This window comes from Kluyvera sp. 1366 (assembly GCF_054823405.1).
The window spans coordinates 1-230686 of sequence record NZ_JBTRDW010000008.1 but is presented as its reverse complement, the minus strand read 5'-3'; the positions used below and the strand labels follow the sequence as shown (position 1 = coordinate 230686).

Annotated in this window: 200 protein-coding genes, 6 tRNA genes, 1 pseudogene and 1 riboswitch; of the genes and pseudogenes, 115 read left to right on the top strand and 92 right to left on the bottom strand. The window is 56.2% G+C overall.

Features of this window, described 5'->3' with window-relative positions; genetic code table 11:
- The first annotated feature begins 57 nt into the window (after positions 1–57).
- The 9 genes from recF (at position 58) to ACVLVH_RS18895 (ending at position 11137) form a co-directional block, all read left to right on the top strand.
- Positions 58–1143, top strand: coding sequence for a DNA replication/repair protein RecF (gene recF / locus ACVLVH_RS18935; RefSeq protein WP_498949956.1), 1086 nt, complete (start codon positions 58–60; stop codon positions 1141–1143).
- A 17-nt stretch (positions 1144–1160) separates the two neighbouring features.
- Positions 1161–3566: a DNA topoisomerase (ATP-hydrolyzing) subunit B gene (gyrB, locus tag ACVLVH_RS18930; RefSeq protein ID WP_101763895.1), complete on the top strand. Its 2406-nt coding sequence runs from the start codon at positions 1161–1163 to the stop codon at positions 3564–3566.
- 170 nt (positions 3567–3736) lie between these two features.
- On the top strand, positions 3737–4546 hold the full coding sequence (gene yidA / locus ACVLVH_RS18925) for a sugar-phosphatase (protein ID WP_110868242.1): 810 nt from the start codon (positions 3737–3739) through the stop codon (positions 4544–4546).
- 260 nt (positions 4547–4806) lie between these two features.
- Complete coding sequence (locus ACVLVH_RS18920; RefSeq protein ID WP_498949955.1) at positions 4807–5505, top strand: FadR/GntR family transcriptional regulator; 699 nt, start codon at positions 4807–4809, stop codon at positions 5503–5505.
- Positions 5502–6380 carry a 2-dehydro-3-deoxygalactonokinase gene (locus tag ACVLVH_RS18915; RefSeq protein WP_101763892.1) on the top strand — a complete coding sequence of 293 codons (879 nt, stop codon included), beginning with the start codon at positions 5502–5504 and terminating at the stop codon, positions 6378–6380. The genes ACVLVH_RS18920 and ACVLVH_RS18915 overlap by 4 nt, the downstream gene beginning before the upstream one ends.
- Complete coding sequence (locus ACVLVH_RS18910; protein WP_061719996.1) at positions 6364–6981, top strand: 2-dehydro-3-deoxy-6-phosphogalactonate aldolase; 618 nt, start codon at positions 6364–6366, stop codon at positions 6979–6981. The genes ACVLVH_RS18915 and ACVLVH_RS18910 overlap by 17 nt, the downstream gene beginning before the upstream one ends.
- Positions 6978–8126, top strand: coding sequence for a galactonate dehydratase (gene dgoD, locus ACVLVH_RS18905; protein WP_192414283.1), 1149 nt, complete (start codon positions 6978–6980; stop codon positions 8124–8126). Before ACVLVH_RS18910 ends, dgoD begins: the two co-directional genes overlap by 4 nt.
- A gap of 307 nt (positions 8127–8433) precedes the next feature.
- Positions 8434–9729, top strand: a complete 1296-nt coding sequence (locus ACVLVH_RS18900; RefSeq protein WP_101763891.1) for an MFS transporter — start codon at positions 8434–8436, stop codon at positions 9727–9729.
- A 145-nt stretch (positions 9730–9874) separates the two neighbouring features.
- Positions 9875–11137, top strand: coding sequence for a YidR family protein (locus ACVLVH_RS18895; RefSeq protein WP_192414285.1), 1263 nt, complete (start codon positions 9875–9877; stop codon positions 11135–11137).
- On the opposite strand, the gene ACVLVH_RS18890 is transcribed toward ACVLVH_RS18895, so the two are convergent.
- On the bottom strand, positions 11115–11474 hold the full coding sequence (locus ACVLVH_RS18890; protein WP_304622235.1) for a YceK/YidQ family lipoprotein: 360 nt from the start codon (positions 11472–11474) through the stop codon (positions 11115–11117). The two genes, ACVLVH_RS18895 and ACVLVH_RS18890, sit on opposite strands and share 23 nt — an antisense overlap.
- Before the next feature lie 286 nt (positions 11475–11760).
- Here ACVLVH_RS18890 and ibpA point away from each other — a divergent pair, with 286 nt between their 5' ends.
- On the top strand, positions 11761–12174 hold the full coding sequence (gene ibpA / locus ACVLVH_RS18885; protein ID WP_101763888.1) for a small heat shock chaperone IbpA: 414 nt from the start codon (positions 11761–11763) through the stop codon (positions 12172–12174).
- Positions 12175–12220: 46 nt separating this feature from the next.
- Here ibpA and ACVLVH_RS18880 read toward each other — a convergent pair whose 3' ends face one another.
- The 6 genes from ACVLVH_RS18880 to ACVLVH_RS18855 are packed head-to-tail and all read right to left on the bottom strand — an operon-like array spanning position 12221 to position 17938.
- Positions 12221–13126: an EamA family transporter gene (locus ACVLVH_RS18880; RefSeq protein ID WP_110868246.1), complete on the bottom strand. Its 906-nt coding sequence runs from the start codon at positions 13124–13126 to the stop codon at positions 12221–12223.
- Between the two features lie 21 nt (positions 13127–13147).
- Entirely contained in the window at positions 13148–13648 is a 501-nt protein-coding gene (locus ACVLVH_RS18875; protein WP_101763886.1) for a YbaK/EbsC family protein, read from the bottom strand.
- A 27-nt stretch (positions 13649–13675) separates the two neighbouring features.
- The gene (locus tag ACVLVH_RS18870) at positions 13676–14476 is read right to left on the bottom strand and encodes a 2OG-Fe(II)-dependent halogenase WelO5 family protein (RefSeq protein WP_101763936.1); all 801 of its coding nucleotides are present in this window, start codon (positions 14474–14476) and stop codon (positions 13676–13678) included.
- 5 nt (positions 14477–14481) lie between these two features.
- Positions 14482–15189, bottom strand: a complete 708-nt coding sequence (locus ACVLVH_RS18865) for a class II glutamine amidotransferase (protein WP_110868247.1) — start codon at positions 15187–15189, stop codon at positions 14482–14484.
- A complete protein-coding gene (locus ACVLVH_RS18860; protein WP_192414289.1) occupies positions 15177–16454 on the bottom strand; it encodes an ATP-grasp domain-containing protein in 1278 nt (425 codons plus the stop codon). Before ACVLVH_RS18860 ends, ACVLVH_RS18865 begins: the two co-directional genes overlap by 13 nt.
- Positions 16455–16471: 17 nt before the next feature.
- Positions 16472–17938 (bottom strand): hypothetical protein, encoded by a 1467-nt coding sequence (locus tag ACVLVH_RS18855; protein WP_192414291.1) that lies wholly within the window; start codon positions 17936–17938, stop codon positions 16472–16474.
- Between the two features lie 195 nt (positions 17939–18133).
- Between ACVLVH_RS18855 and ACVLVH_RS18850 the strand changes: the two genes are divergently transcribed.
- On the top strand, positions 18134–19567 hold the full coding sequence (locus ACVLVH_RS18850; RefSeq protein ID WP_101763882.1) for an aminotransferase-like domain-containing protein: 1434 nt from the start codon (positions 18134–18136) through the stop codon (positions 19565–19567).
- A 58-nt stretch (positions 19568–19625) separates the two neighbouring features.
- On the opposite strand, the gene ACVLVH_RS18845 is transcribed toward ACVLVH_RS18850, so the two are convergent.
- The 9 genes from ACVLVH_RS18845 to ACVLVH_RS18805 all read right to left on the bottom strand — a co-directional run bounded on the left by ACVLVH_RS18845 (position 19626) and on the right by ACVLVH_RS18805 (position 28850).
- On the bottom strand, positions 19626–20873 hold the full coding sequence (locus ACVLVH_RS18845; protein WP_192414293.1) for a valine--pyruvate transaminase: 1248 nt from the start codon (positions 20871–20873) through the stop codon (positions 19626–19628).
- A gap of 81 nt (positions 20874–20954) precedes the next feature.
- The gene (gene ghrB, locus ACVLVH_RS18840; protein WP_192236811.1) at positions 20955–21929 is read right to left on the bottom strand and encodes a glyoxylate/hydroxypyruvate reductase GhrB; all 975 of its coding nucleotides are present in this window, start codon (positions 21927–21929) and stop codon (positions 20955–20957) included.
- 50 nt (positions 21930–21979) lie between these two features.
- Positions 21980–23263: an MFS transporter gene (locus tag ACVLVH_RS18835; protein WP_101763879.1), complete on the bottom strand. Its 1284-nt coding sequence runs from the start codon at positions 23261–23263 to the stop codon at positions 21980–21982.
- A gap of 179 nt (positions 23264–23442) precedes the next feature.
- The gene (locus ACVLVH_RS18830; protein WP_008105274.1) at positions 23443–24387 is read right to left on the bottom strand and encodes a sugar kinase; all 945 of its coding nucleotides are present in this window, start codon (positions 24385–24387) and stop codon (positions 23443–23445) included.
- Positions 24388–24397: 10 nt separating this feature from the next.
- Positions 24398–25144 (bottom strand): sugar phosphate isomerase/epimerase family protein, encoded by a 747-nt coding sequence (locus tag ACVLVH_RS18825; protein ID WP_192414295.1) that lies wholly within the window; start codon positions 25142–25144, stop codon positions 24398–24400.
- Positions 25145–25269: 125 nt separating this feature from the next.
- On the bottom strand, positions 25270–26295 hold the full coding sequence (locus ACVLVH_RS18820) for a LacI family DNA-binding transcriptional regulator (RefSeq protein WP_137384837.1): 1026 nt from the start codon (positions 26293–26295) through the stop codon (positions 25270–25272).
- Positions 26296–26353: 58 nt separating this feature from the next.
- Entirely contained in the window at positions 26354–27358 is a 1005-nt protein-coding gene (locus tag ACVLVH_RS18815) for a LacI family DNA-binding transcriptional regulator (RefSeq protein ID WP_192414297.1), read from the bottom strand.
- 159 nt (positions 27359–27517) lie between these two features.
- Positions 27518–28180 (bottom strand): OmpA family lipoprotein, encoded by a 663-nt coding sequence (locus tag ACVLVH_RS18810; RefSeq protein WP_101763875.1) that lies wholly within the window; start codon positions 28178–28180, stop codon positions 27518–27520.
- Between the two features lie 109 nt (positions 28181–28289).
- Positions 28290–28850 carry a DNA-3-methyladenine glycosylase I gene (locus tag ACVLVH_RS18805; RefSeq protein ID WP_498949954.1) on the bottom strand — a complete coding sequence of 187 codons (561 nt, stop codon included), beginning with the start codon at positions 28848–28850 and terminating at the stop codon, positions 28290–28292.
- A gap of 140 nt (positions 28851–28990) precedes the next feature.
- Here ACVLVH_RS18805 and ACVLVH_RS18800 point away from each other — a divergent pair, with 140 nt between their 5' ends.
- The 5 genes from ACVLVH_RS18800 to ACVLVH_RS18780 all read left to right on the top strand — a co-directional run bounded on the left by ACVLVH_RS18800 (position 28991) and on the right by ACVLVH_RS18780 (position 32964).
- Entirely contained in the window at positions 28991–29686 is a 696-nt protein-coding gene (locus ACVLVH_RS18800) for an autotransporter (RefSeq protein WP_192414301.1), read from the top strand.
- 73 nt (positions 29687–29759) lie between these two features.
- Positions 29760–30437, top strand: coding sequence for a hypothetical protein (locus tag ACVLVH_RS18795; protein WP_192236815.1), 678 nt, complete (start codon positions 29760–29762; stop codon positions 30435–30437).
- Positions 30438–30548: 111 nt separating this feature from the next.
- Positions 30549–31085 carry a primosomal protein DnaT gene (gene dnaT / locus ACVLVH_RS18790; RefSeq protein WP_101763871.1) on the top strand — a complete coding sequence of 179 codons (537 nt, stop codon included), beginning with the start codon at positions 30549–30551 and terminating at the stop codon, positions 31083–31085.
- Positions 31085–31825 carry a replicative helicase loader DnaC gene (gene dnaC, locus ACVLVH_RS18785; protein WP_110868257.1) on the top strand — a complete coding sequence of 247 codons (741 nt, stop codon included), beginning with the start codon at positions 31085–31087 and terminating at the stop codon, positions 31823–31825. Before dnaT ends, dnaC begins: the two co-directional genes overlap by 1 nt.
- An 8-nt stretch (positions 31826–31833) precedes the next feature.
- A complete protein-coding gene (locus ACVLVH_RS18780; RefSeq protein ID WP_192414303.1) occupies positions 31834–32964 on the top strand; it encodes an ROK family protein in 1131 nt (376 codons plus the stop codon).
- Between the two features lie 45 nt (positions 32965–33009).
- On the opposite strand, the gene ACVLVH_RS18775 is transcribed toward ACVLVH_RS18780, so the two are convergent.
- A complete protein-coding gene (locus tag ACVLVH_RS18775) occupies positions 33010–34473 on the bottom strand; it encodes a sugar porter family MFS transporter (RefSeq protein ID WP_101763868.1) in 1464 nt (487 codons plus the stop codon).
- 401 nt (positions 34474–34874) lie between these two features.
- Here ACVLVH_RS18775 and ACVLVH_RS18770 point away from each other — a divergent pair, with 401 nt between their 5' ends.
- Positions 34875–35867 carry a LacI family DNA-binding transcriptional regulator gene (locus ACVLVH_RS18770; RefSeq protein ID WP_192414306.1) on the top strand — a complete coding sequence of 331 codons (993 nt, stop codon included), beginning with the start codon at positions 34875–34877 and terminating at the stop codon, positions 35865–35867.
- 1 nt (position 35868) lies between these two features.
- Here ACVLVH_RS18770 and ACVLVH_RS18765 read toward each other — a convergent pair whose 3' ends face one another.
- The gene (locus ACVLVH_RS18765) at positions 35869–36309 is read right to left on the bottom strand and encodes an acetyltransferase (protein WP_192414308.1); all 441 of its coding nucleotides are present in this window, start codon (positions 36307–36309) and stop codon (positions 35869–35871) included.
- Positions 36310–36441: 132 nt separating this feature from the next.
- Here ACVLVH_RS18765 and ACVLVH_RS18760 point away from each other — a divergent pair, with 132 nt between their 5' ends.
- Entirely contained in the window at positions 36442–36906 is a 465-nt protein-coding gene (locus ACVLVH_RS18760; protein ID WP_101763865.1) for an Rrf2 family transcriptional regulator, read from the top strand.
- 30 nt (positions 36907–36936) lie between these two features.
- Here the strand turns inward: ACVLVH_RS18760 and ACVLVH_RS18755 are convergent, their stop codons facing one another.
- The gene (locus ACVLVH_RS18755) at positions 36937–37314 is read right to left on the bottom strand and encodes a DUF1360 domain-containing protein (protein ID WP_192414310.1); all 378 of its coding nucleotides are present in this window, start codon (positions 37312–37314) and stop codon (positions 36937–36939) included.
- Between the two features lie 314 nt (positions 37315–37628).
- On the opposite strand from ACVLVH_RS18755, the gene ACVLVH_RS18750 reads away from it, so the two are divergent.
- The gene (locus tag ACVLVH_RS18750) at positions 37629–38027 is read left to right on the top strand and encodes a helix-turn-helix domain-containing protein (protein ID WP_101763864.1); all 399 of its coding nucleotides are present in this window, start codon (positions 37629–37631) and stop codon (positions 38025–38027) included.
- Here the strand turns inward: ACVLVH_RS18750 and ACVLVH_RS18745 are convergent.
- Both ACVLVH_RS18745 and ACVLVH_RS18740 read right to left on the bottom strand, forming a co-directional pair.
- Complete coding sequence (locus ACVLVH_RS18745) at positions 37984–38832, bottom strand: AraC family transcriptional regulator (protein WP_192414312.1); 849 nt, start codon at positions 38830–38832, stop codon at positions 37984–37986. The two genes, ACVLVH_RS18750 and ACVLVH_RS18745, sit on opposite strands and share 44 nt — an antisense overlap.
- A gap of 111 nt (positions 38833–38943) precedes the next feature.
- Positions 38944–39987, bottom strand: a complete 1044-nt coding sequence (locus ACVLVH_RS18740; protein ID WP_192414315.1) for a virulence RhuM family protein — start codon at positions 39985–39987, stop codon at positions 38944–38946.
- A 195-nt stretch (positions 39988–40182) separates the two neighbouring features.
- On the opposite strand from ACVLVH_RS18740, the gene ACVLVH_RS18735 reads away from it, so the two are divergent.
- Positions 40183–40842, top strand: a complete 660-nt coding sequence (locus tag ACVLVH_RS18735; protein WP_101763861.1) for a DUF1345 domain-containing protein — start codon at positions 40183–40185, stop codon at positions 40840–40842.
- Positions 40843–41037: 195 nt separating this feature from the next.
- Here the strand turns inward: ACVLVH_RS18735 and gapS4b are convergent, their stop codons facing one another.
- The 8 genes and pseudogenes from gapS4b to xylF form a co-directional block, all read right to left on the bottom strand.
- Positions 41038–42141 (bottom strand): GapS4b family protein, encoded by a 1104-nt coding sequence (gapS4b, locus tag ACVLVH_RS18730; RefSeq protein ID WP_498949953.1) that lies wholly within the window; start codon positions 42139–42141, stop codon positions 41038–41040.
- Between the two features lie 3 nt (positions 42142–42144).
- Positions 42145–43053: a GapS4a family protein gene (gapS4a, locus tag ACVLVH_RS18725; RefSeq protein ID WP_312462379.1), complete on the bottom strand. Its 909-nt coding sequence runs from the start codon at positions 43051–43053 to the stop codon at positions 42145–42147.
- 37 nt (positions 43054–43090) lie between these two features.
- A pseudogene (locus tag ACVLVH_RS18720) lies at positions 43091–44220 on the bottom strand (tyrosine-type recombinase/integrase).
- A gap of 160 nt (positions 44221–44380) precedes the next feature.
- Positions 44381–44475, bottom strand: a tRNA-Sec gene (locus tag ACVLVH_RS18715).
- A gap of 61 nt (positions 44476–44536) precedes the next feature.
- Positions 44537–45715 carry a D-xylose utilization transcriptional activator XylR gene (xylR, locus tag ACVLVH_RS18710; protein ID WP_061719296.1) on the bottom strand — a complete coding sequence of 393 codons (1179 nt, stop codon included), beginning with the start codon at positions 45713–45715 and terminating at the stop codon, positions 44537–44539.
- A gap of 93 nt (positions 45716–45808) precedes the next feature.
- Complete coding sequence (gene xylH, locus ACVLVH_RS18705; protein ID WP_101763860.1) at positions 45809–46990, bottom strand: xylose ABC transporter permease XylH; 1182 nt, start codon at positions 46988–46990, stop codon at positions 45809–45811.
- Positions 46983–48503 (bottom strand): xylose ABC transporter ATP-binding protein, encoded by a 1521-nt coding sequence (locus ACVLVH_RS18700; protein WP_192236833.1) that lies wholly within the window; start codon positions 48501–48503, stop codon positions 46983–46985. The genes xylH and ACVLVH_RS18700 overlap by 8 nt, the downstream gene beginning before the upstream one ends.
- A 28-nt stretch (positions 48504–48531) precedes the next feature.
- Positions 48532–49524 carry a D-xylose ABC transporter substrate-binding protein gene (gene xylF, locus ACVLVH_RS18695; RefSeq protein ID WP_101763858.1) on the bottom strand — a complete coding sequence of 331 codons (993 nt, stop codon included), beginning with the start codon at positions 49522–49524 and terminating at the stop codon, positions 48532–48534.
- 345 nt (positions 49525–49869) lie between these two features.
- Between xylF and xylA the strand changes: the two genes are divergently transcribed.
- The 3 genes from xylA to ACVLVH_RS18680 all read left to right on the top strand — a co-directional run bounded on the left by xylA (position 49870) and on the right by ACVLVH_RS18680 (position 53808).
- Positions 49870–51192: a xylose isomerase gene (gene xylA / locus ACVLVH_RS18690; protein WP_061719300.1), complete on the top strand. Its 1323-nt coding sequence runs from the start codon at positions 49870–49872 to the stop codon at positions 51190–51192.
- 17 nt (positions 51193–51209) lie between these two features.
- Positions 51210–52652: a xylulokinase gene (xylB, locus tag ACVLVH_RS18685; RefSeq protein ID WP_192414321.1), complete on the top strand. Its 1443-nt coding sequence runs from the start codon at positions 51210–51212 to the stop codon at positions 52650–52652.
- A 223-nt stretch (positions 52653–52875) separates the two neighbouring features.
- Positions 52876–53808 (top strand): GlxA family transcriptional regulator, encoded by a 933-nt coding sequence (locus tag ACVLVH_RS18680; protein WP_192414324.1) that lies wholly within the window; start codon positions 52876–52878, stop codon positions 53806–53808.
- Here ACVLVH_RS18680 and ACVLVH_RS18675 read toward each other — a convergent pair.
- The 10 genes from ACVLVH_RS18675 to ACVLVH_RS18630 all read right to left on the bottom strand — a co-directional run bounded on the left by ACVLVH_RS18675 (position 53793) and on the right by ACVLVH_RS18630 (position 64198).
- Complete coding sequence (locus ACVLVH_RS18675) at positions 53793–54788, bottom strand: acyltransferase (RefSeq protein WP_192414326.1); 996 nt, start codon at positions 54786–54788, stop codon at positions 53793–53795. The two genes, ACVLVH_RS18680 and ACVLVH_RS18675, sit on opposite strands and share 16 nt — an antisense overlap.
- A gap of 114 nt (positions 54789–54902) precedes the next feature.
- The gene (locus tag ACVLVH_RS18670; RefSeq protein ID WP_192414328.1) at positions 54903–56018 is read right to left on the bottom strand and encodes a mandelate racemase/muconate lactonizing enzyme family protein; all 1116 of its coding nucleotides are present in this window, start codon (positions 56016–56018) and stop codon (positions 54903–54905) included.
- A 32-nt stretch (positions 56019–56050) separates the two neighbouring features.
- Positions 56051–56812: a GntR family transcriptional regulator gene (locus tag ACVLVH_RS18665; RefSeq protein ID WP_101763851.1), complete on the bottom strand. Its 762-nt coding sequence runs from the start codon at positions 56810–56812 to the stop codon at positions 56051–56053.
- A 14-nt stretch (positions 56813–56826) separates the two neighbouring features.
- Complete coding sequence (locus tag ACVLVH_RS18660) at positions 56827–58203, bottom strand: dihydroorotase (RefSeq protein ID WP_192414458.1); 1377 nt, start codon at positions 58201–58203, stop codon at positions 56827–56829.
- Positions 58203–59126 (bottom strand): ABC transporter substrate-binding protein, encoded by a 924-nt coding sequence (locus ACVLVH_RS18655; protein ID WP_192414331.1) that lies wholly within the window; start codon positions 59124–59126, stop codon positions 58203–58205. Before ACVLVH_RS18655 ends, ACVLVH_RS18660 begins: the two co-directional genes overlap by 1 nt.
- A complete protein-coding gene (locus tag ACVLVH_RS18650) occupies positions 59126–60169 on the bottom strand; it encodes an alpha-hydroxy acid oxidase (RefSeq protein WP_192414333.1) in 1044 nt (347 codons plus the stop codon). The genes ACVLVH_RS18655 and ACVLVH_RS18650 overlap by 1 nt, the downstream gene beginning before the upstream one ends.
- Positions 60153–61682: an amino acid ABC transporter permease/ATP-binding protein gene (locus tag ACVLVH_RS18645; protein WP_312462370.1), complete on the bottom strand. Its 1530-nt coding sequence runs from the start codon at positions 61680–61682 to the stop codon at positions 60153–60155. Before ACVLVH_RS18645 ends, ACVLVH_RS18650 begins: the two co-directional genes overlap by 17 nt.
- A gap of 55 nt (positions 61683–61737) precedes the next feature.
- Positions 61738–62634: a transporter substrate-binding domain-containing protein gene (locus ACVLVH_RS18640; RefSeq protein WP_192414335.1), complete on the bottom strand. Its 897-nt coding sequence runs from the start codon at positions 62632–62634 to the stop codon at positions 61738–61740.
- Positions 62635–62834: 200 nt separating this feature from the next.
- Positions 62835–63806, bottom strand: a complete 972-nt coding sequence (locus ACVLVH_RS18635) for a D-2-hydroxyacid dehydrogenase (protein WP_192414337.1) — start codon at positions 63804–63806, stop codon at positions 62835–62837.
- Positions 63806–64198, bottom strand: coding sequence for a RidA family protein (locus ACVLVH_RS18630; RefSeq protein ID WP_192414340.1), 393 nt, complete (start codon positions 64196–64198; stop codon positions 63806–63808). The genes ACVLVH_RS18635 and ACVLVH_RS18630 overlap by 1 nt, the downstream gene beginning before the upstream one ends.
- Before the next feature lie 347 nt (positions 64199–64545).
- Between ACVLVH_RS18630 and glyQ the strand changes: the two genes are divergently transcribed.
- Both glyQ and glyS read left to right on the top strand, forming a co-directional pair.
- Positions 64546–65457: a glycine--tRNA ligase subunit alpha gene (gene glyQ / locus ACVLVH_RS18625; RefSeq protein ID WP_008105242.1), complete on the top strand. Its 912-nt coding sequence runs from the start codon at positions 64546–64548 to the stop codon at positions 65455–65457.
- A 9-nt stretch (positions 65458–65466) separates the two neighbouring features.
- Positions 65467–67536: a glycine--tRNA ligase subunit beta gene (gene glyS, locus ACVLVH_RS18620; protein ID WP_498949952.1), complete on the top strand. Its 2070-nt coding sequence runs from the start codon at positions 65467–65469 to the stop codon at positions 67534–67536.
- 69 nt (positions 67537–67605) lie between these two features.
- Here the strand turns inward: glyS and ACVLVH_RS18615 are convergent, their stop codons facing one another.
- The 9 genes from ACVLVH_RS18615 to fdnG form a co-directional block, all read right to left on the bottom strand.
- Complete coding sequence (locus tag ACVLVH_RS18615; RefSeq protein WP_498949951.1) at positions 67606–67896, bottom strand: type II toxin-antitoxin system RelE/ParE family toxin; 291 nt, start codon at positions 67894–67896, stop codon at positions 67606–67608.
- A complete protein-coding gene (locus ACVLVH_RS18610) occupies positions 67862–68146 on the bottom strand; it encodes a type II toxin-antitoxin system ParD family antitoxin (RefSeq protein WP_061719305.1) in 285 nt (94 codons plus the stop codon). The genes ACVLVH_RS18615 and ACVLVH_RS18610 overlap by 35 nt, the downstream gene beginning before the upstream one ends.
- Before the next feature lie 111 nt (positions 68147–68257).
- A complete protein-coding gene (gene selB / locus ACVLVH_RS18605) occupies positions 68258–70111 on the bottom strand; it encodes a selenocysteine-specific translation elongation factor (protein ID WP_498949950.1) in 1854 nt (617 codons plus the stop codon).
- A complete protein-coding gene (gene selA, locus ACVLVH_RS18600) occupies positions 70108–71487 on the bottom strand; it encodes an L-seryl-tRNA(Sec) selenium transferase (protein ID WP_498949949.1) in 1380 nt (459 codons plus the stop codon). Before selA ends, selB begins: the two co-directional genes overlap by 4 nt.
- 8 nt (positions 71488–71495) lie before the next feature.
- Positions 71496–72107 (bottom strand): glutathione S-transferase, encoded by a 612-nt coding sequence (locus tag ACVLVH_RS18595; protein ID WP_101763839.1) that lies wholly within the window; start codon positions 72105–72107, stop codon positions 71496–71498.
- Positions 72108–72224: 117 nt separating this feature from the next.
- Complete coding sequence (fdhE, locus tag ACVLVH_RS18590) at positions 72225–73151, bottom strand: formate dehydrogenase accessory protein FdhE (RefSeq protein WP_192236846.1); 927 nt, start codon at positions 73149–73151, stop codon at positions 72225–72227.
- The gene (gene fdoI / locus ACVLVH_RS18585) at positions 73151–73792 is read right to left on the bottom strand and encodes a formate dehydrogenase cytochrome b556 subunit (protein ID WP_101763837.1); all 642 of its coding nucleotides are present in this window, start codon (positions 73790–73792) and stop codon (positions 73151–73153) included. The genes fdhE and fdoI overlap by 1 nt, the downstream gene beginning before the upstream one ends.
- On the bottom strand, positions 73792–74691 hold the full coding sequence (gene fdxH, locus ACVLVH_RS18580; RefSeq protein WP_101763836.1) for a formate dehydrogenase subunit beta: 900 nt from the start codon (positions 74689–74691) through the stop codon (positions 73792–73794). The genes fdoI and fdxH overlap by 1 nt, the downstream gene beginning before the upstream one ends.
- An 11-nt stretch (positions 74692–74702) precedes the next feature.
- Positions 74703–77750 carry a formate dehydrogenase-N subunit alpha gene (fdnG, locus tag ACVLVH_RS18575; protein ID WP_498949948.1) on the bottom strand — a complete coding sequence of 1016 codons (3048 nt, stop codon included), beginning with the start codon at positions 77748–77750 and terminating at the stop codon, positions 74703–74705.
- A 173-nt stretch (positions 77751–77923) separates the two neighbouring features.
- Between fdnG and fdhD the strand changes: the two genes are divergently transcribed.
- On the top strand, positions 77924–78715 hold the full coding sequence (gene fdhD, locus ACVLVH_RS18570; RefSeq protein ID WP_280172287.1) for a formate dehydrogenase accessory sulfurtransferase FdhD: 792 nt from the start codon (positions 77924–77926) through the stop codon (positions 78713–78715).
- On the opposite strand, the gene ACVLVH_RS18565 is transcribed toward fdhD, so the two are convergent.
- A complete protein-coding gene (locus tag ACVLVH_RS18565) occupies positions 78712–79488 on the bottom strand; it encodes a DeoR/GlpR family DNA-binding transcription regulator (protein ID WP_101763832.1) in 777 nt (258 codons plus the stop codon). The genes fdhD and ACVLVH_RS18565 overlap by 4 nt on opposite strands.
- 174 nt (positions 79489–79662) lie before the next feature.
- Here ACVLVH_RS18565 and ACVLVH_RS18560 point away from each other — a divergent pair, with 174 nt between their 5' ends.
- Positions 79663–81003, top strand: coding sequence for an aspartate aminotransferase family protein (locus tag ACVLVH_RS18560; protein WP_110867874.1), 1341 nt, complete (start codon positions 79663–79665; stop codon positions 81001–81003).
- 77 nt (positions 81004–81080) lie between these two features.
- On the opposite strand, the gene alsE is transcribed toward ACVLVH_RS18560, so the two are convergent.
- From alsE to ACVLVH_RS18540, 4 genes are read right to left on the bottom strand one after another with little or no spacing between them, the layout of a single operon-like run.
- Positions 81081–81761 (bottom strand): D-allulose 6-phosphate 3-epimerase, encoded by a 681-nt coding sequence (alsE, locus tag ACVLVH_RS18555; RefSeq protein WP_101763830.1) that lies wholly within the window; start codon positions 81759–81761, stop codon positions 81081–81083.
- Positions 81762–81811: 50 nt separating this feature from the next.
- Complete coding sequence (ulaA, locus tag ACVLVH_RS18550; RefSeq protein WP_110867875.1) at positions 81812–83071, bottom strand: PTS ascorbate transporter subunit IIC; 1260 nt, start codon at positions 83069–83071, stop codon at positions 81812–81814.
- 43 nt (positions 83072–83114) lie between these two features.
- Positions 83115–83381, bottom strand: coding sequence for a PTS sugar transporter subunit IIB (locus ACVLVH_RS18545; protein WP_312463921.1), 267 nt, complete (start codon positions 83379–83381; stop codon positions 83115–83117).
- 15 nt (positions 83382–83396) lie between these two features.
- On the bottom strand, positions 83397–83840 hold the full coding sequence (locus tag ACVLVH_RS18540) for a PTS sugar transporter subunit IIA (protein WP_137384868.1): 444 nt from the start codon (positions 83838–83840) through the stop codon (positions 83397–83399).
- A gap of 295 nt (positions 83841–84135) precedes the next feature.
- On the opposite strand from ACVLVH_RS18540, the gene ACVLVH_RS18535 reads away from it, so the two are divergent.
- The 3 genes from ACVLVH_RS18535 (at position 84136) to ACVLVH_RS18525 (ending at position 87090) form a co-directional block, all read left to right on the top strand.
- Positions 84136–85161, top strand: a complete 1026-nt coding sequence (locus ACVLVH_RS18535; protein WP_312463914.1) for a LacI family DNA-binding transcriptional regulator — start codon at positions 84136–84138, stop codon at positions 85159–85161.
- A gap of 160 nt (positions 85162–85321) precedes the next feature.
- Positions 85322–85939: a superoxide dismutase [Mn] gene (sodA, locus tag ACVLVH_RS18530; protein ID WP_101763826.1), complete on the top strand. Its 618-nt coding sequence runs from the start codon at positions 85322–85324 to the stop codon at positions 85937–85939.
- Between the two features lie 188 nt (positions 85940–86127).
- Entirely contained in the window at positions 86128–87090 is a 963-nt protein-coding gene (locus ACVLVH_RS18525; protein WP_498949947.1) for a VirK/YbjX family protein, read from the top strand.
- 7 nt (positions 87091–87097) lie between these two features.
- Here ACVLVH_RS18525 and ACVLVH_RS18520 read toward each other — a convergent pair whose 3' ends face one another.
- The 12 genes from ACVLVH_RS18520 to ACVLVH_RS18465 form a co-directional block, all read right to left on the bottom strand.
- Entirely contained in the window at positions 87098–87460 is a 363-nt protein-coding gene (locus tag ACVLVH_RS18520; protein WP_007893377.1) for a YibL family ribosome-associated protein, read from the bottom strand.
- A 176-nt stretch (positions 87461–87636) separates the two neighbouring features.
- Entirely contained in the window at positions 87637–88182 is a 546-nt protein-coding gene (gene mtlR / locus ACVLVH_RS18515) for a mannitol operon repressor MtlR (protein ID WP_192236852.1), read from the bottom strand.
- A gap of 60 nt (positions 88183–88242) precedes the next feature.
- Positions 88243–89391, bottom strand: a complete 1149-nt coding sequence (gene mtlD / locus ACVLVH_RS18510; RefSeq protein WP_101763824.1) for a mannitol-1-phosphate 5-dehydrogenase — start codon at positions 89389–89391, stop codon at positions 88243–88245.
- A 94-nt stretch (positions 89392–89485) separates the two neighbouring features.
- Positions 89486–91420, bottom strand: coding sequence for a PTS mannitol transporter subunit IICBA (locus ACVLVH_RS18505; RefSeq protein WP_498949946.1), 1935 nt, complete (start codon positions 91418–91420; stop codon positions 89486–89488).
- 457 nt (positions 91421–91877) lie between these two features.
- Complete coding sequence (locus tag ACVLVH_RS18500) at positions 91878–92591, bottom strand: DUF3053 domain-containing protein (RefSeq protein WP_110867877.1); 714 nt, start codon at positions 92589–92591, stop codon at positions 91878–91880.
- Between the two features lie 173 nt (positions 92592–92764).
- A complete protein-coding gene (locus ACVLVH_RS18495) occupies positions 92765–94363 on the bottom strand; it encodes a gamma-glutamyltransferase family protein (protein ID WP_101763821.1) in 1599 nt (532 codons plus the stop codon).
- A 9-nt stretch (positions 94364–94372) separates the two neighbouring features.
- Complete coding sequence (locus ACVLVH_RS18490) at positions 94373–95254, bottom strand: ABC transporter permease (RefSeq protein WP_101763820.1); 882 nt, start codon at positions 95252–95254, stop codon at positions 94373–94375.
- Positions 95255–95256: 2 nt separating this feature from the next.
- Positions 95257–96198 (bottom strand): ABC transporter permease, encoded by a 942-nt coding sequence (locus tag ACVLVH_RS18485; protein ID WP_137384873.1) that lies wholly within the window; start codon positions 96196–96198, stop codon positions 95257–95259.
- Positions 96199–96215: 17 nt separating this feature from the next.
- On the bottom strand, positions 96216–97733 hold the full coding sequence (locus tag ACVLVH_RS18480) for an ABC transporter substrate-binding protein (protein ID WP_192236854.1): 1518 nt from the start codon (positions 97731–97733) through the stop codon (positions 96216–96218).
- A gap of 16 nt (positions 97734–97749) precedes the next feature.
- Positions 97750–98811 (bottom strand): ABC transporter ATP-binding protein, encoded by a 1062-nt coding sequence (locus ACVLVH_RS18475; RefSeq protein ID WP_101763817.1) that lies wholly within the window; start codon positions 98809–98811, stop codon positions 97750–97752.
- Positions 98808–99803, bottom strand: coding sequence for an ABC transporter ATP-binding protein (locus ACVLVH_RS18470; protein WP_192414356.1), 996 nt, complete (start codon positions 99801–99803; stop codon positions 98808–98810). Before ACVLVH_RS18470 ends, ACVLVH_RS18475 begins: the two co-directional genes overlap by 4 nt.
- On the bottom strand, positions 99800–100522 hold the full coding sequence (locus ACVLVH_RS18465; RefSeq protein ID WP_192236857.1) for a FadR/GntR family transcriptional regulator: 723 nt from the start codon (positions 100520–100522) through the stop codon (positions 99800–99802). The genes ACVLVH_RS18470 and ACVLVH_RS18465 overlap by 4 nt, the downstream gene beginning before the upstream one ends.
- A gap of 407 nt (positions 100523–100929) precedes the next feature.
- Positions 100930–101024, top strand: a riboswitch (guanidine-I (ykkC/yxkD leader).
- 63 nt (positions 101025–101087) lie between these two features.
- Between ACVLVH_RS18465 and ACVLVH_RS18460 the strand changes: the two genes are divergently transcribed.
- The 7 genes from ACVLVH_RS18460 (at position 101088) to ACVLVH_RS18430 (ending at position 109307) form a co-directional block, all read left to right on the top strand.
- Positions 101088–102146, top strand: coding sequence for a putative urea ABC transporter substrate-binding protein (locus ACVLVH_RS18460; protein WP_061719325.1), 1059 nt, complete (start codon positions 101088–101090; stop codon positions 102144–102146).
- 14 nt (positions 102147–102160) lie between these two features.
- Positions 102161–102973 (top strand): ABC transporter permease, encoded by an 813-nt coding sequence (locus tag ACVLVH_RS18455; protein WP_101763813.1) that lies wholly within the window; start codon positions 102161–102163, stop codon positions 102971–102973.
- A gap of 10 nt (positions 102974–102983) precedes the next feature.
- Positions 102984–103730 (top strand): ABC transporter ATP-binding protein, encoded by a 747-nt coding sequence (locus ACVLVH_RS18450; protein ID WP_192236860.1) that lies wholly within the window; start codon positions 102984–102986, stop codon positions 103728–103730.
- Positions 103731–103741: 11 nt separating this feature from the next.
- Positions 103742–104449: an urea amidolyase associated protein UAAP1 gene (locus ACVLVH_RS18445; RefSeq protein ID WP_192414359.1), complete on the top strand. Its 708-nt coding sequence runs from the start codon at positions 103742–103744 to the stop codon at positions 104447–104449.
- Entirely contained in the window at positions 104449–105084 is a 636-nt protein-coding gene (locus tag ACVLVH_RS18440; RefSeq protein WP_192414362.1) for an urea amidolyase associated protein UAAP2, read from the top strand. Before ACVLVH_RS18445 ends, ACVLVH_RS18440 begins: the two co-directional genes overlap by 1 nt.
- A 79-nt stretch (positions 105085–105163) precedes the next feature.
- The gene (gene uca / locus ACVLVH_RS18435; RefSeq protein WP_192414364.1) at positions 105164–108763 is read left to right on the top strand and encodes an urea carboxylase; all 3600 of its coding nucleotides are present in this window, start codon (positions 105164–105166) and stop codon (positions 108761–108763) included.
- A gap of 247 nt (positions 108764–109010) precedes the next feature.
- Positions 109011–109307, top strand: coding sequence for an HTH-type transcriptional regulator (locus ACVLVH_RS18430; protein ID WP_008104629.1), 297 nt, complete (start codon positions 109011–109013; stop codon positions 109305–109307).
- A 43-nt stretch (positions 109308–109350) separates the two neighbouring features.
- Here ACVLVH_RS18430 and ACVLVH_RS18425 read toward each other — a convergent pair whose 3' ends face one another.
- Positions 109351–109944, bottom strand: a complete 594-nt coding sequence (locus ACVLVH_RS18425; RefSeq protein WP_101763808.1) for an HD domain-containing protein — start codon at positions 109942–109944, stop codon at positions 109351–109353.
- Between the two features lie 62 nt (positions 109945–110006).
- Here ACVLVH_RS18425 and ACVLVH_RS18420 point away from each other — a divergent pair, with 62 nt between their 5' ends.
- From ACVLVH_RS18420 to ACVLVH_RS18335, 18 genes are all read left to right on the top strand, one after another.
- Positions 110007–110471 carry a MarR family winged helix-turn-helix transcriptional regulator gene (locus ACVLVH_RS18420; RefSeq protein ID WP_192414366.1) on the top strand — a complete coding sequence of 155 codons (465 nt, stop codon included), beginning with the start codon at positions 110007–110009 and terminating at the stop codon, positions 110469–110471.
- Positions 110472–110570: 99 nt separating this feature from the next.
- The gene (locus ACVLVH_RS18415) at positions 110571–110999 is read left to right on the top strand and encodes an organic hydroperoxide resistance protein (protein WP_101763806.1); all 429 of its coding nucleotides are present in this window, start codon (positions 110571–110573) and stop codon (positions 110997–110999) included.
- A gap of 269 nt (positions 111000–111268) precedes the next feature.
- Entirely contained in the window at positions 111269–112960 is a 1692-nt protein-coding gene (eptB, locus tag ACVLVH_RS18410; protein ID WP_192236864.1) for a kdo(2)-lipid A phosphoethanolamine 7''-transferase, read from the top strand.
- A gap of 104 nt (positions 112961–113064) precedes the next feature.
- A tRNA-Pro gene (locus ACVLVH_RS18405) sits at positions 113065–113141 on the top strand.
- A gap of 970 nt (positions 113142–114111) precedes the next feature.
- A complete protein-coding gene (gene dppA / locus ACVLVH_RS18400) occupies positions 114112–115722 on the top strand; it encodes a dipeptide ABC transporter periplasmic-binding protein DppA (protein ID WP_101763804.1) in 1611 nt (536 codons plus the stop codon).
- A gap of 198 nt (positions 115723–115920) precedes the next feature.
- Positions 115921–116940: a dipeptide ABC transporter permease DppB gene (gene dppB, locus ACVLVH_RS18395; RefSeq protein WP_192414368.1), complete on the top strand. Its 1020-nt coding sequence runs from the start codon at positions 115921–115923 to the stop codon at positions 116938–116940.
- Between the two features lie 9 nt (positions 116941–116949).
- Positions 116950–117852, top strand: coding sequence for a dipeptide ABC transporter permease DppC (dppC, locus tag ACVLVH_RS18390; RefSeq protein ID WP_110867893.1), 903 nt, complete (start codon positions 116950–116952; stop codon positions 117850–117852).
- 12 nt (positions 117853–117864) lie between these two features.
- Complete coding sequence (dppD, locus tag ACVLVH_RS18385; protein WP_008104610.1) at positions 117865–118851, top strand: dipeptide ABC transporter ATP-binding protein; 987 nt, start codon at positions 117865–117867, stop codon at positions 118849–118851.
- Positions 118841–119851 carry a dipeptide ABC transporter ATP-binding subunit DppF gene (gene dppF, locus ACVLVH_RS18380; protein WP_137384884.1) on the top strand — a complete coding sequence of 337 codons (1011 nt, stop codon included), beginning with the start codon at positions 118841–118843 and terminating at the stop codon, positions 119849–119851. The genes dppD and dppF overlap by 11 nt, the downstream gene beginning before the upstream one ends.
- Positions 119852–120324: 473 nt before the next feature.
- Complete coding sequence (gene bcsO, locus ACVLVH_RS18375) at positions 120325–120984, top strand: cellulose biosynthesis protein BcsO (protein ID WP_192414370.1); 660 nt, start codon at positions 120325–120327, stop codon at positions 120982–120984.
- Entirely contained in the window at positions 120975–121775 is an 801-nt protein-coding gene (gene bcsQ, locus ACVLVH_RS18370) for a cellulose biosynthesis protein BcsQ (protein ID WP_192414372.1), read from the top strand. The genes bcsO and bcsQ (ACVLVH_RS18370) overlap by 10 nt, the downstream gene beginning before the upstream one ends.
- Positions 121776–121829: 54 nt before the next feature.
- A complete protein-coding gene (gene bcsA / locus ACVLVH_RS18365) occupies positions 121830–123935 on the top strand; it encodes a UDP-forming cellulose synthase catalytic subunit (RefSeq protein WP_101763798.1) in 2106 nt (701 codons plus the stop codon).
- Positions 123932–126463, top strand: a complete 2532-nt coding sequence (gene bcsB, locus ACVLVH_RS18360) for a cellulose biosynthesis cyclic di-GMP-binding regulatory protein BcsB (protein ID WP_192414374.1) — start codon at positions 123932–123934, stop codon at positions 126461–126463. The genes bcsA (ACVLVH_RS18365) and bcsB (ACVLVH_RS18360) overlap by 4 nt, the downstream gene beginning before the upstream one ends.
- An 11-nt stretch (positions 126464–126474) precedes the next feature.
- Positions 126475–130278, top strand: a complete 3804-nt coding sequence (locus tag ACVLVH_RS18355) for a cellulose biosynthesis protein BcsC (RefSeq protein WP_498949945.1) — start codon at positions 126475–126477, stop codon at positions 130276–130278.
- On the top strand, positions 130278–130724 hold the full coding sequence (gene bcsD / locus ACVLVH_RS18350) for a cellulose biosynthesis protein BcsD (protein ID WP_008104594.1): 447 nt from the start codon (positions 130278–130280) through the stop codon (positions 130722–130724). The genes ACVLVH_RS18355 and bcsD overlap by 1 nt, the downstream gene beginning before the upstream one ends.
- A 9-nt stretch (positions 130725–130733) precedes the next feature.
- Positions 130734–131738, top strand: coding sequence for a family 8 glycosyl hydrolase (locus ACVLVH_RS18345; protein ID WP_101763795.1), 1005 nt, complete (start codon positions 130734–130736; stop codon positions 131736–131738).
- A gap of 176 nt (positions 131739–131914) precedes the next feature.
- Positions 131915–132208: a BrnT family toxin gene (locus ACVLVH_RS18340; RefSeq protein WP_110867898.1), complete on the top strand. Its 294-nt coding sequence runs from the start codon at positions 131915–131917 to the stop codon at positions 132206–132208.
- Positions 132195–132497 carry a BrnA antitoxin family protein gene (locus tag ACVLVH_RS18335; protein WP_192414378.1) on the top strand — a complete coding sequence of 101 codons (303 nt, stop codon included), beginning with the start codon at positions 132195–132197 and terminating at the stop codon, positions 132495–132497. Before ACVLVH_RS18340 ends, ACVLVH_RS18335 begins: the two co-directional genes overlap by 14 nt.
- Before the next feature lie 26 nt (positions 132498–132523).
- On the opposite strand, the gene bcsC is transcribed toward ACVLVH_RS18335, so the two are convergent.
- Genes bcsC through bcsR form a run of 5 tightly spaced genes read right to left on the bottom strand, consistent with a single transcriptional unit; the run spans position 132524 to position 141732 of the window.
- Positions 132524–135913 carry a cellulose synthase complex outer membrane protein BcsC gene (bcsC, locus tag ACVLVH_RS18330; RefSeq protein ID WP_498949944.1) on the bottom strand — a complete coding sequence of 1130 codons (3390 nt, stop codon included), beginning with the start codon at positions 135911–135913 and terminating at the stop codon, positions 132524–132526.
- The gene (gene bcsB / locus ACVLVH_RS18325) at positions 135906–138197 is read right to left on the bottom strand and encodes a cellulose biosynthesis cyclic di-GMP-binding regulatory protein BcsB (RefSeq protein ID WP_192414383.1); all 2292 of its coding nucleotides are present in this window, start codon (positions 138195–138197) and stop codon (positions 135906–135908) included. The genes bcsC and bcsB (ACVLVH_RS18325) overlap by 8 nt, the downstream gene beginning before the upstream one ends.
- A 9-nt stretch (positions 138198–138206) precedes the next feature.
- Positions 138207–140810 carry a UDP-forming cellulose synthase catalytic subunit gene (bcsA, locus tag ACVLVH_RS18320; protein ID WP_192414385.1) on the bottom strand — a complete coding sequence of 868 codons (2604 nt, stop codon included), beginning with the start codon at positions 140808–140810 and terminating at the stop codon, positions 138207–138209.
- A complete protein-coding gene (gene bcsQ, locus ACVLVH_RS18315) occupies positions 140807–141538 on the bottom strand; it encodes a cellulose biosynthesis protein BcsQ (protein WP_110867903.1) in 732 nt (243 codons plus the stop codon). The genes bcsA (ACVLVH_RS18320) and bcsQ (ACVLVH_RS18315) overlap by 4 nt, the downstream gene beginning before the upstream one ends.
- Complete coding sequence (gene bcsR / locus ACVLVH_RS18310; protein ID WP_101763788.1) at positions 141538–141732, bottom strand: cellulose biosynthesis protein BcsR; 195 nt, start codon at positions 141730–141732, stop codon at positions 141538–141540. The genes bcsQ (ACVLVH_RS18315) and bcsR overlap by 1 nt, the downstream gene beginning before the upstream one ends.
- A gap of 195 nt (positions 141733–141927) precedes the next feature.
- Between bcsR and bcsE the strand changes: the two genes are divergently transcribed.
- The 6 genes from bcsE to ACVLVH_RS18280 all read left to right on the top strand — a co-directional run bounded on the left by bcsE (position 141928) and on the right by ACVLVH_RS18280 (position 151291).
- Positions 141928–143478, top strand: coding sequence for a cellulose biosynthesis protein BcsE (bcsE, locus tag ACVLVH_RS18305; protein ID WP_192414387.1), 1551 nt, complete (start codon positions 141928–141930; stop codon positions 143476–143478).
- Entirely contained in the window at positions 143475–143663 is a 189-nt protein-coding gene (bcsF, locus tag ACVLVH_RS18300) for a cellulose biosynthesis protein BcsF (RefSeq protein ID WP_192414390.1), read from the top strand. Before bcsE ends, bcsF begins: the two co-directional genes overlap by 4 nt.
- Positions 143656–145287, top strand: a complete 1632-nt coding sequence (gene bcsG / locus ACVLVH_RS18295) for a cellulose biosynthesis protein BcsG (RefSeq protein WP_192414392.1) — start codon at positions 143656–143658, stop codon at positions 145285–145287. The genes bcsF and bcsG overlap by 8 nt, the downstream gene beginning before the upstream one ends.
- Before the next feature lie 728 nt (positions 145288–146015).
- Positions 146016–148028 (top strand): biofilm formation regulator HmsP, encoded by a 2013-nt coding sequence (gene hmsP / locus ACVLVH_RS18290; RefSeq protein WP_217549664.1) that lies wholly within the window; start codon positions 146016–146018, stop codon positions 148026–148028.
- A 228-nt stretch (positions 148029–148256) separates the two neighbouring features.
- Positions 148257–149537: a dicarboxylate/amino acid:cation symporter gene (locus tag ACVLVH_RS18285; protein WP_101763784.1), complete on the top strand. Its 1281-nt coding sequence runs from the start codon at positions 148257–148259 to the stop codon at positions 149535–149537.
- Positions 149538–149782: 245 nt separating this feature from the next.
- Positions 149783–151291: a M16 family metallopeptidase gene (locus ACVLVH_RS18280; RefSeq protein ID WP_101763783.1), complete on the top strand. Its 1509-nt coding sequence runs from the start codon at positions 149783–149785 to the stop codon at positions 151289–151291.
- Between the two features lie 3 nt (positions 151292–151294).
- Here the strand turns inward: ACVLVH_RS18280 and ACVLVH_RS18275 are convergent, their stop codons facing one another.
- Both ACVLVH_RS18275 and kdgK read right to left on the bottom strand, forming a co-directional pair.
- Positions 151295–152167 carry an alpha/beta hydrolase gene (locus ACVLVH_RS18275; protein ID WP_137384896.1) on the bottom strand — a complete coding sequence of 291 codons (873 nt, stop codon included), beginning with the start codon at positions 152165–152167 and terminating at the stop codon, positions 151295–151297.
- A gap of 398 nt (positions 152168–152565) precedes the next feature.
- Positions 152566–153495, bottom strand: coding sequence for a 2-dehydro-3-deoxygluconokinase (kdgK, locus tag ACVLVH_RS18270; protein WP_101763781.1), 930 nt, complete (start codon positions 153493–153495; stop codon positions 152566–152568).
- 282 nt (positions 153496–153777) lie between these two features.
- Here kdgK and pdeH point away from each other — a divergent pair, with 282 nt between their 5' ends.
- Together pdeH and ACVLVH_RS18260 are read left to right on the top strand one after the other, a co-directional pair.
- Positions 153778–154551: a cyclic-guanylate-specific phosphodiesterase gene (gene pdeH / locus ACVLVH_RS18265; protein WP_101763780.1), complete on the top strand. Its 774-nt coding sequence runs from the start codon at positions 153778–153780 to the stop codon at positions 154549–154551.
- 61 nt (positions 154552–154612) lie between these two features.
- Positions 154613–156673 carry an AsmA family protein gene (locus ACVLVH_RS18260; RefSeq protein ID WP_462062247.1) on the top strand — a complete coding sequence of 687 codons (2061 nt, stop codon included), beginning with the start codon at positions 154613–154615 and terminating at the stop codon, positions 156671–156673.
- Here ACVLVH_RS18260 and ppiC read toward each other — a convergent pair whose 3' ends face one another.
- Positions 156674–156955, bottom strand: coding sequence for a peptidylprolyl isomerase PpiC (ppiC, locus tag ACVLVH_RS18255; RefSeq protein WP_137384899.1), 282 nt, complete (start codon positions 156953–156955; stop codon positions 156674–156676).
- Positions 156956–157027: 72 nt separating this feature from the next.
- Here ppiC and rep point away from each other — a divergent pair, with 72 nt between their 5' ends.
- The gene (gene rep, locus ACVLVH_RS18250) at positions 157028–159049 is read left to right on the top strand and encodes a DNA helicase Rep (RefSeq protein WP_137384900.1); all 2022 of its coding nucleotides are present in this window, start codon (positions 157028–157030) and stop codon (positions 159047–159049) included.
- 183 nt (positions 159050–159232) lie between these two features.
- Here the strand turns inward: rep and gppA are convergent, their stop codons facing one another.
- Positions 159233–160717 carry a guanosine-5'-triphosphate,3'-diphosphate diphosphatase gene (gene gppA, locus ACVLVH_RS18245; protein WP_498949943.1) on the bottom strand — a complete coding sequence of 495 codons (1485 nt, stop codon included), beginning with the start codon at positions 160715–160717 and terminating at the stop codon, positions 159233–159235.
- A gap of 7 nt (positions 160718–160724) precedes the next feature.
- Complete coding sequence (rhlB, locus tag ACVLVH_RS18240; RefSeq protein WP_110867909.1) at positions 160725–162020, bottom strand: ATP-dependent RNA helicase RhlB; 1296 nt, start codon at positions 162018–162020, stop codon at positions 160725–160727.
- Positions 162021–162137: 117 nt separating this feature from the next.
- On the opposite strand from rhlB, the gene trxA reads away from it, so the two are divergent.
- The 18 genes from trxA to ACVLVH_RS18150 all read left to right on the top strand — a co-directional run bounded on the left by trxA (position 162138) and on the right by ACVLVH_RS18150 (position 177730).
- A complete protein-coding gene (gene trxA, locus ACVLVH_RS18235) occupies positions 162138–162470 on the top strand; it encodes a thioredoxin TrxA (protein ID WP_008105741.1) in 333 nt (110 codons plus the stop codon).
- Between the two features lie 345 nt (positions 162471–162815).
- Positions 162816–164075, top strand: coding sequence for a transcription termination factor Rho (rho, locus tag ACVLVH_RS18230; protein WP_008105744.1), 1260 nt, complete (start codon positions 162816–162818; stop codon positions 164073–164075).
- A gap of 278 nt (positions 164076–164353) precedes the next feature.
- The gene (gene wecA / locus ACVLVH_RS18225; RefSeq protein ID WP_101763775.1) at positions 164354–165427 is read left to right on the top strand and encodes a UDP-N-acetylglucosamine--undecaprenyl-phosphate N-acetylglucosaminephosphotransferase; all 1074 of its coding nucleotides are present in this window, start codon (positions 164354–164356) and stop codon (positions 165425–165427) included.
- Positions 165428–165461: 34 nt separating this feature from the next.
- The gene (wzzE, locus tag ACVLVH_RS18220; protein ID WP_217549625.1) at positions 165462–166511 is read left to right on the top strand and encodes an ECA polysaccharide chain length modulation protein; all 1050 of its coding nucleotides are present in this window, start codon (positions 165462–165464) and stop codon (positions 166509–166511) included.
- Positions 166512–166521: 10 nt separating this feature from the next.
- Positions 166522–167646, top strand: coding sequence for a non-hydrolyzing UDP-N-acetylglucosamine 2-epimerase (wecB, locus tag ACVLVH_RS18215; protein ID WP_101763773.1), 1125 nt, complete (start codon positions 166522–166524; stop codon positions 167644–167646).
- 2 nt (positions 167647–167648) lie between these two features.
- Positions 167649–168908: a UDP-N-acetyl-D-mannosamine dehydrogenase gene (wecC, locus tag ACVLVH_RS18210; protein ID WP_498949942.1), complete on the top strand. Its 1260-nt coding sequence runs from the start codon at positions 167649–167651 to the stop codon at positions 168906–168908.
- Entirely contained in the window at positions 168905–169981 is a 1077-nt protein-coding gene (gene rfbB, locus ACVLVH_RS18205) for a dTDP-glucose 4,6-dehydratase (protein WP_192414402.1), read from the top strand. The genes wecC and rfbB overlap by 4 nt, the downstream gene beginning before the upstream one ends.
- A gap of 22 nt (positions 169982–170003) precedes the next feature.
- The gene (gene rfbA, locus ACVLVH_RS18200; RefSeq protein ID WP_137384905.1) at positions 170004–170885 is read left to right on the top strand and encodes a glucose-1-phosphate thymidylyltransferase RfbA; all 882 of its coding nucleotides are present in this window, start codon (positions 170004–170006) and stop codon (positions 170883–170885) included.
- Positions 170863–171561 (top strand): dTDP-4-amino-4,6-dideoxy-D-galactose acyltransferase, encoded by a 699-nt coding sequence (rffC, locus tag ACVLVH_RS18195; protein ID WP_101763769.1) that lies wholly within the window; start codon positions 170863–170865, stop codon positions 171559–171561. Before rfbA ends, rffC begins: the two co-directional genes overlap by 23 nt.
- Positions 171558–172688 carry a dTDP-4-amino-4,6-dideoxygalactose transaminase gene (rffA, locus tag ACVLVH_RS18190; RefSeq protein ID WP_110867915.1) on the top strand — a complete coding sequence of 377 codons (1131 nt, stop codon included), beginning with the start codon at positions 171558–171560 and terminating at the stop codon, positions 172686–172688. The genes rffC and rffA overlap by 4 nt, the downstream gene beginning before the upstream one ends.
- Positions 172688–173941, top strand: coding sequence for a lipid III flippase WzxE (wzxE, locus tag ACVLVH_RS18185; protein WP_101763767.1), 1254 nt, complete (start codon positions 172688–172690; stop codon positions 173939–173941). The genes rffA and wzxE overlap by 1 nt, the downstream gene beginning before the upstream one ends.
- A complete protein-coding gene (wecF, locus tag ACVLVH_RS18180; protein ID WP_210081006.1) occupies positions 173938–175008 on the top strand; it encodes a TDP-N-acetylfucosamine:lipid II N-acetylfucosaminyltransferase in 1071 nt (356 codons plus the stop codon). The genes wzxE and wecF overlap by 4 nt, the downstream gene beginning before the upstream one ends.
- Positions 175005–176348 carry an ECA oligosaccharide polymerase gene (gene wzyE / locus ACVLVH_RS18175; RefSeq protein ID WP_192236885.1) on the top strand — a complete coding sequence of 448 codons (1344 nt, stop codon included), beginning with the start codon at positions 175005–175007 and terminating at the stop codon, positions 176346–176348. Before wecF ends, wzyE begins: the two co-directional genes overlap by 4 nt.
- 28 nt (positions 176349–176376) lie before the next feature.
- Positions 176377–177111: a lipopolysaccharide N-acetylmannosaminouronosyltransferase gene (gene wecG, locus ACVLVH_RS18170; RefSeq protein WP_192414408.1), complete on the top strand. Its 735-nt coding sequence runs from the start codon at positions 176377–176379 to the stop codon at positions 177109–177111.
- Between the two features lie 159 nt (positions 177112–177270).
- Positions 177271–177347, top strand: a tRNA-Arg gene (locus ACVLVH_RS18165).
- A 90-nt stretch (positions 177348–177437) separates the two neighbouring features.
- A tRNA-His gene (locus ACVLVH_RS18160) sits at positions 177438–177513 on the top strand.
- A gap of 16 nt (positions 177514–177529) precedes the next feature.
- A tRNA-Leu gene (locus tag ACVLVH_RS18155) sits at positions 177530–177616 on the top strand.
- 37 nt (positions 177617–177653) lie between these two features.
- Positions 177654–177730: transfer RNA gene (locus ACVLVH_RS18150), tRNA-Pro, on the top strand.
- 565 nt (positions 177731–178295) lie between these two features.
- Here the strand turns inward: ACVLVH_RS18150 and ACVLVH_RS18145 are convergent.
- From ACVLVH_RS18145 to hemC, 6 genes are all read right to left on the bottom strand, one after another.
- On the bottom strand, positions 178296–178673 hold the full coding sequence (locus ACVLVH_RS18145; RefSeq protein WP_192414410.1) for an HVO_A0114 family putative DNA-binding protein: 378 nt from the start codon (positions 178671–178673) through the stop codon (positions 178296–178298).
- Positions 178670–179038, bottom strand: a complete 369-nt coding sequence (locus ACVLVH_RS18140) for a toxin-antitoxin system TumE family protein (RefSeq protein WP_312463524.1) — start codon at positions 179036–179038, stop codon at positions 178670–178672. The genes ACVLVH_RS18145 and ACVLVH_RS18140 overlap by 4 nt, the downstream gene beginning before the upstream one ends.
- 160 nt (positions 179039–179198) lie before the next feature.
- Positions 179199–180395, bottom strand: coding sequence for a protoheme IX biogenesis protein HemY (gene hemY / locus ACVLVH_RS18135; protein ID WP_312463522.1), 1197 nt, complete (start codon positions 180393–180395; stop codon positions 179199–179201).
- Between the two features lie 2 nt (positions 180396–180397).
- The gene (gene hemX, locus ACVLVH_RS18130) at positions 180398–181528 is read right to left on the bottom strand and encodes a uroporphyrinogen-III C-methyltransferase (protein ID WP_101763760.1); all 1131 of its coding nucleotides are present in this window, start codon (positions 181526–181528) and stop codon (positions 180398–180400) included.
- Between the two features lie 23 nt (positions 181529–181551).
- Positions 181552–182292, bottom strand: coding sequence for a uroporphyrinogen-III synthase (gene hemD, locus ACVLVH_RS18125; protein ID WP_192414416.1), 741 nt, complete (start codon positions 182290–182292; stop codon positions 181552–181554).
- Positions 182289–183230 (bottom strand): hydroxymethylbilane synthase, encoded by a 942-nt coding sequence (hemC, locus tag ACVLVH_RS18120; RefSeq protein WP_101763931.1) that lies wholly within the window; start codon positions 183228–183230, stop codon positions 182289–182291. The genes hemD and hemC overlap by 4 nt, the downstream gene beginning before the upstream one ends.
- Before the next feature lie 316 nt (positions 183231–183546).
- Between hemC and ACVLVH_RS18115 the strand changes: the two genes are divergently transcribed.
- The 9 genes from ACVLVH_RS18115 to ACVLVH_RS18075 all read left to right on the top strand — a co-directional run bounded on the left by ACVLVH_RS18115 (position 183547) and on the right by ACVLVH_RS18075 (position 194358).
- The gene (locus ACVLVH_RS18115) at positions 183547–186108 is read left to right on the top strand and encodes a class I adenylate cyclase (protein ID WP_312463518.1); all 2562 of its coding nucleotides are present in this window, start codon (positions 183547–183549) and stop codon (positions 186106–186108) included.
- A 134-nt stretch (positions 186109–186242) separates the two neighbouring features.
- A complete protein-coding gene (gene lptM, locus ACVLVH_RS18110) occupies positions 186243–186446 on the top strand; it encodes an LPS translocon maturation chaperone LptM (protein WP_101763757.1) in 204 nt (67 codons plus the stop codon).
- A 29-nt stretch (positions 186447–186475) separates the two neighbouring features.
- Positions 186476–187300 (top strand): diaminopimelate epimerase, encoded by an 825-nt coding sequence (gene dapF / locus ACVLVH_RS18105; protein ID WP_110867946.1) that lies wholly within the window; start codon positions 186476–186478, stop codon positions 187298–187300.
- Positions 187297–188001, top strand: a complete 705-nt coding sequence (locus ACVLVH_RS18100) for a DUF484 domain-containing protein (protein WP_101763756.1) — start codon at positions 187297–187299, stop codon at positions 187999–188001. Before dapF ends, ACVLVH_RS18100 begins: the two co-directional genes overlap by 4 nt.
- A complete protein-coding gene (xerC, locus tag ACVLVH_RS18095; RefSeq protein ID WP_312463514.1) occupies positions 187998–188906 on the top strand; it encodes a tyrosine recombinase XerC in 909 nt (302 codons plus the stop codon). Before ACVLVH_RS18100 ends, xerC begins: the two co-directional genes overlap by 4 nt.
- Positions 188906–189622: a 5-amino-6-(5-phospho-D-ribitylamino)uracil phosphatase YigB gene (gene yigB, locus ACVLVH_RS18090; RefSeq protein WP_312463513.1), complete on the top strand. Its 717-nt coding sequence runs from the start codon at positions 188906–188908 to the stop codon at positions 189620–189622. Before xerC ends, yigB begins: the two co-directional genes overlap by 1 nt.
- A gap of 76 nt (positions 189623–189698) precedes the next feature.
- On the top strand, positions 189699–191861 hold the full coding sequence (gene uvrD / locus ACVLVH_RS18085; RefSeq protein ID WP_101763753.1) for a DNA helicase II: 2163 nt from the start codon (positions 189699–189701) through the stop codon (positions 191859–191861).
- 310 nt (positions 191862–192171) lie between these two features.
- The gene (gene corA / locus ACVLVH_RS18080; RefSeq protein WP_008105777.1) at positions 192172–193125 is read left to right on the top strand and encodes a magnesium/cobalt transporter CorA; all 954 of its coding nucleotides are present in this window, start codon (positions 192172–192174) and stop codon (positions 193123–193125) included.
- A 180-nt stretch (positions 193126–193305) separates the two neighbouring features.
- Entirely contained in the window at positions 193306–194358 is a 1053-nt protein-coding gene (locus ACVLVH_RS18075) for an AbrB family transcriptional regulator (RefSeq protein WP_280172311.1), read from the top strand.
- Here the strand turns inward: ACVLVH_RS18075 and rarD are convergent.
- Positions 194329–195228, bottom strand: a complete 900-nt coding sequence (gene rarD, locus ACVLVH_RS18070; protein WP_498949960.1) for an EamA family transporter RarD — start codon at positions 195226–195228, stop codon at positions 194329–194331. The two genes, ACVLVH_RS18075 and rarD, sit on opposite strands and share 30 nt — an antisense overlap.
- Positions 195229–195250: 22 nt before the next feature.
- Positions 195251–195721 (bottom strand): thioesterase family protein, encoded by a 471-nt coding sequence (locus ACVLVH_RS18065; RefSeq protein ID WP_101763750.1) that lies wholly within the window; start codon positions 195719–195721, stop codon positions 195251–195253.
- A gap of 165 nt (positions 195722–195886) precedes the next feature.
- Here ACVLVH_RS18065 and pldA point away from each other — a divergent pair, with 165 nt between their 5' ends.
- From pldA to rhtC, 3 genes are read left to right on the top strand one after another with little or no spacing between them, the layout of a single operon-like run.
- Positions 195887–196765: a phospholipase A gene (gene pldA / locus ACVLVH_RS18060; protein ID WP_101763749.1), complete on the top strand. Its 879-nt coding sequence runs from the start codon at positions 195887–195889 to the stop codon at positions 196763–196765.
- A 23-nt stretch (positions 196766–196788) separates the two neighbouring features.
- The gene (gene recQ / locus ACVLVH_RS18055) at positions 196789–198615 is read left to right on the top strand and encodes an ATP-dependent DNA helicase RecQ (protein ID WP_101763748.1); all 1827 of its coding nucleotides are present in this window, start codon (positions 196789–196791) and stop codon (positions 198613–198615) included.
- Between the two features lie 12 nt (positions 198616–198627).
- Positions 198628–199251 (top strand): threonine export protein RhtC, encoded by a 624-nt coding sequence (rhtC, locus tag ACVLVH_RS18050; RefSeq protein ID WP_110867926.1) that lies wholly within the window; start codon positions 198628–198630, stop codon positions 199249–199251.
- Positions 199252–199388: 137 nt separating this feature from the next.
- On the opposite strand, the gene rhtB is transcribed toward rhtC, so the two are convergent.
- On the bottom strand, positions 199389–200012 hold the full coding sequence (rhtB, locus tag ACVLVH_RS18045; protein ID WP_101763746.1) for a homoserine/homoserine lactone efflux protein: 624 nt from the start codon (positions 200010–200012) through the stop codon (positions 199389–199391).
- A gap of 104 nt (positions 200013–200116) precedes the next feature.
- Between rhtB and pldB the strand changes: the two genes are divergently transcribed.
- Complete coding sequence (pldB, locus tag ACVLVH_RS18040; RefSeq protein WP_101763745.1) at positions 200117–201109, top strand: lysophospholipase L2; 993 nt, start codon at positions 200117–200119, stop codon at positions 201107–201109.
- 37 nt (positions 201110–201146) lie between these two features.
- Positions 201147–201947, top strand: coding sequence for a sugar/pyridoxal phosphate phosphatase YigL (gene yigL, locus ACVLVH_RS18035; RefSeq protein WP_101763744.1), 801 nt, complete (start codon positions 201147–201149; stop codon positions 201945–201947).
- Between the two features lie 33 nt (positions 201948–201980).
- On the opposite strand, the gene glpT is transcribed toward yigL, so the two are convergent.
- A complete protein-coding gene (gene glpT, locus ACVLVH_RS18030) occupies positions 201981–203321 on the bottom strand; it encodes a glycerol-3-phosphate transporter (RefSeq protein WP_110867929.1) in 1341 nt (446 codons plus the stop codon).
- 336 nt (positions 203322–203657) lie between these two features.
- Between glpT and ACVLVH_RS18025 the strand changes: the two genes are divergently transcribed.
- Positions 203658–204521 carry a carboxylate/amino acid/amine transporter gene (locus tag ACVLVH_RS18025; protein ID WP_137384917.1) on the top strand — a complete coding sequence of 288 codons (864 nt, stop codon included), beginning with the start codon at positions 203658–203660 and terminating at the stop codon, positions 204519–204521.
- Between the two features lie 133 nt (positions 204522–204654).
- Here the strand turns inward: ACVLVH_RS18025 and ACVLVH_RS18020 are convergent, their stop codons facing one another.
- Both ACVLVH_RS18020 and metR read right to left on the bottom strand, forming a co-directional pair.
- Entirely contained in the window at positions 204655–205134 is a 480-nt protein-coding gene (locus ACVLVH_RS18020) for a YehS family protein (RefSeq protein ID WP_101763741.1), read from the bottom strand.
- Between the two features lie 93 nt (positions 205135–205227).
- Positions 205228–206160, bottom strand: coding sequence for an HTH-type transcriptional regulator MetR (metR, locus tag ACVLVH_RS18015; protein WP_312463496.1), 933 nt, complete (start codon positions 206158–206160; stop codon positions 205228–205230).
- Positions 206161–206295: 135 nt separating this feature from the next.
- Here metR and metE point away from each other — a divergent pair, with 135 nt between their 5' ends.
- Positions 206296–208566 (top strand): 5-methyltetrahydropteroyltriglutamate--homocysteine S-methyltransferase, encoded by a 2271-nt coding sequence (gene metE / locus ACVLVH_RS18010; protein ID WP_312463494.1) that lies wholly within the window; start codon positions 206296–206298, stop codon positions 208564–208566.
- Positions 208567–208607: 41 nt separating this feature from the next.
- On the opposite strand, the gene ACVLVH_RS18005 is transcribed toward metE, so the two are convergent.
- Positions 208608–209444, bottom strand: coding sequence for a dienelactone hydrolase family protein (locus ACVLVH_RS18005; protein WP_222185723.1), 837 nt, complete (start codon positions 209442–209444; stop codon positions 208608–208610).
- 301 nt (positions 209445–209745) lie between these two features.
- Here ACVLVH_RS18005 and udp point away from each other — a divergent pair, with 301 nt between their 5' ends.
- The 10 genes from udp to tatD all read left to right on the top strand — a co-directional run bounded on the left by udp (position 209746) and on the right by tatD (position 219061).
- Entirely contained in the window at positions 209746–210507 is a 762-nt protein-coding gene (udp, locus tag ACVLVH_RS18000; RefSeq protein WP_008105797.1) for a uridine phosphorylase, read from the top strand.
- 99 nt (positions 210508–210606) lie between these two features.
- Complete coding sequence (locus ACVLVH_RS17995) at positions 210607–211878, top strand: tetratricopeptide repeat protein (RefSeq protein ID WP_312463492.1); 1272 nt, start codon at positions 210607–210609, stop codon at positions 211876–211878.
- Between the two features lie 68 nt (positions 211879–211946).
- Positions 211947–213458 (top strand): DNA recombination protein RmuC, encoded by a 1512-nt coding sequence (gene rmuC / locus ACVLVH_RS17990; protein WP_498949941.1) that lies wholly within the window; start codon positions 211947–211949, stop codon positions 213456–213458.
- A gap of 75 nt (positions 213459–213533) precedes the next feature.
- Entirely contained in the window at positions 213534–214292 is a 759-nt protein-coding gene (gene ubiE / locus ACVLVH_RS17985; protein WP_008105805.1) for a bifunctional demethylmenaquinone methyltransferase/2-methoxy-6-polyprenyl-1,4-benzoquinol methylase UbiE, read from the top strand.
- Positions 214293–214298: 6 nt separating this feature from the next.
- Complete coding sequence (ubiJ, locus tag ACVLVH_RS17980; RefSeq protein ID WP_192414436.1) at positions 214299–214904, top strand: ubiquinone biosynthesis protein UbiJ; 606 nt, start codon at positions 214299–214301, stop codon at positions 214902–214904.
- Positions 214901–216538, top strand: coding sequence for a ubiquinone biosynthesis regulatory protein kinase UbiB (ubiB, locus tag ACVLVH_RS17975; RefSeq protein ID WP_101763734.1), 1638 nt, complete (start codon positions 214901–214903; stop codon positions 216536–216538). Before ubiJ ends, ubiB begins: the two co-directional genes overlap by 4 nt.
- Before the next feature lie 110 nt (positions 216539–216648).
- Complete coding sequence (gene tatA, locus ACVLVH_RS17970; protein ID WP_008105810.1) at positions 216649–216903, top strand: Sec-independent protein translocase subunit TatA; 255 nt, start codon at positions 216649–216651, stop codon at positions 216901–216903.
- Positions 216904–216905: 2 nt separating this feature from the next.
- Positions 216906–217433 (top strand): Sec-independent protein translocase protein TatB, encoded by a 528-nt coding sequence (tatB, locus tag ACVLVH_RS17965; protein WP_101763733.1) that lies wholly within the window; start codon positions 216906–216908, stop codon positions 217431–217433.
- 2 nt (positions 217434–217435) lie between these two features.
- Positions 217436–218194 (top strand): Sec-independent protein translocase subunit TatC, encoded by a 759-nt coding sequence (tatC, locus tag ACVLVH_RS17960; RefSeq protein ID WP_192414440.1) that lies wholly within the window; start codon positions 217436–217438, stop codon positions 218192–218194.
- An 84-nt stretch (positions 218195–218278) separates the two neighbouring features.
- On the top strand, positions 218279–219061 hold the full coding sequence (gene tatD / locus ACVLVH_RS17955) for a 3'-5' ssDNA/RNA exonuclease TatD (RefSeq protein ID WP_192414442.1): 783 nt from the start codon (positions 218279–218281) through the stop codon (positions 219059–219061).
- On the opposite strand, the gene rfaH is transcribed toward tatD, so the two are convergent.
- Entirely contained in the window at positions 219058–219546 is a 489-nt protein-coding gene (gene rfaH, locus ACVLVH_RS17950; protein ID WP_101763730.1) for a transcription/translation regulatory transformer protein RfaH, read from the bottom strand. The genes tatD and rfaH overlap by 4 nt on opposite strands.
- Positions 219547–219755: 209 nt before the next feature.
- Here rfaH and pepE point away from each other — a divergent pair, with 209 nt between their 5' ends.
- The 3 genes from pepE to fre all read left to right on the top strand — a co-directional run bounded on the left by pepE (position 219756) and on the right by fre (position 222786).
- Positions 219756–220487: a dipeptidase PepE gene (gene pepE / locus ACVLVH_RS17945; RefSeq protein ID WP_192414444.1), complete on the top strand. Its 732-nt coding sequence runs from the start codon at positions 219756–219758 to the stop codon at positions 220485–220487.
- 73 nt (positions 220488–220560) lie between these two features.
- Positions 220561–222045 (top strand): 4-hydroxy-3-polyprenylbenzoate decarboxylase, encoded by a 1485-nt coding sequence (ubiD, locus tag ACVLVH_RS17940; protein WP_192414445.1) that lies wholly within the window; start codon positions 220561–220563, stop codon positions 222043–222045.
- Between the two features lie 39 nt (positions 222046–222084).
- Positions 222085–222786, top strand: a complete 702-nt coding sequence (gene fre, locus ACVLVH_RS17935; protein ID WP_101763727.1) for an NAD(P)H-flavin reductase — start codon at positions 222085–222087, stop codon at positions 222784–222786.
- Positions 222787–222904: 118 nt separating this feature from the next.
- Here fre and fadA read toward each other — a convergent pair whose 3' ends face one another.
- Positions 222905–224068 carry an acetyl-CoA C-acyltransferase FadA gene (gene fadA, locus ACVLVH_RS17930; RefSeq protein WP_192414447.1) on the bottom strand — a complete coding sequence of 388 codons (1164 nt, stop codon included), beginning with the start codon at positions 224066–224068 and terminating at the stop codon, positions 222905–222907.
- Positions 224069–224078: 10 nt separating this feature from the next.
- Entirely contained in the window at positions 224079–226262 is a 2184-nt protein-coding gene (gene fadB, locus ACVLVH_RS17925; RefSeq protein WP_192414450.1) for a fatty acid oxidation complex subunit alpha FadB, read from the bottom strand.
- Between the two features lie 186 nt (positions 226263–226448).
- On the opposite strand from fadB, the gene pepQ reads away from it, so the two are divergent.
- From pepQ to hemG, 4 genes are read left to right on the top strand one after another with little or no spacing between them, the layout of a single operon-like run.
- Positions 226449–227780, top strand: a complete 1332-nt coding sequence (gene pepQ / locus ACVLVH_RS17920; RefSeq protein WP_192414452.1) for a Xaa-Pro dipeptidase — start codon at positions 226449–226451, stop codon at positions 227778–227780.
- The gene (locus tag ACVLVH_RS17915; RefSeq protein WP_137384924.1) at positions 227780–228397 is read left to right on the top strand and encodes an IMPACT family protein; all 618 of its coding nucleotides are present in this window, start codon (positions 227780–227782) and stop codon (positions 228395–228397) included. The genes pepQ and ACVLVH_RS17915 overlap by 1 nt, the downstream gene beginning before the upstream one ends.
- A gap of 27 nt (positions 228398–228424) precedes the next feature.
- Complete coding sequence (gene trkH, locus ACVLVH_RS17910; protein WP_101763723.1) at positions 228425–229876, top strand: Trk system potassium transporter TrkH; 1452 nt, start codon at positions 228425–228427, stop codon at positions 229874–229876.
- Between the two features lie 17 nt (positions 229877–229893).
- Complete coding sequence (hemG, locus tag ACVLVH_RS17905; protein ID WP_192414454.1) at positions 229894–230430, top strand: menaquinone-dependent protoporphyrinogen IX dehydrogenase; 537 nt, start codon at positions 229894–229896, stop codon at positions 230428–230430.
- The last annotated feature ends 256 nt before the right edge of the window (positions 230431–230686 follow it).

Sequence of the window (230686 nt, the reverse complement as noted above, 5' to 3'; positions counted from 1 at the left end):
GCCCTTGATTGTCGATGTTAGGTAAAACCCTCTCCTACCGTTCTCGCTGGATTCGTTATGGCTTTAACCCGCCTCCTGATTAAAGATTTTCGCAATATCGAGCAGGCCGATCTGGCTTTGGCGCCGGGGTTTAATTTCCTTGTCGGTGCCAACGGCAGCGGTAAAACCAGCGTGCTGGAGGCGATTTACACGCTGGGGCACGGTCGCGCATTTCGCAGTTTGCAAGCGGGCCGCGTGATTCGTCACGATCAGGACGCCTTTGTGCTGCACGGCCGTATTGAAGGCAGCGAACTTGAAATGTCGGTCGGTCTGACCAAGAATCGCGCTGGCGACAGCAAAGTGCGTATTGATGGCAGCGATGGTCACAAAGTCGCCGAGTTGGCGCAGCTGCTGCCGATGCAACTGATTACGCCGGAAGGTTTTACCCTGCTCAATGGCGGTCCAAAATACCGTCGAGCCTACATCGATTGGGGCTGCTTTCACGCCTCGCCTGGTTTTTTCCATGCCTGGAGCAATTTGCGTCGCCTGCTGAAACAGCGCAATGCGGCGCTGCGTCAGGTTTCGCGCTACAGCCAGATTCGTCCGTGGGATCAGGAACTGGTGCCGCTGGCCGAACAGATCAGCGCCTGGCGCGCCGAATACAGCGCGGCGATTTCCCGCGAGATCATCGCCACCTGCGGTCAGTTTTTACCGGAGTTTGCGTTAACGTTCTCTTTCCAGCGCGGCTGGGATAAAGAGAGCGACTACGCCGAACTGCTGGAACGCAATTTCGAGCGCGACCGTGCGCTCACGTATACCGCCAGCGGCCCGCATAAAGCCGATTTTCGCATTCGTGCTGAGGGCACGCCGGTGGAAGATTTACTCTCACGCGGCCAGTTAAAACTGCTGATGTGCGCGCTGCGCTTAGCGCAGGGTGAATACCTGACGCGCAGCAGCGGACAACGCTGTTTGTATTTGATTGATGACTTTGCCTCAGAGCTGGATGACACCCGTCGTCGGCTGTTAGCTGAACGCCTAAAAGCCACGCAGGCTCAAGTATTTGTCAGCGCCATTGGTGTCGAGCATGTAATCGACATGAGTGATGAAAAGGGCAAGATGTTCCGCGTGGAACAGGGTAAAATAGTGGTTCAACCTGAAGATTAAATGAGCGAGAAACGTTGATGTCGAATTCTTATGACTCCTCAAGTATCAAAGTCCTGAAAGGGCTTGATGCGGTACGCAAACGCCCGGGTATGTACATCGGCGATACGGATGACGGCACCGGTCTGCATCACATGGTATTCGAAGTCGTGGATAACGCAATCGACGAAGCGCTCGCCGGTCACTGTAGTGATATTACCGTTACTATTCATGCAGATAACTCTGTCTCGGTGCAAGATGATGGTCGTGGTATTCCTACTGGCATTCACCCGGAAGAGGGCGTCTCTGCTGCTGAAGTGATCATGACCGTCCTGCACGCAGGCGGTAAATTTGATGATAACTCATATAAAGTTTCCGGTGGTCTGCACGGCGTTGGCGTTTCAGTCGTAAATGCCCTGTCACAGAAGCTGGAGCTGACCATTCGCCGTGAAGGCAAAGTGCATCAGCAGGTTTATCAGCACGGCGTGCCGCAGGCACCGCTGGCGGTGTCCGGTGATACCGATGCAACCGGTACTCGCGTGCGTTTCTGGCCGAGCTACGAAACCTTCACCAATGTGATTGAGTTTGAGTACGAAATCCTGGCGAAACGCCTGCGTGAACTGTCGTTCCTTAACTCTGGCGTCTCAATTCGTCTGGAAGACAAACGCGACGGCAAGAACGATCACTTCCACTACGAAGGCGGCATCAAGGCTTTCGTTGAGTATCTCAACAAGAACAAAACCCCGATTCACCCAACGGTGTTCTACTTCTCGACGGAGAAAGATGGCATTGGCGTGGAAGTGGCGCTGCAGTGGAACGATGGTTTCCAGGAAAACATCTACTGCTTCACCAACAACATTCCACAGCGCGACGGCGGTACGCACCTGGCGGGCTTCCGTGCGGCAATGACGCGTACGCTGAATGCCTACATGGATAAAGAGGGCTACAGCAAAAAAGCCAAAGTCAGTGCGACCGGTGACGATGCGCGTGAAGGCCTGATTGCAGTGGTTTCCGTGAAAGTGCCGGATCCGAAATTCTCTTCTCAGACCAAAGATAAGCTGGTCTCTTCAGAGGTGAAATCGGCGGTTGAGCAGCAGATGAACGAACTGCTGGCGGAATACCTGCTGGAAAACCCGTCTGACGCGAAAATCGTGGTTGGCAAAATCATCGATGCAGCGCGTGCGCGTGAAGCTGCCCGCCGTGCTCGTGAGATGACGCGCCGCAAAGGCGCGCTGGATTTGGCCGGTCTGCCGGGCAAACTGGCCGACTGTCAGGAGCGCGATCCGGCGCTGTCTGAAATCTACCTGGTGGAGGGTGACTCTGCAGGCGGATCCGCTAAACAGGGTCGTAACCGTAAGAATCAGGCGATTCTGCCGCTGAAGGGTAAAATCCTGAACGTGGAGAAAGCGCGTTTCGACAAGATGCTGGCTTCGCAGGAAGTAGCCACGCTGATCACCGCGCTGGGCTGTGGTATCGGCCGTGATGAATACAATCCGGACAAACTGCGTTATCACAGCATCATCATCATGACCGATGCGGACGTCGACGGCTCGCACATTCGTACGCTGCTGTTGACCTTCTTCTACCGTCAGATGCCAGAAATCGTCGAACGTGGTCACGTCTATATTGCGCAGCCGCCGCTGTACAAAGTGAAGAAAGGCAAGCAAGAACAGTATATTAAAGACGACGAAGCGATGGATCAGTATCAGATTTCCATCGCCCTCGACGGCGCAACGCTGCACACCAACGCCAGCGCACCGGCGTTAGGTGGCCAGCCGCTGGAAACGCTGGTGGCGGATTTCAACGGCACGCAGCGCATGATCAAACGTATGGAGCGCCGTTTCCCTACGGCTCTGCTGCGCGGGCTGATCTACCATCCAACCTTGAGCGACCTCAGCGATGAAGCCGCTGTGAAAGGCTGGATCGACGGTTTAGTGGCGTATCTGACCGAACGTGAAGCACACGGAAGCAGCTATCTGGCCCATGTCCGCGCCAACCATGAGCAGAAGTTTGAACCGGTGCTGCGTGTGCGCACGCACGGCGTTGATACCGATTATCCGCTGGATAGCGAATTCATCGATGGACCGGAATACCGCAAAATCTGTGCGCTGGGCGAGCAGCTGCGCGGCCTGATCGAAGAAGATGCCTATATCGAACGTGGCGAACGTCGTCAGCCGGTCACCAGCTTCGAGCAGGCGATTGAGTGGCTGGTGAAAGAGTCGCGTCGCGGTCTGTCAGTCCAGCGTTATAAAGGTTTGGGTGAGATGAATCCAGAGCAGCTGTGGGAAACCACCATGGATCCCGATAGCCGCCGCATGTTGCGCGTGACCATCAAGGATGCGATTGCTGCCGATCAGCTGTTCACCACCTTGATGGGCGATGCGGTAGAACCGCGCCGCGCCTTCATCGAAGAGAATGCGCTGAAAGCCGCCAACATCGATATCTAATCGACACGTCAACACGTAAAAACCCTTCCCTGGTGGAAGGGTTTTTTATTTTCCGCCCGGCAAAACGCGCAAAGCCCGCTGCGGTAAAAAATCTGAATGGGGCGCGAAACTGGTCAATGTGAGCTGAATCGCGCTAGCATTGATCAAAACCCTGACTCAATGAGGACGTTATGGCTATAAAACTGGTTGCAATCGATATGGACGGCACGCTGCTCAATCCGCAGCACGAGATCACGCCTGCCGTTAAATCGGCCATTGAACGCGCGCATAAAAAAGGTGTGATGGTGGTGCTCACCACCGGCCGTCCGTTTGTCGGCATTCAGCGCTATCTGATGGAGCTGAATCTGGTTGATGAAGGCCAATATTGCATCAGCTATAACGGTGCGCTGGTGCATCGCGCTAATGATGGCGAGTGCGTCGCGGAAATCACCTTGGGTTTCGACGACTATCTGTATATCGAACAGCTGGCGCGCGATCTTGGCGTCCACTTCCAGGCCTTCGATAAATCTTTCCTCTATACGCCGAACAAAGACATCAGTGAGTTCACCATCCACGAAGCGAGCCTGACCGGCATTCCGGTGCGCTATCGTTCTGTGGAAGAGATGGATCGCGCCACGCGTTTCCCTAAGCTGATGATGATCGATAAGCCCGATCTGCTGGATTCTGCCATTCAGCGCTTGCCGCAGCAGGCGCGTGACAACTACACCATCCTCAAAAGCGCACCTTATTATCTCGAAATCCTCGATGCCCGCGTGAATAAAGGGCAAGGCGTGAAAATGCTGGCTGAGAAGCTCGGCCTGGCGCGTGAAGAGGTGATGGCGATTGGCGATCAGGAAAACGATCTGGCGATGATTGAGTATGCAGGAACCGGCGTAGCAATGGGCAATGCGATTGATTCCGTGAAGAAAATCGCGCAGTTCATTACCAAAACCAACATGGAACACGGCGTAGCGCACGCCATTGAAGAGCTGGTGCTGTAAACCCTCGTTATTCCTCGTCACGCTGTTTTTAGGTCGCCATCCATGGCGACACTTCAAATCTCACCAAGCCTTCATAAGGTCGCCATTTATGGCGACCTTATCGCGTTATGACACATGACTTGTCTATTTTGTGATCCACATTGTAGTACAAATTGGATTAATGGTACTACAATCGACAACGCAGGTCAGGGCGGCCGTTAGGCTTCGCTACGCGAAAGCAGTAATCTGATGCGTACCTGCCTTTCACTAAATGGAACATCATGTCGCAAGAACAACTAAGCAAAACAGAGCGCATCATCCTGACGCTGGGTGAAGAGATTGTGGCCGGCAAGTTTGTGCCGGGCGCGGCGTTACCCGCGGAAGCTGAGCTGTGTGAACGCTTCGGCACCTCGCGCAATATCATCCGCGAAGTGTTTCGCTCGCTGATGGCGAAGCGCTTGATGGAGATGAAACGCTATCGCGGCGCGTTCGTCACGCCGCGCAATCACTGGAACTATCTGGATAGCGACGTATTGCAGTGGGCGCTGGCGCACGATCAGGACCCGCGTCTGATTGCCGCCATGAACGAAGTGCGTGTGCTGGTCGAGCCGCAGATTGCACGCTGGTCTGCCGAGCGCGCCACCTCAAGCGATCTGGCTGCGATTGAACTGGCGTACAACGACATGGTGGCCAACCATCTCAATCGTGATGCCTTTAATGAAGCGGATATCCGCTATCACGAAGCGGTGCTGAATTCGGTACACAATCCGGTGCTGCAGCAGCTCAATGTGGCGATCAGCCAGCTGCAAAAAGCGGTGTTCGCGCAAACCTACATGGCGGATGAAGGCAACATGCCGCGTACGCTCGCCGAACATAAAGCGCTGTTTGATGCCATTCGTCATCAGGATGGCGATGCTGCCGAGCAGGCGGCGAAAGCGATGATTGCCAGCTCAACGGCGCGACTCAAGGAGATTATGTGACCAGCTATATCGCGATTGATTGGGGCTCAACTAACCTGCGCGCCTGGCATTATCAAGCCGGCGTTTGCATCGATGAGCGTCGTTCGGAAGCCGGCGTCACGCGCCTGGGCGATCGCACACCCGCCGAAGTGTTTGCCAGCGTCACCGCAGGTTGGCCAGTCGATGACGTGCCGGTGGTGATGGCGGGCATGGTAGGCAGCAATGCCGGCTGGCTGTCGGTGCCCTATCTCTCCTGCCCGGTGGCGCTGTGCGACATCGCTAGCCGCCTGACGCGCGTCGAGGATAAAGCGTGGATCGTGCCGGGATTGAGCGTCGAACGTGCCGACAACTACAACGTGATGCGCGGTGAAGAGACGCAGCTGCTTGGCGCGCTGGAACTGCAGCCTGCGCCGCTCTATGTGATGCCAGGCACGCACGCCAAATGGGTGCAGATGGAACAGGATCGCGTGCTGGATTTCCGCACCGTGATGACCGGCGAACTGCATCATCTGCTGCTCAAACAGTCGCTGGTTGGCGCAGGTTTACCCGAACAGCAAGAGAACGCGGCGGCTTTCCGCGCAGGTGTGCAAGTCGGCAGCAACGATGCCTCGATTCTGTCGCGCCTGTTTGAAGTGCGTGCTTCACACGTACTCGGCGCGCGCGATCGCCGCCATATCAGCGACTTTCTTTCAGGCTTGCTGATTGGTCACGAAGTGGCGCTGATGACGCAGCAGGCCGACGCCGCAAGCCAACCGATCACCATTATTGCCGGTAGTGCGCTGGCGCAACGTTATCAGCAGGCGCTGCAGTTTATCGGCATGGATTCAGTCACGCTGGAAGGCGATCGTGCTTTCCAGCACGGAATAAGGAGTATTGCGAATGTCCTGGCAAACTAAAGTCCCGCTGATCGCCATTCTGCGCGGCATCACGCCGGATGAAGCCGAAGCGCACGTTGGCGCGCTGATTGAAGCGGGTTTCGATGCGATTGAAATCCCGCTCAACTCACCGGAGTGGGCGAAAAGCATCGGCGCGATGGTGAAAACCTTCGGCGATAAAGCGCTGATTGGCGCCGGTACGGTGCTGAATCCGGCGCAGGTCGATGAGCTGGCGACGCTGAACAGCAAATTGGTCGTCACGCCGAATACCGATGCTGCGGTGATCCGCCAGGCGGTCGCCAAAGGGATGATCGTTGCCGCCGGTTGCGCTACCGCGACGGAAGCGTTCACCGCCTTACAGGCCGGTGCGCAGGCGCTGAAAATTTTCCCATCGTCAGCCTTTGGTCCGGGCTACATCAAAGCGCTGAAAGCGGTGCTGCCGCCAGAGGTGCCGGTGTTTGCCGTGGGCGGCGTGACGCCGGAAAACCTGCATGAATTTATGGCCGCAGGCTGCATTGGCGCGGGCTTAGGCAGCGATCTCTATCGCGCCGGTCAACCGCTGTCACGCACTGTGGAACAGGCTCGCGCATTTATTGCTGCATATAAGGACGCTGTACGATGAAAATTACCAAACTGACCACTTACCGCCTGCCGCCGCGCTGGATGTTCCTGAAAATCGAAACTGACGAAGGCATCGTTGGCTGGGGCGAACCGGTGATTGAAGGCCGCGCGCGCAGCGTGGAAGCGGCGGTGCATGAGCTGTCGGAATACCTGATTGGTCAGGATCCGGCGCGCATCAACGACTTATGGCAGGTGATGTATCGCGGCGGCTTCTATCGCGGCGGCCCGATTCTGATGAGCGCCATCGCCGGTATCGATCAGGCGTTGTGGGATATCAAAGGCAAAGCGCTCGGCGTGCCGGTTTATCAACTGCTTGGCGGATTAGTGCGTGACAGCATCAAAGCCTACAGCTGGGTGGGCGGCGATCGTCCAGCCGATGTGATTGATGGCATCAAGAAACTGCGCACCATCGGTTTTGATACCTTCAAACTCAACGGCTGCGAAGAGATGGGCATTATCGATAACGCGCGCAAAGTCGATGACGCGGTGAATACCGTAGCGCAAATTCGTGAAGCCTTCGGTAAAGAGATTGAATTTGGCCTCGATTTCCACGGCCGCGTCAGCGCGCCAATGGCAAAAGTGCTGATCAAAGAGCTGGAGCCGTATCGCCCGCTGTTTATCGAAGAGCCGGTGCTGGCGGAGCAGGCGGAATATTATCCGCGTCTGGCGGCGCAGACTCATATTCCGATCGCCGCTGGCGAACGCATGTTCTCGCGCTTCGAGTTCAAACGCGTGCTGGAAGCGGGTGGACTGGCGATTCTGCAACCGGATTTGTCACACGCGGGCGGTATCACCGAGTGCTACAAAATTGCCGCGATGGCCGAATCTTACGATGTGGCGCTGGCGCCTCACTGTCCGCTCGGCCCAATTGCGCTGGCTGCGTGCCTGCACGTTGACTTCGTGTCACGCAATGCGGTGTTCCAGGAGCAAAGCATGGGGATTCACTATAATCAGGGCGCTGAACTGCTCGATTATTTGATCAATAAAGACGATTTCAAAATGGATGACGGTCATTTCTATCCGTTAAATAAACCGGGACTCGGCGTGGAAATTAACGAAGAGCTGGTGATTGAACGCAGTAAAAATGCCCCTGACTGGCGTAATCCATTATGGCGATTCCCGGACGGTTCAGTCGCTGAATGGTAAATACCCGTCATAATTCAAGCTGCAGATGCGTTGGCTGCGCTCATTCACCCCAGTCACTTACTAGTGTAAGCTCCGTGGGATTCATTCGCTTGCCGCCTTTCTGCAACTCGAATTCTTTAGGGTATTAAATTTTATTAAATCTCGATAATTATATGCCGGTGAAATAAGGCATAGGGCTGCGTTCAGCCTGTTTCCCGGCACAGCTTATTTACCGCTGACGCGGTTTTACCTTTGATATCGCTACCCTACATTTGCCGGGGCGTGCTCTGTCGTGCCCAAACGGCAAAACCGATTACGGAGAAACACCATGGATCTCTCTGCTGTTCACGCCAAACCGACGCGCCGTCGTTATATCACGCTGCTGATGATATTTATTACGGTGGTCATTTGTTATGTCGATCGCGCTAATTTAGCCGTCGCTTCCGCGCATATTCAGGAAGAGTTCGGTATTACTAAAGCGCAAATGGGTTATGTATTTTCGGCCTTCGCCTGGTTATATACGTTATGCCAGATTCCCGGCGGCTGGTTCCTCGATCGCGTGGGTTCACGCTTAACCTATTTTATTGCCATCTTTGGCTGGTCGGTTGCGACGTTATTGCAGGGTTTTGCCACCGGCTTATTATCATTAATTGGTCTGCGTGCGATTACCGGCATATTTGAAGCGCCGGCTTTCCCAACCAATAACCGGCTGGTGACCAGCTGGTTCCCGGAGCAGGAGCGCGCTTCCGCCGTCGGCTTCTACACGTCCGGTCAGTTTGTTGGTCTGGCGTTCCTCACGCCCTTGCTGATCTGGATTCAGGAACTGCTGAGCTGGCATTGGGTCTTCATTATTACCGGCGGCATCGGCATCATCTGGTCGTTCATCTGGATTAAGTTCTATCAGGCACCCAGCCAAAGCAAAGGCATCAATAAAGCCGAGCTGGATTACATCCGTGAAGGTGGCGCGATGGTGGATGGTGATGCGCCGAGCGAAAAGAAAGCCCGCACCAAACTTACCGCCGCCGACTGGAAACTGGTGTTCCACCGCAAGTTGTGCGGCGTCTATCTTGGCCAGTTCGCCGTCACATCCACGCTGTGGTTCTTCCTGACCTGGTTCCCGAACTATCTGACGCAGGAAAAACACATCGCGGCGCTCACCGCGGGCTTCATGACCACCGTGCCCTTCCTCGCGGCATTCGTTGGCGTGATTCTCTCGGGTATCGTCGCCGATCGTCTGGTGCGCAGTGGCCGTTCGCTGGGCTTTGCGCGCAAAACGCCGATCATCTGCGGTCTGCTGATCTCCACCTGCATCATGGGCGCGAACTACACCAACGATCCAATATGGATTATGACGCTGATGGCGATCGCCTTCTTCGGCAACGGTTTCGCCTCAATTACCTGGTCGCTGGTCTCCTCGCTGGCACCGGTGCGCCTGATTGGTTTGACCGGCGGCATGTTCAACTTTGTTGGCGGCCTGGGTGGCATCACCGTGCCGCTGGTGGTGGGGTATCTGGCGCAGGACTACGGCTTTGCACCGGCGCTGGTGTATATCTCGGCGGTGGCGCTGATTGGCGCGCTCTCCTACATCCTGCTGGTCGGTGATGTAAAACGCGTAGGTGAATAAATTCGCGCGATGAATCGCGCCGCTACAAATACGGGCACAATCCGTAGCGGCGCCGTTCATTGCGCAATCAACCGCGGCGAAATTGCTGCTTCTCACTGCAGAATCACGTAATTTATCCGGCAACTGTTAGATGGAAGGTTGCCTCATGTCAGAAAAACAAATCACCTTTGCCGCGCGTCATCATCAACTTACCAACATCAACGTCTGGACCGGCGACAGCCAGTGGCTGGTATTTGATGTGCGACCTTCCGGCGCCTCTTTTACCAGCCTGACTATCGAGCGCGTCAACGTGGCGAGCGGTGCCGTTGAAGTGTTGTATCAGGCTCGCGATGGTGCGCACGTTGGCGTGGTCACCGTCAGTCCGGATCTGCCGCCGCGTTACGTTTGCATTCATGGTCCGGAACATCCGGATGCGCACTGGCGCTACGATTTTCATCACCGTCGCGGCGTGATCGTGCAGCAAGGCATCGCCGAGAACCTTGATGCCTGCGATATCACCGCGCCTTACACGCCTGGCGCGCTGCGCGGTGGCTCGCATGTCCACGTCTTCAGCCCGGATGGTTCGCGCCTGAGCTTTACCTACAACGATCATGTGATGCATGAAAAGGATGCCGGCGAAGACCTGCGTAACGTCGGCGTGGCCGTGCCGCTGCATCCGGTGTGTCCGCCTAAACAGCATCCGCGCGAATATGAGGGCAGCCATTATTGCGTGCTGGTCAGCCAGACGCAGCGCGATCCTCAGCCGGGCAGCGATCAGATTGACCGCGCCTATGAAGAGTGCTGGATCGGGAATCAAGGCTATCAGAAAGCGGATGGCAGCTGGCAGCGCTGGGCTATCGCCTTTATCGGCGATACGCGCGCCGCCAACGGCGACAAAGTGCCGGAAGTGTTTGTGGTGGATCTGCCCGCCGCGTTAGCCGATTACGCCAAACCGGGCGCTTCGCCCTTACAGGGCACGGCGGATAAATTGCCTGCGCCGCCAGCTGGCGTGCAGCAGCGACGCATCACGCACACCCATGGCCTGGCACTGCAACCGCGCCACTGGCTGCGCGCCTCCGCGGATGGCAGCGCCATCGCCTTTTTGCTGGCGGACGAACAGGGCGTGGTTCAGCTGTGGACGGTTTCACCGAATGGCGGCGAGCCACGCCAGGTGACGCAGCTGGCGAGTAGCATTCAGTCGGCCTTTAGCTGGCATCCACAAGGCGGCGCGATATGCTTTATCTGTGATAACAGTGTGATGCGCTGTGAAATGGCGACGGGAGCCTGTACGCGCTTAACGCCACGCAGCGATCATGCGCCATCCGGTGATGCAGTGGTCTGGTCGCCGGATGGAGAAAAGATCGCTTATATGCGGGAAGTGGACGGCTGGCGGCAGCTGTTTTGCGTCAGTGCGGCTGCGCGGGCATAGACGCGGAGGTCGCCAGGCTGGCTTGCGTGCCGGCCATTTTTTCGCTCTGCATCACGCGCTCGTGAATCGAATCCTTACTTTTATCGTCGCCAGAACGGAAGTAATCCCACGGCAGCAGCACGGTGTCCATCACCGCTGAGAACGGGAGATCGATCAGCGCCAGCGGCTTGATCGCCCAGCTGGTGTTGTCGTCAGTGATCATCTCTGCGCTGGCGCGCGTGCCGGGATAGTAGCCCTGACTGGCGCCAGTGTGAGACATAACGCTGGAGCAACCTGAAGTAATAAAGGTACTGCAAACCAGCACAGCTGTGAGCGGAAAGCGTTTCATCATATTCATCATCATCATCCCTTCAGTCATGGCATGGCCCTGGCTGGAGTGTGTCACCTGACGTTAAGCAAAGCTCTGTGGCTGCGTCTTGGATCTCAGGCGATTGGTCCCCTGAGTGTATGTCATATCGTCAGATTTGCTGTAAAAAAATACGCATCAGCCCTTGAAAGCGACCAGGCTGCACCCACTTTTAAGGAACGGTCTTGTTGCTGTTGCCGGAAGGGACAGCAACGGACTGCACAACCTGTCCATGGTGGAAGGTTGCCTAAACTTGCTGAATATCAGGAGTCTTATTATGCGTAACTTTGATCTCACCCCACTTTATCGTTCTGCCATTGGTTTCGATCGCCTGTTTAACCTGCTTGAGTCCAACCAAAACCAGGCCAATGGTGGCTACCCTCCGTATAACGTTGAGCTGGTGGATGAGAATTTCTACCGTATCACCATTGCCGTGGCGGGCTTTGCCCAGAGCGAGTTAGATATCACCTCGCATGACAACGTGCTGGTGGTGCGTGGCGCACATCCTGAAGAGCAGCCGGAGCGTAAATACCTGTATCAGGGTATCGCCGAGCGCAACTTCGAGCGCAAATTCCAGCTAGCCGATCACATCACGGTGCGCGATGCGCGTCTGGAAAATGGTCTGCTGAGCATCGATCTGATTCGCATCGTCCCGGAAGAGGCGAAACCGCGTCGTATCGAAATTCTGTAATCAGGATGTGAGTTAAAAAAACGCCGCTGAAAAGCGGCGTTTTTGTTTAGGTGCGCACCAATAATCGCTGACTCACCATGCCGCCAAACACATTCACCAGCAGGCCGAGGATGATCACTGAAACGCCGATCATCTGCTGAATCGACAAGGTTTCACCGAGGATCAGCGCCGCGCTGAGAATCCCCACCACCGGCACCAGCAGCGACAGCGGTGCCACGCGCCAGGTTTCATAGCGGCTCAGCAAATTACCCCATATCGCGTAGCCGACAATGGTGGCGATAAAGGCGAGATAGATCAGCGCCAACACCGTTTGCAGTGAAATGTGCAGCAGGCTGGTGATAATCGCCGCTTCGCCATCGAACAGCCATGAGCAGGCAAAGAACGGCACGATCGGTACCAGCGCACTCCACACCACCAGCGACATCACCGGCACTTTGCGGTTACGCAAAATGATTTTGTTGGTGATATTGCCGAGGCCCCACGACAGCGCCGCAGCCAGCGTCAGCATCATGGTAGTGAGCGTAATGCCCGCTGTGGTTTGGCCTGCCATGCCTGCGGTTGCCAGCATAAACATGCCGAGTGTCGCCACCAAAATGCCGACGATATGATTCCAGCGTAACTTCTCCGCCAGGAACAGCGCCCCCAACAGCAGCGTGAAGAAGGCCTGCGCCTGTAACACCAGCGACGCCAATCCTGCCGGCATGCCCAGCTTGATCGCGAGGAACAGAAAGGCGAACTGGCCGAAGCTGATGGTCATGCCGTAGACGATCAGCCAGCGCAGCGGAATCGCCGGACGCTTCACAAACAAGATCGCCGGAAACGCCACCAGGCTAAACCGCAATCCCGCCAGTAAAAAAGGCGGCATATCCTGCAGGCCCAGCTTAATCACCACAAAATTCACGCCCCACGCCACCACAACCAGCAGGGCTAACAACATATCTTTCACTGACATACACAGTCCTTACTGCCGCGATCAGGCGGTTGCCGTCACCGGTGTTGCGATCTCGGCACAACATTCATCACCGACAACCTTAAAGAAATCATCCACCTGTAAAGCCACGGAGCGATCCAGTGCCCCGGCGTTAAACCACAGCGTACCGACATCGCGCAGGCGCACATCGACGCGCAGCGCTAGCCGGTCATCAAAACTAAACGGCGGCACCGCGCCCATCACGCACTGGGTTAACTCCTGCGCTTTCTCTGGCGCCGCAAAGCTCGACTTCTTGCCGCCAATGGCACGCGCGGCGCTCTTGAAGTTGATCTTGCAGTCGCCCGGCACAATCGCCAGCAGATAGCGCGCATCCGCGCCATCCGGCATCGTCACTTCCAGCACCATCGCTTTGGCCGCCTGATTGAGATCGTTACCGCGAATCTCGCTAATCAGGTCGGTCTGGCCGATGGCTTCATGCTCCACCACGCGATAACGCGCCTGATGGTGATCCAGCAGGGCCGCTACTTTTTCATAGGTATTCATGTTCGTCTCCTCGTCGAAAACCTGGCGTTAACTCCAGGCGATGGCGTGTTTCATTTTTTTGTCGGTCAGGCCAAAGAAGAAGCCCATGGTGATGCGCGTGTCGCCTTCCACGCGATCAATTTCGTGATAAAACGCCGGATTAAACAGATAGATATCGCCACTGCGCGGTGAGAACTCGCACACCTCGCTGTGCTCGATGACGCCGGTTTGATAACCCAGTTCACCCGGCGTTTTGTACCATTCATCCACCGGCTGCCACTTCTTATTGAAGATGCGCAGCGCGCCGCCGGCGTTGCACTCCTGCAAACAAACCACGCAACTTAGCTGGTGCAAGATGCGGGTCACCGCCAATCCGCTGCCGGCGGCATCACGCACGATGTTGTCGTTATGCAGGGGATTGGCGACGCCGTCAGCGTGGAAGCGCACAATCGAACCGGCGTAATCGCCCAGCTCGGGCTCATTAGCGGTTTGCAGGCTTTCCAGGCGCAGCGCGTGCTGCACCCAGTTATAGATCTGATCGCGCAGGCAGTGCAGCGACGACGGCAGCGCGGCCTGAATATCGCGCAGCTCGGTGAAGTAGTTTTCCGGCGCGGCGGTGTGCTTCGCCAGATAAGGGCCGAGCGTGGTCAGCGCGCCGTTTGGATAGTGCGATACCCGCACCTGCTCGCGGCACTGCTGCAAATCCTCCACCACCGCTGCGCGCACGTCCGGCTTGAGGAAGTTACGTAACACCAGCAGCGGCACGCGCGCCGTCACGATGTCATCCAGCCAGGTGCTCTCCACAAACATGTTTGGATGAATAACGCGGATCTGATTGAAAATCGCCATGTTGATCACTCCCCAATTGGAAATTCATGAAGTTCATGGTTGTTCATACGACGCCATTCAGACGCCGTGCCCAGTGCTGAAATAGGTTCAGAAGAGATGAAAGTGGTGTCGTTTTTCTGTAAGCGGTGCAGCGTGAAATAGTTGGGATAGGGCGTGTCGTCGGGATGCCATTGCCACGCCCAGGCTTTATCGCGGGTGACAAAAATGGCGTTGGCCGAACTGCCGCCCGGCGCGACCTGCGCCATCTTGTCGCGCAGATAATCGCGGGTGAAATCGGCGGGCGTGGCGCGATCCACCATATATTCGAGATACTCCGCGGAATCAAAGCGCGACTCCGCCATGCCCAATTGCTGATAAACGGTGGGCAAAAAACCGTTATGCATCATGTACCACTGCGTGTCGCCGCTGGTGCGCCACAGCGGATGAGAAAATTCGATACCGTGATTTTTGCTCAGCGTGGCGTGGCGCACATGCACCGCCAGAAAGCGGCCGCGCAGGCGATCAACATCAATGGTCGGCAGCGCATCGGCGAACGTGCCGGTGCCGTGCAGCGTGCGAATGTGCCCTTGCTCCAGCCATAAACAGCCCCAACCGTTGGGATGCTGTTTAATCGGACCTTCGTGCGTGGCGGTTTCGCCGCAGCTCATGGCACGCGCGGCGTCCAGCACTGCGGCGGCATCGAATTGGCCGTGCGCCACAATCATTCTGCACATAGTAAATCTCTCCGAGTGGTGAGCGATGAGGCCTCAAGGATCTGATGGAACACCGCCAGAATGTCGTCGCGGCTGGTCGCTGCGAGACGCAAGGTGGCGAGAATGCCGGCGTGGCGGGTTAAATCGGCATACAGCGAAGAGCGTGGCGAAACTGCCAGCGCGGGCAGATTGAGCGGCGGCAACAGCTGACCGCGCTGGTGCTGTGCGATCCAGCGCTCAGCCGCGTCATACTGCAGGCGCTGACGCAAACGCACGCGGCCCACCGCCTGCGGCTGCGCCGGAAAATGCAGCGGCGGCATGCCATGACCGGCTTCGATGTGGAACGCCACTTCCGCCCAGTTGATGCCGGTGACTTCCTGCACCAGATTCACCACGCCCATGCCGGAAAGGCGGAAGCCCATTTCAAGGAAATGCGGTTCGCCGTTGACCAAAATGAAGTCGATGTGAAATGCGCCCTGACGATAGCCGAAGGTTTCGCAGCAGAAGCTCATCAGGCTGCTAAAGCTGGCGGGCAGCTGCTGCGCGGCGACTGCCACATGGCCGGATTCGTAAAAACTAACGCAGCCGTCTGCATCGCTATGGTGTTCGATCACCTTTTGGCAGCAGGTCAGCGCCACCGCATGGCCGTCCGCCACCACGCCTTGCAGCGAATACTCATCGCCCGCCAGCCAGCTCTCCACGATAAAACCGCTGAAGCCGCGCCCGCCGTAATTCATGGTGTCGACCAGCTTGCCGATCACCGCATCAAGCTGGCTGGCCTGTTTCACCAGCCAGACGCCAAGACCGCCGCCGCCGTCAACCGGCTTGATCACGCAGGGATAGAGCAACGCGTCTCGCGCATCCCGAATGCTGAGCGGCGAGGCAAAAAAGCGAAACTCCGGCTGCGGAAAGCGCTGCCAGGCTTTGCGCAACGCCATACGCTGCGCGTACTTATCCGGCGGAATAAAGCTGGCACCGGCGTCGGGCCCCGCCAGCAGTTCGCGTACGCGACCGGCGCTGGCGTTGTAAGCTTCAAAGCCCGCCAGCACCACGTGAGGATGCTCCATCAACCCGGCATGCAAACAGGCTTGCAGTACATCCCACGGATTTTCCGGGCGATCGAGCCGCACAATCAGATCGAACGGCAACGGGATGCTCAGCGATTGGTAATCGACGAAATCGCCCATCTCCGCCAGCACGGTAAAGTAGCCGTCGCGTTTGGCCACCGCGCAGTAAGGATTTTGTCCGTCGCGGGTGGCACCAATCTGCAGGAAAATCTTTCTCATCGCGTTGCCTTACCGGGTTAACGCCCGGAGATCACTTCAGTGACGACGTCGTGCATGACCCCGTTATTCACCTGAATCACTGCTTTGTGCGGGTCAAAACGCAGCACGCGCGAAAGCGCATCGCCGCGCTGTTCGTCCAGCAGTGAACTCACCTGCTTGCTACGCCAGCAGTGACGCATCTGCGCCACGGTCAAACCAGAGTGTTGCTCCAGCTGCTGCGCCAGCACCAGGTCGTCGCTTTCGCCGCGCAGCAAGGCGCGCACCGCCGCTTCGTCCGGCGCATCGACCAACTGCTGCAACCAGCTTTTCAGCTGATTGCCTTCGGCGATAAACGGCGAATAGATCATGCAAACCAGTTGGGTTTCATTGAGGCCAAATGCCTGTTCGGCGAACTGCGCGGCGCGCTGGCGGGCGCGCTTAATCGCCTCATCGTCCTGATAACGTGCCGCCATCTCATCAATCAGCTGCGGCGGGAAATCTTTTTTCACCATCAGCCCGAGCGCAAAGCGCACATATTCGCGAATGCCTTCGGCGTAGCTGCGCTGCAACAGCGTCTCCGCACGCAGACCGCGAATATGTGCCATTAACGTCGGGTTACCGCAGTCCGATTCGGAAAAGCTGAACATCAGTTCATCAAAGCGGAAATGCATAAATTCAGTCAGCAGCGCCCAGTGCGCGCCCGCTTCATAGGCGGTGTCCTGATAGATATTGAAGAACAGCGGATCGCGTTCCAGCTGCCAGGTAATGCGGTGCGCGGGCGTCACCTGATCGGCACCGTAGATATCGGCGAAATAGCGCTCGGCCACGCCATCCAGCGTTTGCAGGAAGCCGCTAAAGCCGCGCGACTTATCCGCCACCGGCGCAGCAAACAGCCGCGAAAGATGGCGCGCCCACGCCAGATAAGCGGTTTGTTCCTGCGGCGAATCGCCGGTGATGATCACATCAACGCCGCCGTCGTAATGCGCCGCCAGGCCAAACGAGTTCACCATGCTGAGATTACAGGCGTTACAAAACGTCGAGCGCGCATCGGCGCGGAAGCGATGGCCATTCATCAGCACATCGTTGCGATTCTGCTGGCGCACGCTGTCTGGCATCGGTAAATGGCGATCGAAGTGGCGGATTTGCAGGCCGTCAGTCACCAGACATTCGGTAAAGTCATCATCGTGGATGTGCAACGCGCGATACACGCGATCGATATTGTCCATTACGCTGTCGTTCATTGCCGCATGGCGGTTGGTGCTAATGCGCAGCTGAAAGGTGCTGCCATGTTGCTGCCAGATCAGCCCCTGAATGTAGCGCACGTACGCCACCATATAGCTGCTGTCTTTGCCGCCGCCGTAGGCCAGCAGCACGCGGTTATTCTCCGGGTGAGTGGCATCCGGGAGCGCGGCGAGTAAACGGCGTGAACAGTGTTGCGCGGAATCAATAATCGTGGGGGTGAGATATCCACTAATCTCTCGCATCAGGGTGGACAGATTATTCATTTTCACTTCATCCTTTGGCTAAAAAGTCGCTGCTGCCGTGCTGGCGGCATCAGACGGGAAATGGGCCACGAAGGTGCTACGGAATGAATGCCTTAAAGACGATTGCGCGGGTTATCAATTAACTAATGCAGCCTAAAGTACTTTGAATGTAATCTGGTGAAAACGCACAGATCCGGACGAAATAGGGTGGAACAGATGGCGGGTGAAACGGAACAGGGCAGTCGTTACCGTCAAATCGCAGAGCAGATAAAACAAGCCATTCACAGCGGCTCGCTGCCGCCCGACAGCCGTTTACCGTCGGTGCGCACGTTGGCGACGCAGTACAGCGTCAGCATGACCACCGCGCTGAAAACATTACGCACGCTTGAGGATGAGCACTACGCAGTGGCGCGTCCCAAGTCCGGTTTTTTTGTCGCACCGCGGCCTGTTAATAAAACCTTTCCCACGCTCATTAACGAGCAAGCGCGCGAAGTGGCGCCGCTCGACGAGCAGACCGAGCTGCATCTGGCGATGCTCGGTTCAGACTGCCGCGTGCGGCTGGATCTGGCCAACGGCGACCTCTCACTCTATCCGGTGAAGAAGATTGGTTTGCTGATGCGCCAGATGGGTTACAGCAAACCGGCGCTGCTGGGGAATACCGTAAAAGGCACCGGCTACGCGCCGCTGAAAAATGAAATTGCACGCCGCGCGGTGGATTATGGCTGCAATATCAATGCGGATGACATCCTGATCACCAACGGCTGCATCGAAGCGATTTCGCTGGCGCTACGCGCCACCACGCGGCCAGGCGATATCGTCGCGGTGGAATCGCCGTGCTATTTCGTGTTGCTGCAGATGCTGCATAACCTCAATCTGCGGGTGATTGAGGTGGAAGCGGGGCCGGAAGGTTACGTTAATGTGGAGAAACTTACTTCACTGTTCCAGCGCAAAGCGGTGCAGGCGTATCTCACCATCAACAACATCAATAATCCGCTCGGCAAAAGCATTCCCAACGAGCAGAAAGCCTATATCGCACGTCAGGCCGACGAGAACGATGTGGTGATCATTGAGGATGATATCTTCGGTGATACCGCATTCGGTGAGCGCCGTCCGTTTCCAATGCGTGCCTTCAGCCCGAACGCTATTTTGTGCAGCGGCTTCTCGAAAACGGTTGCGCCGGGCATTCGCATTGGCTGGGTGCACAGCAGCAACTACATGCGCAAAATCGCCTCGCTGAAATACACCACCAGCATGGGCACGTCGGTGTTGTCGCAAGCAGCGATTGCCGAACTGCTGCGCAGCGGCGGCTATGATGCGCATCTGCGTAAGCTACGGCGCGAGTTGAAGAATCAAATCCAGCATATGCGTCAGGCGGTGCTGCGCTACTTCCCGCCGGGCACGCGGGTGTCTGATCCTGAAGGCGGCTATGTGTTATGGGTGGAAATGCCGATCGGTGCGCTGAATGTGCGCGCGCTGTTTCTCAAGGCGCGCAACGCGGGTATCGGTATCGCGCCGGGCCACATTTTCGCTACCGATCACCGCTACGATCACTGTTTTCGACTCAATGCCGGTTTTGGCTGGAATGCCGAAGTGGAGCAGGCGATTCAGCAGCTGGCGCAGTGGTGCCAGCTATCTATAACGCAGGGATAGCGCAATAGAGTGCGCCGCTACGGAATGTGCACAATCGTAGCGGCGCGATTGAGATGTTTTAATCCCTAAACGCGGCTTCCAGCTCTTCCGCCAATATCTGCACCGCGCGCTCAATCTTCTCTGCATCCGGCACATAGTTCATGCGCATGCATTGATGGGTGTGCGGCCATTCGTGCTCCAAACCGGGGAAGAAGAAGTGGCCGGGCACCATCAGCACGCCACGCGCTTTCAGGCGCTGATACAGCGTTTCGGTGCTGATCGGCAGATCGCGGAACCACAGCCAGAGGAAAATCGCGCCTTCGGGTTTATGAATCAGGCAGCGATCTTCCGGCAAATAGCGGCGCAGAATCGCAATCGTCTCGCTGACTTTGGCCTGATAGAACGGCTTAATCACCTCTTGCGACAGCCGCAGCAAATCCCCGCGTACGATCATCTCATTAGCAATCGCTGGGCCGATGCTGCCCGGCGCCAGGCTAATAATGCCGTTCATGTTGCCAATGGCGGTGATAGTGCTCTCATCGGCGACGATAATGCCGCAACGTGCGCCGGGGAGGCCAAGTTTCGACAGGCTCATGCACAGAATGGTATTGGGATTCCACAGCGGGCGCGCTTCGCTAAAAATGATGCCGGGGAACGGCACGCCGTACGCGTTATCAATCAGCAGCGGTACGCCGTGCTGCTGCGCCAGCGCATCCAGCTGCAGCAGTTCATCATCAGTGATCACGTTGCCGGTTGGGTTGGTCGGGCGCGAAACGCAGATTAGGCCGACATCGTCATTCAGCGGCAAATGGTCGAAATCAACGTGATATTTGAACTGGCCTTCCGGCAGCAGCTCAATGTTTGGCTTGGCGGAGACAAACAGATCCTCTTCCAGGCCGGCATCGGCGTAGCCGAGATATTCCGGTGCCAGCGGGAACAGCACGCGCTTTTTGCTGCCGTCGGCGCGACGTCCGGCGAACAAGTTGAAGAGATAGAAAAACGCACTCTGGCTGCCGTTGGTCAGCGCGATGTTTTGCGCGGTTAATGGCCAGCCAAGTTCCTCACGCAGCATCTTCGCCAGCGCATCCAGCAGCAGCGCTTTGCCGCGCGGACCATCGTAGTTGCACAGCGCTTCGCTCAGCTGGCCGTCCTGATGCATCTGCATCAGCAACTGGTTGAAATAGTCATTCATCGCCGGGATCTGCGCCGGATTACCGCCACCAAGCATGATGGTGCCGGGCGTGCGCAGGCCTTCACCCATGTCTTCCATCAGACGTGAGATGCCGGAGTGTTGAGTAAATTTGTCGCCGAACTGAGAAAAGGACATAGGAAGTTAAAACGTTGTGAAATCGAATGGGGAACCACCATAGCGCCCGCCGCTGGCAGGCGCAATGGGTAAAAGGCAAGCTTAGCCTTGGATCTGCGGGTTAACGCAGTTTTTCTCGACTTTGCCGCTCAGGGCGGCGATCAGGTTATCTACCGCGTCGCGCGCCATGCCGTAACGGGTTTCATGGGTGGCGGAACCGATGTGCGGCAGCGCGACCACGTTCGGCAGCGTCAAAATTTCGGCATCGGCAGGCACCGGTTCAACTTCGAACACATCCAGACCGGCGGCGTGGATAGTGCCGTCTTTCAGCGCCGCCGTCAGCGCCTGCTCATCCACCACCGGACCGCGACCGGCGTTGATCAGAATTGCGCTTGGCTTCATCAACTTGAGCTGCGCCGCGCCAATCATATGGTGCGTCTGTTCGGTCAGCGGCAGGCTGATGCAGACAAAATCACTCTCTTTCAGCAAGGTTTCCAGATCGCAGGCACGCGCACCAAAGCGGGTTTCCGCCTCTTCATGCTGACGACGCGCGTTATAGAGAATGTTCATGCCGAAGCCAAAGTGCGCACGCTGCGCCAGCGCGAGGCCGATGCGGCCCATGCCGAGAATGCCGAGGGTTTTGTGATGCACATCAATGCCGAAATGATCCGGTCCGATGCTCTTTTTCCACTCGCCGTTTTTGACCCACTTATCCAGCTCGGTCACGCGCCGCGCGGTGCTCAGAACCAGCGCCATCATGGTGTCGGCGACGGTTTCGGTCAGCACGGTTGGTGTGTGCATCAGCAGCACTTTGCGTTGATTCAGCGCATCAACGTTGAAGTTATCGTAACCCACCGACACGGTGGAGCAGGCGCGCAGCGCGGGCATTTTTGCCAGCAGCTCGCCATCCACTTTGCCGCCAGAGCCGAGCAAACCTTGCGCCTGTTCGAACTGCGCCGCGTGTTTTTCGATAGTTTCCGGGGAAATGTCGTGCACTTCAGTGACGGTGAAATGGGCATCCAGTTTGGTGCGCAGGTCATCTGGCAGGCTCTTATAAAGAATCACAGCAGGTTTCATCTTTTGCTCCCTTTAAAATGTAGGGGAGGCTTTAATGCCTCCCGAATCGATTACGCGTGCTTCGCCCCGTGAACGGGCGGCGGCGTTTTGTTCTGGGCTGGTTTGACGATCAACGTCAGCCAAACCGAAGCCAGCAGCGCAGCACCCATGAAAATGTAGGAGGCGGCAGGCGAACCGGTCGCGCCATTAAGATAGCCTACAATCCACGATCCGACGAAGGAACCCAGTGCGCCCATGCTGTTGATTAATGCCATCGCACCACCGGCGACGTTGCGCGGCAACATCTCCGGAATGATGGCGAAGAACGGACCATAAGGCGCATACATCGCCCCACCGGCAATCACCAGCAGCGTATACGACAGCCAGAAGTTGCTGGAGCCCACCAGGTACGAACCGAGGAACGCCAGCGCGCCAATCAGCAGCAGCGGCCAGACAAACAGTTTACGATTCTGGGTTTTATCTGACGCCCACGACACCACGATCATCGCAATGGTCGCCACCAGATACGGCACCGCAGACAGCCAACCGGCTTCCACCATGCCCATCTGCGAACCGTTACGCAGAATGGACGGCAGCCACAGCACGAAACCGTAAACGCCGATGCTCCAGGCAAAATATTGCAGGCACAGCAGGATCACGTTGCGATTACGGAACGCTTCACCGTAGTTACGTACCGCTTTAATCCCTTCCTGCTCTTTTTGCAGCTGCGCCTGCAGCGCGGCTTTCTCGCTTTCGCTCATCCATTTGGCCTGGGCAGGTTTGTCCTGCACCAGGAACCACCAAGCCACCGCCCAGATCACTGCCGGGATGCCTTCAATGATAAACATCTCGCGCCAGCCAAAGGACTCAATCAGATAGCCGGAAACCACCGACATCCACAGCACCGTCACCGGATTACCGAGGATCAGGAAGGTATTGGCGCGCGAACGTTCGGATTTGGTAAACCAGTTGCTGATATAGATCAGCATCGCCGGCATCACCGCCGCTTCCACCACGCCGAGCACAAAGCGGATCGCCGCCAGCATCGGAATGTTGCTGACCACGCCGGTCAGCGAGGCGCAGCCGCCCCATAAAATCAGGCACCAGAAAATCAGCTTCTTCACGCTGCGACGTTCGGCGTACAGCGCGCCGGGGATCTGGAAGAAGAAGTAGCCGAGGAAGAACAGGGCGCCCAGCAGCGATGACATGCCTTTGGTGATGCCGAGATCGTCATTTATCCCTGCGGCAGAGGCGAAGCTGAAGTTCGCCCGGTCCAGATACGCCAGACTGTAGGTGATAAACACGATGGGCATGATAAACCACCAGCGTTTTGGCGCGATTGTCTGCGATTTCATGGGTGACTCCTCTGGTTGAGGTGGACGCATTCAGTGGATGCGCCTCGCGATATTGTTGTAGTGGGTACAGCTATTGGGTTTCGTACGGACCCGTAGCGGCGCAATTTATTGCGCTTCTGGCAGCGAAGCCGCTGCGAAAAGCGCGCGATGCATCGCGCCGCTACGGGATTGTGCTGTTATCAGTAATCGCCCAATGCCGCGCGCGTCGGCAGGCCTTCACTGTCGCCAGCGACCTGAATCGCCAGCGAACCGATCTTATTACCGCGCAGAATCGCCTGCGGCAGGGATTTGCCCTCCAGCAAAGCGCTGATCAGCCCAACCGCAAAGCCGTCGCCGGCACCCACGGTATCGACCACATTCTCGACGCGAATCGGTGCGACCTGGCCTTGCTGGCCGTCGGCGGTTTTGTACCAGGCGCCGTCGCCACCGGTTTTGATCACCACCGCTTTCACCCCTTTATCGAGGTAGAAATCGGCGATGGCTTCCGGCTGGCGGTAGCCGGTGAGAATCAAACCCTCTTTCTCGCCCGGTAGCACCCAATCGGCGTATTCCGCCAGATGATTGAGTTGCTTACGCATCTCCTCTTCGCTGCGCCATAACACCGGACGCAAATTGGGATCGAAGGAGATGGTTTTGCCCCGCGCGCGCATCTCTTTTGCCGCGTGTTGCGCCAGGGCAAGCGAGCTGTCAGAGATTGCCGCCGCCACGCCGCTTAAATGCAGATGGCGCGCGCTGCCAAAGTAGTCGTCGTTGAAATCGTCGGGCGACAGATGGCTGGCGGCGGAGCCTTTGCGGAAATATTCGACTTCCGGATCGGAGCCGTCATCGACGCGGGATTTGAGCTGGAAGCCAGTGCGATAGCGCGCGTCCGTGGTAACGCAGCGGTGATCGACGCCCTCTTTTTCCAGCTGTTGCAGCGTGAAGCGACCAAAGCTGTCGTCGCCGACGCGGCTCACCCAACCGACCTGCAAACCGAGGCGCGCCAGGCCAATCGCCACGTTGAGTTCGGCCCCAGCAATGCGTTTGACGAAGCCTTCTGCTGCGGCGAGATCGCCGGTTTGCTGGGCGATAAACATCGCCATCGCTTCACCAATCGTCACCACATCCAGCGTTTTTTGCGTCATCATCGGCTCCTTACGCTGCACGCAGCAGGTCAACGTAATGGCGAGTGACCGCCAGCAAATCCGCGCCTTCCAGCGGGAATTCGATGCCGCGCGGTGCGTCGGTTGGCAGCGCGTTCAGCAGCGTGCGCCAGCTATCGTCGGCCTGATCCAGCGCGATCGCGCGGAAAGTAGCGCCGTGTGGCACCGCCGCTTTAACGTGGATGTAGCTAACGTAGCGACTGAGTTGCGCGGCGGCCTGCAAACCGTCTTCGCCGGTCCACTGCCAGTTGCCCATATCGAAGGTCATATCCAGCGGCAATGCGGCATCGCAAGCCTGATGGAAGAAGCGCAGCATCGGCGCCAGTTTGCTGTCTGGCGTTTGATCGTTCTCAACCACCAGCGTCACCGTTGATGCTTTAAGTACATCGAGCAGCGCGCGCACATCAAGTTCAACGAAATGGCCAAGCGCCACTTTCAGGCGCTGAGCGCCGATTTGTTCGGCTTCCTGCAGGAACTGCGCCAGACGGGGATTCAGCGCACCATCATCTAGCCACAACGCTTCCGGCACGGAATAACTGGCGCTCAGCTGATGCTGGGAAATCGCATTGCCCAGCGCATGCAGCAGGCAGAGTTCATTTTCGTTGAACAGCTCGCGACGAATTTCGACGCCATCTGCGCCGGCCTGTTTGATCAGCGGCAACAGCGCGGCCTGGCCACCCAATTCCGCTACTTTCTGCGCGCCGTATGCGGCAGTTACAACAATAATTTCTGGTTTCATCACGTTTCTCCGGGCATGACCACATCCCATTCGTTATAAAAAACCTAAATGGAACCGGTTCCAAAGGAAAGGCGCAGACCGTGAAATTATGATCATGCTCACGAAGTGAGCCATAAAAGGCCGGCTTAGCGCAGCGGCTGGCTGGAGCCGCGTACGATCAGTTCGCCGGAGAAGAGCTGTTCGCTGACCGGTTGCTCGCTGCCCTCAATGCGCGCGATAACCTGCTCCAGCGCGGCGTAACCAATCTGCCAGGTGGGTTGCTTTAAGGTGGTGATGCCGACACCCGCCAGCGCCGCCCATTCCAGTTCGTCAAAGCCCAGCAGGCCAATCGCTTCGCCCCAGCGCAGCGCAAGGCGCTGCAGCGCGCGCGCCACTTGCAAGGTCAGCGCGCCGTTGGCGGCGATCACCGCACAGCGTTTGTCGGGATGGCGCTGGTGGAATTCCCGCAGCTGTTTTTCCAGCGCGTCGGGCTGATGCAGCGCTACCTCGGCATTCTCTGCCGCAATCTCTGGCGCGTTTTTTACCGTGTCGTAGAAGGCGCGCAGACGTTCACGGCGCGTATTAACGCTGCCGAGCGGCTCGCTAAGGAAGAGCAGGGCTTGATAGCCGTTATCCAGCAAATGTTGGGTCGCAACCGTGGAGGCTTCAACGTTGTTGAGCCCCACCATATCGCAGGCGAAATCGGGGATTTTCCGGTCAATCAATACCATCGGCAGCATCGACTGTTGCAGGCGATTGAGCACTTCTTCATGCATGCCCACGGCATTAACCACAATGCCTTCCACCTGATAGCTGCTGAGCAGTTGCAGGTAATGCTGTTCGAGATCGACTTCATTGTTGGTGTTACACATCAGCAGGGTAAAGCCCTGCGCACGACACGCCGCTTCGATGCCGCTCAGCACGTCAACCGAGTAAGGATTGGTGATGTCGGCAATGATCAGGCCAATCAAACGCGTGCGGCCGCGTTTCAGTCCGCGCGCCATCTGGCTGGGACGATAGTTGAGTTCGGCGATGGCCTGTTCGATACGGGCTTTGAGATCGGGCGAGAGCAGATTCACTTCGCCATTCAGATAGCGGGAAACGCTGGTTTTACCGGTTTTTGCCGTACGGGCAACGTCACTGATTGTGGCTCGTGGCGGCCTGGTTTTCATTGCTTACACCTGCTGAAAAGAAACAGGCGAAGACTAACACAGCTCGCGCCAGGCGCAATCATTGCGCGTCAGAAGTGAGTCGCAGCACCGGCTGCCAGAGCGTTTGCAGATCGCCTGGCGGCACATCATCGAGCAGTTGCAGCACCATTTCGGCGATGCGCTCGCCAATGTGCTGCTGCGATGATTGCAGAATGGTGTTCACCGGCTGATCGACAATCGAATCGGGCGGCAATCCATCATACACATACAGCGGAATCGCCTGCGCGCCCTTCAGGCGGGCCGCCTGCTGCAGCGCAATCGCGGCACCTTCACCCAGCGTGCTGCAATCGGTGATGATCGCCTGCGGCGCATCGCCTTGGGCCAGCCAGGCATTGGTTTGCTGATAGCCGGAGCGGCGTGTGGCGGGTAGTGCGGCCATCAGGGATTGATCGACCGGCGCCTGATGCCGAATCAGCGCATCAATAAATCCCTGGCGGCGATCGAGGATGTACGTTGCCGTTTCGTTACTGCCGAGATAGGCCAGACGCGGGCAACCTTGTTGCAGGCAGTGTTCTGCCGCCAGAAAGGTACCGGCGTGATTATCGTAATCAATCCATGCGTATGGCAGCGGCAGCTCGCTGCGGCCGAGCGTCAGGAAGCGGAAACCCTTCTGTTGCAAGCGTTGCAGTCGCGCATCCTGCGGCAGGGTGTGGGTTAAAATCAGGGCATCGATGGCGCCGCTGCGCAGCATGCGGATCAGCTTACGCTGTTGCCCTTGCGGTTTGTCAGGCAGCAACAACAAATCAATATCGTGCTGGGCGAGGCGTTGATCCAGCATTAGCAGCATTTGGCTGTAATAGCTGTCATTGAGCGAGGCGTGGCTGATGGGAAAGAGCAGACCGACCGCATTGGCGCGCCCGGTTTTCAGGCGGCGGGCAGCGTCGTTGGGGCGATAGCCGCGCGCATTCGCTTCGTCTTCAATGCGTTTACGCGTGACGGCCGCTACATCGTCATAGCCATTTAGCGCCCGGCTCACGGTAGTAACAGAGAGGCCAAGGGTAGCGGCGATGGCTTTGAGTGACATGATAGCGTCCCACTGATCAATTTTTGATCACGCTAGCATAAAGGAAAAGGCGGCTCTATCGGTTACGAATTTTTTAGCTTTTTCTAACAAAGATGGTGTCAAAAGAGGCGAAAAAATGTGACAAAAGCCGATCTTTTCGTGCAGATCGGCTCTTTACTTTTAGCCCAGCGGGCTGAGGGTGATCTCAACGCGACGGTTCTGCGCTTTGCCGTCTTCGGTGCTGTTGCTGGCAACCGGATTATCCGGTCCTAAACCCTGGGTGCGCAGACGGTTTTGCGCCACGCCTTGCAGAATCAGACCGCTGGCCACGCTGTCGGCGCGCTGCTGTGACAGGCGCATATTCAGCGCGCGCGTGCCGGTGCTGTCGGTGTAGCCCACCACATTCACGGCGGTTTTTGGATACTCTTTCAGCACCATCGCGACGCCAGTCAGGGTGTTGGCGCCCGCCGGTTTCAGGTTGCTGCTGTTGGAGTCAAAGGTGACGTTATTTGGCATGTTGAGCACGATGTTGTCGCCCTGACGCGTCACGCTGACGCCGGTGCCGCGCATTTTATCGCGCAGTTTCGCTTCCTGCACATCCATATAATAGCCCGCGCCGCCGCCCAGTGCGGCACCGGACGCCGCGCCAATCAGCGCACCTTTACCGCGATCTTTCTTCGACGACGACAGCACGCCCACGCCCGCACCCAGCACCGCGCCTAAACCGGCGCCGATACCCGATTTGCCCGCCTGCGATTCGCCGGTATAGGGATTGGTGGTACAACCCGACAGCGCGAGGCTGCCGCTCAATAACAAGGTCAGCGCCAAAATACGCTTATTCATGAAAAATCCCTCACAGATTTAAACGGGGAAAAGCCCCAAAACGGCACTATTATGCCGTTCAATTATGGGGAAATGCGTGAGGGTCAGTCTTAATTTGTAAACTTTTGCTTTAAAGATTATCAGGATGGCAAAAACAGCTGGTTTGATGATCGTTAATTAAGCCGCAGGCTTGTAGAAATGAGTGGCATGTTGTGGGGCCGACGAATTTAAAACCACGCTTCTTAAGTGCTTTCGACAGCGCAATGGCTGGCTCGGAGGTCGTTGGCGCGTCTTTGTAATTCGCGTAACGGTGCAAAATCGGCGTATGGTCGACAAAAGACCAGATAAAGCGTGAAAACTCCTCTCCGATAGCTTCCAGCGCCAGCAAGGCACGCGCATTGTTGATGATCGCTTCCAGCTTGCCGCGATGGCGAATCAGTCCCGCATTTTGCATCAACCGTGCCATGTCGCTTTCATCCATCAACGCCACGGCATCGGGATCAAATTCATGGAATGCGCGGCGGTAGTTTTCGCGTTTTTTCAGTACCGTAATCCATGAAAGTCCGGCCTGTTGGCCTTCAAGACAGACCATTTCAAATAAGACTCGCTTATCGGTTTGCGGCACGCCCCACTCTTTATCGTGGTACGCCAGATACAGTGGATCCTCAGTTACCCAGCCACAACGTTGCATTGCATCACTCCCTTAGCCTATGAAATAGCGGTAGTTCCCTTGACGAATGGCAAAAGCGATTAATAGTTATACAAGGGGCGCCGATATAGATCTTATAAAACCTAAACGCCCATCTCTTCCCGGCTCGTCAGGAGTCCTTCATGTTGCAGAAAAGTCAGCGGACAGGCCAGCATATAATCGCGCTGGCTTTTGGCAGTGTATGGCTATTTTTTCTGGCCGGGAATACCTATGCCTTTGATCAATCGAGCCAGAATAGCGCACCCGATTACAACGCCATACTTGCTGAAAAAATTTCCAGTAATCACCTGATGTTGACAGAAAACCCCGATGCCAACCTGTTTGACGCCGCGCTTAACTCGCCGAATGACTACGCGCTGGTGATGCACAGTGAAACCGCCAGCGTCGGCGCTACGCCTTTTGTTAATCGCTACTCTGCCGGCTGGTCGATGCCGATGAGTAAAGCGGTGAGCACCGGGCCGGTGGCGCAGTTTGCGGTGGATGATTCGACCTTGAGCTGTCCGAAGTGCGCAGGAGTGGATAGCAACAACGCCGAGCACATTGCCTCCGTTGGCTGGCGCGTGGATTCCAGCCTTAGTGGGATATCGCCGTGGGCGCAGGTAAGTTACAGCCATCTGGTAAATGAAGAGTTGCCATCGCCCACCCGCGAACGAGCCGAGGATATCAACGGACGGGAAAGCAATTGGGTGGATGTCAGCGTCGGCGCAAATATGCCGCTGGGGCAAAATATGGCGGCCTTTGCTTCTTTTGCGCAAACTGGCGCAGTGACCAGCGGCGAGCAGTTTATTTATAGCCTGGGCGTCAGCGCCAGCTTCTAATCGGCATAAAAAGAGAAGTGACAAAACGTGAGGTCCATATACTAAGTGCGCTAATCATAACTTTGGTCACAATATGCGCAACAATATTATTCTTATTAGCCGTGAAGTTACGGCCTTTCTCATCAGTGGATTGGTACTCGTTTTCTGTATGGCGATGGTCTACATCGACGTCAACTGGATGAACGATGCCCTGCACGAAACCTCCTTCACCGAAATCACCCAGGAGCTGATGCTCTTGCTCATCGCCACCTTCTATTTCCTCTCGGCCTGGCAGCGGCCATCACAACGCAGCGTGCTGATCCTGGTCGGCGGTTTTTACAGCTGCATGCTGATTCGTGAGATGGACTTCCTGTTCGATTTCATCAGGCACGGCGCATGGCTGTGGTTTGCGCTGGCGACGACGGCGGCCTGTCTGGCGATGGCCTTCCGCCAGCCGCGCCAAATCCTGCCCGGGCTGGCGTCGCTGGTTCAGCATCGCAGCTGGCAGATGATGGCCGCAGGTTTACTGGCTATTTTGGTGTTTTCGCGCCTGTTTGGCATGCATCAGCTGTGGGAACATCTGATGCTCGATGGTTATAACCGCGTGGTAAAAAACATGGCGGAAGAGGGCAGCGAGATGTTTGGCTACAGCCTGTGCCTGATCGCATCGGCTCGCTATCTTTGGCAAACCCGGCCGCAGCCTGTCGCGGTTCGGGTGCCGCACGCGTCACGCCATGTGGATCGCGCCGAACCGCTGACGATGCCACGCTAATCGCTGCGACCTTTTTGACGATCACTTGTCCTAAAACAGGTACACTTACCGCATAACGCCGGGCTGAATTTGCCGCCCGGCGCACCATGCTGGTTAACGTCAGGTTTCTTCATGTCAGTCAAAATCTTATCTTCAACGTTGGTGGGGCTGGATGGCTTCTGCCATGACCCGCTCGCCGTGCTGCAGCAGGCCGATAACGGCACGCTGGCGGTGCTGCATAACAATACGCCGGCGTTTTATGCGCTCACGCCGCAGCGTCTGGCGCAGCTGCTGGCGCTGGAAGCCGCCGCGCAGCAGCCCAATGATGTCACGCTGGATGAGAGTCTGTTTCAGACCGAAAGCGCGCCCATCGCCACGCCGGTGGGCAAGTTCGCAATGTATGAAGGCTGGCAGCCCGATAGCGATTTTCAGCGTCAGGCCGCCATCTGGGGCGTGGCATTGAGTGAACCGGTTACCGCCGCCGAGCTGGCCACGTTTGTGGCGTACTGGCAGGCGGAAGGCCGTTTGTTCCATCATGTGCAGTGGCAGCAGAAGTTAGCGCGCAGCGTGCAGATGAATCGCGCCGCCAATGGCGGACAGCCAAAGCGCGATCTCACGCAAATCAGCAATACTGATTACGATATTCCCGATGGATTCCGAGGTGAGTAATGAAAACGCCGAACGATCTTTTTAGTCGCCTGAAAAAGATGATGCCGTCCGAAGTGCAGCCGAAATTCAAAAGCGGCGCGGAGCTGCTGGCCTGGAACCAGGAGCAGGGCCGCTTGCGCTCGGAAGCGATTGTGCGAGAAAACCGCGCGATGAAAATGCAGCGCATCATGGGGCGCTCGGGCATCCGCGAGCTGCACATGAACTGCTCGTTCGACAACTATCGCGTGGAAAATGATGGGCAGCGCAAAGCGCTGGCCATGGCGCGCGAATACGCCGCCGGATTTGAAAACAGCATCTCCAGTTTTGTTTTTTCCGGTCGTCCCGGCACCGGTAAAAACCACCTTGCCGCAGCGATTGGTAACGATCTGATTATTCGCGGTAAAAGCGTGCTGATTGTGACCGTGGCCGACTTGATGTCGAGCATGAAGGGCACTTTCAGCGGCGGCAGCGATTTAACTGAAGAGCGCCTGCTGCACGATCTCAGCCATGTGGATCTGCTGGTGATCGATGAGATCGGCATGCAGAGTGAATCGCGCTATGAAAAAGTGATCATCAATCAGATTGTTGATCGCCGCTCATCGTCGAAACGCCCAACGGGCATGTTATCGAACCTCGATCCCGCCGGCATGAATTCGCTGCTGGGTGAACGCGTGATGGACCGTATGCGCCTCGGCAACAGCTTGTGGGTGCGCTTTGACTGGGAAAGTTATCGCAGCCGTGTGCGCGGTGATGAGTATTGAGGAGTGCTATGAAAGCAGCCAGTAAAGGTCCAGCACTACTTCGCCTGAACAACCTGAAGCGGGTGATGATGCAACTGCGCACCACCCGCATCACCTCCCGCCAGGATCTGGCATTAGCGCTCGAGCTGAGCAAAAACACCGTTTCACTGATTGTCGATGATTTGCTGGAAGCCGGGCTGATCAATGAGCTCGGCCCGGTTAGCGTGGCGTCAGCGGGCCGGCCGAAAATCGAAATCTCGCTGCGCGCCGAAAAGCTGAAAAGCGCGGGCATCATGGTGGAGCGCCAGGCGATTCACTGGCGCGTGTGCGACTATTTCTCGCAGGTGATTGCCGAGCAAACCTGGCGCACCGAAACCAGCGATCCTGAGCAGTTGCTGCATGAGCTGGTGGAAGTGTGCCAGACCTTGCACGCGGCGCATCCCGAGCTGCTCGGCGTGGCGATTGGTTTCCCTGGCATCATCGATCCGCATCGCGGCTGGGTGCATTTTTCCGCGCATCTGGGCTGGCAGGATGTGGATGTGATGACCATTCTCAGCCACGAGATGCCGCTGCCGCTGCGCATCATGAATAACGTCAAAGCGGCGGCGCTGCTTTCGGTGCAGCAACTCGAACTGAATAAGTCGCAAAGCCATTTCTATCTGCGAATTTCTGAAGGATTAGGTGGCGCGCTGGTGGAACACGGCGAGGTGTTTACCGGCAGCAGCTGGACGGCGGGCGAGATCGGCCATCTTACCGTGCAACCCAACGGCGAACGCTGTAGCTGCGGTCGCTTAGGTTGTCTGGAAACGCTGGTGAGCAAACCGGCCATTCAGCAGCAGCTGGCAAAACGCAAACCGGGCCTGCGCTGGCAGAATGGCGAGAGCGAACCGGAAATCCTGAAAGAGGTGATGACGCAGGCGGGCACCCACTTGGGCAACGCGTTGAGTCAGGTGATGCAGCTGGTGAATCCGGCCAGCATCATTATTGATGGGCCGTGGAATGCGCAGCCAGCGTTTGTGCAGGCGGTGCAGCAGGCGGCGCAGGCCGGTGCGCTGGCCTTTACCTTCGCCCATACCGCGCTGCATTTCCTGCCGCTGCGTATCGATCCGGCCAACGGCTTAGCGCTGGCGGTGATTGAGCAGTACGAACGCCTGAGTTAACAAGGGCGCCATAAAGGGCGCCCTGCAGATCCCTATCCTTACCGATTAATGCCGTGGAATATCAAATGATTCGCTCGCCTTCACGGTGGACGTCGTCTCCGGCAACTCTGCTTCGACGTTAAATTTACGCAGCACCAGCGCATGAATCTTCTCAAGCGACACGCCGGCCGTTTCTGGCAGATAGCGGAAGGTGAAGAAGTACATACCCAGCGAGAAGATTGCGAACAGCAACAGCGGGAAGCCACCGTGGAACATATCCAGCAGCATCGGGCTGCTGTTCATGATCGGGAAGGTGCTGCTGATAACAAAGTTAGCCATCGACATCGCGCAGATGGAAATCCCCACGCAAATCGAACGAATCTCGGTTGGGAACACTTCGCCCAGTACCGTCCAGACGATCTGCCCCCACGTCATACCGAAGAAAATCATGTAAGCGAACAGGCCAATAACCGCCAGCATACCCGGCAAGTGGTAATAGAAGGCGATGAAGGAGTAGGTCAGGCACACGCAAGAGGTGATTGCGCCCAGCAGCAGCAGCTTACGACGACCGACTTTATCGATCAGCATCATCCCCGCCAGCACGCCAATAAACTGACAAATCGACAGCCAGAAGGTTTGCAGCAGCGCTGAGTCAGTGCTGCCCGCGACGTTTTTCAGCAAGGTTGGCCCAAAGTACTGAATGACGTTGATACCGCTGATCTGGTTACCCACCGCCAAACCGATGCCGACAATCAGCAATGGAATGGTGGTTTTATCCAGACGCAGACGCGATTTGTGCTGCTGCGCGGTTTTATCAGAAAACGAATGTTTGATTTCGTTGAACACGCTCTCGGCATGTTCGCGGTTAGAGATTTTGGTCAGCGTATCCAGCGCTTCATCGTACTTGCCTTTCAGCACGTTCCAGCGCGGTGATTCCGGGATAAAGGCGATGAACAAAATAAACAGCGCGCACGGCACCAGCGCGGTGGCGAGGATGTAGCGCCAGCCCATGTTGATCATCACATCCGGCAAGGTGGATTTGGTGATGAAGTAGTTGGTCAGCAACACTACCGATTGTCCGCCGACGCAGCACACCGCATAGAGCGCGGTGGTACGGCCACGAAACTTCGAAGGCGACAGCTCGGCCAGATAGATAGGCGAAATTACCGACGCCAGGCCAATCGCTAATCCGCCAATCATGCGGAAGATGACGAACACGGTGAAGTTATGCGCCAGCGCCGTGCCGATTACCGAAACGGTAAACAGCAGGGCGGTGATGGCGAGGGATTTTTTACGTCCCAGCTTGTCACTGAGGCGCGGTGCCATAAAGCAGCCGATCAAACTGCCGAGCAGGATATTGGAAACGGCCCAGCCGGTTTCAGCGGGCGTTAACTGGAAATATTCACTTAAGGGTTCGATTGCACCGGAGATAATGGAAGAGTCATATCCCATCAGCAGACCGCCGAATGCCGCGACAGTACAGCAGAGAATGACATACTTCATGTTGTAGCGTTTTTGCCTGGTATCCATTGTTATAGCCCCTTGTCTCTACGGCCTGAACGTTACTTGTCCAGAAAGAGGGTGGTGTAGGTTTCGATGTTCAACTTTTATTCACGCGAGGTCTTCGTGTTGGAATATATGTTCTAAATGATGGTATTTGGATCATTTTTTCCGAAAAGTGTGAAGGGGGTGGCGAAAATTGCCGAATAAGTCGTCAGGAGTATGCTTATAGCCCAATGAAATGATAGGTTTTTCATCAACTCACTCAGTAAGGGCATTGCACAATTTGCTTTTTATTGGAATTTTCATTCTGTTGAATACGTGGGTTTGCCGGGTTTATTTCACCCGACGGAGCGCACGGGTGCGTTTCATTTTTTAACAGGCAACGGGCATAATACGTTGATTATCAGCCCCTCTTTGCGGACGCCGTAATGAAAACGCAGCGCATCACTCTGGACGATATTGCTACCCTGGCGGGCGTCACCAAAATGACGGTAAGTCGCTATCTGCGCACGCCGGAAAAGGTCAAAACGGAAACGGCGGAGAAAATCGCCAGCGTGATTGCCGAAATTGGCTACGTCGCGGATAGCGAAAATGTCTCAGCGACCAAACAGAACCCACCGCGCATCGGCGTGTTAATTCCTTCTTTTAATAATCAAATCTTTGCCGACTTGCTGGCGGGTATTGAATCGGTGACCAGCGCGCACGGTTATCAAACGCTGGTGGTCAATTACGACTACAACGCCCAGCGTGAAGAGGAGCAGATCGCCACGGTGCTGGCCTTTAACATCAAAGGGCTGATCCTGACCGAATCTGTGCACACTGTGCGCGCAGAAAAATACCTAAACGCCGCCAACATTCCGGTGGCGGAAGTGATGGGGCTGACCGAGGCGCGTGGACGCATCAATGTGGGTTTCGACAACTATCGCGCCGGCTACGACATGACGGCGATGCTGCTGGCCAGCGGCAAACAGCGCGTTATCTATTTTGGTTCGATGTCCGATCGCCGTGATGAGCAACGCTACGCCGGTTATCGCGATGCGGTTGAAGCGGCCGGGTTGCCTGCGGGCCGGATTGTGCCGAACAAGGTCTCTTCGGTATCGATTGGCACCGGCATGATGACGCTGGCGCGCCAGCTCTATCCGGAGATGGATGCGATTCTTTGTACCAATGACGATCTGGCGGTTGGCGTACTGCAGGAGTGTCAGGCGGCGCGCATTGCCGTGCCACAAGCGATGGCGATTGCCGGTTTTCACGGGCTGGAAATTGGTCAGGCAACCACGCCACGCTTAGCTAGCGTGATCACGCCGCGCTTTGAGATGGGAAAAGTGGCGACGGAGATCATCCTGAAAAAGGTCAACCAGCAGCCCACCATCGAGCAGGTCGACCTGCATTATCGCCTTTCAATGGGCGCGACCATTTAAATCACGGCGCATAGCGCAGATGAAGCAGCGGAAAAGGATTTCCCTGACCATCCAGCGGCGAGCGGCCGGTGATAACAAATCCCTGATGCTGATAGAAACCTAGCGCCTGCGGATTCTGCTCGTTCACATCCAGTTCGGTGACATTCATTTGTTCGATGGCGAAGCGCAGTAGCTGTTTGCCTATGCCGAGACCAAACACTTGCGGCGCGACAAACAGCATCTCCAGCCGATTATCCGCCACGCCGAGAAAACCGACGATGTTCTGTTGTTCATCGCGATAAACACGCAGCTCAACCATCGGCAAATATTGCTCGCGCACCAACGGGCGCAGAGCGCGGATATCCGCATCTTGCAGGAAATGATGCGTCGCCCGCACCGAGGCTTCCCATAACGTGGTTATCGCCTCGAAATCGCTCCTCTGAGCGGGGTAAATTCCTTTCATGGTGTTCTCCTTGATATTTTCGTGTCATATCCGTAAACGCTGATGATTAAGCTTTTGACTCGATGATAGCGCGATAAATTGTTGCCACTTCACTCCTTTGTTAGAGTGTGGTGAATTTTAGAGGAATGATTTATGCCGCGCGATAATCGCTTGTCCCGCTCGTTGCACGCACTGATACATCTGGATCGGCACGTTAAACGCGCCACTTCAGAAACGATGGCTAAAATGTTGGGCACTAATGCGGTGGTGGTGCGCAGGATGATGTCCGGCCTGCGTGATAAAGGGTATGTGGTGTCAGAAAAAGGGCACGGTGGTGGATGGGAGCTGCGTGTGGCGTTAACGGAAATATCCCTGCTGGATGTTTATCAGGCAATCGGCGCACCAGCACTGTTTAGCATTGGTCCGGCTGCGGAGCCCTCGCCTTGTCTGGTTGAGCATGCCGTTGATGCGCAACTCGATCAAACCCTTAGCGAAGCGGAAGCGCTGTTGTTGAAGCGCTTTAGCCAAATTACTGTTGCCGATATTAGCGACGATTATCTGAGTAAAATGGCTAAACTTGGCCTCCCGTCCAATACCTTCCCTAAATGCAGTGAATAACCGATTTTTCCCGGTTATTCATCACATCGGTTAATCCTGTTTTTGTAAGGTGATTTGTGCTTCATGCTTCATGACGTGCGTAGTAATGGCCGCCTGGAAAACCTTAAACATCAAACCATTAATAAAGGTTGTTAGCGTGAGGGTGATAAATGCTGTCATCAGCCAGTCAGCAATTGCCATTCCGCTATGTAATAAATCAGGGTGATAAACCACCATGCCGAAAAATACCACCCAGTGGCTCATGCAATAGAAGCAATGAAACAAGTGACCCAATAATGCGTTCTTTTTAGCGGTCCATGCGCGTAATCCCGCGAATAGCTCAGTTTGGGTAATTGTCATGGAAATACTGGCCGATGCCAGTGCGATCGCCAGACATATTGACAGGTTCGATATTATTAAGCTGCTCATACATTCTCCTTTTCATCTCAAAGTATCATTTCATGTAACTAACAATATTACATGATGCATTTGGCTACAAGATGCCGAAGAGTCCTAGCTGTAGGAACAGCCATAAATTGGCGAGTTATCGTTATTTATTGGCTTTTGACCATCACATAGCCAGTGAGCGTCTTCTTATAATGCTTATCAGATAATCGCTGACACCGAAATTTCAGAGCGCACTGATCGTAGCGGCGCAATTTATTGCGCGATAAATCGCGCCGCTACGGGATGTGCGACGATTTATCGGTATCACGGTATTCATTTCGACATCAGGAGGAAAGATGGATATGCACGCCGCCTTTATGCAGCAACTGATGCTCTGGATTGAGGACAACATTGAACAGAAACTCATTCTGGAAACCGTGGCGCGCCGCGCCGGCTATTCGCAGTGGCATCTGCAGCGACTGTTTCGCAGTTACACCGGCGTCGCGCTGGGTACCTATATTCGCGAGCGCAAGTTAACGGCTTCGGTGATTGCGCTGTTGAACAGCAATATGCCGCTGATGGATATCGCCATCAAATATGGCTTCGACTCGCAGCAAACTTACTGCCGCACCTTCCGCCGCATGTTCGACCTGCCGCCCGGCGCGTTCCGTCGCAAATATCAGCACAGTTTGCCGGACATTGACGGGCCCGCTAGTTTGCTGTTTTTGCATCCGCAGAGTCGGCTGGCGGCGTAAAGTATTTGCCGGGCGTTGAGCCAAACGCGCTGCGAAAAGCGCTGATATAGCTGCTAACACTGTCGAATCCGACCTGCCACGCCACTTGCTGCACACTTTTGCCCGCTGCCAATCCTTCCAGTGATTTGAGTAAACGTGAAACCTGGCGATAGCGCGTCAAGCTCATGCCGACCGCGCTGGCCCAATGACGGCTCAGGCTGCGCGGGCTGAGTCCCGCCCAGCGCGCCAGTTCGGGCCCGGTACGCGTATCGGAAGGATCGTCCATCAACAGGCGCGCAATCTGCAGCAAGCGCGGTTCCGCCGGCAGCGGTAACGTCAGCGGATGTTCGGTCGATTCATATAACTCATCCAGGAACACCTCGCACAGGCGATGGTAGCGCGCGCTGCCCCAGTGATCGGGCGACAAGATTGCCAGTCTTTCCGCTAGCGGCTCCAGCACCGACGGGCAGGAAAGCAGGACGGGATGATCCGGCAAGGGCGCGGCCAGCGCATCGTCCACCAATACTGTCCAGCCAAGCACCGGGCCCGGCCCGATGATCGCATGTTCAAAGTAGGGCGGAATCCAGCCCACCAGTCGCGGCGGATTGGCGAAAATACCCGACGGCGTTTTCACCGTCATCAATCCCTGCTTCAAACAGAAGAGCTGCCCGGCAGCGTGGCAATGGGTGAAGGTTTCACGGTCCAGCTGCTTCGCTAACGCAGCGGCAATCACCTTCGGCGCATCCGGCTGCAGCAGGCGCTGACGCAGCTCAGCCTGACGCGGATTGCCGGAAAAAGTCAGAGTATCGGTTGGATGGATTAGCATGCCTGGCTCCACAATGCGATGAAGGAGCAAAGTGGCGGAGATAGGTGGGGAAGTAAAGCGTGGGTGTGTATAAGTTGAGGAGTGAAAGGGCGGGATGCGGCCCAGCGGCGATCATTTCGATTTCTTAGGGCTTGTCTGCCACTGCAGTAGACCGGCGATGTTGTTTTCACCTTCAGCCTCTTTTAAACGACGCTGTTGCTCGGCGAATTGACCGTATTCAGCCTGCGCTTTTTCATCGGCCATTTTCTTACTGATTGAACCTGCACCTTGCAGCACATCGCGATCGTTAAACTGCAAAAATTGATCGAGTTTGCTCTGCCAATCGCGAAGAAAAACCTGCTGGCGGCGGCGCGCCTGATCTTCTGCGAAATCCAGCCACATCGTGACCACGCGATTAAGCTCGCTCACTTCGTCCTGAACCAGATAATTTTTAGCCACGGTGACATCGCTTCTGCGCACCTCTTCACCTTTGAAACTGGTCAAACCCATATGAGGTTGGCTGGCGTTGGCGCGTATATGAATCAGCTCGGCAGCGGTATAACCGGTACAGGCAAAGTGCAATTTGTTCTGAATGGTTTGAAAAAACTGCGTGGTCTCTTTGAGGGAAGGTTGATAGTCAGCCGCTAAGGCAAAAATCTCGCGAACGCGTAGATACATCCGACGCTCACTGGCGCGAATGTCGCGAATACGCTCCAGCATTTCATCGAAATAGTCAGGTACTGCGGATGAACCAACCGGCGGATTTTTCAGCCGCTCATCGTCCATCACAAATCCCTTAATCAAATATTCTTGCAGGGTTTGCGTTGCCCATTGGCGGAACTGAGTACCGCGTGCTGAGCGGACGCGATAACCGATGGCGAGAATGATCGGCAGATTGTAATGAAGGGTATTGCGACTGACTTGACGAGTTCCTTCCTGTTGAACTTGTAAGTAAGACTTACAGGTTGCGTTTTGTTCAAGTTCGCCTTCGTCATAGATCGCTTTAATGTGCTGTGTAATGGCTTGCGGCGTGATTTGGTAAAGGGTGGCGATTGATGCTTGCGAAAGCCAAAGCGATTCCTGCTCGAAGCGACATTCAACCCGCACTTTCCCATCGCCGCTCGCAAACATGACAAATTCGCCTGCTGGTGATGGTGTGGATTGCTCCTCTGACATGTCGCCTCCGCTCTTTTAGGATCTGGTGCACAGTATGCCAGAGAGACGCAATGAAGCTCATTAGTCGATTGGCGATTATTTTATCAACTGCAGCGCAGCAGATTTGGTAAACGGTTGGGGTGCTCCGCAATTACAACCTCTTTATCAGCGTCTACAGTTAACTTATCCACCTCCCTTCACTAAGCCTCTGACACCATGAGCCTTTCCCTGATGCATTACCTTCGCGCGCGTCTGCGTTTGCTGATTTCGATTGTGGCTGGCGTGGCCTGTTATTTCTTCCTGCCTGCGCACCTGGGCATGTTGCAGCGTCTGCTGATTGGCTGGAACGTGCTGGCATGGCTCTATCTCGCTTTTCTGTGGCTGCGCATGCTAGGCACCGAGGCCAAAGATATTCCGCATATTGCTAAAATCGAGGATGAAAGCGCGACGCTGGTGTTGAGTATGGTAACGCTCACCTGCCTGGTCAGCATTCTGGCGATTCTGATGGAACTCACCACGCTGAAGAGCCTGACGGGAACGCCGCGCGTGCTGCATCTGCTGCTGACCGCGGCAACTTTGGTGGTTTCCTGGGCGCTGCTTCCGACGTCATTCGCCATGCATTACGCGCACCATCACTATCTGCGGCGCAGCAAGGATGTCACGCCGATGATCTTTCCTGAAAAGCCCGAGCAGCCGGGATACTGGGATTTTCTCTACTTCTCTTTCACCATCGCGGTAGCTTCGCAAACCGCCGATGTGGCAACGGGCACCACGGATATGCGGCAAATCGCTCTATTACAGTCGGTTATTTCGTTTGTATTCAATCTGGCGATTTTGGGATTGTCGGTGAATGTGGGGGCGGGGTTGTTGAGTTAGCTGAATGAAACAAAAAAAGTGGCGGAAGATCACACAAAGCGGGCAGGCGTGGCGGGGGAACGAGCGCGCGCAAGAGAGTAGAATGATTGAGCGTCATCGAAACCATGAAACCAATTTAGTTGACTGTTTCAGGGGATCAACTTAAAAGAATACGTAAATGGCAACGCAGCCTGCTGTAGGTTGCGTTGCCATAAATTATTCGACTTCAATATGATGATATTCGTAAGCTGTTATTTTCCTGCTCTCGAGAATTTTCATTATTGCTGATTTAATGCTGTTGATTTTTGTGTTTGATGCGCCTTTACCGTTGAATGACCTGAAATCAATTACGAGCTCTGCAAATTGATTCTTCTTTGTTGCATAATCAGGAAATTCATAAGATATTTTACATTCAGCATCATAGTCTATATCTTGCATTGTATAATTGGCGACAAGCTTAGTTATTTTGAGGCTAGGGTGAAGATCCTTATTTCTAAAGAAAATTGAATCGCTTAATGTTCCCTTAAGCTTGAACTCTTCGATGTTTTTTTCAAGCCACTTCATTTCAGCAGGGAAACTGGCTTCTTCATCCGGATGAAAATCAACATCAATTATTTTTTTAAAGTAAAATTCATTTTGAATGTGACTTTCAGATAAGTCATTCAAGAAAGCAATTCGGCTTTCATTGGTAAAGTGATTAAATTGGATCTTGAGAATTTCAGTATCCTGCTTGATATGACCGTTTTCTTTTAAATGCTTGTTAAGTTTCGTTAATATTTTATCTGCAATGATTTTAGTCTCATTAGATGTATGGTTTATTGAAATATTTACTTCAACCTTATCCGTTTGGCCCTCTTTTTTCTCAAGTTCTATTCTGCCAGTGAAGAATTGCTCCGTTTCATTCCAGCCGCTCAATAGGTCAGTTCGTTTAACTTGGAAATCTAACGCTACTAAATTACTTTGTACGTAAAAATCAGACAAATATGAGATTTCATAGTTGGTGAAGGGATCATCAATCAATTCAGAGAGATCAACGCCATCACCGATCGCATCAATTAATGATTCATCAGAATTCCACTCTAATGTTCGCATGCTAATTTTAGAGCTTTGTTCTTTTGTCTTAAGATTTTCCAATAATTTATTGAGCTCATTAGGAGATATTAATGTTTTCATTAAATGCGGAACGGTATTGTTTTTTTCATCATTAGAAAAAAACACTCCTCGTTGTCGCAATAACGATTTCACATCGGCTTTAGAAATCTTATTCTGCGAAAGGATTGTTTTAATATTATCGCCGCTTGGTAAAATTATTTTTTCCATTTTTTAACTCCTAAAATCGCTACGATAAGACTCAATTTCTATGATTATATCTTTTCCAGTTGCCAACCGGATGGCATCTAATGACTCTTTGTTTTCGAGTTTATTGTATTTTTCAAAAACGAACATTAAATTTTTAGATATATCTGATACTAAATCTCGGGTGCAACTCAATAAACTTTCCAATAACTCATCAGAATATGGCTCTGAGCATGCCAAGCAAATTATTGGTTGCTCATGATTGTTTCTCTCAATAACAAAAGGAATTATTGGAGATGATATATACTCTACCGGGAATACTTTGCCATAATATTTTTTCTGTGCGAGCGTTAAATTCAATGAAGTTGGAGGGTAGAAGAAATTAACTTTATCTTCATCGAACCTATTTTTAATGAAGGTTATGCTTTCATATAGGAATGAGGCTTTTTTATTATCAACAACATGAATTGTTCTATATTTTAACTCGGTATTGTTTTGAATGTTTTTTATCTGGCTGGTGATATCTTGCTTCGTTGGCGTATCATCATTATTGATGTAAAATAGAACGCCAGTTTCAACTTTTCTATATACACCATTTGAGCTTATTCTCTCATTGATTTCTTTTTTTAAAGTTGATTTATTATAGCATTCAATCGCTAATGCTATGTCCTCAAAATAAGATTTAAATGTTGATGGTACACTTGAATAAGGATTTGAAGAATATTTTGAAGATATAATAACGTTTTCAATGATCTTGCTTTCTAACGGCGATTGATAAGCAAAAAGAGCATCAATACCATGACTTTGTTTATCATGTTTTCTTGTATTACATGCTACATATTTATTAGTTGCATGATTCTCCCAGCCGAATAAATCTAAGAAATTTGAAACAATATTTTCACCAACGTCACCAACTAACTTTGAAAACTCACCCATGATCTTTTCCTTTCATTTCAGTGAGGTAATCGGAGTGCTATTGAAGCATTCCGCGTCGCCTTTTTATATATTGCGCATGATTATAGACCGCACGAATAGCAGTTTTATCGGCATGCGCTAATCGTATTTCATTCCATTTGCTATCAAACCCTTGTTCATGAAGAATTGTTGACATGCTATGCCGGAATCCGTGCCCCGTAGCTCAGCCTGTGTATCCCAATAACTCAATAACTTGCGTTACGCTTTCTTTTGAGAGCTGTTTACTGCGATTGTTCCTGCCAATGAAGATGTAAAGGTATCGACCGGTAATAGGTTTCAATTGCTCGAAAAGGACGATTAATTGAGTGGATAGGGGACAACATCAGACCTACGCATTTTCATCCACTCTGAAGGAATTTCCCATATACCGCTTTCGAGATCAACTTTATCCCATTTAGCAAAACGCATTTCCTGAGTTCTAACACCCGTCAACATGACAATTTTTGTCGCATTTTTAGTAATGATGCTGCCAGTATAGGTTTCCAAATCTCGGACAAAATAATGTAGCTCTTCGGCTGATAAATGTGGATGGTTCTTTTGCTTAGGAGTTGCCAGCGCGATAGCTAAATCCGGTGCAAGATTGTACTAAGCTCTACCCGTGATGATCGCATAACGAAAAAACTTCGCCGCAGCGCTGCCACACCTTTCGAGTTTTCTCTAACGCACCACGCTTTTCAATAGGACGTAGTACTTCAAGCAATTCCAGCGGCTTAATTTCCGATATAGGGTGATTGCCAATAAATGGAAAGACATCTTGCTCGAAGGTTTCAATGGTCTCCTCGCGATAAGCCACCGTCCAACGATCTGCCTTATTCCTATGCCATTCACGGCTTATGGCTTCGAAAGAATTCTCAGTGGAGATTTTAAGGGCCAGCTTTTGGGCCTTGCGTTCCTCTACAGGATCAAGCCATTAGCTACCTGCTTGCGCGCCACATCGCGCTTTTCTCGCGCCTCAGCAAGCGAAACAAGGAAACGATATCAGCTTAGCTTTGTCGTTGAAGCGATAGCGAAAGCGCCAGCCTTTGCTGCCATCCGGGTTGATGAGTAAAGCCAGCCCGAGGCCGTCGCTAAGGGTGTAAGGCTTTCTTGAGGTTTTGCGCGTCGAATCTGTTTGTCTGTGAGAGCCATATGTATAAGTCTAAAGTGTGTATAAAATTCTATACGAATTTCTATACATATTTGTTCTGGATTCTGGCTGATGCTATAGGATTTATACGGACAAAAATTCGCTCATTTTATTGTTTTTAAAGGAAATTAAAAATAATATCGTAAGGATGCGGAAGTGTAGTGGCGGAAGATCACAGGAGTCGAACCTGCCCAGGACCGCTGGCGGCCCCAACCGGATTTGAAATCCGGCCGCCTCACCGGAGACGACGATCTTCCTTTGAAGATGCCGCAGGAGTATAGCGACAATCGCGGCGGAATTCTTGATCTCAGCCGTGCGTCACAGCACGTTTTCACCGTGAAGCTGCCGATACTCCTTCGGCGTATTGGCGTAACTCTTTTTAAACACCGAATAGAAATATTGCAGCGACGGGTAACCACACATTTGTGAGATCTCATTGATGCTCAGCGAAGAACACGCCAGCAGCTCGCGCGCTTTCTCCAGTTTTTCGCGGTGGATCATGGCGTGAATGGTGTCGCCGGTTTCATCACGGAAGCGTTTTTCCAGGTTTGATCGCGAGATGCCGATGGCATCCAGCACTTGTTCAACTTTAATGCCTTTGCAGGCGTTAAAGCGGATGTAATGCATCGCCTGAATCACCGCAGGATCGTGCAAGGAGCGGAAATCGGTGGAGCGGCGCGCAATAACTTTCACCGGTGGAACCAAAATTCGTTGCAGTTGCAGAGGCTGATTATCCAGCAGGCGATGCAGCAGTTTTGCCGCCTGATAACCCATCTGGCGTGAACCCTGCGCCACGGATGAGAGCGCTACGCGCGACAGATAACGCGTCAGTTCCTCGTTATCAATCCCGATCACCGTGAGCTTTTCCGGCACCGGAATTTTGAGGTATTCACAGGCCTGCAGCAGATGGCGCGCACGGGCATCGGTGACGGCAATAATACCGGTTTGCTGCGGCAAGGTTTGTAGCCAGTCAGCCAGGCGGTTCTGAGCGTGCTGCCAGTTTTCTGGTGCCGTTTCCATGCCCTGATAAACCACGCCCTGATAACGCTCGCGCGCCACCAGCTGGCGAAACGCATGTTCGCGCTCTTGCGCCCAACGTTTGCCGCTGGCTGCGGGCAAGCCATAGAAAGCAAAGCGGTTCACGCCTTTTTCTTTCAAATGCAAAAAGGCGCTCTCGACCAGCGCGGCGTTGTCGGTGGCGATGTAATGCACCGGCGGATAGTCCTGCGGCTGATGGTACGATCCGCCAACGCCGACTATCGGCACCGACACGTTCGCCAGCAGTTTTTCAATCGAGGGATCGTCGTAATCCGCGATAACCCCGTCGCCCAGCCATTCACGGATATTGTCGATGCGGCAACGAAAGTCCTCTTCAATGAAAATGTCCCAATCCGTTTGTGATGCCTGTAAATACTCACCGACGCCCTCAACCACCTGGCGGTCATAGACCTTATTGGCGTTGAACAGCAACGTAATGCGAAAGCGTTTCTCATGCATCGTGGCGCACTCTCCTAAATCGACAGCACCTTGCATAGCATGGCACGACGGACAGCAGAAAGAATTTGCGCCACATTGTGATCCCCCACGCGATTACACCCGGCGGCGCGTCGCGGTATCCATCCACACTGCCAGCAGCAGGATGGCGCCCTTGACGATGTACTGCCAAAAGGTCGGGACATCCATCATGCTCATGCCGTTATCCAGCGACGCCATGATAAATGCGCCGATGACCGCGCCCGCCACCGAACCAACGCCGCCCGCCAGGCTGGTACCGCCAATCACACAGGCGGCGATGGCATCCAGCTCGGCAATGTTGCCTGCCGAGGGCGAACCCGCGCCAAGGCGTGAGCTCAGGATCAGGCCCGCAATCGCCACCATCACGCCATTGATGGCGAAGACCGCCAGCTTGGTGCGGGCCACATTAATGCCGGAAAGGCGCGCGGCATCCAGGTTGCCACCGATGGCATAAATCCGGCGACCAAAGGCCGTGCGCGTCGCCATAAACATGCCGCCGAGCAGCAGCAGCGCCAGCAGCAAGACCGGCGTTGGCACGCCGCGATAATCGTTGAGCAGCCAGATCGCGCCTAACACCAAAACAGCGGTGACGACCTGCCGCACCAGCGCTCCGCTGACGGAGGTTTGCGCCAGACCAAGCTGTTGGCGACGCAGACGCAAGCGCCATTGCCAGAGGATAAACAGCGCGAGGCCAGCAAAGCCGAAGCCAAATCCGATCCCGCCAGGCAGATAGCTTTGGCCAATCTGCGACATCGCCGGGCTGGTAGGCGCTACCGTGGTGCCATCGGTGATGCCGACCAGAATGCCGCGAAACGCCAGCATCCCCGCCAGCGTGACAATAAACGACGGAACTTTGCGATAAGCCACCCACCAGCCGTTCCAGGTGCCGAGCAGCAAACCCATCACCAAAGTCACGACGATGGTGAGCGGTAGCGGCCAACCGAGCCAGACGTCAAAGATAGCTGCAGCACCGCCGAGCAACCCCATCATCGAACCCACCGAGAGATCGATCTCCGCAGAGATAATGACGAACACCATGCCGACCGCAAGAATGCCGGTGATGGCGGTCTGGCGCAGCAGGTTGGAAACATTACGTGCGCTGAGCCAGGCACCGTCGGTGGTCCAGGTGAAGAACAGGGCGATCAGCACAATCGCACCCAGCATCACCAGCACCTGCAGATTAGGCAGCGAGAATTTACCTGGCGCACCTTTACCCGGCGTAGTGAGGCCGCGTTGCGTACTTTCGGTCTTAAACATAGTGTTCACTCCGCAGGGCGGCTTCCATCACCTGCTCCTGAGTCAGGTTATCGTTAATCAGATCGGCTTTGATTTTGCCTTCATGCATCACCAAAACCCGATCGCTCAGGCCCAGCACTTCGGGCAGCTCAGACGAAATGACAATCACGGCAATCCCTTGCTGCACTAGCGAATTGATTAGCAGATAGATTTCCTGGCGCGCGCCCACATCAATGCCGCGCGTCGGCTCATCAAGAATTAAGATTTTTGGATTGAGCAGCAGGCATTTAGCAAGGATCGCTTTCTGTTGATTGCCGCCGCTCAGGCGACCAATCGGCAGTTCCGCCGACGAGGTTTTCACCCGCAATCGCGTAATGGCCTGATTAATTGCCTGTTGTTCCTGCGCGTCATCCAGCAGCGAAAGCCGGGGGCTAAATTGGTCCAGCGCGGCCAGCGTAATGTTTTTGCCCACGCCCATTAGCGGCACGATGCCATCCTTTTTGCGATCTTCCGGCACCATCGCGATGCCGTGCGCGATGGCGGCGCGGCAGTCCTTGATACGGACTTTCTTGCCGTTGATATGAATATCGCCCTGCCAGCGTCCCGGCCAAACGCCAAACAGACACTGCACGGTTTCGGTTCGCCCGGCACCAACCAGCCCGGCAATGCCAAGAATTTCGCCGCGCTTCAGGCTAAAAGAGACGTTATCCACCCGGCGGATATGGCGGTTGATGGGATGCCACGCCGTGAGGTTCTCTACCTGCAACAGGGTTTCGCCAATCTCGTGTGGGCTATGCGGATAGAGCGCCGTCAGCTCGCGCCCGACCATCATGGTGATGATGTCATCCTCACTCAGCCCGGCGGCCGCGCGGGTCGCGATATGCTGACCGTCGCGGATCACGCAGACGGTGTCCGAAATCGCTTTTACCTCGTTGAGTTTGTGCGAAATGTAGATGCAGGCGATGCCATGTTCGCGCAGGTTTTTGATGATGCTAAGCAGCACCTCCGTTTCCTGTTCGGTGAGCGAAGAGGTCGGTTCGTCGAGGATCAGCAGGCGCACCTGTTTATTCAAGGCGCGTGCAATCTCCACCAGCTGTTGCTGGCCTAATCCCAGTTCGCCGACGCGCGTATCCGGCGATACCTGCAGCTTGACCCGCTCCAGCAGCTGCTGGCAACGCAACGTCATGGTTTCGTCATCCACCATGCCGAAACGTCCCAGCTCTGCGCCGAGGAAAATGTTCTCCATCACCGTCAGCTGCCGCACCAGCGCCAGCTCTTGATGGATGATCACGATCCCTTTGCGTTCGGTATCACGAATGGTCTGCGCCTGAATCTCGTCGCCCGCAAAATGGATACTGCCTTCAAAGTCACCGTGCGGATACAGCCCGCACAGGATCTTCATCAGGGTCGATTTCCCCGAGCCGTTTTCGCCGCACAGCGACATCACTTCACCGGCTTCCAGCTGCAGGCTCACGTCATCCAGGGCTTTCACCGCGCCGAAACGCTTGGTGATATGGTTCATTTCCAGCAACATCGGCCTCTCTCCTTTACGGGCTCGCGCCTCAGAGTTCGCTCTGCTTGTGGAAGCCGTCTTTAACTACCGTGCTTTCAATGTTGTCTTTGTTCACCGGAATAGGATTCAGCAGGCGCGATGGCACATCTTTCAGGCCATTATTCAGCTTGCTGTTGCTGGCGGGTTGTTTGTCGTCACCGAGTTCCACCGCGATTTTGGCTGCTTCAGTCGCCAGTTCGGTGATGGGTTTGTAAACCGTCATGGTTTGCGTGCCGTTCATAATGCGTTTGATGGCGGCGAGATCGGCATCCTGGCCGGAGATCGCGACTTTGCCGGAAAGTCCCTGCGCGCTTAATGCCTGAATCGCACCGCCTGCGGTGGCATCATTCGACGCCACAACGGCATCAATGTGGTTGCTGTTTGCGGTTAAGGCGTTCTCCATTATTTTCAGCGCATTTTCCGGCAGCCACGCATCAACCCACTGATCGCCGACCACTTTAATGCTGCCATTATCAATATAAGGTTTTAACACTTTCATCTGACCGGCACGGAACAGGCGCGCGTTATTATCCACCGGCGAGCCACCCATCAGGAAGTAATTACCTTTTGGTACTTGCTTCACAATACTTTCGGCCTGTAATTCGCCCACTTTCTCATTATCGAATGAGATATAAAAATCAATATCGGCGTTATTTATCATGCGGTCATACGCCAGCACTTTAATGCCTTCACGTTTCGCTTCCGCCACCACGTTACTTAAAACCTGGCCGTTATAAGGAATGATGACCAATACATCGACGCCGCGATTAATCATATTTTCAATTTGCGACATCTGCGTTTCTTCGTTGCCGTTGGCCGATTGCACAAACACTTTGGCGCCCAGTGATTCGGCTTGTTTAACAAAGATATCGCGATCTTTTTGCCAGCGTTCCAGACGTAAATCATCAATAGCCATACCGATTTTGACTTCTTTAGCGCTACCCGCGTGACTAAACAGGGCCAGAGCCGCGCAGGCGGCCAACAGTGATTTTTTCATGTTCATGGTATTAATCCTGTAGGTTGAGGCTGTTGTCGTTGTAAGGCTGATAACCAGGCCGATGAATTGTTGCCCTGAGTTTCAGATGACATCAATTACTGATTTTTATCCGGCTATTACGTTTTTTGGTTTATTTGCGATTTTATGAGCGCGATCGATATTTCAACGCTTTCAGAAAAAACGACGTGAGAGAGGCTGAATGAAAATAACGACATTATTTTGCGAGCTGGCGCACAAATAATAATTATCTTACGTTGAGTGTTAAATATCGTAATTGAGCAACAGTAAATTACATCATCACAATAACCGCTCAAAGCTGACCATTCGGGTCCTCATGCTAAGGAGCTAACTATGCACGCCTATTTCGACCAGCTTGATCGCGTTCGTTATGAAGGGAGTAATACCCGCAATCCTCTGGCGTTTCGTCATTACAACCCGGACGAGGTGATTCTCGGTAAAACCATGGCGGAGCATCTGCGCTTTGCAGCCTGTTACTGGCATACCTTCTGCTGGAACGGCGCGGATATGTTTGGCGTTGGCGCGTTTGATCGTCCGTGGCAGAAGCCGGGTGATGCGCTTGAGCTGGCGAAGCAAAAGGCCGATGTCGCCTTTGAGTTCTTCCATAAACTGAATGTGCCTTATTACTGCTTCCACGATGTGGATGTCTCACCGGAAGGCGATTCGCTGAAAAGCTATCGTGAAAACTTCGCGGTGATGACCGATAAATTACTGGAGAAACAGCAGGAAACCGGCGTGAAACTGCTGTGGGGAACCGCCAACTGCTTTACCCATCCGCGTTACGGTGCGGGTGCGGCGACCAATCCGGATCCGGAAATTTTTGCCTGGGCCGCCAGCCAGGTGTGCAGCGCCATGCAGGCCACGCAAACTCTGGGCGGCGAGAACTATGTGCTGTGGGGCGGGCGTGAAGGGTATGAAACCCTGCTGAATACCGACCTGCGTCAGGAGCGCGAGCAGATTGGCCGCTTTATGCAGATGGTGGTGGAGCACAAACATAAGATCGGTTTCCACGGCATGTTGCTGATTGAACCCAAGCCACAGGAGCCGACGAAACATCAGTATGACTATGATGTCGCGACAGTTTATGGCTTCCTGAAGCAGTTCGGGCTGGAGAAAGAGATCAAAGTGAATGTGGAAGCCAACCATGCGACGCTGGCGGGTCACTCTTTCCATCATGAGATCGCAACGGCCATCGCGCTGGGCATTTTCGGCTCGGTGGATGCTAACCGCGGCGATATGCAGTGTGGCTGGGATACCGACCAGTTCCCGGTCAGCGTCGAAGAGAATGCGTTGGTGCTGTACGAAATTATCAAAGCGGGCGGATTCACCACCGGCGGCTTAAACTTTGATGCCAAAGTCCGCCGCCAGAGCACCGATAAATATGACCTGTTCTACGGCCATATCGGCGCAATGGATACCATGGCGCTGGCGTTAAAAGTCGCGGCACGCATGGTGGCGGACGGCGAGCTGGATAAGCGTGTGGCGCAGCGGTACAGCGGCTGGAACGGCGAGTTCGGACAGCAGATCCTGAAGGGAGAATTTTCCCTAGCCGCTCTGGCGGAGCAGGCGCAGCAACAGCAATTTAATCCACAGCATCGTAGTGGACGCCAGGAACAGCTGGAGAATCTGGTGAATCACTACTTGTTTGATTTTTAACTTTTCAGGAGCGCAGCATGGTTATCGGCATCGATTTAGGCACCTCCGGCGTGAAAGTGGCATTGCTGGATGCGCACGGCAAAGTGATTGCAGTGGAGAGTGCGCCGCTGGAGGTGTCGCGGCCGCAGCCGTTATGGAGCGAGCAAGATGCCGAAAGCTGGTGGCGGGCTACCGATCGTGCCATGCAGGCGCTGGCGCAGCAGCACGATCTCAGCGGCGTGAAGGCGATTGGCCTGAGCGGGCAGATGCACGGTGCCACCTTGCTGGATAGCAATAATCGGGTGCTGCGTCCGGCGATTTTGTGGAATGACGGGCGTAGCGGCGAGCAGTGTCAGGAACTGGAGAAGCGCGTGCCGGATTCGCGTCGCATCACCGGCAACCTGATGATGCCTGGCTTTACCGCGCCTAAGCTGCTGTGGGTAAAACAGCATGAGCCGCAAGTTTTTGCTCAGGTAGCTAAAGTGCTGCTGCCAAAGGATTATCTGCGCTTGCGCATGAGCGGTGAGTTCGCCAGCGACATGTCGGATGCGGCGGGAACGATGTGGCTGGATGTGGCGCAGCGCGACTGGAGCGATGAGATGCTCAACGCCTGCGATTTGCAGCGCAGCCAGATGCCGCAACTGTTTGAAGGCAATCAGATCACCGGCACCTTGTTGCCAGATGTCGCCGCGCGCTGGGGCATGCCAAGCGTGCCGCTGGTGGCGGGCGGTGGCGATAACGCGGCGGGCGCGGTGGGTGTCGGCATGGTTGAGCCGGGACAAGGCATGCTGTCGCTCGGTACGTCGGGCGTCTATTTCCTGGTGAGCGACGGCTATCTCAGCAATCCACAGCGTGCGGTGCACAGCTTTTGCCACGCGCTGCCGCAGCGCTGGCATCTGATGTCGGTGATTCTCAGCGCGGCTTCCTGCCTCGATTGGGCGGCGGCGCTAACCGGCTGCGCCGATGTGCCGCAACTGCTGAGTGAGGCGGAAAAAGCGCGCAGCGATGTGCCGCCAGTGTGGTTCCTGCCCTATCTTTCTGGCGAGCGCACGCCGCATAACAATCCGCAGGCGCAGGGCGCATTCTTTGGTTTAACGCATCAGCATGGCCGGCCAGAACTGGCGCGCGCGGTGCTGGAGGGCGTGGGCTTCGCGCTGGCCGAAGGCATGGATGCGGTGCATGAGTGTGGCGTGCAGCCGAAAACCGTGATGCTGATTGGCGGCGGCGCGCGAAGTGCGTACTGGCGTCAGATGCTGGCGGATATCAGCGGGCAAACGCTGGATTATTGTCACGGCGGCGAAGTCGGTCCGGCGCTGGGCGCAGCGCGGCTGGCGCAGCTGGCGGTTGATCCGGCGAGCGAATGGCCGTCGCTGGAACTGGCGCAGCGGCATCAACCGGATGCGGCGCGGCATCAGGCGTATCAGCCACAGCGCGAGGTGTTTGCGCGCTTGTATCAGCAGTTGCAGCCGTTGATGTCTTGATGTGGGAGAGTGATGGCTGGATTTGGCAGGGTGTTGGAGTTTTTATCGGGTATGATTGGGGTTTTGTGTTGAATGTAGTGGCCTGATTTGCCCTCACCCTAGCCCTCTCCCGCAAGCAGGAGAGGGAATCGATCGAGAGTATACGCACGATCAGCTCCCTCGCCCGTTTACGGGAGAGGGTTGGGGTGAGGGAAAAACACACCAAACCCAACCGGAGCTCACCATGCCGCAGTCCGTCTTCTTTCTCGTGCTTCCCGGCGTGATGGCGCTGGATCTCACTGGCCCCGCTGAAACCCTGCAGCTGGCCGACGGCCACTTCGCGCTGCACTACATCGGCCCGCAGCCGAGCGTGCTGTGCTCCACCGGCATGACCCTCGCCGACATCGCGCCCTTGCCCGCACAACTGCCGGATAACAGCCTGCTGGTGGTGCCTGGCGTGCACGATTCTCGCGTCTGCTTCGACACCGCACCTGCAGCGATGGCGCGTGACTGGCTGCGCCAGCAGCAGACAGCGATTACCGATCGGCGCATCACGCTGGTGTGCATCTGTTCCGGCGCATTGCTCTCGGCGCAGGCGGGATTGCTGGATGGCATCCAATGCACCACGCATCATGATGTGTTACCGCGCCTGAAAGTGGCAGCACCGGCGGCGTTAGTAAAAGATAACCGGGTTTTCGTCGAAGATGGTGGCATCTGGACCAGCGCGGGCATTACTGCGGGTATCGATCTGGCGCTGCATCTCATCAATCGGCTGTGCGGCGCGCCGCAGGCATTGAAAGTGGCGCGCGAAATGGTGGTGTGGTTCCGCCGTTCCGGCGACGATCCGCAACTGTCGCCGTGGCTGCGCTATCGCAATCACATGCATCCGGCGATTCATCGCGCGCAGGATGTGATGATTGCCCATCCCGAACATGATTGGTCGCTTACCGCGCTGGCCGAACGGGCGCACGTCAGCGAGCGCCATCTTACGCGACTGTTTCGCCAGCATCTTGGCATCAGCGTGCGCGAGTACCACGAACAGCTGCGCTTGGTGATTGCGCGGCAACGTCAGCAGCAGGGCGAAGCGGCGGAGAAAGCGGCGCTGGCCGCCGGATTCTCCTCGGCCCGCCAGCTGCGCCGCGCGCACCAGCGCTGGGACGATCAGCTCACCAGATGACGCTTATCCACGCGTTGTAATCCCATCGCCAGCAGCAGGCTACCGATCAGCGTCGTGCCCATCACCCACGGCAAATCGAGCCACGGGCGCGACATGTCGTCGTAGTGATGAGTACGCAGAAAGTGGATAAACAGCGCGTGAAAACCATAGATCGGCAGGGAATAGCGCGAGAGGGTGGCGAGCCCCGGCAGCGCGCGCTGATTCAGGGTGTTTTTGAACAGAATCAACAGGCTGATGGCAGCAATAAACACCAGCGGCCCACAATAGAGATACCAGGTATCGTTGAACGCGCCGTTGATTTTCAGCATCTGTTTAGTGCCGAGTGCAATGCCAATCACGCAGGCCACAAAGCCCAATCCCGCCAGCCAGCTGATGCTGCGCTTGTCGGTCTCCATACAGCCAATCGCGCGCCCGAGCAGCGCATACAGCAGGTAGTAAATGCTGTCGCCGCTGACATACAGATTCACCGGCAGCCAGTGGAACGGTCCCAGCGATTGGCTCACGGTATTCGGATTCGCCAGCACCGCCAGCACGATCACCAGTATCGCGACATAGCGCGGTGCCACGCTTTTCACCTGAATCAGCGGGGATAACAGGTAAATGCCGATAATGGCGAAGAAGAACCACAGGTGATAGAACACCGGTCTTTGCAGCAGTTTGAGCAGCGATCGACCTTCGCTGATCGGCGTCAGCCAGGTGATATAGGCCAGCGCCACCGCGCTGTAGAACAGCAGGCACAGCACGATGCGCAGCAGATGCCGCCCTTGTGCACTGCGTTCGCCGAAAAACAGATAGCCTGAAATCATAAAGAACAGCGGCACACAGACGCGTGACGCTGAGTTAAGCAGGTTCGCCACATCCCAGCTCAGGCCTGTCACCGCCATCGGTCCGGTGATGTACCAGGTTGTGGTGTGAATGACGATCACCATCAGGCAGGCAACCGCACGTAAGTTGTCGATCCAGTAAATTTTTTGCTGCATGGCACCCTCTTGCATTGGCTGCGAAGAAGGGTAGCCAGTGAGCCGCGCGCCAACAACCTTTTGCGTTGTAATTCAGATCACTCTGTTACCAGGTCGCCATAAATGGCGACCTGGTTAATCACGCACCAAAAACGTCTCGATCACCGCTTCGTCGGGTTCAACGCCGAGGCCCGGCTCGCTCGGCAGCCACGCGTAACCGTCGGCGATGCGCACCGGATTCTTCGCCAGCGAGCGGCTGATTTCGCCCGGCTCGACGCAATACTCCATCACCAGCGCATTCTCAATCGCGCACAGGAAATGCAGCGAGGCGGCGGTATTAATGTCGGTGGTGAAGTTGTGGTTGCACACTTTGCGTCCACGGCTGTGCGCGTAGCTGGCGATCTCCATTGCCTGCGTAAAGCCGGTGCGCGTCAGGTCGATCTGCACGATATCGATGCCGCCTTCATCTATCAGACGCTGGAAACCCGTTACCGAACACTCTTGCTCACCAGCGGCGATATGCTGCTGGCAGGCGGCGGAAACCTGGCCGTAACCCGCGTAGTTATCGGGATGCAGCGGCTCTTCAATCCAGAACAGATTGAGGTGTTCATAGCGCTGGCTGCGGCGGATGGTGGTTTTGGCATCCCACACGTGGCCGACATCCAGCATCAGATCCACATCGTCGCCCATCGCTTTACGCAGGGCGTCGAGATAGCGCAGATCCAGCACTTCGTCAGTGCCAAACGGCTCCCAGCCAAACTTCACGCCGCTATGGCCGGTATCCATCGCATGCTGCGCGCGCGCGACCGTCTCTTCCACGCTGAACTGGAACATGTTGGAGGAGTAAACGCGCATTTTATCGCGCATGGCGCCGCCCAGCAGTTCAACAATCGGCTTGCCGAGTGCTTTACCTTTGATGTCCCACAAGGCGATGTCGATGCCGGCCATCGCCTGTAGTACCGCGCCGCTGCGGCCGTAATAGAGTGTGGCTTTGTGCATCTTCTTCCATAAACGGCCGGTTTCCAGCGGGTTTTCGCCGATTAACAGCGACTTCAGGCCGGTGACCATGGTGTGCGAATAGGGCGCTTCGATGATGGCTTTGGTGACATACGGACTGCCATCCACTTCGCCCCAGCCGGTGATGCCGGCATCGGTGGTGATTTTGATCAGCAGCGCATCCTGAGAGCTGTCGGTGCGCTGCTCAATCACTGGCAGGCGCAGGTAAAACGCCTCAACGTTAATGATTTTCATGGTGTTTTCCCTGGTGTAAAGGCAAGCCGAAATTAGCCGAGAGCGGAACGGTGCTGTCGGCGCTGTGTTATCAGGGTTTCGTAATCCACGTCCAGCGCCTGAATGCGGATGTGGTTCTCAACCTCGTCGGTCATTTTGGCGATGTCGCCATCGGCAAAGACATTAATCAGCCGCTGATGCTCCTCAATGATGTCGCTCATCGATTTGCCCATGGTGGAGAGACCGAAAATCACCGTCAGCTGACGGGCAATCGACTCCCACAAATTGCTCAGCACCGGGTTGTGCGCGAAGCTGCACAGCGTGCGGTGGAAATCGGTATCGGCGGAGGCAAAACCGTAAACGTTATCGCTTTGCATCATCGCCTGCATCTGCGCCACGCCCTGATAGAGCTGATTAAGCTGCTCAGCGCTGTTGCGTCCGGCCTCAATTGCCCGGCGACAGGCCAGCGTCTCCAGCGGGATGCGCACATCAATAATCTGCTCCAGCCGCTGATGCGAAATCTCCATCAGGCGGATACCTTTATACGGCTCGCTGGTGACAATGCCCTGGCTCTCCAGAATGCGCAGCGCTTCGCGGATCGGCACGCGGCTCATACCGAGTTTCGCCACCAGCTCGGGTTCTGCGATGCGGTCGCCGGGCAGGATCAGGCCGCGCGAGGCGGCGCTGAGAATGGCATCCACGGCGTGATCGACCAGCGTGCGCGGACGCGCGCTATTCCAGCTGTTATCGGTGGCCGCGTCCTGCGCCAGCGGGGCGCTGTTTTTACGACGAGCGGTAGAGGGTTTTCCTGCCATGTTGTTTATCCTGTTTAGACCTGTCGGGTCACGAATTGACCGAAGCCGGGTTCAACCTGCATCTGGTCATCCTGGAATACCGTGACGCCACGAATCAATGTGCGCACCACTCTACCCTGACAGCGCATCCCTTCAAATGCGCTCCACTTGCCGAGTCCCTGAAAATTGGCGCCGCGCACCGTCCAGCTTTGGCTGGCGTCGTAGAACACCAAATCGGCGTCGAAGCCGGGCGCAATCGCCCCTTTTTTGCCCCACAGCTGGAAGGCTTTGGCCGGGCTGCTGGCGGTCATGCGCGCAAACTCGCTGAGCGCCACGCCACGTTCAATATGGGCCGCGCTGAAGAACATCGGGCTGAGGGTTTCCACGCCGGTCAGGCCCATGCCCGCCTCCCAGATGCTGGCTTCACCCGCCTGTTTTTGTGCGGGCGTGTACGGACAATGGTCAGAGGCGATCATGTCGATATCGCCGCGCAGCAGCACCTGCCACAGCGCATCCACCACCGGACGCGGGCGGATTGGCGGGCCGCAGCGCGCGTTGGGGCCGATGCGCACCAGATCGTCTTCGTCGAGCAGTAAATAGTGCGGACAGGTTTCGAAGCTGGCGCGTACGCGGGTTTTAGCGGCGACAATGGTTTCCGCCGCGCGCGCCGAGCTGACGTGCACGATATGGCAGCGCGCGCCGGTCTCTTCGGCAATCGCTAACACGCGTCCCACCGCTTCGATCTCGGCGATTTCCGGCCCCGCCAGCGCATGTGCGCGCGCATCTTTGCGTCCGGCGCGGCGCTGTTCGCTGCCGGCACCGATCAAAATCTCGTGATTCTCAGCGTGCACGCCAATCAGCCCGTCGAACGTGGACAGCTCGCGCATGGCGCGCAGCAGGCCGTAATCGTCGAGACGCGGCAAACCTTTCTCGTCGGTGGCGTCGCCGTTGGGTGCGCCGCTGCACAGGAAAGCTTTGAAGGCCAGCGCACCGGCCTGATTCAGCGCCGCCAGTTCATGCACGTTATTTCCATCTAACCCAGCCCACAGGGCGTAATCCACCGAGCAGTTGTCTGCCAGCCAGCTTTTTTTGGCGCTGAAGTTAGCCAGCGATGTGGCCGGTGGCAGAGAATGCGGCATCTCGACGATGGTGGTAACGCCGTGCGCCGCCGCACCGCGTGTGCCTTCACGCAGCTCCTGTTCGGGAAAATCGTGCGAGCCGGTGAAATGGGTATGCACGTCAATCGCGCCGGGCACGATGATCAAGCCACGTGCATCGATCACCTCGTCAACGCCGTGCGTGATGGCGTTAGGCGATAACACGCCACTGATCTTGCCGTTTTCGATCAGCAGACCGGCCAGTTCAGCGCGGGTTTCTGTCACCACCAAACCATTAATAATCAGCTGTTTCATCATTCTGCTCCTGCCTGCGTCACCAGCGCCGCGTACGGCACCGGCTGTGACGGATCGAGCCAGCCGATAGCACTTAGCAGCTGGCTAAAATGCGCAAATTCGGCGCGCGGAATGACGCCATCTGGCGCAAAGACACCGGCCTGTTGATAAGCCGCGAGGCCGCGCACCAGCGCCTCGCGCGGATAATCGGGGTAAAACGCCTGCACCTGTTGCGCCAGCGCAGTGGCGTCATGGTTGGCGATCAACGTCAGCGCCTGGGCAATGGCGCGGGAGAAGGCGGCGAAAGCGGTGGCTTTCTCCTGCAATACATCGGTGCGGGCGATGTAGGCGCTCCAGGGTACGTGGCCGCACACGCTGGCGAGGCTGCTGATGTTGTGGAGTTGTCCGGCGGCGATGGCGGGCGCCAGCATATGCATGGCGTGCAGCGCATAATCGGCTGCACCTTGGGCCACGGCGGTGAAATCCCGCGCCTGATCGCCACTGCCAGCGATCAGCTCAACGTCATCCTGCAAACCGTGACGCGCCAGCAGCCAGCGGAACGTCAGCGTGGCGGTGCCGACATTGCCGACATCCAGCACACGTTTGCCGCGCAGATCGCTGAGCTGAAAATCGGGCTGCGCCTGCGCCGCCGCAAGAAACCACGGATTGGCCGCCACCGAGGCGCAGAAACACTGCAACTCTGCGCCGTGCTGCTGAAAATGCTTCATCACCACCATCGGGCCGCCCAGCGTGAGATCGGCGTCGCGATTCAGCACTGCGGGAACCTGGCCGCCTTGTACCGTATGCCCGCCTGATTCACTGGTGGTGAAGATCACCTGCAGCTGCTGTGCGGCGAACAGGCCGAGGCTGTGCGCCAGATAGTGCGCGCAGTAATAGATGCGGGATTCGCTGGCATCGCCTTGGTTGAAAATCAGTGTCTGCATCAGTGGCGCTCCTCGGTGATAAAGCTGCCGTTGAGTGCCGCCATATCGCTGACGCCGCACCAATGACTAATGGCCGTAACTTCATTGATCCAGCCGGAAAGCAGATCGAACACCGCACTCTCGCCACCGGCGACTAAAGCACTGATGATCGGGCGCACGCTGAGCGACAGCGACGCGCCAAGACAGCGCGCCACCACCGCATCGCTGCCGCAGCGTACGCCGCCATCCAGCAGCAGCGGCAATCGCGTCACCGCCTGCAAATCGGGCAGCTGATCGACCGGCGTAGCCCAGCGCGCGCTCTGGCGCAGGCCGATGTTTGAGGCAATCACTCCGCTGACGCCGTGCTGCGCGGCCTGCGCCGCATCGTCATGATGCAGAATGCCTTTCAGCCACAGCGGCAGTTGATGATTAGCGCAGTGCGCCGCTACCTCGTCAATTTCCTGCCAGCGCCACACCGGAAAAGCCGGCAGCGGCGCAACACCCGGCTGCGTGCCGCCGATGGTGTGCCAGCCGCGCTGTTTCAGGGCGTCGCCGATAGAGAAGCCGCCGGGCTGTAACCCGGCCACCGGATGCACCGGCGCCAGCACCGTGAGCACGATATTTTTGAATCCGGCCTGCGCGGCCTGGTCGATCAAGGCGTTGATGCGGCCGACATCGCCCGCCGCGCGCAGTTGCAGCCAGCAGCGATCGTACTCGGCGCCAATCTGCTCCAGCGTTGTGACGCTCTCTTCGGAGATCACCAGCGGCAGTTGCAGACGTTTGCAGGCGCGCGCAATCGGCAGCACCCCTTCTTCATGGAAAATACGGTCACCGGCAAACGCGCCGACGCCAATCGGCGCGGACCAGTTTTGCTGGTGCAGGAAAATCTGCGTGTCGATGCTTTCATTGCCCTGCAGCACGCGCGGTAACAGACGAAAGCGGCGTAGCGCCTGCTGATTGGCATCGGGTTCATTACCTAGCGCATCGGCCGGTTGGCCCTGCATATAGCGGAACAGCGCATCGCCGAGGCGCTCGCGTGCCGTGAGTTCAAAGCGCGTTGGCATGTGGCGCCTCCGCAGCATTTTCATGTTCAAGGAAGGTGGCAAAAGCCGGCGTTTGCGGATTTTGCAGCATCGTCGGCGGACCTTCTTCAATCAGCGCGCCATCCTGCAGGAACACCACGCGATCGGCCACGCCCGCCGCAAACGCGATGTCGTGGGTGCTGATGATCATGGTGATGCCGGTCTGCGCCAGACTGCGCATGGTTTGGTTCACTTCGCGCACCAGTTCGGGATCGAGCGCGGAAGTCGGTTCATCAAACAGCAGGATTTGCGGTTCTGCCGCCAGCGCGCGCGCAATGCCGACGCGCTGTTTCTGTCCGCCAGAGAGTTCGTGCGGCAGCGAGGCGGCGAAATCACCGAGTCCTACCATTTTCAACGCGCGCATCGCTTTGCCGCGCGCGATTTCCGGCTGTGCGCCCTGCACGCGCAGCAGAATGCTCATCACGTTTTCCAGCGCGGTAAGATGATCAAACAACGCGAAGTGCTGGAACACGATGCCAATGCCCGACTTAGCGCGGTTCACCGGCAGATGTCGCTGCGCCAGCGCGCGACCGTTTTCGTCGCTGCCCATGAAGTGGCCTTCAGTCTGAATGGTGCCGCTGCTGCGTGGCGTCAGTGCCAGAATCGATTTCAGCAGCGTACTTTTGCCCGAACCGGAGCGACCAAGCAGCACCACCACTTCGCCGCGACGGACGGTTAACGACAGCGATTTCAGTACCGCTTTACCGGCGTAGTCGACGCACAGCTGATTCACTTCCAGCACCGGCGCAGCGGTTTGCGTATCCCAGCGCCGTTTTGGTAGCTGCATCGGCATCACGTCTGCTTCCGGCGGCAGTTTCGCCAGGCGCGCGCGTGCCCGTCGCGCACGTTCATCAAGGTTGTAGAACTTCTCCAACCACCACTGACCGCCCGCCAGCAGCGTGGAAAGAATCAGGTAGATGCCGCCCGACGCGACCAGCACCGGAATAAACAGGAAATTTTGCGACACAATCGCCTGGCCGCGCATCGTCAGCTCATTGACGCCCACCACCGAAGCCAGCGAGGTGGATTTCAGCAGGCCGACGGTTTCATTGCCCATGGTGGGCAGAATGGCGCGCAGCGCCTGCGGGATCACCACGTGAATCATCTCTTTGCTGCGCGAATAACCGAACGCCTGCGCCGCCATGCTTTGATCGCGATCGGTCGCCATAATGCCGCCGCGAATGATTTCGGCGCAGAAGGCGGTTTCGTTGATCATCAGGGCGATAAGCGCGCTGGTGAACGGGCTCAAACGCAGACCAAATTCCGGCAGCACGTTGTACAGCAAAATCAGCTGCAGCAGCACCGGCGTGCCGCGCAGCGTATAGATGTAGATTTTCACCGGCACGCGAATAAACCCGTGCTTTGAGCTGCTGGCTAACGCCAGGAAAAAGCCAATCACAATGCCGCCCGCCAGCGCGCCAATCAGCAGCTGCACGGCGATAACAGCGCCTTCCCACAAGTAGGGGAAAGTCAGGTACTTAAGAAAATCATCCAAGGCGTTATCCTCCTCAACGCCTCGGAGTAGTCACCGAGGCGGCTGAGTTTATGCATTAACCACGCGCAACCACTGGACGCTCGGCAGCGCTGCCCTGGCCCCAGTAATCCAGCAGTTTTTTCTGTGCGCCGCTCGCCTGAATCACCTTCATCGCGTCCAGCACCGCCGCGCGCAGCGTGGCGTTGTCTTTGGCGATCGGGAAGCCCACCATGATCGGCAGATCCAAGGTGAAGCCGCTTTGCAGCGATTTGTCCGCTTTGGCGATGGCAACGGCGGAACCGGCTTCGGTCAGATAGACGTCCGCGCGACCGCTTTTCACCGCCTGAATGCTGTTGTCGGTGTTCTGCACCATCAACATGCTGACTTCGGGCTTACCGGCGGCGCTGCATTTGGCGCTTTGTTCCGGCACCAGTTTGTTGGCTTCGTACGAACCCGCAGCGGCGGCGACGGTTTTGCCGCACAGATCATCGACGCTGTTGATTTTCTTCGGGTTGCCCTGTGCCAGCACCGAACCATCCTGCACCTGCATCGAGGCGACGAAGGCGATCTGCTTCATGCGTTCTTCGGTGACGTACAGCATCGGACCGATATCCGCGCGTCCGCTGGCGATCGAGGTGAGCAGCACGTTGAACGAGCCACTTTGGTAACTGTGTTTCGCGCCGAGGCAGCTGCTGATGCGTTCGAACAGGGAAGGATCGAGACCTTCAATGATGCTGGGATCTTTTTCCGATGGCGCTTCAAAGCCTTTGGTGTAGCCGCCGAGGCCGACGACCAGATCTTTGCCTTTCAGCGAGGGATATTTGGTTTGCAGTGCTTTGCACTGCGCCATCGCCGCGAAGTCACTGGCGGCAGGCGTGATGGGATCGGTGCTGGCTGCGTGGGCGCTGGAGAGGCCCGCCAGTAAGCTGCCGCTGAGACCAGAGATTAATAAAGCAGTGCGTGCGAATTTCATAATAAGGTTCCCCTGATGCTGGTGAATGAGAAAGCGATGACCTTGTGATTTATGAACGTCTTTGGTGTTTGGGTGCTGCTGGTCCCTCACTCCAGCCCTCTTCCGCAAGCATGAGAGGGGGCCGATAGTGCGGGCTGGAAATCTCTTCATCCCCTCACCCATTTATGGAAGAGGGCTAGGGTGAGGGGAAAAGCGCACCCTTAATAACCGCGTGCCGGATCAACCTGATTACGCAGCGGTTGTCCGTGGCGGAAGCGCGCCAGGTTATCGATAAACACGTCAAGGCAACCGGCGAGGTAGGCGCTGTGATCGTCGAGGCTGCAGTGCGGTGTCATCACCACGCCGGGCGTGTGCCACAGCGGGTCGTCGGCCGGTAGCGGCTCTTGCGGATAGACATCCAGCACCGCGCCGGCCAGTTCGCCTACGTTGAGTTTTTCGCGCATCGCGCTGTAATCAAACACATCGGCGCGTCCAACAATCACGATACCAGCGCGTGCGGGCAGCAGATCGAGACGGCGGCGATCGAACAGATTGCGGGTTTGTGGCGTCAGCGGCAGCGTCGATACCACCACATCCACCTGCGGCAATACCTCGTCTAGCGCATCAATACGGATGCAGCGCGCCACGTTGGCATCGCACTGGCCGCTGCGCGTCACGCCAATCACGCGATAGCCTTGCGCCGTCAGCAGAGTTGCCGCTGCGGCGCCAATGCCGCCCACGCCCAGCAGCAGCACGATTTTGCCGCGTGCGCAGCCGCCAAAGGTCGGACGCCACACACGCTGCGCCTGATCCTGCAGAAAACCGGGAATGCCGAAGTTGAACATCAGCGCCGCCATCAAAATGAACTCGGCACCTTTATCGCCGTGTACGCCAGAAGCATTGGTGAGGGTCACGCCTTGCGGCCAGTGCGCCAGCCACTGCTCAACGCCAGCGGACATCACCTGCACCCAACCCAGACGCGGCGTGCTGAACTGATCGAGCGCCAGCTTACGTCCGCTCCACAGAATGTCGCAGCGGGCGAGAAAGTCGGCGGTCTGCGCCGGATCGCGGTTTTCGCTCAGCGTGAAGTGGCTGCGCAACGGCGGATGCACGTCGAGCTGCAGTTGCAGCTGCTCAACAGAGAGATGGAGTGCGCGCGGTGCGCTGGCGTCGTTCTCGATGTGAATATGCATCAGCGCATCGCCGTCACTTCCATCTCGACCAGCAGGTCAGGATGGTTGAGTTGAATGCCCACGGTGGCGCGCGCCGGGAAGGGGAACCGGAAGAATTCACTGTAAGCGGCATTCATCGCGCTGAACGTGCTGAGATCGGTCAGGTAAACAGTGACGCGGACCACGTTGTCGAAGGTCATGTTCGCTTCGCTCAGCAGATCGCCGACGTTTTTCAACACCTGACGCGTCTGGCTGGTGATGTCGTTGCCCATAATCTCGCCGCTGTAGGGATCAATCGCCACCTGGCCGGAAATGAACAACATCGGTTCATGCAGCACGGCGGCGGAGAGCGGCGCAGGCCCCATTGGGCGGTCGCTGGCGTTCATGCCGGGATAACTCAACGCAATCTTCATGGTGAAATCTCAAGCAAAACTGTTTCACCGCAATTTCGTATACGATTATACGAGTGTCAACGCGCGATTTTTAACCATTGGGTCAAAAAGGTGATATTCATCACGTAATAGGATTTGCTGATATATCGATCAAGCTTATGATATGTAAGATTTTAATGAAAATTTTATGTTGAGTGCTCGCGATGAGTGTGAATCGTATACGATTTTCTTATTGTTCTGTTTTTGCCCGCTAAACCTTGCCGTAATCGCCTGCGCATTGGCCTGGATTTCCGGCTGCACAATCCGCGGTCAAAGGGTATACTGGCGCACTCTTTTTTTAACCGATCCGTATCGCGTGCGAATTCAACATGCAAAAGTTTGATACCAAGACCTTTCAGGGCCTGATCCTGACCTTGCAGGATTACTGGGCGCGTCAAGGCTGCACCATTGTCCAACCGTTGGACATGGAAGTGGGCGCCGGCACCTCACACCCGATGACCTGTCTGCGTGCCTTAGGCCCAGAGCCGATGGCGACCGCTTACGTGCAGCCATCTCGTCGTCCAACCGATGGACGTTACGGTGAAAACCCGAACCGTTTACAGCACTATTACCAGTTCCAGGTGGTGATTAAGCCCAACCCGGACAACCTTCAGGAGCTGTACCTTGGGTCGCTGAAAGAGCTGGGTATGGATCCCACCATCCACGACATTCGCTTTGTCGAAGACAACTGGGAAAACCCAACGCTGGGCGCGTGGGGACTCGGTTGGGAAGTGTGGCTGAACGGCATGGAAGTGACGCAGTTCACTTACTTCCAGCAGGTTGGCGGCCTCGAGTGTAAGCCAGTAACCGGCGAGATCACCTACGGCTTAGAGCGCCTGGCGATGTACATTCAGGGCGTAGACAGCGTTTACGATCTGGTGTGGAGCGACGGTCCGTTCGGTAAAACCACCTACGGCGAAGTGTTCCATCAGAACGAAGTGGAGCAGTCGACCTATAACTTTGAATACGCTGACGTTGACTTCCTTTTCACCTGCTTCGAGCAGTATGAGAAAGAAGCGCAGCAGCTGCTGGCGCTGGAAAAACCGCTGCCGCTGCCGGCTTACGAGCGCATTCTGAAAGCGGCGCACAGCTTTAACCTGCTGGATGCCCGCAAAGCGATTTCGGTTACCGAACGCCAGCGTTATATCCTGCGTATCCGCACCCTGACGAAAGCCGTGGCGGAAGCCTATTATGCGTCCCGTGAGGCGCTTGGCTTCCCGATGTGCAATAAAAACAAGTAAGAGGCAGCCATGACCGATAAAACTTTCCTGGTGGAAATTGGCACCGAAGAGTTGCCTCCGAAAGCGCTGCGCAGTCTGGCGGAAGCCTTTGCTGCGCATTTCACTGCTGAACTTGATAGCGCCGGTCTGGCGCACGGCGAAGTGAGCTGGTTTGCTGCTCCGCGCCGTCTGGCGCTGAAAGTGGCCCAGCTGGCTGCCGCGCAGCCGGATCGCGAAGTTGAAAAACGTGGCCCGGCTATCGCCGCCGCGTTTGATGCCGATGGCAACGCCACCAAAGCGGCCGAAGGTTGGGCGCGTGGTAACGGCATCACTGTGGCGCAGGCCGAACGTCTGAGCACGGATAAAGGTGAATGGCTGGTGCATCGCGCTGCCATCACCGGCGAAAGCGCGCAGGCGCTGCTGCCCGCTATGGTGGCTACCGCGCTGAGCAAGCTGCCAATTCCTAAGCTGATGCGCTGGGGCGCGAGCGACGTGCAGTTTGTGCGTCCGGTGCACACCGTTACGCTGCTGCTGGGTGACGAGCTGATTCCCGCGAAGATTCTCGGTATTAAATCCGATCGCGTGATTCGCGGTCATCGCTTTATGGGCGAGCCAGAATTCACCATCGACAACGCCGATCAGTATCCGCAGCTGCTGCTGGAGCGCGGTAAAGTGGTGGCGGATTACGCCGCGCGTAAAGCCAAAATCAAAGCGGATGCGGAAGCGGCAGCGCAGAAAATTGGCGGCATCGCCGATTTGAGCGAAAGCCTGCTGGAAGAAGTGACCTCGCTGGTGGAGTGGCCGGTGGTGCTGACGGCGAAATTCGAAGAGAAGTTCCTCGCGGTGCCAGCTGAAGCGCTGGTTTACACCATGAAAGGTGACCAGAAGTACTTCCCGGTGTACGACGCGGCGGGCAAGCTGCTGCCGAATTTCATCTTCGTTACCAACATCGAATCCAAAGATCCACAGCAGATTATCGCCGGTAACGAGAAGGTGGTGCGCCCGCGTCTGGCGGATGCCGAGTTCTTCTTCAACACCGACCGCAAAAAGCGTCTGGAAGATAATCTGCCGCGTCTGGAAACCGTACTGTTCCAGAAAGAGCTGGGTACGCTGCGTGATAAAACCGATCGCATTCAGGCGCTGGCTGGCTGGATTGCCGCGCAGATTGGCGCTGATGTGAACCACGCTACCCGCGCGGGCTTGCTGTCGAAATGTGACCTGATGACCAACATGGTCTTCGAGTTCACCGACACCCAGGGCGTGATGGGCATGCACTACGCGCGCCACGATGGCGAAGCGGAAGATGTGGCGGTGGCGCTGAATGAGCAGTATCAGCCGCGCTTTGCCGGTGACGATCTGCCGTCAAATCCTGTGGCCTGCGCCGTGGCGATTGCCGACAAAATGGACACCCTCGCGGGTATCTTCGGTATCGGTCAGCATCCGAAAGGCGACAAAGATCCGTTCGCACTGCGCCGTGCTGCGCTGGGCGTGCTGCGTGTCATCGTGGAGAAAAATCTGCCGCTCGATCTGCAAACGCTGACCGAAGAAGCGGTGCGTTTGTACGGCAGCAAGCTGAGCAACGCCAAAGTGGTCGATGAGGTGATCGACTTTATGCTGGGCCGTTTCCGTACCTGGTATCAGGAAGAGGGCCACAGCGTTGACACCATTCAGGCGGTGCTGGCGCGTCGTCCAACCCGTCCGGCTGATTTCGATGCGCGCATGAAGGCGGTTTCGCACTTCCGTACGCTGGAAGCGGCCGCCACGCTGGCTGCTGCCAACAAACGTGTGTCGAACATCCTGGCGAAATCGACCGAAACCCTGAACGACAGCGTGCAGGCTTCCCTGCTGAAAGAGAACGAAGAGATCCAACTGGCGACCTTCGTGACCGCGCTGGGCGACAAGCTGCAGCCGTACTTTGCAGAAGGTCGCTATCAGGATGCGCTGGTTGAACTGGCGCAGCTGCGCGAAGCGGTAGATAACTTCTTCGATAAAGTGATGGTGAACGCTGACGATCAGGCGGTGCGTATTAACCGTCTGACGCTGCTGGCACAGCTGCGCCAGCTGTTCCTGCAGGTGGCGGATATTTCACTGCTGCAGTAATTGGCGTGGTCGCCATGAATGGCGATGCTACAAAATAAAGGGGACGAGAGATCGTCCCTTTTTTTGTTTTCAAAACTCGGCGCTCACGTCCTGCGAGTGGTGCAAGATACGCCCGATGAAAATGTCATCCACTTCAGCGCGGTAGATCACAATATGCTGTCCGAAAGGCAACGAATAGATCTGCTGACCTAAATCCGGTCGTTTACGACCTAAATCAAACATGGCGAGTTTGTCGAAGAGCTGAGCGAATCTGGCGCTATAGTCATCAGCTAACTGCTCTCCATAATTCCAGTAGCCATAAATCCAGATCTTCATTAGATCTGCATCAGCTTCCGGTTTTATCGTGATGGTCCTTTTCATAAATGCCTACCCTGGCTTTTGCTCGTCTTAGAAAATCTTCATGATCCCACTCTTTTCCCGGGCCGCTTTCAAAGCCCTCTCTGACCAACTCTCTGAGCTTTTCCAGCTTTGATTCCGCCTGCTTCTCACGCAGCAAGCGCAGCGAGTCGCGCACCACTTCGCTTTGCGTACGGTAGTCGCCGGATTCAACCAGAGATTCAACAAATTCGCGCAGTTCATCGCCTAAATCGATCGTCATGGTACGTGCCATCATCGTTATCCAGTGTAAGAGTATTTCTTACATCCTGGCACTTTTTTGCGCAACAGGGAATGTACGTTGCAGCGCAGTTACAAGCTGAACTGCGAGGCAACGCGAGAGATTTTATGCAGATGAGGCGGGAAACAGGCGGTCGTCGCGCAACAGATGATCGTTACCACGGCGGCGGGTGAAGCCGCTGCGGTCGAAGAATTCCAGAATCTGTATCGCCACTTTGCGCCCGGTGCCAAGCTGGTTGCGGAAGTCGGCGGCGCTGGTGCTGCCCTCTTGCGCGGCACGGCTCCGAATCAGATCGGCGAAGATCTGGATCTGGTCGCTGCGATAGTAGCGATCGCGTACGATCGCGGTGATATGTCCGAGCCGCGCAGCAGTGAGCAGCAGCGAGCGAATCGCCTGTTCATCCTGCTGCAGCGCCAGCGCGATATCGCGCACCCACAGCGGCTGATCGCCAAACAGCGGGCCGACCTGCTGCCAAAGAGCTTCTTCCTGCGGATTAAAGCGCGGTTCGAAGTCGGGCAGATGCAGCCAGCCTTGTCGCTGTTGTAGCTGACCTTGCGCCAGCAGTTGATCAATCAGCGCTAACACCCATTCCGCAGGCTGATGCGGCATTGCCACACGACGCAAACGATCGTGGCCGATGCCCGGCATCTCGGGATGCTGCTGATGAAAATGCGCCAGTGATTCCAGCAGCTTTTGCCGCCATTGTGCTGCCTGCGCGGCACTCATCAGCGCGTTATCAAGCTGCACCGGTGCTGCATGCTCGATCAGTGCATCCAGCGCGGGCTCGGTAAGCTGGCGCGCCCACGCCAGGTCACGCCGTTCTGTCGGTTGATAGGCCAGATGCGCCTGCAGGCTGGCGTCATCATCTTGTGCGGCGGCCAGCTGCTGCAGCCAGGCAAGATACTCCGCCTGACGTTTGCCGCGCTTTTTACTGTTGAGCAGCAGCACGCGCGCGCCGCCCAGCGTGTGCTGTGCGTTGCTGTCGCGGATAATCAGCCGATCGTTCTCGGCCAGCCACAGCGGTTGGTTCAGCACCAGTTCCGCGACATCATCCGCCAGCAGCGTAATGCGTCCAGTGACGTGGCTGGCGGCGTGGTGGAGATGAATCGGCTGCGACGCGCTCTTCAGCGGCTGCAGCAAGCGCAGCGCCACGGTTAAGCGCGTGGAGCCTTCCGCTCTGGCCTGTGACAGCAGCCAGTCGCCGCGCGCGATCTGCGCTTTTTCCACATCGCCGACGATATTCAATGCGATACGTTCACCGGCTTGCGCGCGCGTCACCAATTGGTTCTGCGCATGCAGCGCGCGCACGCGCAGCGGCAGATTCAGGCTGCTAAGCCAAAGAGTATCGCCGACGTTCACTTCGCCCGACAGCGCGGTGCCGGTGACCACCAATCCGCTGCCTTTCAGCGTGAAGGCGCGATCGATAGCGAGACGGAAACGGTAACGAGAGTCGAAGGCCGGTTCCGCCAGCGTGCTGAGATGCTGGCGCAGCGCGTCGATGCCTTGCTGGGTGTGGCTGCTGGTAACAAATTGCGGCACCGCCGGCCAGCCGAGTTGCTGCGTGAGCTGCGCCACCTGCCGCTGGACTTCCGCGATGCGCGCTTCGTCCACGCGATCGGCTTTGGTCAGCGCCACGCTGAGCGGCGGCTGTCCGGCCAGGCTCAGCAATTGCAAATGTTCGCGGGTTTGCGGCATCACGCCATCGTCGCAGGCCACCACCAGCAGCGCATGATGAATGCCGCCAATGCCCGCCAGCATATTGGCGAGAAATTTCTCGTGGCCTGGCACATCAATAAAGCCGAGCACGCGACCATCCGGCTGCGGCCAGTACGCGTAGCCGAGATCGATGGTCATGCCGCGCCGTTTCTCTTCCGGCAGGCGATCGGCATCCACGCCGGTTAATGCCTGTAGCAGCGCGGTTTTGCCGTGATCGACGTGTCCAGCGGTGGCAATAATCATGACGCTAAGGCCTGAATCAGCGCGCTTTCATCATCAAGGCAGCGCAGATCCAGCCACAGTTTGCCTTCCTGAACGCGGCCAATCACCGGGCGCGCTAAGCTGCGCCAGCGCTGTGACAAATTGACGAGCTGGCTACCGCGCCCATCGCGTGGCGTGAAGGTGAGGGCGAAACTGGGAAGGCGTTCAACCGGTAGCGATCCGCTGCCGATTTGGGATGAACAGGGCGCAATCGCCAGCGAAAAGTCATCTCGATAAATCTGTTGTAACGCGGGCAGCAATCGTTCAGCTTGTTGCTGAATATCCTGCACTGGACGGGTGAGCAGCCGCAGCGTCGGCAGGGCTTCACGCAGCGTTTCCGGCTGACGATAGAGCTTTAGCGTGGCTTCCAGCGCCGCGAGCGTCATTTTGTCGACGCGCAGCGCGCGTTTCAGCGGATGCGACTGGAGCTGATCAATCAGCGTCTGCTTGCCGACGATAATCCCCGCCTGCGGACCGCCGAGCAGTTTGTCGCCGGAGAAACTTACCAGACTGACGCCTGCGGCGATCAGCTGCTGCGGCATCGGTTCAGCCGGCAGACCAAATTCGGTCATATCGATCAGCGATCCGCTGCCAAGGTCGGTGATCACCGGCAATTGATAAGCGTCACCCAGCGCAACCAGCTCTGCTTCCGTTACCGCATGGGTAAAGCCCTGAATCTGATAATTGCTGGTGTGCACCTTCATCAGCAGGCCGCTGTTTTCCGCGATGGCGGCGCGATAATCTTTCAGGTGCGTGCGGTTGGTGGTGCCTACTTCCACCAGTTTGCAGCCCGCCTGGCGCATCACGTCAGGAATGCGGAAGGCGCCGCCAATTTCCACCAGCTCGCCGCGCGAGACAATCACTTCGCGCCCCGGCGCTAACGCGGCCAGCATCAATAACACGGCGGCGGCATTGTTGTTAACGATACAGGCCGCTTCCGCGCCGGTTAACTCGCTCAGCAGCGCGCTAACCGCACGATCGCGGTGGCCGCGCGCCGCATCATCCAGCGCGTATTCCAACGTGACCGGCTGACGCAGGCAATTCACCACCGCGTCGATAGCGCGATCGCTCAGCTGTGCGCGGCCAAGATTGGTGTGCAGCACGGTGCCGGTGAGATTGAACACCGGACGCAGCGCACTTTGCTGCTGTTGCTGGATACGGCGCAGCGCTTCATCCGGCCAGTTCAGGTGCCACTCTGGCAAGGTTTGGTGCTGCTGAATGTGGTCGCGCGCTTCCTGCTGCATGCTGCGCAGCTGGCGCGTAGCGAAGGCGGTTCCGTGATGCGCCAGCAGCGGCTGCAGCGCGGGATCGCGCAGCAGGCTGTCGATAGCAGGTAATTGGCTGTACAGGGTTTTCATCGGGTGACTTACAGAGAGGGCGGAACGGTGCGGGCAAAGCTTTCGCGCGCAAACAGGTTTTCGGCCAGCTTCACCAGCGCCGGGCGATTTACGCACCAGTTTGGCAGCACGCGGCGGAAGTTGAGGTATCCAATCATGCAGCCGGTGGCGATATCGGCCAGATTGAGCGTGCCGCTATTGAGCCATTCGCCTTGGGCGGCGGCGGTTTCTAGCGCATCGAGGCCGCGTTGGATTTTGTCACGGTTGCGCAGCAGCACCTCTTCAGATTGCTGATCGCCGGGACGCATCTGCTCGCGCACGATCATCACCGCCGCATCGTTGATGCCGTCGGCCAGTTTTTCCAGCTGACGGATGTGCAACGCATGCAGCGCATCATCGGGCAGCAGCGCAGGCGCATCGCCGCGCAGTTCAATGACTTGCGCGATGATCGAAGAGTCGAACCAGGTGAGCTGGTTGTCGTCAATCAGCGCCGGTACTTTGCCCAGCGGATTGTACTGCGGTACATCGCTGTCATCGATCCACGGAGAGTGATTAACGAATTCGAAAACCAGGCCTTTTTCCAGCAATATCACTGATATTTTGCGGACAAAAGGGCTGGTGTAGCTGCCAATCAGTTTCATCGTGCGCCTCCGTGTTGAATGAAAATACGCGATAACAAACCGCACATATCCCTGGCGGCGCGCTGGCACAATGCGCGATAAATCGCGCCGCTACGGACCGTAGAAACATGGAAAAAGCTAATCGCCGGGGAACATAAACGGATTCAGACTGCTGCGGGCGAATCCTTCCTGCTCCATGCGGGCATCCAGCACCAGCGAGGCCAAATCATCGGCCACCGGCTCTACGGCGGGATCCTTCTCCTGATACAACATCTTCAGGTAGGTACCGCAATCGCCGCAACTCTCTGCTTTCACCGCCGCTTTTTCGCTGTCCAGCGACCAGTAATGCAGATCGCCGGTTTGTTCACAGTTGGAGCACTTGCTGCGCACCACATACCATTCGCTTTCACACAGATTGCAGTGCAGATAGCGCAGCCCTTGCTGGCCTACGCTCATGTGCACCACGCTGGTGACCGGCACGCTGGCGCATACCGGGCAGAACTGGCGATGCTCACCGTATTCGGCGCGCGCTTTGCCGGGAATTAATGCCGCCATCTGCGCCCAGTAAATCGACAACGCCGCCCAGATGAACGGCGATTTGTCGCTGCTCACCTGTGCGAAATCGCCTTCCAGCAGCGCATGTGCCAGATTTTCCAGTTCGCTAGTGGAGGATTTTTCCAGATTCTCCAGCACTGCCAGCGCCTGGCCGCTCATCTCTGGCTTCAGCTCGGCGATCAGCGAATGCAGCAAACGCTGCCAGTGCGCATCGCGCGGATAGGTGTGGATATCGAGCGGCGGTTTGCCCTGCTCGGCGCTCTGCGTCAGCCGCTGCTGCAGATCGAGCTGCAGCGGATGGTCATACAGCACGATCTCCTGCGCCTCGGCGATCACCGCGGCAAAGCGCAGGTAATCACCCAGCGGATTCTTCGCGGCCAGGTCACGCAAACGTGCCGCACGGCGGCTATACAGATTTTTCAGCCGAGGGAAAAGTAACGGCGGAACGTGCTCCGCCGTGTGCTTTTCGCTTTTCTCCAGCTGGTCCTGCGGGATGATGCGAATACTCATCAGGGACGTTTTTCCTGTTGTGTTTGGCGTTGGCGCTGCTCGCGATACCAACGTGGGTGATGTTTCTTCGCCCACGCGGCCGGAACCCAGCCCTCAACCATGGCGGTAATGGTGCCTTTTACCCACAAGGCGGCGTAAATGTGCACCATAATCACCACGATCAGCGCCACAGCTGAGACCGAATGCACCACTAGCGCGATGCGAATCAGCGGAATAGTGAAGGCACCGGCAAAGTACGGGCGCCAGATAACAATTCCGCTCACCAGCAGCAAGACTAAGCTGATGATAGCAGCCCAGAACACACACTTCTGCCCGAAGTTGTATTTGCCGGTATCGCCGACCTCTTCGTTTTGCACGATTTTGTGGATGTTTTTCGCCCAAACCAGGTCTTCGCGATTGATCAGATTATGTTTCCAATAGCGTAAGAACATGATGATAAAGGCGGCAAACATCACCGTGCCAACAAACGGATGCAGGATACGCGCCAACTGCGGCGTGCCGAGCACGTGCATCAGCCAGTTAAATGACGGGAAAAAGAAACCCAGTCCGCTCAGCGCGGCGAGCACAAAACAGAACGCCACAATCCAGTGATTGATGCGTTCCGGTGCGCTGTAGCGCACCAGACGATCGCGTTTTTTCATTATTCGCGCTCCTCTTTTTCGTGCAGGTTCTCGTCCTCATCCTCTTCCACGCGGTTTGGCCCTACGCCAACGTAGTGGAACACGGATGCAGCAAAGGTAGCGGCAAAACCGATCGCCGCCAGCGGTTTCCAGATCCCTTTCCAGAACGTTACCGCCGGGCTGATGCTCGGATTATCCGGCAAACCGTGATAGAGCTGCGGTTTGTTGGCGTGGTGCAGCACGTACATCACGTGCGTACCGCCGACGCCTTCCGGATCGTACAAGCCGGCGTTGGCATAGCCGCGCGTGTTGAGCTCGGCCACGCGTTCACCGGCCAGCGCCTGCATATCGCTTTTGCTGCCGAAGTGAATCGCGCCGGTCGGGCAGGTTTTCACGCACGCCGGTTCCTGACCGACATTGACACGATCGACGCACAGCGTGCATTTGTACACGCGGTTGTCCTCTTTATTCAGACGCGGCACATCGAACGGACAGCCCGCAATGCAGTAGCCGCAGCCAATGCACTGTTCTGACTGAAAATCGACGATGCCGTTGGCGTACTGAATAATCGCGCCTTCAGATGGGCAGGCTTTCAGGCAGCCGGGATCGGCGCAGTGCATGCAGCCATCCTTGCGGATCAGCCACTCTAACTTGCCGTTCTCCTCCACTTCTGAGAAGCGCATCACCGTCCAGGACTTGGCGGTCAAATCGGCGGGATTGTCGTACACCCCAACGTTATGTCCCACTTCATCGCGGATATCGTTCCACTCCGAACACGCCACCTGACACGCTTTGCAGCCGATGCAGGTGGTCACGTCGATCAGTTTCGCCACTTCCTGCTGATGGTTACGTGCCTGCGGGGCAGGCGTGAGTCCATTGGTGGCGGAGCGGCGGATAATGTCTTGAGATTGATAAGCCATATTCGTTCTCCTTACACCTTCTCGACGTTGACCAGGAACGCTTTAAATTCTGGCGTCTGCGTGTTGGCATCACCGACAAACGGCGTCAGGGTATTAGCGATAAAGCCTTTTTTCGCCACGCCCTGATAACCCCAGTGAATCGGAATGCCGATGGTATCGACGATTTTGCCGTCGACGTTGAGTGGACGGATGCGCTTAGTGACCACCGCTTTGGCTTTGATGTAGCCGCGATTGGAGCTCACTTTCACCGTGTCGCCCTGCGCGATGCCGAGCTTGTTGGCCAGCTTCTCGCCGATTTCAATAAACTGTTCCGGCTGCGCGATGGCATTGAGCCGCGCGTGTTTGGTCCAGTAATGGAAATGCTCGGTGAGACGATAAGTGGTGCCGACATACGGGAACTGCTCCGCCTGGCCCATCGATGCCAAATCGTCCTTGAACACGCGCGCCGCCGGGTTGGATACCACGTTCGGATGCAGCGGGTTGGTGCCGATTGGCGTTTCAAACGGCTCGTAGTGTTCCGGGAACGGACCTTCGGCCATTTTATCGAGCGCAAACAGGCGGCCCATGCCTTCCGGCTGCATGATGAACGGCCCGACATCGCTGCCGGGTGCGGCGGCGCTGTAGTCCGGCACATCCATGCCGCCCCATTTGCTGCCATCCCACTTCAGGATCTGACGTTTCGGATCCCACGGATTGCCTTGCTGATCAGCCGAGGCGCGGTTGTAGAGAATGCGGCGGTTGAGCGGCCACGCCCAGCTCCAGTTCAGCGTGTTGCCCAAACCGGTAGGATCGGTGTTGTCGCGGCGCGCCATCTGGTTGCCGTCCGGCGTCCAGCTGCCGGCGAAAATCCAGCAACCGCTGCTGGTGCTGCCGTCATCTTTCAGATGGGCAAAGGTGCTGAGCTGTTGGCCTTTTTTCACCAGCAGCGTGCCTTTGTCATCGTATACATCCGCCAGCGCTTTGCCGTTGTTCTCCATCGCCACTTCTTCCGGCGCCGGATTTTCTGGCGTCAGGTAGTTCCAGCTCATGTTCAGCACTTGCTCAGGCAATGCACCGCCTTCACTGGCGTACATTTTGCGCAGGCGTGAATAGATGCCGGAAAGAATCTCGCCGTCATTGAGCGCTTCGCCCGGTGCATCCTGACCTTTCCAGTGCCACTGCAGCCAGCGGCCGGAGTTAACGATCGAACCGTTCTCTTCGGCGAAGCAGGTGGAGGGCAAACGGAACACTTCGGTCTGAATTTTTGACGGATCAACATCGTTAAACTCGTCGTGATTCTCCCAGAAGGTGGCAGTTTCGGTGTTGAGCGGGTCGATGGTGACGAGGAACTTCAGCTTCGACAGTGAATCAATCACTTTGCGCTTGTTCGGGAACGACGCCACCGGGTTGAAGCCCTGGCACAGATAGCCGTTGACCTTGCCTTGCGACATCATCTCGAAGTACTGCAGCACGTCGTAACCTTTATCCCACTTCGGCAACCAGTCGAAGCCCCAGCTGTTTTCCGCCTGGGCTTTGTCACCAAAGAAGGCTTTCATCTGGCTGACAAAGAATTTCGGGTAGTTGCTCCAGTAGTTTACCTGGCCCGGCAGCAGCGCTTTCGGCGTGTTGGCAGCAAGATAACTCTGCAGATCGGTGTGTTTTTCCGACGGCAAAGTCATGTAACCCGGCAAACTTTGCGACAGCAAACCGAGATCGGTCAGCCCCTGAATATTCGAGTGGCCGCGCAGCGCATTGATGCCGCCGCCAATCATGCCCATGTTGCCGAGCAGCAGCTGAATCATCGCCATGGTGCGGATGTTCTGCGCACCGACCGAGTGCTGCGTCCAGCCGAGCGCATACAGGAACGAGGTGGTGCGATCGCGCGCGCTGGTTTCGCCAATCAGTTCACACACGTGCAGGAAGTCCGCTTTTGGCGTGCCGCAGATGCGTTCAACAATTTCTGGCGTGTAACGGCTAACGTGCTGCTTCAGCAGGTTCCATACGCAGCGCGGATGCGTGAGCGTGGTGTCGCGTTTGGCGAAGCCGTCGGCGTCCAGCTCGTAGTTCCAGCTGGTTTTGTCGTATTTGCGATTCTCTTCGTCGTAGCCGCTGAACAGGCCATCTTCAAAATGATAATCCTCGCGCACGATCAGGCTGGCATTGGTGTACGCCTGCACATATTCATGCTGGATTTTGTCGTTTTGTATCAGCCACAGCAGTACGCCCGACAGGAAAGTGATGTCGGTGCCCGAACGAATCGGCGTATAGAAATCGGCTACCGATGCCGTACGCGTGAAGCGCGGATCGATAACAATCAGTTTGGCTTTGTTGTGAATCTTGGCTTCCATCGCCCAGCGGAATCCCACAGGATGCGCTTCAGCGGCGTTCCCGCCCATCACAACGATCAGATTGGCATTACGGATGTCGACCCAGTGATTGGTCATCGCACCGCGACCAAATGTTGGAGCAAGACTTGCTACCGTTGGTCCGTGTCAAACGCGTGCCTGGTTGTCGACCGCTAACATGCCGAGCGATCGGGTAAATTTCTGGGTTAAATAGCCGGTTTCGTTGCTGGAAGCGGAAGCACAGAGCATGCCGGTGGAGAGCCAACGGTTTACCGTCACGCCCGCAGCGTTTTGCGCCACAAAGTTAGCGTCGCGGTCCGCTTTCATCAGCCTGGCGATGCGATCAAAGGCATCGTCCCAGCTAATGCGCTGCCATTTATCGGAGCCTGGCGCGCGGTATTCCGGGTATTGCAGGCGACTTTCACTGTGGATGAAGTCGAGCAGGCCTGCGCCTTTCGGGCACAATGCGCCGCGGCTCACCGGATGATCCGGATCCCCTTCAATGTGGAAAATGGTCTCTTTGGCGTTTTTCGCGCCGTCACCGAGGCTGTACATTAACAAGCCACAGCCAACTGAGCAGTAAGTGCAGGTGTTACGGGTTTCGCGTGCGCGCAGCAGTTTATACTGTCGCGTTTCCGCCAGCGCTACCTCTGGCGCAAAGCCAAGCAGCGCTGCCGTTGTCCCTGCCATACCGCCAGCACAGACCTTGAAGAATTTTCTTCGGCTGACGTTCATGGATTATCCTTTCAACATGAATGATTTTTTTACTTTTGCAGTGCAGTGAATCGGGCGTCACAATAACCCGACGAATATTGCGGCAATAGCGACCTAATATTACCACTACTTTAGTAAGGTTGTTATGTGAGGCGAAAAAAGTGACAGAGAATGAGCAGGAAAGTCACATTAATGTGAATAAGATCTCAGGTGCGGTGCAGGCGCAGGTGCATCAGCGGCGTGATATCAGCCTTGCGGAAACAGACTGGCTGGCGCAGGAAGTGCCGGTGGCGCTGGTCTATAACGGCATTTCGCACGTTGTGATGATGGCCACACCCAATGATTTGGAAGCTTTTGCGATAGGTTTCTCGCTCTCGGAAGGCATTATTGCGCGCCCGGATGAAATCTACGGTATCGATGTGGTTTCGGGCTGTAATGGCATTGAAGTACAGATTGAACTCTCCAGCCGCCGCTTTATGGCGCTGAAAGAGCAGCGCCGCGCCATGGCTGGCCGCACCGGCTGCGGCGTGTGTGGCGTGGAGCAACTCGATCAAATCGGTAAGCCATTACAGCCGCTGCCGTTCAGCCAAACCTTTGATTTAGCCAATCTGGATAAAGGCCTGGCGCAGCTGCGCGATTACCAGCCGATCGGCAATCTCACCGGCTGCACGCACGCGGCGGCGTGGATGTCACCGCAAGGCGAATTGCAGGGCGGGTATGAAGATGTCGGTCGCCATGTGGCGCTGGATAAATTGCTGGGGAATCGCAGCCAGCAGCCGTGGCAGCAGGGCGCGGTGCTGGTTTCCAGTCGCGCCAGCTATGAGATGGTGCAGAAATCCGCCATGTGCGGCGTGGAGATTCTGTTCGCGGTGTCAGCTGCGACACAGCTCGCCGTTGAGGTGGCCGAACGCTGCAATCTCACGCTAGTCGGCTTTAGTAAACCGGGCCGCGCCACGGTTTACAGCCATCCGCAGCGGCTGCGTTAAACCACCTGCACCTGCGGCAGCGCCTGTTGCAGCGCCGTCAGCGCGCCGGGTTTTACCGCGCCGCTGTCGCAGATCAGCAGATCGATTTCCGCAATCGCTGCATAAACGGTGCGGCTCATCACGCCGAGTTTGCTGTGATCCGCCAGTAAAATGGTGCGGTTCGCCTGCTGCACCATGGCGCGGGCAATCGCCGCTTCGTGGGGATGAAAACTGCTGGCACCGTTTTTAGCGTCGATGCCGACCGGCGAAAGCAGCGCCACATCGGCGCGATAACGATAAATTTCCCCAATCGTCATCTCCCCGCGCGTTTGCTGCGCGCCTGCCATCATCATGCCGCCAATTAAAATCACCTGATTATTCAGCGTCTCATGCTCTTCCGCTGCGCTCAGCGCCAGCGCGGCCTGCAGGCTGTTAGTGATGATGGTTAAACCTGACATGGTGCGCAGTTGTTCGGCCAGCATGGTGGTGGTGGTGCCGGCATCAAGGAACAGCGTTTGGCCGGGCTGGAGATGTTGCGCGGCAGCAACCGCAATTGCGCGTTTCTCTTTCGCCTGCGCGTTACGGCGCACCTGCAGCGGCGGCTCTGGCTGGCTATCGACGGCGACCAAACCGCCATGCACCCGCCGCGCCAATCCCTGCGCTTCCAGCTCAATAATGTCGCGCCGCGCGGTTTCGCGCGAGATGCCAAGCTCATTGATGATGCGTTCGGTGCTGAGCTGATGTTGCGTGGTCAGCAGCGCGCGAATGCGGTGTAAGCGGGTTTCCTGCAGCATGACTTTTCCCTGTGGCGTGTTCAACCTGGGCCTAAGCTTACCTGAGTGTCATTGCGCCGTCATGTGTATTTTGTTGTATTTGTGTATTTGGTTGCATTTGTCGCCAAAGCAGGCATGATATTGGCAAACGGCGATTTCGCATGCCCCCCTTTCACCTTCGCAACGGGAGTTACCATGGCTACACGTTCTACCATCATGGATACCAACAGTTTTCGTGCTGAGCACGCCGACGGACTGGATGCGGCAACCCGCAAGCTAACCGACAAGCGCAGCAAAGTGTTGGGCGAGTCGTATCGCCTGTTTTACCGCAAGCCAGTGCATTTAGTGCGCGGCGAAGGGCAGTATGTGTGGGATGCCGCCGGTGATAAATATCTTGATGTGTATAACAACGTGGCGAGCATTGGTCACTGCCATCCGGCGGTGATTGAGGCGGTGAATCAGCAGATGAAGATGCTGAACACCCACACGCGCTATCTGCACGAACGCATTCTCGATTACACCGAAGAGTTGCTGGCGACCACGCCAGATGCCATCGATCGCGCCATGTACATGTGTACCGGTTCGGAAGCCAACGATTTGGCGATCCGCGTGGCGCGGGCTTTCAGCGGCGGCACCGGCATTATCGTGTCGCAGGAGGCGTATCACGGCACCAGCGATCTCACGTCAGGTGTGTCGCCCGCCCTCGGCAGCGGACAGCCGTTGGCGGCAACCACGCGTCTGGTTTCACCGCCGGATGCCTATCGCGTGAATGCGCCCGATCTCGGCGAGTGGTTTGCCAATGAAATCCAGCAGCAGATTGACGATATGAAAGCGCACGGCATTAAGTTTGCCGGCTTCCTCGCTGACTCGATCTTCTCATCCGATGGCGTATTGCCGAACCCGCGCGGCTTTCTGCAAAAAGCGGTCGATGTGGTGCATGCCAACGGCGGGATTTTCATTGCCGATGAAGTGCAGCCGGGCTTTGGTCGTACCGGCGATGCGTTCTGGGGCTTTGCGCGTCACGGCGTGGTGCCTGATGTGATCACCACCGGCAAGCCAATGGGCAACGGCATTCCGGTTTCAGGTTTGCTGGCGAAAAGCGATGTGCTAGCGGCATTTAGTGACGAGATTCCTTACTTCAACACCTTTGGCGGTAATCCGGTGGCGATGGCCGCCGCGCAAGCGGTGCTGACGGTAATTAAAGAAGAGGGCTTGCAGGAGCACAGCCGCGTGGTGGGCGCCAGGCTGTTGAGTGAACTGCAGAAACTGATGGATCGTCACGAATCGATCGGCGACGTGCGCGGTGCGGGCCTGTTTATTGGTTTCGAACTGGTGCAGGATCGCGCCAGTAAAACGCCGGATAAAGCGCTGGCGCTGGATTTGATTGAGAAACTGCGCGAACACCGCGTGTTGACGTCAGTGGCGGGACCTTACGGCAACGTGCTGAAGTTGCGTCCGCCGTTGGCGTTCCAGGAAGCGGATATCGATTGGCTGGTGGGCGCGCTGGATAAATCGCTGAGTGAGCTGGGGCGTTAACAGATCATTGATTGTGCACATTTTGTCGCGGCGCGATTTATCGCGCAATAAATTGCGCCGCTACGATATGTGCAGGTTTACGCAGCTGCGGTTTCCTCGGCGAAAATGCTCTCCATCTTCTGCCACGCCTGCGCGACATCGTCATCCAGATTAAACAAACCTGACGTGCCCACAATAAACACATCCACGCCTGAAGCAGCAATCTGCCGGAAGGTGCGCGCATTGCATGAACCATCAATTTCGGTCAGATAGTGATAACCGTGCTCTTCGCGCATGGCGATTAACTGGCGAATCTTATTCAGCGTTTGCGGGATAAATGTCTGCCCGGCGAAACCCGGATCCACTGACATCACCGTGACTTTATCCAGCAGGTGCGCATATTCACGAATAGTTTCTGCCGGTGTGGCCGGATTTAACACCACGCCGCAGCGACGGCCTGCGTCTTTAATTTGCGTCAGCAGGCGGAAAATTTTGTTATTAGCGGTTTCCGGGTGGAAGCTAATAATATCTGCGCCGGCCTCAATGCACATTGGGATAATATCTTCCGGATGATTTACCATTAAATGCACATCAATTGGTACATCAGTAATTTTACGCAGGTTCTCAATAAAGAACGGCGACAGCGTAATATTCTTCACATAGCTGCCATCCATAATATCGACATGATAAAAGGCAGCGGTGCTATTCATCGCTTCAACCTGCTCGCGAAAACGCGTGAGATCCATGCACATTAAGGAGGGGGAGAATTTGGCTTGCATAACTTATTTCCTCATTACAACAACAGCGCCCGCAGGCGCTGTTGATGACATCAATGGAAGAACGAAATAATGTGGCCGAGCACAATACCAACAATGCCGAAGTCGGCATCACCGAAGGTGGTGGAAGCGAAGCCGAGGTCGCCCATCAGCGGCAGCAGAATCGCTGGCAGGAAGGAGATCAGCAAGCCTTGCACAAAGGCGCCGATCACTGCGCCGCGACGTCCGCCAGTGATATTGCCGTAGACGCCGGCGGTCGCACCGCAGAAGAAATGCGGTACCAGACCCGGAACAATAACGCTTAGACCAAACAGCGGACACAGGAACATGCTGATCAAGCCGGCGGAGAAGCTCGACAGGAAGCCGATGATTACCGCGTTCGGCGCGAACGGGAACACGGTTGGGCAATCCAGCGCCGGTTTGGCGTTGGGTACCAGCTTATCGGCGATACCTTTAAAGGCCGGCACGATTTCGGCAATCACCATGCGCACACCGGCAAGGATGATATAGACGCCCGCAGCAAAGGTGATCGACTGAATGATGGCGAACACAATGTAGTTTTGGCCGCCACTGATGCTTTCGGTGAATTCTTTACCGGCAACCAGAACCAGCGCGATAAACAGAATCATCATGGTCAGCGAAATCGCTACCGATGAGTCGCGCAGGAAGTTGAGGGTTTTTGGCACCTTCAGCTCTTCAATCGACGGGCTGCCTTTACCGACCATTTTGCCCACTAACGCGGAGAGCAGATAACCGGTTGAGCCAAAGTGGCCGAGCGCCAGATCGTCCGAGTTGGTAATTTTGCGGGTGAACGGCTGCAGAATCGCCGGGCAAACCACCATCATGGTGCCGAGAATCAGCGAACCAATCAGCACCAGCCAGAAGCCGTGAATGCCGCCTACCGACAGAATTACCGCCAGCATCGCCGACATATACAGCGTGTGGTGACCAGTCAGGAAGATGTATTTCAACGGGGTAATGCGCGCCAGCAAGATGTTCACCAGCATACCAAACACCATGATCATGGCGGTTTCAGTGCCGTAACTTTTCTGCGCCAGCGCGGCCATTGCATCCGTATTTGGCACTACGCCCTGAATATTAAAAGAGTGCTCAAACAGCTGACTGAAGATGGTCAGCGTGGCCGCAATTAAATTGGCCCCGGCGATGAGAATAACAAAACCCATGATGGTTTTAAGCGTACCGGAAATAACATCAGAAACCGGTTTCTTTTGCAGTAATAAACCAAACAGGGAAAAAAGGCCGACAAGTATAGCGGGTGTTCCAAGAACATCCTTAATTATAAACTGCAGCATAACTTACTCCATAGTGAGTAAAGTTTTTCGGGATAAACTGTTGTTAGATATTTTCAGCCAAAATTTCTTTAATCTTTGCATTATCCAGCAGGTTTGTCAGACCAACGACTTTCGCGTTGTGCCCGGCTAATTGGTCGGCAATATCTTTTGCAGCAATGATTAAATCAGCCTGTTCAGATTTCGCAGAGGTTAAATCGGTGTGGCCCACTTCCGCTTCTTTGCCTAATTCCGCCACAATCTTCTTCACGTTCATTTCAACAATAAAGCTGCTACCTAAACCATTTCCACACACAATCAGGACTTTTTTCATCATAGGGTTCTCTGGTTATTTATTTTCAATGACAGCTTCAATCGCTGACAGGGTAGAAGCCGACAGCAACTGCTGCAGGCGGGATTCGTCGCTGAACACGTCCGCTAAGGCGGTGATCATCTGAATGTGATCGTCACCAGATACCGCGCACAGCATGATGACCACATAAACCGGATCGTTTTCATCGGCCTGAAAATTCACGCCATTTTTCACATGCAGTAACGACAGGCCGTTTTTGCGCGCGCCTTGTTCCGGGCGGGCATGCGGCATCGCCAGGCCCGGCGCCAGCACGTAGTAAGGACCGAGTTCGGCATGCGAAGTGAAGATGGCATCGAGATAAGCCGGGCTGATCGCCCCAGCGGCCAGCAGCGGTTCGGCAGATAATCGCACTGCTTCCTGCCAGTCGCTAACCTGCTCGACTACCCGAATATGTTGCGGCGTTAGCCATTGAGTGAGCATCAGTCATTCCTGTTTATTCGTCGATGGAGTGCAATGTAGGTTATTTTCTCAGCGGTTTTCTGTGATGATTGTCGCAAAAGTTAGCGCTAACACCGTTATTGTTAAAAAACGTGTTATCGCTAACATTTCCTTGCTGTGCGTTTGTCTTGGTTGCAAGCACCTGACATGCTCAATCATTCTGAAAAGATCGCGGGGTGAGGCACGCCCGAAACTGTGGTTTTTCACATGGCGCGTTAACAGATTTGGTTTTAAGCTGCGTCCTGGCAAAAAAGTAGCGAGTAATGCAGGAGATCGCATGACAGAAAAAAAACGGCGCGGTACCGGTAAAAGCACTTTAGCCGATGTTGCCCGTTTGGTGGGCGTAAGCACCATGACAGCGTCGCGCGCGCTACGCATGCCGGAGAAAGTGTCGCCTGAAATTCGCGCCAAAATCGATGCGGCAGTGATTGAGCTCTCCTATGTGCCGAATGTGCAGGCGAGCAATCTGGCATCGGCCACATCACGCCTGATCACCATGGTGGTGCCATCGTTTGCCACGCCGGGCAGTGCAATTGTGTCCGAAGCGCTACAGGAAGTGCTGCGGCCGCAGGGCTATAACATGATGCTGGCTGAAGCCAACCATTCGGCGGCAGAAGAGAGCGATCTGATTGAAATGCTGCTCTCCTATAATCCGGCGGCGATGGTGCATTTCAATTTCGATAACGCCGCCGAAGCGCATCGTCTGCTGAGCAATTCCGGGCTGCCGGTCATGGATATTGGCGGCGTGCATCAGGATTCGGCGGGGATCAGCATTGGTGTCGATTACGCCAAAGCGATTCGCCAACTGGTGCAAAGTCTGGTCGAGCGCGGCTATCGCAATCTCGGTTTGCTGTGCACGCAGAGTAATAACACCATCTTCCGCCAGCTGCTGAATGGCTGGCACAGCGGCATGCTGGCGATGAATCAGGCGCCGCATCGCGTGGTGACCTCGCCGAAAATGCCGACCTTTGCCGCCGGGCACAGCTTGCTGGCGGAAATTCGCCTGACCTGGCCGGAGCTGGATGTGCTGATTTGCACCAGCGACGAAGTGGCCTGCGGCGCCATCATGGCGTGCCATGCGGCGGGGATTGCGATTCCCAGCCAGTTGGCGATTGCCAGCATTGGCGGCGGTCCGCTAGCGGCAGTGTGTTCGCCGCCGCTTACCAGCATTGTGCTGCCGTATGAAGAGATGGGGCGCATGGCGGGTAAACGTCTGCTGGCGGCGCTCAAAGGTGATGAGCCGCCAGCCATCAATGAACTGCCGGTGCAGCTTAAACTGCGCGCCAGCAGCCACAAGGTGTAGCCGTGCGTGCGCACCTTTTCCCAGATTCATCAAATCCTTATCAATTCTAAGGCATTGATAACCCTTTTACGGATCATGTTTTTAACTATAATGATCCGACTGCTTACGCGGCACACCCAGTGAGGTGGTGCTGCAAAACACTAAAATGGAGAGGAAGAACATGAGTTATTCACTGCCATCCCTGCCGTATGCGTACGACGCACTGGAACCGCACTTCGACAAGCAGACGATGGAAATCCATCACACTAAACACCACCAGACCTACGTTAACAACGCTAACGCTGCGCTGGAAGGTACCGAATTCGCTGACCTGCCGGTAGAAGAGCTGATCACCAAACTGGATCAGCTGCCAGCAGACAAAAAAGGTCCACTGCGTAACAACGCAGGCGGCCACGCTAACCACAGCTTCTTCTGGAAAGGTCTGAAGCTGGGCACCTCGCTGCAGGGCGACCTGAAAGCCGCCATCGAAAAAGATTTCGGTAGCGTTGAAGCTTTCCAGGCTGAGTTTGAGAAAGCCGCGACTACTCGCTTCGGTTCAGGCTGGGCGTGGCTGGTGAAAAAAGGCGACAAACTGGCTGTGGTTTCAACCGCAAACCAGGATAGCCCGCTGATGGGTGAAGCCGTTGCTGGCGTTTCAGGCACGCCGATCATCGGTCTGGACGTGTGGGAACACGCTTACTACCTGAAGTATCAGAACAAACGTCCTGATTACATCAAAGCATTCTGGAACGTAGTGAACTGGGACGAAGCTGCAGCGCGTTTCGCTGCTGCGAAGTAAGTTCAGGCGATAGCCGCAACGCACTAAACCGGTGATCTCTTCACCGGTTTTTTTTCGCCTTTATAAACCCTTACTAAACGACCTGAATATTCCCGCACACGACTATTCCGCTGCGAAAGCTATTAACCTGCCGTTGATAATTTGGGGCATATAGTGGCGATAATTTGTCTCGCCAAGCCTAAATAATCATGTCTACTATCACAACTTCTGTGACGAATAATGATTCGTCAGCACCGCTGTTTTTGCCGTTAATAAGCGGAAAGTTCAGGCCAAATAAATTATGGAATAGCGGAAGATTTCGCGCGAAATTTGCCTTAAGATCGCTGGTGTTTCCTGTAACTACCTTTAATTACCTGCACCAGTTGGCGCAATTATCTGCGTTACCACAGCTGTTGACCATGCAGGGTTTGCTGCCGGCGAAGCCACATCGTCCTTATCTGCGTGCGGGATTCAGCGTGGCGCAGCGCGCGCAGGCGATCATCGATCACTATACGTTGATGGATCAGTTAGACAATGCGGCGCTGCGTCAGCTGTTGCAGAGTCCGGGTGATAATTTACTGGCCACCCTGAGCGGCAAAAATGATGAGACGTATGTGATTCACTGCTGTCCGGGCCGCTTTGACCGTGAAGGTGAAATTACTCTGGAATTGCGCTATGAAACGCAGTTAATTGCGTCGCTCTCTTTCTCAATTATTCGCGAACAGCAGAAGCGCACGTTATTAATTGGTGGATTGCAGGGGCCGCGTAAGCATATTTCCAACGATGTGATTCGCGATGCCACCAAAGCGGCGCATGGCGTATTCCCAAAACGTCTGTTGATGGAAGCAGTATTTAATCTGGCTGAACAGTGTGGCGTTGAAGCGATCACCGCCGTTGGCGATACCACGCACGTGTTTCGCAGCCTGCGCTACCGTCACAGTAAAGGTGATAAGTTCTTTGCCAGCTACAGCGAGTTTTGGTTGTCGTTGGGTGGCGTGGCGCGTGGCGATGAGCTATTTACGTTGCCGTTACGCGCAGAGCGTAAAGATCTGGAAGAGATTGCCAGCAAGAAGCGCGCCGAGTATCGCCGTCGCTATGCCTTGCTGGACAGTCTGAATGAACAAGTTCATCAGGCGGCGGGCATCCTACGCGACGTTTCACACGCCGCGTAAGTCAAGATTAGAACGGCTGCTTCGCGTAGCCAGTCATCACTTTCAGTCCCATCTCACGTCCGAGCGCGGTCATTGGGTGTACCACCACCAGGCCGCGCACGCTTTTCTTGAATGCGCCCATGTTGGCTTGTTCTTTTTTGGTGATTTCGCGGCTAAAGCCCAGCTTCTGCAGCTGTTGCGCTTCTTTGCTCAGCTTCTCGGTGCGCACACCGCGCAGGCGCTCAATTTCCAGCTCCAGCTTCTCTTTTTCACGCAGCAGTTCACCGAGCTTTTCGGCATCGCCAGAGGCTAACAGCGGGGCTTCTTTGCGGTTAAGCGCATCGAGCTGATCGCTCAGAAGTTTGATCTCGGCTTTTTCTTGTTCTTTCATTGGGGGAAAACTCGTTAAGGAAAACAGGCAAAGGATACATCAAATTCAGGTAACTTTGCAGCGCATGACTTCGCGCGATAAATCGCGCTGCGACAATGCGTGCTGATTTAAGACGTAGATGCCTCACGCGCACTTATCCGCAGCGGCACGCTTCAGCGCGCTTGTTCATACAAAAACTACAGCGCAGGCTTTTTAAACACCTGCTTATGCGAAATCCGTGAAATCAGCTCGGTGAGCGACAGCACCATGGTTGAACGCACCATCTGCAGATAGCGCTGTTGCTGCATGGAGCGCAGTTGGTCGTCATCGCGGTTGAAGTCAGGCTGTGGTGGCCAGGCGGCCACGCAGTGCAGTTCGCCAAACGGGCCGAGGATCTCATCGTCGGTAAAACGATAATCGCTGATGTCGTGATTCAGCTCCTCACGCAGCGCCAGCAGCAGTTCACAATCTTCGTACTCATGCCGATTGATCACGCCCAGGCCGTAAATCAGCTTGAGGCGAACCGAGAGTTCGCCCAGCGGACCATCACCCAGCAGCAGCGGTTCTACCGCGTATTTAACCGCGTAATCGTCCTTGCGAAACACTTGCAGCACCAGCAGGTTAACCGCTTCGGTCAGCAGCTCAACGGCGGCGATCAGGAAGCTTCTCACCGAACGACCGGCGTTCAGGCGCTCAAGCACCCGGTTTTCAAAAGCCTGCTTCTCTTCCATCATTGCCTGCATCGTTCAGCTACCGCCAGCGGGCACGCAAGCGCGCCCGAGTTAACCACTAAAGGGCGCGCATTATGCCATAGCGTTGTAAGCGCTCACCACTGAGGTGACCACTTCGCTGTTGGCATCCAGGCCAGAAATTTCCGCCAGCGTGGCTTGCGGGCCTTTTTCTGCCAGCAGCGCGACCAGTTCCTGCGCCTGCGGATCGGCTTCGCTGCGATAGTGCATCGCGGCGGCAATGCCCTGAACCAGATTATCGTGCGGCAACTGATACTCCAGCGTGCCCAGCGTTGGCTTGATCAGGCGATCGCCCGCGCTGAGTTTACGCAGCGGCTGACGACCGACGCGCTCAACGTCATCTTTCAGGTACGGGTTTTCGAAGCGGGTGAGGATTTTCTGGATATAGGCAGCATGTTTATCGGCTTCAAAACCATAACGCTTGATCAGCACGGCGCCGCTCTCCTGCATCGCGCCTTGCACTACCGCACGCACGTTCTCATCGAGAATCGCGTCACGAATGGTAGCGTGACCAGCCAGCTGGCCGAGATACGCGGTGATGGCGTGACCGGTATTGAGAGTGAACAGCTTGCGCTCAACGAATGCCATCAGGTTGTCGGTCAATTCCATGCCAGGAATGTTCGGCAATTCCCCTTTGAACTGGGTTTTATCAACAATCCACTCGCTGAAGGTTTCAACTGTCACTTCCAGCGGATCGGTGGTGCCCGCTTCGGACGGCGGCACGATGCGGTCTACCGCGGAATCCACGAAGCCAACATGCGTTTCAACCCATGCGTGATACTGCTCTGGCAGCGCTTTTAGCACGTGCTGTTTCAGCTGGCTGGTACCGCGCACCATGTTTTCACAGGCGATGATGTTGAGTGGACGCACATTACCGCTGTCGCTGCGTTTGGCCAGACCTTTCGCGACGCCACCGGCGATGCGCTCCAGAATCTGCGGACCAACCGCCGTGGTCACGATATCAACCTCAGCAATCAGCGTAACGATGTCATCGCTGGTGCTGTTAACGGCGCTCACGCCTGTTACGATTTCGACTTTTGCCTGTTCGCCAACCACATGAACCGGATACTCATGACGGGCGTTAAGGGCATCAAGTACCACCTGATTGACGTCAGCAAACACCAGCTCGATGCCGGCATCTGCCAGTAACTTACCGATAAAACCGCGACCGATGTTACCTGCTCCAAAATGTAACGCTTTCATAAATTTGACCCATATCAAATGACGAAAGGGCGGGCAAGTCCGCCCCGGAAATGTGGGACGGGCTTACCCGCCCCAGGGAAGGTAAAACGGGGTATTACGCTTTGACGGTGCTGCCCGAGAGCAGATCCAACACGTCCTGCACGCTGGTGGTATTGGCCAGCTTCTCAATCACGCTGTCATCATCCAGCGCGTTGGTCAGGCTGGTAATCACCTGAATGTGCTCGTTATTGCGAGCGGCGATACCAATCACCAAACGCGCCACGTCTTCTGGTTCATCACCAAACTGCACGCCCGCCGGATACTGGCAGAACACCACGCCGGTTTTCAGCACGCGGTCTTTCGCTTCTACAGTACCGTGTGGCACAGCAATGGATTCACCGAGGTAAGTTGGCGTCAGCTTTTCGCGTTCCAGCATCGCGTCAACATATTCCGGCTGCACGTAGCCGCCTTTCACCAGCTGCTCACCCGCAAAGCGAATCGCCTGCTCTTTATGGGTGGCACTCAAACCGAGGAACACGTTGTCTGCACCCAGTTTGAACAGGTGCGCGTTGCCTTCGTCGTAGCTGTCAGCCAGCGTGGTCTGCACGGTTTCACGACGCGCTTCGCTGCGGTTAGCGGCCACCAGACGTTCGGTCAGGTTGCTGTACAGCGCGCTATCAAGGAAGTTGTTCAGCGAAATGTGCTGCGCCTGCGGCGCCTGACGCATTGCACGTTCGGTCAGATCGCGGTGGGTAATCACCAGATCAACGTCGCCCGGCAGCGAGTTAATCGCCGTGTTGGTGACAGAGATATTGCTCAGACCCGCGTCCTGCACTTTCTTACGCAGCACGCCCGCACCCATCGCACTTGAACCCATACCGGCGTCACAGGCTACGATGATTTTACGCACGTGGTTCAGGTCAACGCTCATCGCATCGCCAGCAACTGGCGAACCGGCAACAGCCTGACCTTTTGACTGCGCTTTCATATCCTGCATGCGCTGTGTCGCCGCTTCGATGTCGTCATCTTCTTTCACTTTGCTGGTTTTCAGCAGGATAGCTGAGACCACAAAGGAGACGGCAAACGCAGCGATAATGGCAGCGATATTCGCGAAGTAAGCGCCTTTTGGCGTCATCGCCAGCACCGCCAGTATGGAACCTGGAGAAGCCGGAGAGACCAGGCCGCCGTTCAGCAGTGTCAGGGTGAATACGCCAGTCATACCGCCGAGAATAACCGCCAGCAACAGACGCGGCGCCATCAGCACGTATGGAAAGTAAATTTCGTGGATACCACCAAGGAAGTGGATGATCGCTGCACCGCCTGCAGATTGTTTGGCGCTACCGCGGCCAAATACCATGTAGGCAACCAGCAAGCCCATACCCGGACCAGGGTTGGCTTCAATCAGGAAGAAGATTGATTTGCCCGCCTCGCTCGCCTGCTGGATACCCAGCGGAGAGAAGATACCGTGGTTGATGGCGTTATTGAGGAACAGGATTTTCGCCGGTTCAACAAAGATTGAGGTCAGCGGCAGCAGGTTGTTCTGCACCATCAGATTCACGCCCGCGGCGAGAATGTGTGACAGGCCTTCAACCAGTGGACCGATAGCGACAAACGCCAGCAGCGCCAGCAGCATACCAATGATACCGGCCGAGAAGTTGTTAACCAGCATCTCGAAGCCGCTTTTGATCTTGCCATCAACAACGCGGTCAAAGGATTTGATCGCCCAGCCGCCCAGCGGACCGGCAATCATGGAGCCGAGGAACATCGGCATATCGGCACCGACGATCACGCCCATGGTGGTGATCGCACCGACCACGCCACCGCGATCGCCGCCAACCAGACGTCCACCGGTGAAACCAATCAGCAGCGGCAGCAGGTAGGTGATCATTGGGCCGACGAGTTTCGCCAGCGTTTCGTTTGGAATCCATCCGGTTGGGATGAACAGCGCAGTGATGATACCCCATGCGATAAACGCACCGATGTTAGGCATCACCATATTACTCAGAAAGCGACCAAAGCTCTGAACCTTGACCTTTACTGATGAGGACATAAACCCACCCCTTAATGAGACGCGCTGCAATAAGAGAGCGCGTTTGTTTTTGTTTGAACGTTACGGCGGGGGCCGTGGCATTACTGTATGCACGCGGACTCTAGCACTAGTTTATTACGCTGCGTAGAGCTGCACCTAAGTGTGATGCAGATCACGCTAAGCTGGGGTGATTGGGGGGCAATAAGGTGACATCGATCACAAAAAGGCGCTGTAAGAAAGCAACGGTGCCGAAAAATTAAGCAAAACAAGGCGATGAATGTGACTTAAGTCACCTTTTGAAGTGGGCGCTTTGTTGTGTAAGTGTGATCAATGTCACAAACTATTTGTGGTCGAAAATGCGCCAGATCACAATATGCTGCAGCAGATAAGTGAGCTGTAAGGAAGTGACGAAAATCTGAAAAGGGATAACAGACTTTCAGGGTCGCCATTGATGGCGACCACTAAAATAGTTCGGCTGTTACAACCCGCCTTGCACCGCATTTTGCGCTTGCGTCAGCGCTTGCGCGTTGCTGGAGAGATTGCTCATCAGCGTGTTGTATTGCGTTGCCTGATCCTGGGTTGGGAACTGTACACCGCCATCGTTGAAGGTTACGCGCGTGCCTTGCGATTGCAGATAGTCGCCGGTTTGCACGGCTGCCTGGCTCAGCGCCTGCAGCTGTGGCAGCAGCGGAATCAGCGTGCTCGCTGGCTGCGTCACGACTTTGACGTAGGCCGCGTCATACACTTTCTTCAGGTCATCCGGCTGCTTCAGGGTGGCTTTGCTGCTGTCCGCCTGCATTTTGGCGCTCTGAATCTGCTGGGTCAGCACGCTCAGATTGCCGCTGGCCTGGCGCAGGCTATCGCGACGCGTGAGGTAATCCTGCGGTACACGAATCGCTGCTAACTCATCAACCACCGGGCGCATACCTTGCTCAATCGCCTGATTGGTCTGCTGCGAGAAGCCATAAAGGATGGCGTAGTCGCTGGCGTAGTTGCCGAAGGTTTGCTTTTGGTTTTCACTCAGGCTTGGCAGATGTTCGCCGCTGCGCATCACCGTGTTCTGAAGGAAGTCACTGAACGCTTTACGCTGATCGCCCTCTTTGTCACCGCAGGCTGTGAGTTGCAGCACCACTAACGCGCTGACCATCAGCATGCCGGTACGCATCCAGATGCGAGAAATTCCTGACGCCATGATGAACTCCTGTTATGGCTAATTCGATTCGATGGGAATGGTCCTAAAGAATAGTGCAATGGCCTGACGGGTACAACGGGCGGCGTTTGCCTGGTGCGCATAAATGCGCACCCGGTAAGGAAATGGCGAAATTCCAGGGTCACCCATTATGATGACCGTTTTAACACGTTAAATCAAAACACCAGCGCCTGCCCATCCTTACGGCTTTCAGTGGCGGCGATATAGAAGCCTTGCGGATCGCGCACAATCGCCTGCGCACCGCCGAAGTTATAGCCGAGCAAAGGATCTTCCAGCGTGATCTGGTGCCCCATCTCGCGCAGCTTCGCCAGCACGTTACGGTCGATGCCGGGTTCAACCACCACCGCACGTCCTTGCTCAACGCGCCAGCGCGGTGCATCAATCGCTGCCTGCGGGTTTTGCTTATGCTGCATGATGCGCAGCGCCATCTGCAAATGACCTTGCGCCTGCATCGGGCCGCCCATCACGCCAAACGACATCAGCGGCTGGCCGTCACCGTCGAGGGCAAACGCCGGAATGATGGTGTGGAACGGACGTTTGCCGCCGGCGACCACATTGGGATGCTGCGGATCGAGCGAGAAACCGCAGCCACGATTTTGCAGGCTAATGCCGGTGCCCGGCACCACTACGCCAGAACCGAAGCCCATGTAGTTTGACTGTATAAAGGACACCATCATGCCGCTGGCATCAGCGGTAGAAAGATAAACCGTGCCGCTCTGCTGCGGGGAGCCAAAGGTAAAATCTCCGGCCCGATCGGGATTAATCAACTGCGCGCGCTGTTTTAAATACTCATCACTGAGAAGCAATTCTGCCGGGAACTCGAGGTGATCGTAATCGCTGACATAGCGATCCAGATCGGCCAGCGCCAGCTTCATCGCTTCAATCGACAGATGCAGCCACGGCACCGAATCCGGTTCATAGCGACCAATATCCCACTGCTCAAGAATGCCCAACGCAATCAGGGTGGCAATGCCCTGACCGTTCGGCGGCAATTCCTGCACCGATCCGCCCGCAAACGGACGCGATAACAATTCTACCCAGTCGGCGCGATGATTTTTCAGATCATCAAGGCTCAGCGCCGCACCATGCTGCTCAGCAAACGCCACTATCTTTTCAGCCAGCTCGCCACGATAGAAGGCTTCACCGCGCGTTTCGGCGATTTTTTGCAGCGTTTCGGCTTGCGCCGGATTACGGAACAGCTCGCCGGCACGCGGCGGTCGTCCATCGGGCGCAAAGCACTCGACGAAGCCGGGCTGATCTTTCAGCTTGTGGTAGGCGCGCTGCCACAGATGACCAATCAGCGGTGAAACCGGGAAACCATCGCGCGCGTATTCGATGGCCGGTTGCGCTAGCGTGGTGAGTGGTAGCGTGCCAAAGCGTTCGGCCAGCTCCACCCACGCCGAAACCGCGCCCGGCACGGTGACCGCTTCCCAGCCAATTTCCGGCATGGCATCGCGCCCGGCAAAGCGTTCCGGGTTCCATGCGGCGGGCGAGCGGCCCGAGGCATTCAAACCGTGCAGCTGTTTGCCATCCCAGATAATCGCAAAGGCGTCACTGCCGAGTCCGTTGCCGCTAGGCTCCAGCACGGTCAACGCCATTGCACTGGCAATCGCCGCATCTACCGCATTGCCGCCCTGTTGCAACATACGCATCCCGGCCTGCGCCGCCAGCGGCTGCGAAGTGGCAACCGCGTTGCGTCCCATCATCGGTACGCGGTGTGAGGCATAGCTGACGTTAAAATCCAGTTCACTCATGATCGTTCCTTAGTGTGAGTCATCACGTGGGTCGAGCGCGTCGCGCAAACCGTCGCCCAGCAGGTTGAAGCCCTGCACGGTGAGAAAAATAGCCAGGCCGGGGAAAATCGACATCCACGGCGCCTGTTCGAGAAAGCCTTTGGCGGTATTCAGCATCGCACCCCATGAAGGCGAGGGCGGTTGCTGGCCGAGGCCAAGGAATGAGAGGCTGGCTTCGGTAATGATCGCCGAAGCAATCGCCAGCGTGGCCTGCACCAGAATTGGCGATAGCACATTGGGCAGCACGTAACGCAGGATGATCCAGCGATCGGGTAAGCCAATCGCTCGCGCGCCGTCAATGTACTCTTCGTGGCGAATGGCGATCACCTGGCCGCGCGTCAAGCGCGCGAAAATCGGCATCGCAGATAAACCGATGGCAATCATTGCATTTGATAAGCTCGGGCCGAGAAACGCTCCCAGCGCGATTGCCAGAATCAGAAACGGGCATGCCAGCAGCGCTTCGATAAAGCGCGAAATAATGCCGTCGCACCAGCCTTGCCAGTAACCGGCAATCAACCCAAGCGGCACACCAATCAGAATGGCGATCAGCACCGAAATGCAACCCGCCAGCAGCGAAGTACGCGCGCCCCACACCAGGCGAGACAAAATATCGCGCCCCAGCTCATCGGTGCCAAACCAGTGCAGCACCGTAGGTGCTTTACGCACCGCAAGGAAATTGGCTTTGATGGGATCAAACGGTGCCAGCCACGGTGCCAGCAGCGCCACGGCGACAAACAGCAGCACAATCACCGCACCAATCAGCGCACTTTTATTACGCAGGAACTTTTTCAGCACCCGACGATTCGGCTTTGCCACTGCAGGCAGTGCGCCAGCGGTTAATACCTCGCTCATGGTCAGCCTCGCATTTTCGGGTTAATGATCATATAGAGCACATCGGCCAGCAGATTGAGCAGCAAGAAGCCAATCGCCACCACCAGCACCACGCCTTGCACCACGGCGTAATCACGGTTGAATACCGCATCGACAATCATCTTGCCAAAGCCGGGCAGCGTAAAGACCTGCTCGGTCAGCACCGCGCCACCCAGCAACTCGCCAAACAGCAGCGTGGTAAGAGTAACAATCGGCATCAGCGCATTACGCAACGCATGCTTGAGCACCACTTTCTTTGCCAGCAGCCCTTTGGCGCGTGCGGTGCGAATGTAATCCGCTTTCAGCACGGCGATCATTGAAGCGCGAGTGTGGCGCATTAACGTGGCGGCCAGTCCGGTACCAAGCACCAGCGCCGGCAGCAGCAGCGTTTTCAGGTTCTGCGCCACATCCTCGCTAACCGGCACAAAACCCGATGCCGGCAGCCATTGCAGGTGTACTGAGAACAGCAGAATCAGCAAAATACCGAGCCAGAAGTGAGGCACTGAAATCCCGGAAAGCGCGACAAAGTTGGTGGTGTGATCGACCCAACTGTCTTTGCGCACCGCGGCGATGATGCCCATGCTGATGCCAATCACCAGCGCGATAATCATCGCCAGCAATGACAATTCCAGCGTGACCGGCAATTTGCTGGCGATCAGCGCCGTCACCGGCTCTTTGGTGCGCAGCGACATGCCCAAATCGCCGGTTAGCGCATTACCCATCCAGGCGAAATATTGCGCGGGAATCGGATCGTCCAGATGATATTCCGCCCGCAGCTGGGCGATAACCGCCGGATCGCGCTCTTCGCCCGCCATCGCCAGCACCGGATCGCCCGGCAGCAGCTTTTGCAGTGCGAACACCATAATGCTCACCAGCAGCAGCGTCGGAATGGCCAGCAATAGCCGTTTTACAATCAGTTCCAGCATCCTCGCTCCTTAGCGGTTTACTGCGCCAGACTTACGCCAGCCAAACGTACCAATCCGTCCGGCCAGGCTTTGAAGCCCTGCAGTTTTTTCGACATGCCAAAAATGCGTGGCTCAAAGTAGAGGTACGCAATCGGCATATCGCTTTGCAGTTGGTTCACCACTTGGGTGTAGAGCGCCTGACGCTGTGCCTGGTCGTTGGTGAGACGCGCGGCATTCAGCCACTCATCGACCTGCGCATTGCTGTAGCGTCCGTCATTGAGCGTGCCTTTGCTGTTAATAAACGAATAGATGCTGCCGTCCGGATCCGGACGACCAGACCAACCCGACAGGCTAAGCTGATAATCCCCGCGCTGCTGGCGATCCAACAGGGTAGCGAACTCACTCATTTGCAGATTGAGGTTGAAACCGGCTTCACCGACCATCGCCTGAATCACCTGGCCCACCTGCTGCGCGGTCGGGTTATTGCTGACCAGCAGCGTCAGATTCAGCGGTGTGGTAACACCCGCAGCCTTCAGCAGTGCTTTGGCTTTCTCAACATCGCGCGGTGCGATCGGTGTTTTGACGTGATACGCGCTGACCGGTGAAAACGCCTGATTGGCTGGCGTATATAAGCCTTCAAATGCCACCTGATTCAGCGCATCACGGTCAATCGCCAGTGAGAACGCTTCACGCACCCGCGCATCTTTCAGCGGACTATTAGCATCGACTTTGCCGTTGTTGATATTGAAAGTGATGCCCTGATAACCAAGACCTGTGACTTTTGCCAGCGCCAGTTTGCTATCGGCTTCAACGGTTTTCACATCGCTGGCGGCCACGCCTTCGGTGAGATCCAAATCGCCCGCACGCAGGTTTGCGAGGCGCACTGAAGCATCCGGGATCGGCAGGAAAATCACCTTATCGAAGTGATAGGCGCCTTTATTCCAGTAATTGTCATAGCGCTTGAGCACGATGCGATCCTGCTGAACACGGCTGTCGAACTGATACGGGCCAGAGCAGACCGGATGAGCGGCGAAATCGGGCTTTTTCGCCGCTTCCGGTGCCAGCATGGCTCCGGCGCGGTCGGTCAGTTGGCTCAGCAGCGCCGCATCCGGGTTTTTCAGGTGGAACTTCACCTGCATCGGGCCGCTCACTTCCACGCTTTCAATCGAGGAGATTTCACTTTTACGCAGCGAACCCGGTAGCGTTTGCGCACGTTCGATGTTGAATTTCACCGCTTGCGCATCAAATTTTTCGCCATCGTGGAAGGTCACGCCACTGCGCAGATTCATGGTCAGCGTTTTGCCGTCCTCGCTCCACGCCCAATCGGTGGCGAGACCTGGCACCACTTTGAGATTTTGATCGACATCGACCAAACGATCGCACATGGCCGCAAACACAAAACGGCCGTAATAGGTGCGCGCCAGATGCGGATCGAGCATGTCGGGATCGGCGCCCAGGCCGATGCGAATCACGCTGTCAGCCTGGCTGTGGGCGCTAGCCCCGAGCAGTAACAGACCGCTGAGGGCGGTTAATAACGTATGACGAGCTTGCTTCACGGTGTATCTCCAGAGGTTAGGCTTGCTGATTCACCGCCTGCTCAAACAGGGCGCGGCGACGTAAAAAAGCGGCGGAAGGTGGCGCAAGGGTGATGACGCTGCGATCGCGATTAATCTCCTGCCAGCGGTGACAGGCAATTTGACGGCCGCCGCTCAGCACCTGATTAATCGGTTCAAACTGGCGACATTCCGCTGTGGCATAGGGACAACGGGTATGAAAACGGCAGCCGCTAGGTGGATCTGCTGGGTTGGGCAAATCACCCTGCAGCATGGGGATGGTGCGACTGACGCCCGGCTGCATTTGTGGCGCGGAGGCAATCAACGCTTGCGTATAAGGATGGAGCGGCGCATCAAAAATCTCATCGACGCTGGCCAGTTCGACAATCTGACCGAGATACATCACCGCCACGCGATCGCTCATATGGCGGATCACCGCCAAACCGTGCGCCACGATCACCATCGTCAGGCCAAACTGCTGTTTCAGGCTCTCAAGCAGATTCACCACCTGCGCCTGCACGGACACATCCAGCGCTGAAACCGGCTCATCGCCGAGCAGTAATTTCGGCTGTGAGGCCAGCGCGCGAGCAATACCAATGCGCTGGCGCTGACCGCCTGAAAACTCGTGCGGGTAACGTTCGGCCCAGGCCGCAGGCAGGCCAACGGTGCGCAGCAGTTCGGCGACGCGCGCGTGGCGCTGATCGCGGCTCATCTTTTCGTGCAGCCACAAAGGTTCGCCCACAATCTGCTGCACCGTCATGCGCGGATTGAGCGAGGCAAACGGATCCTGAAAGATAATCTGCAATTCGCGACGCAGCTGATTGAGTCGCGCGCCGCTGGCATCGGTGATGCTTTCGCCCTGATAGAACACGTCGCCGGCGCTGGCGGCTAATAAACGCAGCAGCAAACGTCCCAGCGTCGATTTACCGGAACCGGATTCGCCGACAATCGCCAGCGTTTCGCCCGGCATCACCTGTAGCGCAACGCGATCGACCGCCGTCACGCCGCGATTGCGTGAAAACAGCCGGTTGCCCGTGGAGAAAGTTTTGCTTAAATCGCGGCACTCTAAAATCGGCTTCATGAACTTTCTCCCAGCGTGACGTGTTGCTCTAACGGAGCGCGGAAACAGGCCACATGATGATCGTTCGCCAGTGCGCGCAACGCCGGACGATGCTGGTGGCAGCGTATTTCGGCGAAGGGGCAACGCGTGGCAAAGCGGCAGCCAGCCGGCATATTTTCCGGCAACGGCACCTGGCCGGGAATGGTGGCCAGCGCACCTTCGCGTGCGCTCAGGCTGGGAATTGAGCCCATCAGGCCAATGGTGTACGGATGCTGCGGATCGTTGAAAATACGCTCCACGCTGCCGCTCTCCACCACCTGACCGGCATACATCACCGCCACGCGCTGCGCCACTTCCGCTACCACGCCGAGGTCATGCGTGATCATCAATACTGCGGTGCCAGTGTCCTGTTTTAGGGTGTTCAACAGCGCCAGAATTTGCGCCTGAATGGTGACGTCGAGCGCGGTAGTGGGTTCATCGGCAATCAACAGTTTTGGCTGGTTGATCAGCGCCATGGCAATCATCACGCGCTGGCGCATGCCGCCGGAGAGCTGATGCGGATAGGCTTTCAGCCGCTGTTCCGCTGCTGGAATTTGCACTTTTTGCAGAATCGCCAGCGCCGCGTCCATTGCCTGGCGCTTACTCACTTTACGATGGCGCATCACCGCTTCGCTCAGCTGATCGCCAAGCGTGAAGGCTGGATTAAGCGAGGTCATCGGTTCCTGAAAAATCATCGCCAATTGGTTGCCACGCAGGCTGGCGTATTCACTGCTGCTGAGTTGGCGCAGATCGCGGCCATCAAACAGCATGTCGCCCTGCAAGATTTGCGCACTGTCAGGCTGCAAACCCATCAACGTGAGTGAGGTGATGCTTTTGCCGCAGCCCGATTCACCGACCAACGCCAGCGTTTCTCCCGCCTGTAGCTCCAGAGAAATATCATCCAGTACCGTGACGGGCGAACCACGAAACTGCACGCGCAGATTGCGTAGCGATAAAACGGGATGTGCGGTCATGGCGCTTCCTCCTGACGGGAATAGAGCGTTTCCATCAGCGCCTGTTGCAGCGCAAGCAGATGCTCACGCATCGCCGCTGCCGCTTCATGGGGCTGGCGCTGGGCGATGTGCATCACCAGCCGCTGATGATGGGTGTCATAGTTATCCAGGCGTGCCGGGGTGCGCGCCTGTACCCGCAAATGCTGCCAGCCGGGATCGCGGCGCACCGCATCGACGGCATCAAACAGCCCGAGCATCAAACGATTGCCCGCCGCTTCGGCGATGGCGCGATGGAAGGCGCTGTCCCACAGTTCATGCTGATCGCCATCTTCAGGCGGCGTGATGGCGTGCATGCGCTCCAGCAGGCGTTTCATTAAGGCGATTTGTTCTTTGGTGGCGCGCAGGGCGGCAAGACGTGCCAGCCCCGGCTCCAGCTGCAAACGCGCTTCCATCACTTCAAGCAGATTCGATTGTTGCGGCAGATCCTGTAGCACCAGCGGCTGCACTGGCGCGGAGGGCCCAACAAAGGTGCCTTTGCCCTGTTTACGCCAGATGCGGCCCTCTTCTTCCAGCACATCTAATGCCCGGCGAATTTCACGACGACCGATGCCAAACCGCTCGGCTAACTCACGTTCGGTGGGCAGCGCGCGATCGGGCGTGTGCTCCTGCTGCTGAATCAGCTGGCGCAGTTGCTCAAGTGCGGTGCTGGAGTTGCGGCTGGTTTCTGGCGTGTCATTCATAATTGGTTCGCCTGCTTATGCATCAGAAAAAGATCGGTAATCGCCGCGTATCCAGCACTTTTCCTGATGAAAGGCGAATTCGGCAGCTTTCTTAGCGTAGGCAAGAAGTGAACCAATATTTAATTGGTTCGGATTGGCGTGTCATCAATGTGTAATAACCACATGATCGCAAAGCAAAAGTTTTTTCAGTGCCGGTTGAGAATTGCGAGAAGCGTCAACGTCCTCACCGGCATGCTGCTTCACGGTGGTGCGCGCACGCTGCTTATCTGTGCAATGCCAGCAGTGCGGCGACGCGCGGTGAGTGAATAACCGATGTTTTTCAGCGGGATATAACCTTGGCATCTATTTTGTATGTGTTAACGCAGATGCAGGAGCGATAGCGGGCAACCGAGGTCGCCAGACAATTTGCAATGGGTCACTAGGGTTCCGGTCGAAAGATGCTGGTCCGAGAGTGACCGACCGTCCTCTGACGGTTACACGGCGGGAAAAAAGCCCGGGAGGAAAGCGAGAACGTTGCTCGCCGCCTCCTGCTTTTTTTTCGTCCGTTAACGCCAGAGGAACCATCATGATCAAAGCCTGCCTTCGCCTGCTGTTGCTTTGCACCATTACGCTGTTCAGCGTCAACACGCTGGCCGCCGACAAACCCTCCTTTAAGATTTGCTGGTCGATCTACGCGGGCTGGATGCCGTGGGATTACGCGCAGCAGAGCGGCATCGTCAAAAAATGGGCCGACAAATACGGCATCGATATCCAGTTTGTGCAGGTTAACGACTATATCGAGTCGGTGAATCAATACACCGCTGGGGGTTTTGCTGGTTGCACCATGACCAACATGGATGCGCTGACCATTCCGGCCACCGGCGGCGTGGATAGCACGGCGCTGATCGTCGGCGATTACTCCAACGGTAACGACGGCATTCTGCTAAAAGGCGCGGGCAACCTCTCAGCGCTGAAAGGCAAGCCGATAAATCTGGTCGAACTCTCGGTTTCGCATTACCTGCTGGCGCGGGCGCTGGAGAAATCCGGCATGAGCGAGAAAGACGTCAAAGTGGTGAACACCGCCGATGCCGATTTGGTGGCGGCGTTCGGCACCGCCGACGTCAACGCTATCGTTACCTGGAATCCGCTGCTCGCCGAAGCGGAGAAGCAGCCGAACAGCCATCTGATTTTCTCTTCCGCGCAAATTCCGGGCGAAATCCTCGATCTGCTGGTGGTCAACAGCGCCACGCTGCAGAAGTATCCGCAGCTCGGCAAAGCGCTGACCGGCGCATGGTATGAAACGTTGAAAACCATGTCCGGCCCAACCGACAGCGCTAAAGCGGCACGTACACAAATGGCGCAGGCTTCCGGCACCGATCTGGCGGGCTTTGACCAGCAGCTGGCCGCCACGCATCTGTTTAGCGATGCCAAAACCACCCTCGATTTCGTCCAAAGCCCACAGCTCAAAGCCACCATGCAGATGGTCGCCGAGTTCTCGTTTAAGCACGGTTTGCTGGGCGAGGGCGCGCCGAGCGCCGATGTGGTTGGCGTGGCAACGCCTGCGGGCAATTGGGGCGATGCGGGTAACCTCAAACTGCGCTTCACCGATGAGTACACCAAAATGGCCGCCGCCGGGCAGCTGTAAGCGAGGCGATGCCGATGCGTAAGTTGATCAACTACCAACCGCTGCCGCTGGGGCGCTTGCTGCTGGGCATTCTGCCGCTGCTGGCGCTGCTGCTGGTGTATCTGTTCGCGTCGGAGGCGCGTCTCAGTCTGAATGCGGCAGACAAGCTGTTGCCGGGCTTTAACGCCATGGGCGACGCCATCAGCCGCATGGCGTTTCAGCCCAGCCCGCGCACTGGCGAATATCTGTTGTGGAGCGATACCGCCGCCAGTCTGCTGCGTTTGCTGTGTGGTGTGGCGATCAGCGCGCTATTGGCGCTGGCGCTGGGTCTGTTCACCGGCGCGCTGCCGGTGGTGCGTGCGGTGCTGGCGCCGCTGGTGACGCTGTTTGCGTTGGTGCCGCCGCTGGCGATTCTGCCGATTCTGTTTATCTGTTTTGGTCTCGGCGAAGTATCGAAAGTGGTGCTGATTGTCATCGGCATTACGCCGCTGATTGCCCGCGATTTGCAGCTGCAGGTGCAGAAGATCCCGCGCGAGCAGTTGGTGAAAGCGCAGACGCTCGGCGCGCACAGCGCACAGATTTTGTGGCGCGTGATCCTGCCGCAGCTGATGCCGCGCCTGTTGGATGCGGTACGGCTGTCGCTGGCGTCGGCGTGGCTGTTTCTGATTGCCGCCGAAGCCATCGCCGCCACGGAAGGCCTGGGTTATCGCATCTTCCTGATGCGGCGTTATCTGGCAATGGATGTGATTCTGCCCTACGTGGCGTGGATCGCGCTGCTGGCCTTCCTGCTCGACCTGTTGCTGCGGCTGATTAGCCGTCGCTGCTGGCCGTGGTATCACGCGAAATAAGGGGCGAGCGATGCCGTTACTGCAACTGAAAAACCTCGAGAAACATTACGGCCAGCAAGTGGTGCTGGAGCGCCTCAACATCGAGGTTGAAGAGGGGGAGTTTGTGGCGATTGTCGGTGCGTCCGGCTGCGGCAAAACCACCTTCCTGAATATGCTGCTCGGCACTGAAGCGCCCAGCAAAGGCCAGCTGTTGCTGGATGGCGAACCTATCCCCGACGAACCGGATGCGCATCGCGGCGTGATGTTTCAGCGTTATTCGGTGTTTCCGCATCTGACGGTGCTGGGCAACGTGATGCTGGGCGACGAGTTCAGCAGTGCGCGTTGGCTGGGCCGCGTGTGGGGAAAGAAGCGTCAGACGATTCGCCAGCGCGCGCAGGCCATGCTGGCGCAGGTCGGGCTTGAACAGGCACAGAATAAATATCCGCATCAGCTGTCGGGCGGCATGCAGCAGCGTCTGGCGCTGGCGCAGGCGTTGATGAAGCAGCCGCGTATTTTGCTGCTCGATGAACCCTTCGGCGCACTCGATCCCGGCATCCGTAGCGAGATGCACCAGCTGATCACCCGTTTGTGGCAGCAGCATAACCTGACCATCTTCATGATCACCCACGATTTGAAAGAGGGATTTAGCCTTGCATCGCGTCTGCTGGTGTTCGACAAGCTGCGCCACGATCCGCACGCGCCTGAAGCCTGGGGCGCGACCATCACTTACGATTTGCCGTTGGATCGCGCACAGCCATCCGAACCGCAGGTCGCCTAAAGGAGAAAACCATGAAGCCTTACCAAACCTTGTTGCCGAGCGGCGCACACTGGTCGCTGGTGATGCGCAGCGGCAGCGCGCTGACCCTCACCGATGTCGAAGGTGGCGCCAACGTCGGCCTGCTGTTTTACAACCCGGAAAACCTGCTGGAGCGCTATAACGCGCCCGACACCCTGAAGTGCCAGCACACTTTCCGCCTCACCGCCGGTCATTGTCTCTATTCAGATATGGGACGTATTTTCTGCGGCATCGAACACGACAGCTTCGGCTGGCACGAAAGCGTGTGCGGCACGCTGAATGCCGCACAAACCGCCGCGCGTTTTGGTGCCAGCACCTATCAGCAGGCGCGCAATTTGCGCCATCAAAATGGCTACGACAGTTTTCTTGTCGAGCTGGCCAAATATGGGCTCGGCCAGCGCGATATGGCGTCCTGCCTCAATCTGTTTGCGCAGGTGCGCGCCGACGACAGTGGCACTTTGCAGCTGGAACGTCAGGGCGCGGCGGGTGCCAGCGTGCGTTTACGTTTCGCGATGGACACGCTGGTGCTGCTGCACACTTGCCCGCATCCGCTCAGCGCATCGCAGGATTATCCGCGCCAGCCGGTGCAGATCGAACTGGATGCGCAACACGCGCCGCTGCCGGCGATGTGTCTCGAGCGCGACGAGAATCAGCGCGGTCTGCGCAATAACGCGCTGTATCAACTGCAAGGAGAAATGTGATGATCATCGAAAGTCAGCGCAATCCAGCCGAAGCGCGCTTCCAGCAGCAAATTGATGCCGGTGATTACTGGCTGCAGCGCATCGAGGCGGGCCAAACGCTACGCATCACCGATCTTGAAGGCAATCAAGCCGCCGATACGCTGTTTTTCAATGCTGATGACACCGCCGAACGCTACAGCATGAGCGACACGCTGCGCGGGCAAAACAATGTGTTTCTGACGGCCGGCAGCGTGCTGCGCTCGAACTTTGATCGCCCAATGCTGACCATCACTGCCGATACCTGCGGCCGTCACGACACGCTCGGCGGCGCTTGTTCGTGCGAGAGCAACACGGTGCGCTATGACCTGGAGAAGCGCCATATGCATTCGTGCCGCGATAGCTGGATGCTGGCGGTGGCGGAACAGCCGGAGTTTGGCCTGACGCGCCGCGACATCACCCACAACATCAACTTTTTCATGAACGTGCCGGTGACGCAGGATGGCGGATTGACCTTTGCCGACGGCATTTCTGCGCCGGGCAAATATGTCGAGATGCTGGTGCACATCAACGTGCTGGTCCTGATCTCCAATTGCCCGCAGCTCAACAATCCCTGCAACGGTTACAACCCAACGCCGATTTTAGTCAGCGTGTGGTGATTCTCTGACGCAACGGGACGACCCGTTTTCTGCCGTCAATGCTACGCAGGACGACCTGCCGCAACGAGAGTATTCAGTCATGATTGATCGCGTATTAATTGCCAACCGTGGCGCGATTGCCGTGCGCATTATTCGAACCCTGCAAGCCATGAATATCCGGGCGATTGCCGTATACGCCGAAGCCGACCGTCATGCGCGCCATGTGCGTCTGGCGGATGAAGCCTGGTCGCTCGGTGAAGGTCAGGTGCGAGACACTTATCTCAATCAGGATAAATTGCTGGCGATAGCCGCGCAGAGTGGCGCGCAGGCGCTGCATCCCGGCTACGGTTTTCTCAGTGAAAATCCGGAGTTTGTCACGCGCTGCGAAGCGGCGGGCGTGCATTTTCTTGGGCCGAGCGCCGAGCAGATGGCGGCCTTTGGCCTGAAACACAGCGCGCGTGCGCTGGCTGAACAGAATAATGTGCCGCTGCTGCCGGGCAGCGGCTTACTGGCTTCGCTGGCCGAGGCGCAGCAGATAGCGGCGCAGATTGGCTATCCGGTCATGTTGAAAAGCACCGCGGGCGGCGGCGGCATTGGCATGCAGCGCTGCGAGGATGCCGAACAGCTCGACGCGGCATTTACCCGCGTGAAGCGCCTCGCTGGCAACAACTTCGCCGACGATGGCGTGTTTTTAGAGAAGTTTATTGCGCGTGCGCGCCATATCGAAGTGCAGATTTTTGGCGACGGCGCAGGTGAAGTCATCGCGCTCGGCGAACGTGATTGCTCGGCCCAGCGCCGCAATCAAAAGGTGCTGGAAGAGACGCCCGCACCGGGCTTGAGCGCTGCGGTGCGCGCGCAGTTGCAGGCCACCGCCGTAAGGCTGGCGCGGGCGGTGAACTATCGCAGCGCGGGCACGGTGGAATATGTTTATGACGATGCCAGCCAGCAGTTCTGGTTCCTTGAAGTGAACACGCGCTTGCAGGTGGAACATGGCGTCACCGAAATGGTGTATGGCGTTGATTTGGTGCGCTGGATGGTAGAACTGGCGCAGCAAAGATTGCCGCCGCTGGCCGATTTGCAGCCGGTGGTGCAAGGTCACGCCATTCAGGTACGGCTTTACGCCGAAGATCCGGCTAAGCAGTTCCAGCCCAGCGCGGGATTGCTCAGCCATGTGCAGTTCCCGACTACGATTGAGGGCGCTACGCTGCGCATCGACAGCAGCGTTGAGAGCGGCATGGAGGTTTCGCCATTTTACGATCCGATGCTGGCGAAACTTATTGTACATGCCGCAGACCGTGCCAGCGCGCTAGGCAGCATGGCGCAGGCGCTATCCGCCACCGAACTGTACGGCATCGAAACCAATTTGCTATGGCTGCGCCAGCTGTGCACGCTGCCGGACGTGCAGCAGGGACGCATCATCACCGCCACGCTCGGCACCCTGCAGTGGCAGCCGCCAACGCTGGATATTCTCAGCGGCGGCACCTTAACCACAGTGCAAGATGCGCCGGGCCGCATCGGTTATTGGCATGTTGGCGTGCCGCCTTCCGGTCCGTTCGACAGCCGCGCGTTCCAGCTGGGTAATCGCCTGTTAGACAATGATGCGCAGGCCGCCGGGCTGGAGATCACCTTGCGTGGCCCGACGCTGCGCTTCAACCAGGCCTGCAGTTTTGTCCTGACCGGCGCGCCGATTGCCGCGCAGCTTGATCAACAAACGATACCGATGCATCAGCGGCTGACGGCGCAGGCCGGGCAAACGCTGACGCTGGGCGAAGTACGAGATGGCAGCCGCAGCTATCTGCTGCTGGCCGGTGGCCTCGATACGCCGCGCTATCTGGGTAGCCGCAGCACTTTCACCCTCGGCAAATTTGGTGGTCATGCCGGACGCGCGCTGCGCGCCGGTGATGTGCTGCATCTCGCCGCGCCGCAGGTGCTGACAGCGGCCAGCTTGCCGGATAATTTGCTGCCGTCACTGAACGGCAGCTGGCAGCTGCGGGTGATTTACGGTCCGCATGGCGCGCCAACCTTCTTCACCGATGATGACATCGCGGAATTTTTTGCCGCTGAGTGGCAAGTGCACTACAACTCCAGCCGCACCGGCATTCGCCTGATCGGCCCCAAACCGACCTGGGCACGCAGCGATGGCGGCGAAGCGGGCATGCATCCCTCGAACATCCACGACAATGCGTACGCCTTCGGCACCGTGGATTTTACCGGCGATATGCCGGTGATCCTCGGCCCGGATGGCCCATCGCTGGGAGGATTTGTTTGTCCGGCAACGGTGATCGAAGCCGATCTGTGGAAGCTGGGGCAGCTGAAAGCTGGCGATCGCGTCCAGTTCCAGCCGATCGAACTTGCCACCGCCGATCAACTGGCGCAGGCGCAGCGTGACGAGATCATCAAACTGCAATCTCAACCGATTACAGTGAACGCGGCGCTGCCCTTAATTGATCCGGTGCTGCACCATCATGCGGCAACGGAGCAACGTCCTTCGCTCAGTATTCGGGCGGCGGGCGACCGTTTTCTGCTGGTGGAATATGGCGATTTACAACTGGATATCGCGTTGCGTTTTCGCGTGCATGCGCTGATGCAATGGTTGGAAGCGCATCCGCTGCCGGGGCAACTGGAATTGACGCCTGGCATCCGCTCGCTACAAATTCATTATGACGCACAAATGTGTGGCAGAAGTGAGCGAGTGGCGCAAATATTGCACGCTGATTTAGCATTGGGTAGCCTGGCCGATGCGGCCGTGCCTGCGCGCACCGTCTGGCTGCCACTTAGCTGGGATGATGCGGCCTGTCGTGAAGCGATTGTGCGCTACGACCAATCCGTCAGACCGAATGCGCCGTGGTGCCCAAGCAATATTGAATTTATTCGCCGCATCAATGGGCTGGATAGCATTGAGTCGGTAAAAGAGATCGTATTTAGCGCCTCTTATTTGGTAATGGGATTGGGCGATGTCTATCTCGGTGCGCCGGTGGCTACGCCACTCGATCCGCGCCATCGCCTGGTGACCACCAAATACAATCCGGCGCGCACCTGGACGGCGGAAAATTCAGTCGGTATCGGTGGCGCTTATATGTGCGTGTACGGCATGGAAGGGCCGGGCGGCTATCAGTTTGTTGGACGCACTATGCAGATGTGGAACCGCGATCGCCCTACAGCTGCGTTTACCCAGCCCTGGTTACTGCGCTTCTTCGATCAAATACGCTTTTATCCGGTAGATGCCGACGAGTTGCTGCAGATTCGTGAGCGTTTCCCGTGGGGCGATTATCCGCTACGCGTGGAACAGGGTGAATTCCGCCTCGCCGAGTATCAGGCGATGCTGACGCAGCACGCGCAGGAGATTGATGCCTTCCAGCAGCAGCGCCAGCAGGCGTTTGATGAGGAGTTAGCGCGCTGGCGAGCGGAAGGTCAGTTTACCTTTGATAGCCAGCTGCAAGCGCAGAGCAGCGAAAAGGGTGTGGTGCCAGCCGGTTGTCATCCCGTTGAGAGCCAGGTGGCGGGCAGCGTGTGGCAATGGCTGGTGGAGGAAGGCAGTGAAATCAGTGCGGGGGCCACGGTCGGCATCCTCGAATCAATGAAGATGGAAATCCCGATCGTCGCGCCCGTCAGTGGAAAAATCCATAGTCTGACGCGGCAGTCTGGGCAGCAAGTGCAGGCAGGTCAATTGCTTATGGTGATCGACCCAAAAGTGGCATAAGAAAGAATAAAAAATAATCAGGAATCTGGCAGCAAAGTCGGGGATATGTCCCATACTTAGAAACCCGAACTATTGTTGCATTGCCCTGACATCTTTTGCAGTGCTCAACAGGCTGTGTCCCGCATCGGTTTGATAATAACTATGCGAAACCGCTTCGGGATACAGCCTGATCGTCCGGTTTCAGCGCCTGGTGGCGCTTACCTCTCTACTTTCACGTGCTTCATAGTGAGTTTTTAAGGAGTTCTCTATGGAATTAAAAGATCCCATGGTCGAGTTGCTCAGCAGCCTTGAGCAGATTGTTTTGACACGTGACGCGAAGCCATCCGTATCAGAAATTTCAATCAATCAGACTACAGTTCCCGAGCCGCAGCGTTTGCGCGAGATGACCGGCATGCAGGTTGACGAATTTGCCCGTGTGATGGGTGTCAGCGTTTCGTCAGTGAAAAGCTGGGAGGCGCAACGTACACGTCCTTCCGCTACGGCGCGTAAATTGATGAAGTTGTTGCAGGCCAACCCTTATTTAGGGCGCCAGCTGCTGGAGTAATCCCTTTTTGGGGATGATCCAACCCGCCTTGATGGCGGGTTTTTTAATTTATGGCGCCATACTTTGCTGCCTGTTTAACGAACCAGCTCTCCGGCACGCTGTACGGCGGTTGCGCTAACTGCGCAAGCCCTTGTTTGATGGTCTGCTCTGCCTGCCGCCAAAGATGGCTATCGCCCTGGCGTAACAGCTGAATCTGAATTTGCTTTTCCACCAGATAGACGCGCGCAAAGTCGGCATCGTACTGCACGATGGCGCGGGTGTTGTCGATGATGTCGGCCAGCTTGATGGTTTGCGCTTCGGGCGAGGCATCGGCGGTGTGGCGAAAATGCGCCAGCTTGCGTGCGGCGCGGTTTTTTGCCGCAGGCTGCGCGCTGTCGGTGAGCTGGTCCACCAGTTCCGCCACGCGCGGGCCGAAATGGCGTTCGATATCGTCAATGGTGCTGGGCGTGTCTTCTACCGTGTCATGCAGCCAGGCGGCGGCAATCATCTGTTCATCATCGGTAACGCTACGCACTAATTCGGCGACGGCAGCCGGATGCACAATGTAAGGCTCGTCAGTGTATTTGCGACGTTGACCCGCAGCGGCATGCGCCTCAGTGGCATAACGGCGCGCTTGCTCTTCCAGTGAATCTCGCATATTTCACTCTCCCAGAGAAAAGTCGCTTGCAATTATCTAGCGCGCTATTTATATTGAAACCCATGAACAGTAATCAAGATGACAAAAAAGTGAAGCAGGCGCCACTTCAGTTAGATCAGCAGCTCTGCTTTGCACTGTATTCGGCGAATCTCGCGATGCACAAAGTCTATCGCCAGCTGCTATCAAAGCTGGAGATTACCTATCCGCAATATCTGGTGATGCTGGTGCTGTGGAATCAGGACGATGTGACGGTCTCTGAGATTGGCGAGCAGCTGTTTCTTGATTCAGCCACGCTGACGCCGCTGTTAAAACGTCTGGAGAGCGCGGGTTTATTGCATCGCCAGCGTTCCCGTCAGGATGAGCGTCAGGTTGTGGTAACGCTGACCGATGAAGGTCGTGCGTTGCATGACAAAGCAGAAAGTATTCCGGAAGCCATTCAGTGCGCAACAGCCTGCGATGACCAGGTGATGGCATCTCTGAAAGCTCAGTTAGACGAGTTGCGCGATAGCCTTTACCGCGCCAATTAATAAACAGGGGAAGTCGCTGTCCCGACAACCCAAAAGATGACGTTCAGGTTTGCGCATAATAAGTAGTGCGCGATTATATAGCGAATTAATGAGGTTATTATGTCTTTAGAAAAAGTTGTTTACACTGCAAAAGCTAAAGCTACCGGCGGTCGTGATGGTCGTGCTACTTCTTCCGACAACGTGCTGGATGTAAAACTGGGCGTGCCAAAAGAGATGGGCGGCGCAGGCGGCGAAGTGACTAACCCAGAGCAGCTGTTTGCTGCAGGTTATTCAGCGTGTTTCCTCGGTGCGATGAAGTTTGTGGCTGGCCGCGACAAGATTTCGATGCCGAAAGATGCGTGGATTGAAGGCGAAGTTGGCATTGGCCCAATCCCGAACGGTTTCGGTATTGAAGCCAAACTGAATATTCATCTGCCAGAGATGGATGCAGCTGAAGCGCAGAAGCTGGTAGATGCGGCACACATCGTTTGCCCATACTCAAACGCAACGCGTGGCAATATCGACGTGACGCTGAACATCATCAACTAATTGATGTTATTCACGATAACAGGCTCCTGCGGGAGCCTTTTTCACATCTGAATAAAACGCTAACCGGTTAGATTAGAAAATTTATCTGGTCTTACCATTGGTTAAATGTTCTACTGCTCGGCTTCGCGCCATCGCCCTTTCGCCAGTCGGAATCGTCCCGATCCTGCATCTTGCGTCACGCTTTTACTGCGGTTTAGCGAACTCTGCTGTCTTTAAACAGTCACATAACGGTTGATACAACGACACCAGGTCGGGAATAGAAAATTTTCATGAATTATATTAAAAGTTTAACGCAGCAAAAGCTGTCTCTGCTGCTTGCGTTATATCTCGGTATCTTACTGAATTTACCGATATTTTATCGCCGCTTTGACGGCTTCTTAACGAAATCCAATATCTCTAACTGGCTTTCTGCAGCGGCGGAAGTGATGGCAGCTGTACTACTGACTTTCTTCCTGATGCGCTTGCTGTCGCTGGGCGGCAAATGGGTTTACCGCATTCTCGCCACACTCACCGTGATCATCTCTGTTGCCGCCGCTTATTACATGGCGTTCTTCAACGTGGTGATTGGCTACGGCATTATCGCCTCGGTGATGACCACCGATATCGATCTCTCTAAAGAAGTGATTGGTCTGCATTTCGTGCTGTGGATGGTGCTGGTGAGTGCGTTGCCGCTGCTGCTTATCTGGCGCAATAAGCTTAGCCAGACACTGATTGAACAACTTAAAACGCCTGGCCAACGTCTTAAGCCGGTAGCCGTTATGCTGCTGAGCGTGGCGCTGGTCTGGCTGCCGATTCGCTATTTCGACAAGCTGCAGAAGGTGAATGAAGAGATCACCAACATCGATTTGCCGAGCTATGGCGGCGTGGTGGCGCACTCGTATCTGCCATCCAACTGGATTGCCGCGCTGGGCCTGTTCGCCTGGACCAAAGTTGATGAAGAGTGGGATGGCCAGAAGTTACTCGATCCGGCAAAAGAGTTTACTTACGTCGCGCCTGCGGGCATCGACGATACCTATATGGTGTTTGTGATTGGCGAAACCACGCGTTGGGATCACATGGGCATGCTCGGCTACGATCGTGATACCACGCCGAAGCTGTCGAAAGAGAAGAACCTGGTCGCGTTCCGTGGTGAATCTTGTGATACCGCCACCAAGCTGTCGCTGCGCTGCATGTTCGTGCGCGAAGGTGGCACCATGGATAATCCGGGCCGCACGTTGAAAGAACAAAATGTTTTCGCCGTGTTGAAAGAGCTGGGCTTCACGTCTGAGCTGTTCGCGATGCAGAGCGAAGTGTGGTTCTACGATAACGCTGACACCAATAACTTCTCGTTCCGCGAGCAGATTGGTTCAGAGAAGCGTAATCAGGGCAAAGCGGTCGATGACATGCTGTTAGTGCCGGAGTTGCAGGCATCGTTACAGCGCTTCCCGAAAGGCAAGCACGTGGTGATTCTGCACACCAAAGGCTCGCACTACCTTTATTCTCAGCGTTACCCGCGTGATTTCGCTCGCTATCAGCCGGAATGCATGGGCGTTGATGAGAAGTGCAGTAAAGCGCAGTTGATTAACGCCTACGACAACTCGATTTTGTACGTGGATACCATGCTGGATAGCGTGCTCGATCAGTTGCGAGATAAGAAGGCGATTGTGTTCTACGCCTCCGATCACGGTGAATCAATCAGCGAGAATATGCACTTGCACGGTACGCCGCGCGAGATGGCGCCACCGGAGCAGTTCCGTGTACCGATGATGGTGTGGGCTTCTGATAAGTATCTTGAAGATCCAACCAACCGCAGCAACTTCGAACGTTTACAGGCGCAGCAGCGCGTGGGTAAAACCCATCGCCATGTTGAGCTGTTCGACACCATCATGGGTTGCCTCGGCTACACCTCGCCGGACGGCGGAATTAAAGACGCAAATAATTGGTGTTCAGCACCAGCGGCCGCGCCTGCTAAAGCGCTGTGATTTTTTTGGGGTTGTTGACCGCTGCTTGCTTTCCAGGCGATCAGTTGAGTTTTCAGTAAAAGGCATTGACGCTTTTTTAGCAGCGCAGTAATATGCGCCCCCATCGGCGAGTAGCGCAGCTTGGTAGCGCAACTGGTTTGGGACCAGTGGGTCGGAGGTTCGAATCCTCTCTCGCCGACCATCTTTGAAGAAACCTGCTTTTATAAGCAGGTTTTTTTTCGTCTGTAATTTGGGATTCTGTATTGTTAGCTCCTCAGCAGATCAGGCTGAAATACAGGGCCGCTCCGTAAAGTCGCCGTGGACACATCCCTGTGGGCCTTGCCGACGCATCCATGCGTCGGAAGCTTTACTCCGCGGCCCTGTATTCCATCCTTCTTCAAACTCCTCTGCATTTTTTTAACAGCAAAACAGAAGCCAACCTGGCGATGGGAAGGCGGCTCGTTTAGCAAAGCGTCCGCCGCAGGGATGCGGCGGTCGAGGCTACAGGGACGTATTCACGCCGACTTTGCGTTCGAGCCGCCTTTCCTGAGCAACGCACCGAGCGAATAGCAAAACCCCTAAATATACCCATTCCATCCCCTAAACCAGCAATACTCACCATTATCTCCACTAACTCCCGCGTACCCCACGCCAAATCGAACCCGCGCGCTTAATTCGCGAAACATTCTTCTTATGACCGGTTTATGCATCATGCTGATTTCTTATGCCATTTCCCTAGCACATTCCGCTGCCTGAACGTCATAACGCACGCAGAATCGTTCAGATATTCAACATTTACCAATAAGTTTTGTGTGTTTTTTAGCGGTGATAATCACTGCTATTTGACTACATAGCCAGATAATCACGCGGCATTGAGCGCTTTATCACCTTTTTTAATTTTGGCTTAGGCTGAGAAGGGTGTTTTTTATCGTTGCTTGCACTTAGTCACACTCTATGTAAATAACCCCACACTGTATTGACGTTCATTGCAACTGTTGACAAATTGATGCGTCAATAAAATGTAGAGAAGGACGTGTCTGACAGATTCCACGGTGCCAGCACAAAAAAATAACCGCTCACATTTTGCTTACTCTTAATTGACCTGCCCGAACCGCATAAAAAAATCAGAGGTCGGGCGACGCACACAACATCACATCACAATGGAGCAAAACATGATCAACTCCCTGGCTAAATCCAGGATGCTGAAGGTCGGTCTCAGCCTGATTGCTATGACCGTTGCCGCTGGTGTCCAGGCGAAAACCCTTGTTTATTGTTCAGAAGGTTCGCCGGAAGGCTTCAACCCGCAGCTCTTCACATCGGGCACCACCTACGACGCAAGCTCGGTACCGATCTACAACCGACTGGTTGAGTTCAAAACCGGTACCACCGAGCTGCAGCCAGGTCTGGCAGAAAAATGGGATGTCAGCGCGGACGGTAAAACTTATACCTTCCACCTGCGTCAGGGCGTGAAGTGGCAAACCACCAAAGACTTCAAGCCAACCCGCACCTTCAATGCCGATGACGTCGTGTTCTCCTTCGAGCGTCAGCTCGACAAAAACAACAAATATCACGGTGTTTCTGGCGGCAGCTACGAATACTTCGAAGGCATGGACATGCCTAAGCTGATCGCCAAAATCGAAAAAGTTGACGATTACACCGTACGCTTCACCCTGACGCGTCCAGAAGCGCCGTTCATTGCTGACCTCGGCATGGACTTCGCCTCAATCATTTCTAAAGAATATGCCGACAACATGCTGAAAGCGGGCACGCCTGAGAAGCTGGACCTCAATCCAGTGGGCACCGGTCCGTTTGTACTGCAGCAGTATCAGAAAGACTCGCGCATTCTGTATAAAGCTAACCCAGACTTCTGGGGCACTAAGCCGAAGATTGATCGCTTAGTGTTCTCCATCACGCCAGACGCCTCTGTGCGTTATGCGAAACTGCAGAAAGGCGAGTGCCAGGTCATGCCGTACCCGAACCCGGCCGACATCGCCAGCATGAAGAAAGACGACAAAATTAACCTGATGGAACAGCCAGGTTTGAACGTTGGTTACCTGTCGTTCAACACCGAGAAAAAGCCGCTGGATAACGTGAAGGTGCGTCAGGCACTAACCATGGCGGTGAACAAACAAGCCATCATTGATGCCGTTTATCAGGGCGCTGGCCAGGCCGCGAAAAACCTGATCCCACCAACCATGTGGGGCTACAACGACGACATCAAAGATTACGCCTACGATCCTGAGAAAGCCAAAGCGCTGCTGAAAGAAGCAGGTATGGCTGATGGTTTCTCCATCGACCTGTGGGCAATGCCGGTTCAGCGTCCATACAACCCGAACGCACGTCGCATGGCGGAAATGGTTCAGGCTGACTGGGCTAAAATTGGCGTGAAAGCCAAAATCGTCACCTTCGAATGGGGCGAGTACCTGAAACGCGCGAAAGCCGGTGAACACCAGACCGTAATGATGGGCTGGACCGGTGATAATGGGGATCCGGATAACTTCTTCGCCACGCTGTTCAGCTGTGCAGCGGCGAAAGACGGTTCTAACTACTCACGTTGGTGCTACAAGCCGTTTGAAGATCTGATTCAGCCAGCCCGTGCTGAAGCCGATCACAACAAACGTATTGAACTGTACAAACAGGCTCAGGTAGTGATGCATGACCAGGCTCCAGCGCTGATCATCGCTCACTCAACCGTCTACGAGCCAGTGAGTAAGAAAGTCTCTGGTTATGTGGTTGATCCATTAGGTAAACATCACTTCGAAAACGTCGATATCCAGGAATAACCTTTCGGATTATCGCGGTCAGGGCCAGCATTGCTGGCCCTCGGGCGGCACCTTCGCCGCCCGTATTCCGCTCTTTTTTTCCGGCAAATTCTACTAATGAAGCGCTTCTTGCGTCGCGTCCGCCTTCGGCTGGCTGCGAGTGTTGAGCAATGTTGTCCCCGGCGGTAACGCTGTGGGAAATGTCAGAGAACCAGGCTTATGCTGCAATTCATACTCCGACGTTTGGGCCTTGTCATCCCAACGTTCATCGGTATCACGTTATTGACCTTCGCGTTTGTCCATTTGATCCCCGGCGATCCGGTACTGATCATGGCTGGCGAACGCGGTATCTCTCCTGAACGTCACGCGCAATTGATGGCGCAATTTGGCCTCGATCAGCCGATGTGGAAGCAATACATCACCTACATCAACGGCGTCTTACACGGTGACCTCGGCATCTCGCTGAAAAGCCGTATCCCGGTTTGGGACGAATTCGTACCACGCTTCAAAGCTACGCTGGAACTGGGCATCTGCGCCATGTTGTTCGCGGTCGCTGTCGGCATTCCTGTTGGCGTGCTGGCCGCGGTAAAACGCGGCTCGATCTTCGATCACACCGCCGTGGGCATCTCGCTCACCGGTTACTCGATGCCGATTTTCTGGTGGGGCATCATGCTGATCATGCTGGTCTCGGTGCAGTTGAACCTCACGCCGGTCTCCGGGCGCGTCAGCGACATCATCTTCCTCGACGACAGTCATCCGCTCACCGGCTTTATGCTGATTGATACGCTGCTGTGGGGCGAAGAGGGCGATTTTAAAGATGCGGTGATGCACATGATTCTGCCGGCCATCGTGCTCGGCACCATTCCGCTGGCGGTGATCGTGCGTATGACGCGCTCCTCGATGCTGGAAGTGCTGGGTGAAGATTACATCCGCACCGCTCGCGCCAAAGGGCTGACGCGTATGCGTGTGATTGTGGTGCATGCGCTGCGTAACGCCATGCTGCCGGTCGTCACCGTGATTGGTTTGCAGGTTGGTACGCTGCTGGCCGGTGCGATTCTGACCGAAACCATCTTCTCGTGGCCGGGACTCGGTCGCTGGCTGATCGAAGCGCTGCAACGCCGTGATTATCCGGTGGTGCAGGGCGGCGTGTTGCTGGTGGCGATTCTGATCATCGTGGTCAACCTGCTGGTTGATCTGCTGTACGGCGTGGTCAATCCACGTATCCGTCATAAGAAATAAGGGGGAATCATGTCTGCTGTTGATCCCGCAAGCGTAACTGCTGCACCCAAGCCGATGACCCCGTTGCAGGAATTCTGGCACTACTTCAGGCGTAACAAAGGGGCGGTTATCGGCCTGGTTTACATCGTTCTGATGCTGTTAATCGCTATCTTTGCTGATGTGCTGGCACCGCACGCACCGGCTGAGCAATTCCGTGATGCCTTGCTGCATCCGCCGGTTTGGCAGGAAGGCGGCAGCTGGAGCTACATCCTCGGTACCGATGACGTGGGCCGCGATGTGCTGTCGCGCCTGATGTACGGCGCGCGTCTGTCGCTGCTGGTTGGCTGCATGGTCGTCGTGCTGTCGCTGATTCTCGGCGTGATATTTGGCCTGATGGCTGGCTACCTTGGCGGCGTGGTTGACGCCATCATTATGCGTGTGGTCGATATCATGCTGGCGCTGCCAAGCCTGCTGCTGGCATTGGTGCTGGTGGCGATCTTCGGTCCGTCGATCGTTAATGCCTCGCTGGCGATTACCTTCGTCGCCTTGCCGCACTATATCCGTCTGACGCGTGCTGCGGTGCTGGTTGAAGTTAACCGCGACTACGTTACCGCCTCAAGCGTGGCGGGTGCCGGTACGCTGCGCCAGATGTTCATCAATATTCTGCCTAACTGCCTGGCACCGCTGATCGTGCAGGCATCATTAGGTTTCTCCAACGCCATCCTCGATATGGCGGCGTTGGGCTTTCTCGGTATGGGGGCGCAACCGCCAACGCCGGAGTGGGGCACCATGCTCTCCGACGTGTTGCAGTATGCGCAAAGTGCCTGGTGGGTGGTGACATTCCCTGGAGTGACCATTCTGCTAACGGTTCTGGCATTCAACCTCATGGGCGATGGTTTGCGTGATGCACTCGACCCGAAACTCAAGCAGTAAAGAGGCACCGAGATGGCGTTATTAAATGTAGACAAATTATCGGTGCATTTCGGCGACGAAAAAACACCGTTCCGTGCGGTTGACCGCATCAGCTATCAGGTCGAGCAAGGCCAGGTAGTCGGCATCGTCGGGGAATCCGGTTCCGGTAAATCGGTCAGTTCGCTGGCGATTATGGGTCTGATCGATTATCCCGGCCGCGTGATGGCCGAGAAACTGGAATTCAATCAGCGCGACCTGCAGAAAATTTCCGAAAAAGAGCGCCGCCAGTTGGTGGGCGCCGAAGTAGCGATGATCTTCCAGGACCCGATGACCAGCCTCAACCCTTGCTACACCGTGGGTTTCCAGATCATGGAAGCGCTGAAAGTGCATCAGGGCGGCAGCAAACGTACCCGTCGTCAGCGTGCGATTGATCTGCTCGATCAGGTGGGCATTCCCGACCCGGCATCGCGCCTGGATGTCTATCCGCATCAACTGTCGGGCGGGATGAGCCAGCGCGTGATGATCGCGATGGCGATTGCCTGCAAACCGAAGCTGCTGATCGCCGATGAGCCGACCACCGCGCTCGACGTGACCATTCAGGCGCAAATCATCGAACTGCTGCTGGAGTTGCAGAAGCAAGAGAACATGGCGCTGATCCTGATTACCCACGATCTGGCGCTGGTGGCCGAAGCGGCTCAGCACATCATCGTGATGTATGCCGGACAAGTGGTGGAGAGCGGTAAAGCGGTGGATATCTTCAAAGCGCCGCGTCATCCCTACACGCAAGCCTTACTGCGCGCGCTGCCGGAGTTTGCTGCGGACAAAGCGCGTCTGGCCTCGCTGCCTGGCGTGGTGCCGGGTAAATACGACCGCCCAACCGGCTGCCTGTTAAATCCGCGCTGCCCGTATGTGACCGATCGCTGCCGCCGCGAAGAACCGGAGCTGCGCGACATTCCTGGCCGCCAGGCCAAATGTCACTTCCCACTGGATGATGCCGGGAGACCGACTTATGAGTCTTGATAACGATAAGCAGGATTACCTGCTACAGGCGATTGACCTGAAAAAACACTACCCGGTGAAGAAAGGTCTGTTTGGCCAGGAACGTCTGGTCAAAGCGCTGGATGGCGTCTCGTTCAACCTCGAACGCGGCAAAACGCTGGCGGTGGTGGGTGAATCCGGCTGTGGTAAATCCACGCTGGGCCGCTTGCTGACCATGATTGAAACCCCGACCGAAGGCCAGCTGTTCTGGCACGGTCAGGATCTGTTGAAACACGATCCGCAGGCGCAGAAACTGCGTCGCCAGAAAATTCAGATCGTGTTCCAGAACCCGTATGGCTCGCTCAATCCGCGTAAGAAAATCAGCCAGATTCTGGAAGAGCCGCTGGTGATCAACACCTCGCTGACCAAAGCGGAGCGCAAGGAAAAAACGCTGGAGATGATGGCGAAGGTTGGCCTGAAAACCGAGCATTACGATCGCTATCCGCACATGTTCTCGGGCGGCCAGCGTCAGCGTATCGCGATTGCGCGTGGTTTGATGCTCGATCCTGATGTGCTGATCGCCGATGAGCCGGTCTCCGCGCTCGACGTGTCGGTGCGTGCGCAGGTGCTGAATCTGATGATGGATTTGCAGCAGGATTTAGGCTTGTCCTACGTCTTCATCTCGCACGATCTCTCCGTGGTGGAACACATCGCTGATGAGGTGATGGTGATGTATCTCGGCCGCTGTGTTGAGAAGGGCAGCAAAGAGGCGATCTTCAGCAATCCGCGTCATCCTTACACGCAAGCGCTGCTGTCGGCGACACCACGTCTCAACCCGGACGATCGCCGCGAGCGCATCAAACTGACGGGCGAGTTGCCAAGCCCGCTCAATCCGCCGCCGGGCTGTGCGTTTAACGCGCGCTGCCGTCGTCGTTTTGGCACCTGCGTTCAGCTGCAGCCAAAACTGAAGCAATATGGCGATCAGCAAATCGCCTGCTTCGCAGTTGATCAGGATGAAAATCAGCCGGTAGGCGTGTCATAAATTACTGCCATAAATGAATCAAGGCTCCTGCGGGAGCCTTTCTTTTTGCTGATTAATACATGAGATAAATTAACGACAAAAAGGGTTACCGCGAAAGCCCTGGCAAAAGCATTACGCCACTGCATCTGTGAACAATTGGTCCTGATTAAGATATATAGCGTAAAGGCAAATTCCTATTTTCATCATCATTGTGTGAGCAATGTCACTGTGGAATAAAACCCATAACTTGCAGCGCAGTAGAGGTTTTTCAGTAGCTTAGGTTAAAATCCCCTGCGTGATTATTTCTGTTAATTGATATTAATTAATCTCCGTCCATAAATAACTGCATGCTTTTTGCATTCCCGCTTTTTCAATCTTAAAGATAGAATTCTTTTATTGAATGCGCTGTTTTAGTAATCAGATTTGTCTCACCGTCTTTTAATGTGTGTGATATATTCGCGGAAAATTCCCTCCCGCTTTTACAGGCTCTGATCATGAAGAATTACGACGATCTGCAGCGTTTTAAAGAGAAAACGCAGACGCTTGACATCGCTTTTAAGGATATGTCCGGTCAATCGCAGGAAGCCGATCAAAGTCAGTGGGCGTTACTGCGTCAATTGACCACCGAACAAGAGCCTGAATTAGGCAGCGGTCAGCGCATCGATATGCCGCAACCACAGCCGATTCGCGGGGATGAATTCAGCGCACCGCCGGAACCGGCTCAGGCTGCACCAGCCAGCCCGGCGCGCGCATCGATTCTCGATAGCCTGAACCCACCTGCCGCCGCGCAACCGGAGAGCGGCTCATCACTGTTTCCGCCCGCGCCGTCGGTTAAGCCGCTCTCCTCTACGACGCCATTAGCGCCGAAAGCCACGCTGGTCGAGCGCCAGGCGACAACCTCACTGTTTCCACCAGCAAAACCTGCCGTCGCGCCAGTCGCTCAGCCTGCTGCTGTTGCCGCACCGGCAGCTCCCGCGCCAATCGCGCCAGTGCCTCTGCCAACCCTGGCCGCTGCGGTTGAACCGGCACGTCCGGCTGCGCCGGCCCCGTCTCGCTTTGGTGCGCTGTTCCGCTCGCGTCCAGCCGAGCCGGCTAACCTGTCAAAAGAAACACCGTTAAAACCGCTACTGGAGAAGATTGCGCTATGCCGTTAGTTTGTGTGTGCTCGCCAAAAGGGGGAGTAGGGAAAACCACCATGGCGGCCAACCTTGCGTGGAGTCTGGCTCGCGCTGGCAGCAAGGTATTGGCAATCGATTTCGATGTTCAGAACGCCTTGCGCCTGCATTTCGGTGTACCGCTGAATGATGGTCGCGGCTTTGTGGCACGCTCTGAAGATCAGGCTGACTGGAGCCAATCGATTCTGACCACCGGCGGCAATATTTTCGTCATGCCGTATGGCGAGGTGAGCGAAGAGCAGCGTGAACGCTTTGAAGAGAACCTGGTAAAAGATCCCCATTTCCTGAAACGCGGGCTGGATACGGTGCTGAATTATCCGGGACTGGTGATTATCGCCGATTTTCCTCCCGGTCCGGGTCCGGCGCTTAAAGCAATGCAGGCACTTGCCGATATGCATTTAGTGGTGATGTTAGCGGATACCGCATCGGTCTCGTTGCTGCCGCAAATAGAAAATGACCGCATGATCGGTCGGCCGCTGAATAATAAACGTGGTCACTATTTTGTCCTTAACCAGAGCGATAACCGCCGCAATATTAGCCGTGAAGTCACCGCTTTTATGCAGCAGCGCCTGGGTGAGAACTTATTAGGCGTGGTTCATCGTGATGAAAGCGTCGCGGAAGCCAATGCCTCGCAACAATCGGTTTATGATTTCAGCCCAGCGTCTGCAGCTGCGTTTGATATCGAATTAGTGGCAAAACGCGTAGCCTATATCCTGGATATCACCGTGGGTAACGGCGAAGTTCAGGCACCTTTTCGCAGCCACTATTAATAATGAGGCCGACTCCGGCCACATAATAACAACACAGCTTCTTCAGGGTGAATCATGAGTAAACTCGGGTTTTACCTGCTGCTGCTGGTGCTTGCACCGGTGGCGGCGGTAATTGTCATCACGCCTATGGACAGCCAGAAGCAATATATATTTGGCTTAATCAGCATCGGGATGATGTTTTTACTGGGCTTCAGCAAAAGCCGCAAAATAACCATCGTTATGGTTATCTTATCCGCGCTGATGTCGACCCGATATATCTGGTGGCGTACTACGGAGACGCTGCAATTTAATTCTGAGATTGAAGCGATTCTCGGTATCGGCTTATATCTGGCCGAACTGTATGTCTGGCTGATCTTAATTCTCGGCTTCCTGCAAACCACCTGGCCATTAAAACGCACCATCGAACCTTTGCCGGATGATACCAGCCTGTGGCCGACGGTGGATGTCTATGTTCCGACCTACAACGAAAGCCTCGATGTGGTGCGTGATACCGTGCTGGCGGCGCAGTGTATTGATTACCCGCGTGACAAGCTGAAGGTCTATTTGCTGGATGACGGTAAGCGCAGTGAGTTTGCGGTATTTGCCGCCGATGTTGGCGTGGGTTACATCACCCGTGACGACAATAATCACGCTAAAGCCGGTAACCTCAACCACGCGATGAAGATCACCAAAGGTGAGCTGATTTGCATCTTCGACTGCGATCACGTGGCCACGCGCACCTTCCTGCAGGCGACGGTCGGTCCGTTCCTGAAAGATCCAAAGCTGGCGCTGCTGCAAACCCCGCACTACTTCTATTCACCGGATCCGTTCGAGCGTAACCTGCGCGCGGCGCGCAGCATCCCGAACGAAGGTTCACTGTTCTACGGCCCGGTGCAGCAGGGTAACGATAACTGGAACGCCACCTTCTTCTGCGGTTCTTGTGCGGTGATTCGCCGTAGCGCGCTGGAAGAGATCGGTGGTTTTGCGGTGGAAACCGTGACCGAAGATGCGCATACCGCGCTGAAAATGCAGCGTCGCGGTTGGGGATCGGCCTTCCTGGCGATTCCGCTGGCGGCCGGTCTGGCGACCGAGCGTCTTGGCCTGCACGTCGTGCAGCGTAACCGCTGGGCGCGTGGCATGACGCAGATCTTCCGCGTTGATAACCCGCTGTTTGGCCGTGGATTGAAGTGGCAGCAGCGTCTGTGCTACCTCAACGCCATGCTGCACTTCCAGTTTGGCTTGCCGCGCGTGGCGTTCCTGACGGCACCGCTGGCCTACCTGCTGTTTAACCTGAATATCATTCACTCGTCAGCCTCGCTGATTTTCGCCTACGTCCTGCCGCATCTGGTGATGTCCCTCTACGTCAACTCGCGAATGAACGGCAAGTTCCGTTACACCTTCTGGGGCGAAATCTACGAAACCGTGATGTGCTTCCACCTCGTCATCCCAACGCTGCTCACCATGCTGGCACCGAAGCGCGGTAAGTTTAACGTAACGGATAAAGGCGGCCTGCTCGATCAGGGCTTCTTCGACTTCCACATCGTGCGTCCACATGTGATTGTCGCGGTGCTGCTGTCGATCGGCATCATCGCGGGCGTGGTGCGCGCTACTGCGCATGACTACTTTGGCGTTGATCCTTACGTTATTGCGCTCAACGTCGGCTGGGCGGTATTCAGCCTGGTTATCCTGATGGCGGCGATTGCCGTGGCGCGCGAAACCAAGCAGGTGCGTAAAACCATCCGTATTGAAGTGCAGATTCCGGCGGTGATTCACTACGCCAGCGGCATCTCGTCACGCACGAAAACCAGCGATCTGTCGATGGGCGGCGCGCAGTTGGATGCGCCGGACAATCGTCACGAGCACGATGAAATTGAAGAGATCGATCTGCTGCTGAAGTCGGGCACCATCACCATTCCGGTGAACAAAATCTCCGGCGATGAGGAGAGCATCCGTCTGCGCTTTGGCGATATGCCGCTGTCGCGCCGCCGTGAGCTGGTGCGCGTGGTACTGGCGCGTGCCGATGCGTGGATTCAGCCGGAGTATAAGCAAGACAATCCACTGGTTTCGCTTGGCACCATTATTCGTACCGTCTTTGAGCTGTTCTGGCTGACCTGGAAAGATCGCCGTGAGAAGCGTAAGCGTGACAACCAGCCCGCAGTAAAAGAGGACAGCGCTGCATGAAGAATTTGACGCAAAGGTTGCTGGCAAGCTCGCTGGCAACGGCGCTGCTGCTCGCGCCAGCGTGGGCCGAAACCCCGCCAGTCACTCAGGATAGCGCTGCACTTTCAGACGTGCCGCCGCCGCAAGGCATCGAAAGCGCTGCCGATCCGCAGCTGCAACAGGCAGCGGGCGCCGCACCTTATGCGCCAGCGGAAACCGCACCGCAAACTGCTCCCGAAACCGCACCGGAAGCCGCATCGACAACGGAAAACAACGCGCCTGCTGAACCTGCGCCCAGCGAACCTGCTGCCGCACCAGAAATGGTGCTGCCAACGGTAGCGCCAACCGCACCGGCGATGATGCCAGAAACGTCTTCCGTGACGCTTAACCAGCCAATCAGCAGCACCGTTTCGGTGGCACAAATGGGCCAGCCACGCGGCATTACGTTGACCGGCGGCCAGCTGCAATCCGGCATCATGTTCACGCTGCCCAGCGATGAAGTGATCACCAACGCGCGTCTTAATCTGTCGCTGCGCGTCTCGGCGGCGCTGGCCGCGCGTAACACCTCGCTGCAGCTGATGCTGAACGGTCAGCCGCTGGGTACCTTGCCTTTGGGTGCCAGCGACAGCGATGTCAGCGATTACCAGCTGGATATTCCGGCGGCGATGGTGGTCTCCAGCAACAACCTTAGCTTCAAGATTAACGATGCCGACAAGCTGCTGTGCGAGAAAGAGAGCGCGAAGCAGTATCAGGTATCGATTTTGCCGAAAACCACGCTGAGCCTCGAAGGCCAGCAGCTGAACATCGGCACCAGCCTGCGTAACTTCCCGCGTCCGTTTATTGATGCGCAGCGCATGACGCCCGCCAGCGTCACCTTTGGCTTTGCCGCCAATGTCGCGCCGGACAGCATCAGCGCCGCTGCGCTGGTGGCATCGTGGATGGGCATTCAGTCGGATTATCGTGGCATCCGTTTCCCGGTGGTGCGCGGCGATCTGCCTGAACACAACGGCATTCTGGTCGGCCATCCGGGCGACAAAATTGGTACCGTAACCTTGCCAGCCACCAACGGTCCGCTGTTGCAGGTGATCGATAACCCGAACAATCCGGTCTACAAATTGCTGCTGGTGGTGGGCGCGAATGACGAGCAGCTGCGTCAGGCCGCTAACCGTTTAACCACTCAGCCGCTGGCGACCGATGCCAGCAGCCTTAACGTGCAGCCACAGCCGATTGGCGTGCGTAAGCCGTACGATGCGCCGCGCTGGATCAACACCACGCGCCCGGTGCGTCTGAGCGAACTGCTGCGCAAAGATCAGAGCCTGACCACCACCGGCATTTGGCACGATGCGCTGAGCGTCAACTTCCGCGCGGCGCCAGACCTGTTCCTGTGGGATGGCGACACCATTCCGGTGGAGCTGCACTATCGCTTCCCATCCGAAAGCTGGATTGATGAGGACAACTCGTTCCTTAACGTCATGATTAACGGCACCTTCCTGCGCAATCTTACGGTGAATAAAGTTGGCTTGCTGGAGAGCGCCTGGCATCGGCTGGGCGGCGACGCGCGTCAGGAGCATTACACCCTGAAGCTCGAACCGTACCTGATTTACGGTGACAACCAGCTGGCGCTCTACTTCAACATCAAGCCGAAAGCGGATGCGCCGTGCGGCGTGCTGCTGAACAACAACATTAAGAGCCGCATCGAAGAGGATTCGTGGATCGATCTGAGCCACACGCGCCACTTCACCATGCTGCCGAATCTCTCTTACTTTGTTGGCGCTTCGTTCCCGTTCTCGCGTCTGGCGGACTTCTCGCAGACCACGCTGCTGTTGCCGGAACAACCAAGCGATGCGGAGATCGCCACGCTGCTGGATATGGCCTCACGCGCCGGTAACGCTACCGGCGTGCCGCTGCTGCAAAATCAGGTGCTGTTTGGCCTGCCAAACGGCGGCACCAACATGACGCGCCTGCAGCAGAGCGATCTGCTGGCGGTCAGCACCACGCAGAACAACGACTTCAACCAGGCAATGCTGGCCAACACGCCGTTCGATACCAGCGGCAACACGCTGGGCGTGAAAGAGCCCACCACCTGGGACAAACTGCGTGGCTGGCTGACCGGCGACTGGTATCGCCAGCCGCTGGATGCCGATCGTTACTTCTCCTCCAACGAAGCGTGGCGCGGCTTTGTCAGCTATCGCTCGCCGTGGAACCCGGATCGCTTAGTGGTGATGACGGTGGCGACCAGCGATCAACAACTGCTGCGCCTGCATGAAGACCTGAATTCTGCACGCATCAACGCCGGGATTCGCGGCGATACCGCCATCATCACCGATGAGAACGGCATTCGCAGCTTCCGCGTCGGCCCGCAATTCCCGAGCGGCGAAATGCCGTGGTACATGATGGTGGTGTGGTATGCCAACCAGCACTCGGTGCTGATGGCGCTGGCGGCGCTGCTGCTTTCAGCGTTGGTCGGCGGCGGTGCGTGGGTGATGCTGAAACGTCATGCGTGGCGTCGCCTCAACCCAAAAGTTGATAGCAAGTCCGGCAAGAAGTAAGGATAAAAACAATGAAAAAACATCTGTTAAGTGCCGGTATTCGCCATGCCTTGATTCTGGGTGGCGCGCTGACGCTCTCTCAGCCGCTGCTGGCGGCGGAGAGCAGTAATCCTGCGTTACAGGCGCTGTTCGATCAGGCGGCTTACTGGCACCAGAAAGCGCATGACGATTTGGCCAAAGCCTCGCTGCAGAAAGTGCTGATGGTTGAGCCCAACAACACGCAAGCGCTCTATCTGCTGGCGCTCTATTCACAGCAGAGCGGCGGCACAGCGGAAGCAGCGCAGTGGCGTGCGCGCCTGAGCGCGGCCTCGCCGAACGATCCGCATCTCACCGAGCTGGATAACGCCCGCCAGCTGCAAACCATTCCGCAGGCGCAGCTGCAGTTAGCGCGCCAGCAGGCACGCAGCGGCAACATCGCGGCGTCGCTGCAAACCTGGCGTAACACCTTCAGCGGCAACGAACCGCCGCCAAGCGTGGCAGCCGAATATTATCTGACCATGGCGGGCGATCGTTCGCTGCTGCCGCAGGCGGTTGAAGCGCTGCGTCAGTTCTCCGCCGATCATCCGCAGGATACCGGTGCCAAGCTGGCGCTGGGTAAAGCGCTGACCTATCAGGAAGCAACGCGTCGTCAGGGTATCGATGTGCTTGCCAGCCTAGCAGACGGCAACAAAGAAGCGGACCGTTCGCTGCGTCAGGCGCTGTTGTGGCTGGGTCCGCAGGCGTCTGATGCATCGCTGTATCAAACCTGGCAGCAGCGCCATCCGCAAGACAACGCGGTGCTGGATTACTACCGTAAAAACGTTGGCGGTGCGGAGAAGGGCGCAGGCTTTACCGCGCTGAACAGCGGCGACGTCAGCAACGCGCAGAACAACTTTGAGAAAGTACTGCAAGCTAACCCGCAAGATGCGGATGCGCTGGCCGGTATGGGCTATGTGGCCCAGCGCGCCGGGCGTTATGCCGAAGCGGCGGATTACCTGACGCGCGCGGCGCAGATGGGTGGCGATCAGAGCGACACGCGCCAGAAGCAGGCCGCCGATGCACGTTTCTACGCGCAGCTGGCCTCCGCGCAGCAGGCGCTGAAAAATGGCGACAGCGCGCAGGCGTTGGCGCTGAGCGAACCGCTGGCGCAGGCCGACGGCGAGAAAGGCGTCTCCGCCAAACTGTTCCGCGCCGATGTGCAGCGTCGCAGCAATCAGCTCGATCAGGCGGAGCAAACCTATCGCGCCATCCTGCAAAGCGATGCCAATAACCGCAACGCCAAAGAAGGCTTGTTCTACGTGCTGCGTCAGCAGAACCGTGGCGCAGAAGCCAATACGTTGCTGGCATCACTGCCCGACAGCGTGCGCCAAAGCGTGGCACCGCGAGGCAGCAGCACCGATCCAATTCGTGCCCAGGCCAAACGTGAAGTGACGGCGGGCAATAACAGCGCCGCCATCGCCACCTTGACCTCGGGTATTCAGCGCTATCCCAACGATGGCTGGCTGCGTCTCGATCTGGCACGTCTCTACCGCGCGCAGGGCAATAACATGATGGCGGCCAATATCATGCAGCCCACTATGCGCAGCGGCGCCAGCACCACCGAACTCTATGCAGGTGCGTTAAACGCCAGCGAAAGCAGCGCGTGGCAGCAGGCGAGTCAGTTGCTGTCTCGCATTCCCAACAGCAGCAAAAACAGCGATATGCGCGAGCTGGCGCAGCGCGTCAACTTCAACCTGCAGATGGCTACCGCCGATCAGTATCTGGCGCAGGGCTCGAACGCGGCAGCGGCCAACACCCTGCGCGCGCTGGCCTCTACGCCGCCCGCCAATCCGGTGGATGCCGGTAACCTGGCGCAGAAGCTGGCGAAAGCCGGCGATCTCACCAGCGCGGTGTCCGTGGTGCGCAGCAATATGCAGCGCGGCATTCAGGGCAATGCCGGTGATTACGCCGCGCAGGTGGCGGTGCTGAATCAGGCCGGGCTGAATACCGAAGCGCAGAGCTTCCTCAGCAGCCCGGAACTGCAGGAACGCAGCACGCCAACCCAGCTGGCGGGCATCCGCAGCGGCTACGTGATCAACGAAGTGGATCGCCTGCGCGAGCAGAAACAGTATGCCGCCGCTTACGACAAGCTGGTGGGCGCGCTGCAGCACGATCCGCAGAACCGCGATCTGATGTTCGCCATGGCGCGACTCTACCAGTCCGGCAAGATGAACAAAGAAGCGGGCGTGGTATACGACTACCTGATGACGCAGGATACCCCGACGCAAGACGCGCGCACCGGCGCCATCAACGTGGCGCTGGCGCAGAATGACGTCAACAAAGCCAATACCTTAACGCGCGGCCTGCGCAACGAGCAGTCGCCGGATCGCTTGCTGCTGTTAGCCCGCGTGGCCGAAGCCAACGGCGAACACAGCCAGGCGATGAGCTACCTGCGCACCGCGCGCGGTCAGCTGATTGGTCTGCAGGGCGCAGAAACCGGCAGCGTGCCAAGTGTAGGTGGTCTGGCGCTGGCCGACAATCCGTTTATCAATCGCGGCACCTCGCCGGTGGGGCGTACGCCTTCCAGCTATGGCGCGGTGATGCCGTGGCAGTCGGCACCGGCGGCCACCAGCAGCGCCGAAGGCGTGACGCTGGCGAGCAACACACCGGCGATTCAGCAAAGCCAGACGCTGCGCCAAATCGACAACATGATGGATGACCTGCAAGAGAAAACCGGCACCTGGGTGCAGGGTGAAATGCAGGTACGCGGTCGTGATGGCGAATCAGGTTTGAGCAAACTCACCGAAGCTAAAGCGCCGCTCACCTTCTCCACCGTGCCGTTTGGCGAGTCGCGCTTCGACTTCACCATGACGCCGGTTTCCCTCACCGCCGGCAGCGCCGGTGGCGACGCATGGCGTCGATTCGGCACCAACGCGCTGGTGCAGGGCAATGTGGTTGCCACCGGTGCGGCGAAAATTGATGATACGCCCAACTCCACCACCGATTCGCAATCCGCGACCGGCGTGGAGCTGAACATGGCGCTGAAGGGCGACAGCTACAAGATTGACCTCGGCAGCACGCCGCTGGGTCAGGACTTGAGTACGCTGGTTGGCGGCGTGCAGTGGTCGCCGAAGCTGACCGACTTCCTGACGCTGATCCTTACCGGTGAACGCCGCGCGATGACCGACAGCTTGCTGTCGTATGTCGGCGTCGAAGACAAAACCAGCGGTAAACGCTGGGGCCGCGTGACTAAAAACGGCGGTAACGCCTTGCTGAGTTACGACAACGGCGATGCCGGTTTTTATGTCGGCGGCGGCGCGTACAGCTACATCGGCGAAAACGTGGCGAGCAACAACAGCGTGCAGGCGACCGCAGGCGCGTATGTGCGTCCGTACCACCTCGACGATCGCGAGCTGAAAGTCGGCATGAGCTTGTCGTGGATGGATTACTCGAAAAACCTCAGCTACTTCAGCTACGGTCAGGGCGGTTACTTCAGCCCGCAGAACTATGCGTCGGTGTCGTTCCCTATCGAATTCAGCCGCAAGTTTGACGATCTGAAAGTGAACGTCGGCGGTTCGGTGGGTTATCAATCCTACAGTCAGGATAAGAGCGCCTACTTCCCGAATAATCCGTCGTTGCAGGCGCAGCTGCAAAGTCTGGCCGATCAAGGCTACGTGAAGGATGCGTTCTACAGCGGCGACAGCAAAAACGGCATCGGCTACAACCTGCATGCCGGTGCGGATTATAAGATCAACAAAGATGTCACCGTGGGCGGTCAACTTGGCTACGACACCTTTGGCGATTACAACGAGAGCACCGCCAATCTGTACTTCCGTTACATGTTCGGAGATTACTAATGAGTGAGCAAGTAACCGCACGCGTCAGCCATCCGCATCAGCCGGGCTGGTTTGATTTGGTGAGCGCGATGATTGAGAGCATGCTGGACAACGCGGGCGAGGAAGCGGAAGGCTTTCTCAACGGCGTCGGCGTATCGCTGGCAACACGCTATCCTTTACCCGACGCGCGCACCGTGCAGGATCTGGAGCGTGAAATGAATTTGCAGCTGGCGCGATTTAACTGGGGCTTTGTGCAGTTACAGCCGCAGGAGAATGCCATTCTGATTCAGCACCACGCGCTGCCGCAGGGCGACAGCAACGTCGGTGTTGAACGTTGGCAGCTGGCGTTGAGCGCGGTGCTGGCGGGCGTGTATGCACAATGGCTGCAGGCACAAGGCGGCAGCGCTGCGGTGCCGGTTACGCTGGAGAACAACGACGGCGGCACGCTGCACTATCGATATCAATAGGATGCTGTAATGAGAGTGATGCGGTTCTGGCGTCAATGGATGCTGTGTTTCATGGTGATGTTTTTTAGCGCTCAGGCGGCCGCAGATGGCTGGAGTACCTATAAAAGCCGTTTTATGGGCAGCGATGGCCGAATCAGCGATACGGCCAACAACAACGTTAGCCATACCGAAGGGCAAGGCTACGGCATGTTGCTGGCGGTGGCGCATGACGATCGCGCCACTTTCGATCTGCTGTGGCAGTGGACGCGCAGCCATCTGCGTAATCCGCAAAACGATCTGTTCTACTGGCGCTACACGCCAGGCGCCGCCGATCCGATTGCCGACAAAAATAACGCTTCCGATGGTGATGTCCTGATTGCCTGGGCGCTGCAACGTGCGGCACAGAAGTGGGGCGGCGATTATCAGCAGGCCTCCGACCGCATTCAGCGTGCGATCGTGAAGCTGAATGTGATCAGCTACGGCGGACATAAAGTGATGCTGCCGGGCGCGCAGGGCTTCAACAAAACCAGCTACGTGGTGCTTAATCCCTCCTATTTCCTGTTTGAGGCCTGGCGCGAATTTGCGGAACACAGCCATCTGCGTATCTGGAATGAGCTGATTGATGACGGCATGGATTTGCTGGGTGAGATGCACTTCGGCAAAACCGGCCTGCCGCTCGATTGGGTGGCGCTGAATGCTGATGGTTCTGTGGCACCGGCGGTCGGCTATTCCAATCGCTTCAGCTATGACGCGATCCGTATTCCGCTAAATATCTGGTGGTACGACCCGCAAAGCCTGCGTCTGGTGCCGTTCCAGCGTGTCTGGCAAGGTTCGGCGCGCATGACTACGCCCGCCTGGTATGATGTGTTGGGCAACACGCCAGCACCGTACAACATGGAGGGGGGATTGATTGCGGTGCGCGATTTGACCCTGGGCCAAACCCAGTATCTCAATGACACGCTGGCAGCGGATCAAAACTACTTTTCCGCCAGCCTGCAGCTGCTGACCTGGCTGGCATATCAGGAAAAGCGCTAAATCTCATTTTTGGCCTGGTCGACATAAATGGCGGCCAGGCCATATTTTCCAGCCTTGTCTGAATCTCATTTCATTGCGCTGCTTATCTTTAATTTCTTGAACGCGATCAAAATGGCAGCACTGACACACATGCAAATTTGTCATGCTAAAATGTATAGACAAAAGTGTATGGTAAAATGCAAACGGAACTGGAATTTGAGTGGGACCTTAGCAAAGCAGAGTCTAATCACCGGAAGCATGGCATCCGCTTCGAAATTGCCGTGCGCGTGTTTGATGATCCTTTTCATCTGTCTAGCCAGGATCGTTGTGAGAATGGCGAATATCGCTGGCAATCAATAGGTAATGTTATGGGCCATATTATTATTTTGGTGGCCCACACGGTACGTTTCGAGCAGGGCACTGAGATTATTCGCATCATTAGTGCACGTCCTGCCACGCGCAATGAGAGGAGACGCTATGAGCAAGGTTAAGTTTAAACGCAGCGAATTACCGCCGCTTTCGGATAGCCTGCAATCTGAACTGGACGCGCTGAGTCAAAAGCCGGATAGCGAGATTGATTGCGGTGAAATCGCCCCGTTAAATGAACGTTTCTGGAACAGTGCTTCCAGCGGGCGATTTTATCGTCCGATTAAAACACAGGCTTCAGTCAGAATTGACGCGGATGTGCTTGAGTGGTTGAAAGCGCCGGGTAAAGGGTACCAGACGCGTTTGAACGCCATTTTGCGCGCGGCGATGCTGCGCGAATTAGAAAGCAAATAGTGCCCAGGCGGCTTAACAAGCCGCCGCTATTTAAAATCCGCATATGGCGTCAGCGGTTGTGGCGGCATATCCATATCGCCATTCCAGCCGGACATTGAGTAGCGCATGAAAATCAAACCGTGGCTTGGGGTGTAATCTTTCGCTTGCTGTATATCCATCGCCAGGCCCACCGACCAATGCGGCGTAATGCGTCGCTCCACCAGCGCCTGCAGCGTGTAGCCAAAACCTCTACCCGAACTGCTGTCTGAGGTGGGATTCGACGCCAGCATAAATCCTGGATTGACCGGATAGCGCTGCTGCCCGTCGGTATGCGATTGCGACCAGGAAACCGAGCCGCCGAGATCAAACGACCAGTTCTCTGTGCGCTGGCGATAGGTCACCGGCAGCGACAGCGAGAAATATTGCTGCGGGCTGTAATAGCCGCCCTGACCGAAGGTGTAGTCGCTGAGATCCTTCTGGTAATGCCACAGCATGCTGTTCAGGCCCACGGTGGCGCGGCGATTATCGTCATTAATCAGCTTGTAGTAATAGCCCGCCATCAGGCGCTCGCGGCTGTTATCCGCCACGTTATCACCGCTGAGTTGATGCGCACTGATATCGCCCCACACGCCATGCGCGCCGCCCTGATCATAACTCAGTCCGAGCGAGCCGCCGGTTGCCACCACGCCGCCCCAGGTTTTGCCGCCGTTTGCCGCGGGATCGCGCGCGCCTGCGTACGCCAGCAGCGAGCTGGAGATCGGTCGGCGTGATGCGGTGAACGTCAGGCCAATGTCTTTGACGTCGGTTTTCCAGCTGAAGCCGCCGACCCAGTTGCGGGTCTCGAAGCCGAGCGGCGTGGTGCCGAAATCAGCCGACCATATATCGTTATGCCAGCCCACGCCCAGCGCGGTGCCTTCATCGCGCTGAGTAAAGTCGCGGCTGCATCCGCCGGAATTGTCATCGTTACAGCTGCCGAACTGCTCGCTGTGGCTGCCGTTGCTGGTGGAGAAAGTGCCGGCTGAAACCCGCACATGATCGACACGCACAAAGCTGCGGCCATCGGCCAGCGGTGTTTCTGCCTGCATCATGGTGGTATGGGCGGTGAAATCGGATGTGCCGCCGTTGCCTTTGTTGCGCGAGTAATCCTGCTCCAGCGTGAACGTGGTGTCCTGCTGGCGATACAGATCGGCGGCGTCGCTGCGGATGCTGCGTTTCAGCCAGTCATCCTGCGCCTGATTGCGGGTTAATTGCGTATAACGATCGTTATCCTGTGGCACATCCGGGCTGATGCCGCTCGCGGCCATCGCCCGTTGATAATCCTGCTGCGCTTGTGCGGGTTGTTGCAGCTGCGTTTCCAGCCGCGCCGCATCGCGAAACACCAACGCTTTTTCCTGTGACGCGGCCTGTTGCGCCGCGCGGGTTTTCAGCTCAGCAAAAATCTGTTGAGCACGCACCGCATCGCCACTGTTCTGCCAGGCGAGCGCCACGCGCCGACCGCTGTTCACGCTTTGCTGCGCCACGCCGGGCGGCAAGGCTTGTAACGCGCGTTGCGCTTCTGCAGGGCGTTTTAAAGCGATCAAGGCTTCGATACGCCCCAGCGCCGCATCGCCGTTTTTACGGTCTTGCTGCAGCACCTGTTGATAGTTCGCCAGCGCGCGGCGGGCGTCGCCGCGCTCCAGCGCCCAATCGGCCAGCGTGATATCGCGGCGGATAGAAGCGGGTTGCTGTTGCAGTAGCGCAATCGCCGCCGTTTCATCGCCGCGCGTGCGTAAATCACTGGCGCGGGTAAACACCTTGTCCTGCTCGAGACGATCGGCCAGCTCGTGCATGTTGCTGTCCCAGCGCGCAGCGGGCAGGCGATGCAAGGTGGCCAGCGCCGCGTCATCGCGGTCGCCAGAAGCCAGCCACAGCGCCGACGCATACAGTGCTGTGGGTTCCTGTGGATGCTGGCGCACCATCGCGTCCATCACCTGCGCGCCCTGAGTTTCTTCGCCGCCGTTGCGCAGTGCGCCAGCCAGTCGATAAACCAGCCAGATATCATCAGGATTCGCCTGCGCTACCTGGCGATACTTCTCCGCCGCCTGATGCCATTGGCCTTGCTGCGCCAGCGCATCGGCTTCGGCCATCAGCGCATCGGTGCGCAGCTGTAGCAGACGACGTTTCGCCGTGCTATTGCTGCGATCTAAGCGCAGCGCCTGTTGCCAATAACGCTCTGCCTGCGCAGTGTTTTTACGTGCCAGCGCGGCATCACCCAAGCCAATTAGCGCCCAGCTATAGCGATTATCCAGCGCTTGCGCGCTGCGGTAATAGCCTTCCGCCGCGGCGATATCGCCTTTTTTCAGCGCCGCATCGCCGTTGTTGATCGCCAACCAGTAACGGTTGGTTTGCAGCAGCGACTGCCATTTGCCGATCTGCGTGCTGGCCTGACCGGCCTGTATCGCTTTCTCCAGCCAGCGAATGGCGGCGGCGCGATTGTTGGCTCGCGCCTGCGCCTGGCCCATCGCGCCCATCAATTCAGCATCGTTGGGATTGGCTGTTAGCGCGGCATTGAGCGCGGTAATCGCATTGGCGCCGCCACCGGCATCCACCAGCGCTAAGCCACGCATGCGCTGGCGATACGCCGGATCGGCGAGCAGTTGTTGCTGACGCGCCAGCTCTTGCTGACCGCGCTGCTGGGCATCGCCCTCGGTAAAGGTTTGCAGATATTGCTGCAGGCTGGCGACGCTGCTTTCGCTCACCGGCTGATTCTGGATCTGCTGCAGCCACAGCTCGGAAGCGGCATCGCGCCCGCCGTTGCGGTTGGCGAGACGACGCAGCTGGGTGAAGGCTTCGGCCGGCTGATTATTATCAAACGCCATGCGCGCCAGCTGCAGTTCTACGCCGATGTTGCCGGGATAGCGCTTCTCCAGTGCCTGCAACTGTTGATACGCTTGTGGCTGCTGGCCGGGTAAACGCGCCACCAGCCGCCAATACTGCAGCTCGGTATTCACATCAGGGAACACGCCGTGGAACAGCGCGTCCCACGCGGCTTTGGCTTCGACAACATGCCCGGCAGTGGCCAGCAGTCGCGCCTGCTGCAGCTGCTGACGCCCTTCCGCAGTCACCAGACGCAAGCCGGCTGCTGATTCACGCGTGGCGGCGGCATTCGGTGCCACGCGCTTCAGTACATCCAGCAGTTTTTGCGCTTTGGCCTGATCGCCCTGGCGCAGTGCCATGCGGATTTGCGCCGCCAGCACCTGCGGATTATCGGGATCGATTTTTTCCAGTCGATAGAGCGATTGCTGTACCAGATCGATTTTGTTGGTCGATTCGCCGGTACGAATCTGCATCAGCAGCCACTCAACCGGCGAAACCTGGGGACCGATCGGGGCGGCAGTCGCGCCTGCCAACACCCCGAGCGTGCTACTGATCAGCAATCCCAGCTGCAGCTTATTCATCGTCATCCAGCTCGGCCAGACGGCGACGGCTGACCATGCGCATTAAACGCCACGCCATCAGCGCGAACAGAACCACGACCACCACCGCGCAAATCGCCAGCCACACCGGATGGGTGGCCAGCAGATTCCACAGGCGTTCCCACCACGGTAGGTGACCGACGTAATAGGTATCGCCGACGCGGATGCTGTTAACGCCCGATTCACGGATCACCGTGGCGGTACCGAACACTGCCGCGCGTTTGCCGCTGTCGAGCAGCGCGTTATTCAGCAATTCCCAGCCGCGTGGGCTGTCGGCCAGCAATGCCACGACGCTGCGTTGATCGTTAAACGGTGACTGGAAGCCGACAATCGCGCCCATCGGCCCGCGTGAGCTAATGGTGGTTTGGCTTTCTACCGCGCGTTCACTGTCAGAAATCGGTACGTTGGCTGCTGCGTTGTTGCGTGCAGGCATGCTGATCCAGCTACGGGCGGCATCGGCCAGCAGCGGGATCTTCGTGTCGTCCTGCAGATCCTGCGGAATGCCGCCGATCATCAACATATCCGCATCCGCCGATTTCGCTTTGCTCCAGTCATCGCTCATCTGCACGCGCAGCGCCGGATAACCGGTTTGTGCGCCGATACTGCCGAGCGCATTCAGCAGCGTGCTGACTTCGTCATTGCTCGGCCTGGATGGCACCAGCACCAGCGTTTGCGCCAGATCGGCGTAGCGGCTGTACGGGAAACCGGCGTTGGCGAACGCGCCCAGCGACGGCATTTCGATGTAGTGACGATAGCCGGAGAAATCGATGCTCGAGGTATCGTCAATCACCACGTGATGTCCGACGGCGGTGACGGTTTCGCAGCGGCCATCGGCGGTACCGCCAATAAAGGTGTTGGCGTAATCAAAGTTAAAACGCAGCTGATTCACCACGCCGAGGCGCAGCGCCGGAATGGTCAACTGGCGATTGCTGTCCTGCAAACCCTGCATCAGCGGGATGCGCATCAGCTGCTGACCGGCGGTATCTTTCTGCGTCAGCGGATAATCCTGCATGAACTGATTGTTGAGATGCACCGCGAGACGCGAGCCATCCTGCTGAATCGGCGAGGTGTAGCGGTAGCGCAGATCCATATCGATGCCGCGTGCGCGCACCAGGAACAGATCCGGTGGCAGATTCAGCGTCAGGCTGATCGGATTCGGCTGCAAACCGTTGCCCTGTAGCTGGTTTTGATACTGCGTCAGCTCGGCAAAGGTGGTGCGGCGATCGGTGCGCACCCAGTTCGGCGCGTCGTACGGCTGACGCGGCGCCAGCCGTTTTACGTTGTCGATGGTTGAGCTGTCGCCGCGCAGCAGCAGCTCGCCTTGCGCAATGCCTTCGACGGCGGTCAGCAGGTCATTATCGTCACGGCCGAGGATCAGCAGCATCTTCTCGTAAGGATTGTCCGGCTGATTCACCATCTCCACCGTCGGTTTCTCCACCGGCGGCAGATCTTTCAGGAAGTCGGGGCGATGATCGTTGGTGGCAAACACCACCGCATGCTGCTCTTTGGGCAGCTGGTTATACAGCACCGGGAAAGATTGTCCGCGCCACTGCGCTTTGCTGCCAAACCAGGAAGCCAGAACCCCGGCCGCACGCTGTTGCAGCAGATTCGGCTGGGCGTTGAAGACCATCGGCAACTGCAACGGACGGCTGTCACGCGTATCTAAGAACGGCTCCGGGAAATGCGACAGATCGTTCTTCAGCGGCAGCTTCTGCAGCGTCAAATCGAGTTTGCTGGCTTTGCCGATATCCAGCCAGATGGTGCTGTTGGCCGGGTTTTCACATACGTTGGCATAGTGACCTACCAGCTCAAGCCGCACGCGGTTGAAGTCGCTGATAAAGCGCGGATCGATAGGGATTTGCGTTTGGTTCTCTTTGCCGAGCTGCTCGGCGGTGACCGTCACCAATCCCACCAGCTCATCGTTGAGATAGACTTTGAGCTGCGACAGCGTTGGAATCAGCGCCGGCGAGGGACGATAGCTCAGATTCAGCAGCGCGCGCGTCACCACTTCATCGCTGCGCACGCCGAACTCAATCTGGCTGCTCGGTTCGGTACCGCGCAGCGTCATGCTACCGGGCGGCGGAGCGACCTGATTAAACACCAGCTGGCTGTCACGCAGCGGCGCGTTGGCGTCGACCTGCGCGTTCACCTCCGGTAACGGCTGCGGCGCAGTCATGGCGCCAGAAATCAGCGGCGCGGCCTGCACCACAGAGACGCAGCCCAGCAGCAGGGCGGTGAACCAACTCAGTTTTTTCGTCATGGTCATATCATCAACTTAAGTAAAATCGGTTTTGATCGTCGCAGGCTGGCGGTCAATACGCTGCGGTAGCAGTGTCGCCAGCCAACTCACCAACGCGGTGAGGCCACGGAATAAGCGGCGCAGCGGCGCAGGTCCATACTCGGCCAGACGCAGATAGCCTTTAAAACCCAGCACCATAATGTCGGCCAGACTTTGCACCGGTTTATCTTCCGGGAATCCGTCCTGCCACAGCGCCCAGGTATCGGCGCGAGCGAAGGTGCACTGAATAAATTCAATGTGTTGGCGCGTCGTGAGTTGATGCAGGCGAATCCCGGCGCGACGGCCAAACACGCGCTGCACCTGACACGGGAAGCTGAACTCTTGCTGACCACGGCGCAGCAGCAGCGACACGGTTTCGTCCTCTTTCAGCGCATCGGCTTCGCGCAGCTCAACGCCCACGCCGCCGTCGGAATAGTCACGCAGGGTGCACGGCACCATGTGTCCATCTTCACGCGCGATGGCGGCAGGCATGGCGATTTCCACACGATGCGCTTCGCGGATCTGGCGCGCTTCAACCGATACCGCCACCGCGCCGCCGAGGATAATCATGTTGTAAATCACCCACACCAAACTGACCCAAATGGTGAGCATTTCGTTGGCCGGACCGTACGCCATGCGCCAGAAGGCCATGCCGATACCGGCTATATTCAGCAGCACCAGCATCATGTACGGCTTGGTAATCACCCAATCGAGATGACGTTCAGCCACCAAACCACCTTTGGCGGTAACGTTGAATTTGCCTTTGTGCGGATTAAACAGCGCCACCGTGGTTGGCCGCGCGATGTACCACGCCAGCACAGTTTCATACACTTCGCTCCAGAACGAATGTCGCCAGCGGCCCTGAATGCGCGAGTTGGTCAAACTGGTGTGCAGCATGTGCGGCAACACGTAGATGGCGATCGCCAGCGCGGGCGCGTAGATGATGTAGGCGTGGAACAGCAGAAACGCCAGCGGTGCCAGCAGGAAGATCAGACGCGGAATCCCGGCGAGAAAGTGCAGCATGGCGTTGGCGTAACACAGGCGCTGCACCAGCTTTAATCCTTTACCGAACAGCGGGTTATCGAGGCGGAAAATCTGCACCATCCCGCGCGCCCAGCGGATACGCTGGCCGATATGCGCGGACAAACTCTCGGTGGCCAGACCCGCAGCCTGCGGAATACGGATATACGCCGAGGTGTAACCCTGACGATGCAGGCGCAGCGAGGTGTGCGCATCTTCGGTGACGGTTTCTACCGCAATGCCGCCGATCTGATCCAGCGCAGTTCGGCGCAATATAGCGCAAGAGCCGCAGAAGAACGCCGCATCCCAGGTATCGTTGCCATCCTGCACCAAACCGTAAAATAGCGAGCCTTCGTTAGGCGTCTGGCGGAAGCGACCGAGGTTACGTTCAAACGGATCGGGTGAGAAGAAGTGGTGCGGCGTTTGCAGCATCGCCAGCCGATGATCTTTCAGGAACCAGCCCATCGTCAGCTGCAGGAACGAGCGCGTCGGCACATGGTCGCAGTCAAAAATGGCAACATATTCGCTGCGGCACACGGCTTTCAAAGCATGGTTGATGTTGCCCGCTTTGGCGTGTTCGTGGGTGGGACGCACCACGTAATTGACGCCGATGCTGGCGGCAAACTCGCGGAACTCTTCGCGCGTGCCGTCGTCCAGCAGGTAGATATTGAGCTTGTCCTGCGGCCAGTCGATGCCCATCGCCGCGTAGAGGGTCGGTTTCACCACGCTCAGCGGTTCATTGTAGGTCGGTACCAGAATATCGACGCTCGGCCACGAGGTGATTTCCGGCGGCATCGAGACCGGCTGACGATTGAGTGGCCACAGCGTCTGGAAATAACCCAGCACTAATACCGCCCACGCATAGGTTTCTGCACCTATCAGCAGGAGACCAAACGTCAGGCTGATCGGGTCATCCCAGTTGAGAGTTTCGGTGTAGCGCCACCACAGATAACGGCAGGAAATCGTCAGCGATAACACGATCAGCATGATGGTGGACAAGCGGCCCGGCACGCGACGCACCAGCATCGCCAATCCCCATAACAGCAGCACGAAGACAAACTGCGTAGTGATGCCGAAGGGCTGCGAGATGCACAGCAGCGCCAGCAGGCTGGCGACAATCGCTGCCACGATAAACAGCAGCTGCCGCAACCACGCGGGCAGCGACTGAATACGTTGTTCGCTGCGCTGGGCGAACCGGTTTCGTTCCAGCCGTGCCGGCAGCGCACCGAGCCACTGATAGAGCGGCTCGCGCCAGCGGAACAGCGGTTTGACGCTGAAACTTTTACGCGTGCGTTTATCCAGCGGCAATACCAGCATCAGCCACAGGCTTTGCAGTGCATAGCGCAGCGGGTCAAGCGGACGTGGGCGCAGCGGCGAAATTTGCGGGTAGTAACGTTGACGATGTTGCAGGATGCGCTGCCAACCGGGGGTTTCCAGCCGCAACAGCGACCACGCGAGTATGCACCACATTAAATGCAGCGCGATGGTGAAACGGCCCGCGCCGTGCTGATGCGCCAGCTGAGCGCGGCGTTGCAGCGCCTGCCATGCTTGCGGCATCAGCAGCCAGCGTAATGGATTCACGCCGCGCCTCCCGGCACATGCAGCAGCAGCCAGTTAGCCAGGGTGTTGATCTCTTCGCTGGCCAGCGCATGCGGCCGATATTCGCCCACCGGCTGTTTCATCATCAGCGCTTCCGCCAGCGCTTCATCGCGGTGAATCACTTGGGGAATCAGGTTTTTCAGTGAGTTGATCCACAGCTGATGCAGATCCTGCTGTAGCTGGCTGTTGGCGTTGAACTGGTTGATCAGAAACAGCGTGTGCGCAGGAAAACGCGCGTGATGCAGACGCAACTGACAGTTGGCATCCAGCGTTAGCACCTGCAGCAGACGATCGGCCGCGGTAACCAGGGATCGCTGCCACGGCAACAGATCCGCTGGCATGTCGAAAATAATCCAGTTGTAGTGCGATTTCAGGGCCGGTAGCGCGTGTAGCAGCGGTGCGGCAAATTCTGCGTTGATAGCGCTGATGCTGGCGTACTGTTGCGACGTGAGTGCGCCAAACGGCAGAAAATCCAGCCCTGCCTGATAGCGCTGAGCGCACTGCTGCCACGCTTGCTGTTCGAGCAGCGCGGGCGCCCAGCCCTGAGCGCGGTCGAGCGGCATATTAAAGTGGACAGCTAGCTGATTTACCGGGGAAAAATCGATAACCAGCACCGATTGCTGCAGCGCGTTAAACGCCCAGCCGAGTGCGGCGCTCAGCGAGGTAGCGCCACAACCGCCACGCAATCCTTGTAATGCAATAACAGGCATTAACGTTCTGACTCCTGTGCGGCGCTTATTTCACGCAGCAATGGCCAGCGCGTCATAATGGTATTCAGTCGCGCTTCGCGGGCAATATCAATGTAGCGAAATGCCTTAAGGGAAAAGGCATCACTTAAGGCAGTAATGTCATCGTGCTCTTCGCTGCTAGTCGCATTCAGCGAAAATGCATTCTCTGTTTTCATTATTTTTTTGCCACCAAAAAATCGACAACGGATGAATTGTGGTTTTATTTTTTGTAAAGTTTAAACCTGAAGTAAAGACAAATGCTATCCACAGATCAATATGATTTGCGCTAATACGCTATTTTTTATTTCACCCGTTCCAATTGCGGCTGTCTCGATTAAACTAGCCTGGATTGTATCGATCGCGAATCAAATATGAAAAAACATTATGCGCTTGGCCTGCAGCAGATTCAGCAGGAATTAAATACTCTGCAGAATCCTGGGTTTTACTGGATTACCAGCCAGCGTCAGGATGATGCGCGAACGCTGCTGCGTCAGGTAGTTAGCCAACAAAAGGCGGCTACGCTCATCAGTGCGGATGAGAAACCGCAGGCGCTTTTGACGCCCGATCCCATCGGCGGTCCAGCGCGTATGCCGTTATTTTCACTGCCGGCTAATAAACGCAGCCTAAAGCAGCTTGAAAGTGATTTTTCCCGTGTGCTTAATAGTCGCAGTGGCCTGGTGATTTTTTATAGTAATGCCGCGCTGTGGGGAAAATTATCGCCCGATGAGTTAACCTTCTGGCTTAAGCGCATGCGCCGTTTGTTATCTAAAAAACAAATTACGTTGTTAATGATCACCTCCGGTACGTCAATAATTCACCTGCGTAATCATCTGCAAGGTTATTTTCGCCAGCTTGATGGTCTCGCACATTTGGAGTTTCAGCAGGACAGTTGGCATTATCGAATTAACTGGTGGTATGCGGCAGATAAATTACTGGCCGACCGCGCTATCCGTTTGAGTTATGTCGATAATCAATTTATTGCCGTTAATCAAGCGGGACAAAATATTCCCTTAAGCCGCAATGATGAAAACCAATTCCTGGCTCAGGAAGGTGTGCTGGAAGGCGCGCCGCCGCTTTCAGCGCAGTGGCAATTGTTTAGCGATAACGAAAGCGTGTTCTCGCGTGCGCAGCAGGCGAACGCCGCCACGGTCATCTTTAGTCTGGTTCATAATCAAGACATTAATTCTTTAGCAACGATGGTCCATAGTTTGCGTCGTTCACGCGGTAGTGCGCTTAAGATTGTGGTGCGCGAAATCAGTACCACGCTGCGCTACAGTGATGAGCGTTTGCTGCTGGCCTGCGGCGTGAATGCCATTGTACCGACCGTGGCCAGCCTGTCGCGCTTTCTTACCACGCTGGAAGGGATTCAGGGGCAGCAGTTCTCGCGCCATGTGCCTGCCAATCTCCATGCCCTGATGCAGGCGCTGCAGCCGCTACAGCAGAAAGGCTTTTTACCGCTGGATGCCTTTTGCGCGGCGGTGCAGCAGTTGATGAGCAATACGCTGCTGCCGGAAAATGACAAAGGCTTGATGGTGGCGCTGCGCGCGGTGCCGCAGCTGAAACCCGAACAGATTCTGACGCTGTGTAAACCGCGCCGCTTCGGCGATCTCGTGACGCTGGTGAACGACCGCATTTATCTGTTCCTCTCTTCATGCCGATTCAATGATTTGGATATCGCGCTGAAGTCGATCTTCTCGCTGCCGCACGACGAGCTGTTTAGCAATCGTATCGTCTGGTTTGAAGACAATCAGATCGTGTCGGAGGCGGACAAAATTCGTCAGCTGACGCCGGTGGCACAGCGCGACCGGCAGGCCACGCCGCTGGCCGCTGCGCCAGTCAGCACGCAAACCGCCGCGCCTGAGCGCGGGGCACAAACGCCGCAGCCGATTACCCTCAACCTCGATGGAGTAAGCCACCAATGACGCTGATGGATTGGGTGCAGGTGGCGATCCTGCTGTTATTGATTTTGCTGTTCCTGACATCACTGTTTGGGCGCGGACGAGCGCGCAGCGGCTCTAATCCGCTGCTGCGTTTGTTACCGACGCGCGCACTGAAATCAGAAGGACAGTGGCAACGCAAAACCCATAAAACGGATAAACATGAATAACAGATTCACGATGCACGGCTCGTGGTGGCGCGGCCTCGGTGGCTGGAACTTTTACTTCCTGATCAAATTTGCGCTGCTGTGGTACGGCTACCTTAATTTTCACGCGCTAAGTAACCTGGTGTTTCTGGCGTGGCTGCTGTTCCCACTGCCGGGCGCGCGGCTGCATCGCTTGCGTCAGTGGATTTCGCTGCCAATTGGCGTGGCGCTGTTCTGGCACGATACCTGGCTGCCGGGAATCCATTCGATTATGAGCCAGGGCAGCCAGCTTGCAGGCTTCTCGCCCAGCTATCTGCTCGATCTTGCTAATCGCTTTATCAACTGGGAGATGATTGGCGCGGGCTTTGTACTGCTGGTGCTGTATCTGTTTATCGCGCAGTGGATTCGCGTCACCGTGCTGGTGTCGCTGATGCTGATCTGGCTCAACGTGCTGACGATCGCCGGACCGGCAATGAATTTACTGCCGAACAGCGCCGCCACGCCGACGGTGAAGCTCAGCGATACGCCAGCGGCGAAAGCGCCAGATGGCCTCGATCAATCCGCGCCGCCAACCAGCGCCAACCTCACCGCGTGGCTCAACCGTTTTTACGACGCCGAGCGCCAGCGTGCGACCCATTTCCCGGACGCCTTGCCAGCTGATTCGCAGCCGTTCGATATTCTGGTGATCAACATCTGTTCGCTGTCGTGGTCTGATTTGAACGTCGCGCAGCTGCGTAATCATCCGCTGTGGCAGCACTTCGATATTCTGCTTAACAACTACAACTCTGCCACCGGTTACAGCGGCCCGGCGGGGATTCGTCTGCTGCGCGCCAGCTGCGGCCAGAGCTCGCACAGCGATCTGTACAAAGCCACCGATCAGCGTTGCTATCTATTTGATAATTTGGCGAAGCTGGGCTTTAAACAGCAATTGATGATGGATCACACCGGCGTGTTTGGTAACTATCTCAAGGAACTGCGTGAAGAGGGCAATCTGCAGGCGCCGCTGATGTCGCAGGCGGGCATCTCGCCGGAGGTGACGTCATTTGATGGCTCGCCGGTATTTAATGACGCGCAGCTGATGCAGCGCTGGCTCGACGATCGCACCAAGAGCAGCGATGCGCGCTCCGCGACCTTCTATAACCTGATTCCGCTGCATGACGGTACGCGCGAGTTGGGCAGCACGCGCAGCGCAGACTGGCAGCCGCGCGCCAAAGTGCTGTTTGATCAGCTCGATGCCTTCCTGACCAATCTGGAGAAGTCGGGCCGTCGCGTGATGGTGCTGGTGGTGCCGGAACACGGCGCGGCGCTGCAGGGCGACAAGATGCAGATGTCAGGATTGCGTGATATCCCCAGTCCGGATATTACCCATGTGCCGGTCGGCATTAAGTTTGTTGGCATGAAAGCACCGCATCAGGGCCAGCCGCTTAGCGTGGAGACGCCTACCAGCCTGATGGCGATCTCGGAAATCGTGTCGCGCGTGGTGGATGGCCAGGTATTTAACGCGCCGAACGTTAATATGTCGGTGCTGACCGATAATTTGCCGCAGACGCCGGTGGTGTCTGAGAACGATAACGCGGTGGTGATGATGTATCAGGGTAAACCGTGGATCCGCCTGAACGGCGGCGATTGGGTGCCATATCCGCAGTAGGTCGCAATTAATGGCCTAATGTTTGTTAAGACTACGACGAGTACGCTGGCCGGAGCCACTTTTGGTCCGGCGGTCCTCGCGCCGCTTACGCGGTACCTTCACTTCGCTCGTCTGCCTGTCGGACCGGCGGAGACGGGACCTCCCTGTCCCGGCTCCGCCTTTCGCCCGCGTCCTGCGGGCTCTCCTGGCTTCCTCGCTTCGTTCAGCGCTGCGGATTGCCTGCCCAAAAGTGGCCCCGGCCTGCTCCGAACCTTCAGTGAATGTTGTTGAAAAGGGCTCATTGGCTGGAGGCGCTGGCGCGTCTGCTGCGGCAAAAGGGCTATTCGCAGCGCTGAGGCTTTTACGTTGGGCCAGGAGCCTCACGCAGGGATGCGTGAGGCAGTTCGGGGCGGCCAGGACGGCCGATCCCCGAACGGTCCGTCGGCACGACGTGGAAGCCGAAGGCACCGCGCTAGCGGCGCGAGGACGGCCCGTGACGCAGCAGACGTGTCAGCGCCCGTACCCGGTTTATAGCAAAATGTTTTTTTTGACAGGCATTACGTCATAAATGGTGACCTTGCAGGTGAGCTTGAATGTGCACTCAAACCTGCATAATTCCGAATCACTTCATAAATAACCAAACTTGCTTATTTTTCGCCTTTATCCCGGCGAAAAAAACGCGTGACCTGGGATATACTCGCTGCGAATTTCATCTCATTACACGCCTTTGGTGGCCTGGAGAAGTTTTGTTGCGCGTCAGTCGTTCTCTAACGATAAAGCAGATGGCGACGGTTTCCGCCGTGGCGATGGTGACCATCTGCATCTTTATTGTCATCCAGCTCTTTCACTTTGTGCAGCAGCGCAGGATTGACTACGCCCAGCAAATGGAAAATGTGGCGCACACCGTGCGTCAGCCACTCTCCGAAGCGGTGCTCAAAGCCGATATTCCGCAAGCCGAACGCATCCTTAATACCCTGAAACCGGCCGGTATTTTATCGCGCGCCGATGTGGTGTTGCCAAATGCCTTCCAGGCGCTGCACGCCGATTTTGCGCCGGAAAAACCGGTGCCGCGCTGGGTCGCACGCCTGTTTGAGCTGCCGGTACAAATCACGCTGCCGCTCTATTCTGTGGAGCGTTCCGGTTTGCCGAAGCCGATTGCCTATCTGGTGCTACAGGCTGATTCCTCCCGCGTCTATCAGTTCCTGCTCAGCACGTTATCCACCATGATCACCACCTACCTGCTGCTGGCGCTGATTCTCTCGATCGCCATTAGCTGGTGTATCAACCGCTTGATTGTGCATCCGCTGCGCGATCTTTCGCGTGATTTACAGGAGCTGCCGCCGCAGGCGATTCTGACCCACAAAATGAAGCTGCCGAATAATCATCGCGATGATGAAATCGGCATGCTGATCCGCAGCTACAACCGCAACCAGCAGGTGCTGGAGTCGATTCACGACGAAATGAGCCGCATGACCACGCATTTTGCCGTTACGGATCTGCCCAATCGCGCGCTGTTCCTTGCGCTGCTCGAACAGCACATCAGCCATCGCCACAATCGTCAGGCGTGGGGCTTGATGGTGATTCGCATTGAAACGCTGCAGGAAGCCAACGGCGTGCTGAGCGATGAGCAGCGCGATACGCTGATGCTGACGCTGGTGGAGAAGATTCGCAGCACCGTTGACGATCACTCACTGCTGGCGCAAACCGGGCCCAGCGACTTCGCCTTGCTGATGAAGCGCGCGCACAATCCGTTCCGCGCCATGCGTCTGGCGCGCAACCTGATGATTCGCATTAATCAGCCGGTGAACCTGCAACAGCTGCAGCTGCGTCCGAACGCCAGCATTGGCCTGGCGCTGCACGAAGAGAGCAGCATCTCGGCCAGCGAACAGCTCGATCGCGCCACCTCGGCGATGATGTCGGCGCGGCATCAGGGCAAAAACCAGATTCTGTTCTTCGATCCGGCGCTCACCGAGCGCGCGCAAAAGCGTTTAACGCAGGAACACGACATCTTGCAAGGTCTGCAGGACGAGCAGTTTGCTCTTTATCTCCAGCCGCAAATCAATATGGAAACCGGCGAGCTGGCCGGTGCCGAAGCGCTGCTGCGCATGCGCATGCCGGATGGCAGCTATGGATTATCGGAAGAGTTTATTGCCAGCGCTGAAGAGATTGGCGTGATCTCGGCCATTGGCCGCTGGGTGTTTGAAGAAGCCTGCCGCATTCTGGCTGGCTGGCAGAAGCAGGGCATTAACATCCCGCTCAGCGTCAATATCTCGGCGGTGCAGCTGCGTGATGCCAGCATGGTCAGCCATTTGCAGGGCTTGCTGGAGCGCCATCGCATCGCACCGGGCAACTTCGTATTGGAAATCACCGAAACCGCGCAGATTGGCGATGCCGAACAGGCGATTGCGCTGCTGCGCTTGCTGCAGCAAACCGGCGTGGCGGTAGCGCTCGATGATTTCGGGATGGGCTACTCCAACCTCAACTATCTGCATCAGTTCAAAGCGCTGCCGGTAAATAAGCTGAAAATGGATCGCAGCTTCGTCGCCGCGCTGCCGGATGACGACACCATGGTGCGCATTGTGGCGGCGATTGCCGACATCATTCACCTCGACGTCATCGCCGAAGGTGTGGAAACCGCCGAGCAGCGCGACTGGCTGCTGGCGCGCGGAATTACTATAGGGCAAGGCTACTTATACGCTGAAGCGCTGCCGCTCCACATCTTTAACCAACGCTGGCTCAATAGCTCGCAACTCCCTGAATAATCACCTTGGTTATTGATTTTCCTTACAAAATTGTAGCGAAGCGCTGTGCTGAAGCGTTTCAGTTCATAGTTAGAGTTTTGTAACTTTTGTAAGGAATAGTAGGGGATATTAATCTTGTTAACAGGGTGTTATTTTCCTCGCCATCGGTAAGGTTTTACGCTTCTGGCGGCTTGCCGCATGCGTTCTCCACAACAATGGCGGTGCGAACCGTCTTACTGGACACCTGTTATGAAAATCTTAAAAAGCCTCTATTTTCAGGTACTGGTTGCCATCGGCATCGGCGTCCTGTTGGGCCACTTCTATCCTGAGTTAGGCGCGCAAATGAAGCCGCTTGGCGATGGTTTCGTTAAGTTGATCAAGATGATCATCGCCCCCGTGATTTTCTGTACGGTGGTGACCGGTATTGCCGGCATGGAGAGCATGAAAGCCGTTGGACGTACGGGCGCAGTGGCGCTGCTGTACTTTGAAGTGGTCAGTACCATCGCGCTGATCATCGGTTTGGTGGTGGTTAACGTGGTGCAGCCTGGCGTGGGCATGAACGTTGATCCAGCCACGCTGGATGCTAAAGCAGTCGCGGTATACGCGCAGCAGGCGGAGCAGCAAGGTGTGGTCGCCTTCCTGCTGGATGTGATCCCGAATAGCGTCATTGGTGCCTTTGCCAGCGGCAACATTCTGCAAGTGCTGCTGTTCGCTATCCTGTTCGGCTTCGCTCTGCATCGCCTGGGCAGCGCCGGCACCGTGATGTTCAACGTCATTGAGAGCTTCTCGAAAGTGATCTTCGGCGTGATCAACATGATTATGCGTCTCGCGCCAATCGGTGCCTTCGGGGCGATGGCCTTCACCATCGGTAAATATGGCGTCGGCTCGCTGGTGCAGTTGGGGCAGCTGATCATCTGCTTCTATATCACCTGCGTGCTGTTCGTGGTGGTGGTGTTGGGGCTGATTGCACGCTTCGCTGGCTTCAACATCTTTAAATTTGTCGCCTACATCAAAGAAGAGCTGCTGATTGTGCTGGGCACGTCATCTTCCGAGTCTGCGCTGCCGCGCATGCTGGATAAGATGGAGAAGCTGGGCTGTAAGAAATCGGTGGTGGGGCTGGTGATTCCAACCGGCTACTCCTTCAACCTGGATGGCACCTCGATTTACCTCACCATGGCGGCGGTGTTTATTGCTCAGGCGACCAACGCGCATATGGATGTGTTCCACCAAATCACGCTGTTAGTGGTGCTGCTGCTCTCCTCAAAAGGCGCAGCGGGTGTAACCGGCAGTGGCTTTATCGTGCTGGCGGCGACCTTGTCAGCGGTGGGACATTTACCGGTTGCGGGCCTGGCGCTGATTCTCGGTATCGACCGCTTTATGTCCGAAGCGCGTGCGCTGACCAATCTGGTGGGCAACGGCGTGGCGACCATCGTGGTGGCGAAGTGGGTCGGCCAGCTGGATGAGAAACAACTGAATGCGACGCTTTCTGCCGGGAAAAAGGTGAATAACGCACCAGAAACCGCCGCATAACCTGCTATTTGCGTTAATTTGCCGAGAAATGCCCGCTGTCGCTTGCCCTGACAGCGGGCATTTGCATAATAAACCCCATTGATTTTTTTCCCGATTTTTTGCCTCGTTGCGCGACATCCTGACCTTCTCGTGGTCAAAGAGTCTGTTATTAAATAAACGTGGCGGCACAATGCCGCGCCGGTCACCCCAGATGTGACCGAACATGCCGCGCTAACGAGCGTTGATCTGTTTGAGTAGGGGTTCACATGCAGGGCACCAGAATTCGGCTTTTGGTTGGCGGATTGCTACTGGCAGCGTCCGGTTTTGGCGTGCACGCCGAGACGCTCCAACCCGATCCCGCCTGGCAGGAAGGCAAACTGGACAATGGTTTTAGCTGGCAGCTGCTAACCACACCACAACGTCCAAGCGATCGTATTGAGCTGCGCCTGATTGTTAACACCGGTTCGCTGGTGGAGAGTGCGCAACAAACCGGCTATAGCCATCTTTTACCGCGTTTAGCGATGGTGCACAACGCCACGCTGGACACCAATCAGCAACGTGCGCTGTGGCAGCAAGCCATGGATCCGCAACGTCCGCTGCCACCCGCTATTTCGTCGTACGATTACACCCAATACAACCTGAGCTTGCCGAACAACCGCCCTGATCTGCTGAAAGAAGCGCTCAGCTGGCTGGCGGCGACCGCCGGGAAAATGACGATTAATGAGCAGGTGGTTTCTACCGCATTAATGGCGACCGATCCGATTGCCACCTGGCCTGCCAATACGCAGGATGTGTGGTGGCGCTATCGCCTGAAAGGCTCGGCGATGCTGGCGCACGATCCCGGCGAGCAACCGCGCGCGCCGGTGGATATCGCACAGCTCAACAGCTTCTATCAGCAGTGGTACACGCCCGACGGCATGACGCTGTACGTAGTAGGTAACGTCGATAGCCGCAGCATGGCGGAGCAGATCAACAAAGCTTTTGCGCCGCTGAAAGGTAAGCGTGTTGCACCTGCCGCGCTACCGACGCTGTCACCGCTGCCGCATCAGCCGGTGAATCTGGTGAATGGCGGCATGAATCAGGATCGCCTGTCGCTGGTGTGGGACACCGCATGGCAGCCGATTCGTGATTCGCAGAACTTGCAGCGCTACTGGCAGAGCGATTTAGCGCGTGAAGCGCTGTTCTGGCATGTGCAGCGCGCGCTGGCTGACAGCAAAGCGCAAAGCGTGCAGGTTGGCTTCGATTGCCGCGTGCTCTATCAACGTGCGCAGTGCTCGATCAACATGGACAGCCCGAATGCCTCTTTGCCGCAGAATATGAATCAGGTGGCGAAAGAGCTGGCGGCGGTGCGCGACAAAGGGTTACCGCAGGAGGAGTTCGATGCGCTGATGGCGCAGAAGCTGCTGGAGCTCAACAAGCTGTTTGCCACATACGCCCGCACCGACACCGATATTCTGATGGGCCAGCGTCTGCGCTCGCAGCAAAACGCGGTGGTGGACATTGCGCCTGAGCAGTATCAGAAGCTGCGTCAAACCTTCCTCAGCGAAATGACGCGCGACCAGCTAAATCAGGAACTGCGCCAGCAACTGTCGCAGGAGCTGACCATGGTGCTGATTCAGCCGCAGGGTGAAGCTGAGACCAACGTGAAGATGCTGCAGGAAAGCTGGGATAAAGTGATGAAGCTACCCGAACCGCCAGCGGTACCCGCGAGTCCGGAAGAAGTGAAACCGGATAACAGCGCAGGCGCGGCGGATCAGACCGCGCCATCATCCTAAACATTAGGTCTTAGCACGTAGCCATTCGGTTACCAGCATCGGCCAACTGGCGAGCGGTAAATCTGCCACGCCACGGATACCAAATCCGTGGCCGCCTTTCTGGTAGAAGTGAATCTCCACCGGCACCTTGTGCTCACGCAGCGCGCTGAAGAACACCATGCTGTTGTTCACCGAAACCGATTCATCATCGGAAGCGTGAATCAGCAGCGTCGGTGGCGTTTGTGCGTGCACGCGCGTCTCCAGCGAATAAGCATCAACCATCTTCTGATCCGGCCATGCGCCGAGCAAGCGGGTGCGCGCACCTTCATGCGCCAGACCTTCACGCATGCTGATCACCGGATAGAGCAGCACCATCGCATCCGGGCGCGGTGTGAAGCTGTCGGCTTGATCCTGCACCGGATAGAGTTTCTCGCCAAAGCGGGTGCCAAGACTGGCGGCAACGTGTCCGCCTGCCGAGAAGCCCATCATCACGATATATTTGCCGTTCAGCCCGCGCTGCGCACGTTCACGCAGCACGCGCACCGCACGCTGCGCATCGGCCAGCGGCGCGTCTGGACCTTCATGGTGACCGTCATACGGCAGGCGATACGTCATCACCGCCAGCGTGTAGCCCATTGACGTGAAGAAAGTGGCAAGCGCGCTGCCTTCGCGGTCGATCAACACCCGCTGATAACCGCCGCCCGGTGCGACCAGCAGCGTGATGCCGTTCGAGGTTTCCGGATGCCAGATGGCAATCTCCGGGCAGCGCACGCCGGTGGCGGCGCGGTCATAAGGTTCATACTCTTTGGCGAGATCGACGATCTGCGGCTGAGCGCGCGAATCGCTCGCGCCTGGCGCATCACCGTGTGGCCAGATATTGATGATTTCTGTGTGCATAAGTCAGTCCTGAGCGAGTCATGTTGTCGTTATTTTTTTCGCGGCCGGAGTAACAGCGTCCTGCTGTTGTTGATTAAAACATGGTCTTTTTTGCTGCTGGCGTCCAGCCGAAAACCGCCGATTGCGCCAGTTTCGGACTATGCCTGGCGGCCAGATTTTCTGCCATAACACATTGAATTTAAATCGATCTGATTAGCGCGAGTGAAGAAGTAATACCGTTTTTGTTACAGAAGTGGATGAGTCAGGTCGTTAGCGGAAATTGGCAGGGAAAAATGCTGCGTTAAGGCAAACTGCGCGGGCGGGTTGGTTAGCACAGGTAATGAATGGCGCAGAGATTTGTAGCGGCGCGATTCATCGCGCAATCAATTGCGCCGCTACGGTTGGTGCAGGTGGTTAAGTCATTTCGGCATCGCGCTGAGCGGGATAATCGCCCCGCGATACTGGATCACCGTGCTGGCGGTGAGATGACCGCGTGCGGCGGCATCTTCGGCGCTTCCTCCGGCTAAACGCACCGCCAGATAACCAGCGCTGAAGGAGTCGCCAGCCGCGGTGGTATCGATCACTTTCTCTTTCGCCAGCTTGATGGCGGCGACCTCGCGCAGCGGCTCATCGCCAACCGCCACCAGACAGGAGTCCGCACCGCGTTTGATGGCAATTTCCTGCACGCCCGCAGCGCGTGTGCGAGCAATCACCGCATCCAGCGGCTGCTCGCCCCACAGCAAATCTTCGTCGTCGAGCGTCAGAAATGCCATGTCGGTATGACGCAGCATCTCGGCATACGCCTGCTGAGCGCTGGCTTTATCGGCCCACAGACGCGGACGATAGTTGTTATCGAAAATCACCTTGCCACCGTTCTGACGACAGGCGCTAAGCAGCGTCATCAGTTTTTCGCGACTGGTCGCAGGCAGAATCGCCAGGCTGATGCCGCTCAAATAGAGATAATCATAGTGCGCCAGCTGCTGGCAAATCGCGTCCGCTTGCGCGCTGTCCAGCCAGAAACGGGCGGCGGCGTCGTTGCGCCAGTACCAGAAGGTCCGCTCGCCGTGGTCGTCGGTTTCGATGAAGTACAAACCCGGCATTTTATTGTCGAGGCGCTGAACCAGCGCGGTTTCGACATTTTCCTGCTGCCAGGCGGCGATCATCTGGTCACTGAAACTGTCGGTGCCGAGTGCGGTGACATAATCGACACGCAGCTGTTTATCTGACTGACGCGCCAGATACACCGCCGTGTTCAGCGTATCGCCGCCAAAACCGCGTTTGATGTTCTCACCTTTCTCGGACAGCTCAATCATGCATTCGCCAATAATAGCGATTTTCTTCTGCGTCATGGTCTTCAGCCTGTAGTGAATTCTGCCTTAGTCTCGCGTCTGGTATGGCAGTCGTCAATGGTTTTTAAAACGATGTTTTGATTTAACTTAAGGCAGCAAACCGCCTGCGCCACGGTGATTTAGCGGCCAAAGCGCGTTTTGTTTTGCCGATTAAGTGCGAAGCACGCTGTTACACTCAACTCTTCATGGGACTAACGAGATTGATAAAGTTATCCCGGCGATCGCCGATACTTGCCGCTGAGATGCTATTTGCAGGCACTCAACACCAACCAGGAAAAAACCATGGTGATGAAGAATTTGAGTCATCGGCTGCCTGTTTCAAATGAATTGGAGCAACAACAGGAAACGCGTCTCTTCTGGCAGCAGTGCCAACGATTCTATACTTTCCAGCCGATTTACCAGGTCTCAGGCCGCATGCTGGCTATTGAATTACTGACGGCGGTTACCCATCCCTCCGCGCCAGAAAAAAGGCTGTCGCCCGAAGACTATTTTGAAGCACTGACTATCGCGCAGCGGCTTGGTGTCGTCCAGGAACAACTCGAGCTGCTGATAACATGGTCAGCGTTTTTCAATCAGCGTCAGCTGGTGGCGTCGGTTAATATCGACGGTCCAACGCTGATGGAGATTGAGAAGCATGAGTCGATTCGCACGCTGATTGCGCAGCTGCCGTGGGTGCGCTTCGAGCTAACGGAGCATCATGCGCTGCCACAGGAAGAGATGGTGGCGAAGATGCCGGAACTCGGGCCGCTGTGGCTGGATGATTTTGGCTCTGGCATGGCGAACTTCTCCGCGCTGACCGAACTGCGTTACGACTACATCAAACTCTCGCGCGAGCTGTTTATGCTGCTGCGCGCCAGCGATGAAGGCCGCTCGATGTTCTCGATGCTGCTGGCGTTGATTAACCGTTACTGCAACGGCGTCATCGTTGAAGGCGTGGAAACCGAAGAGGAGTGGCAACAGGTGCGTAGCTCGCCAGCGATGGCGGCGCAGGGCTACTTCTTCTCGCGCCCGGTGCCGTTTAGCGAGCTGGAACGTATGGCTCTTGAGCTTCCCTGATCCCGTTCCGCGGCGTCTCGACTATCCTTAGTCAGACGTGGAAGGGCAAGGAGGAAGCAATATGTCACGTACTCGAAAGATCCTGAGCTGGGTGTTCGGGATTTTTTTGTTATTGGTTGTAGTGATTGTGGTGCTCATCGCCACCTTTGACTGGAACCGCTTGAAACCAACGATTAATCAAAAAGTTTCAGCCGAACTGAACCGACCTTTCGCGATTCGCGGCGATCTCGGCGTGGCCTGGGTTCGCAACCGTGAGGAACCTGGCTGGCGAAGTTGGGTGCCGTGGCCGCAGGTGCATGCCGATGATGTGATGCTCGGCAATCCGCCCTCTATTCCTGATGTCACCATGGTGCATCTGCAGCGGGTTGAAGCCACCATTGCGCCGCTGGCGATGCTGCATCAGCAGATCTACCTGCCGTGGATCAAGATGCAAAAGCCGGATGCGCGGCTGGTGCAAACCGCAGACAAAAAGAATAACTGGACCTTTGATCTCGCCAGCAGCCAGAACAGCGATGCTAACGCCGCGCCTTCTGCCTGGTCCTTCCGCCTCGACAACATCCTGTTCGATCAGGGACAAGTGCGCTATCGCGACGCCGTCAATAAAGCCGATGTCACAGTGACCATCAATCCGCTGGGCAAACCGGTGCCGTACGCCCAAGTGGCGGGCGGTGACGATCAGCAGAAAGGCGCGGGTGATTTTGTCTTTGGCTGGCAGGCGAACGGCACCTACAACAATCAGAAGCTGGATGGCGACGGCAAAATTGGCGGCATGCTATCGCTGCGCAGTAAAACCACGCCGTTCCCGCTGCAGGTGGATGTGCGTAATGGCACCACGCGTGTACGTATTGACGGTACCTTGCAGGATCCGCTTAATCTTGGCGGACTTGATGTGCGTCTGCGCTTCGCGGGCGATACGCTGGCCAATCTGTATGGCCTGACCGGCGTGCTGCTGCCCGATACGCCGCCCTATGAAACTGACGGCCATTTGATTGCGCGTTTCAATGAGGCGAAAGGGCCGCTATTCCGCTACGAGAAGTTTAACGGCCACATCGGCGACAGCGATATTCACGGCTCGCTCACCTATCGTCAGGGCAAACCGCGTCCAACGCTGACCGGTGAATTGACCTCGAACCAGCTGCGGATGGAAGATTTGGGGCCGCTGATTGGCGTCAACTCCGGCAAAGGCAGCGAGAAAACGCAGCAGGCCAAAGCGCAGCGCGGCGAAGCCTCATCGCAGCCCGCCGACCGCGTGTTGCCACACGACAAGTTTGATACCAAGAGCTGGGACGTGATGGATGCGGATGTGAAGTTCAGCGGCAAACGCATCGAACACAGCAGCAAGCTGCCGCTCAGCGATCTCTATACGCATCTGCAGCTAAAAAACGGCGACCTGCTGCTCGATCCGTTGCGCTTCGGTATGGCCGGCGGCAGCATCAACTCCACCATTCATCTGGAAGGCGATCGCAGCCCGATGCGCGGACGCGCCGATTTGCACGCGCGTAAGCTGCGTCTGCGTCAGCTGTTCCCGGATGTCACGGCGATGCAGAACAGTTTGGGCCAGCTCAACGGCGATGCCTCGCTGAGCGGCACCGGCAATTCGGTGGCGGATCTGCTCGGCACCAGCAATGGCGAACTGAAGCTATTGATGAATGATGGCCTGATCAGTCGCAGCCTGATGGAGATTGCCGGACTGAACGTCGGTAACTATGTGGTGGGTAAGCTGTTCGGCGATGATGAAGTGAAGATCAACTGCGCGGCGACCGATATGAATATTCGTCAGGGCTTAGCGACGCCGAAACTGTTCCTGCTGGATACCGAGAACGCGGTGATCAACGTGACCGGCAACGTTAATTTCGCGAATGAACGCATGGACCTGTCGATCAATCCGGAGAGTAAAGGGATTCGCATCATCACGCTGCGTTCGCCGCTGTATGTGCGCGGCACCTTTAAAAATCCGGATGCCGGAGTGAAAGCCGGACCGCTGATTGCACGCGGTGCCGCAGCGGTGGCGCTCGGTGCGGTGGTTGCTCCCGCCGCTGCGTTGATCGCACTGATTTCGCCTAGCGATACTGACGACAATCAGTGCAGTAATGTGCTGCAGCAGATGAAGAATCAGAAGTGATCAGTTACGCCACAGCACTTTGATGATGTGGTAACCAAAGGCGGTTTTCACCGGTCCGTAAGGCTGTAGCAGCGGACAGGAGAAGACCGCCTTATCAAATGCCGGTACCATTTGTCCTTTACGGAACTCACCCAAATCACCGCCGTTGCGTCCGGATGGGCAGGTAGAGTGTTTCTTTGCCAGCTGCTGGAAGTTCGCCCCTTTCGCAAGTTGCGCCAGCAGGGATTTGGCCTGCGCTTCCTCTTTCACGAGGATATGTAAAGCCGCCGCGGTTTTCGCCATGATGAAGTCCTAATGTGTATAATCCGGCCATTATAACCTCCTTTCTTTTGATTCAACTGAGCGAATTCCGTTATGCGTTTAAACCCCGGCCAACAACGAGCTGTCGAATTTGTCACCGGTCCTTGTCTGGTGCTGGCCGGTGCTGGCTCGGGTAAAACCCGCGTGATCACCAACAAAATCGCCCACCTGATCCGCGAATGTGGCTATCAGGCGCGCCATATCGCCGCCGTAACCTTTACCAATAAAGCCTCGCGCGAGATGAAAGAGCGCGTGGCGCAGACGTTGGGGCGTAAAGAGGCACGCGGCCTAATGATTTCCACCTTTCATACGCTGGGACTGGAGATCATTAAACGCGAATACAAGGCGCTGGGAATGAAAGCCAGCTTCTCGCTGTTCGACGATCAGGATCAGCTGGCCTTGCTTAAAGACCTGACCAAACAGTGGTTGGAAGAGGACAAGACGCTGTTACAGCAGCTGATTTCCACCATCTCCAACTGGAAGAACGATCTGGTCGATCCGCAGGGCGCAGCGGGTTTGGCGCAATCGCAGCGTGACCAGATTTTTGCTCACTGTTATCAGCTGTATGACCAACACCTGAAGTCCTGCAACGTGCTGGATTTCGACGACTTAATCGCGCTGCCCACGCTGCTGCTGCAGCGCAATCAGGAAGTGCGCGAACGCTGGCAGCAGCGCATTCGCTATCTGCTGGTGGATGAGTATCAGGACACCAACACCAGCCAATATGAGCTGGTGAAGCTGCTGGTGGGTGCGCGCGCGCGCTTTACCGTGGTGGGCGATGACGATCAGTCAATTTACTCGTGGCGTGGCGCGCGTCCGCAAAACCTGGTGCTGCTGCAGCAGGATTTCCCGGCGCTGGAAGTGGTGAAGCTGGAGCAAAATTATCGCTCGACGCAGCGCATCCTGAAATCGGCCAACATCCTTATCGCCAACAATCCGCACGTATTTGAGAAGCGCCTGTTCTCAGAGTTGGGGCAGGGCAGCGAGCTGAAGGTGCTGAGCGCGAATAACGAAGACCACGAAGCGGAACGCGTGGCGGGCGAATTGATCGCGCATCACTTCATCAACAAAACCGCCTATAAAGATTACGCCATTCTTTATCGCGGCAATCATCAGTCACGCGTGTTCGAGAAGCAGCTGATGCAGAACCGTATTCCGTATCGTATCTCGGGCGGCACGTCGTTCTTTTCTCGTCCGGAAATCAAAGATTTGCTGGCTTATCTGCGCGTGCTGACCAATCAGGAAGATGACAGCGCGTTTCTGCGTATCGTGAATACGCCGCGCCGGGAGATTGGTCCGGCAACGCTGCAGAAGCTGGGCGAATGGGCCAACCTGCGCAATAAAAGCCTGTATAACGCCAGCTTCGATATGGGGCTGGAGCAAACGCTGAGCGGGCGCGGGCTGGAGCATCTGCAGCGCTTTACGCACTGGCTGAGTGAAATCGTCCAACTGACCGAACGCGAGCCAGTGAATGCGGTGCGCGACCTGATTCGCGGCATCGACTACGAAAGCTGGCTGTTTGAAACCTCGCCCAGCCCGAAAGCCGCTGAGATGCGCATGAAGAACGTTAACCTGCTGTTCCAGTGGATGACCGAGATGCTGGAAGGCGATGAGCTGAACGAGCCGATGACGCTGGCGCAGGTGGTGACGCGCTTTACGCTGCGCGACATGATGGAGCGCGGTGAGAGCGACGAAGAGCTCGATCAGGTGCAGCTGATGACGTTGCACGCCTCGAAAGGTCTGGAGTTCCCGTATGTCTATCTGGTTGGCATGGAAGAGGGGTTATTGCCGCACCAGAGCAGTATCGATGAGAACAACATCGAGGAAGAGCGGCGTCTGGCTTACGTGGGGATTACGCGAGCGCAGAAAGAGCTGACCTTTACGTTGTGCCGGGAACGCCGCCAGTACGGCGAGCTGATGCGCCCGGAACCGAGTCGCTTCCTGCTGGAGTTGCCGCAGGACGATGTGGTGTGGGAACGCGAGAAAAAAGTGGTGAGCGCCGAAGAGCGCGTGAAGACCGGGCAGACGCGCGTCGCTGGATTGAGAGCGATGCTGGAGAATGCGAAGAAGGGTTGAGTTCCCGGTCCGTGCTCGCAGTCCCCCTCCTCGGTCCGTGCTCGCAGTCCCCCTCCTCGGTCCTCCCCCATGAATGGGGGAGGAAGATGCTGCTATATGTGAGTCGGAAAATGCATGTGGCAGCATCTCCTTCCCCCGCGGGCGGGGGAAGGTCGGGATGGAGGACAGCCAGCGCAATCCCAATCAGGAAATCGTCAGTAACCAGTGCACGTAGGACTGATAATGACTCTCCTGCTCTAACAGCTCAGAACGCAGCGGATGCGCTTCGCGCCAACCGGCCGGCAACGTCAAATGCAGTGCATCATCATCCGCCTGTAAACGCACGGCAGGCAAAGTGTCATCGCGACGACGACTTGAGAAGATAATCGCTAAGCGTAGCAAACGACTTAAACGCTCCGCCATGCGCGGCGGTACGGCGTTTTGCTGGGTCAGCAAGGCTAAATCGATGCTGCCGCTTTGGTTCTGCAGCAGGCAAGCCAGCATTTTTTTCTGCGCGGGAGTGAAGCCAGGAAGATCGAGATGACGAATCAGGTAAGCGGCGTGTTGCGGTGCCTGGCGGAAATCGACGCTCAGGCCAATTTCGTGGATAGAACAGGCGCTAAGGAGTAGATCGCGACATCGGTTATCCAGCTTCCAACGGCTGCTCACCTGACGGAAGAAACTTTCCGCCAACTGACGTACGCGACCGGCCTGGTCAATATCAATGGCAAAACGACGCTGCACGTTCTGCAATGTGCGGCTGCGGATATCACGATCCACCGGCAGATGCAGCATGCCATACACTAAACCTTCGCGCAGTGCGCCGCCGGCCAGCGTCATACCTTCAATGCTGAGTTCCTGGAAGATAGCGATGAGAATCGATAAACCGCTCGGGAACACTAAGGCGCGCTCCAGCGTCAATCCTTCAATTTCCAGCTCTTCCAACTTGCCGCACTGAATCGCGCGCTGTTTCAGCTGTTGCAGTTTGCTTAAGGTGATGCGCTCATCCATGCCCTGCGCCATCATAATTTCCTGCAACGCTTGTACGGTGCCCGACGCTCCGACGCAAATTTGCCAGCCTTTCTCGCGCAGCGCTGCGGCCACCGGACGGATCATCTCGCGCGCGGCCAGTTCGGCCAGCTCGAAATTCTCCTGGGCCAGATGACGATCGCTGAAGTAGCGTTCAAGCCAGGTTACGCAACCCATCGACAAGCTGAACAGCGTGGTGGCATGTGAACCTTCGCCAGTCACCAGTTCGGTGCTGCCACCGCCGATGTCGACCACTAAACGCTGATCGGAACCGCCGGTGGTATGCGCTACACCCTGATAAATCAGGCGTGCTTCCTCTTCGCCGCTGATGACATTCACCGCGCAGCCAAGAATGTGTTCAGCCGTTGTGAGGAAATCCTGCGCATTTTCGGCAAGGCGCAGCGTGGCGGTTGCCACCACGCGGATTTGTTCCGGAGGAATATCCTGCAGCTGTTCGGAGAACAACTTCAGGCACTGCCAGCCGCGTTGCATCGCCTCAGCGGAGAGGTGATTCGCTTTGTCGAGGCCAGCCGCCAGACGCACTTTGCGCTTTATCCGCGCGACGGTCTGAATGCTGCCAGACACCTCGCGCACCACCAACATATGAAAGCTGTTAGAACCTAAATCAATCGCTGCATAAAGTGACGATGCGCTTAGCATGGTGTGCTTAACCCGAACGTTTACGGTTGCTATTGCGCGGCGCGCCGCTCCGACGGTTACTGTTGTTCCCGCCACGGCGTGGGCCGTTACCCGAGCGGCTGCGTTGCAGACGTTTCGGCGGTGGCAGTTCGCTCATCAGCGCATCGCTGTTGTACTTGCTGACCGGAATACCGTGACCAATATACTCTTCGATTGCCGGCAGGTTCAGCGCGTACTCTTCGCACGCCAGGCTGATGGAGTGACCGCTGGCACCCGCGCGGCCAGTACGACCAATACGGTGAACGTAGTCTTCACGATCGTCAGGCAGATCGTAGTTGAACACATGCGTGACGGCAGGAATGTGCAAACCCCGTGCCGCGACGTCGGTGGCAACCAGGATATCCACATCGCCTTTGGTGAAGTCATCGAGGATACGCAGACGTTTTTTCTGCGCTACATCGCCGGTCAGCAGACCCACGCGATGACCATCGGCAGCCAGATGGCCCCAAATGTCTTCACAGCGGTGCTTGGTGTTGGCGAAGATGATGGCGCGATCTGGCCACTCTTCTTCTACCAGCGTCTGCAGCAAGCGCATTTTCTCTTCATTTGAAGGGTAGAAAAGCTCTTCTTTAATACGGTGGCCGGTTTTCTGCTCGGGTTCCACTTCCACGTATTCGGCGTTGTTCATGTGCTCAAACGCCAGTTCACGCACGCGGTAAGACAAGGTTGCAGAGAACAGCATACTCAGGCGTTGGGTGGCCGGCGGCATGCGGCGGAACAGCCAACGAATGTCTTTAATAAAGCCGAGATCGAACATGCGATCGGCTTCATCCAGCACAACAACCTGAATCGCGCCCAGGTTGACATGGTTCTGCTTGGCGTAGTCGATCAGACGTCCGGTGGTGCCCACCAGAATATCGACACCATCAGCCAGCACTTTCAGCTGTTTATCGTAGCCGTCGCCACCATAAGCCAGGCCCAGCTTTAAGCCAGTGACTTTCGCTAATGGTTCTGCATCGGCATGAATTTGTACGGCGAGCTCACGCGTCGGGGCCATGATCAGCGCACGTGGCTGATTGATCTGGCGACCTTCTGCGGCAGGATGAGAAAGAAGATAATGAAACGTTGACGTCAGGAACGCCATCGTTTTGCCGGTACCGGTTTGCGCCTGACCCGCAACATCACGCCCTGAAAGCGTAAAAGGCAATGCGAGCGCCTGGATAGGCGTGCAGTTAGAAAAGCCTTTGGTATCAAGGGCTTCTACCACCTGAGGGTGCAGGGCGAAGTCGGAAAACTTCTGTTCAGTTAAGTGTGTTTTGCTCATAGTGTGGTAGAATATCAGCTTACTAGCGCTTTACGAAAGCGTATCCGATGAAATAAAGTCAACCTACGTTGGTATCATTTCCGCCAATTCGCCAGGCGCAATCTTTTGGAGTTAAACATGAGCAGCGATAAGATCGTTCACTTGACCGATGACAGTTTCGACACAGACGTACTGAAAGCAGACGGTGTCACTCTGGTAGATTTCTGGGCTGAATGGTGTGGTCCTTGCAAAATGATCGCCCCAATTCTCGACGAAGTCGCAGAAGAGTACGAAGGTAAACTTACCATCGCTAAGTTGAACATTGATGACAACCCGGGTACAGCGCCAAAATATGGCATCCGCGGTATCCCAACTCTGCTGCTGTTCAAGAACGGTGAAGTGGCGGCAACCAAGGTTGGCGCACTGTCTAAAGGACAGTTGAAAGAGTTCCTGAACGCCAACCTGGCCTAAGCCCGGCGCGGTGTTTGTTCGGCAGTGGTGAATTTTTTCGCCACTGCTGGACGTCTCACTTTAAGCGTGTTAAGTTAATTTCACTGCATTACGCTCTTACCTTGTAGTTTGCATCTAAGTTTTCCCTTGTCAGACCCTACTCGCAATGAACGTTATCGTGGTTTGGCAATCTGATGACTAGCACATTCGGCATCATCTTTCGACTGTCTCCTCGTTTCCTATCGCCACATCTGACGATAATCGTCGAGCTGAGTTGAAAAAGAGCCATTAACAGGCATGGAATTTTTGCCATACCACTCACGACAATCATTTCGAGAATTACCCCGAGTTTAAGAACCCATCACTATGAATCTTACCGAATTAAAGAATACGCCGGTTTCTGAGCTGATTACCCTCGGCGAAAATATGGGGCTGGAAAACCAGGCGCGTATGCGCAAGCAGGATATTATTTTCTCTATCCTGAAACAGCACGCAAAAAGCGGCGAAGACATCTTTGGTGATGGTGTGCTGGAGATATTACAGGATGGATTTGGTTTCCTCCGTTCTGGAGATAGCTCCTACCTCGCCGGTCCCGATGATATCTACGTCTCTCCTAGCCAAATCCGCCGCTTCAACCTCCGCACTGGTGACACCATTTCTGGCAAGATTCGCCCGCCAAAAGAGGGTGAACGCTACTTTGCGCTGTTGAAAGTTAATGAAGTTAACTACGACAAGCCGGAAAACGCGCGTAACAAGATTCTGTTCGAAAACCTTACGCCGCTGCACGCCAGCAAGCGTATGCGTATGGAACGCGGTAATGGCTCGACTGAAGATCTGACCGCACGCGTGCTGGATCTGGCTTCTCCGATTGGTCGTGGTCAACGTGGTCTGATTGTGGCGCCGCCGAAAGCGGGTAAAACCATGCTGCTGCAGAACATCGCGCAGAGCATCGCCTACAACTATCCAGATTGCCTGCTGATGGTGCTGCTGATTGACGAACGTCCGGAAGAAGTGACCGAGATGCAGCGTCTGGTTAAAGGTGAAGTGATCGCTTCGACCTTTGATGAGCCAGCGTCACGTCACGTGCAGGTTGCTGAGATGGTGATCGAGAAGGCCAAGCGCCTGGTTGAGCACAAGAAAGATGTGATCATCCTGCTTGACTCCATCACGCGTCTGGCGCGTGCCTACAACACCGTGGTTCCAGCATCAGGTAAAGTGCTGACCGGTGGTGTGGATGCTAACGCCCTGCATCGTCCGAAGCGTTTCTTCGGTGCGGCACGTAACGTGGAAGAGGGCGGCAGCCTGACCATCATCGCGACCGCGCTGGTTGATACCGGTTCGAAGATGGACGAAGTGATTTACGAAGAGTTTAAAGGTACAGGTAACATGGAATTGCACCTCTCGCGCAAAATCGCCGAGAAGCGTGTATTCCCAGCGATTGACTACAATCGTTCCGGTACCCGTAAAGAAGAGCTGCTCACTACGCAGGAAGAGCTGCAGAAGATGTGGATTCTGCGCAAAATCATCCATCCAATGGGTGAAATCGACGCGATGGAGTTCCTCATCAACAAACTGGCCATGACGAAAACCAACGACGAATTCTTCGATATGATGAAGCGTTCCTAAGTTGCGATCGGCGAGTCGCTAAGCCAAGCGGTGATTCGCACAATATGCCAGGAAATATTGCTAACGCCACGTCTTAACGTGGCGTTTTTTATTTATGGGCATTAGGATTAGCGCAGTCAGGAAGCTTTTATATTGACTGTGACAGAGATTCGTTTGTTTTTTCAGCAATCAGACTTTTCTGTAGCAGAATTCGGAATAGGGATATACGGCAATGGCGGGTGTTTTGCATATTGTTGTCCACGATTTTAGCTGAGAGCATTAACGTGAATTTACTCACTATGAGTACTGAGCTTGGTTTAGTTTTTCTTTTTACTTTAGTGTTCCTGTTTTTTGCTCGCAAAGCAGCTAAAAAAATTGGGCTTGTGGACACACCAAACTCCAGAAAAAGGCACCATGGCGCCATTCCGTTAGTTGGCGGCATTTCCGTGTACGCGGGAATCTGCTTCGCTTTTGCCATCTCAAATTATTATTTGCCGCACGCGATGCTGTATCTGAGTTGTGCGGGCGTATTGGTGCTGGTTGGCGCACTGGACGATCGCTTCGATATCAGCGTTAAAATTCGTGCGCTGGTGCAGGCGGCGGTTGCCATCGTGATGATGGTCGGCGCCAAACTCTATTTGCTCAGTCTGGGCTTCATTATCGGGCCGGTTGAGTTAATTGTCGGTCCCTTTGGCTACGTATTGACGCTATTCGCCGTATGGGCCGCCATTAACGCGTTCAATATGGTGGATGGGATTGATGGCCTGCTTGGCGGCCTCTCCAGCGTCACTTTCGCCGCCATCGGCATCATTCTCTATTTTGACGGCCAGACCAGCCTCGCCATGTGGTGCTTCGCGATGATCGCCGCCACCATTCCTTATATCCTGCTTAATCTCGGCTTGATTGGCCGTCGCTACAAAGTGTTTATGGGCGATGCCGGCAGCACCATGATCGGTTTCACCATCATCTGGATTCTGCTGGAAACCACCCAAGGCCTGAGCCATCCGATCACGCCCGTCACCGCGCTGTGGCTGATCGCGATTCCGCTGATGGATATGGTGGCGATTATGTATCGCCGTTTGCGCAAAGGCATGAGCCCGTTTTCCGCTGACCGCCAGCACATCCACCATTTAATTATGCGCGCCGGATTCACGTCACGTCAGGCGTTCCTGCTGATTACCGTCGCCGCCGCGCTTCTGGCGGGTATTGGTGTGCTCGGCGAGTATCTGGCTTTCATCCCGGAATGGGTGATGCTGGTGCTGTTCATGATGGCATTCCTCCTTTATGGCTATTGCCTGAAACACGCATGGCGCGTGGCGCGCAAAATCCGTCGCATTAAACGTCGCTGGCAAAGCAGCGAAGATAAAAAATAAATTACCCAGAAAGTACCCTGATAAGGATTTTGTTATGACCTCTGTCGTTGTGGAGAACGAACTGGATATACGTGGCCTTGGCTGCACACTCTGGCGTGGTAAACGCTGGATTATCGGTCTGGCGCTGCTGTTTGCGCTGGTTGCCTGGTTAGCATCGATGTTAATGAAGCAGGCGTGGAGCACCACGGCGGTGACCGATCGTCCAACGGTCAATATGCTGGGTGATTTCTTCGTACAGCAGCAATTCCTCAATAATCTGGATGTGCGCACCAATACGCTCAATCTCAGTTCGCCAGCGCCGACCGTGATGGATGAGGTTTATCAGGAGTTCACCATGCAGCTGGCATCATGGGATACGCGCCGTGATTTCTGGCAGCAGACCGAATACTTCAAAAGCCGCAAAAGCGGTAACGCGCACAACGATGCGGCGCTGCTCGACGACCTGATCACCAACATTCAGTTCACCGCTGCCGACCCGGCGCGCAATATCTTAGATAACATTAAGCTGGTGGCCGAAACCGCCAGCGATGCTAACAATCTGCTGCGTCAATATATCGCCTACGCCAGCGAGCGTGCGGCGCGTCATCTTAATGCGGAGCTGAAAGGCGCCTGGCAGGCGCGCAGCGTGCAGCTGGCGTCGCAGGTCAACCGCCAGCAGGAAGTGGCGCAGGCGGTATTTGAACGTCAACGTCAGCGCATCGAACAGGCGCTGAAAGTGGCGAGCGAGCAGGGGATTAAAGAGAACCGCGCGCCGGCAACCGGCGAAGCGCTGCCAGACAGCGATCGTTTCCTGCTGGGTCAGCAAATGCTGCAGGCGCAACTCGACACTTTACAAGCCAGCGGGCCTGCTTACGATTTAAGCTATGATCAAAACAAAGCGATGCTGAGTACGCTGCAGGCCGGTCCGCGTCTGGATAAACAATTCCAGACTTACCGCTATTTGCGCACCCCGGAAGAGCCGGTGTCGCGCGATAGTCCGCGCCGCCTGTTTATGATGATCATGTGGGGCGTAATTGGCGCGCTGGTCGGTGCGGGAGTGGCGCTGATGCGTCGTCCGCGTTCAACGTTAGCAACGAGCCATTAAGAGAAGCCACGTGAAAGTTCTGACGGTATTTGGCACGCGTCCTGAAGCGATCAAAATGGCTCCGCTGGTGCAGGCGCTGGCGCAGGATGCTGCGTTCGAGTCACGCCTATGCGTCACCGCACAACATCGTGAAATGCTCGACCAGGTGCTGCGTTTGTTCCAGCTGCAGCCTGATTATGATCTGAATATCATGCGCCCGGAGCAAGGGCTGACGGAGATCACCAGCCGCATACTGCAGGGCATGAAAACCGTACTCGCCGATTTCCAGCCGGATGTGGTGTTAGTGCACGGCGATACCACCACCACGTTTGCGGCCAGCCTGGCGGCGTTTTATCACCAGATTCCGGTGGGTCACGTAGAAGCGGGATTGCGTACCGGCAACCTGATGTCGCCGTGGCCGGAAGAGGCCAATCGCACGCTCACCGGCCATCTCGCCAGTTATCACTTCACGCCCACGCAAAATTCGCGACAAAATTTGCTGCGCGAGAATCTGCCAGATGCGCGCATTTTCGTGACGGGCAACACGGTGATTGATGCGCTGCTGTGGGTGCGTGATCGCGTGCTGGACGATGCCGATCTCAATGCCCGCCTCGCCGCGCGCTATCCGTTCCTCGACGCTGACAAAAAACTCATTCTGGTTACGGGTCATCGCCGCGAAAGTTTTGGCGACGGCTTTGAACGCATTTGCAGTGCGCTGGCGCAAATCGCGCGCCAGCATCCGCAGGTGCAAATTGTCTATCCCGTGCACCTCAATCCCAACGTCAGCGAGCCGGTTAACCGCATTCTCAGCGGCATCGAGAATATCATCCTGATTGAGCCGCAAGAGTATCTGCCGTTTGTCTGGCTGATGAATCGCTCATGGCTGATTCTCACCGACTCCGGTGGCATTCAGGAAGAAGCGCCGTCATTAGGCAAACCGGTGCTGGTGATGCGCGATACCACCGAGCGTCCGGAAGCGGTGGAGGCAGGCACGGTGAAACTGGTCGGCACCGATATCAGTAAAATTGTCGCTGAAGTCAGCCTGCTGTTGCAGGACGATGAAGCCTGGCAGGCAATGAGTCGCGCGCACAATCCGTATGGCGATGGCCATGCCTGCGCGCGCATCTTGCAGGCCCTAAAACAACACAGAGTGTAACCATGCGTTTTGAAACCATTTCCGTTATCGGACTGGGCTACATTGGGCTGCCAACGGCGGCCGTTTTTGCCTCAAAGGGAAAGAAAGTCGTTGGCGTGGATATTAATGTCCGCGCCGTTGAAACCATCAATCGTGGCGATATCCATATCGTGGAACCCGAGTTGGGTGATGTGGTGCGCGAAGCCGTGCGTGCCGGTCATCTACGTGCGACTACACAGGCCGAAGCCGCCGATGCATTCCTGATCGCCGTGCCCACGCCGTTTATCGGCGACCATCAGCCGGATCTCAGCTATGTGCAGGCCGCGGCGCTGTCGATTGCACCCGTGTTAAAAGCGGGCGATCTGGTGATCCTCGAATCGACGTCGCCGGTGGGCGCCACCGAGCAAATGGTGGAATGGCTGGCGGCGGCGCGTCCCGATTTGCGTTTCCCGCAGCACGGTGATGCGTGCGATGTGTTTATCGCTTACTGCCCGGAGCGCGTGTTGCCCGGCAAAGTGATGGTTGAACTGCTGGAAAACGATCGCGTCATTGGTGGCATGACGCCAGCCTGTTCCGCACGCGCCAGCGAGCTGTACCGCATTTTCCTGCGCGGCGCGTGTGTGGAAACCAATGCGCGTACCGCCGAGATGTGCAAATTGACAGAAAACAGCTTCCGCGATGTGAATATCGCCTTTGCCAATGAGCTGTCGCTGATTTGCGCCGAGCAGGGCATCAACGTGTGGGAGCTGATAGCGCTGGCGAATCGCCATCCGCGCGTCAACATCCTGCAACCCGGACCGGGCGTCGGCGGGCACTGTATCGCCGTCGATCCGTGGTTTATCGTGGCGCAGAATCCAGAACAGGCGCGACTGATTCGCACCGCACGTGAAGTGAATGATGCCAAACCGGGCTGGGTGCTGGATCAGGTAAAGCAGGCGTTAGCAGAGTGCCTCACCGCCAGCGGCAAACGCGCCAGCGATGTCACCATTGCCTGCTTTGGTCTGGCCTTCAAACCGAATATTGACGATTTGCGCGAAAGTCCGGCGATGAGCGTCGCCCATCGTATTGCCGAGTGGCACAGCGGCGCAACCTGGGTGGTTGAACCGCATGTGGAAGACATTCCGCAACGTCTGGCGCACGAAGCCACGCTGGTTGCTACGGATGTAGCGCTGCAGCAGGCGGATATTCTGGTGATGCTGGTTGATCACGCACAGTTCCGCGCGATTGATGCGGCCCAGCTTGCCCAGCCGTGGATTGTTGATACCAAAGGCGTGTGGCGATGAAACAGTTTTTGGTGACCGGCGGGGCAGGATTTATCGGTTCTGCGCTGGTACGTTTTCTGCTTGAAAACACCGAACACCGCGTGGTGGTGGTCGATAAGCTGAGCTATGCCGGCAATCTGGCGTCGCTGGCGCCGGTGCAACAGAATGCACGTTTCGCCTTCGAACAGGTGGATATTTGCCATCGCGCTGAGCTGGATCGCGTCATGGCGCACTATCAACCGGATTGCATTATGCATCTGGCGGCAGAAAGTCATGTTGACCGCTCGATCGATGGACCTATCGCCTTCGTCGAAACCAATATTGTCGGCACCTATCAGCTGCTGGAAGCGGCGCGTCATTACTGGAATGGCATGGCAGATGAACGTAAAAAAGGCTTCATTCTGCACCATATCTCCACTGATGAAGTGTTTGGTGACCTGCACGGTAGCGACGACTTCTTTACCGAAACCACGCCGTATGCGCCGAGCAGCCCCTATTCGGCGACCAAAGCCAGCAGCGATCATCTGGTGCGCGCCTGGCTGCGCACCTACGGTTTGCCGGTCATCATCACTAACTGCTCCAACAATTACGGACCGTATCATTTCCCGGAGAAGCTGATCCCACTCACCATCATTAATGCGCTGGCGGGCAAACCGCTGCCAGTGTATGGCAACGGCAGCCAGATACGCGACTGGCTATATGTAGAGGATCACGCGCGGGCGCTGTATAGCGTGGTGAGCAGCGGCAAAGTAGGGGAAACCTACAATATTGGTGGTCATAACGAGCGACGTAATCTTGAAGTGGTGGAAACGCTGTGCGATCTGCTGGATGAGTTGGCGCCGCAGCAGCGTGCACCGCACCTGAGCCACTACCGTGACCTGATTACCTTTGTTAGCGATCGTCCCGGCCACGACCAGCGCTACGCCATCGACGCCAGTAAAATTGAGCGTGAGCTGGGTTGGACGCCGCAGGAAACCTTTGAGAGCGGCATTCGTAAAACCGTGCAATGGTATCTGGCAAACCCGCAATGGTGGCAGGCGATTCTTAACGGCAGCTATCGCGGTGAGCGTCTGGGATTAGCCACGCCGCGTTAAACGCACTTCAGAAGGAGCAGCGATGAAAGGCATTATTTTAGCCGGAGGTTCGGGCACGCGTTTGCATCCGATTACCCGCGCCATCTCGAAACAGCTGTTGCCGGTATATGACAAACCCATGATTTACTATCCGCTGTCGGTACTGATGCTGGCAGGGATTCGCGAAATTTTGATCATCACCACGCCAGAAGATCGCGCCCATTTTGAACGCTTACTGGGCGACGGCAGTGAATTTGGGATTCAGCTAACCTATGCAGAACAACCCAGTCCTGATGGGCTGGCGCAGGCATTTATTATTGGCGAAAGTTTTATTGGTGACGATCACTGTTGTCTGGTGCTGGGCGACAATCTCTATTTCGGCCAGGGTTTCAGCCCCAAGCTGAAGAAAGTGGCCGCGCGCAGCAGCGGCGCGACCGTCTTTGCTTATCAGGTGATGGATCCGGAGCGTTTTGGCGTGGTGGAGTTTGATGACGACTTTAACGCGCTCTCCATTGAGGAAAAACCGCAGCAGCCGAAATCGCGCTGGGCGGTCACCGGCCTCTATTTTTACGACAACCGCGTGGTGGAGTTCGCCAAACAGGTGAAACCTTCCGAGCGCGGTGAGCTGGAAATCACCGCCATCAACCAGATGTATCTCGATCAGGGCGAGCTTGCGGTGGAGTTGCTGGGGCGCGGATTTGCCTGGCTGGATACCGGCACGCACGACAGCCTGATTGAGGCGAGTATGTTTGTGCAGACGGTGGAAAAACGGCAGGGCTTTAAAATTGCCTGCCTGGAAGAGATTGCATGGCGTAACGGCTGGCTGAGCGATGCCCAGCTTTTAGCCGCGGCTCAGGCGCTAACCAAAACCGGCTACGGCCAGTATCTGCTGGATGTTCACAATGCCCGTCCGCGTCAATATTGATTCCCTTACGTGGGAAAATGAGTTCTTCGGTCAGAACAGCGCGCGCTTATCGCTGGATGGCGATTTGACGCTGGCCGAGGCCCTTCAGCAGCCGTATGCGCTGTGGCAAGTGAAGGTGCCCGCTGAACGCGTTGATGCCATCGATGCGCTGAGCCAGCATGGTTTTCAGTTAGTGGAAGGCGAAGCTGACCTTTCCCTCAGCATCAAACATACCGAGCGGCAAGTTGGCGTGCGCATTGCGCGGGAAGCACAAATCCCGGCACTGCGTGAAGCGGCTGCGCAGGCGTTTAGCCAAAGTCGCTTCCGCGCGCCGTGGTTTGCTGCAGCAGACAGCGGACGTTTCTACGCGCAGTGGATTGAAAATGCGGTGCGCGGCACCTTTGATAATCAATGTCTGGTGGCCTGCGATGAGCAGGGCGCGCTGCAAGGTTTCGTCTCGATGCGCGAAGTGGACGGCGACATGCGCATCGGTCTGCTGGCGGTATTGCCCGCCGCACAAGGTTGCGGCGTCGGCCAGCGCCTGCTGCTCGCCGCCGCCGACTGGGGCCGTGTGCGTCAGCTAACGCATCTGCGCGTGGCGACCCAGCTCAGCAATCTCACGGCGTTGCGCCTCTATTTACGCAGCGGTGCGCGGCTGGAAAGCACCGCTTACTGGTTCTACAGGAAAGCCTCATGATCCCATTTAATGCGCCGCCGATTGTCGGCAGCGAAGTTGAATATATGCAGTCGGCGATGGCCAGCGGCAAGCTGTGCGGCGATGGCGGCTTTACTCGCCGCTGCCAGCAGTGGATGGAACAGCATTTCGGCAGCAAAAAAGTGCTGCTGACGCCATCCTGCACCGCATCGCTGGAGATGGCGGCGCTGCTGATTGACCTGCAGCCTGGCGATGAGGTGATCATGCCGAGCTACACCTTCGTCTCCACCGCCAACGCCTTTGTGCTGCGCGGCGCGACCATTGTGTTTGTCGATGTGCGCCCCGATACGCTAAATATCGATGAAACGCTGATTGAAGCGGCGATCACGCCGAAAACCCGCGCCATCGTGCCAGTGCATTACGCGGGCGTGGCCTGCGAGATGGACAGCATCATGGCGCTGGCGGCGAAGCATAAACTCTATGTTATCGAGGATGCCGCGCAAGGCGTGATGTCGCAGTACAAAGGACGCGCGCTCGGCACCATTGGTCACATTGGCTGCTTTAGCTTTCACGAAACTAAAAATTACACCGCCGGCGGTGAAGGTGGCGCAACGCTGATCAATGACGCGAAGCTGGTGGATCGTGCCGAGATCATTCGTGAAAAAGGCACCAACCGCAGCCAGTTTTTCCGTGGTCAGGTAGATAAATATACCTGGCGCGATATTGGCTCCAGCTATTTGATGGCGGATTTGCAGGCGGCCTATTTGTGGGCGCAGCTGGAAGCGGCGGAGCAAATTAATCAGCAGCGTTTGCGTTTGTGGCAACGCTACTACGATGCGCTGCGGCCGCTAGCTGCTGCCGGCCGTATTGAGCTGCCGGTGGTGCCGAAAAATTGCCGCCACAATGCACATATGTTCTACATCAAGCTGCGCGACAGCGACGATCGTCAGGCGCTGATCAACTGGATGAAAGAGGCGGAAATCCTCACGGTGTTCCATTACATCCCGCTGCACTCGTCGCCAGCGGGTGAACGTTTTGGCCGCTTCCACGGTGATGATGCCTTTACCACGCGTGAAAGCGAGCGCCTGCTGCGCCTGCCGCTGTTCTACAACTTATCGGATAACAACCAGCGTACGGTGATCAGTTCGCTGCTGAGTTTCTTTGCCTGATGTCATTAGCAAAAGCATCAGTCTGGACCGCGTCTTCCACGCTGGTAAAAATCGTTGCTGGCCTGCTGGTGGTGAAACTGTTAGCGATAAGCTTCGGACCCGAAGGGATCGGGCAAGCCGGTAACTTCCGCCAGTTGATTACTGTACTCGGCGTATTGGCGGGCGCGGGCATCTTTAACGGCGTCACTACGTTAGTCGCGCAACATCAGCAACAGCCACAACAACTGCGCGCGGTGACCGGCACGGCTTCGGCGATTGTGCTCGGTTTTTCAACGCTGCTGGCGCTGGTGTTTTTGCTGGCGGCAACGCCCATCAGCACGGCGCTGTTTGGTCATGCTGAATATGCCAACGTGGTGCGCATTGTTGCCTTTCTACAGCTCGGTATTGCCTGGGCCAATCTGACGCTGGCGTTGCTGAAGGGCTTCCGCGATGCGCGCGGCAATGCGCTGGCGCTGATTGCCGGAAGTATCGTCGGCGTGCTGGGTTATGTGCTGTGCTGGTGGCTGGGCGGCTATGCTGGTGCGTTAGTGGGATTGGCGCTGGTGCCGGCGCTGCTGGTGTTTCCGGCGTTGCTGATGCTACGTCGCCATCGCGATCGGCTGCCGCTGAGCTGGCTGATGCCAGGCTGGCATCCTGACCTGGCGCGCAATCTGGCGAAGTTTACGCTGATGGCGCTGATCACCTCATTCACCCTGCCGGTGGCGTGGGTGATGATGCGAAATCTGCTGGCCGAGCAGCAAGGCTGGGCGCAGGTTGGTTTATGGCAGGGCGTGACCAGTATTTCCGATGCCTACCTGCAGTTTATCACCGCCACCTTTAGCGTCTGGCTGTTGCCCACGCTGGCGCGGCTGGAGCAGAAACCGCAAATCGCCCGTGAGATTGGGCGTGCGCTGCGCTTTGTGTTACCTGCCGTCGCAGCGGCCAGTTTCTGCGTATGGCTGCTGCGCGATGTCGCTATCTGGCTGCTGTTTTCGCCGCAGTTCAGCGCGATGCGTGACCTTTTCGTCTGGCAGTTGTGCGGTGATGTGTTTAAAGTCGGCGCCTATGTTTTCGGATATCTGGTGATCGCCAAAGCGTCACTGCGCTTCTATATTCTGACGGAAATCAGCCAGTTTGCCCTGCTGACCGGTTTTTCCCATTGGCTGATTCCGCTGCACGGGACCGCCGGGGCCGCGCAGGCTTACATGGCAACCTACGTTCTCTATTTCGCCCTTTGTTGTGGCGCCTTCATGATTTATTGCCGGAAAAAATGACGACTTTTCACGTATTGGGATCGGATATCCCGCATCACAATCATACGGTGCTGCGCTTCTTTAATGACGTAATGAGCGCCGAGCTGCCAGGCGCTGCCCCGCGTCAGTTTATGGTAGTATCCAGCGCGCCCGAAACGCTGCAAGCGTATGCTTCATTGCAGATTGAAACCTTTGCCAGCAAGCATGCGCTGGCGCAAGCGGTGGTGACGCGTGCTGCCGATCGCTCGCAGCGCTTCTTCTTTCACGGCCAGTTTAATCCCAGCATTTGGTTGGCCTTGCTGAGCGGCAAACTGCGTCGTCAGCAGGCGTTCTGGCATGTATGGGGCGCGGATCTCTACGAAGAAGGGCGCGGTCTTAAGTATCAGCTGTTTTATCTGCTGCGCAGAATGGCGCAAGGACGCGTGGCGCGCGTGTTTGCGACGCGCGGTGATTTGCACCATTTCCAGCAGCGTCATCCGCGCGTTCCCGCCTCGCTGCTCTATTTCCCGACGCGCATGCCGGATGTGGCGCTGCCTGCGCCAATGGAAAGCCCCGATTTCACTATTCTGCTCGGTAACTCCGGCGATCGCAGTAATCGTCACATTGCCGGTTTAGAGGCGATTCGAGCCCAGTTTGGTGAACAGGTGAAAATCGTCGTGCCGCTCGGTTATCCGCAGAATAATCACGCTTATATCGATGAGATTGCCGCCGCCGCACAGCGCCTGTTCCCGGCGGGGCAAGTGACGCTGCTGCGCGACAAGATCGACTTTGATGCCTATCTGACATTGCTTAGCCGCTGCCAGCTCGGCTATTTTATGTTCGAGCGCCAGCAAGGCATTGGTACGCTTTGCTTGCTGATTCAGGCCAATATTCCGTTTGTGCTGAACCGCAAAAATCCGTTCTGGCGCGATCTTAGCGAGCAAGGTTTGCCGGTGCTGTTTAGCGAAGATGCGCTGGATAGCGCCAGCGTGGCCGAAGCGCAACGGCAATTAGCGCAGTGCGATCACTCTTCGATCGCCTTTTTTGCCCCCGGCTATCTGGCAGGCTGGCGCGACGCGCTAACCCTGAGTGAAAGGGAGAGAACATGAGCCTGATGCAGTTTAGTGGTCTGCTGGTGGTTTATCTGTGTTCGCTGGGTTTCATTCTGACCCTAACCTGGCGGGAATTTAAACGGGTGCGCTTCAACTTCCACCTGTTCTTCACCATTCTGTTTTTGTTGACCTTCTATTTCGGCTTCCCGCTGACCAGCGTGCTGGTATTCCGCTTTAACGTGGCGGTGGTGCCGCCGGAATATCTGCTGCAGGCGCTGCTGGCCGCTACCAGCTTTTATGCCATCTATTACGTTAGCTACAAGGTGCGGCTGCGGCCGGCCAATGCGCCTGCGCGCAAACCCTGGCTGCAGATGAACCGGGTTGAAACCCATCTGACCTGTCTGCTGCTGGCGCTGGTGGCGATTGGCACCGTGACGGTGTTCTTTATGCACAACGGCCTGCTGCTGTTCCGGCTTTCGGCTTATAACCAGATCTTCTCCAGCGAAGTGTCCGGCGTGGCGCTTAAACGCTTCTTCTACTTCTTTATTCCGGCGATGCTGATTCGCTACTTCCTCAAGCCAACCCAGCGTCAGTGGCTGTGGTTTTTGCTGGTGTCGGTGGCATTTGGCTTGCTGACCTACGCGCTGGTGGGCGGCACGCGCGCCAATATCATTATCGCGTTCGCGCTGTTCTTGTTTATTGGTATAACGCGCGGCTGGATCACGCTGTGGATGCTGGTTGGCGCCGGTGTGATGGCGATTGGCGGTATGTTCTGGCTGGCGTTGCGTCGCTATAACCTCGACGTGGTGGGCGATGAAGCGTTTTATACCTTCCTTTATCTGACGCGCGATACCTTCTCGCCGTGGGAAAATCTGGCGCTGTTACTGCAAAACTACGACAAGATCGATTTTCAGGGGCTGGCACCGATTTGGCGCGATTTCTACGTGTTCATTCCCAGCTGGATGTGGCCGGGACGTCCAACAGCCATTCTTAACAGCGCTAACTACTTTACCTGGGAAGTGCTGAATAACCATTCCGGCTTGGCGATCTCGCCCACGCTGTTGGGCTCGCTGGTGGTGATGGGCGGCGTGTGGTTTATCCCAATCGGTGCGGTGGCTGTCGGCCTGCTGATGAAAGGCTTCGATAACCTTTATCTGTATGGCCGCGATACCAGCAACCGTTACAGCGGGGCGATTTTGCAGAGTTTCTGCTTCGGCGCGGTGTTTAATATGATCGTGCTGGCGCGTGAAGGATTGGATGCTTTCGGCTCGCGCGTGGTGTTCTTTTGTCTGATTTTTGCGGCCTGTATGTGGGCGGCTAAATTGCTTTATTGGCTGTTGGCGCGCGCGGGGTTGATTCGTCCGCGCAGCGAGCCGGTTTTACACAGCCCTTCTTAACCTTTGGGCACAACGGGAAATTCATACCATGGAAACCGATAAGCCGCGCTATAGCCTGCGCGGAGTCGATCTTCACGCCTTCAACGATATGGCGAGCTTTCTGCGCTTTCTGCTGCCCGAGGGTAAACCGCGTTGCGGCACGCTGGTGGCGATGAATGCCGAGAAAATGCTCACGCTGCAAGAAGATGCGCAGCTACGCGCACTGATCGCTGAGGCTGAGTTCAAATATCCGGATGGCATCAGCATCGTCCGTTCGCTACGTAAGAAGTATCCTCAGCTGCAGGTGAACCGCATTGCAGGCGCGGATTTATGGGAAGCGTTGATGGAGAGTGCAGGGCGTAGCGGCATTCCGGTGTTTCTGATTGGTGGACGTCAGGCGGTGCTGCAGGAAACCTGCGACAAGCTGCGCCGACAGTGGAATGTGAATATCGTTGGCAGTCAGGATGGTTACTTTGCGCCTGAAGCGCGCGACGCGCTGTTTGCCCGCATCGCCGCGAGTGGTGCGCAGATTGTCACGGTGGCGCAAGGTTCGCCGCGCCAGGAGCTGTTGATGCGTGATTGCCGCGCCCATTGGCCGCATGCGCTCTATATGGGCGTTGGTGGCACTTACGATGTGTTTACCGGGCACGTTAAGCGCGCGCCCGTTTGGTGGCAAAAGTCCGGACTGGAATGGCTTTATCGCCTTATTCGTCAGCCTTCGCGTCTGCGTCGCCAATTAAAGCTGCTGAAATACTTACGCTATCATTGGCGGGGCGACCTCTGAAATTGCTGGTTTTTCCAGCGAAAATGAGAGGGTAAGCGCCTCAAACTGCTGTAATTATCGATGGAATGCACAAAGCGTAATCAAACGCGTTTTTTTTCTAAAAAAGGGCTGGACAGTATGAGGTCAAGCCCGTAGTATGCCCATCCGCAACGGCGCTACGCGCCCGTAGCTCAGCTGGATAGAGCGCTGCCCTCCGGAGGCAGAGGTCTCAGGTTCGAATCCTGTCGGGCGCGCCATTTAGTTTGTGCGCAAGAGCTTCGGTGGTTGGTTAGACCGCGTTATGCAGTGAATTAGTAAGTGAAACACGCTTACGCACCAGAATTATGGTGGCTATAGCTCAGTTGGTAGAGCCCTGGATTGTGATTCCAGTTGTCGTGGGTTCGAGTCCCATTAGCCACCCCAGATTTTGCTCGGTCACGCGATGGTGGCGGAATTGGTAGACGCGCTAGCTTCAGGTGTTAGTGTTCTTACGGACGTGAGGGTTCAAGTCCCTCCCTTCGCACCAGGCAAAATTACGCTGTAGCGTTAAAGAAGTAAAAAATCGGCGAGTAGCGCAGCTTGGTAGCGCAACTGGTTTGGGACCAGTGGGTCGGAGGTTCGAATCCTCTCTCGCCGACCATATTCGAAAAGCCTGCTTGAAAAAGCAGGCTTTTTTCGTTTGTATCCGCCATTCATATTCTCAACTCTTCCCATCATTTCCTTTGAGCGTAATTCCGCACATTGTCGCTATTTAGATACATATAACTCATTGATTTATATAGGCATGAAAATTCCTTGCATAGCTTGTCGTTCTGCGGAGACAGCTTATTAAGTGATCGTCGCGTTTTACCGACAGTGGCTAACACCGGGATTGTGGCAGGAACTATATCCTGTTGATATTAATTAACTTATTGCACGTGCTGCAACTTTGGCACGTCTTGTGCAATAATCTACCTGTAGATGCTCATTCCACCTCTTATGTTTGCTGATGCTACATAAACCTGGGAATGATGCAGAGCCCCTTACGGCATCCGTTGTCCAGCCTGGCAGTATTTGCGCACGCTTTACTGCAGTAAGAAGGACATTACGTTGAGTCGGATGCCATCAGTTGTCTTAACGACCTGATCTTACACCTGCTTATGGCAGGTGTTTTTTTGTCTGCAGTATGGCGAAGGGTAGATTCGGCTTCGGAACGCAAGGTTCAGTTAAGCCGCTTTGGGTTTTGCGATGAGTTCACTGGTCACGCGTATATCGAACTCAGTGAAAAGCGCGGTAGGAATTTTTTTATTGCCTATCTTCTTCAGGCTCACAAAGCCGTGACCTTCCAACGTTTTCAGCGTCGCAGACAGATTACTGACTCGACGTCCCGAAAGCTCCGCCAGCTCTGTAACGGTCTGAGGTTTGCGCTCGTGCATGAGCTTGAGAAGTAGGATGTTCTCATTGCTCAGCACCTGCGCAATCGCGTTTACGGACGCAAACCAAACTTTGGGTTCGTCAGCCTCCGGTTTGTACTGCCCACTCGCAATGCTCATTATTCGATTACGCATATTCTCTGGAGAAATAATGCCGATGAGCGCTTTCATGATCTACCCTCTTTTTCACCAATGATTTTGTCTACATTTCCCAGAAAGTCTTCGAGCAGTTGGCTGGCCGAAACGAAGAAATAGGGCTGCCCAGAATCAACAGAGGTTTTATGCAAATGGTCATAAACCGTCCATTTACCTGAAAAACCTCTCTTCGGCGGCTTAATGGCATGAGCGTTATCTATGCCGAAGATGCGGGTGTTGTAATTGTTATGGAAGGTAAGATTGTACCTTATGCCATGCGGCCTGAACTTCGACGGTGCTTCTTTACGAACCTCAATTTTCCACCAATATCCGCTCTCATAAGTAAATCGATATCCATCCATGTCGATCAGCGTATTTAATCCGTAGTCTTCATCATCCATATACTTATGACCCGATCATAACAAATCAATGTTGCTGTGTAAAATTTCATCAGACCCACACGGTAATGATCGAAACAGATCAGGATATTGATTAGCGATAAATTGCAGGCAAAAAAAAGCCGGGACAAGCCCGGCGTGCACAAAAGTAACAATCGTAAAATCAGGCGCTGGGATTGGTCTTCAGCGTAAGTAGCAGGCCTTCACGACGCATTTTGGCAGCGTCTTCCGGACGATGCAGGCGGTCGTAAACATCGGCCAGCCAGGCATAATCAAACGCATCCGGACGCTGCGCCAGCGCTTGCTGGAACGCTTCTGCTGCCTGCTGCCATTCCCCATGACGCATCAGCAGCTGACCCAGCGTGCTATGGAGCAGCGGCGTGGCGCCATGCTGTTTAATCTGCTGACGCAGCGCTTTTTCCAGAGATTGCGGATCGCCACTTTTGATACGCGGCATCAGCAATACCAGACGATCGTCATATTGGCGTTTCAGACCTTCCAGCACGATGCTCTGTGCGGTATCCGGGTCGTCACACTCAATCAGATGTTCTGCCATAGCCACCTGCAAGGCGGTTTCCTGACGCGTTTTGCGGCTCTGGTTTTGCCACCATTTCTTCAAACCGTCGCTGCCTTGATCGGCCATCGCCTGGTTCATCAGGCCCAGCCAGGCTTGCTGCTGCAAGGCATCGCGCTGTGCTTCATCATTGATCTGCACTTTCTGCATCGCAGGCAGAATGTCGAGCAATGCGCCCCATGCGCCGGTACGAACATAGGCTTGTTCTGCCAGACGCAACACTTCCGGATGGCGCGGTGCGACTTCCAGCAGGCGATCAACGCCATGGCGTGCAGCGTGATCTTCGTTGCGCGCCAGTTGCAGACGTACGCGTGTGATTTCAACCGGAATCGTGTCATTCACCGACAACTCAGAAGCACGCTCCAGATGCTGATTAGCACGGATTTCGTCACCGCGTTGCTGTGCCGCTTCGGCAGCCAGCAAGTAGTTTGCTACTGGCTGATCGGCGTGGTCGGCATTTTTCGACAGCAGTTTTTCGGCCTGTTTAAAGTCACCTTCCGCCAGTTTCATCAGCGCGCTTTGCGTGTGGCGCTGCGCGCTACGGCGCTTGCGGCCGGTGAACCAGCCGCGTGTGCGTGCGCCGGTACGGAACAGGCGACGCAGAATCCATTCCACCAATAAAATCACCAGCAGGCTGAGAATCAAGATGATCGCCAGGCCGGTTACGCTGGTTTCAATGTTCCAGTTGTCGGTTTGGATCAGCACGTAGCCCTGATGGCCGGCTACCATCGGTCCAACCACAATGCCCGCAATCAGCAGCAGGAAAAGCACCAATACTTTCAGCATGGTTAGCCTCCTTGTTGATCAGCAGCAACCGATGGCTGAGCCAGCAAATTACGTACGCGGGTTTGCATCAGTTTTTCCAGCAGCGGCTGGCTTTCCAGCGTATCCGGCACATCCATTGAAATGCTTTGCTGGCTCAATTCATCCAGCTGTGCAAGGAAGGCTTTGGTGGCGGCATCGTTGGTGTCGTACCAGGCGCGAACCCAGGTTGATACCGCATCGATAGACTGTTTGTAGATCTCATCCTGATGACGCGGTACGGCCTGAGCCGCAATCAGCAGGCGCGAACGAATGTTTTCGCGCAGGTAAACGTCCTGATTCGGTGCCAGCAGCGGCTGCGCGGTGTTGTCGCGGCGGCGGATGGTGATGAAATCATCCATAAAGTTATGCCAGCTTTTCACCAGATTTTGACGCCATTCGTGCAGCGAACTGGAGAGTTCACCGCCATCGGCGTCCATAGGCGAATCATCGCTGTCGTTGTCGGCCAGGCGTAGATTATCGACGCCGTTCGACAGCTGATTAAGCTTGAGGATGGTGCCGTCATAATCAACCTGGCTGACGGCGGAGAGTGAACTGATGTCCTGCGTTAAGGCGCGACGCACGTTCATCACACTCGGATCGTTCATGTCGGCCAGGCTGGAATCAGCACTTTTCAATAACGCTGCCGCGGTGGTGACATCCTGATCGCTCCACAGTTTGCGGCCCGCCAGTTTGACGAGGTAGTCCGCTTGCGCCAGTAGCCAGGTACGCGTGTCGTTTCCAGAGATGGTAGCGACTTTATCACGCAGGGTTTCCAGCTCTTTTGCGCTGTTATCCTGCTGCGTGCGCGCCTGCTGCAAGGCGCTGTTGGCGCTATCCAGCTGTTGCGTCAGCTGCTGTTTGTCGCTGCCTAGTTGCTGCTGCAAGGCGCTCAGCTGCTCACTGAGATTCTGGTTAGTTTGAGCCTGTAAATCGGCCTGGTGTTTCCCATTAAGGTAAAGTCCCGCCCCAATCGCCAGCGCAATCACAATCGCCACGGCACTCAGCACCTTGCCATCGCCTTTTTTATCGCGAGGTGGTTTGGTTGCTGGCGAGGGAGAATTGTCCGCTGGGGTGGTTTCTTCAACCATGGCGGAGGAGGCTTTTTGTTCCGTCATTATGGCTCATCCCATTGTTAAGTTCAGCGTAACGCGCGCAGCAGCGCATCGTTATCGGCACCATCGGCTACATCAATGTCCTGCCAGCCTAATTCAGCGGCTTGCGTAGCCAAACGTTCACTGACGACCACAAGCCGACAGTGCAGTAACCATTCCCGACGATCAATTGGCGGAAACAGAGAAAAGAGTTGTTGTAACATTTCGCCGCTGGTTACCACCAGCGTTGTAATGCCGCGATCGCGCCAGCGTCGGCCTTCAGTCGCGCCGTTGTAGTGCTTTTCACAGCGCTGATAGCACTCGCAGTATTGCACCTCAACGCCGCGTTCAATCAGCGTTTCTGCCAGCAACTCGCGCCCCGGACTGCCGCGCAGAATCAGCGCGCGTTTGCCATTCACCTGCTGCAGACGGTTCAGGCGCACCAGCTCTTCGCTGGTCTCCCGCGCATGAGGATAGTCTACTTTGAGATTACTGACGGTATGCAGGGCTAAAGCGGTGCTGCGACCAATAGCATAATAGTTGAGGGCTTCAGGCCATGTTGTCGCGCTTTGCTGTAAAGCGGGCTCGGCGAAAGTAACGACCTGCTGCGACAGTAAAAACACCAGATCGCCTGGCTGTAACGCCGCAAGTTGGCTTGGCAAATGGATAAGATCGCGACCCGGCGTAAATTCAATCAGCGGGAAGCCCCATGCCAGCTTGCCCAGGCTGCGCAAACGCGAGACCAGTTCAGTGGCGGCCGGTTCCGGGCGGGTCACGAGGATGGTCATACTGGCGGTTGACCTTGATACACTTCACGCAGAATGTCGCGCGCGCCGCCATCCAACAGCTCTTCGGCCAGCGAAACCCCCATTCTTTCGGCGTGATCGCGTGGACCGCGACGCTCGCCGACCACCATTTGACTGCCGTCCGGTGAGCCAACTAATCCGCGCAGCCACAGCTGATCGTCTTCCAGCACCGCGAAGCTGCCGATAGGCACCTGACAACCGCCTTCCAGCCGCGTGTTCATTGCGCGTTCGGCGCGCACGCACACGGCGGTATCGTCGTGATTCAACGCCTGTAGCAGCGTAATCAATTGCTCATCATCTGCGCGGCATTCAATGCCGACGGCGCCCTGACCCACGGCGGGCAGGGAGATCTCGGCAGGCATTGCCTGACGGATGCGATCTTCCAGACCTAAACGCTTCAAACCGGCCGCCGCCAGAATGATGGCGTCATATTCACCGGCATCAAGTTTGCCAAGACGCGTGCCGACGTTGCCGCGCAGTGAGCGAATCACTAAATCCGGACGACGGGCGCTAAGCTGGCACTGGCGACGCAGGCTGGACGTCCCAACAACCGCGCCTTGTGGCAGCTCATCAACACTGTTGTAACGATTGGAGACGAAAGCATCGCGCGGATCTTCACGCTCGCAAATGGTCACCAGACCGAGGCCTTGTGGAAAATCGATCGGCACATCTTTCATTGAGTGCACGGCGAGATCGGCGCGGCCTTCCAGCATTGCCAGCTCAAGCTCTTTAACGAATAGCCCTTTGCCGCCAACCTTTGCCAATGGCGTATCAAGGATGACATCACCTTTGGTGACCATCGGCAGCAACTCAACTTGCAGACCCGGATGAGCCGCCATCAGACGCTGTTGGACATATTGTGCCTGCCACAAAGCAAGGGGACTTTGTCTGGTAGCAATTCTGAAAATTTTGTTTAACATGCTGTTAACCATTTTGATCGTTCATCGAATATCCTATCATTGATAGGGGAATGCTGTCAGTTTCAACGGATTGAAAAGGCCGCGATGTCAGACTGCGCCTGGATCTTGCGGGTCGCAGTTTTATGTCGAAGTCTGAAAAAAGCAGGGCTACGGTCGGAACATGCTAAACTGTTAAGTAGCGCAACTTTCTTTACGGTCAATCCTCCGGGTGTTAGATTGATCACGTTTCCAGCAATTATTTGCCCGATATCTTTATTATTAAGCGGCAGAATGCGGAAACAGGGTGCTTAACACTGGGACAATCAGGCGAAACGTCTTGTACCTCTACATTGAGACACTGAAACAGAGACTGGATGCGATTAACCAGTTGCGTGTAGATCGCGCACTGGCTGCCATGGGGCCTGCTTTCCAGCAAGTCTACAGTCTGCTGCCAACATTATTGCATTACCATCATCCGCTGATGCCGGGCTACCTCGAAGGTAGCGTTCCGCATGGCGTCTGCCTTTACACGCCCGATGAAAATCAATTCCAGCTGCTGCAGAACCTAGCGGGCGGACAACCACTCGATCTCACCGCCGCCGTCGCGGGCGAACGTCCAATTACCGGCATTTACTCAATGGGCAGCACCTCGTCGGTTGGGCAAAACAGCATTTCCGACCTCGACATCTGGGTATGCCACCAATCGTGGCTGGATAATGATGAGCGCCTCAATCTGCAGCGTAAGTGTACGCTGTTGCAGAAATGGTGTGTGTCGATGGGTGTGGAAGTCAGCTTCTTCCTGATTGACGAGAACCGTTTCCGCCATAACGAAAGCGGTAGCCTCGGCGGTGAAGACTGCGGTTCTACCCAACATATTTTGCTGCTGGATGAGTTCTACCGTACCGCCGTGCGTATGGCGGGTAAACGCATCCTGTGGAATATGGTGCCTGGCGAAGAGGAGCACCATTACGACGATTACGTCATGTCGCTCTATTCACAAGGCGTACTGACGCCGAATGAGTGGCTGGATCTCGGCGGCCTTGGCACGCTGTCGGCGGAAGAGTACTTCGGTGCCAGCTTGTGGCAGCTGTATAAAAGTATCGACTCGCCGTATAAAGCGGTGCTGAAAACCCTGCTGCTGGAAGCCTACAGCTGGGAATATCCCGACACGCAGCTCTTGTCGATGGACATCAAGCAGCGCCTGCACGACGGCGAAATTGTCTCCTTCGGTCTCGATCCTTACTGCATGATGCTGGAGCGCGTGACGCGCTATCTCACCAGCGTTGATGACATGGCGCGCCTCGATTTAGTGCGTCGATGTTTCTATTTAAAAGTGTGTGAAAAGCTCTCGAGCGAAGATCACCATCATCAGCGCACCGGCTGGCGGCGCGAGATCTTATCGCAGCTGGTTAAAGAGTGGGGCTGGGATGAAGAGAAGTTAGCGGTACTGGATAACCGCGCGCAGTGGAAAATCGAACGGGTACGCGAAGCGCACAACGAGCTGCTGGATGCGATGATGCAGAGCTATCGCAACCTGATTCGCTTTGCGCGTCGCAACAATTTAAGCGTCAGCGCCAGCCCGCAGGATATCGGCGTGCTGACGCGTAAACTGTATGCCGCGTTCGAGGCGCTGCCGGGTAAAGTCACTTTAGTGAACCCGCAGATTTCGCCCGATCTCTCGGAAGAGAATCTTACCTTTATTCATGTCCCGGCGGGCCGCGCTAATCGCGCCGGTTGGTATCTGTATAACCAATCGCCGGACATGAGTTCCATCATCAGCCATCAGCCGCTGGAATATAATCGCTATCTGAACAAGCTGGTGGCGTGGGCGTGGTTTAACGGTTTGCTGACCAGCAAAACGCGTCTGCATATGAAGGGCAACGATCTGTGCGATCTGCCGCGTCTGCAGGAACTGGTTAACGATGTGTCGAGCCACTTCCCGCTGCGCGTGCCAGCACCGACGCCGAAAGCGCTCTACAGCCCGTGCGAAATTCGTCACTTAGCGATTATCGTTAACCTGGAACACGATCCTACCTCCGCATTCCGCAATCAGGTGGTGCATTTTGATTTCCGTAAGCTGGATGTGTTCAGCTTCGGTCAGCAGCAGCAATGTCTGATTGGCAGCATCGATCTGCTCTATCGCAACTCGTGGAATGAAGTGCGTACGCTGCACTTCAATGGTGAGCAGGCGATGATTGAGGCGCTAAAAACCATTCTCGGCAAAATGCATCAGGATGCAGCGCCGCCGGATACGGTAGAAGTATTCTGCTACAGCCAGCATCTGCGCGGTTTAATTCGTACTCGCGTGCAGCAGCTGGTTTCGGAATGCATTGAGCTGCGTCTGTCGAGCACGCGTCAGGAACCGGGCCGCTTTAAAGCGTTACGCATGGCGGGCCAAACCTGGGGCTTATTCTTCGAACGCATGAGCGTGTCGGTGCAGAAGCTGGAAAACGCCGTGGAATTTTATGGCGCGATTTCTAACAACAAGCTGCATGGTTTGTCGATTAAAGTGGAATCGAACCAGACGCCGTTGCCGCCGGTGGTGAACGGCTACGCCAGCGAAGGCATCATTCAGTTCTTCTTTGAAGATACTAATGACGATCGCGGTTTCAACATCTATATCCTCGACGAAACCAATCGCGTTGAGGTTTATCACCATTGCGAAGGCAGTAAAGAAGAGCTGGTACGCGACGTGAGTCGATTCTACTCATCGTCGCATGACCGTTTTACCTACGGTTCCAGCTTTATCAATTTTAACCTGCCGCAGTTCTACCAGATTGTGAACACTGGCGAACGTTTCCAGGTGATTCCTTTCCGCAGCCAAACGCTGACGCAGCTCTGCGCTACCCAGCCTGACAACGACAACGGCGACTTCCAGCCGCGCTACCAAATGCATTGATCCCGCCCGCGTTCGCGCGGCGGGATGCGCTGTTACTCTGACCTGCCGCAGGAAATGCGGCTATTTCCTGTTGCTTTTACAACGTCAACTGCGATGATAAGCAACCATGGCTTTAGGACAGAAGAGCAGACAGAATGATACGAGTGATGAGTCAGCTGGGTATGGCGCTGGCACTGGTCAGCCTGGTAGGCTGTGGCCTAAAAGGACCGCTGTATTTCCCGCCGAAAGATCAGCCAAACAAGCCGAAACAGCAGGTCACCGCGCAGCAGCAAAAAGCGGCTCAGGATGCTGATGTCGGTGGTTTGGTCACCAGCAAGCCTGGTTCGCAGGCCAACTAAACTCAATGAGTAATCCGGCGGAGCAGAAAATGCAGTTCTCAAAAATGCACGGTCTCGGCAACGACTTTATGGTTGTGGATGCTGTGACGCAAAACGTCTTTTTTTCGCCGGAACTGATTCGCCGCCTGGCGGACAGAAATCTGGGGATCGGTTTTGATCAGCTACTGATCGTTGAACCGCCTTACGATCCGGATCTCGATTTCCATTACCGCATTTTCAACGCCGATGGCAGCGAAGTCGCGCAGTGCGGCAACGGCGCACGCTGCTTTGCCCGCTTTGTGCGTCTGAAAGGTTTGACCAATAAAAGCGACATTCGTGTCAGCACGCAAACCGGCCGCATGGTGCTCAGCGTTACCAATGATGAGCTGGTGCGCGTCAATATGGGTCAACCCAACTTCGAACCGCAAAGCGTGCCGCTCCGCGCGAATAAAGCAGAGAACCTTTATTTGCAGCGGGTGGCCGAGCAAACCGTGATGTTTGGTGCGGTATCGATGGGCAATCCGCACTGCGTGATTCAGGTAGAAAGCGTGAAAACCGCGCCGGTGGAAACGCTGGGCCCAGAGCTGGAAAGCCACGAGCGATTCCCGGAGCGCGTCAATGTCGGCTTTATGGAAGTGGTCAATCGTGAACACATCCGTCTGCGCGTGTATGAACGTGGTGCAGGCGAAACCCAGGCATGCGGCAGCGGCGCCTGCGCGGCGGTCGCCTGCGGCGTTCAGCAGGGCATTCTGGCGGAAAATGTCCGCGTCGATTTGCCGGGCGGAACGCTGCACATTGCCTGGAAAGGGGAAGGGCAGCCGCTGTTTATGACCGGTCCAGCCACACACGTCTACGATGGGTTTATTCATCTATGAAAAATGTCGAAGAGCAAACCGAAAGCGAGGTTTTGCTGGACGATCAATCGGTAAGCGCATTTCTGCGTCAAAACCCCGATTTTTTTATTCGCAATGCGCGCCAGGTTGAACAGATGATGGTGCCGCATCCGGTACGCGGCAGTGTTTCGCTGGTGGAGTGGCATATGGCGCGGCAGCGCAACCACATCCAGCAGTTAGAAGAGGAGATCACGCTGCTGATGGAGCAGGCTACCGCCAACCATCAGCTGTTTGATCGCCTGCTGGCGCTGCAAGGTCATCTCGCCGCCGCCGACAGCTTGCAAGAGATGCTAACGCGTCTGCACCGCTGGGCGCGCGAACTGGGTCTGGCCGGCGCACACGTACGCGTGTTCAATGACAAGTGGCACATCGGCGCACCCTCTGATTTCACCCAGCTCGGCTTGTCACGTCAGGCATTCGAACCGCTGCGCATTCAGCGCTTCGGCAATGAACATCACTATCTCGGCAGCCTGAACGGTCCGGAATTGCTACTGCTGTTGCCGCAGGCCAAAGCGATTGGCTCGGTAGCGATGTCGCTGATGGGCGAACGCGGCGAGCTGGGCATATTAATGTTCACCAGCCGCGATAATCAGCATTATCAGGCGGGCATGGGTACGCTGCTGCTGCAGCATCTGGCGCAAATGTTGCCGGATCTGCTGTCACGCTGGATTGAACGCGCATGAGTCACGTCAGTCCGCTGCTGCCGGCCGTGGATGACTTTCTGCGTTATCTCAAGGTCGAACGCCAGCTGAGTCCGCTGACGCAAAAGAATTACCAACGGCAATTGCAGGCGATTATGGCAATGGCCGATGAGATGAAGCTGACGAGCTGGTCGCAGCTGGAACCGGCGCAGGTGCGCAGCCTGGCGGCACGCAGCCGGCGGGGCGGTTTAGGCGCCAGCAGTCTGGCGCTGCGTATGTCGGCGCTGCGCAGTTTTCTCGACTGGCAAGTGCATCAGGGCATGCTGAGCGCCAATCCCGCCAAAGGCATATCCACGCCGCGTAATGCGCGCCATCTGCCGAAAAACATGGATGTCGACGAAGTTAACCAACTGCTGGAGATCGATCTCAACGATCCGCTGGCAGTACGCGACCGCGCGATGCTGGAAACCATGTACGGCGGCGGTTTGCGTCTGTCTGAGCTGGTGAATATGGATTGTCGCCACATGGATTTGGAGGCCGGTGAAGTGCGGGTGCTGGGTAAAGGCAGCAAAGAGCGCCGCGTACCGATTGGCGGCACGGCGGTGACCTGGATTCAGCACTGGTTACCGCTGCGTGCTAGCTTTGCGCCGCAGGATGATGCGCTGTTTGTCTCCAGCCGCGGCAGCCGGATTTCGACGCGCAACGTGCAGAAGCGTTTTGCCGAATGGGGCATCAAGCAAGGCGTTGCCAGCCATATTCATCCGCATAAACTGCGCCACTCTTTTGCCACGCATTTGCTGGAATCAAGCGGCGATCTGCGCGCGGTACAGGAACTGCTCGGTCACGCCAATCTGGCGACCACGCAAATCTACACTCATCTGGATTTCCAGCATCTGGCGACGGTTTACGATGCGGCCCATCCGCGTGCCAAACGAGGAAAGTCTTAATGAAGTTTTATCGTCCGCTCGGCCCAATCAAAGCAATCACCTTTGATCTCGACGACACGCTGTATGACAACCATCCCGTCATCCGCAAAACCACTGCAGAATCGCACGCTGCGCTGCAGGCGTATCATCCGGCGCTGCGAGAATTCACCCCGGCGGATTATCAGACGCTGCGCAATGAGTTGCTGGCGCGCGAGCCGGAAATTTATCACGACGTGTCTGAATGGCGTCGTCGCTCGGTGGAGCTGGCGCTGCTCAATGTCGGCTTATCCAAAGCGGAAGCCACCGCCGGTGCCAGCGACGTGATGAGCGTCTTCCATCAGTGGCGTAGTGAAGTCGATATGCCGGAAGAGACGCATCAAACGCTGACGTGGCTGGGCGAGCGTGTGCCGCTGGTGGCGATCACCAACGGCAATGCCTGTCCGGAAAAGCTCGGCATCCATCATCACTTCCAGTTCGCGCTGCGTGCCGGTCCGCACGGTCGCGCCAAGCCGTGGCAGGATATGTATCATCTGGCCGCTGAGCGTTTGAGCATTGCGCCGCAGCACATTCTGCACGTCGGCGACGATCTCACCACTGATGTGGCCGGTTCGCTGCGTGCCGGTATGCAAGCCTGCTGGATCAATTTGCGTGAAGGCAATCTGATGAAGATCGACGATGCGCGTTTGCTGCCGCACGTTGAAATTGATCGGTTGGCATCTCTGACCTCGCTGCTATAATCCACACATGTAAATATATACAGCTCTATCCGCAGCAGTGTGGATTTGAGTTCATTTTCTTTCGCGAACGGTGCTTATGGACGTTTCTGATCTGCTTGACGGCTTGAATGACAAACAGCGCGAGGCGGTCGCCGCACCGCGCAGCAACCTGCTGGTGCTGGCCGGAGCAGGCAGTGGCAAAACCCGTGTGCTGGTGCATCGCATCGCCTGGCTGCTGTCGGTAGAGAACTGCTCGCCGTATTCGATTATGGCGGTGACCTTCACCAACAAAGCGGCGGCGGAAATGCGCCATCGTATCGATCAGCTGATCGGCACCAGCCAGGGCGGCATGTGGATTGGCACTTTCCACGGCCTGGCGCACCGTTTACTGCGCGCGCATCACCTTGATGCCGGCTTGCCGCAGGATTTCCAGATCCTCGACAGCGACGATCAGCTGCGTCTGCTGAAGCGCCTGATCAAAGCGATGAACCTTGATGAGAAACAGTGGCCTGCGCGTCAGGGCATGTGGTACATCAACGGTAAAAAAGATGAAGGCCTGCGGCCAAAACACATCGAAAGCTACGGCAATCCGGTTGAACAAACCTGGCTGCGCATCTATCAGGCGTATCAGGAAGCCTGCGATCGCGCCGGATTAGTGGATTTCGCCGAGCTGCTGCTGCGCGCCCACGAACTCTGGCTTAACAAGCCGCATATCCTGAACCATTACCGTGAGCGTTTCAGCAACGTGCTGGTGGATGAGTTCCAGGATACCAACAATATTCAGTACGCATGGATTCGCATGCTGGCGGGTGATAGCGGCCGCGTGATTATTGTTGGCGATGACGATCAGTCGATTTACGGCTGGCGCGGTGCGCAGGTGGAGAACATCCAGCGCTTCCTGCAGGATTTTCCCGGCGCGGAAACCATTCGCCTGGAGCAGAACTATCGCTCGACCAACAACATTCTGAAAGCGGCGAACACGCTGATCGCCAACAACAATGGCCGCCTCGGTAAAGAGCTGTGGACCGACGGCAGCGATGGTGAAAAGATCTCACTCTACTGCGCATTCAACGAGCTGGATGAAGCGCGCTTTGTGGTCAATCGCATCAAAAGCTGGCACGAGAACGGCAATGCGCTGCAGGATTGCGCCATTCTCTACCGCAGCAACGCCCAATCGCGCGTGCTGGAAGAGGCGCTGCTGCAAGGCAGCATGCCGTATCGCATTTATGGCGGCATGCGCTTCTTCGAGCGTCAGGAGATTAAAGATGCGCTGGCCTATCTGCGTTTAATGGCCAATCGCAACGACGATGCAGCCTTTGAGCGTGTGGTGAACACGCCGGTGCGCGGCGTCGGCGATCGTACCCTCGATGTGGTGCGCCAGACCGCGCGCGATCAGCAACTCACCTTGTGGCAGGCCACGCGCGAGCTGTTGCAGAACAAAGCCTTAGCCGGACGCGCCGCGTCGGCGTTACAACGCTTCTGCGAGTTGGTCGATTCACTGGCCAGCGAAACCGCCGAGATGCCGCTGCATGTGCAAACCGATCGCGTAATTAAAGACTCCGGTTTATGGGTGATGTACGAGCAGGAGAAGGGCGAGAAAGGCCAGGCGCGTATAGAAAACCTTGAGGAACTGGTCACGGCAACGCGCCAGTTCAGCTATCAGGACGAAGACGAAGATTTGATGCCGCTGCAGGCGTTCTTGTCGCATGCGGCGCTGGAGGCAGGCGAAGGCCAGGCCGACAAATGGCAGGACGCGGTGCAGCTGATGACCATGCACTCGGCGAAAGGGCTGGAGTTCAGCCAGGTATTTATCGTCGGCATGGAAGAGGGCATGTTCCCGAGCCAGATGTCGCTGGATGAAGGCGGTCGTCTGGAAGAGGAGCGCCGTCTGGCTTACGTTGGCGTGACGCGTGCCATGGTCAAGCTGACGCTCACCTATGCTGAAAGCCGTCGTCTTTATGGTAAGGAAGTGTATCACCGTCCATCACGCTTCATCGGTGAGCTGCCGGAAGAGTGCGTGGAAGAGGTGCGTTTGCGCGCCAGCGTCAGCCGTCCGGTGAGCCATCAGCGCATGGGCACGCCCATCGCGCAAAATGACAGCGGCTTCACGCTCGGCCAGCGCGTGCGTCATGCCAAGTTCGGTGAAGGCACCATCATCAATCTCGAAGGCAGCGGTGAACACAGCCGTTTGCAAGTGGCGTTTCAGGGCCAGGGCATCAAGTGGCTGGTGGCGGCTTACGCCCGTCTGGAAACGGTGTAGCGCGGTTGCGCTACCTTGACGACTTTTTCGTCTCAGCGTAACATGCGCGCACTATTATCATGAGAGGACAATGCCTTGGACGCGCCCAGTCGATGCTGGCTCAATCACCTGTTTAACAGGAACTCCTAAGGTTACCTCTTTTAGCTGGTAGCCTTAGCGGTTAACAGCGACCTCCCTTTTTTACTCTCGTCGCGTGAGTTAGCACTGATTTACCCTTGAAGCGAAAGTTTCCGTGTTCAGGCTTCGCCGTGCCCGTAATTTACAGTGGTCACCGCCTTGTCCCATTCCGAAAAAATGGGGAGTTATTGCTATGCTGAGCGCATTTAAACTCGATCGTAATCGCCTGACGCGCATCGAGCTGGAAGAAGATAACGACAAACTCAACACGTCTGTTTGGGTCGATCTGATCGAACCTGACGACAGCGAACGCGATCGCGTGCAATGCGAGCTCGGCCAGAGCCTGGCGACGCGTCCGGAACTGGAAGACATCGAAGCCTCGGCGCGTTTCTTCGAAGACGAAGACGGCCTGCACATTCACTCCTTCTTCTTCTTTGAAGATGCCGAAGACCACGCTGGCAACTCCACCGTGGCATTCACCATCCGCGAAGATCGCCTGTATACGCTGCGCGAACGCGAACTGCCAGCTTTCCGTCTCTATCGCATGCGTGCGCGCAATCAGATGCTGACCGATGGCAACGCCTATGAGCTGCTGCTGGATTTGTTTGAGACCAAAATCGAACAGCTGGCGGATGAGATCGAGAACATCTATAGCGCGCTGGAGAAACTCAGCCGCGTGATCATGGAAGGCCAGCAGGGCGAAGAGTACGATCAGGCGCTGTCACGTCTGGCGGAGCTGGAAGATATCGGCTGGAAAGTGCGGTTATGTCTGATGGATACCCAGCGTGCCCTCAACTTCCTGGTGCGCAAAGCGCGTCTGCCGGGCAACCAGCTGGAGCAGGCGCGTGAAATCCTGCGCGATATCGAATCGCTGTTGCCGCATAACGAATCGCTGTTCCAGAAGGTCAACTTCCTGATGCAGGCGGCAATGGGCTTCATCAATATTGAGCAGAACCGCATCATCAAGATCTTCTCAGTGGTTTCGGTGGTATTCCTGCCGCCCACGCTGGTGGCATCCAGCTACGGCATGAACTTCGAGTTTATGCCGGAGTTGAAATGGAGCTTTGGTTATCCGGGCGCGATTAGCCTGATGATTCTCGCTGGCCTGGCGCCGTACCTCTATTTCAAACGCAAGAACTGGCTTTAACCCTTCTTACTCCCCTCTAAACAATTCGAGTTGCAGCAAGGCGGCAAGTTTGTGAATCCCAGGAGCTTACTAAAGTAAGTGACTGGGGTGAATAAAGGCAGCCAACGTAGCTGCGACTTGAATTATGACGAGGGGAGCGTAATCTGTTGGCTCTCTTCTTAAATCAATGATTTCCACCCTATGGCGCGCTTCTCATTGCGACTTCAGTGGACACTGCTGCTGATTGCTTCGTTAGTGCTGGGGATTATCCTCCAGCTGTTCCATCTTCCTGCGGCCTTGCTGCTTGGCCCGATGATCGTCGGCACCTTTATGGGCTTGTCCGGCGCGACTGTTCGCATCGATAAACGTTTCTTCGTGCTGGCACAAGCGGTGCTTGGCTGCATGATTGGCCAGAGCTTATCGCCGGGCATTCTCACACCGCTGATTCAGGATTGGCCGGTGGTGTTGGCGGTGCTGGTGCTGACGTTGGCGGCCAGCGGCCTGTCCGGTTTTCTCCTGGTACGCTTCAGTAGTTTGCCCGGCCCAACCGGCGCATGGGGATCGTCGCCCGGCGGCGCTTCGGCGATGGTGGCGATGGCCGGTGATTTCGGGGCGGATGTGCGGCTGGTGGCGTTTATGCAGTATCTGCGCGTGCTGTTTGTCGCCACCGCTGCGGCCGTGGTGGCGCGCATTGGCCTCGGCACCCACGGCGGTGCAGCTGAACTGGTGTGGTTTCCCGCGCTGCACAGCAGCTTTCTGCTGACGCTGCTGGTGATGGTCGCCGGTGCGTGGCTCGGCCAGAGGCTGCGAATTCCCTCTGGTGCCTTGCTGCTACCCGCGCTGATCGGTGCGATATTGCACGGCACCGATGTGGCGACTTTGCAGGTTCCGGAATGGCTGCTGGCGCTAGCCTACGCACTGATTGGCTGGAGCGTGGGATTGCGTTTCACCCGACCGATTTTCAAACTTGCGCTGCGAACGCTGCCGCAAATGTTGCTGTCGATTTTTGGTTTGATGCTATTGTGCGGCGGATTAGCCTGGATGCTAACGCGCGTGCTACACGTCGATCTGATGACCGCCTATCTGGCAACCAGCCCGGGTGGGCTGGATACCGTGGCGATTATTGCGGCCGGCACGCGCGTCGATATGGCTTTTGTCATGGCGCTGCAGACGCTGCGTCTGTTCACCATTCTGCTTACCGGTCCGGCGCTGGCGCGTTTTATTTCACGCTACGCGCATGCGCGCCCGAGCTGAGAACGCAACCGCATCAATAATGAACACGGCGAGCGCCAGCCAGATAAAGCCGAAGGTCACCATTTTATCCGGCGTCAGGCGCTCGCCGTAGAACAGCACCGCCAGCAGGAACATCAGCGTCGGACCCAGATACTGGAAGAAACCGACGGTCGATAAGCGCAGACGCGCGCAGGCGGCAGCAAAAAACATCAGCGGAATGGTGGTGATAATGCCCGCCGCGACCAGCTTGAGATTGAGGCTCATGGCGTTGGCGCTGAGATGGCTGGTGGCGCTATCGGCAAAACCAAACAGGTAAATCGCCGCCAGCGGGAATAGCCACAGCGTTTCGATCAACATGCCACTTTGCGCATCGACCTGAATTTTTTTGCGCACCAAACCGTACAAAGCAAAACTCAACGCCAGGCCAAGGCCGATAATCGGCAGCGATCCAAACTGCCACAGCTGCACCAGCACGCCGGTGGTCGCCAGCAGTACCGCCAGCCACTGCAAGCGGCGGAAGCGTTCGCGCAGGAACAGCATGCCAAACACCACATTAATCAGCGGGTTGATAAAGTAGCCGAGGCTGGCTTCCAGCATGTGCTGATTGTTCACTGCCCAGATAAACAGCAGCCAGTTGCCGCCAATGGTGGTGGCGGTCAGCGCCAGCAGCAGCACCTTTTTCGGCTGAGCCAGTACGCTACGTACCTGCGCCCAGCTGCGCGTCAATGTGATCAACAACAGCATAAACAGTGCGGACCAAATCACGCGATGCGTCATGATCTCGGTAGCGGGCACCTCTTTGACCAGTTTGAAGTAGGCGGGGGCAATGCCCCAAATGAAGTAAGCGCCGAGCGCATAGCCAATACCCTGGCGAGTTTGTTGCGAATCCATCATGTCATTCCAAAAATACTGATTAGCCAATCATGTAGGTGGCGGTAGCGGTGGCGATGTAATCGCCTTGCTGGTTATGTAACTCCACGCGCGCCACAGCGACTTTGTTGCCGCCGCGCAGCAGGCTGCTGGTGGCGACAAAGCGCTCGCCGCGGCCAGGGCGCAGATAATCCACGCGCATATCGATGGTGCCCATGCGTGACAGGCGCTGACGCAGCTCTTCCTCGGTAATGCTCTCCTGACGCGTCAGCGCATAGCTGACACACACCAGCCCGGCGGCGACATCGAGCACTGAAGCGATCACGCCGCCGTGCAGAATCTGCTGCGCCGCGTTGCCGACCAGCATGGTTTTATTGGCGAAGCCGAGTTCGGCGTAATCCGCTTCCAGTCGATCCAGCTCTAATCCGAGCGCCTGATTGAAGGGCATGTGATAAACAAAGATTTCGCCAATCAGACGACGCGCTTCCTGCTGTGTCAGCAACGGGGATGACATAATGCCTGCCTTAAAATGTTAACGAGTTGTGTATATTATGCCGCGTTCGAGCCGCTTTCCAGTTTCGGAAATCGGCGCTGATCAACCGCAGGTTTTGCGTGTAGAATGGCCTGCTTTTTGAACCGTCACTTGACGATTACGACACGCAGTTCTCTGGAGAATTCTATGCGTAAGCATTACGCCTTGCTGGCCGCGGCGCTGATCCTTCCTGGCCTGGCGCAGGCTGAAGAAGCCACGATAAAAGAGGTTCATGATGCACCGGCAGTGAAGGGCAGCATTATCGCTAACCTGCTGGAGAAACACGATAACCCGTTCGTGCTCTATCCTTACGAAAACAACTATCTGCTCTACACCTACACCAGCGACATGAACAAAGAGGCGATCTCTTCGTACAACTGGGCAGACAAAGCTAAAAATGATGAAGTAAAATTCCAGCTCAGCCTGGCGTTTCCGCTGTGGCGCGGCATTTTAGGCGATAACTCGGTGCTGGCGGCGTCTTATACTCAGCGCTCGTGGTGGCAGCTCTCGAACCGTGGTGCGTCATCACCGTTCCGTGAAACCGATTATGAGCCACAAATTTTCCTCGGCTGGGCCACCGATTACACCTTCGCAGGCTGGACCTTACGCGATGTGGAAACCGGCTTAGTGCATCAGTCGAACGGCCGCAGCGAGCCGACCTCACGCAGCTGGAACCGCGTTTACGCGCGCTTCATGGCGCAGAACGGCAATCTGCTCGCAGAGATCAAACCCTGGTATCGTCTGCCTGAAAGTGAAAGCAATGACGATAACCCGGACATCACCAAATACATGGGTTACTACCGCGCCAAGCTCGGCTACATGATGGGCGAGAACATTTTCAGCGTGGAAGGTAACTACAACTGGAACAGCGGCTTTGGCGGTGCAACCTTCGCCTGGAGCTACCCGATCTCTGAACACGTGCGCTTTTACACGCAGGTCTTCAGCGGTTATGGTGAATCATTGATCGACTATAACCATCGCCAGACGCGCTTCGGCGTGGGCGTGACGCTCAACGATCTGTTCTAACCCGCAACAAAGACAGGATTACCGTGGCAACATCGGCAGTGCTTAATCAGGAAATGCTGGCGCAGCAGGTATTACAAGATACCTTCGGCTATCAGCAGTTCCGCCCAGGTCAGCAAAACATCATCGAAACCGCCCTGTCAGGACGCGATTGTCTGGTGGTGATGCCGACTGGCGGCGGCAAATCGCTGTGCTATCAAATCCCGGCGCTGGTGCGCGAAGGGCTGACGCTGGTGGTTTCACCGCTGATTTCACTGATGAAAGATCAGGTCGATCAGCTGCTGGCCAACGGCGTGGCTGCAGCGTGCCTCAACTCGACGCAGACGCGTGAGCAGCAGCAGCAGGTGTTTGCGGATTGTCGTACCGGCAAGCTCAAGCTGCTGTATATCGCGCCTGAACGTCTGATGATGGACAATTTCCTCGACAGCCTGCACCAGTGGAATCCGGTGATGCTGGCGGTGGATGAAGCGCACTGTATTTCGCAGTGGGGCCACGATTTCCGTCCGGAATATGGCTCGATCGGCCAGTTGCGTCAGCACTTCCCTGATTTGCCGGTCATGGCATTGACCGCCACCGCCGATGAAACTACGCGTAACGATATCGTCCATCTGCTGCAGATGGACGATCCGCTGATTCAAATCAGCAGCTTTGACCGCCCCAATATTCGCTACACGCTGGTGGAGAAATTCAAACCCACTGAGCAACTTCTGCGTTATGTGCAGGATCAGCGCGGCAAAAGCGGCATCATTTACTGTAACAGCCGCGCCAAAGTGGAAGACACCGCCGCGCGCCTGCAGAGCCGTGGTTTGAGCGTTGGCGCGTATCACGCCGGCATTGATAGCGCGCAGCGTGCCAGCGTGCAGGAAGCCTTCCAGCGTGACGATCTGCAAATTGTGGTCGCTACCGTGGCGTTCGGGATGGGCATTAACAAACCCAACGTGCGCTTTGTGGTGCACTTCGATATTCCGCGCAACATCGAATCCTATTATCAGGAAACCGGCCGCGCCGGGCGCGATGGCCTGCCTGCCGAAGCGATGATGCTTTACGATCCGGCCGACATGGCGTGGTTGCGTAAATGTCTGGAAGAGAAAGTGCCTGGCCCGTTGCAGGATATTGAACGCCACAAGCTCAATGCGATGGGCGCGTTTGCTGAAGCGCAAACCTGTCGTCGTCTGGTGTTGCTGAACTATTTCGGCGAAGGTCGCCAGCAGCAGTGCGATAACTGCGATATCTGCCTCGATCCGCCGCGTCGCTACGACGGTTTGCTGGAGGCGCAAAAGGCGCTGTCGAGCATCTATCGTACCGGCCAACGCTTTGGAATGGGCTATATTGTTGAAGTTTTGCGCGGCGCCAGTAATCAGCGCATTCGCGACAACGGCCACGACAAACTGCCGGTGTACGGCTTAGGCCGCGAGCACAGCCACGAACACTGGATCAGTGTGCTGCGTCAGCTGATCCACCTCGGGATGGTAACGCAAAACATCGCCATGCATTCGGCGCTGCAACTCACCGAAGCGGCGCGTCCGGTATTACGTGCGGAAGTGCCGCTGATGCTGGCGGTGCCGCGTATCGTGACGGTGAAAACGCGCGGCAGCAGTTCGCCGAAAGTGCACAGCGGCAATTACGATCGCCAGCTGTTTGCCAAGCTGCGTAAGCTGCGCAAAGCGATTGCCGATGAAGAGAATATTCCGCCGTACGTGGTGTTTAATGATGCCACGCTAATTGAAATGGCAGAACAAATGCCGATTAGCGCGTCAGAAATGCTCAGCGTGAACGGCGTCGGTCATCGCAAACTGGAGCGTTTTGGTAAGCCGTTCCTGGTGATGATCAAAGAACATGTTGATGAAGGTTAAAGGAAAAAATTCATGCTGATGTTATTCGCCACCGTCGCGCTGGTGCATCTGGTTGCGCTGATGAGTCCCGGCCCGGACTTCTTCTTTGTGTCGCAAACGGCGGCGAGCCGCTCGCGCAAAGAGGCGATGATGGGCGTTCTGGGCATTACGCTGGGTATTGTGATCTGGGCCGGAGTGGCGCTGATGGGCCTGCATCTGATCCTGGAAAAAATGGCCTGGCTGCATGAAATCATTATGGTCGGCGGCGGATTGTATCTGCTGTGGATGGGCTGGCAGCTGATGCGCTCAGCGCGTCAACGTCATAAGCAGCCACAATCGGAAGCGCCGGTGGTTGAGCTGCCGAAAAAGGGCATGAGCTTCCTGAAAGGTTTCCTGACTAACCTGTCGAACCCAAAAGCGATCATCTACTTCGGTAGCGTATTCTCATTGTTTGTTGGCAACGACGTTGGCGCGATGGAGCGCTGGGGGTTGTTCCTGCTGATTATCGGAGAGACGTTCGCGTGGTTTACGCTGGTGGCGGCGATTTTCGCTATGCCGTGGATGCGTGATAAGTATCAGCGAATGGCGAAGTGGGTGGATGGTATGGCGGGCGTGTTGTTCGCCGGTTTTGGCATTCACCTCATCATTTCACGTTAAGCCTGGTTTACTTGCCATTTCGGTACCGGGCAGTGCTCGCCCTCCTCACGTACGACGTGTACGCTCCGGGGGCTGCGCGCTGGCCGGCACCGAACTGGCTGCGCCACCAACGGCTTTGAAGTGGGTGCGATTTTCTTTTACGCCATTCTGCGTGCGCTGGCTAGCAGCGCGCCTACTGCCATAAACAATCCACCAAAGGTGCGGTTCAGCAGCTTCATCTGCTTCGGGCCTTTAATCCAGCCGGCGATACGCGTTGCCAGCGTGGCGTAACCAATCATTACGATGATATCGACCACAATGGTGGTCACGCCCAGCACCAGATATTGCATGAGCTGCGGCTGGTGCGGCTGAATAAACTGCGGGAACAGCGCAGCGAGAAACACGATGCTTTTCGGGTTGGTGAGGTTTACCAACACGGCACGCTTAAACAGGCGGCGACGCGGCATGGCTTTGGCAACGGCGTCGAGGTCGATGCCACCCGCCGAGCGCCACTGCTGAATGCCCAGCCATACCAGATAGGCTGCACCGGCCCACTTCAGGACTTCAAACGCCAGAATCGATTGGGAAAACAGCGCACCTAAACCGGCGCCGACCAGCACAATATGAATGGCCAGACCCAGCTGCAAGCCGGTAATCGATGCCGCTGCGCCGCGATAGCCGTGACTGATGCCGGTGCTCATGGTGTTGATCGCGCCGGAGCCGGGTGAAAGGCTGAGGATGGTTGTGGTCAGCAGATAGGTTAACCACCATTCAATGGTCATGTGTGACATTCCCTGAAGTTAGCGAAGTGTGACACAATACGACAGAAAATCGCCGCACGCTACGCAGCACAGGCGCGCAAATCACGTTTTTTTCAGGGGGACGGATGCAGCAGCATAAACAGAGTTGGCTCGGACGTGAGCGAGGCTTTTCGGCCTTTGCCACCGGTCCGCTGCTCGACTTCTGGCGTCGCCGTGAAGAGTGTGAATTTACCGGCGTCGGCAACCTGAAGATTCGCTACGTCCGTTTCACCTCACCGCAACATCGCCGTGTCATTCTGGTCGTGCCTGGCCGCATTGAGAGCTACATCAAGTATCCCGAACTGGCTTACGACCTGTTCATGTGCGGCTACGATGTGGTGATTCTCGACCATCGCGGTCAGGGACGCTCTGAACGTCTGCTGGAAGATTCGCATCGCGGCCATGTGGTGGAATTTGGCGACTACGTTGACGACCTGGAAACGCTGTATCTGAAAGAGATCGTGAGTCCACATTATCAGCAGCGCTACGTGCTGGCCCACTCGATGGGCGGCGCGATTTTAGCGCTGTTTCTGGCGCGTCAGCCGCAGGCGTTTCATGCTGCGGTGTTCTCCGCGCCGATGTTTGGCATTGTGCTGCCGCTGCCCGACTGGATGGCGCACCGCATTCTGGACTGGACCGAGAAACTGCCGGCGCTGCGTGAAGGTTACGCGCTGGGCACCGGGCGCTGGCGCGCCAATCCGTTTGGCATCAACCGCCTGACGCATAGCCGCGAACGCTATCGCCGTAACCTGCGTTTTTACGCCGACGATCCGGCAATTCGCGTCGGTGGCCCCACTTATCACTGGGTGCGCGAAGGCGTGCAGGCCGGGCGGGACATCTTCAATCAGGTAGCGAACATCACCACGCCGACCTTGCTGCTGCAGGCCAGTGAAGATGATGTGGTGGATAACCGCTCACAAAATCTATTTTGTACGGCGATGGCCGCAGCAGGACATCCCTGCGCGGGCAACGCGCCGTATGTGATCAAAGGAGCGCGTCATGAGATCTTGTTTGAAACAGACGCGATGCGTGCCGAAGCGCTAAACGCGGTGGTCGATTTCTTTGAACGCCACGCTTAATCAATTTTACTTTCCGATATCAACACCCGAGGTTTACATGTATCACATCGTCGCATCCGACCTGGATGGCACGCTGCTCTCTCCGGACCATCGCCTGACGCCGTTCGCGCGCACCACGCTGCAGGAACTGGTGGCGCGTGATATCCACTTTGTCTTTGCCACCGGCCGTCACTATATCGACGTCGGACAGATGCGCGATAAGCTCGGCATTCCGGCTTACATGATCACGTCTAATGGCGCACGCGTGCACAACGCCGCAGGTGAACTGGTGTTCAGCCACAATCTTGACGCCGACATCGCCAGCGATCTGTATGGCCTGCAATATCATGACGAGCATATCCTGACGCACGTCTATCGCGACGATGAGTGGTTCATGAGCCGTCATCGTCCGGATGAGCAGGACTATTTCCGTGAATCGGTGTTTAACTATCAGGTTTACCAGCCGGGCATGCTGCCGACTGATGGCATCAGCAAAGTGTTCTTCACCTGCGAAGATCCGGAGCGTTTAATTCCCATGGAGCAGGCGATTGAAGCGCGCTGGGGCGATCGCGTGAATGTCAGCTTCTCGCTGCCAACGTGTCTGGAAGTGATGGCGGGCGGCGTTTCCAAAGGCCACGCGCTGGAAGCGGTAGCGAAACAGCTCGGCCACTCGCTGAAAGCGTGCATCGCCTTCGGCGACGGCATGAATGATGTGGAGATGCTCAGCATGTCGGGTAAAGGCTGCATCATGCGCAATGCGCAGCAGCGTTTGAAAGATACCTTGCCGACGCTGGAAGTGATTGGCAGCAACGCGGATGACGCCGTGCCGCATACGCTGCGTAAACTGTTCCTCGCCTAGAAAAAAGGGCCGGTCACCACCGGCCCTTTTTCGTTATGCCAGCTGTTTCTTGTGCTTGTGCTCACTGACCATGGTGAGCAGCAGCAGAATCACTGCCAGCACCGATCCGCCAATCATCACAATGAATCCGCCGTCCCAGCCGAAATAATCCACGGTGTAACCGACAATCGCACTCGCCGCAACCGATCCGCCGAGATAGCCAAACAGCCCGGTAAAGCCGGCTGCCGTTCCGGCCGCTTTTTTCGGTGCCAGTTCCAGCGCGTGCAAGCCAATCAGCATCACAGGACCGTAAATCAGGAAGCCGATCACAATCATGCACAGCATGTCGATGCCTGGATTGCCTGGAGGATTCAGCCAGTACACCACGGTGGCGATGGTCACCAGCGTCATAAAGAACACGCCGGTTGCGCCACGGTTGCCGCGGAACACTTTGTCCGACATCCAGCCGCACAGCAGCGTGCCGGGAATACCGGCATATTCGTAAAAGAAGTAGGCCCACGAGGATTTATCCAGCGTGAAGTGCTTCACCTCTTTCAGGTAGGTCGGCGACCAGTCGAGAATGCCGTAACGCAGCAGGTATACAAACACGTTCGCCAGTGCGATGTACCACAGCAGCTTGTTGGGCAGAATGTACTGCATGAAAATCTGCTTCGCCGTCAGCTCCTGCTCGTGATCCTCGTTGTAATCCGGCGGATAATCATTTTTCCACGCTTCAATCGGCGGTAAACCGCAAGATTGTGGTGTGTCACGCATCAAGGCGAAGGCAATAATCGCGATGAGGATGGCGCCAAACGCCGGCATATACAGCGCGGCTTTCCAGTCGTTAAACCACGCCATGCCGAGCAGGAACAGCAGCGGAGGAATACCGCCACCGACGTTATGCGCGCAGTTCCACACCGACACAATTCCGCCGCGCTCTTTCTGCGACCACCAGTGCACCATGGTGCGCCCGCACGGCGGCCAGCCCATGCCCTGGAACCAGCCGCACAGGAACAGCAGCACAAACATCACCATGATGCTGGAGGTGGCCCACGGCACGAACCCCATCACCAGCATCACCGCTGCGGCAAGGATCAATCCGGCGGGCAAAAACACGCGCGGATTCGAGCGGTCTGAGACCGAGCCCATAATGAATTTCGAGAAGCCGTAAGCGATGGAAATGCCCGATAGCGCAAAGCCGAGATCGCCGCGCGAGAAGCCTTGTTCCACCAGATAAGGCATTGCCAGCGCAAAGTTTTTACGCACCAAATAGTAGGCGGCATAGCCAAAAAATATTCCCAGGAAAATCTGCCAGCGCAGACGACGATAAAGCGGATCAACACGATCATCGGCCACTTGTGGGCGATGCGGTGCAGGTTTGAAAATACTCAACATGAGTGTGGCCCTCCAGGGCGCGATATAGTTATGAGTTCCCAGCAGGTTGGGGCAAAAACAGGCAGTAAAAATGGCAAAGCGAAGTTTCCATTTCGCGCAAAGGATAGTGATGGTCACGCGCAGTTACTGTGACATGTGACACATATGTTACAGTTTTATGACAATTGAGAGCGAAAAAAACCAGGAAATGTTGTATTTCGCGCATTTTTACCCGGACGTTAAAATGAGAAATGAAAATTATTCGTCGTTATTTTATCCACTTGTAAACCAGATAGTTCACCCCGATTTCGACAGTTTGTTTACACTAGCGCCACTGTTCATTTTGAGATCGTTACCGTGCTGTTACTGATCGTTACCACCATTCTGTGGGCCTTTTCCTTCAGTTTGATCGGGGAATACCTCGCAGGTCAGGTGGATTCCTGGTTCTCTGTTTTGATGCGTCTGGCGCTCGCCGCCATCGTTTTCCTGCCGTTCCTGCGCTGGCGCGGTTACCGTGCTTCCACCATCCTGCTGTATATGCTGGTGGGCATGCTGCAGCTTGGCATCATGTATTTATTAAGCTTTGAGGCTTATCTGTATCTCAGCGTGACCGAGTTCCTGCTGTTCACCGTGATGACGCCGCTGTATGTCACGCTGATCTACGATTTGCTCAGCCGACGTCCGCTGCGTATCGGCTATGCCTTCAGCGCGCTACTGGCGGTAATCGGTGCGGCGATTATTCGTTACGACAAAGTCAGCGACCATTTCTGGTTTGGCTTGCTGCTGGTACAGGCGGCAAACATCTGCTTCGCCATCGGCATGGTGGGCTACAAACGCCTGCAGGAAACTCGCCCGATGCCGCAGCACACCGCATTTTCGTGGTTCTATCTGGGCGCGGTGATGATCGCGGTGATCGCCTGGAGCTTGTGGGGCAATCCGAACAAACTGCCGACCACGTCGCTGCAGTGGGGCATTCTGGTGTGGCTGGGCGTGGCGGCTTCAGGTTTGGGCTATTTCATGTGGAACTATGGCGCTACGCAGGTGGATGCTGGCACGCTGGGTATTATGAACAACATGCATGTGCCAGCGGGCTTGCTGGTGAATCTGGCGATCTGGCAGGAGAAACCGCATTGGCCAAGTTTTCTCGCCGGTGCCGCCGTGATTTTCGCATCCCTTTATGTGCACAAACGCTGGGTATTAGGTAAGAAAAGCAACGCATAGGCTAAAAGGGAAGGGATAGCGCGGCAGTGGAGCAAAGCATCCGAGCCATGGATGGCGAGGCTGATCCACAAGGAAGTGGTTTCCCTTTGCGATCTGCTGCGCTATCCCTGACCCGGCTCGAACAAAGAAGCGATTAACCCTTCTTAGCCGGCCCCGGACGATGAATCATCGTCAACCCTTTCAGGAAATTACGCAGAATCTGATCGCCGCATTCGCGGAAATTCTTATGATCTGGGTTGCGGAAAATCGCGCCAACTTCAGCCTGTGAGATCTTAAAGTTCGCTTTCAGCAGCACATCCGGAATATCGGTGGTCTTCAGCTCAAAGGCGATACGCAATTTCTTCATGAAAATGTTGTTATTCATGCGGCGCTCAATCGAAGGCGCGGGCGCATCTTCACTCTTACCGCGACGGTAAAAAATCAGACCGTTAAGGAAATATCCCATCAATACATCTGGCAGCTTGCGAAACGCGGCATCGTCATCTTTCTTCATCCACGCCTGCACGTCTTCCAGCGGCACTTCACTTCCCGCCAGGGCAAAAATCTCCACCACTTTGCTATCGCTCAAATCCAGCATATAGCGCACGCTGCGCAGAACATCGTTACTCATCATGGTGAAACTCTCTTGGTCGCGGGTTGAGGCGGCGCATTATAGAGCAGGCGGGGCAGGGATAACAGCGCGGGCGACCTTCGCCGCCCAACAACATCAGGATGAGGTGATTTGCAGTGAGCCGGGACGCGCGGCATCGCGCACGAAGGGCAGATGTTCACAGGCGTGCTGACGGGCAAACCGCACAAAGGCTTCCATTACCGGCTGACGCTGCTCGCCTTCGCGTACGGCGGCATACAAGCGGCTCCACAAACCATCGCCTAGGGTCTTGGTCACCACTAAACCCTGCTGCTCAAAATTCTCTACTACCCAATGTGGCAGCGCGGCGATGCCCATGCGCGCCGACACCATCTGAATCAGCAGCAGCGTGTTATCGACGCTCTTCAAGGCTGGACTGACGCCCGCAGGCTGCAGGAAATGGCGCCACACATCCAAACGCTGACGCTGCACCGGATAAATCATCAGCACTTCATCGGCCATATCTTCCGGAGCAATGTGCTCAAGCTGCGCCAAAGGATGATCCGGTGCCATCACCAAACGCACTTCAAAATCGAACATCGGTGAATAAAACAATCCACTGCGCGGCAAAATATCGGAGGTCAACACCACATCCAGCTCGCCCTGTTGCAACGCGGGTTGCGGATCAAAGGTCACGCCGGATTTGAAATCCATCATCACCTGCGGCCAGCTCTGGCGGAAATTATTCAGCGCGGGCGTCAGCCACTGAATACAGCTGTGACACTCAATGGCGATACGTAACGTGGCCTGATGCGGCTCATGACACGCCTGCAAAGCCTGCTGAATCTGCGGTAAAACCTGCTCAGCCAACTGCAGCAAAATCTCTCCCTGCGGCGTAAAACGCAGCGGCTGGCTTTTACGCACAAACAGGCGAAAACCCAGCCGCTGCTCCAGATCGCTGAACTGGTGGGATAACGCCGATTGCGTCTGATGAAGCTGGGAGGCGGCGGCAGCTAACGAGCCGGTGTTCCGTAACGCCTGCAGCGTCCGCAGGTGTTTGAGTTCGATCATGAGAATCCTTCACATCGAGATTGAACAAATTGCGCTTGAGGAACATACAGTACCCGCAGATTATGGCGGTGTAAACATCTGGACGGCTAAACATCTCTGCCCCCTATTCAGTTAAGAATATCTGGAGAACAGAAAATGACCATTCTGAACCACACTCTCGGTTTCCCTCGCGTTGGATTGCGTCGTGAATTGAAAAAAGCACAGGAAAGCTATTGGGCAGGTAAAAGCTCACAGGAAGAGCTACTGGCGGTGGGGCGTGAACTGCGCGCCCGTCACTGGCAACAGCAGAAAGAGGCGGGCGTGGATCTGCTGCCAGTCGGCGATTTCGCTTGGTACGATCACGTGCTCACCACCAGCCTGCTGCTGGGTAACGTGCCAGCTCGTCACCAAAATCAGGATGGCTCGGTCGATCTCGACACGCTGTTCCGCCTTGGCCGTGGCCGCGCACCAAGCGGTGAACCGGCGGCAGCGGCGGAAATGACCAAATGGTTCAACACCAATTATCACTACATGGTGCCGGAATTCACCCAAGGGCAGCAGTTCAAACTGACCTGGACTCAGTTGCTGGATGAGGTTGATGAAGCGCTGGCGCTCGGGCACAAGATTAAACCGGTGCTGCTGGGTCCGGTTACCTATTTGTGGCTGGGTAAAGTGAAAGGTACGTCGTTCGAGCGCCTGTCACTGCTCAAAGACATTCTGCCGGTTTACCAACAGGTGCTGGCTGAACTGAAAAAACGCGGCATCGAATGGGTACAAATCGATGAGCCAGCACTGGCGCTGGAACTGCCGCAAGCGTGGCGCGATGCCTTCAAACCGGCTTACGACGCGCTGCAGGGCGAAAGCAAATTGCTGCTCACCACCTATTTCGACAGCATCGGTCAGAATCTCGACGTGATCAAAGCGCTGCCGGTGCAAGGTCTGCATGTTGACCTGGTCCACGGCAAAGACGACATCCAACAGGTGAACCAGCAGATTCCCGCGGATTGGCTGCTCTCCGTCGGCGTAATCAATGGCCGTAACGTCTGGCGTGCCGATCTCAGCAGCTGGTTTACGCGCCTGCAGCCGCTGGTGGGGCAGCGTCAACAATTGTGGATTGGATCATCCTGCTCACTGCTGCACAGCCCAATCGACCTCAGCGTGGAAACGCGCCTCGATGAGGAAGTGAAAAGCTGGTTCGCCTTTGCTCTGCAGAAGTGCACTGAGCTTGCACTGCTGAGTCATGCACTGAACAACAACGATGCCGCTTCGCTGGTTGAGTGGAGCGCACCGATTCGTGCGCGTGCCAACTCCACGCGCGTTCACAACGCCGCAGTCGGCGAGCGTCTGGCGAAAATTCAGGCCAGAGACGTTGAACGTGCCAGCAGCTACTCCGAGCGTGCCAAAGCGCAGCGTCACCGCTTTAACCTGCCAGCGTGGCCGACCACCACCATAGGTTCATTCCCGCAAACCACCGAAATTCGCGGCCTGCGCCTCGACTTTAAAAAAGGCAACATTGATGGTGGAAACTACCGCACTGGCATCGCCGAGCACATCAAACAGGCAATTGTGGAGCAGGAACGGTTGGGCCTCGACGTGCTGGTGCATGGCGAAGCAGAACGTAACGACATGGTGGAATACTTCGGCGAAAACCTCGACGGCTTCGTGTTCACCCAAAACGGCTGGGTACAGAGCTACGGCTCGCGCTGCGTTAAACCGCCGATCATCATCGGCGACGTAAGCCGTCCGCAAGCTATCACCGTTGAGTGGGCGAAGTACGCGCAGTCGCTGACCGATAAACCGGTGAAAGGCATGCTGACCGGTCCAGTGACGATTCTCTGCTGGTCGTTCCCGCGTGAAGATGTAAGCCGTGAAACCATCGCCAAACAGATTGCACTGGCGCTGCGTGACGAAGTGGAAGATCTGGAAAAAGCCGGTATTGGCATTATTCAGATTGATGAACCGGCACTGCGCGAAGGCCTGCCGCTGCATCAGTCCGATTGGGCGGCGTACCTGACCTGGGCGGTGGATGCGTTCCGTCTCAATGCCGCCGTGGCGCGGAATGAAACCCAGATCCATACCCACATGTGTTACTGCGAGTTCAATGACATCATGGACTCGATTGCCGCGCTGGATGCGGACGTTATCACCATCGAAACCTCACGTTCCGATATGGATCTGCTGGATACCTTTAAGGAGTTCGACTATCCCAACGAAATCGGTCCGGGCGTGTATGACATTCACTCACCAAACGTGCCGAGCGTGGAGTGGATGGAAGAGTTGCTGCGTAAAGCGGCGCAGAGCATCCCGGCAGAGCGTCTGTGGGTTAACCCGGATTGTGGCCTAAAAACGCGTGGCTGGGCGGAAACCCGTCAGGCGCTGGCGAACATGGTAAAAGCGGCGCAAAACCTGCGGGGTGAAACGGCTTAGTCGCTGTAAATGAGATTGGGGCGCAAATGCGCCCCTTATTATTACGCGTTTGGCGCCACGCCATACTGCGCGAACCACGCCAGCATGCGTTGCCAGCCATCTTTGGCGGAATCGGCGTGATAGCTCGCACGATAATCCGCGTTGAAAGCATGTCCCGCATCCGGATACACCACGATCTCCGCTTTAGCATTGGCGGCGTGCAGCGCCTGACGCATCTTATCAATGCTCTCCAGCGGGATGCTCTCATCCTGACCACCGTAAAGGCCCAGCACCGGTGCGTTGAGATCCACCGCGATATCGATCGGATGCTTCTGCTGCTTCAGCGTCTTCTCACCGTCTAAGCGTCCATACCACGCCACCGCTGCACGCACCTGCGGATTGTGCGCGGCAAACAGCCAGCTAATACGTCCGCCCCAGCAGAAACCGGTAATCGCCAGGCGACGGATATCACCATCGTGGCGCGTGGCCCAGTTGGCCACATGATCGAGATCGGACAACACCTGCGAATCTGGAACTTTGCTCACCAGCTCTTTGAACAGCGTGGGAATATCGTGGTAATCGTTGGGATCGCCCTCGCGGAAATAGAGTTCGGGCGCGATGGCCAGATAACCTTCCAGCGCCAGACGGCGGCAGACATCGCGGATATGCTCGTGCACTCCGAAAATTTCCTGCACTACCAACACCACCGGCAAGGTGCCTTGATACTCTTTTGGTCGGGCGTAATAGGCAGGCAGGTTTTCGCCCTGGCTCGGAACTGAGGTCTCGCCAGCATGAATCGCGTCGCTGCCGGTAATAATGGTGCTGCTTGCGGTGGGCTGAACGGCCGGTGCAAAGCCGCCGGGTGCCGTTTTTTGTGCCATATTGTCTTCGGTTTTCATTGTTCTCTCCGTGCTAGCAAATGCGCAATCACGTAACTATAGCCTGGCGAAGTGAAGCAAGGCTGGCGTAGGGTGCAGAGGAATTTTTTCACGTGTGCTGCTTCTCTATTAACATTGCCAACAACACTTACACAGCACCGCTTGTAGCAATTCAGAATTGCACAGCGTGAATGTGTGATTTATGTCACATAATGTTTTTCTGATAATGTAAGTTTCATTATCGATGGTGAATTGAGTCACATATTTATGCCGCCTGCTCACGTAGAGTGGCGCGCTCATCCCCAATTATCAGGAGTCTGTTATGGCCCAGTCTGACGTTTTCCACCTTGGCATTACTAAAGCTGATTTGAAAGGAGCCACGTTGGCCATCGTGCCTGGCGATCCTGAGCGCGTAAAGAAAATCGCCGCGTTGATGGACAATCCACAGCATCTGGCTTCACACCGTGAATTCACTACCTATCTGGCTGAAGTGGATGGCAAACCGGTTGTGGTGTGCTCCACTGGTATCGGCGGACCTTCTACCTCAATTGCGGTTGAAGAGCTGGCGCAACTGGGTGTGCGCACCTTCCTGCGCGTTGGCACCACCGGCGCTATCCAGCCGCATATTAATGTGGGCGATGTGCTGGTCACTACCGCTTCGGTACGCCTCGACGGTGCCAGCCTGCACTTTGCGCCGATGGAGTTCCCGGCCGTGGCTGATTTCACCTGCACCACCGCGCTGGTGGCAGCGGCAGAAGCGTGCGGCGCGAAAACCCACATTGGGATTACCGCCTCATCTGACACCTTCTATCCAGGCCAGGAACGCTACGACACTTTCTCCGGTCGTGTGGTGAATCGCTTCCAGGGTTCAATGGAAGAGTGGCAGCAAATGGGCGTCCTCAACTATGAGATGGAATCCGCTACACTGTTAACCATGTGCGCCAGTCAGGGACTGCGTGCCGGCATGGTGGCTGGCGTCATCGTGAACCGTACGCAAAAAGAGATCCCGGATGCCGCGACCATGAAGCAGACCGAAAGTGATGCGGTGAAAATTGTGGTTGAAGCCGCGCGTCGCTTAATTTAGTGCGCCAGTCAGGGATGAATTCGAGACCAGGCTTATAAGGAATCCCGCTATTTCCTGATTAGAATGCGCGCAATTTCAGCAGCTACTGAGAAATTTCTTATGCGCAAAATGGTTTCTGTCTCACGTCCCAATTTCATGAATAATCCCGCTACTGCACAATCACGCGTTGAAGGTGCAGCAGCGAGATTTCGCCAGGCGATGGCGGCGAATAACTATCCTCTTGCGCGTCAATGCTGTGAAGAAGTACTGCGCGTCTTGCCCAATCATATGCAGGTGCTCAGCGACTACGCGCTCACCCTGATGCGCGTCGGCGAATACAAAAAATCTTATAAAATTTACCAGAAGATCTACCAGGCTCCGGCCGCGCAGCGTGCGCAGGCATCGGAAACCTGGCTGGATGGATTAACTGAAGTGTGCGGCTGGTTGAATAAAGAAGATGAGGTGGCGCGGTACGGCCTCGAATCGCTGCAGAAATCCGATGTGACCTTCAGTAAAGGGGCGAAAGTCGCCTTCCCTTCTGAGGCACCACCGCCGATCAACCGCAGTAATCCGGCAGAAAATATCATCTCCTTTAGCCTGTATGGCGGTCAGCCACGCTACTGCGAAACCTTGATTAAAAACATCGAAGTGGCGCGCGAGCTTTATCCCGACTGGATCTGCCGCATCTATCTCGACGACAGCGTGCCGCAGCACGTCTGGCAGCGCCTGGCGCAGCCAAACACCCAGCTGGTGGATATGTCGCACGAGAAAACCATCTTCCCAACGCTGTGGCGTTTCCTGGTGATGGATGATACCAGCGTCAAACGCTATATCATGCGTGATGCGGATTCGTTGCTGTCCGAGCGCGAAGTCGTGGCGGTAGAAGCCTGGCTGACTTCGCCTTACTGGTTCCATCATATGCGCGATTACTTCTCGCATACCGAGCTGCTGCTGGCGGGCATGTGGGGCGGCTGCCACGGCGTGTTCCATAACGTTGAGCAGCAGATGCGTGACTTTATTGCGCAATATGAAGGCAGCGAACGCTTTACCGATCAGTACTTCCTTAAAGTGGCGCTGTGGCCAACGGTACGTGAAAGCATCCTGAATCATGACGATATTTTCCGCTTCCACCAGGCGCAACCGTGGCCGGCGCATCAGCCGATTCGCTGGCAAACCGACAGCTTCCACGTCGGTAGTAACGCCGGTTTTGCCAGCATGGCGGGCCAGGTCGAAAACGCTGAGAACGGCTGGCAGCAGGTTGAGATCACTTACGACGGGAAAAGCTGGACCTATCCGGCCAAAATCCAGGGTGAAACCGAATGGGTGTTGCCGATGCCCTTCTTCCTGATTGATGCATGGAAAGCCGGCGATCTCACCGTGAAAGCCCTTTAACATTCTTCTGGACATTCATACAGTAGAGCTCTACCTTTTCCCTCAGCAAGTCGATCCGCGGGGGGATTATGGATCAGCAACTTATTATTAGCGGCGCGCTGGCGCTGGCCGGTTTGGGCATTGGCTGGATCATTGCTCAACTGCGCGCCGGTCATCAGCACGCCAGCTTCACCACCGAGCGTCGCCTGCTGGAAGAGGCGCAGCAGCGTCAGCAGCAGCAGCTCGAACAGTTACAGCAGCAAATCCAGCAACGCGAGCAGGAGATGCGCCAGCTACACGGTGCACTGAGCGGTGCGCAGGAACGTTTGCAGCAGCTTGATTACTGGCGCGGCGAAAGTGAACAACTCAGCCGTGAACTGCGAAATCAGCTGGAAGTGAACAGCGCGCAGGAAGCCGAACTGCGCGAAGTGACCATTCGTCTTGAAGAGACGCGCTACGGTGCAGAAGAGAAGCAGCGACTACTGACCAACAGCGAACAGCGCCTCAGCGCGCAGTTTGAAAATCTCGCCAATCGCATCTTCGAAAACAGCGGGCGGCGCGTCGATGAACAAAACCGTCAAAGCCTGAATAGCCTGATTGGTCCGCTGCGCGAACAGCTGGACGGTTTCCGCCGTCAGGTCACCGACAGCTTTGGCCTGGAAGCGCGTGAACGTCACACGCTGACCCACGAAATTCGCCAGTTACAGCAACTCAACGCACAGATGGCGCAGGAAGCGGTCAATCTTACTAAAGCGCTGAAAGGCGACAATAAAATTCAGGGAAACTGGGGCGAAGTGGTGTTGGCCCGTGTGCTGGAAGCGTCTGGCCTGCGTGAAGGTTACGAATACCAAACGCAGGTGAGCGTGCAACTGGAACAGCAGGGCAGGATGCAACCGGATGTGATCGTGCGTTTGCCGCAGGGTAAAGATGTGGTGATTGACGCCAAAATGACGCTGGTTGCCTACGAACGCTACTTCAATGCCGACGATGAAGCCACGCGTGAGCAGGCGATTCATGAACACATTAGCGCCATGCGCGGACACATTCGCCTGCTGAGCCGTAAAGATTACCAACAATTGCCCGGTTTACGCTCTCTGGATTATGTGTTGATGTTTATCCCGGTGGAACCGGCGTTTCTGCTGGCGATTGATCGTCAGCCCGAGCTGATTAGCGAAGCGTTACAGCAGAACATTATGCTGGTTAGTCCCACCACTTTGCTGGTGGCGCTGCGTACTATCAATAATCTCTGGCGTTATGAGCATCAAAGCCGCAACGCACAGCGCATCGCCGACCGGGCAACGCGGCTGTACGACAAAATGCGGCTGTTTGTCGATGACATGAGTGGCATCGGGCACAATCTCGACAAAGCGCAGCAAAGCTATCATCAGGCGATGAAAAAGCTGTCTGAAGGGCGCGGCAATCTGATCGCACAAAGTGAAGCGTTCCGTTCGCTTGGCGTGGAGATCAAACGTCCGATTAATCCGCAACTGGTTGAACAAGCGCAGCCGGAAGAAGCGGATGAAGATTGGGCAGACGATCGCACCGAGGATGAAAACGTTGCAGAACCAACAACAGACTCGCTGCGCCGCATCAACGAATAGCACGGTGGTCGCGTGCTCGTGTAGCGCGACTCTGATACACTTCGGCAAGAATTGTTTGTGGAACAGGTAAAACCGATGGCAGATGAATCACAGCAGGAAACTACCCATTTTGGCTTCCAGACCGTCGCGAAAAGCGAAAAGGCCGATAAAGTTGCGGACGTGTTTCACTCCGTCGCGGCAAAATATGACCTGATGAACGATTTGATGTCGTTTGGCATCCATCGTGTCTGGAAGCGTTTTACCATTGACAGCAGCGGCGTGCGCCGCGGTCAGCGCGTGTTGGATCTGGCGGGTGGTACCGGCGATCTCACGGCAAAATTCTCACGTCTGGTGGGCGAAACCGGCCAGGTTGTGCTGGCAGACATCAACAGCTCGATGCTGAAGATGGGCCGCGAAAAGCTGCGTAATCTCGGCGTGTCGGGCAATGTCAGCTATGTGCAGGCGAATGCCGAAGCGCTGCCGTTCCCGGATAACTACTTCGATTGCATCACCATCTCATTCGGCTTGCGTAACGTGACCGAAAAAGAGAAAGCGCTGGCATCAATGTTCCGCGTGCTGAAGCCAGGCGGACGTCTGCTGGTGCTGGAGTTCTCGAAGCCGCTGCTGGAGCCGCTCAGCAAAGCTTACGATACCTATTCATTCCATATTCTGCCGCGTATTGGTCAGCTGGTGGCGCAAGACGCTGAAAGCTATCGCTATCTGGCGGAGTCGATTCGTATGCATCCCGATCAGGAAACCCTGAAAGCGATGATGAACGATGCGGGCTTTGAAAATACCACCTACTTCAACATGACTGGCGGTATTGTCGCGCTGCATCGCGGATTTAAATTCTAATCCATCATGACTTTAACTCCTCTCATCACCGGCGGTCTTGAGACCGCCCTGAACCGTGTTCTCTATCGCGATCGCAGCCTGAGAGCCGCACGCCAGCGTTTGGCTGGTAAGGTATTGATGCTGCGTCTGCAAGAGCTCGATTTTCCTTTGGTGCTGGTATTTAGCGAATCGCAACTCGATGTGCTGAGTGATTGGCAAGACAACAGCGACTGCACGGTGAGTTTGCGTGTCAGTACTTTGCCGAAACTGCGCGATCGCCAGCAGCTCACCAGCCTGATTCGTAGCGGTGAACTGGAGGTGGACGGCGATTTGCAGGTGGTACAGCAATTCTCCGCGCTGATGGATCTCGCCGAGCTGGATCCGGCGGAATATCTTGCACCGTGGATTGGCGATATCGCTGCGCAAGGCGTAAGCCAGGCCGCACAGCAGGCGCTGAAGTTCGTGCAGCAGCAGTTCATCCGCCGTCAGGATTATCTTGGTCAGGTGCTGACAGAAGAGTGGCGCGTTGCGCCGGGTGCACTGGAACTGGCATGGTTTTGCGAGGAAGTGGAAGCGACAGAACGTTCGCTCAATGCGTTTGAAACGCGTTTGGCACAGCTGGAGGCGAAATGACGCTGGGAGAAATTCGGCGCTTATACTTCATCATCAAGATCTTTCTGACTTACGGCCTTGATGAACTGATTCCCCGCATGCGCTTCACACTGCTTTTACGCTTGTGGCGGCGCTGCATCTTCTGGATCCCTAACCAACATAAAGATGCTTCCGCCGGCGTGCGCATCCGTTTAGCGATGGAGCAGTTGGGGCCGGTGTGGATCAAATTCGGTCAAATGCTCTCGACGCGTCGCGATCTGTTCCCACCGGCGATTGCCGATGAACTGGCGGTGCTGCAGGACCGCGTTGCGCCATTTGATGGCGTGAAAGCCAAACAGCAGATTGAAAAGTCGATTGGCGGCCCGGTGGAAACCTGGTTTGAAGACTTCGATATCAAACCGCTGGCCTCGGCTTCTATCGCGCAGGTGCATACCGCAACGCTGAAATCCAACGGCCGCGCGGTGGTAATTAAAGTGATTCGTCCCGACATCCTGCCGGTGATCAGAGCCGATATGCGACTGATTTACCGTCTGGCGCGTTGGGTGCCGCGTTTGTTGCCGGATGGTCGTCGTCTGCGTCCGGTAGAAGTGGTGCGCGATTACGAAAAGACCTTAATTGATGAGCTGAATCTGCTGCGTGAAGCGGCGAATGCCATCCAACTGCGTCGTAACTTTGACCAAAGCCGCATGCTGTATGTGCCGGAAGTGTTCTCTGATTATTGCAGCGAATCGATGATGGTGATGGAGCGCATTTACGGCATTCCGATCTCAGATATCGCCACGCTGGAGCAGCACGGCGTTAACATGAAACTGCTGGCCGAGCGCGGTGTGCAGGTATTCTTCACTCAGGTGTTCCGCGACAGCTTCTTCCATGCCGATATGCATCCTGGCAATATCTTCGTCAGCTACGATCACCCGGAAGATCCGCAATATATCGGCATCGACTGCGGTATCGTCGGTTCGCTGAACAAAGAAGATAAGCGCTATCTGGCCGAGAACTTCATCGCCTTCTTTAACCGCGATTACCGCAAAGTGGCCGAGCTGCATGTGGATTCTGGCTGGGTACCGGCCGATACCAACGTCGAAGACTTTGAGTTTGCCATTCGTACCGTATGTGAGCCGATTTTCGAAAAGCCGCTGGCTGAGATTTCGTTTGGCCACGTGCTGCTGAACCTGTTCAACACCGCGCGTCGCTTTAATATGGAAGTGCAGCCGCAGCTGGTGCTGTTGCAGAAGACGCTGCTGTATATTGAAGGGATTGGCCGCCAGCTCTATCCGCAGCTTGACCTGTGGAAAACGGCTAAGCCGTTCCTCGAAGATTGGATCAAAGATCAGATTGGTATCCCGGCGATTTTGCGGGCGGTGAAAGAGAAAGCGCCATACTGGGCGGAAAAACTGCCGGAGTTGCCGGAGCTATTTTACGACAGCATGCGCCAGCACAAATTATTGAAGCACAGCGTCGATAAACTCGTCACCGATTTAAACGTACAGCGAACACGCAATCATCAGGCGCGCTATCTGTTTGGTGTAGGCGCTACACTGTTATTAAGTGGCACCGCCGTGCTGTTAAGTCGACCGGATTGGGATTTCTTCCCGGCGCTATTAATGGCCGCTGGCATCGTCACCTGGCTTATTGGCTGGCGCAAGACAAACTGATTGTCTGCCTGGTGCAAATCGCGTAATGTCGCAAGCTAAAGCCCGAAATCATACGGGCTTTCTGTGCGTTACAGTCAACAGTTTTTCACAGAATATTAGAGGCATATCTCATGGGCGGTATCAGTATTTGGCAATTGTTAATCATTGCCGTCATTGTTGTTCTTCTGTTCGGTACCAACAAACTTCGTAACCTGGGTTCGGATTTAGGATCTTCCATTCGTGGCTTCAAAAAAGCTATGGGCGATGAAGACGATAAAAAGGATCAACCGAAAGAGCAGGACGCTGACTTCAACGCCAAAACTCTGGCAGACAAACAGCAAACCACGGCGACTAAAGACGACGCCCGGAACGACAAGCAGGTATAACTGTGTTCGACATTGGTTTTAGTGAACTGGTATTAGTGTTCGTGATCGGGCTGATTGTGCTTGGCCCGCAGCGGTTACCGGTTGCGGTGAAAACCGTCGTCGGCTGGATCAGAGCCATTCGCTCGCTGGCCGCGAATGTACAAAACGAACTGGCGCAAGAGTTGAAACTGCAGGAATTGCAGGACAGCCTGAAAAAGGTGGAAGAAGCGGGCCGTGGCACGTTGTCACCCGAGCTGAAAGAGTCGATGGAAGAACTGCGTAAAACCGCCGACTCCATGAAGCGTTCGGTGCAGCAGAGTATCGATCTCGAAAAAGAGGAAGATGAAGCCAACACTATTCATCAGACTCCGCCAGCCGCCGTGCAGCCCGTGACTTCACCTGCGGTCACGCCCGCAGCAGCAGAGCATCAAACCAGTGCGCCTGCACAGACTCCGCAGCCTACTGACGAAATCTCTGCCGCAGAAACCCCTCCCGTCGCCAGTGCTCCTGAAAGCACCGCGAAGACTTCTCTCGTAAAAGATGAACGATAAACATGGCCGTTGAAGATACCCAACCGCTCATTAGCCATTTGATTGAGCTGCGCAAGCGTTTGTTGAATTGCATCATCGCTGTTTTAGTCATCTTTTTGTGTCTGGTCTATTTCGCGAATGATATTTACCATCTGGTCGCGTCGCCGCTGATCAGCCAGATGCCAGCCGGGGCGAGCATGATCGCTACCGACGTCGCATCGCCATTCTTCACGCCGATCAAGCTGACTATCATCGTTTCGGTGTTTCTGGCCGTGCCGGTGATTTTGTATCAGGTGTGGGCCTTTGTGGCGCCCGCGCTCTATCGCCACGAACGCAAACTGGTGATGCCGCTGCTGTTCTCCAGTACGCTGCTGTTTTACGTCGGCGTGGCGTTTGCTTACTTCATCGTGTTCCCGCTGGCGTTTGGCTTCTTCGCCAAAACCGCGCCGCAAGGCGTGACCATCGCAACGGATATCACCAACTACCTCGACTTCGTCATGACGATTTTCATGGCCTTCGGCGTGGCGTTTGAGGTGCCGATTGCGATTGTGCTGCTGTGCTGGACCGGCATAACTTCACCAGAAGATTTGAAAAAGAAACGTCCTTACATGTTGGTTGGCGCGTTCGTGGTTGGGATGTTGCTCACACCGCCGGATGTTTTCTCGCAAACTTTGCTCGCTATTCCGATGTACTGCCTGTTTGAAGTCGGCGTATTCTTCTCCCGCTACTATGTGGGTAAAGGACATCAGTCTTCGGATGAGGAACACAACACCGAATCCTGATGTCCTTAATGCAGGGCATCCCGCAGCGCGCGGGAAGATGAATCTAAACCGCCCCGTTGGGCGGTTTTTTTTTGGGGAGAAGACATGTTTGATATCGGTGTAAACCTGACCAGCACGCAATTCGCAAAAGATCGCGAGCAGGTGGTAAAACGTGCGCGCGAAGCAGGCGTCACCGGCCTGTTAATTACCGGCACCAACGCGCTGGAGAGCCAGCAGGCGCGGCAGCTGGCGGCATTGCACGCGGGCTATTGCTGGTCAACCGCCGGCGTCCATCCGCACCATGCCAGTGAATGGTCGGCGGAAACCGCGAATACCTTGCGTCGCCTGGCGGAAAGTGAGCAGGTGGTCGCGATTGGCGAATGTGGCCTGGATTTCAATCGCAATCTTTCGGCCCACGATCAGCAGGAATACGCTTTCGATGCGCAGCTGGCGTTGGCCGCTGAGCTGCAGCTGCCGGTGTTTTTGCATTGCCGTGAAGCGCACGATCGTTTTGTTGCAGTACTTGAGCCGTGGCTACCGAAGCTGATTGGTGCAGTCGTGCACTGCTTTACTGGTACGCGTGACGAGCTGCAAGCGTGTCTGGCGCTGGGATTGTCGGTGGGCATTACCGGTTGGGTGTGCGACGAGCGTCGCGGTATGGAACTGCGTGAATTGCTGCCGCTGATTCCGGCTGAGCGCCTGTTACTGGAAACCGACGCACCGTATTTACTGCCGCGCGATATGCATCCGCGTCCCACTTCGCGCCGCAATGAGCCATGCTTCCTGCCGCATATTGTGCAGCAGGTGGCGAACTGGCGTGGCGAGGAGGCGGAAGCGCTGGGCGCGCAGGTTAATCTCAACGCGCGTCAGCTGTTTAAACTCGCTTAGAGTTTACGGAACTGTTTGTTATCCACGCTGCGCATCACCTGTTTGTTCAGCATGTTGAGCAGCAAAACGGAGCGCGTTTCACCATCCGGCTCGGCAAAAATGGCGCGCAATCCTTCGAACGTGCCATCGGTGATGATCACTTCATCACCGCTTTGCGGGGTTTCCGCATCGAGCACGATCTGCGGCACGTCGGTTTGCAGCGCTTCGATCACATCATTTGATACGGTGGCCGGCATGGTGCCAAAGCGCACGAAGTGGCTGACGCCGCGCGTGCTGCTGATGGTGGTGGTGTGAATCGCTTCGGGATCGAATTCGATAAACAGATAGTTGGGAAACAGCGGCTCACTCACGGTGGTGCGTTTACCGCGCACAATCTTCTCCAGAGCGATCATCGGGCTGAGGCAATTCACCTCTTGCCGCTCAAGATGCTCTTTCGCGCGCAACAGTTGTCCACGTTTGCAATAGAGTAAGTACCAGGATTCCATAACCGCTCCCAAATAATGGACGCTAAGAATATCAAATCAGTTGTCAGAGTTATAGCGCATCGGCGGGTGGAAACCGGGCGCTGAAAACAATTTCACTACGATTTATCCGATTGATGCGGCTTATTTACGCTTTCTTGCAAGAAAATTGACGGCCGGCGACCATCTGTATCAGACTCCCTCCCCATCTTTCGATTGAAAAGGAGTGGCTGATGGAACTGTTCCTGTTGAGTAACGGTAAAGTGGCTGACGATGCGCCGCTGTTAAGTTACGCCCACCTGCAGCTGCATGCGATGATCGCCCAGCGCGGCATCACTTCGGCGGTGCTGGTGCCGTACGCGATTATTCGTGGCGATCACGCGCAGCGCGCGCAGGAGTTATCCGCGTCGTTAGGCATTGACGTGCGCACCGTGCACGAGTTTGCATCGCCCGTTGCGGCGATTGAACAAGCTGAGCTGATTCTGGTGAGCGGCGGAAATACCTGGTTCCTCAATCAAATGCTGCACGAGCACGGCTTGATCGTCGCTATACAACGCGCGGTGCGCGAGCGTGATGTGCCGTACGTCGGCTGGAGCGCCGGTTGCAATGTGGCAACGCCTTCCATTCGCACCACCAATGATATGCCGGTGCGCAGCAGCGTAGTGTTGCCCGCGCTGGGTTTGTTCCCGGTGCAGATCAATCCGCATTATCTTGATGCGCACGTAAACGGCCATATGGGCGAAACGCGTGACGAACGACTGGCCGAGTTCTGTGCCGTTAACCCGCATGAATCGGTGATTGCGCTGCGTGAAGCCAGCTTCCTGCACGTGAGCGAAAATCGCCTGCGTTACTACAGCGCACGCGGTGAAGACTTCAAAGTGTTCCGTCACGGCGAGCCGATTACTGCTTATCACGATGTATTGGCGATTCAGTCGCTGGTGCCGTTTTCCTGTCAGCCTGCCTGACGCAAAACCTCAACATGTCAGCGTAAAACGCCTCTATAATGGCGTTTCACTCTGGCCGGAAAGCTAAAGCCGCATGAAATATCAGGATTTACGAGACTTCCTCGCATTGCTGGAACAGCGTGGCGAGTTAAAGCGCATCACTCAGGAGATCGATCCTGAGTTAGAGATGACGGAAATTGCCGACCGCACGCTGCGCGCCGGCGGCCCGGCGCTGCTGTTCGAAAACCCGAAAGGGTACGACATGCCGGTGCTGTGTAATCTGTTTGGCACACCAAAACGCGTGGCGATGGGCATGGGCCAGGAAGAGGTCAGTGCGCTGCGTGAAGTGGGCAAGCTGCTGGCGTTCCTGAAAGAGCCGGAGCCGCCAAAAGGCTTCCGCGATCTGTTTGATAAGATGCCGCAGTTCAAGCAAGTGCTGAACATGCCAACCAAGCGTCTGCGCAATGCGCCGTGCCAGGAAGAGATTTTCAGCGGCGATGACGTCGATCTGTCGCGCATTCCGGTGATGAAATGCTGGCCGGGCGATGCTGCGCCGCTGATTACGTGGGGATTGACCGTCACGCGCGGCCCGCATAAAGAGCGACAAAATCTGGGTATCTATCGCCAGCAGGTGATCGGCAAGAACCGCGTGATTATGCGCTGGCTATCGCATCGCGGCGGCGCGCTGGATTTCCAGGAGTGGTGCAAAGCGCATCCGGGCGAACGTTTCCCGGTGTCGGTGGCGCTGGGCGCCGATCCTGCCACCATTCTCGGCGCGGTAACGCCGGTGCCGGATACACTCTCCGAATACGCCTTTGCCGGTTTGCTGCGCGGGAATAAAACCGAAGTGGTGAAGTGCGTTTCAAACGAACTCGAAGTGCCGGCCAGCGCGGAAATCGTGCTGGAAGGTTATATCGAGCCGGGCGATGTCGCGCCGGAAGGCCCGTACGGCGACCACACAGGCTACTACAATGAAGTAGATAGCTTCCCGGTGTTTACCGTGACGCACGTAACGCAACGTCGCAACCCGATTTATCATTCAACCTACACCGGACGTCCACCGGATGAACCGGCGGTGCTGGGTGTGGCGCTCAATGAAGTGCTGGTGCCGATTCTGATCAAGCAGTTCCCGGAGATCGTTGATTTCTATCTGCCGCCAGAAGGCTGCTCATATCGCCTCGCGGTAGTGACGATCAAGAAACAGTACGCGGGTCACGCCAAGCGCGTGATGTTCGGCGTGTGGTCGTTCCTGCGGCAGTTCATGTACACCAAGTTCGTGATTGTGTGCGATGACGACGTCAACGCGCGCGACTGGAATGATGTGATTTGGGCGATTACCACACGCATGGATCCGGCGCGCGATACGGTGCTGGTTGAGAACACGCCCATCGATTATCTCGACTTCGCCTCGCCGGTTTCCGGCTTAGGCTCGAAGATGGGACTTGATGCGACCAATAAGTGGCCGGGTGAAACCACGCGCGAGTGGGGCACGCCGATTGTGAAAGATCCGGCGGTGACCGCGCGCATTGACGCCATTTGGGATGAGTTAGCTATCTTTGCCGAGCCGCTGCAGCGCTAACGGCGGCAGACCAATTAGACCCGAAGAAAAAGGGAACGCATGACAACGTTAAGCTGCAAAGTGACTTCGGTTGAAGCGATTACGGACACGGTTTACCGCGTTCGTTTAATTCCGGCGGCGGATTTTAACTTCCGCGCCGGACAGTATTTGATGGTGGTGATGGATGAGCGCGATAAGCGCCCGTTTTCGCTGGCTTCTACGCCAATGGAAAAGGACATCATTGAGCTGCACATCGGCGCGTCGGATCTCAATCTCTACGCGATGGCGGTGATGGACCGCATCAAGAACGATCGCCAGATTACGGTTGATATGCCGCACGGCGATGCCTGGCTGCGTGAAGATAGCGAGCGTCCGATCATTCTGATCGCGGGCGGTACCGGCTTCTCCTATGCGCGTTCTATTCTGCTGACCGCGCTGGCACAGCAACCCGATCGCGAGATTGCGATTTACTGGGGCGGCCGTGAGCTGATGCATCTGTACGATCTGGATGAGCTGAATGCGCTGGCGGTGAAGCATCCGAACCTGAAAGTGATCCCGGTGGTTGAACAACCGGCGGATGACTGGACCGGACGCAGCGGCACGGTGCTGACGGCAGTGATGCAGGATTTCGCGTCGCTCAGCGAGCACGATATCTATATTGCCGGTCGTTTTGAGATGGCGAAGATTGCGCGTGAGCGTTTCTGCGCCGAGCGCGGTGCGCTGGAAGCGCAGATGTTTGGCGATGCGTTTGCGTTTATCTAAGGTCAATAGAACGCGATAAATCGCGTCGCTACGATAATGTGCACGGATTCGTCGCGGCGCAATTTATTGCGCAAAAAAGCCCGCCCGAAAGGGCGGGAACACGTGCAACATTAACGTATTAAACTCGTTCGAACACCGTGGCGATGCCCTGGCCTAAGCCAATGCACATGGTCGCCAGACCAAATTGCGCATCGCGACGTTCCATCAGGTTCAGCAGCGTAGTACTGATACGCGCACCGGAACATCCCAGCGGATGACCGAGCGCAATCGCGCCGCCATTCAAATTCACTTTCTCATCCAGCTGTTCCAGCAAGCCCATGTCTTTAATGCATGGCAGCGCCTGTGCGGCAAAAGCCTCGTTGAACTCGAACAGGTCGATATCCTGCACGCTCAATCCCGCGCGCTTGAGCGCCAGCTTGCTGGCGGGAACCGGGCCGTAACCCATAATCGACGGATCGCAGCCCACCACCGCCATGCTGCGAATGCGCGCGCGCGCTGTCAGACCGAGTTCGCGTGCGCGGCTTTCACTCATGATCAACATCGCGGCTGCGCCGTCGGAAAGCGCGGATGAGCTGCCTGCGGTCACGGTGCCGTTGACCGGGTCGAATGCCGGTCGCAGCGCAGCCAATCCTTCGAGGCTGGTCTCTTCGCGGATCACTTCGTCGCTCTCAAAGCGCTTCAACACGCCGTCGGCGTCGTGGCCGTAGGTCGCCACAATTTCACGCTTGAAGTCGCCGCGCTGGGTTGCTGCCCAGGCGCGCTGGTGCGAACGCAGCGCAAAAGCATCCTGCTGCTCACGCGTAATGTGATGCATGCGCGCCAGCATCTCGGCGGTTAACCCCATCATGCCCGCCGCTTTCGCCACCGTGCGACCCAGGCCCGGATGGAAATCCACGCCGTGGCTCATCGGCACGTGGCCCATATGTTCTACGCCGCCAATCAGGCAGCTGTGCGCATCGCCAACCATGATCGCGCGTGCCGCGTCGTGCAGCGCCTGCATCGACGAACCGCACAGGCGGTTGACGGTGCTGGCAGGTACGCGATGCGGGATCTCCGCCAGCAGCGCGGCGTTACGTGCAATGTTGAAGCCTTGCTCCAGCGTCTGCTGCACGCAGCCCCAGATAATGTCGTCCAGCGTGGCGGGATCAACCGCCGGGTTGCGGCTCAGCAGCTCGTGCATCAAATGCGCCGAGAGATCTTCCGCCCGCACCTGACGAAACGCACCGCCTTTGGAGCGGCCCATCGGCGTGCGGACCGCATCAACAATTACCACTTTTTCCATTTTCATTACCTCAGGCACTTTGCAGCGCCGCTTCGTCAATCGGTTGCACCGCGGGATACCAGCTCTGATGCTGATGGGCTTTTTGCAACAGCAGCTCCGGCAGCGCGTACAGCGGGCCGAGCGCGGTATAACGTTTGGCCTGATCGACCACGTTGCTGTTGCCCAGCGTATCCATGTAGCGGAACGCGCCGCCACGGAACGGCGGGAAGCCTAAACCGTACACCAGCGCCATATCAGCTTCGGCCGGTGAAGCGATGATCTTCTCTTCAAGGCAGCGCACCACTTCGTTGAGCATCGGCAGCATCATGCGGTTGGCGATCTCGTCATCGCTGAACACGCGCTTCGGCTGGCAAATCGGTTCCAGCAGCGCATCGACAGCCGCATCGGCTCTCTTCTGCGCTTTGCCTTTTTTATCCTGCTCCCAGCGGTAAAAGCCCTGACCGTTTTTCTGGCCGTAACGTTTGGCGTCAAACAGCACGTCGATCGCGTCGCGATAATCTTTTTGCATGCGAGACGGGAAACCTTGCGCCATCACCTGTTGAGCGTGATGCGCGGTATCAATGCCGACCACATCCAGCAGCCACGCGGGGCCCATCGGCCAGCCGAACTGTTTTTCCATTACTTTATCGATCTGACGGAAATCCGCGCCGTCGCGCAGCAGCAGGCTGAAGGCGGCGAAGTAGGGGAACAGCACGCGATTCACAAAGAAGCCGGGACAGTCATTCACCACAATCGGCGTCTTGCCCATTTTGCTCGCCCAGGCCACCACTTTACTGAGGGTCGCTTCTGAGGTTTTCTCACCGCGAATCACTTCAACCAGCGGCATACGCGGTACCGGATTGAAGAAGTGCATGCCGCAGAAGTTTTCCGGACGTTTCAGGGCTTGCGCCAGCTGGCTAATCGGAATGGTTGAGGTGTTGGAGGCGAGAATGGCGTCCTCGCGCAGATGCTGTTCGGTCTCTGCCAGCACTTTGGCTTTGATCTGCGGATTCTCTACTACCGCTTCTACCACCACGTCGGTGCGTTCAAATCCGGCGTAATCCAGCGTGGGCTGAATGGTGGTGAGTACGCTCGCCAGTTTCGCGCCGTCAATTTTGCCGCGCTCCAGCTGTTTGTTCAGCAGCTTGCTGGCTTCGGTCATGCCCAGCGTTAACGCCTGCGGATTGATATCTTTCATCATCACCGGCACGCCTTTCCATGCCGATTGATAAGCAATGCCGCCGCCCATAATGCCTGCGCCTAATACTGCTGCTTGCTGCGGCGCACCGGCCGCACTGCTGTGCTTTTTCGCCAGGCCTTTGACGTACTGATCGTTCAGGAAGATACCGACCAGCGCGCGTGCCACATCGCTCTGCGCCAGCGGCACAAACGCGGCGGTTTCCAGCTTCAGCGCATCATCACGTCCGAGGCTGGCGGCAGCTTCAATGGTTTTGATGGCGGTGATCGGTGCCGGATAGTGTTTGCCCGCGGTTTGCAGCACCATGCTTTTGGCGATGGTGAAGCTCATGGCGGCTTCAATCGGGCTGAGTTTCAGCGGTGCCAGCTTCGGCGCGCGGCGTGTCTGCCAGTTGCCCTGCACGATGGCGTCCTGCAATACGGTCAGCGCAGCGGCACGTAGTTTGTCGCTGCTGACTACCGCATCCACCAAACCGAGTTTCAGGGCGCTGCTGCCATCAACATCTTTACCGGCGGCGATAATCTCCATCGCGCTATCGGCGCCAAGCAGGCGCGGCAAGCGCACGCTGCCGCCGAAGCCCGGCATAATGCCCAGTTTGGTTTCCGGCAGGCCGATGCGTGCGGTCGGCGTGGCAATGCGGAAGTCGGTCGCCAGTATGCATTCACAGCCGCCGCCCAGCGCATAGCCGTCGATGGCGGCCACGGTGGGCACCGGCAAATCCTCTAAACGATTGAAGATGCTGTTGGCAAACGCCAGCCATTGGCTCAGCTTCTCTTCTGGCGCATCAAACAGCGACAGGAATTCTGTGATGTCGGCACCAACGATAAATGCCGGTTTGGCCGACGAGAGCAACAGGCCGCGCAGCGCGGGTTGCTGTTCCAATACGCTTAATGCCTCGCCCAACGAGGCAACGGTTTTGGTATCGAGTTTGTTCACCGAACCGGGCGCATCGAAAACCAGCTCGGCGATGCCGTCGTCAAGCCAGTGAACTGAAAGGGTATCGCCTTGGTAGAGCATGTCCGTCTCCTGAAACCGCGAAAGTTGATCTGGTCATACCAGATGAGTTGGAGTGTGAGTGTGATGTTAATTATTTGCAAACGAGAGTTTGATTATTTGATACAACGATCACAGCGTGCGCAGCACGGCATCGCTAACACGGCTGTGCTACACTGCGGCCACTTTCGCGACATCGGAGACTAGTCCATGGATTCACTGAAAACCCTGTATCACGCGCACATCAATACGCTGCAGCAGCGAGCGCAGCAGGTGCTGGCTCGCTTTAAGCTTGATGCCATGCTGATTCATTCCGGCGAGCTGTTGACCGTTTTTCTCGACGATCACGACTATCCGTTTAAGGTGAATCCTCAGTTCAAAGCGTGGGTGCCGGTGACGCAGGTGCCAAACTGCTGGTTATGGATTGATGGCGTGAATAAACCCAAGCTGTGGTTCTATTCGCCGGTTGATTACTGGCACAACGTTGAGCCGCTGCCAAACAGCTTCTGGACTAACGATGTGGAGGTGATTGGCCTGAAGAGTGCCGATGAGATCGCGCAGCTGCTGCCAGCACAGCGTGAAAACGTAGCCTATATCGGTCCGGTGCCGTCACGTGCTTCCCAGCTCGGTATTAACAGCGAGCAGGTGAACCCGAAAGGCGTGATCGATTTCCTGCATTATCATCGCAGTATCAAAACCGACTATGAACTGGCGTGTATGCGCGAAGCGCAGAAGCTGGCGGTGGCGGGCCATCGCGCTGCCAAAGAGGCGTTCTTCTCTGGCATGAGCGAGTTCGATATCAATATCGCCTATCTGACCGCAACCGGCCATCGCGATACCGATGTGCCTTATGGCAACATCATTGCGCTCAATGAACATGCCGCGGTGCTGCACTACACCAAACTGGATCATCAGCCGCCGGCCAAACGCCACAGCTTCCTGATTGACGCCGGTGCGGAATACCTCGGTTACGCCGCTGACCTGACGCGCAGCTACGCGGCGCAGAGCAAATCGCGCTATGCCGACATGGTTGCGGCGATGAACAAGGAAGAGCTGGCGCTGATCGCCACCTTGAAAGCCGGCGTGCGCTATACCGATTATCATCTGCAGATGCATCAGCGCATTGCGCGTCTGCTGCTGAAGTTCGAGTTGGTGAAAGGCCTGACTGAAGAGACGCTGGTGGCGGAAGATTTAACCGGTCCGTTTATGCCGCACGGCCTTGGACATCCGCTCGGCCTGCAGGTGCACGATGTGGCTGGCTTTATGCAGGATGACAACGGTACGCATCTGGCGGCACCGTCGCAGTATCCGTATTTGCGTTGTACGCGCGTGCTGGAACCTGGCATGGTGCTGACTATCGAACCGGGCTTCTATATTATCGATTCGCTGCTGACGAAGCTGCGCGGCGGCAAGTTCAGCCAATACTTTGACTGGGCGGCAATTGATGCACTGAAACCTTACGGCGGTATTCGTATCGAGGATAACGTGGTGGTTCACGCTAATCGCATTGAAAACATGACGCGCGATCTGCACCTTGCCTGATGGATGCTTACGACATTCCCGCTCAGGCCGTAAGTCTCAGCGAGGAAACCATCAAGAAAAGCCGCTTCATCACCTTGCTGGCGCACACGGCCGGCGTGGAAGCGGCGCGCGCGTTTGTGCAGCAGGTGAAGCAGGAACATCCTACCGCGCGGCATCACTGCTGGGCGTGGGTGGCGGGTGCGCCGGATGATTCGCAGCAGCTGGGTTTCTCCGATGATGGCGAACCTTCTGGCACCGCGGGTAAACCGATGCTGGCCCAGCTGATGGGCAGCGGTGTCGGTGAGATCACCGCGGTGGTAGTGCGTTATTATGGCGGCATCATGCTGGGCACCGGCGGACTGGTAAAAGCTTATGGCGGCGGCGTGCAGCAAGGGCTGAAGCAACTGGCGCGTCAGCGTAAAGTGCCGATGGAATCTTTTACTCTGCAGTGCGATTACGCCCAACTCAGCGACATTGAACGCCTGCTGCAACGTTTTGACGGCATTATAGAAGAGAGCCATTATCAGGATCGTATTGCGCTGCGTTTAGCGTTGCCACATGCGCAGATTGATGGCTTTCGCCAAAACCTCTCTGATTACAGCCGGGGCGCGCTGACGCTCATCCCGCTGACAAACTAAAAGCTTCTGTTTAAAGGAAACGGCTGAATGCATTTTCGCGCCATTACCCGCATCGTGGGCCTGCTGGTGATTCTGTTCTCGGTGACCATGATTTTACCGGGCCTCGTCGCCTTGATTTACCGTGATGGTGCCGGGCGCGCGTTCAGTCAGACCTTTATGATGGCGATCGTTATCGGTTCACTGCTGTGGTGGCCAAACCGCAAGCAGAAAACCGAACTCAAGCCGCGGGAAGGTTTCCTTATTGTGGTGCTGTTCTGGACCGTGTTGGGCAGCGTCGGTGCGATGCCGTTTATCTTCGCCGAGCAGCCGCATCTCTCAATCACTGATGCCTTCTTTGAGTCCTTCTCTGGCCTCACTACCACCGGCGCCACCACGCTGGTGGGACTGGATACGTTGCCTAAAGCGATTTTGTTCTATCGTCAGATGCTGCAGTGGCTCGGCGGGATGGGGATCATTGTGCTGGCGGTGGCGATTCTGCCCATTCTGGGCGTGGGTGGCATGCAGCTCTATCGCGCCGAAATGCCGGGACCGTTGAAAGATAACAAGATGCGTCCGCGTATCGCGGAAACAGCTAAAACGTTGTGGCTGATCTACGTATTGCTCACCGTGGCGTGCGCGGTGGCGCTGTGGCTGGCGGGCATGCCGATGTTTGATGCTATCGGCCATAGCTTCTCGACGATCGCGATTGGCGGGTTCTCAACCCATGATGCCAGCATCGGCTACTTTAATAGCCCAACTATCAACACCATTGTCGCGGTATTTCTGCTGATCTCGGGCTGTAACTATGGCCTGCACTTCTCTTTATTAAGTGGTCGCAACCTGAAAGTGTACTGGCGCGATCCCGAATTCCGCATGTTTATTGGCGTACAACTGACCTTAGTGCTGATCTGTACCATAGTGTTGTGGTTCCACAATGTGTACGCCAGCGGCTGGCAAACGCTGAATCAGGCGTTTTTCCAGGTGGTATCAATGGCGACCACGGCCGGTTTTACCACCGACAGCATTGCGCGCTGGCCGCTGTTCCTGCCGGTGCTGCTACTGTGCTCGGCTTTTATCGGCGGCATGGCGGGTTCAACCGGCGGCGGTTTGAAGGTGATTCGCATTCTTCTGCTGTTCAAACAGGGTTCGCGTGAACTGAAGCGATTGGTGCACCCGAATGCGGTTTACACCATCAAGTTGGGTAATCGCGCGCTGCCGGAACGTATCCTCGAAGCGGTGTGGGGTTTCTTCTCAGCTTATGCGCTGGTGTTCCTGCTCAGCATGTTGGCGATCATCGCCACCGGCGTGGATGACTTCTCGGCTTTTGCTGCCGTGGCCGCGACCCTGAATAACCTCGGGCCCGGTTTGGGTGTGGTAGCAGACAACTTCACTTCAATGAATGATGTCGCGAAGTGGATTTTGATTTTAACCATGCTGTTTGGACGCCTTGAAGTGTTCACGCTGCTGGTGCTGTTCACGCCGACCTTCTGGCGCGAATAATAAAATAGGATTGAGTAATGAAAGCGTTGATTCTGTATTCCAGCCGCGATGGGCAAACCCGTGACATTGCCGCGCGCATTGCACAGACGTTAGTGCCGCATCAACTGTGTGACGTGATCGATTTACTGCAGGCGCAGCAGATTGATTGGTTGCAGTATGATCGCGTGCTGATTGGTGCTTCGATCCGCTATGGCCATTTCAATCCGGCGTTGCTGAAATTTGTCACCCAGCACAAAGCAAAACTGCAGCAGCGGGTGAGCGGCTTCTTTAGTGTCAACCTGACGGCGCGTAAAGCAGATAAGTGTACGCCAGAGACCAATGCGTATACGCGCAAGTTCCTGGAGCAGTCACCGTGGCAACCCGATTGCTGTGCGGTTTTCGCTGGGGCGTTGCGTTATCCGCGTTATCGCTGGTTTGATCGCGTCATGATTCAATTCATTATGCGTATGACCGGCGGGGAAACCGACACATCGAAAGAAGTTGAATACACCGATTGGAATAAAGTGGCGCTTTTTGCCCAGGGTTTTGCGCAGTTACCAGGCAAATCGTTGTGAAATACAGCGTTGTGGCGAAATTTAGGTCGAACAGTAATTTATTTGCAATTAACCCTTGTCAGCCCCAAATAACTCCCTATAATGCGCCACCACTGAGACGGCAAAGCGGCAACGCAGACTGCTTGGCAGGGAGTGACGAAATTCATCCCGCCGGATAAAAACGCTGAAAAAAGTGTTTGACTCCGAAGGAGAGTAGCGTAGTATACGCCACCTCGCGACAGACGGTTCAGCCGCTGTTCGCAACGCTCTTTAACAA

Coding starts and splice junctions, on each gene's coding strand:
- recF (WP_498949956.1), top strand. CDS start 58: ATGGCTTTAACCCGCCTCCTGATTAAAGATTTTCGCAATATCGAGCAG.
- gyrB (WP_101763895.1), top strand. CDS start 1,161: ATGTCGAATTCTTATGACTCCTCAAGTATCAAAGTCCTGAAAGGGCTT.
- yidA (WP_110868242.1), top strand. CDS start 3,737: ATGGCTATAAAACTGGTTGCAATCGATATGGACGGCACGCTGCTCAAT.
- ACVLVH_RS18920 (WP_498949955.1), top strand. CDS start 4,807: ATGTCGCAAGAACAACTAAGCAAAACAGAGCGCATCATCCTGACGCTG.
- ACVLVH_RS18910 (WP_061719996.1), top strand. CDS start 6,364: ATGTCCTGGCAAACTAAAGTCCCGCTGATCGCCATTCTGCGCGGCATC.
- dgoD (WP_192414283.1), top strand. CDS start 6,978: ATGAAAATTACCAAACTGACCACTTACCGCCTGCCGCCGCGCTGGATG.
- ACVLVH_RS18900 (WP_101763891.1), top strand. CDS start 8,434: ATGGATCTCTCTGCTGTTCACGCCAAACCGACGCGCCGTCGTTATATC.
- ACVLVH_RS18895 (WP_192414285.1), top strand. CDS start 9,875: ATGTCAGAAAAACAAATCACCTTTGCCGCGCGTCATCATCAACTTACC.
- ACVLVH_RS18890 (WP_304622235.1), bottom strand. CDS start 11,474: ATGAATATGATGAAACGCTTTCCGCTCACAGCTGTGCTGGTTTGCAGT.
- ibpA (WP_101763888.1), top strand. CDS start 11,761: ATGCGTAACTTTGATCTCACCCCACTTTATCGTTCTGCCATTGGTTTC.
- ACVLVH_RS18880 (WP_110868246.1), bottom strand. CDS start 13,126: ATGTCAGTGAAAGATATGTTGTTAGCCCTGCTGGTTGTGGTGGCGTGG.
- ACVLVH_RS18875 (WP_101763886.1), bottom strand. CDS start 13,648: ATGAATACCTATGAAAAAGTAGCGGCCCTGCTGGATCACCATCAGGCG.
- ACVLVH_RS18870 (WP_101763936.1), bottom strand. CDS start 14,476: ATGGCGATTTTCAATCAGATCCGCGTTATTCATCCAAACATGTTTGTG.
- ACVLVH_RS18865 (WP_110868247.1), bottom strand. CDS start 15,189: ATGTGCAGAATGATTGTGGCGCACGGCCAATTCGATGCCGCCGCAGTG.
- ACVLVH_RS18860 (WP_192414289.1), bottom strand. CDS start 16,454: ATGAGAAAGATTTTCCTGCAGATTGGTGCCACCCGCGACGGACAAAAT.
- ACVLVH_RS18855 (WP_192414291.1), bottom strand. CDS start 17,938: ATGAATAATCTGTCCACCCTGATGCGAGAGATTAGTGGATATCTCACC.
- ACVLVH_RS18850 (WP_101763882.1), top strand. CDS start 18,134: ATGGCGGGTGAAACGGAACAGGGCAGTCGTTACCGTCAAATCGCAGAG.
- ACVLVH_RS18845 (WP_192414293.1), bottom strand. CDS start 20,873: ATGTCCTTTTCTCAGTTCGGCGACAAATTTACTCAACACTCCGGCATC.
- ghrB (WP_192236811.1), bottom strand. CDS start 21,929: ATGAAACCTGCTGTGATTCTTTATAAGAGCCTGCCAGATGACCTGCGC.
- ACVLVH_RS18835 (WP_101763879.1), bottom strand. CDS start 23,263: ATGAAATCGCAGACAATCGCGCCAAAACGCTGGTGGTTTATCATGCCC.
- ACVLVH_RS18830 (WP_008105274.1), bottom strand. CDS start 24,387: ATGACGCAAAAAACGCTGGATGTGGTGACGATTGGTGAAGCGATGGCG.
- ACVLVH_RS18825 (WP_192414295.1), bottom strand. CDS start 25,144: ATGAAACCAGAAATTATTGTTGTAACTGCCGCATACGGCGCGCAGAAA.
- ACVLVH_RS18820 (WP_137384837.1), bottom strand. CDS start 26,295: ATGAAAACCAGGCCGCCACGAGCCACAATCAGTGACGTTGCCCGTACG.
- ACVLVH_RS18815 (WP_192414297.1), bottom strand. CDS start 27,358: ATGTCACTCAAAGCCATCGCCGCTACCCTTGGCCTCTCTGTTACTACC.
- ACVLVH_RS18810 (WP_101763875.1), bottom strand. CDS start 28,180: ATGAATAAGCGTATTTTGGCGCTGACCTTGTTATTGAGCGGCAGCCTC.
- ACVLVH_RS18805 (WP_498949954.1), bottom strand. CDS start 28,850: ATGCAACGTTGTGGCTGGGTAACTGAGGATCCACTGTATCTGGCGTAC.
- ACVLVH_RS18800 (WP_192414301.1), top strand. CDS start 28,991: ATGTTGCAGAAAAGTCAGCGGACAGGCCAGCATATAATCGCGCTGGCT.
- ACVLVH_RS18795 (WP_192236815.1), top strand. CDS start 29,760: ATGCGCAACAATATTATTCTTATTAGCCGTGAAGTTACGGCCTTTCTC.
- dnaT (WP_101763871.1), top strand. CDS start 30,549: ATGTCAGTCAAAATCTTATCTTCAACGTTGGTGGGGCTGGATGGCTTC.
- dnaC (WP_110868257.1), top strand. CDS start 31,085: ATGAAAACGCCGAACGATCTTTTTAGTCGCCTGAAAAAGATGATGCCG.
- ACVLVH_RS18780 (WP_192414303.1), top strand. CDS start 31,834: ATGAAAGCAGCCAGTAAAGGTCCAGCACTACTTCGCCTGAACAACCTG.
- ACVLVH_RS18775 (WP_101763868.1), bottom strand. CDS start 34,473: ATGGATACCAGGCAAAAACGCTACAACATGAAGTATGTCATTCTCTGC.
- ACVLVH_RS18770 (WP_192414306.1), top strand. CDS start 34,875: ATGAAAACGCAGCGCATCACTCTGGACGATATTGCTACCCTGGCGGGC.
- ACVLVH_RS18765 (WP_192414308.1), bottom strand. CDS start 36,309: ATGAAAGGAATTTACCCCGCTCAGAGGAGCGATTTCGAGGCGATAACC.
- ACVLVH_RS18760 (WP_101763865.1), top strand. CDS start 36,442: ATGCCGCGCGATAATCGCTTGTCCCGCTCGTTGCACGCACTGATACAT.
- ACVLVH_RS18755 (WP_192414310.1), bottom strand. CDS start 37,314: ATGAGCAGCTTAATAATATCGAACCTGTCAATATGTCTGGCGATCGCA.
- ACVLVH_RS18750 (WP_101763864.1), top strand. CDS start 37,629: ATGGATATGCACGCCGCCTTTATGCAGCAACTGATGCTCTGGATTGAG.
- ACVLVH_RS18745 (WP_192414312.1), bottom strand. CDS start 38,832: ATGCTAATCCATCCAACCGATACTCTGACTTTTTCCGGCAATCCGCGT.
- ACVLVH_RS18740 (WP_192414315.1), bottom strand. CDS start 39,987: ATGTCAGAGGAGCAATCCACACCATCACCAGCAGGCGAATTTGTCATG.
- ACVLVH_RS18735 (WP_101763861.1), top strand. CDS start 40,183: ATGAGCCTTTCCCTGATGCATTACCTTCGCGCGCGTCTGCGTTTGCTG.
- gapS4b (WP_498949953.1), bottom strand. CDS start 42,141: ATGGAAAAAATAATTTTACCAAGCGGCGATAATATTAAAACAATCCTT.
- gapS4a (WP_312462379.1), bottom strand. CDS start 43,053: ATGGGTGAGTTTTCAAAGTTAGTTGGTGACGTTGGTGAAAATATTGTT.
- xylR (WP_061719296.1), bottom strand. CDS start 45,715: ATGCATGAGAAACGCTTTCGCATTACGTTGCTGTTCAACGCCAATAAG.
- xylH (WP_101763860.1), bottom strand. CDS start 46,990: ATGTTTAAGACCGAAAGTACGCAACGCGGCCTCACTACGCCGGGTAAA.
- ACVLVH_RS18700 (WP_192236833.1), bottom strand. CDS start 48,503: ATGTTGCTGGAAATGAACCATATCACCAAGCGTTTCGGCGCGGTGAAA.
- xylF (WP_101763858.1), bottom strand. CDS start 49,524: ATGAACATGAAAAAATCACTGTTGGCCGCCTGCGCGGCTCTGGCCCTG.
- xylA (WP_061719300.1), top strand. CDS start 49,870: ATGCACGCCTATTTCGACCAGCTTGATCGCGTTCGTTATGAAGGGAGT.
- xylB (WP_192414321.1), top strand. CDS start 51,210: ATGGTTATCGGCATCGATTTAGGCACCTCCGGCGTGAAAGTGGCATTG.
- ACVLVH_RS18680 (WP_192414324.1), top strand. CDS start 52,876: ATGCCGCAGTCCGTCTTCTTTCTCGTGCTTCCCGGCGTGATGGCGCTG.
- ACVLVH_RS18675 (WP_192414326.1), bottom strand. CDS start 54,788: ATGCAGCAAAAAATTTACTGGATCGACAACTTACGTGCGGTTGCCTGC.
- ACVLVH_RS18670 (WP_192414328.1), bottom strand. CDS start 56,018: ATGAAAATCATTAACGTTGAGGCGTTTTACCTGCGCCTGCCAGTGATT.
- ACVLVH_RS18665 (WP_101763851.1), bottom strand. CDS start 56,812: ATGGCAGGAAAACCCTCTACCGCTCGTCGTAAAAACAGCGCCCCGCTG.
- ACVLVH_RS18660 (WP_192414458.1), bottom strand. CDS start 58,203: ATGAAACAGCTGATTATTAATGGTTTGGTGGTGACAGAAACCCGCGCT.
- ACVLVH_RS18655 (WP_192414331.1), bottom strand. CDS start 59,126: ATGCAGACACTGATTTTCAACCAAGGCGATGCCAGCGAATCCCGCATC.
- ACVLVH_RS18650 (WP_192414333.1), bottom strand. CDS start 60,169: ATGCCAACGCGCTTTGAACTCACGGCACGCGAGCGCCTCGGCGATGCG.
- ACVLVH_RS18640 (WP_192414335.1), bottom strand. CDS start 62,634: ATGAAATTCGCACGCACTGCTTTATTAATCTCTGGTCTCAGCGGCAGC.
- ACVLVH_RS18635 (WP_192414337.1), bottom strand. CDS start 63,806: ATGCATATTCACATCGAGAACGACGCCAGCGCACCGCGCGCACTCCAT.
- ACVLVH_RS18630 (WP_192414340.1), bottom strand. CDS start 64,198: ATGAAGATTGCGTTGAGTTATCCCGGCATGAACGCCAGCGACCGCCCA.
- glyQ (WP_008105242.1), top strand. CDS start 64,546: ATGCAAAAGTTTGATACCAAGACCTTTCAGGGCCTGATCCTGACCTTG.
- glyS (WP_498949952.1), top strand. CDS start 65,467: ATGACCGATAAAACTTTCCTGGTGGAAATTGGCACCGAAGAGTTGCCT.
- ACVLVH_RS18615 (WP_498949951.1), bottom strand. CDS start 67,896: ATGAAAAGGACCATCACGATAAAACCGGAAGCTGATGCAGATCTAATG.
- ACVLVH_RS18610 (WP_061719305.1), bottom strand. CDS start 68,146: ATGGCACGTACCATGACGATCGATTTAGGCGATGAACTGCGCGAATTT.
- selB (WP_498949950.1), bottom strand. CDS start 70,111: ATGATTATTGCCACCGCTGGACACGTCGATCACGGCAAAACCGCGCTG.
- selA (WP_498949949.1), bottom strand. CDS start 71,487: ATGAAAACCCTGTACAGCCAATTACCTGCTATCGACAGCCTGCTGCGC.
- ACVLVH_RS18595 (WP_101763839.1), bottom strand. CDS start 72,107: ATGAAACTGATTGGCAGCTACACCAGCCCTTTTGTCCGCAAAATATCA.
- fdhE (WP_192236846.1), bottom strand. CDS start 73,151: ATGAGTATTCGCATCATCCCGCAGGACCAGCTGGAGAAAAGCGAAAAG.
- fdoI (WP_101763837.1), bottom strand. CDS start 73,792: ATGAAAAAACGCGATCGTCTGGTGCGCTACAGCGCACCGGAACGCATC.
- fdxH (WP_101763836.1), bottom strand. CDS start 74,691: ATGGCTTATCAATCTCAAGACATTATCCGCCGCTCCGCCACCAATGGA.
- ACVLVH_RS18565 (WP_101763832.1), bottom strand. CDS start 79,488: ATGCTGCAGGAAACCCGCTTACACCGCATTCGCGCGCTGCTGACCACG.
- ACVLVH_RS18560 (WP_110867874.1), top strand. CDS start 79,663: ATGGCTACACGTTCTACCATCATGGATACCAACAGTTTTCGTGCTGAG.
- alsE (WP_101763830.1), bottom strand. CDS start 81,761: ATGCAAGCCAAATTCTCCCCCTCCTTAATGTGCATGGATCTCACGCGT.
- ulaA (WP_110867875.1), bottom strand. CDS start 83,071: ATGCTGCAGTTTATAATTAAGGATGTTCTTGGAACACCCGCTATACTT.
- ACVLVH_RS18545 (WP_312463921.1), bottom strand. CDS start 83,381: ATGAAAAAAGTCCTGATTGTGTGTGGAAATGGTTTAGGTAGCAGCTTT.
- ACVLVH_RS18540 (WP_137384868.1), bottom strand. CDS start 83,840: ATGCTCACTCAATGGCTAACGCCGCAACATATTCGGGTAGTCGAGCAG.
- ACVLVH_RS18535 (WP_312463914.1), top strand. CDS start 84,136: ATGACAGAAAAAAAACGGCGCGGTACCGGTAAAAGCACTTTAGCCGAT.
- sodA (WP_101763826.1), top strand. CDS start 85,322: ATGAGTTATTCACTGCCATCCCTGCCGTATGCGTACGACGCACTGGAA.
- ACVLVH_RS18525 (WP_498949947.1), top strand. CDS start 86,128: ATGTCTACTATCACAACTTCTGTGACGAATAATGATTCGTCAGCACCG.
- ACVLVH_RS18520 (WP_007893377.1), bottom strand. CDS start 87,460: ATGAAAGAACAAGAAAAAGCCGAGATCAAACTTCTGAGCGATCAGCTC.
- mtlR (WP_192236852.1), bottom strand. CDS start 88,182: ATGCAGGCAATGATGGAAGAGAAGCAGGCTTTTGAAAACCGGGTGCTT.
- mtlD (WP_101763824.1), bottom strand. CDS start 89,391: ATGAAAGCGTTACATTTTGGAGCAGGTAACATCGGTCGCGGTTTTATC.
- ACVLVH_RS18505 (WP_498949946.1), bottom strand. CDS start 91,420: ATGTCCTCATCAGTAAAGGTCAAGGTTCAGAGCTTTGGTCGCTTTCTG.
- ACVLVH_RS18500 (WP_110867877.1), bottom strand. CDS start 92,591: ATGGCGTCAGGAATTTCTCGCATCTGGATGCGTACCGGCATGCTGATG.
- ACVLVH_RS18495 (WP_101763821.1), bottom strand. CDS start 94,363: ATGAGTGAACTGGATTTTAACGTCAGCTATGCCTCACACCGCGTACCG.
- ACVLVH_RS18490 (WP_101763820.1), bottom strand. CDS start 95,254: ATGAGCGAGGTATTAACCGCTGGCGCACTGCCTGCAGTGGCAAAGCCG.
- ACVLVH_RS18485 (WP_137384873.1), bottom strand. CDS start 96,198: ATGCTGGAACTGATTGTAAAACGGCTATTGCTGGCCATTCCGACGCTG.
- ACVLVH_RS18475 (WP_101763817.1), bottom strand. CDS start 98,811: ATGAAGCCGATTTTAGAGTGCCGCGATTTAAGCAAAACTTTCTCCACG.
- ACVLVH_RS18470 (WP_192414356.1), bottom strand. CDS start 99,803: ATGACCGCACATCCCGTTTTATCGCTACGCAATCTGCGCGTGCAGTTT.
- ACVLVH_RS18465 (WP_192236857.1), bottom strand. CDS start 100,522: ATGAATGACACGCCAGAAACCAGCCGCAACTCCAGCACCGCACTTGAG.
- ACVLVH_RS18460 (WP_061719325.1), top strand. CDS start 101,088: ATGATCAAAGCCTGCCTTCGCCTGCTGTTGCTTTGCACCATTACGCTG.
- ACVLVH_RS18455 (WP_101763813.1), top strand. CDS start 102,161: ATGCGTAAGTTGATCAACTACCAACCGCTGCCGCTGGGGCGCTTGCTG.
- ACVLVH_RS18450 (WP_192236860.1), top strand. CDS start 102,984: ATGCCGTTACTGCAACTGAAAAACCTCGAGAAACATTACGGCCAGCAA.
- ACVLVH_RS18445 (WP_192414359.1), top strand. CDS start 103,742: ATGAAGCCTTACCAAACCTTGTTGCCGAGCGGCGCACACTGGTCGCTG.
- ACVLVH_RS18440 (WP_192414362.1), top strand. CDS start 104,449: ATGATCATCGAAAGTCAGCGCAATCCAGCCGAAGCGCGCTTCCAGCAG.
- uca (WP_192414364.1), top strand. CDS start 105,164: ATGATTGATCGCGTATTAATTGCCAACCGTGGCGCGATTGCCGTGCGC.
- ACVLVH_RS18430 (WP_008104629.1), top strand. CDS start 109,011: ATGGAATTAAAAGATCCCATGGTCGAGTTGCTCAGCAGCCTTGAGCAG.
- ACVLVH_RS18425 (WP_101763808.1), bottom strand. CDS start 109,944: ATGCGAGATTCACTGGAAGAGCAAGCGCGCCGTTATGCCACTGAGGCG.
- ACVLVH_RS18420 (WP_192414366.1), top strand. CDS start 110,007: ATGAACAGTAATCAAGATGACAAAAAAGTGAAGCAGGCGCCACTTCAG.
- ACVLVH_RS18415 (WP_101763806.1), top strand. CDS start 110,571: ATGTCTTTAGAAAAAGTTGTTTACACTGCAAAAGCTAAAGCTACCGGC.
- eptB (WP_192236864.1), top strand. CDS start 111,269: ATGAATTATATTAAAAGTTTAACGCAGCAAAAGCTGTCTCTGCTGCTT.
- dppA (WP_101763804.1), top strand. CDS start 114,112: ATGATCAACTCCCTGGCTAAATCCAGGATGCTGAAGGTCGGTCTCAGC.
- dppB (WP_192414368.1), top strand. CDS start 115,921: ATGCTGCAATTCATACTCCGACGTTTGGGCCTTGTCATCCCAACGTTC.
- dppC (WP_110867893.1), top strand. CDS start 116,950: ATGTCTGCTGTTGATCCCGCAAGCGTAACTGCTGCACCCAAGCCGATG.
- dppD (WP_008104610.1), top strand. CDS start 117,865: ATGGCGTTATTAAATGTAGACAAATTATCGGTGCATTTCGGCGACGAA.
- dppF (WP_137384884.1), top strand. CDS start 118,841: ATGAGTCTTGATAACGATAAGCAGGATTACCTGCTACAGGCGATTGAC.
- bcsO (WP_192414370.1), top strand. CDS start 120,325: ATGAAGAATTACGACGATCTGCAGCGTTTTAAAGAGAAAACGCAGACG.
- bcsQ (WP_192414372.1), top strand. CDS start 120,975: ATGCCGTTAGTTTGTGTGTGCTCGCCAAAAGGGGGAGTAGGGAAAACC.
- bcsA (WP_101763798.1), top strand. CDS start 121,830: ATGAGTAAACTCGGGTTTTACCTGCTGCTGCTGGTGCTTGCACCGGTG.
- bcsB (WP_192414374.1), top strand. CDS start 123,932: ATGAAGAATTTGACGCAAAGGTTGCTGGCAAGCTCGCTGGCAACGGCG.
- ACVLVH_RS18355 (WP_498949945.1), top strand. CDS start 126,475: ATGAAAAAACATCTGTTAAGTGCCGGTATTCGCCATGCCTTGATTCTG.
- bcsD (WP_008104594.1), top strand. CDS start 130,278: ATGAGTGAGCAAGTAACCGCACGCGTCAGCCATCCGCATCAGCCGGGC.
- ACVLVH_RS18345 (WP_101763795.1), top strand. CDS start 130,734: ATGAGAGTGATGCGGTTCTGGCGTCAATGGATGCTGTGTTTCATGGTG.
- ACVLVH_RS18340 (WP_110867898.1), top strand. CDS start 131,915: ATGCAAACGGAACTGGAATTTGAGTGGGACCTTAGCAAAGCAGAGTCT.
- ACVLVH_RS18335 (WP_192414378.1), top strand. CDS start 132,195: ATGAGCAAGGTTAAGTTTAAACGCAGCGAATTACCGCCGCTTTCGGAT.
- bcsC (WP_498949944.1), bottom strand. CDS start 135,913: ATGAATAAGCTGCAGCTGGGATTGCTGATCAGTAGCACGCTCGGGGTG.
- bcsB (WP_192414383.1), bottom strand. CDS start 138,197: ATGACCATGACGAAAAAACTGAGTTGGTTCACCGCCCTGCTGCTGGGC.
- bcsQ (WP_110867903.1), bottom strand. CDS start 141,538: ATGCCTGTTATTGCATTACAAGGATTGCGTGGCGGTTGTGGCGCTACC.
- bcsR (WP_101763788.1), bottom strand. CDS start 141,732: ATGAAAACAGAGAATGCATTTTCGCTGAATGCGACTAGCAGCGAAGAG.
- bcsE (WP_192414387.1), top strand. CDS start 141,928: ATGAAAAAACATTATGCGCTTGGCCTGCAGCAGATTCAGCAGGAATTA.
- bcsF (WP_192414390.1), top strand. CDS start 143,475: ATGACGCTGATGGATTGGGTGCAGGTGGCGATCCTGCTGTTATTGATT.
- bcsG (WP_192414392.1), top strand. CDS start 143,656: ATGAATAACAGATTCACGATGCACGGCTCGTGGTGGCGCGGCCTCGGT.
- ACVLVH_RS18285 (WP_101763784.1), top strand. CDS start 148,257: ATGAAAATCTTAAAAAGCCTCTATTTTCAGGTACTGGTTGCCATCGGC.
- ACVLVH_RS18280 (WP_101763783.1), top strand. CDS start 149,783: ATGCAGGGCACCAGAATTCGGCTTTTGGTTGGCGGATTGCTACTGGCA.
- ACVLVH_RS18275 (WP_137384896.1), bottom strand. CDS start 152,167: ATGCACACAGAAATCATCAATATCTGGCCACACGGTGATGCGCCAGGC.
- kdgK (WP_101763781.1), bottom strand. CDS start 153,495: ATGACGCAGAAGAAAATCGCTATTATTGGCGAATGCATGATTGAGCTG.
- pdeH (WP_101763780.1), top strand. CDS start 153,778: ATGGTGATGAAGAATTTGAGTCATCGGCTGCCTGTTTCAAATGAATTG.
- ACVLVH_RS18260 (WP_462062247.1), top strand. CDS start 154,613: ATGTCACGTACTCGAAAGATCCTGAGCTGGGTGTTCGGGATTTTTTTG.
- ppiC (WP_137384899.1), bottom strand. CDS start 156,955: ATGGCGAAAACCGCGGCGGCTTTACATATCCTCGTGAAAGAGGAAGCG.
- rep (WP_137384900.1), top strand. CDS start 157,028: ATGCGTTTAAACCCCGGCCAACAACGAGCTGTCGAATTTGTCACCGGT.
- gppA (WP_498949943.1), bottom strand. CDS start 160,717: ATGCTAAGCGCATCGTCACTTTATGCAGCGATTGATTTAGGTTCTAAC.
- rhlB (WP_110867909.1), bottom strand. CDS start 162,020: ATGAGCAAAACACACTTAACTGAACAGAAGTTTTCCGACTTCGCCCTG.
- trxA (WP_008105741.1), top strand. CDS start 162,138: ATGAGCAGCGATAAGATCGTTCACTTGACCGATGACAGTTTCGACACA.
- rho (WP_008105744.1), top strand. CDS start 162,816: ATGAATCTTACCGAATTAAAGAATACGCCGGTTTCTGAGCTGATTACC.
- wecA (WP_101763775.1), top strand. CDS start 164,354: ATGAGTACTGAGCTTGGTTTAGTTTTTCTTTTTACTTTAGTGTTCCTG.
- wzzE (WP_217549625.1), top strand. CDS start 165,462: ATGACCTCTGTCGTTGTGGAGAACGAACTGGATATACGTGGCCTTGGC.
- wecC (WP_498949942.1), top strand. CDS start 167,649: ATGCGTTTTGAAACCATTTCCGTTATCGGACTGGGCTACATTGGGCTG.
- rfbB (WP_192414402.1), top strand. CDS start 168,905: ATGAAACAGTTTTTGGTGACCGGCGGGGCAGGATTTATCGGTTCTGCG.
- rfbA (WP_137384905.1), top strand. CDS start 170,004: ATGAAAGGCATTATTTTAGCCGGAGGTTCGGGCACGCGTTTGCATCCG.
- rffC (WP_101763769.1), top strand. CDS start 170,863: ATGCCCGTCCGCGTCAATATTGATTCCCTTACGTGGGAAAATGAGTTC.
- rffA (WP_110867915.1), top strand. CDS start 171,558: ATGATCCCATTTAATGCGCCGCCGATTGTCGGCAGCGAAGTTGAATAT.
- wzxE (WP_101763767.1), top strand. CDS start 172,688: ATGTCATTAGCAAAAGCATCAGTCTGGACCGCGTCTTCCACGCTGGTA.
- wecF (WP_210081006.1), top strand. CDS start 173,938: ATGACGACTTTTCACGTATTGGGATCGGATATCCCGCATCACAATCAT.
- wzyE (WP_192236885.1), top strand. CDS start 175,005: ATGAGCCTGATGCAGTTTAGTGGTCTGCTGGTGGTTTATCTGTGTTCG.
- wecG (WP_192414408.1), top strand. CDS start 176,377: ATGGAAACCGATAAGCCGCGCTATAGCCTGCGCGGAGTCGATCTTCAC.
- ACVLVH_RS18145 (WP_192414410.1), bottom strand. CDS start 178,673: ATGAAAGCGCTCATCGGCATTATTTCTCCAGAGAATATGCGTAATCGA.
- ACVLVH_RS18140 (WP_312463524.1), bottom strand. CDS start 179,038: ATGGATGATGAAGACTACGGATTAAATACGCTGATCGACATGGATGGA.
- hemY (WP_312463522.1), bottom strand. CDS start 180,395: ATGCTGAAAGTATTGGTGCTTTTCCTGCTGCTGATTGCGGGCATTGTG.
- hemX (WP_101763760.1), bottom strand. CDS start 181,528: ATGACGGAACAAAAAGCCTCCTCCGCCATGGTTGAAGAAACCACCCCA.
- hemD (WP_192414416.1), bottom strand. CDS start 182,292: ATGACCATCCTCGTGACCCGCCCGGAACCGGCCGCCACTGAACTGGTC.
- hemC (WP_101763931.1), bottom strand. CDS start 183,230: ATGTTAAACAAAATTTTCAGAATTGCTACCAGACAAAGTCCCCTTGCT.
- lptM (WP_101763757.1), top strand. CDS start 186,243: ATGATACGAGTGATGAGTCAGCTGGGTATGGCGCTGGCACTGGTCAGC.
- dapF (WP_110867946.1), top strand. CDS start 186,476: ATGCAGTTCTCAAAAATGCACGGTCTCGGCAACGACTTTATGGTTGTG.
- ACVLVH_RS18100 (WP_101763756.1), top strand. CDS start 187,297: ATGAAAAATGTCGAAGAGCAAACCGAAAGCGAGGTTTTGCTGGACGAT.
- xerC (WP_312463514.1), top strand. CDS start 187,998: ATGAGTCACGTCAGTCCGCTGCTGCCGGCCGTGGATGACTTTCTGCGT.
- yigB (WP_312463513.1), top strand. CDS start 188,906: ATGAAGTTTTATCGTCCGCTCGGCCCAATCAAAGCAATCACCTTTGAT.
- uvrD (WP_101763753.1), top strand. CDS start 189,699: ATGGACGTTTCTGATCTGCTTGACGGCTTGAATGACAAACAGCGCGAG.
- corA (WP_008105777.1), top strand. CDS start 192,172: ATGCTGAGCGCATTTAAACTCGATCGTAATCGCCTGACGCGCATCGAG.
- ACVLVH_RS18075 (WP_280172311.1), top strand. CDS start 193,306: ATGGCGCGCTTCTCATTGCGACTTCAGTGGACACTGCTGCTGATTGCT.
- rarD (WP_498949960.1), bottom strand. CDS start 195,228: ATGGATTCGCAACAAACTCGCCAGGGTATTGGCTATGCGCTCGGCGCT.
- ACVLVH_RS18065 (WP_101763750.1), bottom strand. CDS start 195,721: ATGTCATCCCCGTTGCTGACACAGCAGGAAGCGCGTCGTCTGATTGGC.
- pldA (WP_101763749.1), top strand. CDS start 195,887: ATGCGTAAGCATTACGCCTTGCTGGCCGCGGCGCTGATCCTTCCTGGC.
- rhtC (WP_110867926.1), top strand. CDS start 198,628: ATGCTGATGTTATTCGCCACCGTCGCGCTGGTGCATCTGGTTGCGCTG.
- rhtB (WP_101763746.1), bottom strand. CDS start 200,012: ATGACCATTGAATGGTGGTTAACCTATCTGCTGACCACAACCATCCTC.
- pldB (WP_101763745.1), top strand. CDS start 200,117: ATGCAGCAGCATAAACAGAGTTGGCTCGGACGTGAGCGAGGCTTTTCG.
- yigL (WP_101763744.1), top strand. CDS start 201,147: ATGTATCACATCGTCGCATCCGACCTGGATGGCACGCTGCTCTCTCCG.
- glpT (WP_110867929.1), bottom strand. CDS start 203,321: ATGTTGAGTATTTTCAAACCTGCACCGCATCGCCCACAAGTGGCCGAT.
- ACVLVH_RS18020 (WP_101763741.1), bottom strand. CDS start 205,134: ATGATGAGTAACGATGTTCTGCGCAGCGTGCGCTATATGCTGGATTTG.
- metR (WP_312463496.1), bottom strand. CDS start 206,160: ATGATCGAACTCAAACACCTGCGGACGCTGCAGGCGTTACGGAACACC.
- metE (WP_312463494.1), top strand. CDS start 206,296: ATGACCATTCTGAACCACACTCTCGGTTTCCCTCGCGTTGGATTGCGT.
- ACVLVH_RS18005 (WP_222185723.1), bottom strand. CDS start 209,444: ATGAAAACCGAAGACAATATGGCACAAAAAACGGCACCCGGCGGCTTT.
- udp (WP_008105797.1), top strand. CDS start 209,746: ATGGCCCAGTCTGACGTTTTCCACCTTGGCATTACTAAAGCTGATTTG.
- ACVLVH_RS17995 (WP_312463492.1), top strand. CDS start 210,607: ATGCGCAAAATGGTTTCTGTCTCACGTCCCAATTTCATGAATAATCCC.
- rmuC (WP_498949941.1), top strand. CDS start 211,947: ATGGATCAGCAACTTATTATTAGCGGCGCGCTGGCGCTGGCCGGTTTG.
- ubiE (WP_008105805.1), top strand. CDS start 213,534: ATGGCAGATGAATCACAGCAGGAAACTACCCATTTTGGCTTCCAGACC.
- ubiJ (WP_192414436.1), top strand. CDS start 214,299: ATGACTTTAACTCCTCTCATCACCGGCGGTCTTGAGACCGCCCTGAAC.
- ubiB (WP_101763734.1), top strand. CDS start 214,901: ATGACGCTGGGAGAAATTCGGCGCTTATACTTCATCATCAAGATCTTT.
- tatA (WP_008105810.1), top strand. CDS start 216,649: ATGGGCGGTATCAGTATTTGGCAATTGTTAATCATTGCCGTCATTGTT.
- tatC (WP_192414440.1), top strand. CDS start 217,436: ATGGCCGTTGAAGATACCCAACCGCTCATTAGCCATTTGATTGAGCTG.
- tatD (WP_192414442.1), top strand. CDS start 218,279: ATGTTTGATATCGGTGTAAACCTGACCAGCACGCAATTCGCAAAAGAT.
- rfaH (WP_101763730.1), bottom strand. CDS start 219,546: ATGGAATCCTGGTACTTACTCTATTGCAAACGTGGACAACTGTTGCGC.
- pepE (WP_192414444.1), top strand. CDS start 219,756: ATGGAACTGTTCCTGTTGAGTAACGGTAAAGTGGCTGACGATGCGCCG.
- ubiD (WP_192414445.1), top strand. CDS start 220,561: ATGAAATATCAGGATTTACGAGACTTCCTCGCATTGCTGGAACAGCGT.
- fre (WP_101763727.1), top strand. CDS start 222,085: ATGACAACGTTAAGCTGCAAAGTGACTTCGGTTGAAGCGATTACGGAC.
- fadA (WP_192414447.1), bottom strand. CDS start 224,068: ATGGAAAAAGTGGTAATTGTTGATGCGGTCCGCACGCCGATGGGCCGC.
- fadB (WP_192414450.1), bottom strand. CDS start 226,262: ATGCTCTACCAAGGCGATACCCTTTCAGTTCACTGGCTTGACGACGGC.
- pepQ (WP_192414452.1), top strand. CDS start 226,449: ATGGATTCACTGAAAACCCTGTATCACGCGCACATCAATACGCTGCAG.
- ACVLVH_RS17915 (WP_137384924.1), top strand. CDS start 227,780: ATGGATGCTTACGACATTCCCGCTCAGGCCGTAAGTCTCAGCGAGGAA.
- trkH (WP_101763723.1), top strand. CDS start 228,425: ATGCATTTTCGCGCCATTACCCGCATCGTGGGCCTGCTGGTGATTCTG.
- hemG (WP_192414454.1), top strand. CDS start 229,894: ATGAAAGCGTTGATTCTGTATTCCAGCCGCGATGGGCAAACCCGTGAC.